The following is a 199,361-nucleotide window of genomic DNA, read 5'->3' on the forward strand; positions in this document are numbered from 1 at the left end:
CGCCCGACTGGTCTACTCGGAGATCCTCGACGACGAACGCAAGGACACCGCCGGCGGGTTCTGGCGCCGCGCGAACGCGTTCTTCGCCGAGCACGGCATCACCGTGCAGCGGGTGATGACCGACAACGGCTCCTGCTACCGGTCGAAGGTGTTCAACGACGCGCTCGGCGAGGACGTGAAACACAAGTACACGCGTCCGTATCGGCCGCAGACGAACGGGAAGATCGAGCGGTTCCACCGCACCCTCGCCGACGAGTGGGCCTACGCCCGCCACTACGACTCAGACCAGCAGCGAGCCGCAAGCTACCCCGCCTGGCTGCACCACTACAATCACCATCGACCCCACACCGGCATCGGAGGCCAAGCACCCATCGACCGCGTCCACAACGTCAATGGGAAGAACAGCTAGCCCTGGGATCGGGCGCACAGTAGCGTCAGTGCGATGGAGCCCCCATGCGCATGACCCGGATCGGCGGCCCGACCGTGCTGGTCGAGCTCGAGGGCTGGCGGATCCTCGTCGACCCCACCTTCGATCCGCCCGGGAAGCGGTACGCCTTCGCCCTGGGAACCTCGAGCGTGAAGACTCGCGGACCCGCGGTCGCCGCGGCGGACCTCGGCCTGTTCGACCTCGTGCTGGTCAGCCACGACCACCACGCCGACAACCTCGACCCCGCCGGTCGCGCACTGCTGCCGGATGCGCGGCACGTCGTGACCACGGCGAGCGGCGCGCGGCGCCTGGCGCTGCCGAACGTGCACGGGTTGCGCGCCGGCGAATCGGTGGAGCTGGAGACCGACGGCAGGCCACGCCTGCAGGTCACCGCCACGCCGTGCCGGCACGGGCCGCCGCTGAGCCAGCCGATCGTGGGCGATGTCGTCGGGTTCGCGATCCGGCTGCCCGGCCGAGACGAGGCCGCCCTGTGGGTGACCGGCGACACCGTGCTCACCAAGCAGGTGCGTCAGGCGGCGCGCGAGCTCGACGTCGACGTCGCGATCGTCAATGCCGGCGGTGTGCGATTCGGTGCGACGGGGCCGCTTCGCTACACGATGACCGGCAGCGAGGCTGTGCGCCTGGTCGCCGAACTCGAGCCGCGCGTGGCGGTGCCTGCCCACTACGACGGCTGGTCGCACTTTCGCGACGGCGAGGACGGCATGCGGTCGGCGGTGGCCGATGCCCCGCCCGCCGTGCGCGAGAGGTTCCGGTGGCTGCCGGACGGCGTGCCCGTCGAGGTCTGAGCGAGGCATCCGTCGTACCATCGAACATGGCGCACACGGCACCCACCGGCACGATCGTCGCGATCGTCGGCGAGCAGTCCGACGACGCGCTGGCCACGCTCGACGGCCTCGCCGGGGTTGAGACCCTGTCGCTGCACGGCAGTGAGCCCGACCTGGCGACGCGCCGGATCGCTGCGGCCGGGACCCCGTGGATCGTTCACGACGCCGATCCGCTCGAGCACGTCGCCGCGGCGTGGGTCGAGCTGTTCGAGCAACGCGCGACCCTCGGCGCCCTCGAGCTCGAGGTCGAGACGGCGATCGCCCGGTTCGACTCGGGTGCGGCCCTGATGCCGGACTACTACATCGTGCTCGAGCCGCAGGATGCCCCGGACACGTGGCGGCACTGGTGGTGCGGCGCGCTGGGCCACCATGCGCCGCAGCGGGTGATCGCCTCGCGCGCACCGGCCGCGCCCGCCGATGCCGCCATCCGGCGCCTGCTCACCGCGCTGCCGTCGTCGCGCCCATGGCCGGATCCCGCGTCGTGGCTGCCGCACCTTCCGTTCGAGATCCCGGATCGCATCGGCCTGCGCGACTGAGACCGACGACCGACGTCTCCGCGCCGCCTATCAGGAGATGCCCAGTCATCTCCCAGGCTCCTTTGCTGTCGGTGGTCCGCTCGCCCACGATAAGCTGTGGCCTGACCACATAGAGCAGAGGTTGCGACGCGATCGTCGCCCTGGAGGAACGATGAGCACCCCCGCAGGATGGTACGACGACGGATCGGGTCGCCAGAGGTGGTGGAACGGCACCGCCTGGACCGAGCACGCCGGCCCCGCACCCACGGCCGGCACGGTAACGGTCGCCCCGGGAGCAGCCGTCCCCCCGCCTGCACCCGCGCCCCGCGCGCCTGAGCCCCCCGCAAAGGCGCTCAACATCGTCGGCCTGGTCTCGATGATACTCGCGATCGTCGGCACCGTGTTCGCGCTCATCCCCGGCGTGTTCATCATCGGCTGGGTGCTCCTGCCGGTCGCATTCGTCCTGGCCATCGTGTCGCTGCTGCTGAGCGGCAAGGGCAAGGGAATGGGAATCGCGGGACTGGCCGTCTCGATCGTCGGCACGATCCTCGGAGTGGTCGTGTTCTTCGTGACGATGGCGTTCGTCGTGGACAATGCGCTCGACCAGAGCGGTGACACGGTCGTCATACAAGAGCACCAAACCGACGAACCCGGCGATGACGCGGCATCCGACTCCGAAGGCACGCGCACGAACCCGGTGGCGCTGGGCGCCGTCGTCGGCGACGACGACTGGCAGGTCGTCGTCAACAGCGTGCAGTTCGCGGCGAACGACGCGATCATGGCCGAGAACCCGTACAACCAGCCGGCCCCCGACGGGTACGAATTCATCCTCGTGAACATCACCACCACGTATGTCGGCGATGACTCCGGCATTCCCGCGCTGCTGAGCTTCGGCTATGTGACGCCCGACGGTGTGACGATCGACTGGTACGACCCGGTCGTGCTCACCCCCGACCCCTTCCCCATGACCACCGAGCTCTACACCGGCGGCAGCGTGACCGGCAACATCGCGTTCGCCGTGCCGTCGGAGACCGCGGGCCAGGGCACGATCGCCATCGGCCTCGATCTGCTCGGCCGCGACACAGTGTTCGTGGCGGTCAGATAGTTTCCCCTGAAGGGCCGAGTCGGGCGGCCCTCTCCCCGGCCGAACGGTTTCCCGACCCGGACTCGAGACCTCCCGGCCCACCCCTCGTCCCTGGCGCGTCCCCCGCGCGCCAGGGTGGGGGGTTCTTCGCCGTGCGTGGCGGGGAGCCCCCGCTGACTCCGCCGCGGGACTCGCCTCGCGCCTGCGTCGACCAGCACACGCCGCGCCCGGGATCGCGGGTCGGCGTGGACGAGCGGCTCGTCGACTGATCGGCGTCGGTCACGGCGTACGGAGGATCTGCTGCATCGCCTTGCCCTTGGCGAGTTCGTCGACGAGCTTGTCGAGGTAGCGGATCTTCTGCATCAGCGGGTCTTCGAGCTCTTCGACCCGCACGCCGCACACGACGCCCTTGATGAGAGAGGCGTTCGGGTTGAGCTGCGCATCGGCGAAGAGATCCTCGAAGCTCGTGCCGTCGGCGAGGTGCCGTTGCAGGTCGGCATCGTCGAAGCCGGTGAGCCACTCGATGACCTCGTCGACCTCGGCCCTGGTGCGGCCCTTCTTCTCGGCCTTCTGCACGTACAGCGGGTAGACCTTCGCGAAGCTCATGCGGAAGACCCGGGTGTTCATACCCGTAGCGTACGCGCGGCCGCGCCGCGGGTCGGGGTCCAGGTCGGTGAGCGCTGGGCGGATTCGCGCGCACTCGGCGCGCAGACTGTCGTGGTCACCGGCACCGAGGGCGCCGCACTCGTCGTAGACCCGCTCCGGTCTGCAGACGACCCGCTTGCCAGCGACATGCGCCTCCAGATCACCGCGCAACTCACAGCGGGCTCCCAGCTTCGCGGGACCAAATGCGAGGCGGCATCCGTTCTTCTCTATGGCGTCACATCCAGCGCCGCCGACGAAGGAGGAACCGCACGTGAATCCGCAGGACTACAGCAAGACTCCCGAGGCGCTCGCCCGCCTCACCGACACGCAATACCGCGTGACGCAGGAGGAGGGCACCGAGCCCGCCTTCCGCAACGCGTACTGGAACAACCACGACGCCGGCATCTACGTCGATGTCGTCTCAGGACAGCCGCTGTTCTCGTCGACCGACAAGTACGACAGCCGCACCGGCTGGCCGAGCTTCACCAAGCCGATCGCACAGGACGCCGTGACGACCAAGACCGACAGGGCCTTGTGGATGCCCCGCACCGAGGTGCGGTCATCGGGCGCCGACAGCCACCTGGGGCACGTCTTCGACGACGGCCCCCGTGATGCCGGAGGCTTGAGATACTGCATGAACTCGGCCGCGCTGCGCTTCGTGCCGGCCGCCGAGCTCGACGCCCAGGGCTACGGGGAGTACCGCCGACTCTTCGAGGCCACCGCCGGCGCCGAGACCATCACGAACGACCAGGAGAGCGCATCATGACCAGTGGACCCTTCGACACGGGAGAGATCACCCGCACCCCCGGCACCGAGACCGCCGTACTCGCCGGCGGCTGCTTCTGGGGCGTCGAGGACCTCATCCGCCGCCAGCCCGGCGTGCTCGCCACGCGCGTCGGGTACACCGGCGGCAGCAACGACCACGCCACCTACCGCAACCACCCCGGCCACGCCGAGGCGGTCGAGATCGTGTTCGACCCGACCAAGACGTCGTACCGCGACATCCTGGCCTTCTTCTTCCAGATCCACGACCCCTCGACCCTCAACCGCCAGGGCAACGACGTGGGCACGAGCTACCGCTCGGCGATCTTCCCGCTCAGCCCCGAGCAGGCAGACGTCGCCCGTGACACGATCGCCGACGTCGACGCGTCGGGCCTGTGGCCGGCGAAGGCCGTGACGACCATCGAGCCCGAGGCCCCGTTCTGGGAGGCTGAGCCCGAGCACCAGGACTACCTCTTGCGCATCCCGAACGGCTACAGCTGCCACTTCCTGCGCGCGGACTGGGTGCTTCCCAAGCGCGCCGACACGACCGCCTGACCGCGGCCTGCACGACAGATCGGCGGATGCCGCGGCCCCGCGCGGGTCGCGGCATCCGTCGTCTACTCCTTCGCCTCGGAAGCCCCGAAGCGCTCGGCGGACGCGATCTGCTCGGCCACCCGGCGCAGGGCCAGCAGCAGCGGCTCGACCAGGACCGAGCCGAGCACCACGTAGCGCACGGCAGCCTCGGGCGACTCGGTCGGAATGCCGGCGATCTCGGCGCGCGCGATCGCGCGCAGCGCGTCGAGGTAGGCGGCCATGACCTCGTCCGGCACGGTGAAGCCCGAGCCGCGCAGCGCGTCGAGCGAGCGGGCGACCCCGCCGAGCACCTCACGGTCGCAGAGCCCGGGCCGCCACCCGAGCCCGGCGACGAGCCGCTCCGCCTCGGCGACGTCGAGCCCATCGTCGAGGGGCGGGGTGACCGCGGCATGCGCGGCGCCGAGCAGGTCGTGGCCGCTGTCGGGCGGGTCGTCGAGCGCGGCGATCACCTTGCGCGCTCCGGCGATGCTCACACCCGCGGCGATGAGCGCCCGGATCACGCGGATCCGCTCGAGGTGCGTCCGGTCGTAGGTCGCCTGCGTCGCAGACGTGCGCGCGCCCTCGGGCACGAGCCCTTCGCGCAGGTAGTACTTGATCGTCGCGATCGGCACCCCGGTGTGCTCGGACAGCTCGGAAATCCTCATCGACACCCCCTTGACATCGATAGTAGCCCTATCCAATATAGATAGCACCACTATCGAAGGAGCGGACATGTCACGGATCGTCGCGGGCCGCATGACCCACAGGCACGAGGGCGAACTCGTCGTCTTCCACATCGGCATGCAGATCAACAGATGGTGGCGCCCCGACCTGTGGGCGCCGGTGTTCGCCGCGATGCCCGGCATGCTGCGCGAGCTGAGCCGGGATCCGGACTCGGGATTCCTCGGGTACGAGCTGCTGCTGGGCGCGGGGGGCCCGTACGTCGTGCAGTACTGGTCGTCGATCGACAAGCTCTACGCCTACGCGATGGACCCCGCGCAGCAGCACCGCCCGGCGTGGACCCGCTTCAACGGCCTGGCGCGCAAGGCGCCCGGCGCGGTCGGCATCTGGCACGAGACCTTCCTCGTCGAGCGAGCCGAGAGCGTGTACGTCTCGACCCGGCCGATGGGCCTGCCGAAGGCGACCGAGCTCGTGCCGGTGACCCGCGCGGGCGATCGTGCGCAGGCGCGGTTCGCGCAGGGGCGCACCAGCGCCACCGCTCGCTGATCCCGGCCGCGCCTCCGCTCAGGCTGCCGAGGCGACAGCGCGACGGCACGGTCAGTGCGGTGCGTGATACGAGACGTCGCCCTGCTTCCAGTAGCCCTTGACGACGACGCTCTCGGAGTCGAGCCCCCACCGCTCCAGCACGAGGGCACGACCCGGCTTGACGATCGCCTGCTCGGCGGCGACGAACGCGAAGACGTCGCCGGCGGGCCGATCCTCGGCCGAGAGCTCGTCGAGACGGAATGCGAGCGCGGAACCGGCAGCCGCCCCGTTCCGGTGGAGGTACGACACAGCGACGCCGTCCGGCGCCTCGACGAAGAGCTCGTGGGCGCCGTCGGACACCTCGATCACGATCCGGCCGACCGCGTCGGGTCCCATCGATGCCGCGAACCGGCGGATGGCGGGCACGGCGGTCTCGTCCCCGGCGAGGAACCAGGCGTCCGGCCGGCCCTCGAGCACGAGCGACCCGCGGGGGCCGCCGACAGCGACGGAAGCGCCGATCGGCGCGGATGCCGCCCATTGCGCGGCCACACCGCGATCGCCGGGATCTCCGTGGATGAAGAACTCGACGTCGAGCCAGCCGTCTCCCCACGCGAACGGCGTGTACTCGCGGCTCGGCGCCGCACGCAGCTCCTCGACCGAATCGACCGGACCATCCGGGAAGAACAGGCGGATGTGGTCGTCGCTGCCGAGGGATTCGAAGCCGTCGAGGTCGGCGCCCTCGACGCGCACGCGCACGTAGGAGTCCGTCTGCCAGGTGCGAGCGGCGAGCACGACCTGCCGGAAGCGGAGGTCGAGCCCGTGCCGCACGAGCCGGAACGAGGAGTCGGTGGAGGGTGTGGCGGTGGTCATGTCTGTCCTGTCTCTTGTCGGGTGCGAAAAGGTCGCGGGGCGCTCACTGCCAGAGCACCACACGCCTCCCGCTGATCTGTTCGATCCGAACGGGGGTGTCGTAGAGCTCCTCGAGCAGTTCGGCGGTGATGACGGTGTCGACCGGGCCGTGGTGAACGACCCGGCCGTCGCGCATTGCGATCACGTCGTCGGCGTAGGCTGCGGCGACGTTGATGTCGTGCAGCACGACCACGACGGTCATGCCCTGCTCGTCGACCAGATGGCGCAGCAGCTTCATGAGCGCGACGCCGTGCCGAGGGTCGAGGTTGTTGAGCGGTTCGTCCAGCAGCAGGTGCTCGGTGTCCTGCGTGAGGGCCATCGCGACGAACGCCCGCTGGCGCTGGCCCCCGGAGAGCTCGTCGAGGAACCGCTCGCGGACCGCTTCGAGGTCGAGAAGGGCGATCGCCCGCTCGATGTGCGCGCGGTCTTCGGGGGTTCGGCGCGAGCCGCCGTGCGGAAACCGGCCGTAGGCGACGAGGTCTTCGACGCTCAGGCGGATCGCCAGGTGGTTGTCCTGCCGGAGCACGGCAAGCCGACGGGCGATATCACGCGAGCGCGTCGTGGCCACGTCGAGCCCGTCGATCGAGATCGACCCCTCGTCCACGCCGACCAGGCGTGCGATCGCTGCCAGCAGCGTCGACTTGCCCGCCCCGTTGGGCCCGATGATGGCCGTCAGTCCCGTGCGGATCTGCGCCGTCACCTCGTCGACCGCGCGCACCGCGCCGTGCCGCTTGGTGACCTTGTCGATGCCGATCATGTCAGCGTGCCCTCCCTGTCAGCACGAGGATGATGAAGAAGACCCCGCCGACGAACTCGATGACGACGGGCAGCTCGGTGGCGAAGCCGAGCAGCCGGTCGAGGATGAGCTGGCCGCCCACCAGCGCGATCACCCCGATGGCGATCGCGGCGGGCACGCTGCGCAGGTGGCGATGACCGACCGCGCCGTAGGCGAGGTTGGCGACGATGAGACCGAAGAACGTCACCGGGCCGACGAGGGCTGTGGATGCCGCGACCATCGCCGCGATCGCGAGCACGACGTGCATCACGACACGCCGATGCTCCACGCCGAGCGTGACCGCCGTCGCCTCGCCGAGCGACAGGACGTCGAGCGAGTGACGGATCGGCCACAGCGACGCGAGCGCGATGGCCACCAGCACGGCCGTCGGGGCCAGCAGCTCTCGGTCGACCGACGTGAAGCTCGCGAAGGCGAGGTTCTGGATGATCGCGAAGGTGTCCGGGTCGAGCAGCCGCTGCAGGAACGCGGTGACCGAGCGGAACACGGTGCCGAGGATGAGCCCCGCCAGCACGATGACGTGCAGGTCGAGTCTGCGGCGCAGGAACAGCCACCAGTACAGCAGCACGACGGCCCCTCCCGTGAGCACGAGCTCCACGGCCCAGGACGCGCCCGGCGGCGCCGACACCAGCAGGGCCGGACCGACCGCGAAGACGGTGAGCACCTGGATCGCCATGAACACCGCGTCGAACCCCATGATCCCCGGCGTGAGGATCCGGTTCGCGGTGATCGTCTGGAACAGGACCGTCGCAGCTCCGATCGCCGCCGCGGCGACGATCATGCCCGCGACGGTGCGCCAGCGCAGTCCGAGCGCGTACTCCCACTTGCCGGGCAGATCCGTCGCGAGGAACAGCGCGACGAACACGAGCGCCAGCAGCGCGAGCCCGGCCAGCCGAGGCCCGGGTGAGCGCAGCAGCGCAGCTCGTCCCGGCCGTGCGCGCGACGCGGGACGCACCGGGCGGGCGCCGTCGACACCGAGGCTCATGATCCTGCCGCAATCCGGCGTACGGCTCGACCGCGGCGCGCACCGGCCGGTGCGTCCACGGGACGGGCGGTGCTCAGCAGCAGCCACAGGAAGACGACTCCGCCGACGACGCCCATGACCACAGAGATCGGGATCTCGAACGGGAAGCGGGCCACTCGCCCGACGATGTCGCACAGCAGCACGATCACCGCGCCCACGAGGGCGACCAGCGGGACCGCGCGCCGCATGTTGTCGCCGATGAGGCGGCTGACGATGTTGGGGGCGATGAGTCCGAGAAGGGGCAGGACGCCGACGATGACCATCATCGTGCCGGTCACGACGGCGATGATCGTCGCGCCGAGGACCAGCACACCGCGCGCGCTCAGCCCGAGCCCGCGCGCGGTGTCGTCGCCGAGACCGGCGACGGTGAACCGATCGGCGGCGATCCAGGCGATGAGCGCCGCCGCGGCGGCGAAGTAGAGCATCTCGTAGCGCCCGCGCAGCACACTGGAGAAGTCGCCGACGGCCCAGCTCAGCAGCTCCTGCAGCATGTCGGTGCGGTAGGCGATGAAGGTGGTCACCGCCGCGATCACGCTCCCATACAGGATTCCGACGATCGGCACGAGCACGCTCGAACGCGAGGGGATGCGGCGGACGAGCGCGAGAAAGCCGAACACGCCGAGGAGCGCGCCGAGCGATGCGACTGCCGCCTTGGCCCACAGCGGCGTGCCCGGTGCGGTCATGAGCACGGCGAGCAGCGCGAGGCTGGCGGCATCGGTCGCTCCGGTCGTTCCCGGTTCGACGAAGCGATTGCGCGTGAGCAGCTGCATGATCAGTCCGATGATCGCGAAGGATGCCCCGGCGAGCACGAGCGCGACGGTGCGGGGTACGCGGCTGGCCAACAGCACGAAGGCGTCGAGCTCGGCGACCCCGATGAACAGCGAGATCGTCGCGAGGGCGGCCACGGATGCCACCCCCGCGACGATCCACGTGGTGGGTGAGAGGCGGGTCAGCGGCCCGACCCCTCACTCACGCATCGGTCGGCGGGCACAGTCAGGCCGCGATCGCGTCGCGCACGGAAGCCAGGACGTTCTCGATCGCCGTCAGCCCGTTGATGACGATGTAGAGCTCGCTCGCGGGCAGCAGCACGACGCGCCCGTTCTGCGCGGCAGTGGTGCGCTCGACCAGCTCGTTGGACAGCGCTTCTTCGGCGCTGCTGCCCTCGCCGATGGCCGCTCCGCGGTCGAACGCGAAGATCCAGTCCGGGTTGGCGGTCAGAATGAACTCGTTCGAGACGGTGTCCCCGTGCGGAGAGCCCTCGCTTCCCGGCAGCTCGGCGGCGGGGACGGCCGGGGTGAACCCGAGAACGTCGTGGAAGTAGCCGAACCTCGATCCCTCGCCGAAAGCTCCGTACTCGCCGCCCGACACAGACAGCACGAGAGCCGAGCCGGTCGCCTCGTCGCGGATGCCCGACTCGAGCTCCTCGATCGCGGCGACACGCTCGGCGACGGCATCCTCGATCTCGAAGATCTCGCCGAGCTGCTGTGCGCGCACCAGACCTGCGGCCGGGTCGAACGTTCCGCCGAAGGTGCCTGTGAGGTCGATCGTCGTGGCGATCTCGGAGAGCTCGTCGTACTGGCCGGTGCTGCGGGCGGCGGTCACGATGAGGTCGGGCTCGAGCTCGGCGACCGCTTCGAAGTCGGGTTCGAAGAGGGTGCCGACCTTCGGCAGGTCTGCGTACTGGCTCAGGTAGTCCGGCAGCGAGATCTCAGGGATGCCGACGACGGCCTCGCCCGCGCCGATCGCATCGAGGGTGTCGAGGGTCGCGATGTCGAAGGTGACGACAGCGGAGGGCTTCACCGGCACCTCGACCGAGCCACGCGGCACGTCGGTGTCCTCCCGGTACGAGCTCTCGCCACCGTCTTCGACGAGCAGAAGGGTTGGGCGGGCGTTTTCGACGAGGACCGTCGCGGGCGCGGCGTTCTGCGCGGCGGGTTCATCAGGGGCCGCCTGCGATGCGCACGCCGTGACGGCGAGGCCGAGCACGGCAAGCGAGGCGAACGATGCTAGGAGGTGTCGTGGCTTGGTCATGAGGGTAGGCTAACCTAATTTTCGCGCGCCGATGATTCACCTCCCCGATCCCCGGCATCGCTCGCCTCGGCCGCGCCATGACGAGAGCGCTTCGTGCGTCAGATCACGAGGTGGTCAGGCCCACGACGAGATAGAGGACGAACGAGATCGCTGCCGCCAAGCCGGCGTAGGGCAGAATCGCCAGCATCAGGTTCAGCGGCTTGATGCCGATGGAGCGCGACGCGAGGATGATCCCGTCACCGTAGAGGCAGGTCGTGCTGCCCAGAGCAGCCCCGGAGAACACCGCCGCACCGGCGAGGATGGGATCTGCGCCGAGCGCGATCGACAGCGGAAGGACCACGGGTGTGATCACCGCGGCGAGGTCCCAGAACGAGCCGGTGGCATAGGCGTAGAGGCCGCATATCGCGAACACGATCGCGGGCAGAAGCCCTGCGGTGAGTGTCGGTTCGGTGACGCCGATGACGAACTCGGCCAGCTGCAGCGTGGCGTTCATCTCTTGCACCATGAACGCAAGAACAGTCAGAACGGCCACGAAGAGCATGCTCCCCACGCCGTCGAGTGTGCCGTCGAGCACCTGACGGACGGTGAGCCGTCGCTGAAGAAGAACGATCACGATCGTCACCCCGAGCGCGGCCGCGGTGCCCTTCACCACGTCTGCCTCAGTGAGCACGGTGACCCCGACGAGGGTGGCCATGGAAACGAGGAATGGCCACGCCTGCGCCTTTCGAACACTCGGAGCCGTCGTCGTCTGCAGCGCAATTCGGCGAGCGGCTGAGGCGTCCGGATCATCGGCTTCCACCTCGGCGATCAGGTCTCGGCCCTCGGCGCTGCGCTCTGCGGCGGTGGTGCCGATCGGAAAGACGTCGCCGTCGCGCTCAGCGCGCACGTTGTCCCTGCGGAGCGCGCCGATGCGCGGAAGCCAGCCCGAGCTCATCAAGAAGGCGACCACGATCGCAGTCCAGCCGAAGAAGATGTACGGAATCGCCTGAAGGTAGGCGCCGAATCCGCTGCCATTGACTGTGACGCCCTCCGCCTCGAAGAGGGCTGCGAAGAACAGCGCCCACGTGGAGAAGGGGACGATCACGGCGATCGGCGCTGCCGTCATCTTCATGATCGATCCGAGTTCGGAGCGCGGAACGCGGTAACGGTCGGTGACGCGCTTCATCGAAGAACCGACCGTGAGCACGTTCAGGTAGTCGTCGATGAACAGCACGATCGACAGGAGGAACGCGAGCATGGTCGACTTGCGTCGTGAGTTGACGAATCGCTGCGTCCTCTCCGCAAAGTCGGAGACGATCCCGGATCTTTCGAAGAGGGTGATCAGGATCCCGAACAGCACGACGATGAGCAGAAGCCATTGGGCGGTTTCGTTGGCGAGCGATTTGCCGACGTACTCGACCCACGTGTCGAAGACGCCCATGCCTCCGATGAGCAGTGCGCCCACTGCCGTGCCGCAGAGCAGGGCCAGCAGCGTGCGGCGCGTCAGCACCGCCACGAGAAGGATGACGGCGATGGGTAAGAGGACGAATCCGCCGAGTGTGGACATCTACGGGCTTCTCTCTGTGAGCGCGGGTGCGGGATCGGGTCTTGGGAGTCGTGTCGGCGCAGTTCGTCAGGGCGATGGACGCTCTGACAGATCTCCGCCCAGGATGGAGAAGACGGGAGTCTGCGCAAGCTCGTCGCCGGTCACCGCCAAGGGATCCGCGGCCCAGACCGCGTAGTCTGCGCGCGCCCCCGGCGCAATGATGCCGAGGTCGCTGTCGCCTTGAGCCAGCGCAGACCCGATGGTGTAGCCGTGGAGCGCCTGGTATGCGGTGAGCCGCTGCTCGGCTTCGAACACCGGCGCGTGCACATCGCCCGGGCGCCGGCGCAGCATCGCCCACGCAAGCCCGATACGAGCGTCGTTCTGTGCGATCGGCCAGTCGGAGCCGAGGGCGACCGGCGCGCCGACTCGCCAGAGGTCACCTGCCCGCCATGCGCGGGCGGCGCGGGCAGGCCCCAGCCGACGTGACCATTCGTCGCTCGCGTCGGCACTTCGATGCTGCATGTGCAACGGCTGCATAGAGGCGGTGATCCCCGTCGCCGCCAGCCGGGCGACGTCGCGATCCGCCATCGTTTCGAGGTGCTCGATTCGGTGTGGGGCGCCGGAACGACTGAGCGACCCCACCCGGACGTATGCGTCGATCACACTCGCCACTGCTCTGTCGCCGATGGCGTGGGTGGCCACTTGGAAGCCTGCGGACGCGTAGCGCGACACCGTCCGCGCGTACGCTTCCATGTCGCGCCAGAAGGGCTCGATCCCTCCGCCGGCGGCGTCCTGGTCGAACAGCCACGAAGTCCCCGTCTCTACGACGCCGTCCGCGTACAGCTTCACGAGCCCGCTGCGCCAGCGCTTCCCCGAGTTGTCGCGGAGTGCCAGATTCGCGAGGGTGCGCTCCTCATCGAAGCCCGGCTCGTGATCGATCGCGGTCACGAGCCGAACGGGAAGCCCAGGCCCGCCATCGAGCTCCGTGAGCAGGTCGAGCGTCGCCGCCCCGCCGTCCATGATGCAGCCTCCGGTGAGCCCGGACGATCGCAGCTCCCAGAGCAGAGCGCGTGCTTTGCGCAGCACCTCGGCCCTGGGGACCGCCGGAGATGCCAGACGCACGGGTTCGTATGCGGACATCTCGCGAAGCTCGCCTGTCGGCACGCCGCCGGAGTCGGTGACGATCACCCCGGTGTCGGCGAGTTCCCGGGCTCGCGTGATGCCGCCACGACGCAGACCCTCCGTGCTGGCCAGAGCCGTGTGCCCATCGAACAGGATCAGGAGAGTCGGCAGCCCGAGAACGGCGCCATCGATCGCGGCTGCTGTCAGAGGCAGCTCCCGGAAGACGTCGTACGCGACGTTCCAGCCACGCACCCAGGGATCCGAGTCCTCCGCGATCGCCCGATTCGCCTCCTCGCGCAGCGCTGCCAGCAGAGCCTGGGCGGTCGTGATGCCGCCCAGATCGACTCCGAGGGTGAGTTCGAGGCCCTGCAGCGGATGCAGATGCCCGTCGATCAGACCCGGGGTGACCGTCTGCCCGGCCAGAGCGACGACCTCTGTAGCGGGCCCGATGTAGTCCCGCATCGACCCGACGTCGCCGACTGCCAGAATCCGGTCCCCGCGCACAGCGAACGCCTCGGCCACGGGCTGACGGGTGTTCATCGTGATCACGCGGCCGATGACGACGCTGTCGGCGGAAACAAGATTCAACGGCTGTACCTTCTTTGGTGCGGCGAAGTTGTTATTGAAAGCTATTCAATAATTTACCAGATCACCGCCACCCTCACCCAGCAGGAGGCAGACACGGTGAGCAACGAACGACACGCAGGGCGGCCGTCCAAGCCGGTGCTCACGAGAGAACGGATCCTCCAGGCCGCCTTCCGCCTCGCGAAAGACCGCACTCCCCAGCAGTTCACCCTGACCGCACTCGCCCAGTCTCTGGGCGTCCGCCCGTCGGCGCTCTACCATCACTTCGACGGCCGCGCGGCAGTGATCCGGGCCATGCGCGCCGCGTTGACGAGCGAGATCAACGGCGAACTGCTCCTCGACGAGCCGCTCGCCGAGGGATTGCGATCGTGGGCGCACAGCTATCGTGATGCGCTGCTGTGGGCGCCGGGTGCCATTCCGCTGCTCGCCGTCCTGCCGATCGACGCCGACGAACTGTCATTCGCGCAGTATGAAACCCTCACCTCACGCCTCGAGAACGACGGATGGCCAACTCACTGCGTCGTTCACGCCATCGTCGCGATCGAGTCGTTCATCATCGGCTCAGCGCTGGACGCCCTGGCGCCTGAAGACAACATGTCCCCGGGCATCATCGCGTCACGGTTCCCCCGGTTCGCGGAGGCCGAGCGGGTTCGACGTTCGAGCGCCGATCGCCCGGCCGACGTGACGTTCGACATCGGGCTGCGTGCCCTCATCGAGGGCCTGCGACTCTGGGCGCGCAGGCAGGAGGTGGGCGGCTGACGCCCGCCGGGGTGAGAAAGCCGACGTGTCGCACATCGATCACTCCGGCCCCCTCAAGGCCGGCCACGGACCCGACCCGGTCCGTGGGCACAAGACCCGCTCCGTGCGCGAGAGCGCCCGCAACGTCATCCAGCGACGCTGCTGCGACCTGTCAGGCGGGCCCTAGCGGCGCCGGCCGCCGGCGAACAGCGCGTACAGCAGCGGAAGCGCCGAGACGGCGATGAGCACCGTCCCGAGGCCGAACTCCTGCGCGCGCAGCACGGCGCCCGAAATCAGCAGCCCCGCGAACACCACGGCCGCGATCACGCGGCCGGCCAGACGCTCCAGGTGCCGCATCCGCCCGTCGATCTTCGACAGGTCGACGCTCAGCCTGCCGTCCTCGATGCGCGTGATGACGTCGTCGACGCGGCGCGGCAGACGCGCGACGATCCCTGCGACCGAGGCCGCCTCGCGCGCGAACGACTGCACGGCGTTGCCGCTCTCGTCGCGCAGCAGGCGGGCGGCGTACGGTTCGACGGCCTCCCAGAGGTTGAACGCGGGGTCAAGCCCCGAGCACACCCCCGAGGTCAAGCCTGCCGCACGGATCAGCAGCAGGAAGTTCTCGGGCAGCTGGAACGGCAGCGATCGCACGACGTCTCCGAACTCGGACGCGAAGTCGCGGAACTCCCGCGGGTCGACCTTCTGCAGCTGCGCGAACCCCATGCCGCCGAACCGGGCGAACAGGGCCGTCATCGCCCGCTCGAGCTCGGCGGTGTCGGCGGAGGGAAGCAGCATTCCCACGTCCTGGATGCTCGCGACCAGCTGCCGGCCGTCGCGCGCCGCGACCGCGATGAGCAGTCTGCGCAGCCCTTGGCGCAGTCGGTCGGGCACCTCGCCCATCATCCCGAAGTCGACGAACGTGAGCCGCCACGCGCGTCCGCCGGCGGCGCTCGCAGGCAGTCGGGTGACGAACACGTTCCCGGGGTGCGGATCGGCATGAAAGAAGCCCTCGCCGAAGAACTGGTCGAACATGACGCTCGCGAAGTCCGAGGCGACCGCAGACGGGTCGATGCCGGCCGCGCGCAGCGCCTCGACGTCGTTGATCTTGATGGCCGTGACGTCTTCGAGGGCGAGCACGCGCCGGGTCGTGCGCTCCCACGCGACGCGCGGGGCGCCCACCCGCGGGTCGGCGGCGAAGTCGGCGGCGAACCGCTCGGCGTTCTGCGCCTCGTGGATGTAGTCGATCTCTTCGTTGCTCGTCTGGGCGAACTCCTCGATGAGCGCGGGCAGGTCCACGTGGTCGCGCACGAACCGCACGCGGCTCAGCCACCCCGCGACCTTGCGCAGCGCCGCGAGGTCGGTGTCGACGATCGCCTGGATCCCCGGCCGCTGCACCTTCACGACGACATCGGCGAAACCCGCGTCCGAGGCATCCGCCGGCCAGAGCCGGGCGCGATGGGCCTGACCGAGCGATGCCGCAGCCACCGGCTTCTCGTCGAACGACGCGTACGCCCGGCCGAGCGGCAGGCCGAGCTCAGCCTCGGCCTGCGCGCGGATCGCGTCGAAGGGGACCGCCGGCACCTCGTCCTGCAGCCCTTCGAGCTCCTTCGTGATCTCGGGCGGCAGCACGTCCAGGCGCGACGACATGAACTGGCCCACCTTGATCATGAGCCCGCCGAGCGACACTGCGAGGGCGTGGAAGCGCCGCGCGAGATGCTGCATCCGCTCGGCGCGGCCGCGCTCGGCGACCTTCGCGAACCCGACGCGCGGCAGGAACAGCTCGAACCACCAGGCCTGCGCCATATAGAGCGCGGCGAAGCGCAGTATGCGGCGGTAGCGGGCGCGCGTACCGCCGGCGTCTGGCATCTCGTCTCCTTGATGCCGCGGCTGCGGCATCCGCTCAGTCCTGGGCGAGGATGGAGTAGAGCTTACGGCGCGCCTCGTCGAGCACGTCGACTGCGGCTTGGATCTGGTCGGGCGTGCCGGTGCGCCCGATCGTGGACGCCGCCTGCGCCAGGCGCATGCCCGCCTTGGGGAGCGCGGCGCCGCGCGCGGCGTCCTTCAGCCCTGCCGACGCCCACGGCGCCGACTGGTCGCCGGCGGCGTCGGCCTCGGCGCGACCGGACTCAGTGAGCGAGTACACCTTCTTGTCGCCGGACTCCTCGGCCGAGATGAGCCCCTCGTCGGCGAGCAATTGCAGCGTCGGATAGACCGAGCCGGGACTGGGCTTCCACGCCCCGGCGCTGCGCTCCTCGATCTCGCGGATGATCTGATAGCCGTGCATGGGCTGCTCCGCCAACAGCGCGAGCACCGCGGCCCGCACGTCGCCCCGGCCCATGCGCGTGCCGAAGCCCCCGGGGCCGGGGCCGAAACGCTGCTCGAACCCTTCTCTCAACTGGTCGAGAGCGTCCCACAGGTTGGGGCCGGCCCAACCTCCTGCGCCCATCGGGCGACCCTGTCCGCCGCCGCTGAATGAACCGTTCATGATGACCTCCATCGGGATGCCTCGCCCCGCGTGAGCGACACCTACCGATATATCGCTGATGGCCGAAAAGCGCCAGAGCGCGGGCCTCGAAACGCCGGCGCTCCCAGGAAAACGCCAGGTAACGCTCCGGAACCGTCCAGACGCGGTGGGCAGACTCGTCCGCTGTGCCCGGGCGCTCCCACCGAAGCCCGCGCATGCGTCGGACCGTCGGCGCTCAAATACCCGAAACGGAACGGTCCCTTCTTTATGCGCTCCACCTCCCCCATTGCCATCGAACGCCGCACCCGACAGGCCCGCCGCCGCGCGAGCCGCCGCACCGCCTTCGCCGCCGCAGGGGTCGCCGTCGCGATGCTCGGCACGGTGTCGATCGCCGCGGTGGCGCCGTTGTCGGCCGCGACCGCGTCTGACCGCTTCGGCACGATCTCGCTCGCGTCGTACTCGACCCGCATCGCCCCTCCGGTCACGGGGGCGCCGTCAGCCGAGGCCGCCATCGACGCCGCGCACACGTCGATCGCCGCCGCCGCGCAGATCACCGCCGACATCCAGCAGGCCGGTCTCGATGTGGGCACTCCCGACGTCGTGGTCGACACGTCCAAGCTCGGCCGAGCGGTCGAGACGCTGTCGGACGCGTATGCCCTTCTTCCCGATCTCACGCCGGACCTGGTGAAGAAGGTCACCAGGCTCACCGCGCCGGTCGACGCCCGCGTCGCCGAACTGCGCGCGGCGCTCGACGCCGCGAAGCAGCGCAAGGCCGCCGAGGAGGCCGCCGCCGCCGAAGCCGCGCGCGTGGCTGCCGAGCAGGCTGCCGCCGCCGCGGCCGCCGAGGCCGCCGCCGCTGAGGCCGCCGCCGAGGCCGAGGCTGAGGAGGAGTCGTCCGACTCGTACGCCTGGTCGCCGAACTACGCCTCCGCCGGCACGAGCGCCGGCGAGGCCCAGGCCATCGCCCGCGGCATGCTGGCCGGCTACGGCTGGGGCGACGACCAGTTCGGATGCCTCGTTGCGCTGTGGGACCGCGAGTCGGGCTGGAACGTTCACGCCCACAACAGCTCCAGCGGCGCGCACGGCATCCCGCAGGCCCTGCCCGGCAGCAAGATGGGCTCGGCCGGCCCCGATTGGGAGAACAACGCCACGACGCAGATCAGCTGGGGCCTCGGCTACATCGCCGGGCGCTACGGCAGCCCGTGCGGCGCGTGGGGTCACTCCGAGTCGAACGGCTGGTACTGAGCGCCCCCACCCGGATGCCCGCGCCGTTGCCGGGGATTCTGGCAGACACGCCGGTGACGGATGCCGCGACGCGCCGTGCCGCGCGCCGTCCCCGACGCGCGACACGGCGCCTCAGCGCCCGCTCCACCGCCAGTCGGCGACCTCCGGGATGTCGTCGCCGCGGTCGCGCGTGTACTGACGTGCGCGCGTGCGGCGGTCCTGCAGCTCCTGCCGGAACGCCCCGTGCCGGGCCGAGAGTCCCTCGACCCGGTCGAGCGCGTCGATCGCGAGGCGGTAGCGGTCCAGGTCGTTGAGCATCACCATGTCGAACGGGGTGGTGGTCGTGCCCTTCTCCTTGTATCCGCGCACGTGCAGGAGCGAATGCCCGTGGCGCTTGTACGCGAGCCGGTGCACCAGCCACGGGTAGCCGTGGAACGCGAAGATGACGGGCCGGTCGCTCGTGAAGACGGCGTCGTAGTCGGCATCCGTCATGCCGTGCGGATGCTCGTGCTCGGACTGCAGCCGCATGAGATCGACGACGTTCACCACCCGCACTTTCAGATCGGGGACGCCCTCGCGCAACAGCTCGGCCGCCGCGAGCACCTCGAGCGTCGGCACGTCTCCTGCCGCCGCGAGCACGACGTCGGGCTGCTGCCCCGCCACCTCGGTGCCGGCCCAATCGAAGATGCCGACCCCGCGCGTGCAGTGCTCGATCGCCTCGTCCATCGTGAGCAGCTGCGGGTGAGGCTGCTTGCCGGCGACCACGACGTTGATGTAGCCCTGCGAGCGCAGGCAGTGGTCGTAGGTCGACAGCAGCGTGTTCGCGTCGAAGGGCAGGTACACGCGCACGACGTCGGCGCTCTTGTTGACGACGACGTCGAGGAACCCGGGGTCCTGATGCGTGAAGCCGTTGTGGTCCTGCCGCCACACGTGGCTGGACAGCAGGTAGTTGAAGCTCGGGATCGGCTCGCGCCACGGCACCTCGGCCGCGGCCTGCAGCCACTTCGCGTGCTGGTTGAACATCGAGTCGACGATGTGCACGAAAGCCTCGTACGACGTGAACACGCCGTGCCTGCCCGTCAGCACGTACCCCTCGAGCCACCCCTGGCACTGGTGCTCGCTGAGCATCTCGATCACACGGCCCGCGGGCGCGAGGTTCTCGTCGAGGGGGCTGGTCTCGCCGAGCCACTGCTTGTCGGTGGCCGCGTAGACCGGCGGCGCGAGGCGGTTGGAGGCGACCTCATCCGGCCCGAACAGGCGGAACGTCTCGGGGTTGCGGCGGATCACGTCGGTCAGGAACTCTCCGAGCACACGCGTGGCCTCGGCATCCGTCGCCCCTCTCGCACCCCGGTCGACGGCGACGGCGTAGTCGCGGAAGTCGGGCATGACGAGCGGATGCCTCACCCCGCCCGACGCGTGCGGCGACGCGCTCATGCGCTTGGCGCCGACCGGGGCGAGGGCCGTTGCGAGCGCGACCGGCGCGCCGGACTCGTCGAACAGCTCCTCGGGCCGGTACGAGCGCAGCCACGCCTCGAGCTGCGCGCGGTGCTCGGCGTTCTCGCGCACGCCGGCGAGAGGCACCTGGTGGGCGCGCCACGTGCCCTCGACGGGCTGGCCGTCGACCTCGGCGGGGCCGGTCCAGCCCTTCGGCGAGCGCAGGATCACCATCGGCCAGGCCGGCCGCGCGAGGTCTCCGGCCGCCGCGGCCGCGCGGATCGCCGCGATGCGGTCGAGGGCGTCGTCGATCACGCCTGCGAACCGCCGGTGCACGTGGCGATGATCGTCGGATGCCTCGAATTCGACCAGCAGCGGGTCGTACCCGTACCCCCGGAACAGCGCCAGCAGCTCGTCGTCGGGGATGCGCGCGAGCACCGTGGGGTTGGCGATCTTCCACCCGTTCAGGTGCAGGATCGGCAGCACCGTGCCGTCGCCCACAGGGTTGAGGAACTTGTTCGAGTGCCAGCCCGTCGCCGCCGGCCCCGTCTCTGCCTCACCGTCGCCGACGACGCACACGACGGTGAGGTCGGGGTTGTCGAACGCGGCTCCGAACGCGTGCGACAGCGAGTAGCCGAGCTCGCCGCCCTCGTGGATCGACCCCGGCGTCTCAGGGGCTGCGTGGCTGGGGATGCCGCCCGGGAACGAGAACTGGCGAAACAGCCGCCGCATCCCCTCCTCGTCCTTGGTGATCGCCGGGTAGCGCTCGGTGTACGTGCCGTCGAGGTAGGCGCCGGCGACCATCGCCGGCCCGCCGTGCCCCGGACCGGCGATGTACAGCGCGTCGAGGTCGCGCTCGCGGATCGCGCGGTTCAGGTGCGCATAGATCAGGGTGAGCCCGGGCGAGGTGCCGAAGTGGCCGAGCAGGCGCGGCTTCAGATGGTCGATCTCGAGCGGATGCCGCAGCAGCGGGTTGTCCAGCAGGTAGATCTGCCCCGCCGAGAGGTAGTTCGCCGCCCGCCACCATGCGTCGAGCTCGTCGATGGTCTGTTCGCTGATGGGCACGATGCGTCCTCTCCTCGGCCGTCACCGCCGACGATACGGCCCGCAGCGCGGCGCGTGAAGGGCTGCTCGCGACGGGCGCCGAAGACGTCAAGTCCGGCGCCGGGCAGTACTTCACACCGCGCGCGATCATCGACGCGATCGTCGACTGCATCCGCCCGACCGTGGCCGACACGGTCGCCGACCGCGGCACTCGAGAAGGGCGCAGCGCGCGCCGGACCCTGACCTCGACGCCCGTCACCTGTGCGCTGTCGGAGGCACCCGGCAGACTGGGCAGATGACCTCCGCGCGCCCGTGGGTGCTGCACGTCGACCTCGACCAGTTCATCGCCGCGGTCGAGGTGCTGCGCCGGCCCGAGCTCGCCGGAAAGCCCCTGATCGTGGGCGGGCGGGGCGACCCGACCGAGCGGGCCGTGGTCTCGACGGCGTCGTATGAGGCGCGCGCGTTCGGTGTCGGCTCCGGCATGCCGCTGCGCATCGCCGCACGCAAGGCGCCGGACGCGGTCATCCTGCCCGTCGACGCCCCCGCGTACCTCGCCGCCTCCCGAGAGGTCATGGCGACGCTGCGGGCGCAGCCGGACGCGGTCGTGCAGGTGCTCGGGTGGGACGAGGCGTTCGTCGGCGTGACGACCGACGACCCGGAGGGCTATGCCCGGGGCATCCGATCGGCAGTCCTCGAGCGCACCCGGCTGCACTGCAGCATCGGCATCGGCGACACGCTCGTGCGGGCGAAGAACGCGACCGACTTCGGCAAGCCGCGCGGGGTGTTCCGCCTCACCGCCGAGAACTGGCTCGAGGTGATGGGCCACCGCCCGACGCGAGAGCTGTGGGGCGTGGGGTCGAAGATCTCGAAGCGGCTCTCGACGCTCGGCATCGACACGGTCCACCAGCTCGCCCACGCCGACGCCGACGCGCTCGCCGCCGAGTTCGGCCCGAAGATGGGGCCCTGGTACCGCCAGCTCGGGCGCGGCGACGGCTCGGCCACCGTGGACGACACTCCGCGGGTCGCGCGCGGGCACGGGCGTGAAACGACGTTCCAGGTCGACCTCACCGACCGGGCCGACATCGAGCGCGCCGCGCGCGAGCTCATCGCGCAGGTGCTCGAAGACGTCGCCGCCGAGGGGCGGCCGGTCGTCGGGGTCGGTCTGAAGGTGCGGTACGCGCCGTTTCTCACCAAGACGTTCGCACACAAGGTGGCCGAGACGTTCGACCGCGAGGTCGTGGCCGCCGAGATCATGCGGCTCGTGGCGCGCACCCCGCCCGACCGGCCGATCCGCCTGCTCGGCGTGCGCGCCGAGATGGCCATGCCCGACGACGCGCGCGACGGGCACACACCGACCCGCTCCGGATGGTGAGACCCGTGGGCACGCAGGCGCTGCGGCCGTAGCATGGGCGCATGAGTTCGCTGGCCCTGCGCTTGCCCTTCACGGGGCGCTGGGTCGCGCGCAACAGCCCCGCCAACCGGGTCGCGAGCCACGGCACGGCCCTCTTCGGCTCGGTATGGCCCGCCCCGCGCGGTGCTCGCGCGACAGCGACCACCGCACGGAGGCAGGCACGCATGCTCGATCGCCTGGCCTCGCCGCTGCACGTGCTCCTCGCGGCGCTCGGCATCGCGGTGACCGCGGAGCTGCTGTCGCTCTCGGGCGCCTCTGCAGCCGCCTTCGCGATCGCGCTCGTGGCGGCATCCGTCATCATCGTCGCGGCGCTCGCCGTCGCGCACCCCGCGTCGGGCGGCGCCTCGCCCCCGCACCCGCGGCGCGCCATCGACGTCTCATCACCGCTCGAGCAGAGCGACCCGGATGCCCCGGGCCATCCGCGCCCGAGAGCCCCGCAGTCCGCGGCTTCGGCCGCGTAGCCTTCGCCGTCCGCCCCCGCGTCCGCCCGGACGCGATGTCGCGGCATCCCTTCGCGGCCGATCGATCCGCATCGACCTGCCACAGAACGGATACCGCCATGGACTTCTTCGCCTTCCCACCCGTCGCCGCCCTGCTCGATCTCGCCTACGCCGGGTTCATGGGCCTCGCCTCGCTTCTCGAACCCGTCGCGGGCGGGTCCGCCGCCGCGGCGGCCGTCGTGCTCGTAACGCTCCTCGTGCGCGCCGCGCTCATCCCCGTCGGAGTCTCACAGGCCAAGGCCGAGCAGGCGCGGGCGCGGCTCGCACCCGCCCTCGCCGCGCTGCGCAGACGCTTCGGCAACGACCCGGAGCGCCTGCAGCGCGAGACGATGCAGCTCTACCGCGATGAGCGCACGTCGCCGTTCGCCGGATGCCTGCCCGTGCTGCTGCAGGCCCCCGTCGTGGGGATCGTCTACGCGGTGTTCCTCCACCGCACGATCGCCGGCCACGCCAACGCGCTGCTGGATCACACGCTGTTCGGGGTGCCGCTGGGCACGAGCCTCGTCGGATCGCTCAGCGGCGGCGCCCCCGATGCCGCCGCCCTCGCGGTGTGCGGCACGATCGCGCTCCTCATCGCCGGCGTCGGCGAGCTCACGAGACGGCTGCTGCGGGTGCCTCCGCTTCCCCGAGTCGCCGACTCCCCGGTGCCCGCCGCGGCGACGAGCCTGCTCGGAGTGCTGCAGTTCACGACCGCCGTCGTGGCCCTGTTCGTGCCCGTCGCCGCCGGGCTGTACCTGCTGACGACCGTCGCCTGGACGCTCGCGCAGCGGCTGATCCTGCGCCGGGTGCATCCGCTGCCCTGACGGGCCGCGGGCGGGCGCGGAGCGGCGCCGACGCTCAGGCGAAGTCTTCGGGATCGACGTCGTCGAGGAACTTCTTGAACTCGTCGATGCTCTCGGCCGGGTCCTCGGTGGGCATGAAGTCGGTCACGCCCGCCTCTTCCATCACGGCGTCGGCGACCCAGATCGGCGCGCCGACGCGCGACGCGAGGGCGACGGCATCCGACGGTCTGGAATCGACCACCTGCTCGCCCTGCGCCGACGCGAGCGTCACCTCGGCGTAGAACGTGCCGTCGTCGATGCGGGTCACCTCGACCCGCACGAGCTTCACGTCGAGCGCGTCGAGCATCGAGCGCATGAGGTCGTGCGCGAGCGGACGTGGGACGGGCGCGTTCTCGACTGCGACGAGGATCGACGTGGCCTCCTGCTCGCCGATCCAGATCGGCAGGATCGGCCCGGTGCCCGGCATCTCGTCGATGGGCTTGAGCAGGATCACGTGCTGTCGCGTCGAATCGAGCGCGACTCCGGCGACGCGCACCTGAACCATGTCGCCGCCTCCTTCACACGAAGTGTCCTGCCATCGTAGGCGCGTCGGCAACACCCGTCGAGAACGCGCTGACTCGCCGAGTCCGCATGTCATTTCCGGTGACGACGGGGTGTCCCGGCGAGAACGCGGATGCTCGACGGGCAGTTCATTCACCGGAATACGCCCCGGCGGCGTACGGTTGTGCCCGACGTGAAACGCTTCGGAACACTCTCGTTCGGCCACTACGGTCCTCTCGGCGGCGGGCGCCAGCTCAGCGCCGGGGACTCGCTGCGCCAGGCCGTCGACCTCGCCCAGGGCATGGACGAGCTGGGGGCGAACGGGATCTACTTCCGCGTGCACCACTTCGCCCGTCAGCAGTCCTCGCCCATGCCGCTGCTCGCGGCGATCGCGGCCACGACCAAGCGCATCGAGATGGGCACCGGCGTCATCGACATGCGCTATGAGAGCCCGTTGTACCTCGCAGAGGAGGCGGCCGCGGTCGACCTCATCAGCGAGGGGCGGCTCGCGCTCGGGGTGAGCCGCGGCTCACCCGAGACGGTCGTGCGCGGGTACGAGGCGTTCGGCTACACCGGCTCGACCGACCCGCGTGGCGCCGACCTCGCCCGCGAGCACTTCGACCTGTTCCTGCGGGCGATCGAGGGCGAGGGCATCGCCGAACGCGACCCGAACAGCCCGTTCGGCGGCGGCACGGGACTGCAGCGCATCGAGCCCTACTCCCCCGGCCTGCGCTCGCGCGTGTGGTGGGGCGCCGGCGGGCGCGAGTCCGCCGAGTGGGCCGGTCGCACGGGGCTCAACCTGATGTCGTCGACGCTCGTCACCGAGGCCGACGGGCGGCCGTTCGACATCCTGCAGGCCGAGCAGATCGACCTGTTCCGTGCGGCCTGGCGCGAAGCCGGCCACGCGGGCGAGCCGCGCGTGTCGGTGAGCCGCTCGGTCTTCCCTCTCGTCACCGCCGAAGACCACCTCTCTTTCGGCGGACGCCAGGACAGCGACGGCATCGGCGTCATCGACGGGCTGCGCACCACCTTCGGCAAGACCTATGCCGCCGAGCCCGACGTGCTGATCGAGCAGCTGCAGCAGGATGCCGCGATCGCCGCGGCCGACACGCTCATGCTCACCATCCCGAGCCAGCTCGGAGTCGAGTTCAACCTGCGCGTCGTCGAGTCGTTCGCCTCGCACGTCGCACCGGCGCTCGGCTGGGAGCCTCAGGGCGCGTAGGCGACGCGGAACCGTTCGCACACCGCGGGCATCGGGGCGCCGGGGCGGCGCACCGAATGCCCACGCCGTGGCCTCGACGCTCGCGTCGCCGAAGGTCACGTCAACAGGGTGTCGCCGATGTATCCGCCCACGTCGCATCCGGGCGGGATCGCGAACACGGCTGAGCCGATGGGTGTCGTCCACTCGTTGAGCAAGTCGAGATCTGAGAGTCGTTGCTGGATCGGGACGAACTGACGGGCGACGTCGGCTTGGAATGACACGAAGATGAGGCCGGAGTCGGACACCTCAGCGCCGGCCGGCGACTGATCGTAGTTGTAGCCGCGTCGGAAGATGCGTTCTGACGGATTGTCCGAGCGCGCGCGGCGCATGTGGGAGAACTCGGGGATGACGGGGAATCCGAGCGTCGTCGTCGCGTCGAAGTCTGGTTCGTCGCGCTCTCCGGTGCCCGTGAGGGGGGCTCCGTTGTCGAGTGTTCGCCCCACCGATTGCTCCCTGCCGCCCCGGTCGAGCCGATCCCACTTGTCGAGATTCATGTGCGTGCGGCGGATGACTGCGCCGGTTCCCCCTGCCATCCACCCACCCGTCGCCCACACCACGGCATCGAAATCGGACGTGCCCGGCTGGGGGTTGGACGTTCCGTCCACCTGACCGAACAGGTTGCGCATCGTCGTGCCGGGAGCGACGCTCCCGTAGGCGCGGCGGAAACCGTGCTGTGTCCACCGCACCGACGCGAAACTGCGCGTGTCTTTCAAGAGCATCCGGGTGGCGTGCGCGACGGTGAGCGGGTCGTCGGCGGCGACCTGGAGCAAGAGGTCTCCGTCGCTGTATTCAGGCTGAAGCCGGTCGATGGCGAACGCGGGCAACGCCGCGAGCCAGTCGGGTGAGATGCCGCCCGCGCGCGCTACGAGAGCCGGGCCGAATCCGAACGTGACGGTGAGGCGAGCGGGCGACAGGGCCAGTTCCGGCTCCGAGTCGGCCAGCGCGGGGACGCCCTGCGTGAGGCGTGCGGCATCGTCGCTCAGAATCCGCATCATGCGCCGCAGGCCGATCCTGTCCGTCTCCGCGTGCAGATCGAGTCCTACGAACGTGGCGTGCGCTTGGGCGTCGGTGTCGATGCCGGCTTGGTGCGCGCCGTGAAAGGGCACCACCTCATCGCCGTTCAGGGGCACGGATGCCGCCGAGGTGCTGGGGGCCTGATTGAGCGCGAGGTCGATTCCGATTGCGGCGGCGGCTCCGGCCCCGGCGACAGCCCCTCCGATGAGAAACTGTCGCCGGGTCGATCCGGATCGACGTGCGCCCTTGTCGGGTGCGGGCATTACTCGTCCGTGTCCTGGTCGTCGCCCTCGTAGGTCTCATTCGCGCCCGAGTAGTCCTTCACGGGAGCGGTGAACTCGTACGTGGAGTCATCGGAGAACGTGAGAGTGAACGTCGCCTCGTCGCCAGCCGCGAGGGGGGCGGTGAGGTCCATGAGCATGATGTGGTTGCCGCCCGGTTCGAGGTGGAGCGTGCCCCCTGCCGGGATGACGAAGCCGCCCTCGATCGGCCGCATGATCATTTCGCCCGCGTCGTTCTCGACGGTCTCGTGGAGTTCGAGCATGGAGGATGCCTCGCTCGTGGCCGAGGTGACGGTCACGTCCTGGTCAGATGAGTTCGTCAACTCGCCGAACGCGGCAGACATGCCCTCGTCGGCTGCCTTCACCCAGGCATCCGAGATCGTCACGGACTCTCCAGCGGTTGCCGGTTGCGCCTCAGGCGCGCCCGAGGCGCAACCCGCGAGCGCGAGAGCGCTCGCCACGAGCAGGGCCGCGATGTGAGTGCTTCTGGTTCGGGTGTTCATAGGTTCTCGTGCCTTTCGATGCTGTCCCCCGCAGCCACGGACTCGTCCACGCCCTCCGGGGCGCCGCCGCGCTTGCGGCGACGAATGAGATGAATGAGCGCGTACACGGCGACGGCCGAAGCCGCGCCCCCCGCGCCGATGATGACGAGCCGCATGGCCGCGTCTGCCTGTGTGCTCTGATCGTTCTCGTCTGCGTCGCCCGACTCGGCCTCGGGCCTCGGCGGCTCCATCACCAGCGGTGCGGCGTCCCCGATGGTGAACGGGACCAGACCGGCGATCGGATGCCCATCGGCGGACACCACGCGCCAGCGAATCTCGTACCCCGCATCGGGCATACCCTCTCGCAGCGGCACCGTGAGGGTGCCGCCGTCGATGACCGGCTCACCAGCCACCCAATCGACGCCCGAGCCGTCCGCGACGACGATGGCCGCGCCGAGCGTCATGACGTCCGCCGTGAACGTCAACGTGACCGTCTCTGGTGCGGACGCGAGCGCCTCACCTTCGGCGGGACTGCTTGCGATCAACTCGTCATGTGCAGATGCGGCGACCGCCGCGCTGAGCGCGAGCAGCAGGCCCGCGACCATGCCGACGACTCCATTGCGCAATGCGCGCATATCGAACCCCTCCAGCGCAACGACCGCCGCGAGAGCAACCGCGCGCGAACTCAGACCGGCGAACACACCGGAACGACCACACATCGCCGCAGGACGTGGGCGACGCAGAACGTCAGAGCACGATTGTTCGAGGGGGCCCGCGATGCCTCAGGAGGGAAATCGCCAGAGCGTCGCGCAACGGCACGACGGACTCGATCACGGCGGGCAGGCGTACGGCGGGGGTGAGAGCGAAACGGAACGTCAGCGATGGAACGACCTTGCGCCGAACCCAGGCGACCGCCTCGCGCGCGATGGCCTGCAACCGTCGTGCGGCACGTTCGCCCCGGTAGATCGCCGCGACAGTCAAGAACGCGGCAACGGCGTGACCGACCCACATCCGCAGCTCGAACGGGGCGGCCGGCACTGCGCTGCCTGTGCTCAGCGCGATATGCGCGCCGTGCACATGCCCTTCGAGGTGGCCCGCCGCCGGCGATGCGGCCGCGCCCAGCACGAAGAGCAGGTGGAACAGCACCTGGCTGACGACGACCGCGAGAGACAGTCGCACGAGTGAGAGCGTCCGCCCGGCGAGCATCGTGCAGACCGACAGCGACAGCACCCAGGGAACAAGCAGCCCCAGCCAGCCGGGAACGTCCCCGCCCGCCGTCACATGCGACAACAGGGCGACCCACGTCGCCACCGTCGCCGCGACAGCGCCGCGCGCCACGCGGGGTGCACGAGAGCGACGCATGACACCCATTCAACCAGTTGTCGAGATATCCGCATTCGCACACATGTTCGAGTGTCGCTTCGAACTCCGTCGAGGTCGGCCCGCCTGCCTCAACGCCGATCGCCCTCAAGACCCTCGGAGGGCCCCACTTGCCAAGAGCGTCTGCCGTTCGCCTTCGACGCGCACCCGGTCGGGTCGGGAGTACACGTTCAGCGATCGGCCGCGCACGAATCCCGCCAGGGTCAGGCCCGAGGCCTCGGCGAGTTCGGCGGCCAGCGACGACGGCGCCGACACCGCGGACAGGATCGGGATGCCGGCCATCGCCGCCTTCTGCACCAGCTCGAAGCTCGCCCGGCCCGACACCTGCAGGATCGTCCCCCGCAGCGGCAGGCGTTCCTCGAGCACCGCCCAGCCGACCACCTTGTCGACGGCGTTGTGTCGGCCCACGTCCTCGCGCACGACCAGCAGTTCGCCGGTGGCCGCGTCGAACAGCGCCGCCGCGTGCAGCCCGCCGGTCTTCTCGAACACGGCCTGGTGCTCGCGCAGCGTGTCGGGAAGCGCCGCCAGAACGGCGACGTCGACGGATGCGGCATCCGTCGACACGTCGTACGCCGACGTCGTCTCGACCGCGTCGATCGACGCCTTGCCGCACACGCCGCACGAGCTCGTCGTGTAGAACGCGCGGGCGATGTCGGGGTCGGGCGCAGCGACTCCGGGAGCCAGGGCCACGTCGAGCACGTTGTAGGTGTTGCCGTCGGCGCCGCCGGTTCCGGGGCCGCCGCAGTGGATCGCCGAGCGGAACTCGTCGCCGCGCGAGATCACGCCCTCCGAGACGAGGAACCCCGCCGCGAGCTCGACGTCGTGCCCGGGGGTGCGCATCGTGACGGCGAGCGGCGTCCCGCCGACCCGGATCTCGAGCGGCTCCTCGACGGCCAGCACGTCGGCCCGGCGGCGCTGCGCGATGCCGTCTTCGCCGAGGACGATGCGCGTGACCGCACGGCGCTGCGTGATGCGTCCCATGTGTTCAGGGTATGCCCGTCCCGACCGGCGGGGGCCCGAGGTCGCCGGATCAGGAGAGGAGCCCCGGATCAGGACGAACGGGTGCGAACCGTCCTGATCCCGCAGCAGTCTCCTGATCTCGACCCGCGCGGGCCGGGATCAGCCGCCGATCGCGTTCATGCCCCGCGCGGGCTGCAGGAAGGAAGGGTCGTTGATCGCGTGACCGGGGAGCTTTCCGCGCACGCAGGAGCGCAGCATCCGGTCGATGCCGGTCTCGACCGCGTCGCCGCCGGCCCGCAGGATGGGCAGCAGGTCGTACTCGGTCGTAGAGAACAGGCAGTTGCGCAGCTGCCCGTCGGCGGTGAGCCGCAGGCGGTCGCAGTCGCCGCAGAAGGGCGCCGTCACCGAGGCGATCACGCCGACCGAGTCCGGGCCGCCGTCGAGCGTCCAGCGCTCCGCGGGCGCCCCGCCGCGCCCCGGCAGCGGCGTGAGCGTCCACCGCGCCGACAGCGCCTCGAGGATCTCTTCGCGGGTCACCATGCGCGCGCGGTTCCAGGTGTGGCCGGCATCGAGCGGCATCTGCTCGATGAACCGAAGCTGCGCGCCGTGCGCGACCGCGAACTCCACCAGCTCGACCAGCTCGTCGTCGTTGACGTCGCGCATCGCGACCGCGTTGAGCTTGAGGGGGCGAAGACCGGATGCCGCGGCCGCCGCGATCCCGTCGAGCACGTCGTCGAGCCGGTCGCGACGCGTGAGCTCGCGGAACCGCTCGTGCCGGAGCGTGTCGAGCGAGATGTTGAGGCGGCGCAGCCCCGCGTCGACGAGCCCGGGCAGGAAGTGCCGCAGGCGGATGCCGTTGGTGGTCATCGCGAGCTCGACGGGTTCGCCGCCCGGCCCGGTGATGCGCGCGAGGCGCTGCACGACCTCGACGATGTCCGGCCGCAGCAGCGGCTCGCCGCCGGTCAGGCGGAACGTCGTGATGCCTGCGGCTGCGGCCACCCGCGCGACCCGTTCGATCTCGTCGAGGGTCAGGATGCTCGTACGCGCGAGCCACTCGTTGCCCTGCTCGGGCATGCAGTACGTGCAGCGCAACGAACAGCGGTCGGTGAGCGAGATGCGCAGGTCGCGGTGGGTGCGCCCGTGCGTGTCGACGAGAGGGCCGCTGACCGCCGCTTGGCCCGCGCGCTCTTCGACGGGTCGGCGTACGCCGATCAGCACAGGCACGGCCGTCATCGCGCACCTCGCGGTGGATTCCGTCGCTGGCTGGCCATGCGTCGAGGCTACCCGCGTGCGGGACCGTCGGGTCCCACCTGGCAATAATCACGGCCTGGGGTACTCGTGGCCGTCGGATCGGCACGCTACGTTTGGCCGCAGGAGACGCGTGAAACCACACGACCGGAGGCGCGCATGGACCTGCTCGACCCGCTGCTGCTGGCTCGCTGGCAGTTCGGACTCACGACGCTGTACCACTTCCTGTTCGTTCCGCTGACCCTCGGCATGGCGCTGACGGTCTCGATCTTCCAGACGGCGTGGTTTCGCACGGCGAAGCTGAAGTGGCTGCACCTGACGCGCTTTTTCGGCAAGCTCTTCCTGATCAACTTCGCGATGGGCGTTGTGACGGGCATCGTGCAGGAGTTCCAGTTCGGCATGAACTGGTCCTCGTACAGCAGGTTCGTCGGCGACGTCTTCGGCGCGCCCCTCGCCTTCGAGGGGCTCATGGCGTTCTTCTTCGAAGCGACCTTCATCGGCCTGTGGATCTTCGGGTGGGACAAGCTGCCCAAGGGCCTGCACCTCGCAAGCATCTGGATCGCGACGATCGGCGCGTGGTTCTCGGCGTACTTCATCATCGCGGCCAACGCGTTCATGCAGAATCCGGTGGGCTTCCGCATCGCCGAGGAGGGCGGCCGCGCCGAGATGGCCGACTTCGGCGCGGTGCTGACCAACCCGGTCGCCCTCGCGGCGCTGCCGCACACCCTGTTCGCCGCGTTCATGATGACCGCGGGCGTGATCATCTCGGTCTCGGCCTGGCAGCTGCTGCGCGGGCGCAACCTCGAGATGATGCGCTCGTCGCTGAAGTACGGGCTGTGGGGAATGCTCGTCGCGTTCGCCGGAGTCGTGATCTCGGGTGACCAGCTGAGCCTCGTGATGGTCGCGACGCAGCCGATGAAGATGGCGGCGGCCGAGGCGATGTTCGACTCGGCATGCGGGGCGGATGCCTCGTTCTCTCTGTTCTCGATCGGAACGCCCGACGGCACGGGCGAGATCTGGTCGCTGCGGGTGCCGTACCTGCTGGCATTGCTGTCGACGCACTCGTTCGAAGGCTGCGTCGAGGGCATCAACGACCTCAACGCGGAGTACGCCACGACGGTCTTCCCGCAGTTCGCCGACCAGGTCGACGGCAACTTCGCGCCGATCCTCTGGGTGACGTACTGGTCGTTCCGCTGGATGATCGGCCTCGGCGGCCTCGCCGCATTGGTCGCGGTCGTGGGACTGTGGCTCACGCGCCGCAACGCCAAGCGGGCGGTGCCCGCCTGGGCCTGGAAGCTCGCGATCTGGGCGTGGCCGGCGTCGCTGTTCGCGCTCCTGGTCGGTTGGGTGTTCACCGAGATGGGCCGCCAGCCCTGGATCGTGTTCAGCCTCATGCTCACGCAGGACGGCGTCTCGCCGACGGTGCCCGGCTGGAACGTGTTGCTGTCGCTGGTGACGTTCACGCTCATCTACGCGATCCTCGCGGTGGTCGAGGTCGGGCTGATCATCAAGACCTCGAAGAAGGGGCCCGAGCCGTTGCCCGACCCCGACGCGCCGCCGCCCGCCGAGCCGGCGCTCGAAGACACCCCCACGACGGTCTACTGAAGATCGGGAGCACGCCATGGACCTCGCCTACCTCTGGTTCTTCATCGTCGGATTCCTCTTCGTCGGCTACTTCGTGCTCGACGGGTTCGACTTCGGCGTCGGCATGTCGCTGCCGTTCCTCGGCAAGGACGACATCTCGCGCCGGCAGATCATCAACACGATCGGGCCGGTGTGGGACCTCAACGAGACGTGGGTGATCGTCGCGGGCGCGTGCCTGTTCGCGGCGTTCCCGGAGTGGTACGCGACGCTGTTCAGCGGGTTCTACCTCGCGCTGCTGCTGATCCTGCTCGCCCTCATCGCGCGCGGCGTCTCATTCGAGTACCGCCACCAGCGCGACGGCGCACGCTGGAAGAAGGGCTTCGACACGATGATCGTCGTCGGCTCGGCCCTTCCTGCGCTTCTGTGGGGCGTCGCCGTCGCGAACATCGTGCAGGGCGTGCCGCTGGACGCCGACCACGAGTTCACCGGGTCGCTGCTGACGCTGCTGAACCCGTACGGACTGCTGGGCGGCCTCACGACGCTGCTGCTGTTCTTCACGCACGGCGTGTATTTCGTCGCGCTCAAGACCGACGGCCAGGTGCGCGACGACGCGCGGCGTCTCGCCCTGCGGTCGGGGCTTGCCACGATCGTCGTGGCGGCAGCCTTCCTCGTGTGGACGATCGTGAACGCCCTGACCGCCGGCGCGCCGGCGGTCGGGCTCGTGATCGCGCTGGCGGCGGTGGCCGCGGTGTGCCTCATCGGCTCGTGGCTGGCCAACGCGCGCGGCGCCGAGGGCTGGGCGTTCGGCCTGGGCGCGGCGACGATCGTCGCGGCCGTGCTGACGCTGTGGCTGGCGCTGTTCCCGAATGTGATGCCCTCCACGACGGATGCCGCCAACAGCCTGACCATCGAGAACGCGTCGAGCACCGACTACACCCTCACGATCATGTCGTGGGCGGCGCTGGTGTTCCTGCCGCTCGTGCTGGCCTACCAGACGTGGACGTACTGGGTCTTCCGCAAGCGCGTGTCGCGCACGCGCATCGAGAGGGCCGCCGCCGCCCCGGCGCACTGACTCTGCGCGCGCGTCCCGCGCGGGGTGGCAAGATCGAAGGGATGGGGGAACAGGATGCCGCGGCCCCGCGCGTGAGCGCGAAGCCCGTCGACCCCCGACTTCTGCGCTACGCGTCCGCCTCCCGTGGCTTCTTCGCGCTGTCGGCCGCGCTGACGCTCGTGCAGGCGGCGGTGATCGTCGGCTTCGCGTGGACGCTGACCACGGCGCTCGTCGGAGCGCTGGAGGGCGCGCCGGTGGCCGACCTCGTGCCGCTTGTCGCGGCCGGGCTCGGGCTCGTCGTGGTGCGGGCGGCGCTGGTGGCGGCATCCGATCGCGTGTCCGCGCATGCGGCGGCCCGCTCGTCGCTGCAGCTGCGCGCGGCGCTCGTGGCGGCGATCGGCCGGCTCGGGCCGGGATGGCTCGCGCAGCGCAACGCGGCTTCGCTCGCGGTGACCGCCGGCCACGGGCTGGAAGCTCTCGACGCGTACTTCGGGCGGTACCTGCCGCAGCTGGTGGCGACGGTGATCGTGACGCCCGTGCTGCTGGTCGCGATCCTCGTCGCCGACCCTGTGTCGGCGCTCGTCGTCGTCGTGACGATGCCGCTCATCCCGATCTTCATGGTGCTGATCGGGCTCGCCACGCGCGCCGTGCAGCGCCGGCAGTACGGCACGCTCCACCGCCTCGCGGCGCGCTTCGCCGACACGGTCGGCGGCCTCGGGACCCTCAAGGCGTTCGGCCGCCAGCATCGGGCCGCCGACGCCATCGAGAAGGTCACCCGCGACTACAAGCGCGAGACGATGTCGGTGCTGCGCGTCTCGTTCGTCTCGGGGTTCGCCCTCGAGTTTCTCGCGAGCCTGTCGGTCGCGGTCATCGCCGTCACGATCGGCCTGCGGCTGCTGTCGGGCGAGCTCACTCTCGCGATCGGGCTCTTCGTGCTGCTGCTCGCGCCCGAGGCGTACCTGCCGCTGCGCCAGGTCGGCGTGCAGTTCCACGCCGCCGCCGAGGGCGTCGCGGCGACCGACGACGTGTTCTCCGTGCTCGATGCGGCGCGGCGGCTCACCCCCGCAGGTACCCCGACGCCGGTCGGCTCCTCCAGCGCGACTGCGGCACTTTCGCGCGACCGCGGCACATCTATGCGCCGCACTCGCACTTTTCTGCCGCACTCGGAAGCCGGTGACACGTCGGGGGTCGTCGAGCGGGCGCAGCGAGACGAGACGACGACGCCGCTGCTGGAGACCCGCGCGCTGCGCGTGCGGCGCGGCGACGATCTGCTCCCCGCCGTCGACCTCGCGGTGCACGCGGGCGAGATCGTGCTGCTCGAGGGGCCGAGCGGCGCGGGCAAGTCGAGCGTGCTCGCCGCCCTGCTCGGGTTCGCCGAGTGCGAAGGCGAGGTGCTGGTCGAGGGGATGACGGATGCCTCGCCCCGAGGCATCCTGTCGTGGTCCGATCAGCGCGCGGCGCTCATGTCGGGCACGGTGCTCGACAACGTCGCCCTCGGCGACCCCTCCCCCGACGCCGATCTGGCGCGCGCGTGCCTGGCCGCAGCGCAGGCGGACGACGTCGACCTCGCGACGACGCTGGGCGCGCTCGGCTGGGGGCTGTCCGGCGGGCAGGCGCAGCGCGTCGCCGTCGCCCGGGCGCTGTACCGCCTGCGGTCCGGTCGCGCGCGGGTGCTCGCCCTCGACGAGCCGTCGAGCGCACTGGATGCCGCGACCGAGGCGCGCCTGTGGCGGGCGCTGCGCGCCGAGGCCGACGCCGGGGCGGGCGTGCTGCTCGTGTCGCACCGCACGTCGGCGCGGGCGATCGCCGACCGAATCGTCGTGCTGGACCGCGCGGAGGTGATCTCGTGATCGCCCCCGAAGCGCGCCGTATCGTGCGCTCGGCCCAGCCGCGGGCGGCGCGCTTCGCGCCCGCCGTGCTGTCGGGCCTCGGCACGGCCGCGAGCGCGATCGCGCTGCTCGCCGCAAGCGCGTGGCTGATCACGCGCGCGGCCGAGCAGCCGGCCCTGCTCTACCTGTCGGCGGCGATCGTCGCGGTGCGGGCGTTCGCGCTCGGCCGGGGCGTGTTCCGCTACCTCGAGCGCCTGACCGGGCACGAGGCCGCCCTCGCGCAGCTGGCGACCGTGCGCGCGGGGCTCGTGCGGCGCCTGGTGCCCCTCGCACCGGACGGCCTCGGCGGCACCGGGCGCGGAGCACTGCTGTCGGGCGTCGTCGACGACGTCGACGAGCTGCAGAACCTCCCGCTGCGCGTGGTGCAGCCGATCGCGGTCGCGGGGCTGGCATCGCTCGCGAGCGTCGTCGCCGTGGCCTTCGCGTCGGTCCCCGCCGCGCTCACGCTGCTGGCATGCCTCGCGGTCGCCTTCGCGCTCGCCGTGTGGGTCGGCTGGGCCGCCGGCGCCCGCGCGGAGCGCGAGATCGCGCCGCTGCGCGCGCGGCTCTCGGATGCCCTGCTCGACCAGTTCGTCGGCCTGGACATGCTCACCGCGTTCGATGCGACGGATGCCTCGGCCGCCCGGGTGCGCGACGCCGACGAGGCGCTCCGCCGCGCGACGATCCGCCGCGCGACCGCGCAGGGGCTCACCGCGGGCGCGGTGTCGCTGCTCGCCGGCGTCGCCTCGCTCGCGGCCCTGGCCGCCGCCACGCCGCAGCTGAGCGACGGGCTGACCGGCCCTGCGCTCGCTGTGGTCGTGCTGCTGCCGATGGCGGTGTTCGAGGTGTTCGGCCCCGTCCCCCTCGCCCTCGCGTCGTGGCGGCAGGTGCGCGCGGCGGCCGAGCGCATCGCCGAGGCGGTTCCATCCGAGGTTCCCGCCGAGCTCCCCGCCGAAGGGCCGCCGGCGACGGGGGTCGCCCCCGCGCTCGGCGCCGGCATCGAGCTGCGCGGAGTCTCGGCCCGCTGGCCGGCCCGGGGCGGGGCGGGGCCCACGCGCCCAGAGGCTCCACTCGAGGCGTCAGCGGCGAGCGGGGCGGGCGTCGACGACTCCGGCCGCCTCGCGGACGTGACCCTCACGATCGCCCCCGGCGAGCGCGTGCTCGTCACAGGACCCACGGGCGCCGGCAAGACGACGCTCGCGCACGTGCTCGTGCGGTTCCTGGACTACGCCGGCTCGTACCGCATCGGCGGGGTCGAGGTGCGCGAGCTCGCGCCCGACGACGTGCGCCGCACGGTCGGGCTGTGCGAGCAGAGCCCCTACCTGTTCGACGAGTCGATCCGCCAGAACCTGCTGTTCGCGCGCGATTCGGCGACGGATGCCGACCTCTGGGCCGTCCTCGACCGCGTCGGCCTCGCGGAGTGGGCACATGATCGCGGAGGCCTCGACAGCCGCGTCGGCGACCGCGGCGGACTCGTGTCAGGCGGACAGGCGCAGCGCATCGCTCTCGCGCGGGCGATGCTCGCGGGATTCCCCGTGGTGGTGCTCGACGAGCCGACGGCGGGCGTCGACCCCGCGGCATCCGACGCCCTGCTCACCGACCTTCTCGGCGCTGTCGGCGACGATCGCGCGGTCGTGCTGATCTCGCACGTCGACGTGCCCGCCGGCCTCGTCGACCGGGAGGTGCGGATCGAGGCGGGAAGGGTCGCGGGCTGATCCACGCGGGCCGCCCGGCGCCCGATGGCGACGGCGCTCTCCTGCGCGATGCCCACGCCGACCTTCTGGACCACCTCGCAGGCAAGTCGGATCGCCAGGTGCGCGCGCTGGTCTACGCAGCGTCCGCGATCCGGCACCAGCTCTCCTTCGACCGCAACGAGCGCACCGCGAAGCTCATGGCCTGCGGCGAGCTCACGCGCCACGGGTTCGACGCGATCTCGATGCCCAGGTTGACTCGAAAGATCACACGGTGACCGCGTCCACGTCCAAGACGGACCCGGCCACCGCGCGCTACACCACGTTAAGGGGCACTACTTGCGCCCGAACCCGGTCCTGCACCTAACGGGGTCCCGGGTGACCCACATCTTCGGGAGCTGAGGTGCTGAGCAGGGGTGATCGCTCTCGCCCCCGGACTTGCGGCCGGTAGGTTGCCGAGCACGTTCACATTCGCCGGCGTCCTACTCGTCATCATCACGAGCTTCGTTGCACCCTGGCTCTACCAGCAGGCAGGCGTGACCTCTTCCTGGCCACCCAGCCTCACGGTCGGCGCGGTCGGGCTCGTATTCATCCCGCTCGGCCTCCTCATCGATCGTCGCCGAACCAAGACCCGAGCCTGAACCCAATCACCCACGAGACCCGGGGCGATTCAGAACGGTGGCGAGGAGTCGTCGAGACTCCGGGCCGGGCTCGCCGGGTGCGGCGGGCTTGGCCGGAAGACGGGGACTCGGCGTTCGGGGCGCACGACGTATCGTCGCCCGGTGGGTGAGATCCACTCGATGGCGCCGCCGCTGTCGGGCAGCTGCCTGACCATCCAGCCGCCGTGATGCTTGACGATGTGGTGCCCTTTGCAGAAGGGCGCGGTGTTGTCGAGGGAGGTGTGCCCGCCGTCGTGCCAGGCGAGGTTGTGGTCGATCTCGCACCGCGAGGCGGGCACGCCGCAACCGGGCGCCATGCACCGGTCGGCCCGCCAGCGGGTGAGCTTGCGGAGGGCGGCGGGCGGACGGTACTGCTCGCGGCCGACCGAGAGGACCATTCCGGTCTCGGGGTGGGTGAGCACCCGCATCCAGCCGCTGTCGCCGCCGCACAGCTCACGCGCCCGCGAGAGCGGGATCGGGCCGACGCCTTCGACGGTGGGCTGGTCGCCGACCCCGGCGGCGTGGTCGTCGAGCAGCGAGAGCGCGGGGACGGTGACGACCACCGTTGCACGAATACCCCGAGCCTCGGCCGGAGTGGACTCGGTGGTGCCGTCGATGAGCAGATCGCAGAGCACGTCGGCGCGTACCTGGTCGAGCGTGCGGGTCTCTTCTTCGTGTGCGGTGATCGCCTTCGCGAGCGCGGTGGCACGCGCGTGGATGGCCTGCAGTTCCACCGACGGCGCGAACACGGTGAGCGCGCTCATCCCATCGCTGCCGTGTTCGAGCACGACCCGACGGTGTTCGAGCGCGGCACGGGTGCGTTCCTCGATGGTGGTGGCCTGTGCCCGTTCGACGAGTGTGCGAAGCGCCCGCCGGAACGGCCCGACAGCCTCCGCCTCGGCCAGGACGACCGCGGGGGCGACGACGAGTTCGCGCAGCTCGGCCGGAAGCCGGTCGATCTCATCGACGAGCAGCTCCGCATGCCGGAGTGTGATACGCGCCCCGGCAAGCGAATCCAGTGCGCGCGGATACCGGTGCACCAGCGCCTCCGCCAGCTGAAGCATGCGACCGGCCGCGTACTCGCTGACGCGCATCGCCGCGGCCAGTTCGAGCCGGATCGACCGTTCCCTGACCTCGGTGTCGCCCACCCGACGCGCCGGCGCCTCCGCGAGCAGCTCACGACGCATCGCATCAACACGCTCCAGACGTTGCGCGGCGAACACCGCCTCCATCGTGGCGGCCTCGAGCACCAGGCCGACCGCGTCGGGCGCCAGCATCCATTCCTCGACAACAGCGACGTCCGCAGCAAGCTCCGGAACGTCGTGCTGCAGGATGTCTGTCATACCCCTACATTAGTACATATGTTCGATTGCTGGAAGCCCGAGTTCGAGTCAGCGCGCGCGAAGCCCGCCGTCGCTGAGGTAGACGTAGTCGCCCATGACGGCCAGCGGGTGAACGACGACCGCGTCATCGACGACGGCTCCCGTCTCGACGTCGATCGCGAGCGTCTGGTCGCTGGTCTCGAGGTAGAGCATGCCCTCGACGAGAGACAGCGGCCGGACGTTCAGATCCTGATAGCGCTCCTCATCCATCGTGAACGCCGTGGCGCCGCTCCGGGTGTCGTAGACCTCCAGTCCACGCCGCTCGGATCGCGTCGGATCCCATCCGACCGCGAGAGCCATGCCCGTGGCGGGATCGTAGGCGACCACGGGCTGGCGCACCTGGAGCTGCTCGCCCGTGCGCGCGTCGTACGAGACGCTCTGCGCATCGTCGTCGTCGAAGTCGACGTCGACGGTCCAGATGCGGCCCTTCTGCGCCTGGCTCTCGAACACCGCGGACAGGTCTGCATCCGGGATCGACACCGTGCACCGCTTCTCGACCCGGTGCTCGGCACCGCTGTAGCGGAAGAGCTCTCGCCCGTCGACGACGGCGCGCCCGATGACCCGTTCGCACGAGGCATCCAGCGGGTCGTCGTCCCACGAGAGGATCGTGCCGAGCGCGGAGCCCGCCGGGCTCACCCCGTCGACCCGCCAGATCACCTCGCCGGTCGTCGTGCTCCACGCCGCCGTGTACTTCTCATCGCTCTCGCAGCGCACGTCGTCGCGCAGCGACACCCCTGCGGCGACCGCGTCCCCGCCGGACCCCGCCAGCGTCCAGCCCCACGCCGCATCCTCGCACGACGCCGTCACGACGGGCACGCGTGCGACGACGCGTCCCGTGTGCTCGCGGACACCGACGCTCACCAGCGACGTGACCCACTGCTCGGGATCGAGACCAGAAGCCGGTTCACGCACTTCGACGAGTCCCACGAGGTAGCTCGCGTCATCGAGGCCGGCGAGGGTCCAGGTCTGCCCTGTCACCTCGTCCGCGCCGAGCAGCTGCGCGGCATCGACGAGGAGCTCCCCCGTCTCGGGCGTGAACACCCGCACCGGGCCCTGCACGCGATCGGCCACGTCGCTGCCCTGCGCGTCGCCGTCGACGAGAAGGTCCCCCATGACCAGGTAGCCCTCGCCGGGAGCGAGCGAGAGCGGCCGTGACGGTGTCGGCGTCGCGGAAGGCGTCGGGGCCACCTGCGCCTTGTGCGTCGGCGTCGGCGTCGGCGTCCCGACCGTCTGCGGCTCGGATGCAGGGCCGCTCGCGCTCGAGACGGCGACCGCGATTCCGACACCTCCGCCCAGCAGCAGCAGGCCGCCCAGCACCGCGCCGCCGATCAGGATGCGCCGCCTCGATCCCGCGCCCCGAGACGCCGCATCGGGGTCGGCCTTCGTGCCGGTGATCGCGGCCGCCGCCGCCGCGGGCGTCGCCGCGGTGGCCGCGGCCGGCGCCGCCGCGGCCCGCAGCGCCCACTCCCGCAGCTCCGGATACGTGTTCGGATGCCGCGCCACGGCGTCCGCGAACTCCGGATGCGCCTGCGCGATCGCGGCGAGGGTCGCGGCATCCGTCGCCGGATCGTGCAACGCGTGCCACGCCGCCTCGCGCGAGGACATCCCGGTCACGGCGCGCCTCTCAGTACGGGTAGCTCGACGAGACCGTCGAGAGGAGCACGAGCCAGGCGATCGCGGCGATGAGGCCCCCCGCGATCCCGAGGTAGCCGAGCACGAGGCCCGCGATCGCGAGGCCGCGGCCCTGTTCGCCGGTGCGGCGGATCTGGCTCAGGCTGACATGGCCCAGGATCACGGCGGGAATCGAGAACACGAACGCGAGCACGAGCGACAGGATCGCCATCGTGTTCGTGCGATCGGATGCGGTCGGGCCGCCGAACGAGGACGGGACGGATGCCGCGCCCCGGCGAGCCGCCGCGCGGTCGGAGGCGCGGCTCGCCCACAGCGCGATCGCCACGGCGGCGGCGGGAAGCACGACGCCGACCAGACCGCCGAGGAGCAGTCCGAACAATGATCGGTACACGAGATAGCCGAGCAGCACCGCGATCACCGGAGCTGCCGCCAGAGGGATCAGGCCGAGGTACCCGCGTGCGCGAACGCTCCACGTGATGGCCCAGCTCACGAACAGGGCGCTCGTCCACAGCAGGCAGAAGAGTGCGTTCGACACAGAGGTCGATGCTCCGGCCCACGGCAGGCCGAAACTCACGATGGACTCCCACCCGCTCTGCACGGCGCTCGTGCCGATGAGCAGGGCGACGACCCCCGCCGCGACGATCGCGAGCACGATGCCGCCGACCTTTCGCCCCACCGTGCGCCCGGCGACTGCGGCCGAGACGATCGGCAGAACCGAGCAAACCACGACGCCGGCCAGGGTCGCCGTGCTGATGAGCATCCGCGGGCCGGAAGAGGAGGCCGCCGCGATGAGATCGGCGAAGAAGGTGTCGACGACGGCCGATGCCGCAAGCAGCGCGGCCGAGATGATCCACAGCCGTCGCCCTCTGCGCGAGTACGACACGCCGTTCCCCGCGTCGGCACCCGATGCCGGGGACTCAGCCGGGTGCGCAGCGGCACTCCGCGCCCACTCTACGAGGTCGGGGTATGCGTTCGGGTGGCGCGTGATCGCCCCGGCGAACTCCGGGTGCTCGGCGGCGATCGCGGCAAGCTCAGCGCCCGTCGTGGCCGGATCCTGCAGGGCGCTCCACGCGGCGGAGCGGATGTCGTTGTGGATTGTCATGGTCGCGTCCTCACTGTGCGTTGCGGCCGAGCTCGGCGACGTAGTCGCCGAACAGGACCTGACCGTCGGATGCCACGCCCCGCGCGACGCCCGGGGTCAGGGCGATCGTCGCCCCGGCCGCGTCGCGCACGGTGGTGCCGTTCGTGGAGTGCAGGTCGGTGACCGTCAGCAGGCCGGCGGTCGCGTCGATGCGCGCGTGCGTCTTCGACATCGACTTGAGCGGATCGTCGACGGGCACGAGCACCGCGTGCGTCGCCGTGGGGTCGCCGACGGGGTCGCGTCCGATGAAGATCGTCCCCTCGACCGGCAGGCGCCGGCCGTCCGGCAGCCGCAGCACCCAGGTCGAGGGGGATGAGGGCACCGAGGCCCGCGTGGCATCCAGATCGTCATCGGATGCCGCGGGCTGCACGAAGCTCGACGATGCCGACGCTCCCCCGGGAACGCCCGACACGATCGGAGCTGCCGCGGTCGGCGGAGCAGGCGGCGGCGGCACCGCGGCGGACGCCTGTGGTGTGTAGGCCGGCGCGGCGGATGCCTCCGGGACGAAGGACTCAGGAGCGCTCGGAGCCACGGCCGGGGGCGGGGGCGGCACCGGCGCGAACGGCGACGCGGTCGGCGGAGCAGGCGGAGGCGGCACCGGAGCGAACGACGACGCGGTCGGCGGAGCAGGCGGGGGCGGCACCGGAGCGTATCCGGCGGCACTCGACGTCGGGGGTGTCGGAACGGGCGCGAAGGTCGGCGCGTACTGCGGCGCCGGCGGAGGAGGCACCGGCGCGAAGGCCGGGCCGCCCTGCGCGAACGCCGGAGGCAGCCCGGGCGTGTACCCGGAGTGAGGAGCCCCGTAGCCGCCCCCGCTCGGCCTCGCGCCGCCGGGCAGGTCGTACTGGGCCCCGCGCGGGTCGGACTCCGTCAGCATGAACACGAGCAGGATGAACGCTCCGACGAAGGGGATCAGCCCCAGGAAGTACAGCGCCCCCGAGCGGTTCCCGTCGTGAAGGCGCCGGACGAACAGGGCGATCCCGGGGATCGCGGTCGCCAGCGCCACCAGCAGCACGACGATGTTGAGGAAACCCGCGAAGATCAGTCCGCCCGAGTCGTACGAGCTGCTGGCCGCGGCGGCGACGATCACCGCCAGCAGGTAGATCGCGACGATCACGCCGTAGATCGCGCCCCAGGCCTTCCAGAACTCCGAGCGGCTCGCGCGCCCGCTGAATGTGAGCCCCTTCTTCCAGAATCTGAGCAAGGCCGCGCCGAACGGCGCGCCGGGGTAGGGCTGGTCGAGCGGAGGCTCGCCTGTTCGTGGTGCGGTCATTCGCGTGATTCCTCTCGTGGTGTGGTGACCGTGCGGGTGTCGTGGCGGTCCAGTTCCCGTGAATCGCCCGCGAGCTCGGCATCGGATGACGCGAGCGGGGGCATCAGTCGTTCCCACCTTGTGAGCCGGCTGCGATCTGCGAGAGCTCACTCGATGCGCGAACCGCGGCAGTCGCAGCGGTCTGCAGCGGACTGACCAGCCATCCCTCGCCCTCGCGGACGATGATCAGCTTCGTGTCGCTGAGAGCCAGGTCCTGGTGTGGGGAGATGTCCGAGAGGCAGGCGCCTCCTCCGTCCGGATTCGTCTGCGTGCCGTAGAAGGTCCTCACCCATTCGACACACGAGTCGTGCATTCGGTAAGCGATGTCCCATTCCCCCTGGGCCGCGCGCAGGGTGAAGCTGACGTCTTCCACCCTCGCCTCGACGCGCTCGCTGCCACCGGAGGGATCGAGGTCCATCGAGGTGAACTCAAGCGAACCTCCCTCCGAACTCACGACGTCCGGCCCCGCCCACACGTCTCCGTAGAGGGAGAGCAACCGCCGCTCAGGCAACGGAAGGACTTCTGCGATGCTTGCGACGTCTCCGAACCCGACGAATCTCTCCACTGCGTCCGCAGTCTTCATCCTTCCGAGTGACTCGCCGGACGGCTGCAGGGACGCGACCTCGCTCGGGGCGAGCGAGGTCGCGAGAGTCACCGGATCGAGCGCAGCGAGGCCCTCCAAAGCCTTCTCAGCGGCGGCGACAGGTCTCAAGGCCAGCCAATCGTGAAGCCCGTCGTAGGCGTTCGGATGCCACACGACGGCCCATCCCAGATCGGGACGTCGTCCGGCGACCTCGGCAAGAGTCGCGCCGTCAGTGGCTGGGTTCCGAACCGCGACGGCGTCTGGATCAGACAGATCGGTCATCACGTGCGCCTTTCTCGAGAATGCTCTCGTCTACGCCGCGTTGGCGAAGAGCCGTTCGACGAAGCCGAAGTCTGCGGTCGATTCGTCGGTGTCGAATCTCATCCCGTCCGCCCCCCGACGCATGGATCCGATCTCGATCAAGCCCGGACGAACGCGCAGCGACCGCTCGCCTGGAGAGTCGGCGACGAGAACACACCCGCTTTCGGGCAGTCGGACGTCCGGGCGAGGCGCAAAGCGAGTGCGAACGAACTCGACCAGGCCGTTCATCCCGCCACGGACGTCACTCGTCGAGATCGCATGAACGCCCATGGCATTGCCGACGTCGACGACAAGACCAGCGTCGTCGGCGAATACGGCGTACGACGATCCGGCCAGCACCGGGCGCTCCGACAAGCTCACGTGCGCAATGGTCGCGCGCCGCGCATCCGCGATCCGCTCGATCAGCGCCCTGAGTCGAGGCTCAATAGTCGTGGTCTCCTGCTCGAGCGGTGTTGCCAGTCCCCTGACGATCAGCGAGCGCAGACCTCGGAAGGCGGCGGCTCTCAGCGCGGCAGGCTCGTTTCTCACGGTGAGCAACGGCAATGGCCAGTTCCGGCCAGCGGCTGCGGCCGCCGCAAGGATCTCGTCATCGGTGAGCAGCTGGTTCATGTCGTCTCCTAGAAGGGCCAGAGGTTGTCGATGAGGTCTGGGACGTAATCCACAACCGCCTGCGCTGCAGCCACAGCCGCCTCACCGGGCGACTTGACGACGTAGTCGAAGTTCCGCATCGCCTGATCGACACCCCAGTCCGTCTGCGAAGCGAGGCTCACAACGTCCCAGACCTGAGCGACCGCAACGCCGCCGAGATAGCCGACAGCTCCAGTCGCAGCCGCGCCGGCCTTCAAGGCACTTGACCCGGCATCGACGACGAAGTCGGCAACAGCGAAAGCCCGATCGCGCCAACCAGCGTTCGGGTCGTACAGCACGTCGCCCAGCCCGATCGCGGATGTGACGTGGCCGACTCCCGGCAGCTTGCTCAGGAAGAACCCCGCATCAAAGGATCCCAGCACCGGTGCAGAGCGGTCAGGCGTCCACTCGAGGCGATCCTGGAGCCAGGAGAACACCGAGTGCTCCGTGATACCGGGGTTGGTTTTGGGCACGGACATGCCGTCGTCTCGCGGAGCTCCCGGAAGAGCGAACCCAGAATCCTGGTTCCAGCGCTCGTCGCGCCATCGTTGAAGCAGGTCAGGATCCGAGGGCGAAGGCAACAGCGGGATGCCGGGCGCCCGCTCGCCCCCAACCCCGCCGTCGTCCGCACTCGTGTGCTCCTGGTCGTCGGCGTTTCGGCGCAGGGTGGTCGCGGCATCCCGCAGGCGCTGCGCGGCGGCCTTCACTTTGAGGCTGTGCTGGTTGTCCCACTGCGCGCGGAACTCGATGGCGTTCGGTCCGAACCACGCCTTGACGCGGATGGCGTCGCCCACGGTCATCCGCCCCGCGTCCAGCTGCTCCGCCGACGCCTCGAACTGCGCGGCGAGCGCCCGCAGCTGCTCGACGTCAGCACCGATCAGACCGCTCATCGACCTCTCCCCAGACTTCTGCGTGTATCCGTGGGGCGGACTGCCCCCAATCCGCCCCACGGGGCGCGTCGAGACCCCTGCTCTCGCGCCGGCCGGTGCGACCTGCCCGCATGTCGCTCCGGTGCTCTGAAACTAGAAGTGCCGAGGCATCCCGGTCGATGGGCAACATTCACCACCCGGACCCCGCGGGCCGTGGCATCCGCGCTCATGCCCACCTCGCCGCCTCGTCGTCGAGCAGGGCGAGGTCGGCGCGGGTGACGACGCGCGCCGCGATCGCGTACTCGACGAGCCGGATGCGGCGGTTCGTGGCGTACGAGTCGGCACCGCCGCGCAGCCCCTGCACGCCGATGCGGGCGAACTTCTCGCACACGTTGTCGAGCTTGCGGTTGAACCGGGTGGTCGCCCAGCCGAGCCGGGCAGCAGCCCGCGCGCTCGTGGGGATCTCGCCGAGCCCGCTGCCGTCGCGCAGCAGCATGGGCTCGGCGAGCGCCAGAATCAAGAGCCGCTGCGATTCGGTGAGCGTGACGTCCCCGATCGTCGTCGTGCCCTCGAGCGAGGCGGGGTGGGTCTCGCTGAACGCGGGCTCGGCCACGAGGATCGCGAACTCGTACGTGGTCGGCCCCGCCGTGAACACGACAGAGGTGCGTCCGAACACGAGCGGCAGGCGCCCGCCCGGCGCGAGCCACGACTGCAGCCGGCCCCGGCCGTCGGTGACGGTGACGGCCAGGCGCGTGCCGACGTTGTGCAGCATCCAGAAGTCGTCGCGCCGGCTGATCTCGAGCAGGCGGCGGTGCAGGAACGGGTTGTCGTCGACGCTCAGATCGGCTTCGCGTCCGACCGTGAACGGCACGGCGGGATCGACCGGGAACCACTCGCCGCAGTACTCGATGACGACCTCGGCGTCGAGATCCTCGCCGCGGTCGATCGCGACGACCCCGCCGGTCACGGCGCGCACTCCTCGACGCCCTGGGTGGCCGATCGCCCGCCCTCGCGCACGAGCAGCACCTCGATGCAGGTGAGCCCGGATGCCGCTGCCGCGACGGTCACCGTCGGCTGAGCGGTCTCGTCGAAGGTGAAGGACTCGCCCGGCACGACCGGGCGCCACAGGTAGGTGTCGCCGTCCTGCGGATCGGGATTCGTCCAGCTGAACACGACCTCCGATCCGGCGACCTGCCCGGCCAGATCGGTCACGTCCGGCACGGTGCCCTCGTCGCCGATCGGGTCGACCGGGGCCTGCACCGAGCGATCGGTGTCGGGCGTGTCGGCCGTCGCGCCCGGGAGCACGACGAGCGCGACCACGACTGCGGCGGCCACGAGCGCCACCGCTGTCCCGGCCGCCCACGCGATCCCGCCGCGGCGGCGCGCCGGTGCGGGCTCTGTCACGATGTCGGGCGCGGCTGCGGGCCGCAGCACGGTGTCGTCGACGGATGCCGCGCCCGCCGGCGCGAAGGACGGCACCGCGCCCGCCCCCGGCCGCCGCACGGTGTCGTCGACCACTCCGGCTCGCCCCGGAGAGGCGCCTGCGGCACCCGCCGGCCGCCGCACGGTCGACCCGCCGAGATCGGGCGTGAGCCCCGGTGTGCGCCGGGTGACCGTCTCGGCGGCTCGATCGGCGGTGCGCGCGCCGGTCGTCGTCGAGATCGGCGGGGCCGCGGCATCCTGAGCGTCGATGCTGGTGATGCCGCGGAACCGCGTGCGGCCCTCGTCGTCGTCCTCCTCCTCGGCGACGAACTCGTCTTCGACGACGTCGATCGTGGTGGTCTGCATCGCGAGCTCGATCTGCACGCGCTGCAGCGCCCGGGCGAATTCGATCGCACTCTGATGCCGATCGGCGGCGTTCTTGGCCATCGCCTTGGCGAGCACCGCCTCCAGCGACGGAGGAACGTCGGGGCGACCGGTCGGCGGCACCGGCATCGACTGGATGCGCGAGATCACGTCGATCTCTGCGTTGGGCGCGCCCGGCAGCTGGAACGGGCTGCGGTTCGTGAGCAGCGTGTAGATCGTGGCGGCCAGCGAGTACACGTCCGACGAGGGATGCCCCTGCGGCGGCATCCGGAACGACTCCGGCGGCGACCACGGCACGCTCATGCCCGTCAGCTGCGAGTCGATCGTCGCCGAGATGCCGAAGTCGGTGAGCGCGGGGCGCCCGTAGTCGGTGACCAGGATGTTCGCCGGCTTGATGTCGCGGTGCAGGATGCCGGCGCGATGGGCCGTCTCGACGGCGCCCGCGATCTGGACGCCCACCCGCAGCGCCTCGGCGACCGAGAAGCGCTCCTTGCGGTGCCGCACCTGCAGGTTCGGCCGGGAGCAGTACTCCATCACGAGATACGGGCGTCCATCGCCCGAGACGCCCGCCTGATAGACCGAGACGATCGACGGATGCGTCGCCAGCTGCGCCATCAGGTTCGCCTCTTCGGTGAACCCGTGCGCGCTCTCGGTGTCGAGCCGCTCCTTGAGCAGCACCTTGACCGCGACCTGCCGGCGCGGATGCAGCTGCTGGTACAGGAACACGTCGGCGAAGCCGCCCGAACCGAGCAGGCGCACCTGCTCGAAGCCGGGAAGCTCCGGTGGGCGAGAGGGGATGCGGGCGCTCATGCGAGGTCCTCGAACGTGAGGACGACGCCCTCGCCGAGGTCGAGCCGGTCCTCGGCCACGACGAGGGTGGACTCCCCCGACTGCAGCCGCACGGGATCTGAGCCCACCCGCAGCAGCATCGTGCCGTTCGTCGTGTCGAGGTCGACCGCGACGACGTCGCCGCCCTCGACTCGCAGCTCGAGGTGGCTGCGCGAGATGTCCTGGTTCGGGCTCGGCACCGCGATGAGGTGGGGCACGACCCCGGTGGCCCGCAGCGCCCGGGGCCGGCGTCCGATGACGACAGCGCGGTCCAGTCGCACGCGCTCGCCCGTCGAGACGACCAGGGTCGGGGTCGTCGTGCTTCGCGACCCGGGCGACGGATGCCCCGCCACCGCGTCGACGAGCCCGAGGCGCGCCTGGATCTCGGCGAGCTGCGCGAGCGAGACCGTCTCGCCGTCGTGGTCGCCGTCGGGGTCGCGATCGGCGGCGATCGGAGGCTGCGGGGGCGGAGGCGGCGGAGGCGGCGCGGTCGGGATGCTGCTGATGATCGATTCGGCCGGGGGCGTGCGCACGGCCGCGTCCTCCACCGGGTTCAGGCGCGTCTGGCCGAGGGCGGGGGGCGCGGCATCCGCCTTCACCGTCCAGGTGACGGCGCTCGCGCGCACGATGCCTTCGACGATCGGCAGCGCGTCGCCTCGGATCCCGGGCACGGCCAGCGTGATGCCCTGCGGCGCGCCGATCACGCTCTCGTGCCATGTGGTGACCCCGATGCCCGAGATCTCGCGGCGCGTGTCGCCTGCGACGACGGATGCCTCGACCTCTCCGCGCACGATGACGCGGGCTTCGTCGATGGCTGTGTCCACCGTGACGACGGCGAACGGCGGCAGGGCGGCAAGGCCGGCGCCGCAGCACTCCACCAGCGCGCCGAGCACCGCGGCGAGCCCGTCGCCCCCGCTTCGCAGGGCGTCCCACATGCGGTCCAGCGCCTGCCGCGGGATGCCTGGCGAGAGCAGGGCGATCACCCCGGGGCGTGCGAGCGCGAACCAGTCGCCGCTGCTATACACGCGCATTGCGGTCTCCTTCGGGATCCGGCTCCCGGGGCCGGGTGTCCTCGTCGACCTCGACGCCGGGAGAGGTGGGGTCGTCGTCCAGCGCGCCGGCGATGCGGGCGTCCACGACGACGGCGGTGGTGTTGTCGCGCCCGCCCCGCAGCAGCGCCTCGTGTACGAGGCGGGTGGCCGCCGCCTGCGGCGAGGGCTCGTCGAGCAGGACGCCGCGGATCAGATCGGTCGACAGTTCCTTGGTGACGCCGTCCGAGCACACCAGCACGCGGTCGCCGTCGCCGGTCGGCAGCATCCAGTAGTCGGGCGCCGCGCTCGAGCCGGCGCCGAGCGCACGGGTGACGACATTGCGCTGCGGATGCCGCTGCGCGTCGTCGGCCGACAGCGCGCCGCCGTCCACCATGGCCTGTACGAGCGAGTGGTCCACGCTGACCTGGCTGAGCGTGCCGTCCGCGAGGAGGTACGTGCGGGAGTCGCCGATGTTGACCACGAGCCAGTAGGTCGTCCCGGCGATCTCGCACACCACGGCGCCCGAGAGCGTGGTGCCTGCGGTGTCGCGCTCGGTGCGGATCGCCCCGACCCCGGCCGCGGCCTGCGCGAACGCGGCAGCGACGTCGTCGGCGGTCACGTCGGCGCGACCGACGAGCGGCGCGAAGCCCTCCAGCGCGCGGCGGCTCGCCTCGGCGCCGCCGGCGTGCCCGCCCATGCCGTCGGCGATGAGGAACAGCGGCGGCTCGGCGAGGTAGGAGTCCTCGTTCACCGCCCGGCGCAGACCGCGGTCGGTGCACGCACCCCACGACAGCGTCGCGCCCGGGTTCACGAGCGCCTCCCGCCGGCTGCGGGCCGCGAGCGGCGCAACAGGGATGCCGGGAACAGCGCGGCCCGCAACCTGCGGTGCCACGGCACGGCCTGCTCCATGCGCCTTCGCGCGGTCTCGACGTCGGCCCAGTACGCCCGGGCGTCGTCGGCGGTCGGCGCGCCCGCACCGAACACCGCGATGTCGGCGCGCGTCGCGAGCACCGCCACACCCGACCCCGGAAAGGCCCCGTCGAGCGCGACCCCCTGCTCCCGGCGGGTCGCGGTCGGCGGGAGGGCGGTGCCGACGTCGACGGCGCAGTCCACGAGCTCGGCCCAGCCGCCGTCCACGCGCGCGACGGTGCCCTCGGCGCGCAGGCGCGAGCGGCGACGTCGCCCGCGGACGATCGCGAGCACGAGCGAGGGGCCGAGCAACAGCGCGAGGATCGCGACGCCCACGCCCGTCCACCGCAGCGTCGCCCACAGCCATGACAGGTCGGCCGGCTGCTCGTTGGAGGCGGCTTCCTCCACGGGCGGGGCGGGCGGCAGCTCGGCGGGCTCCTGCGGAGAGTCCGGGGGCTGCGCGACCTGCACGCGCGGCTTCTGCGCCTGCTGCGGCGTCTGCTGCTGCGGCACCTGGTCCTCGGGCGGCGTCGGGTCGAACGCGACCCAGCCGGCGCCCTGGAACGGCACCTCGACCCACGCGGTGACGTCGTCGCCGGTGATGACGGTGGGGGTCTGACCCGCGGCCGCCTCGAACCCCATCACGACCCGCACCGGCAGCCCCAACTGCGACACGGCGAGGGCCATCGCGACCGCGTACTGCTCGGCATCCCCCACCATCTGCTCGCCCGCCAGCAGCTCTGTCTGCCGCGACAGGCCGTGCCCCGAGCGTGAGGCGACCTGCCCTTCGAGGCCGTGCGAGAAGAACCCCGTGGTCGAGAAGTACGACGCGAGGGCCGCGACCTGCTCGTAGGGCTTGGCCGCGGTGCCGACGGCCTTCTCGACGATCGCAGAGATCTGCTCGGGCACCGCGTCCGGCGCGGGCGTCGTGATCGCCGCCACCTTGGCGTCGGTGAGCGCCTCGGGCGAGGCATCCGGCGGGATCACCGCGTCGAACGAATACTCGTCGCCCGTTGTGAGCCCGGTGGTCACCACCGCGGTGCCGGTCGCGGCGTTGTAGTGCAGGGCGTCGTCGTGGCGGCCCGCGTCGTCGCCGGCGAATCGGATCGACTCGAGGTAGCCCACGGTGGGCGCCCACACGCCCGAGAGGTCCCCGACGGCGACGGTGACGTGGGCTTCGGCCCCGGTCGTGCCCGGATCGATGGTGCGGCCGACGCGCGAGAACACCCCCGAGCCCGCGCCGCCCGAGCCCGACACCTCGTAGACGGTGCCGTCGTACAGGTCGAGGGTCGCCAGCCGGATCCGCGTGTCGGCGGGCACGCCCGACACGGTGAACAGCTCGGCGTCCTCGCCGTCTGTCACCCAGGTGCGGAACTGCGTGAGCGGGGTGGCGTAGTCGTGCAGTTCCAGCGGCGGCACGATCGTGTCGCGCAGCACGGCACGGGACGAGCCGGATGCCGCGAGCGCGGCCGATCCTCCGGCGGCCGTGGCGACGACCAGCACGAGGCCGGCCCCCACGACCGCGATGCCGGCGCGACGGGCGCGGGATGCGGCATCCGTCGCCTCTTCGGACGTGTCGCCCGCGCGCGCGAGCCGGGCACGCCACGCCCCCCACGCGAGCGCCCCGCCCGCCAGCAGCGCCCCGACGAGCGCCGGGTGGAACCCCTGGTACGTGCTGAAGGCGACCGAGCCGACCAGGAGCGCCCCGATCGGCAGCAGCGCGAGACCGAAGCGGCGCGCGCGCAGGGCGAGGCTCGCGGCGAGCACCGACGCGACGAGCGCCGCGAGGTACGGCGCGACGAGCAGCCGGTCGAAGCCGTCGAGCGGGTCGGGAAGCGTGAGCACCTGCTTCCACGCGTGGACGACGCCGACCGCGAGGGTCGCGAGCCCGTCGAGGGTCGGCGCGGCTCCGAACGGCGCGGTGTCGCGCAGCGCCGCGACCGAGCCGAAGACGAAGTACGCCACCACCGCGACCGCGGCGACCACCAGCACGTGCCAGCGCAGTAGCGCTCCCACGACCGCGATCGCGGTGCCGAGCGCCACGCCGATCACTGCGGCCACCCAGAAGTCCGCGGTTGCGAAGGCGGGGTAGGCGGGCGCGAGGGCGACGAGGGTGAGCGCCGCCATCGCCACCGCGTCGCTCGCGACGCGCCACGCCCTCACGCGGTCACCGCCCGCATCGCCGCGTGCAGCGACGCGAGGTCGGGCACGCTCACCGTCGCGACGTCGCCGACGGTGCGCCGCGCGAGGTCTTCGCCGACGGCCGCGCGCACGCACATCGACCGGGCCGTGACCGGCACACGCAGCGACGCCGCGCGCACCTCGCCGAGCGCCGTCGCCGCGCCGGTGAGGAAGACGACGACGGATGCCGCGGGCGCCGCGCGGAACGCGGCGCGCGCGGTCGCCTCCAGCCCGTCGTGCGCGGCGCCGAGCTCGACGCCCGACAGGCGGTCGAGCAGCTGCGTCGCGGTGGGCGCGTGCAGTCGCCCGGTGGGCGTGAGGACGCTCACCGCCTTCCCGGCGCGCAGCGCACTCACCCCGACCGATCCCGCGATCGACACCGCGAGCTCGAACTCGCCCGCATCGGCGTAGTCGGCGGCGCGCGTCGACAGCACCAGCAGCAGGTGCGAGCGGCGCGTCTGCTCGTACTGGCGGATCATGAGGGTCCCGGTGCGCGCGGTCGACTTCCAGTGCACGTGTCGCAGGTCATCGCCCGGCGCGTATTCGCGGAGGGCATGGAACGACACGTCGTCGTCGGCGAGGTCGCGCGTGGGCAGGCCCTCGAGGTCGCGGAGGAACCCCGTCGTATCGGCCGACAGCGACACCACGCGCGGGTGCACGTACAGCTCCGACGGATCGGTCCACGACACCTCGCGGCGCAGCAGGCCCGCAGGGTCGGACCGCACCGACTTCACCGGCCCCAGCGTGAGGATCGCCCGGCGCTGGGTCGGGATCGTGAACAGCTCCTCGTGCTCGTCGCCCGTGGCCATGCGCGGCACGCGGAACGCCGCCCGCACCCGCCCCACCGGCAGCTCGATGCGCAGCGCCCCCGAGGCGCGCCGCGCCGCGTTGCGCACCGCGACCCGCCCCACCGCCGGCTCGCCCACCACGACCCGCGGCGACACCAGCTCGACGCGCACGGCCAGCGCGGTGCGCCCCAGCACGAACGGCACCGCCACCACCACGGACGCCAGCGCCACGGCGGCGACCGCCAGGAACTCCACCCAGTCCCCCGCCAGGGCGACCACGAGCGCCACGGCTCCGACCGCGAGCACCGTCCAGCCCAGGGCGGCGACAATGCGCAGGGGGCGGATGCCGCGACCCGCCCACGCCACGGCGTGCGTGAACCACCGCGGCGCACGCCGAGCGCGCGGCAGCCTCAGCGAGAGGCGCGGAAGGCGGCGGGGAGGCCGCAGGGCGGCATCCGTCATGCGGCCCTCGACAAGGGAGCGGCGATGTCGCCGAGGGCACGTGCGATCACGCTCTTGGCGGTGACCCCCGAGAACTCGGCCTCGGGATCCATCACGAGGCGGTGGGCCCACACCGGCTCGGCGAGCGTCTTGACGTCGTCGGGCAGCACGAAGGTGCGCCCCTCGGACGCCGCCCACACCTTCGCCGCGCGGATCATCGCGATCATGCCGCGCACCGACACGCCGAGCGTGGTGTGCGGGTCGGCGCGGGTCTCTTCGGCCAGGTGCGCCGTGTAGCGGGCGACGGCGGGGTCGAGATGCACCTTCTCGAGCAGTTCGGCGATCTCGGCGACCGCCGTCGCGGTGATCACCGGCTCGAGACCCGCCGAGCGGTTCTTGGCTCCCGTGCCGAGCAGGATCTGCTCGGCGATGCGGGCGTCGGGGTAGCCGATGCTCGTCTTGATCAGGAAGCGGTCCAGCTGCGCTTCGGGCAGCTTGTAGGTGCCGGCCTGCTCGATCGGGTTCTGCGTCGCGATCACCATGAAGGGGGTGCCGACTTCGTGCGAGACGCCGTCGACCGTCACGCGCCCCTCCTCCATGACCTCGAGGAGGGCCGACTGCGTCTTCGGGCTCGCCCGGTTGATCTCGTCGGCCAGCACGATCGACGCGAAGATCGGGCCCCGGTGGAACTCGAACCGGTGCTGCGCCTGGTCGTAGATCGTCACGCCCGTCACGTCGGAGGGCAGCAGGTCGGGCGTGAACTGGATGCGGCTCGACGTGCCCTGCACGGTGGCGGCGAGCGCCTTCGCGAGCTGCGTCTTTCCCGTGCCGGGCGCATCCTCGAGCAGCACATGCCCTTCGGCCAGCAGCGCCGTCAGCACGAGGCGGATCACCTCGGGCTTGCCGAGCACCGCTTGCCCGATGTTGTCGCTCACGCGCTGGAAGGTCTCGGCGAACCAGGTCGCCTGTTCTTGGGTGATGGTCATCTTCATCCGATCGATTACCTGAAGTGGACGAAGTCGGAGAAGACCCCGTCCACGCTTGCTCTGGTGTTGCGATACGCCGACCAGCAGTTCAGCTGGATGTTCAACGAACCACTCGCGTTGGTGGTGACGTTCTGCGTGTAGAAGCTCTCGCTCTCGCCGTCCGCGTAACACGCCGCTGTGAACGTCGTGTTGGGCGCGAAGCCGGTTGCCGCGATCCGCAGGAAATAGCAGGTGGTTCCGCACTCCGAACCGCCGTACTGAGACCCGCGCTCGAGCGTGACGGTGCGCACCGGATCGTTCGCCCGCTCCGACCAGGTCGCCGAGACGGACCCCGCCGCGTTCCCGTACGTCACCGTGATCGACCCGGTCGCACCCGCCCCGAGCCCGCCGATCTGCGCCGTGGCGTTGCCCGAGCCGTCGACGCCGTGGCTCTGCGACGTGAGCGGCGAGCCGTTCGCGTCCACGGTCCACCAGAACTGCACCGCGTTGTTCTGGCGTTCGCTGCGAACGAACGTGATGATCGGCTTGCCGAACGGCACCGCGGCGGTCGAGGTCGCCTCGGCGCCCGGCTGCACGCCCTGCACCGACGAGGTCGCCCACACGCTGACGGTGTAGCTGGTGCCGTTGGTGAGGCCGCCGACCGCACCGCCGCCAGCGGGAAGTGTCCCCTGGGCTCCGGTCTGGTCGACGCGGTACCAGTACGTGATCTCGCCCGCGCGGTTGCCGTTCAGCGCGCCGGGGGTGAACGACACGTCCACCGCGCGGTCCGCGGGGGTCGCGACGACGTTCTCAGGCGCACCTGGCGCGACGGCGCCGCGGCGCGGCGCCGACGGCGCGCTGGGCGCCGAACTTCCGGCCTTGTTGCGAGCTGTCACCGAGAACGTGTAGTCCGTCTCGCTCGCCTCGACCACGACATTCTGGCTCGTGCCCGCCACGACCATCGTGTTCACGACCGCTCCGCCTCGCGAGACCGTGAGCGTGTAGTCGGCCACGGGGTCGCCGTTGGCATTCGCCGGCGCGGTCCACCCCACCGTGATCTGCGCCTGCGCACCGACGGGGGTCGCGGGCGTCGTGGTCGGCGTGCCCGGGGCATCCGGAACACCCGCCGGCACCGCCAGGGCCGAGTACGGGCTCCACTGACTCGGCTCGGGCGCTCGATTGACCGCCTGCACGCGCACCTGGTAGGCGACCCCGTTCTCGAGCCCGTCCCACGTGAGCGAGGTGCCGGTCACGCCGGTCTTCTGGATCGCGCCGAACGCGGGCGCGGGCGAGATCTCGACGTTGTAGCTGAGCACGGGCGAACCGGCCGAACGCGGCGTCGTCCACGAGACCGAGAGGCTCTGGTCGCCGAAGGCCAGCGTCGGCGGCGCGGGGGTGTCGGGGCGCGCGTCGGGGCGGGCGACGGCCGACACCGGCGACAGGTCGGAGCGGCCGACCTCGTTGCGGGCGGTCACCTGGAACGTGTACTCGACGTCGTTGGTCAGCCCGCCGAGCGTGCAGGTCGTGGAGGTGCACGTCGTGGAGTACCCGTTCTGCGACGTGACCTCGTAGTCGAGGATCGGCGCGCCGTTGTTGCTCGGCGGCACCCACGACAGCACCACGGTGCGGTCCTGGATCGACACGACCGTCGGCACGCCCGGGGCGTCCGGCTTGCCCTGCACGGTCAGCCGGATGCGCCCCTCGACCTGGCGGTCGGCCGACTTCGTGGCATCCGCGATCCGGTACGTGACCGACATCGTGCCGACGAAGCCCGCGTCGGGCGTGATGGCGACCCGGTCGCCGTCGACCGTCGCGGTGCCTGTGCCCGCCGCGTCCACACGAGCGTCGACGATCGACAGCGCGGTGTCGGGGAACGGGTTGAAGTCGTTCGCGAGCGCGTCCACGCGGTACGTCTCGCCCTGGTTCGCCTCGGCGACCACGTCGTCGTTCGCGACCGGGAACGGCCGCTGCGAGGTGACCGCGAGGATCGACACGGTTCCGGTGGTCGGGGCGGTGATGCCGTCGGTCACCCGCACGGTGAGGCTCGCGGTCGAGTTCGCGCGCACGTCGGGACCGGCCGAGACGGTGAGGACAGAGCCCGAGACGGACGCCTCGTACCCGTCGGGCACCGCGCCCTCGATCGCGAACTCGAGGCGGTCGCGGTCCTTCTCGTCGGGGTCATGGGCGAGCTTGGCGAGGTTGAGGGCGACCGCCTCCTCGCCCGGCGCCACCACGATCGACGCGTTGCGCAGCCGCGGCGGCTGATTCTCGGCGGGGAGCACCGTGATCGGGATGGTCACATACGCCGTGAGGCCCTCGGGGTCGTCGGGTCCTTCGCCGTCGGTGACGAGCAGCCCGATCACGTCGGGGCCGTAGTAGTCGGCGGCCGACGTGTACGACAGGGTCCGCTCGTCGGCGATGAGCGGCTCTCCGCTGGAGTGACCCGTCTTCACCGAGTCGGCCGTCGCGACCCGGGGGCTGCGACCCGGGCGCACCGCGACATGCTCGGCGAGCAGGATCGACACCTTCTCGCCGCTGGTCACCACGATCGGCTCGTCCGACGAGACCACCGGCGCGAGGGTCGCAAGCCCCGGCACGAAGACGAACGCCTGGGCCGTCTGCCCGTCGACGTCGGTGAGCCGATAGCGCACGATCTGCGGGTCGTCGGCGAGCGCGATGCGCAGCATCCCGCCCGCGCGGACGACGGCCGAAGCATCCGTCGTCGACACCTCGAGGGCGTCGGTCGTGCCGTCTGGGTCTTCGTCGTTGTCGAGGACGGCGACGTCCACGGCGGTCTTGGAGCCGACCGCGCGCGCCGGCACGCGGTCGTCGCGGGCCACGGGCGGCGCGAGCGGCGCCTGGTCGTCGACCGTCACGAGCAGCACCCCGCGCGCGGTCGCACCGTACGCGTCCGAGATCGTGTAAGTGAGGGTGTTCTCGCCCGGCTCGGCCGGCGCCGTCACGACGATGCGGCCACCCTCGACCTCGGCGTCGATCCCGTTCGCCTCGAGTCCGTTCGGGTCGATTGCGATCTCGTCGCCGTCCGGGTCCGAGTCGTTGACGGTGACCGCCACCGCGACCTTGCGGCCGGGCTTGACGGTGACCGCATCCTTGACGGCGTACGGCGCCTGGTTCTCGAACCCGGGGGTGGCCACGCCCACGGTGACCGTGCTCTGCGCGAGGGCGCCGAGCCGGTCGCGCACGGTGTAGGTGAAGGCGTCTCGGCCCGTGGCCTCCGGGTAGGCCTCGTAGGTGAGCCAGGTGTCCCCCACGCTCACGCGCCCCTTCGCGGGCACCGAGCCGACTCCCGTGAGCTCGACCGAGTCGCCGTCGGGATCGATGCCGTCCAGCGGGATCGCGACGCGCACCGTGTTGCCTGCGACCACGCGGGCCACGACCGGCGTCGGGCGCGGCGCCGAGTTGGTGCCCTCATCGGGCGGCAGCACCTGCACCGTGACGAGCGCGCCCACCTTCTGCCGCTGCGAGTCGACGATGCTGTACGTGGCCTGCACCGTGCCCGGCTCGTCGGGCGCCCGCATCCGGATCGTGTCGCCGTCGACGAACACCGCGTCCTCGTCGATCCCGCTCACGTCGATCAGTTCGCGCTCGAGCACGATGCGGTCGTTGTCGGGGTGGTAGTCGTTGGCGAGCACGTGGATCGTGAGCACATCGCCAGCCCGCACGACGGCGGTGTCGGGCACGGCGACCGGCGGGCGCAGCTTCTCGGGGAGCGGCACCGGCAGCACGAGCACCTCGCCCACCGCGCTCTGAGCGCCGTTGGAGACGGTGTAGCTCACGGTGATGGGCGAGCTCAGCCCTGACGTGTCGGTGATCCGCAGCACGCTGTGCTGCAGCACCTCGACCGACACGGCGGCGTTGGCCGGCGCCTTCGCGCTCTGCACGACGAGGATCCCGCCGGCCGGATCCGCGTCGTTCGCGAGCACGTCGACGAGCACGTCGCGCCCCGTCGGAAGCAGCGCGAGGTCGCGCACGGCGACGGGTGCGATGGCGTCGTCGGATGCCGCGACGACATCGATCCGGACGATGCCGACCGCCGACCGCGCGCCCACGGTGATCATGTATTGCACGTAGTACGCGCCGGCCTGGTCGGCCTGGAACGTGAAGCTGCCGCCCGCGTAGTCGGGCGTGACCGAGGCGCCCGCGGCGGGCTCGACCTTCGTGAGGAGCGGGCGCGCCCCGGTCGGGCTGAGGTCGTTCGCGACCGGGTACACGGTCAGCGGCGTTCCCGCCGTGGCCGTCACGCGGTCGGCGTTGGCCACCGGGTCGAGCGATGCTGCGGGCCGCACATCGACCTGCAGCACGCCCTCGGCCTGGTCGATGCCGTCCGACACGACCAGGGCGACCTCCTTGAGCCCGGTCTCTCCGCTGGCCGCGTGATACTCGATCACCCCATTGCTGCGGTAGGCGATCGTGTCGCCGCCGGGGGCACTGGCCCGCACGAGGTACAGGTCGTCGCCGTCGGGGTCCTCCCAGCCCTGCAGCACGTCGTAGGTGACGGACGCCCCCGCCTCGACCCGCAGCGGCTCGGCGGTGAGCTTGCGCTGCGGAGGCTCGTTCTGGCCGCTCGCGCGCACCGCGAGGGTGACGGATGCCTCGTCCGTGCCGCCGCGCCCGTCGTCGACGCGGTACGTGAACGACACCGTGCCGGAGGCGTTCGCGGGCACGGCGACCTGCAGGGCGGCGCCGCCCAGCACCGGCGAGATCCGATACCCCGACGGCTCCTCGCCGACGAGGGCGGCGGCGAGCAGGTCGCCGTCGGGATCGGTGTCGTTCTCGGTGACGCGCACGATCGTGGAGCGGCCGATTCGCACGCCGTACTGGTCGTCGACCGCGGTCGGCGGGTGGTTCTCGGCGCTGCGCTCGGGCAGCTGGAACTGCTGCTGCTCCTGTTCGCTCTCATCGTCCTCGGCGTCGTCGTCGGCGGGAGGGATGATGTCCTCCCAGTTGTCGACCTTCTGGACCTGCTCGTCGACGATCCACACGCTGCCGCCGGTGGTGTCGTTCACCACGACGACGCGACGGTTCGTGCGCAGGGTGAGCGTCGCCTGAGCCGTGAGGTCGATCGCGGTGGCCACGTCGTCCGCGTCGCCGCCGCAGTCACGGGCGTACGCGCCCGAGCCGCTCCACACCGCGTACGCGCAGCCGTTCAGCCACACCGGGGCGGCCGGGTCGCCGGTGTCGACGCCGGCGACCTCGGCGGGGTCTCCTCCCGAGAGCGGGAGGGCGAACAGAGCGTTCCGGGTGGCGATGTACGCCGCGTCCGTGGCATCCCCCGACTGCTGCAGCGCACCCCCCTCGCCACCCGGAATCCCGATCCCCGTCCCGTTCGGCAGGTAGGCGACGGCGTTGGCCCGGTCGAACGCGACGGGCTGCTCGCCGACGGCGGCCACCGACAGCTCGGCGTCATCGGCCAGACCCCGCAGCGGGGTCTCGACCATCGCGCCGGTCGCCACGTCGACCGACATCAGCGTCGCGTGCTCGGCGGATGCCGCGAACACCGTCTCCCCGGAGCGCGAGACGGCGACCGCACCCTTCGCGCCGACATCGGCGAGGGCATCGCCCTCGTCGAAGACCGCGCCGCCCAGCGCGCCGAACGGCACTGCGTAGAGCATTCCGTCGCCGAGCACGCCCACCGTGCCGCCTCCGAGCGCGACCTGCGCCGACGCGGGGAGCGCGGTGTCGCCGGTCAGCTCGATGCGCGCGGGGTCGACGGGCGTGAGCGCGCCCGCGGACTCGTCCAGCACGAGCACGCGGTCGGCGTCCTGCAGCACGTCGAACGAGCCCGCGCGCGTGCGCACGGCGCCGTCGAGAAGTCGCGACGGGTAGTTGAGGTGCCCGACGAGCAGATCGTCGGCCTTCGTGACCCACACGCCGCCGTCGTCCAGTTCGAGGTCGGCGGTCGCCACGCCCTCGTAGAACCAGGCGAGCGTCGAGATGGTGAGCGTTGCGACGGCCAGCACCCCGCCCGAGGCGAGGGCGGCGCGGTTCCTCCACAGCGCGCTCGTCATTTGCGTCACGGTTCTCCCCAGAAGCCGAAGACCAGTAGTCCAGTCCGCTCAGTAGAGCCGTGAGCGGCGAGTGCGTATATGGGGAGGATTCACCATGCAATGCCCGGCCCGCAGTCCGAAAACGTCCGATCTCGACAAGTCGGAACATTCGGATGCATGTTCCGTCCGACGCGGAAACGCACTTCGCCCGTCACACGCAGGTGATATATATGGGGCCACTGCGAAAACTGCATACAAGCCGATTGGGGATCGATGTCTGGGGACACCGTTCATTCGACCGACACGACCGACACGACCGAGTCGAGCGCCGACGATGGGATCGCGCTCTTCGCCGCCGATCTGCGGCGCCTGCGGCTCGAGGCCGACAGTCCCACGCTCACGAAGCTGCAGAGCGGGACGGGAATCTCGCGCAGCGTGCTGTCCGACGCGTTCGCCGGGCGGCAGCTGCCGTCGGCGCGCACCGTCGACGGCATCGTGCGGGCCTGCGGGGCCGATCCGCGGTCGTGGGTCGACCGACGCGACGCGCTGGCCGCGGCGAGCGACGTGAACGCAAGGGGGCGGACGAATCCCGCGCCCGACGGCGACACCGGCGCGGACGCCGTCGGGGACACCCCCGCCGACGAGCCGGGCCTGGCGCGCACCGTCGCAAGCGCCACCGCCGCCTGGCTCGCCGTCGGCGCCTTCGCGCTGGGCGCCGCCCTGACGGCGGCGTCGTTCCTCGGCATCCCGCACCTGATCCCGAAGCCCGACGATGCGCCTCTCATCGCGGTCGCCAACGGCGAAGACCCCGCGAAGACGCCGTGCGTCGAGGACGCCGCGGTCGTGTCGGGCGACACGCGCGCCGACAACTCGCTGCTCGAGATCATCTGGTCGGACAAGTGCCAGGCGGGCTGGGGGCGCATCACGCGCTACGACGGCCTCGGCGCCGGCAACACGGTGACGATCGCGATCTACCCCGCGACCTCACCCCACGGCCCCGACCGTCAGGAGGCCACGGAGCACGACGTGCAGGGCGCGTACACGACGCTCGTCGTGCGCCCCACCCCCGACACGCTGCTGTGCGCCGAGGGCAGCTTCACCGTCGACGGCACACGGATCGACCTCGGCGACCCGATGTGCATCTGAGCGGGCGGGCAGGGCCACCGGCTCGCCCGCTGTCTCAGGTCAGCGACCGCCCGAACGCCTGCACGCCCTCGTGCGACGGGATCGGCGTGAATCCCACGCGCGGGTAGAACGCGATGGCTCCGGTGTTCTCGGAAGCCGCCGCGAGGTGCAGCCCGGTGACGCCCGCCTCGCGCAGCGCGGCGACGAGCGTGTCGATGAGGCGCCGCCCCCACCCCTGCCCCTGCAACTCGGGCAGCAGGTCGATGTGCAGGTGGGCGGGGTACTGGTCGCCGTACGGCTCGGCGCCCGGGCCGCGCCCGTACGCGTAGCGCACGATGCCGTCCTGCCGGGTGCGCTCGAGTTCGGGGAGCGCGTAGTCGGCCGCGTGCCTCGGCCACCACTCGTCGCGGAACCACTCCTCGAACGCGCGCGTGTCGGGGACGCCGACGATGTACCCGGCGACACGCTCGTCGTCGGTCTCGACCACGAACGCGAACTCCGGGTGCCGCGCGATGTATGGCAGCACGAAGACCTTCGCCCACAGTTCATCGTCGTCGAGCACTCCCGTCGCGTCGGCGCCGGCATCGGCCGTCTTCAGGCAGATCTCGGCCAGGGCGGGTTCGTCTCCGGGGCGAAACGGGCGGATCCTGGTCACCCCGCGAGTCTAGAGCGCGCCGCCGACACGGCCCCTACTCCCATCCAGCGGGACAAACGATCGGCTGTCGCGCCTGACGAAGCCTCCGGTCGCGGCGCATAATCGAGGTGTGTCCCGCCGCATCGACGAGTTCCGCGGTCTCGCCCAGGCAAGCCGCATCCGCCTGCTCGACGCGATCCAGTCGCGCCCGGGCATCGTGCTGAGCGAACTGGCCGCGCACACGGGCCTGCACGAGAACACGATCCGCGACCACGTGCGCGTGCTCGAGGACGAGGGACTCATCGTCAGCCGCCCCGCCCCGCGCGGCACACGCGGCCGGCCGCCGGCGAGCTTCCACCCGGTCACCGACGCCGACGCCAACCCCGCCGCCCGATCGCGCATCGTCGCAGCCCGCGAGCGCGGCGATCTGCTGCGGCGCCTCACCCCGTGCGCGCGGTCGCTGCCCGACGCGGCGCTGCACCAGCTGGACGCCCTGTACGAGCACCTGGACGATGCGGGCCTGGAACCCGAGATCGACGAGGACGCCCTCACCGTGCGCCTGCACCCCTGCCCCTTCTACGAACTGCTCGACGGCGACGCACCGCGCGTGTGCGCCGTGCACGAGCGCCTCGCCAACGAGATCCTGCACCAGGTGGACGGCCCCCTCGAGATGCGCGCCTACACGCCGTTCGTCACGTCCGACGAGTGCCGCATCGAGCTGTACGACACGCGCGTCGCCGCGGCCGTGTGACCACCGCTCGGCTCGCCCGACGCGGACCCCTGCCCGGCTTCGGCCCACCCCGCCCGCGGCGCGAGGGCCGGGGCATCGGTCGCATGCGTCCTCGGCGATGCGACGCCCGCCGACAGCCGCAGCCTGATCAGCCCGAGACGCGCGCGAAGCGCACGTCCCGCGGGGAGACGCCCAGACGCACGATCGCGCCCCGCTCGAGTCCGAGCGCCGCGACCGCGTCGGTCGGCAGGTCGACGGCGATGGCGGGATCACCCGTGTGGACGCGCACCCCGGCGGGCGTCTGGTCCAGCCGCGCGACGCGTGCGATCCACGTGCCGGGTTCGGGTGGGGCGTCTACTCCCGCCGCCTCCAACCGCACCGCCGACGGTCGCACGAGGGCAGCGAGCGCGATGCCGTCGACGGATGCCACCGCCTGCGACCCCGGGTCGCAGGCGTGCAGCGTCACGGCGCCGTCACCCGACGTCCACGCGCCCCCGCGCGCGCGCCCGACCACGCGGTTGAGCCCGGCGACCGCAGCGGCGAAGCGCGTCGCCGGCGCGCCGAGCACCTCAGCCACGGGCCCCTGCTGCACGATCGCGCCCTCCTCCACGACGACGAGTCTGCGGGCGAGCGCGGCCGCGTCGACGGCGTCGTGGGTGACCACGATCGCGGTGGCCGAGGCATCCGTCAGCTGTTCATGAAGCAGCGCCCGGATGTCGCCCGCCGTCTCGGCGTCGAGCGAGGTCAGCGGCTCGTCGAGCAGCAGCACCCGCGGATGCGTGACGAGCGCGCGCGCCAGTGCAACGCGCTGCTGCTGTCCGCCCGAGAGCTCGGCGGGGCGCCGACCGCCCCACCCGCCCAGGCCCACGCGATCGAGCCACTCGTCGGCTTCGCGTGCGGCGACGGTCCGCGGCACGCCCCGCGCGCGGGGTCCGAACGCGACGTTCTCGCGCGCCGAGAGGTGCGGGAACAGCCGCGCGTCCTGTCCGAGCAGCACCGCGCCGCGGTCGGCGGGCGAGACGTGCACGCCGGCGGATGCCACCACCCGGCCGTCGATCGCGATCGCGCCGTCATCGAGCCGCACGAGTCCCGCGATCGCAGCGACGAGCGTGGACTTGCCCGCACCGCTCGGGCCCATGACGGCCACGACCTCGCCCGGTTCTGCCCCCACGGCGACGTCGAGCCGGAATCCCGTCCGGCGCCGGACGACGACGCGGGCGTCGAGGCTGCCCCCGGTCGCGGCATCCGTCGCGCTTCTCGTCTGCGATCTCGCGCCCGATGCGGCGGACGCGCCCGAGCCCGGCCCGGCACTCATCGCGGCGTCCCCGGACGCCACGCCCGCACCAGCAGCAGCGCCGCGATCGCCGTCATGAGCAGCAGCAGCGACAGCGCGATCGCGGGGCCGCGGCCCACGCCCGACCCGTTGAAGGCCGTGTAGATCGCCAGCGGCATCGTCTGCGTGACGCCCGGCGCGTTGCCGGCGAACAGCGCCGTCGCGCCGAACTCGCCGATCGCACGCGCGAAGCACAGGATCACGCCTGCGATCAGGCCCGGGGTCGCCAGCGGCAGCGTCACGCGCCACAGGATCGTCCAGCGCCGCGCGCCGAGGGTCGCCGCCGTGCGCTCGAAGCCGACGCCCGACGTGCGGATCGCCCCCTCGAGCGCCAGCACGAGGAACGGCAGCGCGACGAACACCTGCGCAAGCACCACCGCCGAGGTCGTAAACGGGATCCGGATGCCCCACCAGGCCTCCAGCGCCGTGCCGACCGGTCCCGTGCGGCCGAACAGGAACAGCAGCGCCACCCCGCCGACCATGGGCGGCAGCACGAGCGGAACCGTCACGAGGGCCCGCAACACCGCCGACCAGCGCGGAGTGCTGCGCGCGATCACGAGCGCCAGCGGCACACCCAGCACTACGCACACAGCGGTCGAGGTGAGCCCGGTGACCAGCGACAGCGTCAGGGCGCTGATCGCCTCGGGCGAGGTGATGTCGGCCCACAGGGTCGACCAGTCCACGCGCGCCACGAGCGCGCCGAGCGGGACGACCAGCAGCCCCAGCCCGACAAGGGCGGGAACGAGCAGGACGGGCGGGACGAAGGTCTCGTCGTCCCGCCTCACGGAGCCCCGAACCCGTGCGACGCGAGCACCATCTGGCCCTCCGGGCCCGTGATGAACGCGACGAACGCGGCCGCGACCTCGGGGTTCGCGGCGCCGGTGAGCGCGACGATCGGGTACCGGTTGACGACGTCGGCAGCGCCCTCGGGCACGAAGCTGTCCACGTCCGGCTCGGCCTTGACGTCGGTGGCGTACACGAGCCCGGCGTCGGCCTCGCCCGCGACGACCTTCGTGAGCACCGCGGTCACGTTCTGCTCGAGGCTCGCCGGCGTCACCGTGACGCCCTCGTTCGCGAGCAGCGTCTGCGACGCCGCGCCGCACGGCACCTCGGGCGCGCACAGCACGACCGTGACGCTGTCGTCTGCGAGGTCGCTGAGGTCTTCGACGCCGCCGGGGTTGCCCTTCGGCATCGCGACGACGAGGGTGTTGGTCGCAAACGGCCGCGGATCCAACGCGAGGCCGGCATCCACTGCCTTCTGCATGTTCTTCTCGTCGGCCGACGCGAACACGTCCGCCTGTGCGCCCTCGGTCAGCTGCGTGACCAGCGTGCTCGACCCGTCGTACACGATCGGCAGCACGTCGACGCCGGGGTTGTGCGTCTCGAACGCGGCCGCGAGCTCATCGAACGCGTTCTTCAGCGACGCCGCCGCGAACACGGTGAGCTCGCCCTCGAGGGCCGGCGCGGCCTCGGTCGCGGTCGGGGTGGGCGATGCGGCGGGCTGGCTCGACGCGCAGCCCGCCACAGCGGCGACGACGGATGCCGCCACGGCGGCGGCGACAAGGGCTCGGCGAATGCGCACGGGATCAGTCCTTCGGGGTCTCGACGACGACGTGGGTGGCTTTGACGGAGGCCACGGCGAGCGAGCCGACCTCGAGGCCGAGCTCGCGCACCGCCTCGGCCGACAGCAGCGACACGACCCGGTGCGGGCCCGCCTGGATGTCGACCTGCGCCATCACCTGATCGACCTGGACGCGCGTGACGATGCCCACGAAGCGGTTGCGCGCGCTCGAGAGCACGTCGGTGGGGTCGTGCGGGGCGGAGGCGAGCTCGACCGCACGCGCGGCCAGTGCCTCGCCGGGGATCTCGGCCGGGCTGGCGTCGGTCACCGGGAGCACGCCCTGGTCGATCCAGCGCCGCACGGTGTCGTCGCTGACTCCTACCAGCCGCGCCGCATCGGAGATCTTGTACGTCGTCACGAGACGACTCTATCCCCGCGAATGCGGAGGAAGATAGCCAGAATCTCCGCATCTGCGTGGATAGAGCGCCGAACGGCCCGGCCCCTTGCGGGACCGGGCCGTTCGGGCGTCAGCGGATCTCAGCCCACCGGCGCCCAGGGGCTGCTGCTGCCCGCCCCGGGAACGTCGCCGCGGCTGTACCACTTGGCCGTGTAGAGCTTGCCGTCGTACCACGCCTTGTCGCCGGCGTTGAAGACGCGCGTCGCCGTCCACACGGCGCTGCCGTCCTCAGCCGTCGCCCACTCCTGCCACGCCCCGTTCTTCGTTCCGGGCGTCTCACCGCGGGCATACCACGAGGCCAGCCACAGCTTGCCGTCGTACCACGCCTTGTCGCCGGCGTTGAAGACGCGCGTCGCCGTCCACACGGCGTTGCCGTCCTCAGCCGTCGCCCACTCCTGCCACGCCCCGTTCTTGTTCGCGCCCGGAAGGTCGCCCCTGGCGTACCAGAGCGCGGTCCAGAGCTTGCCCTCGTACAGGACGGTGTCGCCCGCGCCGTACGTGCCCGACGGCGTCCACGCCGGTGCGGGCGCGGTGCCCGCCACGGCCGGGATGGTCACCGTCGTGCCCGCCGGAGCGATCGTGAGCACGACCTCGGCGCCGGCCGGAACATCCGACGTCGGGGTGATCGTCACCGTGGCGGTGCCGTCGGCGGCGACCGGGAAGGTCCCGAGCGCGGTCGAGGTCGCGCCGCTGACCAGGGCGGCCGAGACCTCGGTCGCCTGCGGGGTGCCCAGCGACGTCAACGCGGCGTTGGTGAGCGTGAACGTCGAGGCGGTGCCGCCCACGACCTCGGTCGGACCCGAGACGTAGACCTGACGACGTGCGAAGTCCGGGCTGACCGGCGAGTGCTCGGCCAGGTACGAGATCCACGCGTCGCGGTCGACGAGCCCCGTGTCGACGCTCGTGCCCTTAGTGAAGGCGGCGAAGTTGTCACCACCGGTCCCGAGGAACGAGAACGTCGCGATCTGGTACTCGGCGTCCGGATCCAGCGGCTCGCCGTCGATGTACACGCTCGTCACGCGCTCACCGGCCGGCTTGGTCGCATCCAGCGTGGTCTGCACGTTGTCCGACAGACCCAGCTGCAGGAACGCGCGCGCCGAACCGGCGGGCTGCCACTGCTGCTCGAGCACCTCCTTGAACTCCGCCCCCGTGAGGGTGATGCTCCACAGGTTGTTCACGAACGGCTGCACCGAGTTGGCCTCGGCGTAGGTGACCACCCCGTCGGTGTTGAGCGGGTTGGCGGCGGTGTCGCCGGCGTAGCGCAGGTCTGCGCGCAGCCCGCCCGGGTTGACCACGCCGATCGTGGCGTTGCCGTACTCGGGCTTGTTCAGTGCGCCCACGAGTGCGTCGGCGACGAGGTTGCCCAGCGTCGACTCCGAACCGCGGTCGTCACGTGCGCCACCGACCCACTTCCCGTCGACGAACGAGCCGCCCGAGAAGGCGGTCGTGATGTCGCCGGTGATGGTCGCCTTGGGCTCGTTGCCCACCGCGGCGGCCTTCAGCAGCGCGGCGTCGACGATCGTCTTGACCTCGGCCACCCGCGGGTAGGCCTCGACCAGGTCGGCGTCGGCCGTGGTGGTGCGCGCCACGATCTGCTGCGTGTAGGCCTTCACCTCGTGCGAGGCGAGGTCCACGGTCAGGCTGACCTGTCCGACGTTGTTGCCGTACTCGCCGGTCTGCAGGAACGGACGCGTCTTGCCGGGCTCGCCGGGGACGGGCGCGTCGAACGTGTAGACCTTGTGCGTGTGGCCCTGGAAGAACGCGTCCACGTCCGCGTCGAGCTCGCGCACCGCGCGGCCGAACTCGGTGTCCTGGATGGCGTCATCGGCGAACCCGGCGTCGGTCTCGTTGTGGGCGGCTCCGGCGTGCATCGTCGCGATGGTGACGTCGCAGTCGTCCTCGATCTCGCCCGCGACCCGGTTGATCGCCTCGATCGGGTCGCCGAACTCGATCGCGGTGATGCCGCCGGGGCTCACGAGCGTCGCGGTCTCCTGGGTGACCGCGCCGATGACGCACACGTCCAGACCCGCCCGGTCGAAGACCGCGTACTCGGGCAGCACCGCGTTGGTGGTGCCCTTCGCGTACACGTTCGCGCCGAGGTAGGCGAAGTCGGCGGCGTGGAACCCGTCGGCGCCTCCGATCACCTTGTCGCGCAGGAAGTCCCAGCCCTTGTCGAACTCGTGGTTGCCCACTGCCGACGCGTCCAGGTCCAGCGCGTTGAGCACGTCGAGCGTGGGCTGGTCGTCATCGGATGCCGACTCGAACAGCGAGGCGCCGATGAGGTCGCCCGCCCCGACGAAGACCGTGTTCAGTTCACCGCCGTCCGCGCGCAGCTTCTCGACCGTGCCGGCCCACTTCACCGTGTTGGCGTCGATGCGGCCGTGGAAGTCGTTGATGCCGATGAGGTTGAGCGTCGCCTCGGTCGGGGCAGGCTCGGGCACATCGACGCCCACGACCAGCGGGTCGTGGTCGGACGACCGGTACGGGTCGGGGCTGTAGAAGTCGGTCGCGTTGTAGTTGTGGCGGCTGTACTCCAGAGCGAGCGGCTCGACCGTGTTGATGTTCCACACGTCCGCGCCGGTCGTCCAGGCAAGGGCCGCCTCGTTCGCGAGCACGTGGTCGAGCGAGCCGACCAGGCCGCCGAACAGATAGGTGTACTCGGTGGGGGCGAACTGCTTGCGCAGGTCGGTGTAGCCGGCGGCCTCGAGGGCCTGGATCGGGTCCTCAGAGGTGTAGGCGTTCAGGTCGCCCGCGATGAACACGCGGTCGGTGCCCTTCTCGGACTGCAGGGTGTCCAGCCACTGCACGAGCGCGTTCGCCTGAGTGACCCGGTCCGCGTTGGACGGACCCTGGCCGTCGCCGGCATCCGTGCCCGAGCTCTTCGACTTGAAGTGGTTGGACGCCACGATGAACGAGGTGTCGTCGCCTGCGCCCGCGGCCTTGAAGACCTGCGCGAGCGGTTCGCGCGCGTTGTCGAACGCGGCCGTGTAGAGGATCTCGGACTCGCCGACGGCCTCGACGACGGCGGGCTTGTAGATGAACCCGTTGCGGATCACATCGGTGCCGGCCTGCTCGTAGTCTGCCGGCGTGGCGACGTACTCCCACGTGCCGGCGCCCGCATCGGCGTTGAGCGCGTCCACGAGCCGACTGATCGCGGCGTCGCGGTCGGAGCCGAAGTACGCCGAGTTCTCGAGCTCCTCAAGGCTCACGATGTCGGCGTCGAGAGCGTTGATCGCCTCGACGATCTTCGTCTCCTGACGCTCGAGGTCATCCGCCTCGGCTGCGCCGCGGGGGCCGGTCGCGCCGCAGTCGTTCACGGCGACGCGGTTGCCCGCGCGGTCGGTGTAGTACGAGCACGAACCGTAGATCTCCCCGGTGGTCGGGAAGTAGTTCAGCACGTTGAACGTCGCGATCTCGATGTCTCCGCCGACGGCCTCGGGGTGCGCGGTGCGGGTGTCGCCGAAGGTGACGCCGCTCGCGGTCGCGCCGGTGAGCTGCGCGCTCGGCTGCAGACGCCACAGGTCGAAGCGGTAGTCCAGGATGCCGGTGAGCTGGCTGGTCACGGGAGCGCCGACGCGGATCGGGCCGGAGTCCGCCGTCAGGTACGGCAGCGGGGTGTTCTTGGCCTCGGTGTTGTTGAGGTAGTCCCAGCTGGAGCCGTCGTCGAGGGTGAGTCGCCTGCTCGCGTTCTCAGCCACCACGGCCGCCACCGCAGCCGCGTCCTGCGCGTCGGCGACCTCGGTCGGCTGCCACAGCGGGCTGTCGCCCGCGGCCAGCGCGATCTCGCCGAAGCGGTTCAGGCTGTAGTTGTCGGTCACCGTGAACGGGCCCTGCGGTGCGACGATCATGCCCTCGAGCGCCTCGCGCTGGGCGTCGCTCGCGGGGAACGCCAGCGGCGCAGCGGCCGGGAGCGGGGCGGTGCCCGTCGTGGCGACGGCGGAGCCGTTGAGCTCGGTGAGCCCGTTGAACTCCGTGACCGCTCCGGTGACGGTGACGACGTCGCCGACGGCCGGGATCGCCCAGGACTGGCCGGAGGGCTTGTAGACGAAGACGCCGTCGGAGGCGTTCGTGTCGATGCCGTCGGTCTGCTGCAGGTAGAAGCCGAAGAAGCCGCCCACCGGGTACGCCGCGGTCACGACGCCCGTCGTGGTGACGGTCTGTCCGGCGAGGGGGCTCGCCGCGCCGGTGCCCTGGATCTGCTCGACGGTCACGCCGTCGCCGGGCTCAGGATCCGGATCCGGATCGGGATCGGGATCAGGGTCGGGGTCGGTGCCGGCGCCGGAGTTCTGAGGGGTGGGAGCGGCGATGGTGAAGTCGGTCGCGTTGTTGTTCGTGTCGGTTCCGGTCGCGGTGCGCTGTGCTGAGGTCCCGTTGCCCGGAGGGGCCGCAGGCGCACCCTCGAACGCGGTGGCGGAGCCTGCGCCGAGGTAGTCGATGATCGCCGCGTTGGCCGTCGTGTCGCCCGTCACCGACAGCGCGGTGCTCGATGTCTGCAGCGACACCCGGAAGCCGGTGCCGCCCATCGCCCAGGTGGTGGTCTGATCGGGGGTCGGCAGGTCGGGCTGAGCGGCGTTGCCACCGAGCGCCGCCTTCACGAGCCAGTGCCCGTGCGCGGGGATGCTGCCCGTCAGGGCGAGCGGAGCGCCGTATGACGAGCCGCCGGTCGAGGCCCCGTGCAGGTACAGCCCGCTCAGGTCGATCGCCGCGTCGGTCGGGTTGTAGAGCTCGATGAAGTCGGAATCGAAGGCGCCGCCCGAGTTGCCGCCTCCCCCATACGCTTCGCTGATGACGACCTTCGTGCCGTCCGGGGCGGCGTACGCCGCCGCCGGGACCAGGGCGACACCGAGAGCACTGACAGCCACAACTGCGACGGCCGGGGCTGCACGGTGCAGTAACGCTCCAAACATTGATTCTCCCTCGAACGATAAGGACCGGACCACGGTCGCAACACAGCGACCGCGGTCCGCTCTGATTCAAGGGGTACCCGGGAACGCGGACAAGTCCCCTGGATTAAAGCCAGGTTAAGTTCCGAGGTTCAGGGCAGGCGAGCGCCTCGCGCAGCGTCAGCGCAAGAGCGGTGTGGCCTCGTCCGGCATCCCCGCGCCGCGGTGGATCGGGCCCGCCGTCGCAGACAGCTGCGCTCCCGTGCCGCCCCACCGCCCAGAGATGATCTGCGCCGCGATCGACACCGCGGTCTCTTCGGGGGTGCGCGCCCCGAGGTCGAGACCGATGGGGCTGTGTACGCGGTCGATCTCGTCCTGTGTGAGACCGGCCTCGAGCAGCCGGCGTGTGCGGTCGGCGTGGGTGCGACGGGACCCCATCGCGCCGATGTAGGCCACGCGCGGCCCGCGCAGCGCCGCCTTGAGCACGGGCACGTCGAACTTGGGGTCGTGGGTGAGCACGCACAGCACGGTGCGCTCGTCGATGCGCCCCGCCGCGATCTCGTCGGCGAGGTAGCGATCGGGCCAGCTGACGACCAGTTCGTCCACCTCGGGGAAGCGCGCCGCCGTGGCGAACACCTCGCGCGCGTCGCACACGGTGACCCGGTAGCCGAGGAACCCGCCCATGCGCGCGAGCGCAGAGGCGAAGTCGATCGCGCCGAACACGATGAGTCTCGGCGCGGGGGCGAAGCTGTTGACGAACACGCGCATGCCCTCGCCCATGCGCTCGCCCTCGGGGCCGAAGCCGAGCGTGGTCGTCACTCCGCCCGCCAGAAGGCCCCGCGTGTCGTCTGCGATGCGCTGGTCGGCGTCGCGGCTGCCGAGCGAGCCCTCCGCCGAGTCGGGACGCACGATCAGGTGCCGCCCGATGCGCGAGGGGTCGACGTGCTCGATGATCGTCGCCACCGCGACGGGGCGCCCGGCCGCGACATCCGCCGCCACCCCTTCGAGCTCGGGAAAGGTCGCCTGCGAGACGGGCTCGACGAACACGTCCAGGATGCCGCCGCACGTGAGCCCCACGGCGACGGCGTCGTCGTCGCTGACGCCGTAGCGCTCGAGCACGGCAGCGGCGCCGCCGATCGCCTCGGTCGCCAGTTCGTACACGGCCCCCTCGACGCAGCCGCCCGACACCGACCCGGTCGCCGCGCCGTCGGCGGTGACGATCATCGCAGCCCCCGGATCGCGCGGCGCGGACGTGAACGTGCGCACGACCGTCACCAGCCCCGCGGTCTCGCCGGCGCGCCATGCGCCCAGAAGGGTGTCGAGGACGTCGCGCATGCGGCTACTCCGAATCGGGGGCGGGCCCCTTGTCACGGTGGAACATCGACCCTATGACACCGGCCGCGATCGACAGGCCGTTGACGGCTCCGCCGTCGCTCTCACCGGCCGTGGCCTCGCCTGCGCCCGAGAGCATCGACTGCAGATTCGCGGCGAAGATCGCCATGATCTGCTGCGCGACCTTGTCGATGATGCCCTTGCCCATCGCCGCCGCCTTGCCCGACAGGGCGACGCTGCCCTGCACCGCGCCGGTCGTGGCATCGCCGTCCTGCGTCAGCGTCAGCGTCGCGGTGCCCTCGGCCGTGCCCTGCCCCGCCTTCTCCTGCGCCTTGCCGCGGAAGACCGCGGTGTGCGTCGCGTCATCGCGCGAGACGAGGTCGATCTGCCCCCGGTACTGCATCGTGAGCGGCCCGACCTTGACCTTCACGACGCCCTGGTACGAGGTGTCCGACAGTTTGGCGGTGAGCTCGGCGCCCGGCACGGCGGTCGCGATCCGCTCGACGTCCATGAGCGCGGTCCACACCTCCTCGATCGGCGCGTCGACGGTGAAGCTGCTGTGGAGTTCCATCATCCGTTCCTCTTCCGGGTCGTGGTGGCGCCCTCGTCCGCGATGACGCGGACGAGGTCCTGCAGGGCGGTGTACGTGTGGCCGCTCACGAAGGCGTCGCAGTACGGCAGGGCGGCGGCCATCCCGCCTGCGAGCGGCTGGTACCCGCGGGCCGCGCGGCGCGGATTCACCCACACGATGCGGTGCGCGAGCCGCGACAGTCGCGCCATCTCGCGCCCGATGTCGGCGGGGTCGTCCTGCGCCCACCCGTCGGACAGGATCACGACCACTGCTCCGCGGGCGACGCCGCGCCGGCCGTGCTCGTCGATGAAAGCGCGCAGCCCTTCTGCGAGCCGGGTTCCGCCGGCCCAGTCGCGCGCGGCGCCGGCGGCGCGCTCGAGGGCGAGGTCGGGGTCGCGCGCGGCGAGCTGGCGCGTCAGGCGCGTCAGGCGCGTCGCGAACACGAACGCCTCGGCGCGGCTGGTGGCGACCGCCGCCTGCATGAGCGACAGGAAGACACGGGTGTACGGCTCCATCGACGCCGACACGTCGCACAGCAGCACGAGCCGGCGCGCTCGGGGCAGGCGCGACGAATGCACGAGCCGCACCGGATGCCCCGCCGTGCGCCGCGCCGCGCGGACTGTGCGACGCAGGTCCAGGCGGTCTCGCGACCGCGGCGACACCCGTTCCCGGCGTCCGGGCCGCAGCGGTGTCGCCACCGCGAGCGCGGCCACCAGCCGGCGGATGCGCGCGACCTCGTCGGGGGTGAGCGCGTCGAACGCCGTGTCGTGCAGGCGCTCCTCGCGGCTCATCGCGAGGACGAAGGCATCCGTCTCCCCCTCTTCGCGTGCGCAGTCGCCCGCGGACGGCGACGCCGCGGGCAGCGTCATCAGCCCGTCGCCGACCGCGCCTCGCGACGGATCGTGCGGCGAGGCGGCGTCGCTGCGCCGCAGGGTCGCCGGCGCCGGCGCGTTCGCATCGCCGCGGAAGTCCGCGCGGTCGGCCGCGCCGCCGAACACCGCGTCGAACACCGCGTCGAAGCGCTCGACCTGCTGCGGCGAGGTCACGAACACCGTGCGGGCGGTCCAATAGAGGTCGGCGCGCGTTCGCGGAGGCACGAGGCGCAGCGCCTGTGCGAGCCACGCGGCGCGGTCGGGCGTCGACCCGATGCCCGCGCGCCGCAGGGCGCCTGCGAACCCCACCGCGAGCATGGCGGGGTCCAGCCAGAACGCGCGGGTGTCAGGCATCGGCGGTCACCAGCCAGTCCGCCCCGCGCGCCTCGACCAGATCGAGGTCGTCGCGGTTCTTGACCACCGCGCCCCACGTGAGCGCCGCGGTGTCGGCGTCGAGGCGGGTGAGCCCGAGCGCGGCCAGCGCGCCCACCCAGTCGATGAGCTCGGCTACCCCGGGCGGCTTCGCGAGGTCGAGCGAGCGCAGGCGCCCCACCGCGCCGACCGCCTCGAGCACGAGCGGCTCCGACGCCCCCGGCACACGCCGCCGCACGATCTCGAGCACGCGCTCCGGCGCCGGAAAGTCGATCCAGTGGTAGAGGCAGCGGCGCGTGAGCGCGTCGTGCAGGTCGCGTGTGCGGTTCGAGGTGAGGATCACGATCGGGCGCTGGGTCGCGCGGATCGTGCCCAGCTCGGGGATCGTGACGGATGCCTCGGCCAGCGCCTCGAACGTGAACGCCTCGAACTCGGCATCCGCGCGGTCGATCTCGTCCAGCAGCAGCACCGCCGGGCGGGGCCCCGCGTGCTCGATCGCCTGCAGGAGCGGGCGTCGCAGCAGGTGGTCGCGCGAGAACAGGTCGTCGCTGTCGATCGCGTCGCCGCGCGCCTCGGCGAGGCGGATCGCGAGCAGCTGCCGCTGGTAGTTCCACTCGTACAGCGCCTGGCCCGCATCGATCCCCTCGTAGCACTGCAGGCGGTAAAGCGGCACGTCCAGCCACGCCGCGAGCGCCTTCGCGGCCTCGGTCTTGCCGACTCCGGCCTCGCCCTCCAGAAGCAGCGGCTGCCGCAGCCGCACCGCGAGGAACAGCGCCGTGACGAGCCCCCGGTCGGCGAGGTAGTCGCGCTCGTCGAGCCCTGCCGCCACGGCGGCGACATCGGGCGCGAGCTGTTCGATCAAGGCCCCGCCGCCCACGTCGCTCACGCCGACTCCGCCGCGGCCAGCAGCGCCCGGTAGTCCTCGTCGGTGTCGACGTCGCGCGGCACCTGGCCGCTCACGCGCACGCGCGCGACCGCCGAGCCGAGGCGGTCGATGAGCCGCCACACGCCGCGGTCGCCGTGCAGCTCTTCGAGCGCCCGGAAGGTCGCGCGCGAGAGGGCGAACGGATGCCCGATCCCGTCGTCGTACCGCGTGACGGCGATCGGCGCGTTGCCGCGCCCCGCGACGAGCGCTTCCACCGTCTCGACCCTCACCCCGGGCTGGTCGCCGAGCATCAGCACGATCCCGTCGAGGTCCGCGTGCACGCAGCCCAGCGCCGCCGCGATCGACGAGGAGCAGCCCGAGGTGTACTGGTCGTTGACGACGACGTCGAACCCGTTCGTGTCGACGACCGAGCGCACCTCGTCGGCGGACCCGCCGAGCGCGATGATCCGCTGCGGGAAGGGGCACGCCCGGACGAGACCGAGCACGGCGTCCAGCAGCACGCCGTCGCCGTACGGCAGCAGCTGCTTCGGACGACCCAGGCGGGTCGATCCGCCGGCGGCGAGGACCAGGGCCGCCAGGCGCATGTCAGGCTGCGGCATAGCGTTCCGGCTCCTTGAGGAAGCGGGCGCGGCATCCGCCCGAGCAGAACCACACGGTCGCCCCGGCGTGCTCGGCGTGCAGGGTCGGCTCGGCGGCGACGACCGTCATGCGGCACACCGGGTCGATCGCGGTCACGGGGGCGCCCGGGGGCGACGTGCCTGCGTCGAGGTCTTCGCCGGCCCCGCTCTGGTGGTGGTGCTCCGCGTGATGGTGCTCCGCGTGTTCGTGCGCGCCCGGGGGCGAGGCATCCGTGGCCTGCGCCCGCGCCGCTGCGGTGCTGGCGCGCACCTGCACGAGCTCGGCGAGCACTCCGAGGGCGATCTCGGCGGGGGTCGTGCCGCCGAGCTTGAGGCCGGCGGGGGTGTGCACGCGGTGGCGCAGCGCGTCGTCGACGTTCAGCGACGCGACGACCGCCGCGCCGCGCTTGAGGCTCGCCACGAGCCCGACGTAGGGGATGCCGGCCGCGAGCGCGCGCTCGAGAGCCGGCTCCTCGCCCTTGCCGTGGCCTGCGACGATCACGGCGGCGACCGCGTCGTCGGGGTGCCACGACTCGCCGTCGACGAGCTCCATCGCGTAGCCGAGCTCCGCGCCGATGCGCGCAAGCGCCTGCGCGACGGGCGCATCCCCCACCACCACGACGCGGGCGGCGGGCAGCACGGGCTCGAGGAACACGTCGATCGATCCTCCCGACAGGCACGGATTGTGCACCCGGGCGGCACCCTCGGTCTCGCTGCGGGGGGCGCCGCCAGGGCGCACCTGCAGCAGCAGCGGCTCGCCGGTGTCGAGGGTGCGCAGGCTGAACTCGCGCACGGATGCCTCCACGCACGTGCCTCCGACGAACCCGGTGATCGCGCCGAGGGCGTCGACGACGGCGACATCGCCGGGGTGCGCGCTCGTCGGGCGCTTCGTGCGCACCACCGTGGCGCGCACGAAGGACTGGCGCTGCTCCTCGAGCTCGCGCTGCCTCGTCGCGACTGCCTGGCTGACCGTCATCGGCCTTCTTCCCGTATCAATGATCACACCGTACGCACCGGGAGGGGTCAGATCGGGGGCCGCGGAGTGCCCTGCATCGCGTCCCACACCCGCGCGGGCGTGCACGGCATGTCGATCGCGGTCACCCCGAGGGGGCGCAGCGCGTCGATCACGGAGTTCACGATCGCCGCGGGCGAGCCGACGGTCGCCGACTCGCCGATGCCCTTCGCGCCGATCGGGTGGTGCGGCGACGGCGTGACCGTGAAGCCGGTCTCCCAGTCGGGCACCTCCATCGCGGTGGGGATCAGGTAGTCCATGAACGATCCGCCCAGGCAGTTGCCGTCCGAGTCGAACTCGATGATCTCCATGAGCGCCATGCCCACGCCGTCGGTGAGCCCGCCGTGCACCTGGCCTTCGATGACCATCGGGTTGATGCGCGTTCCGCAGTCGTCGACCGCGACGAAGCGGCGCACGGTCACCTTGCCGGTGCCCTTGTCGATGTCGGTGACGCAGAAGTACGCGCCGTACGGGTAGGTGAGGTTCGGCGGGTCGTAGGTGACCTCGGCGTCGAGGTTGCCGTCGACGCCCTCGGGCAGCTGCATCGTGCCGTGCGCGGCGAGCGCGATCTCTTGGATCGTCTTGCCCGCGGTCGGGTCGCCGGCGACGAACCAGCGGCCCTTCTCCCACTCGAGGTCCTCAGGGCGGGTCTCGAGCATCGCCGCGGCGATCAGCCGCGCCTTGTCGCGCACCTTGCGGGTGACCATCGCGACGGCCGCGCCGCTCACCGGCGTTGAGCGGCTGCCGTACGTGCCCAGGCCGAAGGGCGTGCGGTCGGTGTCGCCGTGGACGACCTCGATGTCTTCGGGCGGGATGCCGATCTCTTCGGCCACGATCTGCGCGAACGTGGTCTCGTGGGCCTGTCCCTGGCTCTGCACCGAGAGGCGCACGACGGCCTTGCCGGTGGGATGGATGCGCAGTTCGGCGCCGTCGGCCATCCCGAGGCCCAGGATGTCCATGTGCTTGCGCGGCCCCGCGCCGACGCCCTCGGTGAAGAACGAGATGCCGATGCCCATGAGCTCCCCGCGGGCGCGCTTGTCGGCCTGCTCGCGGCGCAGGTCGGCGTAGCCGACGAGGTCCATCGCGTGCTTCATGGTCAGCTCGTACTGGCCGGAGTCGTACTCGAACCCGGCCAGGTTGTCGTAGGGGAACTGCTCGGGTCGGATGAAGTTCTTGAGGCGCAGCTCCGCGGGATCCATGTCGAGTTCGATCGCGAGCCGGTCGATCATGCGCTCCACGAAATACGACGCCTCGGTCACTCGGAACGAGCACGCGTACGCGACGCCGCCCGGCGCCTTGTTCGTGTACACCGAGGTGACCTTGCCGTACACCGCATCCCACGTGTAGCTGCCGGGGAAGAGGTTGAAGAACCCCGCGGGATACTTCGTGGGCTGGGCCGTGCCGTTGAACGCGCCGTGGTCGGCGAGCACGTCGGCGCGCAGTCCCAGGAGCCTGCCGTCGCGGGTCGCGGCGATCTCGCCCTGCATGATGTAGTCGCGCGCGAACGAGGTCGACATCAGGTTCTCGGAGCGGTCCTCCATCCACTTCACCGGTTTGCCGGTGACGATCGAGCCGACGATCGCGAGCACGTAGCCGGGATAGATCCCGACCTTGTTGCCGAAGCCGCCGCCGATGTCGGGCGAGATGATGTGGATCTTGTGCTCCGGAAGGCCCGCCACCATGGCGATGACCGTCCGGTGGGCGTGCGGGGCCTGCGAGGTCTCGTACAGCGTGAGATCGCCCGACACGGGGTTGAAGTCCGCGATCGCGCCGCACGTCTCCATCGGCGCGGGGTGCACCCGCGGGTAGACGACCTCCTGCTTCACGACGACGTCGGCCCTCGCGAACACGGCGTCGGTGGCGGCCTTGTCGCCGCACTCCCAGTCCGTGATGTGGTTGTCGGTGCGGCCCTCGAGGTCGTCGCGGATCACCGGCGCGTCGGGATCGAGAGCGTGCCGTGCGTCGACGAGCGGCGGCAGGATGTCGTAGTCCACCACGATCGACTCCAGCGCGTCGCGCGCGGCGTAGCGGTCGTCGGCGATGACGAACGCGACCTCCTGCCCTTGGAAGCGCACCTTGTCGGTCACGAGCACCGACTGCACGTCGTAGGACAGGGTCGGGATCCACGCGAGGTTCAGCGGCTCGAGGTCCTTGCCGGTGAGCACGGCACGCACGCCCGGGCGTGCGAGCGCCTCGCTCGTGTCGATCGAGACGATGCGCGCGTGTGCGACGGGCGCGCGCAGGATCGCCCCGTGCAGCATCCCAGGCAGCACGATGTCGTCGGTGTACCGGCCCTGGCCCCGGATGAAGCGCGGATCCTCCTTGCGCTGCAGACGCCCGAAGCCGATGGGCCGAGACGACTCGTGGGCGGCGGGGTTGTGGTCGTGGTGGCGACCGTGCTCGGAACCCACCGTGGGCTGGGTCGTGTCGACGGTGGTCATGATCGGACTCCGCCCTTCTCAAGGTGCGAGTGTTCGTCGGTCTCCATGTACTCCTCGGACTGCACGATCTCGACTTCGCCCTCGCTCTCGGCCTCCACGAGGGTGCCCGAGGGGTGCTCGGCCGCCCACTGGATGGCCCGGACGATCGTGGCGTAGCCCGTGCAGCGGCAGATCTGCCCCGAGATCGCCTCGCGGATCTCGGTTTCGGTGGGATGCGCGTTCTCGTCGAGCAGGGCGCGGGCGGTCAGCATCATGCCCGGGGTGCAGAACCCGCACTGCAGCCCGTGCTCGGCCATGAACCCCTGCTGCACCGGATCGAGCTCGACCCCCTGCGCGAGGCCCTCGACAGTGCGCACCGAATGCCCGTCCGCCATCGCCGCGAGCATCGTGCACGACTTCACCGGCTCACCGTCGACCTGCACGACGCACGTGCCGCAGTTGGACGTGTCGCAGCCCCAGTGCGTTCCGGTGAGCCCCAGGTTCTCGCGCAGGAAGTGCACGAGCAGCACCCGCGGCTCGATGTCGCGCTCGACCTCTTCGCCGTTGACCGTCATCGTCACGTGCATGTCATGCCTCCTGTCCGTGGGCGCCGGCGTCTGCGCCTGTTCCGCCCGCCCGTGCGATCGCCTGTCGCAGCACCCGGCGGGTGAGCTCGTCGGCGAGGTGCCGCTTGTATGCCTCAGAGCCGCGCTGGTCGGCGACGGGGTCGACCGCCTCGCCGGTGAGGCGGCCCGCCTCGGCGATGACCTCGTCGGTCGGTGCGCGGCCGCGCAGCACCGCCTCGGCCGCTCCGACCCGGTCCGACAGTCCGACCGCCGTGACGCCGATCGCGACCTCGGCGACGGTGCCGTCGTCGGCGAGCGTGACCGCGGCGCCCGCGGCGGTGACCGCCCAGTCCCCGACGCGGCGCTCGACCTTCTCGTACGCGCTCGACGAGCGGGGCCGGATCGGCAGCCGCACCTCGACGAGCACCTCGTTGAACGCCACCGCCGTCTCGTACGGACCGACGTGGAACTGCGCCATGCCGATCACCCGCTCGCCCTGCGGCCCGCGGATCACCGCCTCGGCGTCGAGCACCGTGCAGACCGTCGAGAGGTCCTCGGCCGGATCGGCCTGGCACAGCGATCCGCCGATCGTGCCGCGGTTGCGCACGACGGGGTCGGCGACCACCCGCTCGGCGTCGGTCACGATCGGAAACAGCGCCCCCACCTCGCGCGACTCCAGGAGCGTCCGGTGCCGCGTGAGCGCTCCGATGCACAGCCGGTCGCCGTCGCGCCGCACGTAGTCGAGCTCGGCGAGGTCGTTGATGTCGATGAGCGCCTCGGGGCGCGCGAGTCTGAGCTTCATCATCGGAAGCAGGCTGTGGCCGCCCGCGATGACCCGGGAGTCATCGCCGAACCGCGTCAAAAGGGCGATCGCGTCCTCGACGCTGGTCGCTCTCGCATAGTCGAACGGCGCCGGGATCTGCATGGCGCCTCCCCTCTGAAACGCACCGATCCGCCGCCCCACTGCCTCGTGGAGCGTCGCTGTGCATGCCACGTTGCCCCCGGCGATTCCGGGTGTCAACATCGACATAAGCGAAGGGTTATGAGGCCATGGCGATGACGCTGAGCCAGCTGCGCACGTTCGCGCGCGTCGCGAAACTGGGGTCGGTGACCGGTGCCGCCCGGGCGCTCGGAGTGAGCGAGCCCGCCGTCTCAGCCGCGATCGCGTCGCTGCGCGCCGAGCTCGGCGACCGGCTGTTCACCCGCACCCCCACGGGCATCACGCTGACCCCCGGGGGCCGGGCGCTTGCGGCGCACGCCGACGAGATCGTGGGCCTGGCCGAGGCCGCCCGCCGCGACGTCGCGCATGCCGGATCGTCCGACGCCGAACTGCGGGTGCTGGCGACCGCGGCGTTCGCCGAGCACGCCGCGGGGCGCATCTTCGACCTGTTCGGCAAGTGGGTGGCGCCGGACTCGGTCGACGTCATCGTCGAAAGCGCCGACGACATCGCGACCCTGCTGCGCGAGCGGGCGTACGACATCGCGCTCGGGGCGCGTCCGGCGATGGCGGCCAGTGCGGGGCTCGAGCTGGTGCCGTTCTTCAAGTACCAGCGCGTCCTGGTCGCGTCGGCGCGGCATCCGCTCGCCGCCGCAGGCGCGCCGGTGACGCTCGACCGCCTGCTGACGGCGCCGTGGTTCGCCGGTCCCGGCGGATTCGAGCCGCTTACCGAGGAGGGCCGCTGGTTCGGCCGGCTGACGGCGCTTCCCGAGATCGTCGAGCTGACGAGCGAGACCGATGCCGTGGCCGCCGTCGCTGCGGGAGAAGGGGTGATGCTCGCCCTCGGCCACGCCGTGGCGCCGCGCCTTCGCACCGACGACTCCGGCGACCTCGTGCGCCTGCACGTGGCGCAGACGCCGATCTCGGGCCTGTGGTGGGCGACGACGCTCGACGCCGGACGTGCACCGGAACCCGCGCGCACGCTGCAGCGGTTCGTGACGACCGCCGAGGCGACCGCCGCGATCGTCTCGGCGACGGGCTCGCGCGGGCTGTCCCGGCGCGGCGGCAAGTTCCACGTCGCGCTGTGGAGCTGAGCGGCCGCCTTGTCGGCGGCAGGGGTTAGCCTGGCATCATGCCCCTGCCGCCGTTGGTAGAGCCCGTCGCCGCGCTGAGCGACGCCGAGCGCGCGCGCACCGCGCGCCACCGCAGCCTGATTCCCCTGGGCGAGATCGGGCAGCGTCGCCTGCGCGCCGCGCACGTGGCGGTTGTGGGCGCCGGGGGGCTCGGATCGCCCCTCGTGCTCGCTCTCGCTGCCGCGGGCATCGGCACGCTCACCGTGGTGGACGACGACGAGGTCGAGCTGACCAACCTGCAGCGCCAGATCATCCACCGCCTGTCTGACGTCGGGTCGCCCAAGGCCGACAGCGCGGTGCGGGTGGCGGCCGACCTCTCGCCCGAGACCCGCGTGATCCCCGTCCGCGAGCGACTCACCTCCGCCAATGCGACCGACCTCCTCGCCGGCGCCGACCTGGTCGTCGACGGCACCGACACGTTCGAGACGCGCGAGGCGGTCGCCGCCGCGTGCGAAGCGCTCGGCGTGCCGCTCGTATGGGGCACCGTGCAGGCGTTCGACGCACAGGTCACGGTGTTCTGGTCGGCTCCGCCGGCCGGCAGCGCCCCCGTGCGCCTCGCAGACGTGTATCCGCCGGGCAGCGTCGGCGAGCTGCCGACGTGCGCGATGGTCGGCGTGCTCGGCGCGCTGTGCATGCAGGTGGGGTCGCTGCTGGCGATCGAGGCCATCAAGCTCGTCACCGGCATCGGCGAGCCGCTCCTTGGCCGCATGCTCGTGATCGACGGACTGCGGGCGCGGCAGTACGAGGTGCCGCTGCGCGCCGCGCGCACCGCGGCCGTCGCCCGGCCCGCCGCGCCCGAGCCCGTCCGTCACGTGCGCGAGGTGCCGCCCGGCGCCGTCGTGGTCGACGTGCGCGAGCCGCACGAGACGGCGACCGGCACGATCCCCGGCGCCGTGCTGCTTCCCCTGGGCGAACTGCTGGCCGATCCCGCCGCGCTCCTTGCCGAGTCGGGCGCGCCGGGCGACGGTCGCCAGGTCGTCGTCGTGTGCCAGGCAGGTCAGCGCGCCCGCCGCGCGGCGCAGGCGCTGCGTGAGGCCGGGATCGAGGCATCCGTCCTCGCCGGCGGCATGGAGGCGTGGTCGCAGACCGCGCTGGCGTCCGCGTGACCGGCACCGGCAGCCTCCGCGAGGTCGAGGAGCAGCTCGCGCTCGTGCTCGCGCGCGTGCGCCGGGTCGAGACGGAGCGACTGCCGGTCTCCGAGGCGCAGGGCCGCACGCTCGCCGAGCCCCTGCGCGCGGCGATCGACATTCCGGTGTTCGACAACTCCGGAATGGACGGCTTCGCCGTGCGCTTCGCGGATGCGCGGGATGCCTCGCCCGGCCACCCCGTCTCGCTGCGCGTCGTGGCCGACCTGCCCGCCGGGTCGCCCCTGGACCCGCCGATCGGCCCGGGCGAGGCGGTGCGCATCATGACGGGGTCCGCGGTGCCCACCGCGGCCGAGGCGATCGTGCCGTTCGAAGACACCGCCGGCGGACTGGCCGACTCCCTGGGGACCATCTCGGTCGTGGGCGCGCCCCCTGCCGCAGGCACCCACATCCGCCGCCGCGCCGACGACCTCGCCGCGGGCGATCTCGTGCTCGAGGCCGGTGCGCAGCTCGGCCCTCTGCAGCTGTCGTCCGCCGCGGCCGGCGGCGTCGCCGAGGTCGTCGTCGCGCGGCGCCCGCGGGCCGCGGTCGTCTCGACCGGCGCCGAGCTCGTGCCGCCGGGACTCCCGCTCACGCGCGGGCAGATCCCCGAGTCGAACACCGAGCTGCTCACGGGCCTGGCGCGCGGCGCCGGCGCCGAGGTGGTGCTGCGCACGACCGTCGACGACGAAGGCGACGGCCTCACGACGGCGGTGGCCGAGGCATCCGCTCTCGGGGCCGACGTCGTGGTGTTCTCGGGCGGCGTGTCCGCCGGGGCGTACGAGGTCGTCAAGAACACGCTCGCCGGCACGATGGAGTTCGCGAAGGTCGCGATGCAGCCCGGCAAGCCGCAGGGGTTCGGAGTCACCGCCGACGGCATGCTGCTGTTCGGCCTGCCCGGCAACCCGGTCAGCGCCGCCGTGTCGTTCGAGGTGTTCGTGCGTCCGGCGCTCTTGGCGATGCAGGGCCGCGCCCAACTGCACCGGCACATGGTGCGCCTTCCCGCGGCCGTGCCGTGGCGCACGCCCGCGGGGCGCCGCCAGTACCTTCCGGCCGCGATCGACCGCTCCGACCCGGCGCGCTGGACCGTGCGCCCCGCGACCGCGGGCGGCTCGGGCTCGCACCTGGCCGGTGGGCTCGCGCGGGCCGAGGCGTTCGCGATCGTCCCGGCCGAGGTCGACGCCGTCGCGGCGGGCGATGCGGTGGATGTCATGCTGTTGTCATGAGCACGTCCCCGCAGTTCACGCACCTCGACGAGTCCGGCCACGCGCGCATGGTCGACGTCACCCTCAAGCAGCCGACCGTCCGCGCCGCCACGGCGCGCGGGTTCGTGCGCTGCGCGCCCGAGGTCGTCGCGGCGCTGCGCGACGGCTCGGTGCCCAAGGGCGACGTGCTCGCCGTCGCGCGGATCGCGGGCATCCAGGCGGCCAAGCGCACCCCCGAGCTGCTGCCGCTCGCGCACGTGATCGGCGTGCACGGCGCGGTCGTCGACCTCGCGATCGAAAGCGACGGGGTCGCCATCGAGGCGACCGTGCGCACGGCCGACCGCACCGGCGTCGAGATGGAGGCGCTCACCGCCGTGTCGGTGGCCGCCCTCGCCGTCGTCGACATGGTGAAGGGCCTCGACAAGGGCACCTCGATCGAGAACGTGCGCATCGTCGCGAAGACCGGCGGCAAGAGCGGCGACTGGCTGCGCCCCGGCGAGCAGTGACCATGACGGCCTCACGGGGCGCGATCCTGCTCGCGGGCGGCCGCGCGTCGCGTGTCGGCGGCGCCGCCAAGCCGCTGTTCGAGGTCGGCGGGCGCACCCTGCTGGCCGCGGCGATCGATGCGGTGACGGATGCCTCGGCCCGCCCGATCACGATCTGCGGACCGCCGCCCGACCCGGCGCCGGGCCTGAAGCTCACCGGGATCGACGTCGTGCGCGAGCACCCGCCGTTCGGCGGCCCGGTCGCGGGCGCCGTGGCGGTGCTGCGCGCGTGGCGCGAGCGCGGCGACCTGCCGGAGTGGACCTTCCTGCTCGCGTGCGACCTGCCGGGCATCGGCCTCGCCGTCTCGCGGCTCGCACGCGACGCCGCCCTGCTGCCCCGCGACGCCGACGGCGTGTGCCTGGGCGACGCATCCAGCCGCCCGCAGTGGCTCACCGGGCTCTACCGCACCGCGGCGCTGGCCGAGGCCGGCGACCGACTCGACCACGACGGCCGCGACGCCCCGGTGCGCCTGCTCGTGGCGGATCTGGCGATCACCGTGCTCGCCGCCCCCGACCTCGAGACGACGGACGTCGACACGTGGGAGGATCTGACGTGGGCCCGCGCGGCGTTCGGCGGGCCGCCGTCCGACAACTCGCGGAGCGACCGCGTCTGACGCCGATCGAGGAGGACCAGTGAGCGAGAACGACCGCACCCTTCCCCCCGAAGCCCTCGACGCGTGGGCTTCTGCGCTGCGCGAGCGATTCGGGCTCGCACCCGACGATGTGCCGATCGCCCTGGTGCTCGACCTCGCGCGCGATGTCGCGAACGAGGTCGCGCGGCCCGCCGCCCCGCTCAGCGCGTTCGTCGCGGGGCTCGTGGCCGGGCGCGCCGGTGGCGATCCGGCGACCGTGCGCGCGACGGTCGAGGCCGTCGTCGAGCTGGCCGAGACGTGGCAGGTCTCAGAGAGTCACGCCTGATGGCGCTCGTGCGCTACTTCGCCGCCGCGCAGGAGGCCGTCGGGCTCGACCAGGAGCGCCGCGCCGAGGCGACGCTCGGGGCGCTGCGCGCGGCGGTCGCCGCCGAGCACCCCGGTCTCGGCGGGATCCTCCCCCGCTGCGCCGTTCTCGTCGACGGCGCCCGCGTCGGGGACGACACCGCGCTGAGCGGCGACGTGCTGGTCGACGTGCTGCCGCCCTTCGCCGGCGGCTGACCCGCCGCAAGCCGCGCGAGCTACCCGCCGAGGCCCTTCCACGCGGTCGTGCCGTCGGCCTCGACCTGACGCTTCCACACGGGCAGGTCGGTCTTGATCGTCTCGATGATCGCGCGGCAGACCTGAAACGCCTCAGCCCGGTGCGACGACGCGACGACGATCACGACGGCCACGTCGCCGACGGCGAGGCGTCCGATGCGGTGGCTGACCGCGACGAACGCCCCCGAGTGGCCGATCGCCCCCTCGGCGATGCGGCGCAGGCCCGCCTCGGCGTCGGGGTGCGCGGTGTACTCCAGCGCCACCACGGGGGTCGCGGCATCCGGATCGTGATCGCGTACGCGCCCGACGAACGTCGTGACAGCGCCCGCCGTCCGGTCATCGACGGCGGCGAGGTGCGCGTCGAGGTCGAGGGGCTCGGCGCTGATCGCCGCGAGCCGCACCGCGCCGGGCATCAGTGGTCGCCGCCGCTCAGCTGGTCGATGACATGGCCGGCCACCGACAGGATCACCGGCATTCCGGATGCCACGGCCGCAGGCGCCCCCGGAAGGTTGACGATCAGCGCCCCCGTCGTGATGCCCGCGATGGGGTCGACGACACCGGCGAGGCCCCGAGACAGCATCCCGCCCGGGGTCTCGGAGGCGCCGATGCGCCGCAGTTCCTCGGCGATGCCGGGCACCGCGCGCGTGATGACCTTCGCGGTGCCCTCGGGCGTCTCGTCGGTCGGGCTGAGGCCCGTTCCGCCGCTGGTCACGATCAGGCGCGCACCGCCTGCGAGCTCGGCCCACAGCGCGCGCTCGACGTTGTCGGCGCCGTCGGGGACGACGACCGCCTCGTCGACGACGTAGCCTGCCGCCACGAGGGCGGCGACGATCGCGGGGCCCGCGGTGTCGGCGCGCACGCCCGCGGCCGAGCGCGTGGAGACGGTGACGACGGCTGCCGGGATCACTCGCCCACCCTATGCCCGCCCGAGACAGCGCCCGGTCATGCCCGGCGCTCGAGGCGGATGATGACGGACTTCGACGTGGGCGTGCCGCTCACGTCGGCGACCGAGTCCAGCGGCACGAGCACGTTCGTCTCGGGGTAGTACGCCGCGGCGTTGCCCCGTGGAGTGGAGTAGGCCACGATGCGAAACTCCTCCGCGCGGCGCTCCTGCACGACGTCGTCCGGCCCGCGCCACTCCGACACGAGGTCGACGATCTCGTCCGGGACGAAGCCGAGCTCCTGGATGTCCTCCGCGTTCACCAGCACCACACGGCGCCCGCCGTGGATGCCGCGGTACCGGTCGTCCTTGCCGTAGATCGTGGTGTTGTACTGGTCGTGCGAGCGCAGCGTCTGCAGCAGCAGGCGCCCGGGAGGAATGAACGGGTACTCCAGTTCGTTGACGGTGAACCGCGCCTTGCCGTCGGCGGTGGCGAACGTGCGGCCGTCGCGCGGGCCGTTGGGCAGCATCATCGTGCGGCCCTTGTCGACGCGGGTCTCGAAGTCGTCGAAGCCGGGGATCACGTTCGAGATGTGCGTGCGGATCAGGGCATAGTCGCTCTCGAGGGCGGTCCAGTCCGCGTGCGGCACGTTGAGCGGATGCCGCCGCCCCGCCGGGTCCGCACCGTCGGGGTCGTCCTGCACGGGCCGGTGCTCCTGCCCCCGCTCGGCCTGGTCGAGCCAATCCGGCCCGCCATCGGGTCCGCTCGCCGAACCAGCCTCGGCCGGGCGGGCGGCATCCGTCCCGAACAGCGCAGCGCACAGCCGCGCGACGATCGCGACCTCGCTCAGCAGGTCGTCGGCGGGCGGGGCGAGCCGCCCGCGCGAGGCGTGCACCGCGCCCATCGAGTCTTCGACGGTGACCTTCTGCTCGCGGCCGCCGCGCCGGTCGCGGTCGGTGCGTCCGAGGGTGGGGAGGATGATCGCCCGGCGTCCGGTGACCGCGTGCGAGCGGTTCAGCTTCGTCGAGACCTGCACCGTGAGGTCCATGTTGCCAAGGGCCGCCTCGGTGACGTGCGTGTCGGGCGTCGCCGACACGAAGTTGCCGCCCATCGCCATGAAGACGCGCGCCCGGCCGTCGCGCATCGCGCGGATCGCCTCGACCGTGTCGAAGCCGTGGTCACGCGGGGCGGCGAACGCGAACTCTGCGTCGAGCGCGTCGAGGAAGGCATCCGACGGCTTCTCGTAGATGCCCATCGTGCGGTCGCCCTGCACGTTCGAGTGCCCGCGCACCGGGCACACGCCGGCGCCGGGGCGGCCCATGTTGCCCTGCAGCAGGAGCATGTTCACCACGTCGCGCAGCGTGGGCACCGAATGCTTGTGCTGGGTCAGGCCCATCGCCCAGCAGACGATCGTCGACGTCGAGCCGCGCACCGTCTCGGCCACTCGCCGCAGCGTCTTTTCGGCAAGCCCGGTCGCCGCGACGAGGTCGCCCCACGCGACGTCGTTCATCGCCTGCCGGTAGGCCTCGAAGCCGCTCGTGTGCGCGGCGACGAACTCGTGGTCGATGACGCCGCCCTCGGCCTCCTCGACCTCGAGCAAGTGCTTGCCGATCGCCTGGAACAGCGCCTGGTCGCCGCCGAGGCGGATCTGCAGGAACTCGTCGGCGATCTTCGTGCCGCCGAGGATCACGCCCTTGACGGTCTGCGGGTTCTCGAACCGCACCAGCCCCGCCTCGGGAAGGGGGTTCACCGCGATGATCGTCGCACCCTTGTTCTTGGCCTTCTCGAGCGCGCTCAGCATGCGCGGGTGGTTGGTTCCGGGGTTCTGGCCCGCGACGATCAAGAGATCGGCGTCGTGGACGTCTTCGATGGTGACGGTGCCTTTGCCGATGCCGAGAGTCTCGGTGAGCGCAGAGCCGGATGACTCGTGGCACATGTTCGAGCAGTCCGGAAGGTTGTTCGTGCCGAGGCCGCGCACGAGCACCTGGTACAGGAACGCCGCCTCGTTCGACGTGCGTCCGGACGTGTAGAAGATCGCCTCGTTCGGGTCGTCCAGCCCCCGCAGCGCGTCGGCGATCTCGCGCAGCGCGTCGTCCCACGAGATCGGCCGGTAGTGCGTGGCGCCCTCGTCGAGGACCATCGGATGCGTCAGCCGGCCCTGCTGGCCCAGCCACCAGTCGTCGTGCCCGGCGAGGTCTTGGACCGAGTGCTCGGCGAAGAACTCCGGCCCGATGCGGCGCAGCGTCGCCTCCTCGGCGACCGCCTTGGCGCCGTTCTCGCAGAACTCGGCGATGTGTCGCTTGTCTTCTTCGGGCCACGCGCAGCCGGGGCAGTCGAAGCCCTCCTTCTGGTTGACGCGCAGCAGCGTCTCGACGCTGCGCTTGAGGCCCATCTGGTCGTACGAGATCTGCAGCGCGTGCATGACCGCCGGCACGCCCACCGCGACCTTCTTGCGTCCGGTGACGTGGACCTTCGCCTCGTCGATGTCCGTCCGGGGTGCCTTCGTCGCCATGTGCTTCCTCGCCTCGTCGCGGTCGCGTCGGCGCGACCGACGCACCTTCCTCCATGCTAGAACCGCCCGGAGGCGCCGGCTCGGGCTGTTCCGATGAGCGGGAAGGTTCTCGGGGCGGATGCCGCGGCATCCGTCACCGAATCACCCGCTCGCCGGGGCGCTCACCACCACGCGCGCACGGTGCCGCGCAGGTCTTCGAGCGCAACGGCCCCGTGACCGGGCGCCGACAGCGCCGCCCGCGAGTCGGCCGAGGCGTCGCGGTTGTCTCCCATGACCCACACCGCGCCGTCGGGAACGGTGACACGGAACGGAATGCGCCCGCCCGGCCGGTTCTGCCCGGCGTACGGCTCCTCGACGGGCTGCCCGTCGATCACGAGCCGGCCGGTGCCGGCCTCGCAGCACACCACGACATCGCCTGCGACACCGACCACCCGTTTCACCAGGGCCGCTGCGGGCTGGCCCGACCAGCCTCCGGTGTCGTCGAGCAGCACGATGTCGCCGCGGGCGGGCGTGCTCCAGCGGTCGAACAGCACGAGATCGCCGTCACGGAGGGTGGGGCTCATGGAGTCGTTGCGAACCGTTCCCACCCCGAATGCCGCCAGGGCGAACGCAGCGGCCACGAGCGGAAGCACCATCGCCGCCGCCGAGCGGAGCACGCGCCGGCTCACGGCAGCTCACCGAGGAGTCTGCGCATCGCCGTGATCTCGCGGTCCTGCTCGACCAGAACGTGCTTGCCCGACGTGCGCACGAACGCGTTGGACCCGGTGGTGACGGCGAGCGTCGCCATCTCGAGCGCGCCCTGGTGGTGCGCGATCATGAGTTCGAGGAACATGCGCTCGGCGGCGGCGCCGTCGGCGGCATCCAGCGCCGCCAGCTGGTCGGGGCTCGCCATGCCCGCCATTGCGCCGTGTCCGTGGTCGCCGCAACCGGTGGGCGTCGCCTCAGCCGCCGGGCCGGAGTGCGCGGTATGGCCATCGGCCGAGCCCTGCGCGTCCTGGGCGGGGGCGGCCGTGCGCCACGCGTCCTGCCAGTGGCGCATGATCTCGATCTCTGCGGACTGATCGGTCACGATGAACGCGGCGAGCGCCCTGGTGCGTTGGCTCGCACCCGACGCGTCGAGCAGGAGTCCGCTCAGCTCGAGCGCCTGCGCATGGTGCGGGATCATCCCCTCGACGTAGCAGTAGTCCTGCACCGTCGGATACTGCGACGGTGCCGCGGCGAGGCCTGCGGTCGCGACATCCGCGGCCGCGCTCGCCGCAGCCGGCGCGGCGGGCGGCGGGACGGTGAGTCCGAGCATCACCGCCGCCGCTGCCGCGAGCGCCGTCGCGACGGCTGCCACCACGCCTCCTGCGGCCATGGTCCTGCGCATGCTGTATGTCCTTTCCGGCAGAGCGGATGCCGCGGGGCGGCGCGTCGGGTCGCGCCGCCCCGCGGTGTCGATCAGGCGTGCGCGCGTACGCCCTGGCGCCGCAGGTACAGCGCGGCGCCGCCCAGGCCCGCCCCCGCGACCAGGAGCACCAGACCCGACAGCGCCCAGCGGTTCGCGTCGGTTCCGGTCGACGCGAGCGCTCCGAAGACGGCGGCGGGCGAGACCGAGACCACCGTGAAGGTGCCCTCCGCGACGTCGCTCGAGGTCTGGCCGGTCAGCACCAGGCGGTGCTCGCCGAACGGCGTGTCGATCGGCACGATGAACTGCGTGTTCACGACTCCCTCCTCGTCGGCGATGAAGGTTCCGACCTCGACCGGATCGGAGTGCAGCACGGCGCTGACCGTCTCACCCGGTGCGAAGCCCTCCGCGGTCGCCGTCTGCGTCACACCCGGCGCCACCTCGGCCTGCCCGAACGTCACGGGGTTCGGCGCCGGGGTCTCTTCTCCGCCCGGAGCGGTCGGGGTCGACGCGGGCGTCGAGCCGTCGGTCGGCGCGGTCGTCGGCGTCGGCGGGGTGGTCGGCGTCGGCTCGGTCGTCGGCGTGGGCTGGGTGGTCGGCGTGGGCGAGCCGGTGGGGGTGGGGGTGATGTTCGGGTTCGCAACCCCACGCATGTCGCCGTTGACCCACTTGCGGCCCTCGGGAATGTTGGGGTTCTGCGCCGCGAAGTCGCGCGGGTAGAGGGTGAAGCCCTGCCAGTGGATCGGCATCGGGCTCTGATCCTCGTCGCGGTTGATGTGGTGGAAGCCCACATTCACCCAGGCGACCGGGTCCTTCAGCGCCTCACCGTCGGCGACGTAGTCCGTCACCGACTGCCCCGCCTTCGACGGGATGAGGTTGTGGCTCGCATGCACCTCGTCGGGCTTGGCCGAAGTGAAGGCGATGTCGTAGTCCGTCTCGGGGTTGAGGTTGTACGCCTGGTCGCGCGGCACGATGATCTCGTACGAGCGGGCGTGTCCGTCGGCGTTGAGGCTCTGCGGGTTCACGACTCGGTAGGCCTCGCGGTTGGCGCCGAGGGTCTTGGTCTCGTTCGTGATCGGGGTGAGCTGCGTCTCGAGGATCGCCGTGTGCCCGGTGTCGCCGGTCGTGCCGTACTCGCCCGTCGGGGTCGTCGAGAACTTCTCGACGGCCTGATCCGCACCGGCGTCGATGCCGAAGTCCACTCTCCAGAAGGCCGAGTGGTAGTGGTTGACCGCGAAGTCCTCCTGACCGGGGGCGATGGGCCAGCCGTGGTTGACGACGTTGACGTAGTCGTTGGGCGACAGGTCGCCGGTGGCGCCCAGCTGCACCGAGATCTCGCCGTCGTCGTGGAACCGGTACTGCACCTGGTACTCGTACCAGCCGATCCGCGACACGGTGTGAAGCACGAGGTCGGTGCCTTGGGCGGCGTACAGCGCGTCGTTGCCGATGTAAGAGCGGTACGCGATGCCCGAGTCCTCCTCGCCGACGCACAGCGCGGGGATCACGCCGCGGTACGCGTCGATCCACGCGCTGCGGATCTCTCCCACCGGGCAGTCCACCGCCTCGAGCGCCTGCAGGCGGCGGCCGCCGACCTGATAGGTGGTGACGTCGTTGTACTCGGTCGCCCCGGTGTCATACGGCACGTTCAGCTGCGCGAGGGCGATGGAGTCGAGCACGAGGATCGGCGCCTCGTCGTCGCGCGGCTGATAGGCGACCTTGTCGAGCACAAGGCCGCGATACGAGTCGATGCGCCAGCACATCTGCCAGCTCGAGCCCGACTCCAGCGTCTCGGAGACGAGCGATTGGCCCGAGCACGACGCTTCGGTGATCGTCTGCGCCGACGCGGCGCCGGGTGCGGACAGCACGACCAGTCCGCCGGTGAGGACGGCTGCGGCGGTCGCCCCGCTGAGCGCTCGCCGCGCTCGGGAGGAAGGGGTTCGTTTCATCGGGTTTCTCTCCATGGTCATGAGACGGTCAGAACGGTGCGGGTCGACAGGTTGACGACGTAGGTGCTGGTGGTCAGGTACGCGCCGCCGTCGACCTGTGCGAGCAGCTGCACGCAGCGGTCGGCGCCGCACGATTCGGCGCCGAAGGATCCGGCATCCGTCACGAACGAGTGCGCGGTGAGGAGGACCTCGGCCGACGCCGGGGTCAGGACCGATCCGCCGGTGAGCGCCGCGAACTCGTCGACGATCGGCTGTGCGGCCTGGTCGGCCAGCAGCAGCTCCCACGCCCGCTGCGTCTCGGCGTCGGTGGGGGCCGGCTGGGTACCGGACGCGCGCTGCACGGACTCGACGACACCGGTCGTGACGTTCACGATCATGCTGACGGTCTCGTTCGTGCCGTAGTCGTAGTAGAGCGACAGCAGGCGGCGCTGACTGTCGGTGTACGCCTGAGGGTCGGCCACGTCCGTCGACAGGAACTGCAGTCCCGCCTCGCCGAACACGTCGACGCCGGCCGGGAACGCCGGATCCTGCGCGCCGAGGAAGCGCACGTACTCGACCTCTGAGCCGGAGAGCTGGTCGTATGCGGCGGCCACCGTCGCAGGCCGGGGGATCTGTTCCGCCTTCTCGGGCGCGTCGTCGTCGGTGCTGTCCGCGGCGATGGGAGTCGACTCCGGGGTCTCGGGCGTCGAGGTCGCCTGAACGGCCACCTGCGTCGCGAAGGCGAGCGCGACGGCCGCCGCGGCGGCGGCCACGGCCGAGCCGATGCCGAGCGCGCGCGGGGTCAGTGCGCTGCGCGATCTCGGCTTCTGCCGCGACGAAGGCGGCGAGTCGCCTTCAGGTGAGAGCTGTGTATCTGTCACAGGAATCCTTTCGATGGCCAGGACGCAGCTCGCGCTCGCGTCGGGCCGATTCTTCGCCGTCGCCGTTTCCCGACCGTGTGCGGGTGCGAACACCGGGCGAAATCCTCGTGAGACAGAGCCGAGCCGTTCGCGGGGGACGGCCTCGCCCGTCGTGACATGCCCGAAACACCGCGCGAACCAGCCCGCAACACCGGGCGACTACCTTCCCCTGCGATGGGGAGCTAGGAGGACCAGTGAGCGCGCTCGCGCACGCCATCAGGCAGGGCCGCCCGAAGACAGATCCCGATGCGCCGGAACCCCGGCCGGAGCCGCTGTGAGCGAGGCAGGTCTCTCGCGAGCAGCGCCCGAGCCCGAGCGGGGCCGTCTGCACCTGCTGACGAAGGACTGCGGCAACGCGCGCCTGCCTGAGAAGGGCCTGGGCCTTGCGCTCGAGATCCTCGAACAGGTGGCACGAGCCGACCACGTGGCGTCCGCGGCGGCGATCGCGCGGGCCATCGGCGCGCCTCGGGCAAGCGTCTATCGCATCATCAACGCCCTCGTCCGCGACGAGTACCTCGTGCGTCGAGCCGACTTCACCGGATTCCGTCTCGGCATGCGCGTGCTCGAGCTCGCCGCGCTCGTGGGGACATGCACACGACCCGAGTTCGCGCCCCTGCTCGAGAAGCTGCGAGACACGACCGGCGAGGCTGTGCACCTGTTCTGCTTCCATCGCGCCGGCGTGGCGCTCCTGGACGAAGACCCCGCGCAGCCGCTGTCGGATCGCAACGCCCTCTTCAGCGATCCGACCCGCTCCGCCATCGGGCACCTGTGGCTCATGGAGGGTTGCACCCGCGACCTGCCGCATGCCCCGCGCTGGCGGATCGAGACACCGGCGGACGAGCTTCGCGCGATCCGCGAGGCGTACGCGATCCGCGGATACGCCGAGCAGGCCACCTTCCTCGCGCCCGACCGGGGATGCCTCGCCGTGCCGATCCACGACGGATGCTCGCGCCCCGTCGGGGCTGTCACCCTCTCGACATCCGTCGCCCGCCTGTCGCTCGCCGCGCGGCACGTGAGCGCTCTGCGCGAGGCCGCGAAGGCTCTCGGGCAGACTGGATTCCCTGAGCGCCTGACGACCGGGCGGATGCCGCGGCATCCGTCATTCGGCTCGTGAGGAGATCCGCGATCTTGAGGAGGAATGCCCAGCGCTCGCCCTCAGAACGCCGGATCCCCTCGGAACGGATGCCGCGGCATCCGCCCTCGGTCGCGACTCAGCGCCGCCCGTTTCCGAACAGCCCGCGGATCACGCCGTTCAGGATCGTCTGCGTGGACTTCGACCCGAGCACCTGCTCCAGCGGCGATGTCTGCGCGCGCGTCGAGCGCGACGTGCGGGTGGTGCCCGAGGTCTTCTTCAGCAGCCGCTCGTACTCCTGCTGCGCCTTCTTGTCGGCCGCCGCCTGCGCCTTGTCGATCGCGGCCTGCTGCTTGGCGTACTCGGCGTCGGCCTTCGCCTTCGCGACCGCCGCCTGCTCGGCCGCCTCGGCCTCGGCCGCGGCGTTCATGCGGGCCGTGAGAATCTCTCGCGCCGACTCGCGATCGATCGCGGTGCCGTAGCGCGCCAGCAGCGGGGATGCCTTCACCGCGCGCTCGATGTCGGGGTCGGGAGTCGGCGACATGAGCCCCTGCGGGGCGCGCAGCCGCGTCCACGCGACCGGCGTCGGGGCGCCCTTCTCGCTCATGACGGTCACGATCGCCTCGCCGGTGCCGAGCTCCTGCAGCACGCGCTCGAGGTCGTAGCCGGACCTCGGGTAGGTGCCGACGGTCGCCCGCAGCGCCTTCGCGTCGTCGGGGGTGAATGCGCGCAGGGCGTGCTGGATGCGCGACCCGAGCTGGGCGAGCACGTCGCCCGGCACGTCCTTCGGGGTCTGCGTCACGAAGAAGACGCCCACGCCCTTCGAGCGGATGAGCCGCACGGTCTGCGTGATCGCCGAGAGGAAGTCCTTCGACGCGTCTTTGAACAGCAGGTGCGCCTCGTCGAAGAAGAACACGAGCTTGGGCTTGTCGGCATCGCCCACCTCGGGGAGGATCTCGAACAGCTCGGCGAGCAGGTACATGAGGAACGTCGAGAACAGCGCGGGCTTGTCGACCACGCCGGGCACCTCGAGGAGCGACACGATCCCCCGCCCGTCGGGGGCCTGACGCAGAAAGTCCCGCACGTCGAACTCGGGCTCGCCGAAGAAGACGTCGGCCCCGTCGTCGGCGAACGTGATGAGCTCGCGCAGGATCACCCCGGCTGTCGCCGCGGACAGCCCGCCGAGGTCCTTCAGCTCGGCCTTGCCCTCGTCGCTGGTGAGGTAGCTGAGCACGGCCCGCAGGTCCGACAGGTCGACCAGCGCGAGCCCGTTCGCGTCGGCGTAGTGGAACACCAGCCCGAGGCTCGACTCCTGCGTCTCGTTGAGCCCGAGCACCTTGCTCAGCAGCAGCGGCCCGAACCCGCTGACCGTGGCGCGCACCGGCACGCCCTTGCCGATGCCGCCCAGCGCGAAGAACTCGGTGACGGATGCCTCGGCCTTCCAGTCCTGCCCGATCGCGGTGGTGCGGGCGAGCAGCTTCTCGCTCTGTTCGCCCGGCGTCGCCACGCCCGAGAGGTCGCCCTTGATGTCGGCGGCGAACACCGGCACGCCCTTGGCGGCGAGCTGTTCGGCCAGGCCCTGAAGCGTGCGGGTCTTGCCCGTGCCGGTGGCGCCGGCGACGAGCCCGTGCCGGTTCATCATCCCCAGCGGGATGCGCACCTGCGCCTGAGCCACCGGGTCGCCGTTGACGAGCGCGCCGACGTCGAGCGTCGTGCCCTCGAACGCGTACCCCGCGACGATCTTCGCCACCTCGTCCGCGTCGAGCGGGCCGGAGGCGGCGGGTGTCGCCGCGGGCGCGGGCGATCCGCCGTTCTGCGGAGATCCGCCGTTCTGCGGACCATCTTCCGCGGAAACCTCCGCAGAAACGCTTATCTCCGCAGTTGCGACGGGGGTGACGGATGCCGCACCCTTCGGCGCAGCGGCGATCCTCGCCTTCGCGGCTTCGGCGGCGGCGAGCGCGGCCTTCGCCTGCGCGGCTTTCAACTGTGCTTCGGCTGCTTCCGCCTCGGCGCGGAGGCGCGCGAGCTCCGCTTCGGCGGCGGCGACCGCAGGATCCGGCGACGGTGACATGGCGTCAGCCTAGCGACGCGGTGCGCCCGCGCGTCAGAGCCGGACGGAGAACGATACGGGCAGTGCTCTCTCCCGTGCGATGGGCACCCAGAACGCCGCCGCCACGATGAGCGCCACGCCACTGCCGACCAGCACACCGCCGAGCGTGTCGCTCAGCCAGTGCGCGTGCAGATACGTGCGGCTGAAGGCCATCATCAGCACCCACGCGCCTGCGACGATCGCGACCCACACCCGCGGGAACAGCACCACGGCGGCCACCGCGATGGTCGCCGCGTTCGCGACGTGCCCGGACGGATACGACCCCTCGTCGCTGACGACGAGCATGTCCTCCGGGCGCACGCGCTCGAACACGTGCTTGAGCACCTGCACCACGATCACCGACGCGAGCTCTGCGGCGAGGAAGTACACCGCCGACCAGAGCCGCTTGATGCCGATGAGGGCGCCCGCGGCGAGGATCGGCAACGCGAACGAGGCGAACCACCCGCCGCCGAGCCAGTTCATCACGCGCGCGAGACCGCCCAGGAACGGCAGCCACCACTGCGCGACGAGCTGGTCCCACCAGCTGTCGACCGTGAACGGCAGGTCGCCGCGCGACATGATCCACGCGCCGAAGAGGTAGCCCGATGCCACCAGCACCAGCCCGCCGAGGCCGACGATGAGCGCGCGGGATGCCGCGGCATCCGCTCGTGCGTCTGTGGGCCCCATCGCCCTATTGTGCCCGTCGCCGCGCGCACCGCGACCTCAGAACATGACACGATGACCGGATGCCCCGTGTCGTCGATGTGGTGCGGGCGGCGATCGCGCCGCTGACCCGCACGAGCGTGTTCCGCCGATTCCTCGGCCCCGCGCTGCTGCCCCCGGCGGAATGGCTCGTGTCGAAGCTCTCGCGCGGCCGCGTGCAGATCAGCGCCCTGCTCGTGCCGTCGCTCGTGCTGCACACGATCGGCGCGAAGTCGGGCCAGCCGCGCGACGCGCCGCTCATGTACACGCCCGACGGCAACGGGTGCGCGATCGTCGCCGGCACGAACTTCGCGGGGGCGAAGCACCCGGCGTGGACGGCGAACCTGCTGGCGCACCCGGATGCCGCCATCACCGTCCGCGGGCGCCGCATGCCCGTTCGCGCCAGCGTCGTGCCCGACGACGAGCGCGACGCCGTGTGGGCGCGCATCGAGGCGCAGTGGCCGGGGTACCGCAACTACGAGCGGGAGTCGGGACGCACGGTGCGGCTGTTCCGGCTGAGGCCGCTCGCGCGCTGACCGCACGGCCGCGAGTTCAGCGCAGGGGCCGCGGCGCCGCGAGCCTCAGCAACTGCGCCGGGTCGTTCGACAGCGGCGTCGTGCGCCAGCGCGCGGTGAGCGTGCCCGCAGCCAGGTCGAGCGTGAGGTGCAGCCGGTGCGGCGCCTCGAGGAACGCCACATCGAGCCGCAGGCGATCGGATGCCTCGAACCCGCCGCTCACCGCGATCTCGGGCACTCCCCCGGCGACGCGCCAGCCGTCGCCGGGCGCGAACGGCGCCGACACCGCGCCGCGGGTGCCCGACAGCTCGAGTCGCCACTGGCCGGCGTCGCGCCTCACCCGTGCGCGCAGGTTCGACTCGGCATCGGCGAAGGCCGCGTCGGTCCATCCCTCGCTCGGCGTCGCCTCACCCTCGACCCGCAGCGGCGGCAGCTCGGCCGATGCCAGGCGCGCCGCGAGCGCTGCGTCTGCCGCAGCGGTGCCGGGCCCCGCGAGCGCCGGCAGCAGGTGCCGCCACACGTGATCGAGCGTGCCCTGCATGTCGCCGGTCTCGCTCTGGAGCGCCACGACGACGCCTGACTCGGGCAGCACGAGGCAGAACTGGCCGAAGGCGCCGTCGCCGCGGAACCCGTGCCGCGACACCCAGTGCTGGAAGCCGTAGCCGAGCTCGGAGTCCGACACGCCCGTCGGCTCGCCTTTGAGGGTGGCGACCTGTGCCGAGGTCGCCGCCTCGACCCACTCGCGCGACAGCACGCGGCGGCCGTTCCACTCGCCGCCCGACAGCAGCAGCTGCCCGAGGCGGGCGATCGTGTCGGTCGTGACGAAGGCTCCGGCGTAGCCGATCGCGCGACCCTTGGGGTACTCCTGCCATGACATCGGGTCGGTCGCCCCGATCGGCCCGAGCACGCCCCCGCGCAGCACTTCGATGAGGCCCGTGCCGCGCAGGCGCTGGACGATCGCGGCAAGCGTGTAGGTGTTCGGCTGGCTGTACGCGAACAGCGTGCCCGGCTCGGCGTCGGGCGGCTGCAGCAGGAACCCGCGCACAGGTTCAGCGGGGTCGGCCCGGAAGGCTTCGTCAATCATCTCGTCGCGGTGACCTGCGGCCATCGCCGCGACGTGGCGCACCAGCACGCGCCGCGAGCGCTCGTCGGTGATGTCGTCGGCCCACTCGGGGAAGTACGAGATGACGGGCGCATCGAGATCGATCTCGCCGGCGTCGACCAGCAGCCCCGCGGCGGCCGCGGCGAAGCTCTTGCTCAGCGAATACACCAGCTGCGGGCGCGCTGCCGAGTACGGCGCCCACGATCCGCGCGCGATCACGCGCCCGTGCCGCAGGATCACCAGGCAGTGCGGCTGCTGGGCCGGGTCGGACTCGAGCGCGTCGACGAGGGCGAGGATGCCCGCGGCATCCGCCCCCTCGGCCGACGGCGTCGAGACGGGCAGTGCGGTGTCGAGATCGGCGTCGATGGTCACCCGGCCAACGTACCCGGCTCCGCCGACATCAGGGGTTGAGCTGCGCGACCGTGCGCGGGCGCACGATCAGCCACAGCGCCAGCACGCCGATCACGGCGCATCCGACCATCACCGACGCCATGGTGGTCGCCGTGATGCCGGCGCTGCCGGCGATCCAGCCGACGACCGGCGAGATGACGCCCGCGACGCCGAAGTTGGTCGCGCCGATGATCGACTGCGCGGTGCCGGCCGCCTTGCCGTGCCGGTCGAGCGCGAGCACCTGCACGCACGGGAACGTGAACCCGCACGCGGTCATGAAGACGAACAGCGGAACGATCGTGCCCCACATGCCCAGGCCCAGCTGGTCGGTCAGGATGATCGTCGCGGAGGCGAGCACCAGCACTCCGGTCGAGATCGCCAGCACCCACTGCGGGCCGTACCGCGCGGCCAGGCGCGACGCCGCCTGCACGCCCACCACGACGCCGAGCGAGTTGACGGCGAACAGGAGGCCGTACTGCTGCGGGTCGAACCCGTAGTCCTGCTGGAAGAGGAACGACGAGCTCGACAGGTACGAGAACAGGCCCGAGAAGGTCATGCCGCCGATGATGAGCACGCCGATGAACACGCGGTCGGTGAAGACGCTCCGATAGCGCTGCCACACGGTCGTCGCGCCGCGCTCGTGGCGCCGGGCAGGCGGAAGCGTCTCAGGGATGAAGAACAAGCCCGACACCAGCATCACCGCGCCGTAGACGGCGAGCACCAGGAACACGCCTCGCCACGGCATCACCAGCAGCAGCGCCGAGCCCACCAGCGGCGCGAGCACGGGCGCGACGCCCGACACGAGCGCGAGGCGTGAGAGCATCACCACGAGCCTGCGCCCGCCGAACAGGTCGCGCACGATCGCGGCGGCGACCACGCCGCCCGCCGCAGCGCCTGCGCCCATCAGCACACGCGCGACCGTCAGCAGCTCGAGCGTCGGGGCGATCGAGGCAGCGAGGCTCGCCAGCACGTGCAGCGCCGTGACCGTCAGCAGCGGGACGCGCCGGCCCACCTTGTCGCTGAGCGGACCCACGATCAGCTGCCCGAGCGCGAATCCGATCATCGTGCCGGTCAGCGTGAGCTGCACCGCGGCCGCCGTCGTGTCGAAGTCGGCCTCGAGCACCGGGAACGCGGGCAGGTACAGGTCGATGGTGAACGGCCCCAGCGCCGTCAGTGCGCCGAGCAGGATGACATAGAGCAGCCGCCGGCGCGACGGGAGCGAGTCCCCGGGGTGCAGCACGATCGGCGCGGTCGCGGGGTTCGACCCGAGGGTGCGGATCGCGTCGGTGCGCGGGCCGCGCGAGCCGGCGGAGGAGGGCTTCTGAACGGGAATCGATGCGGTGTCGAGCACGTCTGCACAATCGGAGCGGGGCGGGGTGAGGAGGGGGGCGCCTGGGGCGCCGCGTCGGCAGAGCAACCGGGAGTCGATGGCGAGGAAACGGCCGAATCGATTCGGCACCCAAGTCTAATGGATATCCCAGTTTGGCCCCGTCCGCGGCATCTAGGCTGTCTTGGAGGCCGCGCGCGGCCCGAGTCATCCGACATCCACCGCCCGCCGAGGCACCCGAGCCGAGATCACGCACATATGACCCCGACGCCCCCGCACCCCGCCGAGAAGCGCACCAGCGGAAACCCCGCGACGCAATCCGAGATCAACCAGACCATCAAGCAGCAGCGCGAGCAGAAGCGCCAGGAGAAGCTGGCCGAGTACCAGCGCCAGATCGCCAAGCGGCGCCGCGGCAAGGTCGTGTGGTGGACGGTGGGCGCGACCGTCGCCGTCGGTCTCGTCGTCGCGATCGCCGCCTCGATCGTGTTCGCGCCGGCCCCGCCCGCCCAGTACACGGCCGGAGGCGAAGGCGTCGAGATCGAGGGCGTCGAGACCTTCACCAACCCGACGCAGCACGTCGAGGGCACCGTCGACTACCCGCAGAGCCCGCCGGCCGGAGGCCCGCACAACCCCGCGTGGCTGAACTGCGGCATCTACTCCGAACCGCAGGTCGACGAGAACGCCGTCCACTCCCTCGAGCACGGCGCCGTGTGGGTCACCTACGACGCCGCCGCCCTCGACGCCGACCAGCTCGCGTCTCTCAAGCAGAAGCTCCCCTCGAGCTACGTCATCCTGTCGCCGTACGAGGGTCTGGACTCGTCCATCGTGCTGAGCGCGTGGAACCACCAGCTGAAGCTCGACTCGGCCGACGACGCGCGCATCGGCCAGTTCTTCGAGGAGTACTGGCGCAGCCAGGACACCCCCGAGCCCAACGCCGCCTGCACGGGCGCGATCGACGGGCCCGGCAAGCAGTCATGACCGACCAGGAGCGCCCCTCTCGCATGCCGCGGTGGGTGGTGCCGGTCCTGATCGCACTGGCCATCGCCGCGCTCGCGTTCGCGGTCGGGCGCTTCTCGACCTTCGGCAGCGGCTCGGCGGCCAGCGCGACCCCGACGAACGACTCCGCCGAGGCGGGCTTTGCGCGCGACATGCAGGTGCACCACGCGCAGGCCGTCGAGATGGCGATGGAGATCTACCGCAAGACCGACGACGACATCGTCCGCATGCTGTCATACGACATCGCCACCGGCCAGTCCGCGCAGCGCGGGCAGATGTACCAGTGGCTGGTGCAGTGGGGGCTGCCGCAGGCCGGCGGACCCGCGATGGCGTGGATGACCGGCACGGGCGAGCACTCCGGGCACGGCGGCGCGGCCACGCCGATGAGCGACGCCGAGGCGCGCGAGGCGATGGGCATGGCGACGGATGCCGAGCTCTCCGAGCTCGGTGCCGCCTCGGGCACCGAAGCCGACTGCCTGTTCCTCTCGCTCATGATCAGCCACCACGAGGGCGCCATCCCGATGGCCGAGGCCGTGCTCGAGCTCGGCTCCGAACCCGGCGTGCTCACCATGGCGCAGAGCATGAAGGACACCCAGACGGCGGAGATCGACGCGATGGAGTCCTCGTCAGCGCGCCTCGGGTGCTCCTGACGAGGTGAGGACGCCTGCCGGCACGCGAGCTGCCTGCTCGACGAGCTGCCGGCGCACGTAGACCTGCTGCACGGCGCGGATGATCCCGATCAGCACGATCCCGATCCCGCACAGCCACGCGATCAGCACGAGCGACTCGGGCCGCGGGATGACCAGCTCGAAGAACCACACGGTGATCGGGAACACGAAGGCCAGCACGAACGCGCCCGCCATGGCGACGATGATCCCGACCTTGATCCACGTCAGCGGGAACGAGATCAGCGTGAGCACCCACAGCCCGAGCACCGCGACGATGATCGTCGAACCGGTGCGGACCTCCTCGACGGGAATCCCCCACTCCTCGCCGACGACCCGGGCCTGCACCGTGAGCGCGAGTCCGACCACGATTCCCGACGGGATCGCGAAGCTCAGCGATCGCGGGAGGAATCCGGGGATGTACCGGCGGGCGTTGGGCAGCAGCGCGAGGAAGAACGCCGGAATGCCGATCGTGATGCCGTCGGTCAGCGACAGCTGCCTGGGCAGGAACGGGATCTGCATGATCAGGATGCCGAACAGGATCGCGATCGTCGTGGCGTAGGCGGTCTTCGTGAGAAACACCATCGACACGCGTTCGATGTTCGCGATCACCTTGCGGCCCTCGTCGACGACGGCGGGCAGGTGCGAGAACCGCCCGTCGAGCAGCACCAGGCGCGCGACCGCCTTCGTCGCGGGCGCGCCGGAGTTCATGGCGATGCCGATGTCGGCCTGCTTGATCGCGAGCGCGTCGTTGACGCCGTCGCCGGTCATCGCCACGACGTGCCCACGGCTCTGCAGGGCGATCACCATGCCCTTCTTCTGCTCGGGTGTGACGCGGCCGAACACGGTCTGGGTCTCGAGGATCTCGGCGAGCTCGTCGGGGTCCTCGGGAAGCTCCCGGGCGTCGTATCCCTCCCCCGCCGGCATCCCCAGACGCTCGGCGATCGCGGCCACCGTCACCGGATGGTCGCCGGAGATCACCTTCACGGCGACGCCCTGGCGCGCGAAATAGGCGAGCGTCTCGGCCGCGTCCGGACGCACCTGCTCGCTGAGCGTGATGAGGGCGACCGGATGCAGCCGCCCGGGGAGCCGCTGCCCCTTCACGGTGTCATCGTCAAGAGCGGTGGCGGAGTGCGCGAGCACGAGAGCGCGCCGGCCCGTCGACGCCAGCTCGCGCACGGCATCCGACAGCGACGCCTCGCCCTCGTCGGCACAGGGGCCCTCCCACGGGACCGAGACCTTCGACGCGTCGGGAAACACCAGTGCGGGCGCGCCGAGCACCCACGCCCCGTCGGCGTGCGGGGCCGCGAACGACACCGCCCACCACTTGCGAGCCGACGAGAAGGGGACCTCGCGCTCGGCGAGGCGGGGCTCGTCGAGGGGGAACGCCGTCGTGAGCGCCTTGGCGGTGGCGTTGGCCTCGGGCGCGGTGCCGAACCACGCCAGCGCCTGACGCCAGCCCGGCGCGCCGGAGGTGTCGAGCGGGTGGACGGCGTCGAACGCGATGTCGCCCATCGTGAGCGTCCCGGTCTTGTCGAGGCACACGACATCGACGCGCGCGAGACCCTCGACGGCGGGAAGCTCCTGCACGAGCACCTTGTCGCGGGCGAGCCGCGCGGCGCCCACCGCGAACGCGATGCTCGTCAGCAGCACGAGCCCGAGCGGGATCATCGCCGTGATCACAGCGACCGAGTCGACCGCGGCCTGCTGCCACGTGCCGTCCGAGAGGGCCTTGCGCCACCCGCCCTGCACCTGCACCTGCGCGTTCGTCACGAGCAGCGCGATCGGCCCGATGCCCCATGCGACCCACCCGAGCACCTTGTTGACGCCGCGACGCAGCTCGGATCGCATGAGCGAGAACTTCTTGGCCTCTCCGGCGAACGCGTTGGCGTAGGCATCCGCCCCCACCCGGATGACCCGCGCGCGCGACCGTCCGCCGACGACCGCCGAGCCGGACAGCAGCTCGTCGCCGTCATGCTTGTCGATCGGGTCGGACTCGCCCGTGAGCATCGACTCGTCGACCTGCAGCGCGTCGGGCGCGAGGGCGGTGGCATCGGCGGGCACCTGGTCGCCGCTGCGGAGGATCAGGATGTCGTCGAGCACGACCTGCGCGGAGAGCAGCTCGGCCTCGGCGCCGTCGCGCAGCACCCTCGCGCGCGGCGCGTTCAGCAGCGCGAGCCGGTCGAGCGCGAGCTTCGAGCGGATCTCCTGGTAGCAGCCGATCAGGGCGTTGAAGATCGCCGCGATGCCGAACAGCGCGTCCTGCCAGCGCCCCAGGAACAGCAGCACCGCGAAGCACGCCAGCACGATGCCGTTGAACAGGGTGAACACGTTCGCGCGCACGATGTGCCACCACGTGCGGCTGGTGTCGGCTTCGAACGCGTTGGTGCGTCCGTCGGCGACGCGCTCGGCCACCTCGGCCGCGCGCAGGCCCACGTCGGGATCGACGGATGCCGCGGCCGACGCGGGGACTGCGGGCGAGGCATCCATGCGTTCACCGTAGCGGTCGCGGTCGACGCCCGCGGGGTCTGCGCACGCAGCCCCGGCGGCCTGCCGGTGCGCTATCCCTTCGTGCTGCCCGCGAGAAGCCCGCGCACGAAGAACCGCTGCAGCGCGATGAACACGACCAGCGGAACGATCATCGCGATGAAGGCGCCGGCCGTCAGGAGGTGCCAGTCCTGCCCGCGGCTTCCGGTCATCTCGGCGAGCAGCTTCGTGATCGGCGCGACGTTGCCGTCGGCGAAGATGAGCGCGACGAGCAGGTCGTTCCACACCCACAGGAACTGGAAGATCGCCACCGACGCGATCGCCGGCGCCGTCAGCGGCAGGATCAGCCGCAGGAAGATCTGCCCGTGCCCGGCGCCGTCGACGCGTGCCGCCTCGATCACCTCGCGCGGGATCTCAGAGACGAACGTGTGCAGCAGGTAGATCGCCAGCGGCAGGCCGAAGACCGTGTGCGCGATCCACACCTGCGCGTAGCCGGCCGAGCCGAACGCCTCGATCACGGGGAACCCGAAGATCGTCCCCTGCGAGAACAACTGCAGCAGCGGCACCAGCGCCATCTGGATCGGCACGATCTGCAGTGCGAACACCCCGATGAACAGGATGTTCTTGCCGCGGAAGTCGACCCACGCGAACGCGTAGGCCGCGAGCAGCCCGATGCACACCGGGATGATGGTCGCCGGGATCGTGATCGCGAACGAGTTGACGAACGCGCCCGCCATGGTGAGCTGACCGTTGCCGGCCTGGAGCGCCGTCGTGTAGTTCTCGAGCGTCCATCCCCAGTTCTGGAAGACCGTCCACCAGCCGGTGGTCAGGATCAGCTCCTGCGGGCGGAACGAGGTGACCAGCAGGCCGAAGGTCGGGATCGTCCACAGGACCGCGATCACCAGGGCGGCAAGCGTCGCCCACGGCGAGGACAGCTTGCGCTTGGTGTCGCCCAGCTGGATCTTGTCCGCCTTGCGCGCTCCGCGGGTGAGCTCCTTGCGGGCTTCCTCGTCGAGCGGCAGGTCCGCCGGCATCACGGAGCTCATCAGTGGGCCTCCCGCTGCTTCTTGAGTTGGATCGCGTTGTAGATCACGATCGGCGTCACCAGGATGAACAGGATCACCGCGAAGGCCGCCGACCTTCCCGCCTCGAAGTTCTTGAACTGCGTGTACATCTCGTTGGCGACGACCGAGGTGCTGTTGGCGCCGGCCGTCATCGTGCGAACGATGTCGAAGACCTTCAGCGAGGCGATCGAGATCGTCGTCAGCACCACGATGAGGGCGGGGCGGATGCCGGGCACCACGACGTTGATGAACTTCTGCCACGCGTTCGTGCCGTCGAGCTCGGCCGCCTCCAACTGCTCGGTGGGCACGCCCTTGATCGCCGCCGAGAGGAACACCATGGCGAATCCGGTCTGGATCCAGATCAGCACGACGATCAGGAACAGCGTGTTCCACGGGTCGACCGCGAGGAAGTTCAGCGGCGTGCCGCCGAACCACACGATCACCTGGTTGAGGAATCCGATCTGGTTCGCCCCCTCGGGGCGCACCGTGTACATGAAGCGCCAGATGATGGATGCCCCGACGAACGAGATCGCCATCGGAGTGAACACCAGGATCTTGTAGTACTTCTCGCCGCGGGACTTGTCGATGAAGTACGCGTACGCCAGACCGGCGATGGTCGAGACGACCGGCGCGATCAGCACCCAGATGATGGTGTTGACGATGATGCGCACGTTCGCCGGGTTCGTGAAGATCCACGCGAAGTTGTCCAAGCCCACGAACGCGGTGCCGCGCGAGTTCATGAAGGACTGGAAGAGGGTCTGGATGCTGGGCACGATGAGCCCCACGATCAGCATGCCGAGCGCCGGAGTGAGAAACCCCACGAGCACGAAGAGCGATCCCGCTCCCCCGCGGGCGCGCTGATCGATGAAGAAGAACACGATGCCCAGCACTGCCGCGGCGATCATCGCCTCGACCCACGACTGCAGGATGAGCAGAACGAGGGCAGGTCCGATCACGCAGGCGACCAGCCGCAGGATCGTGTAGAGGCGCCCCGGCCGGGGGGCGATCTCGATGAAGAACAGCACGACGGCGATCGCGGCGAGGAACACGCCGAGGATCACGACGATCTCGAGCCACGGATTGAGTGTGCTCAGCCACTGCAGGAAGTCGGCCATGGAATCCCTCCGAATGCTACGTCGAACTCGAGTCGTGGAGTCGCTGACCCCAAGGTATGGAACGGGGCCGCCTCATGGGAAGAGGCGGCCCCGTTCGATTCGGTCAGCTCGACGGCCAGCCGGACTCGATCTGCTCGAGCACGGTCTCGGTCGGGGTGCCGTTCACCCAGTCGCGCATGCCCTGCCAGAACGTGCCCGCGCCCACGGCCGACGGCATCAGGTCGGATGCGTCGAAGCGGAACGTGGTGTCGTCGCTCTGGAGGATGCCGATGGCCTCCTTCAGGATGTTGCTCGAGGCGTTCGCCGGGTCCAGGCCCTTGTTGGCGCTGATCACGCCGCCGAGGCTCACACGGCTGTTGGCCCAGTCGGCGCTCGAGAGGTACTCGAGCACCTTCACGGTCGCCTCGTCGTCGCTGAACGCGCCGACGATCTCGCCGCCGCCGGTCACGACGTCGCCGCCGTTCTCGCCGCCGAAGCCGGGCATCAGGAACGCCCAGATGTCGCCGTCCTCCGCGACGGTGCCGCCGGCGTCCGTGATGAAGCCGTCGAAGAACGACGCCTGGTGGTGCAGCGTGCACTCCTTCGACACGAGCGGGGTCGCGGCATCCCCGAAGGGCGTCGTCACGATGGTGTCGGTGCCGCCGAAGCCCGCGTTGACGAACCTGGGGTCGAGCAGGATCTTGCCCACCTCATCGAACGCCGACCTGATCGCCGGGTCGGTGAAGGGGATCTCGTTGGCGACCCACTGGTCGTAGACCTCGGTGCCGGACTGGCGCAGGACGACGTCCTCGATCCAGTCGGTGCCGGGCCATCCGGTCGCAGCGTCAGAGCCGAACCCGACGCACCACGGCGGGTTGCCGGTCTCGGACTGGATCTGCGTGGTCAGGTCGAGCAGGCCGTCCCACGTCGTGGGGATCTCCCAGCCGTGCTCTTCGAAGGTGGCCGGCGAGTACCAGATCCAGCCCTTGACGCTCGCCATCAGCGGCGCACCGTACAGCGTGCCGTCGACGGTGCCGTACTTGGCCCAGTCCTCGCTCCAGTTGTCTTCGACGTTCTTCTGGACGCCTGCGGGAGCAGGCTTGAGGAAGTCCCGCTTGGCCAGGTCTGCCAGCAGGCCCGGCTGCGGGAAGATCGCGATGTCGGGGGCCGTGCCGCCCTGTGCGCGCACGGCGATCTGGGCCTCGAACTCCTTCGACGATTCGTACTGGATGTCGATGTCGTTCTCTTCTTCCCAGTCGGCCCAGGACTCCTCGAGGAGTTCGGCCTCGGTGTCGGCGATCGTGCCGTAGACGGTCACGACGTTGTCGCCGGTCTGGTCGCCCCCGCCGCCGCCTGAGCCGGGTCCGCCGGTGCAGCCGGCGAGCGCGATTCCCGCAACCCCTGCTGCGGCGACCGAGATGAGGAGTCGGCCTCGTCTCTGTGTGTTCATTCGTCCTCCTCTTCGAGACTGCACAGGATGCTGCGATCCCGCGAACTTGATGCACAAGGAATCGGGAACCGATTCCAGGTTCACGCTAGGGGATGCGCCACCTCTGCACAATCACACCGGGTCACAACTCGGGAAACTCGCATTCCTGGGTGGACCGGGCACCGGTCTCTGGTGCAGGATGATGTGGAATCGGTTCCAGGCGAATGCGCCTAGCGCCGCGGCAGCGAAGCCGTGCGCACGCAAGGAGGTGCCCCGAGTGAGTGGTATCGCCGAGGTCGCGCGCCGTGCGGGCGTGTCGAAGTCGACCGCGAGCCGGGCGCTGACGGGCGCGGGCTATGTCTCGGACGAGACCCGCCGCCGCGTGCAGCAGGCGGCGGCGGATCTCGGCTACCGCCCGTCGACGAGCGCGGTGGGGCTCGCGACGGGCCGCACCCGCAGCATCGGGGTGCTGCTGCCCTACGTGAACCGGTGGTTCTTCGCCGAGGCGCTCGAGGGCGTGCAGGAGGCACTGCATGAGCGCGGCCTCGATCTCACCCTGTACGCCGCCCGGCCGGACACGGCCACGCGGCGCCACGTGTTCCGGCAGTTCCTGACGCGCAAGGGGTTCGACGGGCTGATCGCAATCGGTCTCGAGCCGCAGGACGGCGAGGTCGAGCGCCTGCTGGCGATGAGGATCCCCGTGGTGGGCGTGGTCGGCACGAGCGACGCGATCAGCGTCGTCGCCATCGACGACGAGCATGCGTCTCGCCGGGCGACCGAGCTGTTGGTCGACCTCGGCCACCGCGACATCGTGTTCCTCGGCGGCGGCGCCTCGGCGGCGCATGTCGACAGGCTGCGCATGTCCGGCTACTCCGCGTCGATGACGGATGCCGCGCTCACCGGGCACATCCGCTTCGTGCCGTCCGACGTGACGCTTCCTGGCGGTTACGCCGCCGCCGTCGACCTGCTCGGCGATGCCCGGCGCCGCCCGACCGCGATCGTGGCGGTGTGCGACGAGGTGGCCATCGGCGCGATCATCGCCGCGCGCAGGCTCGGCATCCGCGTGCCCAGCGAATTGAGCGTCGTCGGCATCGACGACCACGAGTACGCCGCGATGTTCTCGCTCACGACGCTGCGCCAGGTGCCGCGCGAGCAGGGCGCTGCCGCCGTCGAGCTGCTGCAGCGCCACCTGCACGACCGGGAGATGGCGCCGACAGCCGTGCGCCTGCAGGCGACGCTCGTGATGCGCTCCTCGACGGCGCCGCCGCTGTCGGCGGAGTCGACCGTCCAGATCGACATGCGCGAAAGACCGGCGTGGTCGCAATGACGAAGGCCCCCGGCGCAAGCCGGGGGCCTTCGTGAGGCGTGAGACGCTGAATTACTTCAGGGTCACCGTGGCGCCGGCCTCCTCGAGGGCAGCCTTCGCCTTGTCGGCGGTCTCCTTGTTGGCGCCCTCCAGGACAGCCTTGGGGGCACCGTCAACGACGGCCTTGGCCTCGCCGAGGCCGAGCGAGGTGAGCTCGCGGACGACCTTGATGACCTGGATCTTCTTGTCACCGGCGGCCTCGAGGACGACGTCGAACGAGTCCTTCTCCTCGGCCTCTTCGGCGGGGGCGCCACCGGCGGGGGCGCCGGCAGCGGCCACGGCCACGGGGGCGGCGGCGGTGACGTCGAAGGTCTCCTCGAACGCCTTGACGAACTCAGAGAGCTCGATGAGCGTGAGCTCCTTGAACGCGTCGAGCAGCTCCTCAGTGCTGAGCTTTGCCATGATGTATCTCCTTGATTGTGTCTCGATACGGCCGCTGCGCGGCCTACTCGACAACCGGTTGTGGTTTTAGCCGGGCCCCGTCAGGCCGCGGACTCCTGCTTCTCGCGCAGCGCGTCGACCGTGCGGACGGCCTTCGACGGAAGCGCATTGAAGACGTACGCCGCCTTGGTCATCGTCGCCTTCATCGCACCGGCGAGCTTCGCCAGCAGGACTTCACGGCTCTCGAGATCGGCGAGCTTGTTGACCTCATCCGCGCTCAGGGGGTTTCCGTCGAAGAAACCGCCCTTGATCACGAGAAGAGGGTGTGCCTTGGCGAAGGCACGCAGACCCTTCGCGACGGCGACCGGGTCACCGTGCACGAAAGCGACGGCCGACGGACCCTTGAGGTCGTCGTCCAGCGCCGTGATCCCCGCGTTGTTCGCGGCGATCTTGGTCAGCGTGTTCTTCACCACGGCGTATTCCGCGTCCTGACGGATGCTGTTGCGCAGCTCCTTGAGCTGCTTCACCGTCAGACCGCGGTACTCGGTCAGCAGAACGGCAGTCGAGTTCTCGAAATTCTTCGTGAGCTCGGCGACCGATGCTTCCTTCTGCGCCATGGCCACTCCTTGTGTGAACGAGACGCTCCGCGGTGGCGGGGCGTCGGCCGAGGCATCCGTTCATCAGATCCTCGCCCGCAATGAAAAAAGCTCCGGCGCAAGCGCACGGAGCTTCATGCTGGAGAACCAGCGAAATTCGTGACACCTGCGCGGGCCCCTGCATTGCAGAGCTTCGACCAACGTGCACGCACGTCGATGACCGGCGGTCTTCGGCTTGTTCCAGTCTACGGGATGCCCCGCCCTCGCCCAAATCCGGCGCCCCGCCGTCTCCCCACCCCCGTCGAGTACGCGGTTTCTCGCCGAGACCGCACATTCTCGACGCCGACAACGGGGTCATTCGGCGAGACACCGCGTACTCGAGTGCGCGGTGCGACCGAGCACGCCGGCGCCGAGACGCACGGGCGACGAGGGCGGACCTCCCCTCACGAAAGCCGGATGCCGAATGCCGCCAGCCGGCGACCCAACGCGTCCGCAGTCGCGATGTCCTTCTCTTCGACGCGCACGAGGCGCTTCTGGGTCGTGCCGCGGATCCAGTCCTCGCGCCGCTTCTCATCGAGGATCACCTGCTCGACCGACCGGCCAGAACGCAGCTTCTCGTCCTGGTACTTGCCCACCCCGTCGATCTCCAGCAGGACAGCGGCATCCTCCAGTTCGAGATCCACACGCCAACGCTCGCCTCGCGGACCGAGCACCGCGACCTGCAGTCCGATGCGCTCGAACCCGAGTCTCATCAACTGCAGCCGCGCGACGCTCTCGGCGGGCGACTCCGAGCGGCCGTCCGCGAAGAGGATCACCTCGATCGCCTGCCGCACGCCCCGGCTCCCCGCCCCGCGGGCCGCGCGCTCGAGCATGCGCGCCCGCCAGTCATCGGCGAGGTCCACGTCATACGCCCCGTCGATGAACGCGATCTGGCGCAGCGCGGCATCCGCCACCGCCACCGCAGCCTCGAAGCCGAGCGTGCGCGCGAGATCGAAGACCGTGCGCTCGAGGGTCGTCGTGCGGATCCCGAGGCGTGTCGTCACGTCCTCGGGCGGCAATGCGTCTGAGTGCCGGACGAGCCCCGCTCGGCTGGAGACATGCTTGCCGTCCGGGATCGTGACGTGCACCGCGGCGGGCGAGTGGCGGTACAGCGGCAGGTTCCAGACCACCCCGGCGGACTCGTGGGATGCCACGGCATCGCCGCCGCGCATCTCGGCGAATGCCGCCTGAACCTCGACGCGATGACGCGACTCGGGCCACAGCGCGTCCCAGTCCGCGCCGAGGACGTACCTGTTGCGCTGCACCCGCCGCAGCGTGCCCTCAGCGAGGCCCTTCGCGATCTCCCGCTCCTTCCAGCGGTTTCGCTCGAGCGACTCCCTCGTGAGGAGGAGGTCGCGGGCCTGTCCGAGTGAGATGTGGCGCGGCATCCGAGCAGACTCGCATCTGTGTCGGCCGTCTCGCCCGGTTCCCCGCGAACTGTGGATCATCCGCGAGGCTCCCCGCATGCGGCCGCCCCTGTGGAGGAAGGGATGCCACGCCCCCCCCGGCCACGTCAGCGCGCGGTTCGCACGTGCGTACCCCTGCCCGCCGAACAGCGTCGACAACGCGGTTTCTCGCCGAGACCGCACGGTGTCGACGCAGACAACGGGGTCGCTCGGCGAGACCGCGGTTACTCGACGGATCGGCGCCGCGACGCCATCGAGGACGCGCACCCGCGACCGGCGCGGTCATTCGCCGACGCAGGCACCCGCTCGACCGGAGTGGGGTGGTACCCCACTCGGCGTCGACAACGCGGTTTCTCGCCGAGACCGCACGGCGTCGACGAAAACAACGGGGTCGCTCGGCGAGACCGCGGTTACTCGACGGGTCGGCGGATGCCACCACCCGCGACGCCATCGAGGACGCGCGCCCGCGGCGACATCGAGGGCGCGCACCCGCGGCGCGGGGCGACCGCGACGACGGGCGCCGGAGGGCTCAGCCGCGCGGCTGCGAACCGCGGCCGTGACCGCGCGCGGCTCGGCGGGCGCCATGGCGCGCTCCCCAGCGGCGGCGCGGGTCGCTCGGCGACCCTCGCGAGCGGCGCGGGTCGCTCGGCGACCCTTGCGAGGCGCGGTGCGACGTTTCGATGGCGATGGATCGCTCCCGCCGGGCCCAGTCCCAGCGCGCCGCATCGGCTGCTGTCCCCGGCCCGGGCTAGTCTCGAACGGTGACACCTGAGCTCTCGGCCCGCATCGTCGCGGACTCCCGCGATCGGGTCGCGTGGGTGCGTGCGCGCTCGCGCGGGATCACAGCGACGGATGCCGCGACCCTGACATCCGAGCGGGCGATCGCGCGCGCCGCCGACGCCAAGCTCATGGGCTCGGGCTTCTCGGGCAACGCGTTCACGGCCCACGGCCGCCAGCGCGAACCCGAGATCGCCCGGTGGGTGGCCGCGACGCACGGCATCCAGCCCTCGTCCGCGCTGTTTCACGCGGTCGTCGAGCGGCGGCACCTGGCAACCCCCGACGGCGTCGCGGTGGATGCGTCCGGGCGCGTGACCCTCGCCGAGATCAAGACGACGAACAAGGCCTGGCGCAGCATCCCCCGTTCCTATCTTCGGCAGGTGTGGTGGCAGCAGCACGTGCTCGGGGCCGAGCGCACGCTCGTGGCGTGGGAGCAGCACGACGACTTCGTGCCCATCGACGACGAGCCGCGCTGCGCGTGGGTCGAGCGCGACGAGGCCGAGATCGCGAAACTGGTGCGCCTGGCGACCGCGCTGATCGACGAACTGCATCGCAGACACCTCGCCGGCACGGCACGGCACGACCGCATGCCTCAGCCCGTCCCCCCGCGTGAGCCGTACCGCGCGCTCGCCCTCTCCGACTGACGCGCTCCGGCTCGGCCACCCCGCGCACGACCCCCATTGCGGCGGTCACCGGGAAGGGAAAGGCTGAGGACGAGGCGCATCCACGCGCCCCGATTCGGCGATGCGGCCAGGCATCGGACGACCTCGGCCGCGAGGAAGGACGAGCATGGCTGCCAACAGGGCCGTGGCCTACAAGGGCCCGGGTGTCGTGGAGGTCGTCGACACGGACTATCCCGAGTTCGAGCTGAAGGACGGGCCGGGGGTGAACCCCGCGAACGTCGGGCGCAAGGTGCCGCACGGTGCGATCCTGCGTACGGTGTCGACGAACATCTGCGGGTCGGACCAGCACATGGTGCGCGGGCGCACCACCGCGCCCGCCGGGCTCATCCTCGGGCACGAGATCACCGGCGAGGTCGTCGAGACGGGCCCCGACGTCGAGTTCGTCAAGGTCGGCGACATCGTCTCGGTGCCGTTCAACATCGCGTGCGGACGCTGCCGCAACTGCAAGGAGGGCAAGACCGGGATCTGCCTCAACGTCAACCCCGACCGCCCCGGAAGCGCGTACGGGTATGTCGACATGGGCGGGTGGGTGGGCGGGCAGGCCGAGTACGTGCTGGTGCCCTACGCCGACTGGAACCTGCTCGTGTTTCCCGATCGCGACCAGGCGCTCGAGAAGATCCTCGACCTCACGATGCTCTCCGACATCTTCCCGACCGGCTTCCACGGCGCGTACACCGCGGGCGTGCGGCCGGGCTCGACGGTCTACATCGCGGGAGCGGGACCGGTCGGGCTTGCCGCGGCGGTGGGCGCGCAGCTGCTCGGTGCGGCCGTGGTCATCGTGGGAGACCTCAACGAGGAGCGCCTCGCGCAGGCGCGCTCGTTCGGCTGTGAGACGGTCGACGTGGCCAAGGGTGATCCGAAGGAGCAGATCGCGCAGCTGCTGGGCGTGCCCGAGGTGGACTGCGCGGTCGACGCGGTCGGTTTCGAAGCCCGCGGTCACGGCGCGGATGCCTCCCACGAGGCCCCCGCGACGGTGCTGAACTCGCTCATGGACCTCACCGCCGCCGGCGGCGCCCTCGGCATCCCGGGTCTGTACGTCACGGGTGACCCGGGCGGCATCGACGAGGCCGCGAAGGTCGGATCCCTGTCACTGCGGCTCGGGCTCGGCTGGGCGAAGTCGCTGGCGTTCACGACGGGCCAGTGCCCCGTGATGCGCTACAACCGCCAGCTCATGATGGCGATCCTGTACGACAAGGTGCAGATCGCCAAGGCGGTCAACGCCACCCCGATCCCCCTCGAGGACGCTCCGCAGGGCTACGCCGAGTTCGACCACGGCGCCGCACGCAAGTACGTCCTCAACCCGAACGGCTACATCAAGACCGCATGACGCGGGAACTGCGGATGCCGCGACCCGCGGCATCCGTCATCCATCCACGAAAGGAACACCCATGTCTGTGAACCTCGAAGACGCCCGCCGCGTCATCGCCGCCGCCGAGAAGCGCGCCGACGAGATCGGCCAGCCCATGAACATCGCCGTCGTGGACTCAGGAGGCAACCTCGTCGCCCACGTGCGCCAGGACGGCGCGTGGATCGGCAGCGTCAACATCTCGATCAACAAGGCGTGGACGTCGAAGGCGTTCGACATCTCGACGAAGGACCTCGGCGACAACGCGCAGCCGAACCAGCAGTTCTACGGAATCCACGCCACCAACGGCGGCAAGGTCGCGATCTTCGCCGGGGGCGTCCCCCTCTCGCGGGACGGCAAGGTGGTGGGCGCGGTCGGCGTGAGCGGCGGGTCGGGCGAGCAGGACCAGACCGTCGCCGAAGCGGGGGCAGCCGCGTTCTGACCCGGTGACCGCCAGCTCTCTGGGGCGGAGCCACAGCCGACGAGCATCGGTCGCGTCGCGACGTCAGTCGATGGTTGATTCACTGCAACCATCGGTGTATAGTTGACACATTGCAACAGTTGACCAAGTTCAACTTGTGCTTGCCGCAACGCATCCACGCGCTCCTGGCTCCCGTTCCCAGAAGGATACTCATGGCTTCGCACACCCCTGCCACCGGTTCGGTCGCCACGACCGAACAGCGTCAGCACCGCCGTGTTCTGCAGGCGCTCTCGGGCCTTCTGCTCGGCATGTTCGTGTCGATGCTGGCCTCGACCGTCGTGTCGACCTCGCTGCCGGTCATCGTCCATGACCTCGGCGGAAACCAGGCGGCGTTCACGTGGGTGGTCACCGCCACCCTGCTCACCACGGCGATCTCCACCCCGATCTGGGGCAAGCTCGCCGACCTGTTCAACCGCAAGCTGCTCATCCAGCTCGCGATCGTGATCTTCGTGCTGGCCACCGCCGCGGCCGGGTTCTCGCAGGACCCGGGAATGATGATCGCCTTCCGCGCCGTGCAGGGCGTCGGCGCGGGCGGCCTGGCCGCCCTCAGCCAGGTCATCATGGCCGACATCATCAGCCCGCGCGAACGCGGTCGCTACATGGGCCTGTTCGGCGCCGTGATGGCCCTCGCGACCGTCGGCGGGCCTCTCCTCGGCGGCTTCATCACCGACTCCCTCGACTGGCGCTGGAACTTCTACATCGCGATCCCGTTCGCCATCGCAGCGCTCGTGCTGCTGCAGCGCACTCTGCACCTGCCGGCACGCCCGAAGACGAAGGCCCGCATCGACTACGTCGGCATCGTCCTGCTCTCGACCGCCGTGTCGCTCGTGCTCATCTGGGTGACCAACGCCGGCAAGGACTACGACTGGTGGAGCACCCAGACGATCCTCATGGTCGGCGGTGCGCTGCTGGCCGCCGTGCTGTTCGTGGTCGTCGAGCTGCGCTCGAAGGAGCCGCTGATCCCCCTCACGATGTTCCGCGACCGCACGTTCACCCTCGCGGTCCTCGCGTCGATCTCGATCGGCATCGCGATGTTCGGCACCTCGGTGTTCCTCAGCCAGTACATGCAGATGGCGCGCGGCGCGACCCCGACCGAGGCCGGCCTCATGACCATCCCGATGATCGGGGGCCTGCTGATCGCGTCGATCGTGATCGGGGGCCTGGTCACCCGGCACGGGCACTGGAAGCCGTACCTCATCGTCGGCGGCGTGCTGCTGATCGCCGGCTCGTACCTGCTGTCGACGATCCACTACGACACGAACTTCGTGCTCGTCTCGGTGTTCATGTTCCTGCTCGGCGCCGGCGTCGGCATGACGATGCAGAACCTCGTGCTGATCGTGCAGAACACCGCCAGGCCCAGTGAGATCGGCGTGGCCAGCTCCGGCGTCACGTTCTTCCGCAGCCTCGGCGGCACCGTGGGCGTCTCGGTCATGGGCGCGGCGCTGGCCGGCTCCGCCACCGACCTCGTCGCCGAGCGCAAGGCCGACATCGGCGCCGCGATCATGTCGCTCGGCGACAAGGGCGCCGCAGTGGCCGAGCAGCTGCAGTCGGGCGCGATCCCGAACGTCGCGCAGCTGCCCGAGGCCGTCCGGGTGATCTTCGAGGACATCTACGCACAGGCGATCGCGCACTCGTTCCTCATCGCCGTGCCGCTGGCGGTCGTGAGCCTCATCGCGATCGTCTTCCTGCCGAACAAGCCGCTCACGCGGATGACCACGAGCGAGCGCATCACGGCCAGCGAGGCCGACCTCGCGACCGTGTCGACCGCTGAGGGCATGGATGCCCTGGTGTCCGCCGGTGCGACGACGGATGCCGCATCCCGCGGGGCATCGGGCACGGCCGGAACACCCGACGACGCGGCGGGCGAGGCATCCGCCGACCCTCGCTGATGTCTGAGCGCACCGAAGCGGTGCGGGCCCTCGAAGCGGAGTTCGGCGAGCTGACAGGCCGGCTGCAACGGCTTCTCGCCGACAACGCCGCCCGCGTGAGCCCCGGAATGCTGCCTGCCGCGTACAAGGTCTTCACCACGATCGTGCACCACGAGAGCGTGACGCAGTCGGCGCTGGCCGAACTGCTGATCGCCGACAAGGGCCAGATCTCGCGAACGGTGCGCGAGCTCGAGCACCTCGGCCTGATCGCGCGGACGCCCGACCCCCGCGACGGCCGCTCGAGCAGGCTCGCACCGACCTCGTTCGGACTCGAACGGCTCGCAGCGGCACGTGCCCCACGCGAGAACCCGCTGGTCGAGTCCCTCGGCCGGTGGCCGATCGACGACGTGCGCTATCTCACCCGGCTGCTGCACGCCCTGAGCACCGGCACCCTGCCGCAGCCCCCCTCGCACCCCGACTCGTAGCACCCGCGTAACACGCATGAGACATACTGCGGGTTGACTGTTCGACGGGCGATGACAGCCTTCGCCGCACTGCCTCGGAAGGAGCGACCGATGAGATTCCGGCCGCTGCGAACCGCATCAGCCCCCCACTCCACCGCCGTGACGGTGAGCGACCCACCCCGCCACATGCGCGCCGTGGTGTTCGACGCCCCCGGCGACGCGGGAGCGCTGCACGAGGCATCCGTCGCCGTGCCCTCCCCTGTGCTCAGCGAACTGCTGGTGCGCGTGGTCGCGGCGGGGATCAACCCGATCGACGCCAAGACGCGCGGCGGAGCCGGCGCGTCGAGCGCGATCGGCGCGTACCCGGCGACGCTCGGGTTCGACTTCAGCGGGATCGTGGTGAAGTCGCCATACGAGTCGCACCCGCTGCAGCCCGGCACCGAGGTGTTCGGCATGGTGCCCTTCCCACGGTCGGGCGGCACGTACGCCGAATACATCGTCGTGCCCTCGCTGTCGGTAGCCCGAAAGCCCACGTCGCTCTCGCACGTCGAAGCGGCAGGCGTGCCCCTCGCCGCGCTCACCGCGTGGGGACTCGTCGTCGAGACGGCCCACGCGCACGAGGGCCAACGGGTGCTCATCCACGCCGGAAGCGGCGGTGTCGGGCACTTCGCGGTGCAGTTCGCCGCGTACTTCGGCGCCCACGTGACCGCGACCAGTTCGGCCCGCAACGCCTCGTGGCTGCGCGAGCTCGGGGCATCCGTCGTCATCGACTACGCGACCACCCGCTTCGAGGACGCGCTCGGCGACGTGGACGTCGTGATCGACCTCGTCGGCAACGTGCGCGACGACACCGGCACGCGATCGCTGTCGGTGCTGCGCCCCGGCGGCCTGTACATCCTCGTGCCCACCGGCGGCTGGCCGGGGTACGTCGAAGCGGCTGCGGCTTCGGGCGTGCGCGCGACAGGGTACAAGGTGATCCCCGACGGCGGCGCGCTCGCGACGATCGGGCGGCTGCTCGACTCCGGCGCGGTGCAGGTCTACGTCGACCGGGTCTTCGACCTCGGCGAGGCCGCCGCCGCCCACGTGGAACTGGAGCGCGGCCACACCCGCGGCAAGATCGTGCTGCAGGTCAGCGCCGACTGAGGCAGCGTCCCGCGGCATGCGCCGCGGCTGTGCCGGGCGAGCCGCGACCCTGGGCGAGCGGGGCGGCGAGCTCGCGGGCGAAACTGGGCTACGCGGCCAGCACGCGACGGCCCTCGGTGAGGACCTCGGCCGCGATGGCCTCGAGCAGCGGCGAGCGCAGGTTCCACTGCTGCCAGTGCAGCGCGACGTCGACGGGCGGCCCGCCGAGGCGCACCAGCCCGCCCGAGGCGAGCTCGCCGGCGGACTGGAGCCCGGGGAGCAGCCCCCACCCGAGCCCGAGCTTGATCGCCGTCGCGAAGTCGTTCGACGCCGGCACGTAGTGCCGGGGTGGCCTCGACGGATCGACGCCCTGCGCGGCGAGCCACTGCGACTGCAAGTCGTCCCGCCGGTCGAAGTCCACGACGGGCGCCGCCGCGAGGGCGCCTTCCTCCGCCAGCCACCGATCGACGAAGCCCGGCGTCGCCACAGCCTCGTAGCGCATCGTGCCGAGCGTGCTCACGCGGCAGCCGGCGACCGGCGTCGCGCGCGACGTGACCGCGCCCATCACGGTGCCCGACTCGAGCAGCCCCGCGGTGAAGTCCTGATCGTCGCGGTGCAGTTCGAACACGACCGGCAGCCGTTCGGTCAGGCGCGCGAGCGGCGCGAGGAACCACGTCGCGAGCGAGTCGGCGTTGACCGCGAGCGGCACCGCGACGAGCGCGCCCGCGTCTTCGGCTCCGACACCGAGCTCGGCCAGAGCGTCGTGTTCGAGCAGCGTGAGCTGGCGCGCCAGCCGCACGATCGCCGCGCCCGCCTCGGTCGCCCGCGCGGGCTTGGACCTGACCAGCACCGTGCGGCCGAGCTGCTCCTCGAGAGCCTTGATGCGCTGGCTGACGGCCGACGGCGTGAGGTGCAGACGCCGTGCCGCGGCATCCAGCGTGCCCTCGTCGACCACGGCGGCGACGGTCTCGGCCAATTCGAACGGAATCCGCATCAACAGTCATGCTAATGGTCCTGAAGAATCATGAGCTGGTTTGATGAACGGATGCCTCGTACCCTCGAGTCGTGATCCCCACCGCGCTCGCCGGACTCGGCCTCGGCCTCTCGCTCATCGTGGCCATCGGCGCACAGAACCTCTTCGTGCTGCGCCAAGGGCTGCGGCGCGAGCGCGTGCTCGTCGTCGCCGCGATCTGCGCGGCCTCCGACGCGGTGCTCATCGCGCTCGGGGTCTCAGGCGTCGGCCTGGTGCTGCACGCCGTGCCGTGGGTGATCGAGGTCGTGCGGTGGGCGGGCGCGGCGTTCCTCGTCGTGTACGGCGCGCTCGCGCTGCGCCGTGCGGTCCGCCCCACCGGCGAAGTGCTCGACGCAGACGGCGCGGCCCGGCGGACCGCCGGCGCCGGTGAGGTCCACGCCCCGGACGGCGCACCGCAGCCGTCCGCGCCCGCTCCGGGCGAGGCATCCGTCGTCATGACCCGCACCCGCGCCCGACTCGCGCCCATCGTGCTCACGTGCCTCGCGCTCACGTGGCTGAACCCGCACGTGTACCTCGACACGGTGTTCCTGCTCGGCACGGTCGCCGCCACGCATGGCGATCTGCGCTGGGTGTTCGCCGCCGGGGCGATGTCGGCGAGCGGGCTGTGGTTCTTCGGCCTCGCGCTCGGCGCGCGCTACCTCAGCCGGTGGCTGTCCACGCCGCGCGCGTGGCGGATCCTCGACGCGGTGATCGCGGTGGTGATGTTCGCGATCGCGGTCAGCCTCGTGCTGCCTTCCTGATCGAGGGGTCGTCGATCTCGGAGCGGCGCGCCTCGACGATCGCGCGGATCGCGTCGTCGGGGAGCGGCCGCTCCGGCTGGAACCGGATCGTGCCCTTGTCGAACTCGAACCCCTCGAGCGACGCCGCGATGCGCTCGGGCACGAGCCCCGAGAACGGGTACACGCCGATGTGCTTCTTCGTGCGCATGACCGAGATCAGCGCCTTGCCGCGATACAGCAGCGCCGGCATCCCGTAGCTCTTGCCCTGCTCGGTGCCCGGGATCGTCTCGCGCACGACGTCGAACACGTGGCTCACCACCGCGCGGTCGTGTGGATCGAGCGAGGCCAGGTAGTCGTCGACGGTGCCCATGCGGGTCATCCTGTCATCGGGGCGTCGCGGCCGGTAGGGCGGGCACGGCACGATAGGGGCATGAGACGGGTGCGTGTCGTCGTGACCGGCGAGGTCCAGGGGGTCGGCTACCGCTACACGATGCGCCTGGTCGCCGGCGACGCGGGTGTGGCCGGGTGGGTGCGCAACCGCCGCGACGGCAGCGTCGAGGCCGAGGTCGAGGGAACCCCCGACCAGGTCGACGAGGTGCTCGCCTGGATGGCCGGGGGCCCGCCCGGCTCGCGCGTCGACACGGCACGGGTGACCGATGCCGCGCCCACCGGCGCGCGGGGCTTCGAGGTGCTGCCCACGGCGTGACCCGGGCCCCGCCTGCAGAACTCCTCCGTTTCGCGGCGGCGCCTCGCGGAAGCCGCGGATTCCTGCGGCCGCCGGGGCGCGCGCGAGCGGATTGGAGGAGTTCTGCAGCCGCCGCGGCCGACACCTCAGCCCGAAAGACCCGCGGCGAGCTCGGCGAACACGTCGGCGGCGCGGTCGTAGCGGGCCAGCGCGGCGCCCTGCCCGGCCCACAGCGACAGCAGCTCGCCCTCATCGCGGCGGCCCGCTGCGGCGCGGAACTGCCCGGTGAGCCAGTTCTGCGCGGGAAACGGCAGGATCGCGTCGGCCTCGAGGGCGCGCATCGCGCGATTCGGAATGCCGCGGGCCAGCCGCCCGCTCATCGCGCGCGTCAGCACGGTGGTCGTATCGGATGCCGCGGCGATCGCCGCGCGATGCGACGGCGGGGCCGCCGACTCGGCCGTGCGCAGGAACGCGGTGCCGACCTGCACGCCCGAGGCGCCCAGCGCGAACGCGGCGGCGACACCGCGGCGATCGGCGATGCCGCCTGCCGCCACGACCGGCGCGCGCACGGCGTCGACGATCTGCGGCACGAGGGCGAATGTGCCCACGAGCGACGCCTCGGCCGGCGCGAGGAACGACACCCGGTGACCTGCGGCCTCCATGCCGGTCGCGACGATCGCGTCGACGCCGGCCTCGTCGAGCGCGACGGCTTCGGCGACGGTCGTGGCGGTGCCGATGATCCGGATGCCCCGCCCCCGCGCACGATCGACGAGGGGCGCCGGCGGCACGCCGTAGACGACGCTCAGCGCCGCGGGCGCGGCATCCAGCACCGCCTCGATCTGCTCGTCGATGTCGGGCAGGAACGCGGCGGGCGGGGCCGGGACGGGCACGCCGACCTCGTCGAACACCGGCGCGAGCGCGGTCAGCGCCGCGTCGAGCGCGACGCTGACCGGACGCACCTCGTCGCCGGTCGGCAGCCACAGGTTCACCGCGAACGGACGGCCGGTGGCCGCGCGCAGCGCCGTGATCGTGTCGTGGATGCGCTCCGGCGCGTAGCCGTAGAGCCCGTAGGACCCGAGCCCGCCGAGGTCTGAGACCGCTGCGGTCAGCGCGACCGACGACAGGCCCCCGAATGGGCCGAGGACGATGGGGGCGTCGATGCCGAGCACGGCGGCGAGGGAGTTCACGGCTCGACGCTACTGCGGCGGGGCATCCGTCGTCGTTCGGTTACGCGTCACACGTCCAGCGCGATGTCCGTGTTCTCGAGGTGTTCGAGGTGCCCTCGAAGCTGGCGGCCTCAGAAACCCTCGGGCAGCCTCGGCGTGTAAGGCTCCTCGAGCCGCGAGACCTCGTCGGCGGTGAGCTCGAGGTCGACCGCGGCGATCGCGTCCTCGAGATGGTGGGGCTTGGTGGCGCCCACGATCGGCGCCGACACGGCAGGCTTCGACAGCATCCATGCGAGCCCCACCTGGGCGCGCGAGACCCCGCGCTCGGCGGCGATCGCACCGACCGCCTCGACGATCGCCCGATCGGATGCCTCCTGCTGGTGGTACAGCGTGCCCCCGAACTCGTCCGTCGCGGTGCGCGCGGTCTCGGTGCCCCACTGACGGGTCAGGCGCCCGCGCGCGAGCGGGCTCCACGGGATCACGCCGACGCCCTGGTCGAGGCAGTACGGGTGCATCTCGCGCTCCTCCTCGCGCATGAGCAGGTTGTACTGGTCCTGCATCGAGACGAAGCGCGTCCAGCCGTTCAGGTCGGCGGTGTGCTGCAGCTGCGCGAACTGCCACGCGTACATCGACGACGCCCCGATGTAGCGGACCTTGCCCGACCGCACGGCGTCGTGCAGGGCCTGCATGATCTCGTCCATGGGGACGTGCGGGTCGAGGCGGTGGATCTGGTACAGGTCGATGTAGTCGGTGCCCAGGCGCCGCAGCGACGCGTCCAGCTGCGTGAGGATCGCGCCGCGCGACAGGCCCGCGTCGTTCGGGCCCGGACCCATGCGCATGTTCACCTTGGTCGCGATGATCGCCTGGTCGCGCGTGGTGAACTCACGCAGCAGCGCGCCGGTGATCTCCTCGCTCGTGCCGAGTGAGTACACGTTCGCGGTGTCGAACGTCGTGATGCCCGCCTCGACCGCGCGGCGGAAGAACGGCCGCGACTCGTCGATCCCCATCGACCAGCCGTGCGCGCCGGTGCCGGGGTCGCCGTAGCTCATGCAACCGAGGATGATGCGCGAGATGCGCAGACCCGAACCGCCCAGGCGTGTGTACTGCATCGTGGTGGGGTTCCTTCCCGTGCGGTGCCGCCGGGCGCGGCATCCGCTCTCCATCCTGCCGTGGACGACGAAGGAGGGGCCCCGCCGAAGCGGAGCCCCTCCTGTACGACTCTTACTGAGCGGGATCAGACGAGCGCGTTGACGTCCAGCGGGATGCCGGGGCCGAACGTGGTCGACACGGCGCCCTTCTGGATGTAGCGACCCTTCGAGCTGGAGGGCTTCAGACGCACGATCTCATCGACCGCGGCACGGAAGTTCTCGTCGAGCTGCTCGGCCGAGAACGAGGCCTTGCCGACGACGAAGTGCACGTTCGCGTGCTTGTCGACGCGGAATTCGATCTTGCCGCCCTTGATCTCTTCCACGGCCTTGGCCACGTTGGGGGTCACGGTGCCGGTCTTCGGGTTCGGCATCAGGCCACGAGGACCCAGCACCTTGCCCAGGCGACCGACCTGGCCCATCAGCTCGGGCGTCGAGACGGCCGCGTCGAACGCGGTCCAGCCTGCGGCGACCTTCTCGATGAGCTCGGCGCCGCCGACCTCGTCGGCGCCCGCGGCGATCGCGGCCTCAGCGGCCGGACCCGTCGCGAACACGATGACGCGGGCGGTCTTGCCGGTGCCGTGCGGGAGGATGACGGTGCCGCGCACCATCTGGTCGGCCTTGCGCGGGTCGACGGCGAGCTTGAGCGCGACCTCGACGGTCGAGTCGAACTTCGCCGAACCGGTCTGCTTCGCCAGGGCGACAGCCTCGGTGGGCGTGTAGAACTTGTCAGCCGCGATCTTGGCGGCGGCGGCCTGGAAGGCCTTCGACTTGGTAGCCATGTTCGTTATTCCCCTCAGTCCTCGACCGTGATGCCCATGGAACGGGCGGTGCCGGCGATGATCAGCGAGGCGGCCTCGATGTCGTTCGCGTTCAGGTCGGGCATCTTCTGCTCGGCGATCTGACGGACCTGGTCCTTGGTGAGCTTGGCGACCTTCACCGTGTGCGGGGTCTTCGAGCCCTTCTGCACACCGGCGGCCTTCTTGATGAGCTCGGCGGCCGGCGGGGTCTTGAGGATGAACGTGAAGCTGCGGTCCTCGTAGACGGTGATCTCGACGGGGATGACGTTGCCGCGCTGCGACTCGGTCGCGGCGTTGTACGCCTTGCAGAACTCCATGATGTTGACGCCATGCTGACCGAGCGCGGGGCCGATCGGCGGCGCCGGGTTGGCTGCACCGGCGTTGATCTGAAGCTTGATCAGGCCGGTCACCTTCTTCTTCGGTGCCATTTCTTTCCTTCTTTCGAGCGCCTCCGTGAAGCCACGGCGGGCGCGCTTCCACACACCAGGCGATTCCTGGCAGTGGTGGGGATCGTCGCGCGACAGGCGCGCAACCTCTTGATTCTACCGGATGCCGCAGCATCCGTGATTTCTAGAGCTTGGTGACCTGGTCGAAGGACAGCTCCACGGGGGTCTCGCGCTCGAAGAGCGAGACGAGCACGGTGAGCTTGCCGCTCTCGGGCTTGATCTCGCTGATCGTGCCCGGCAGGCCCGCGAACGAGCCTTCCTTGATCGTGATGGTCTCGCCGACCTCGAAGTCGACCTCGGCCGGGATCGTGCGGGCCACGGCCTGCGCACCCTTGGCCGCGCCGCCCTTGGCGGGTGCGGTCTCCTTCACCTCGACGAGCGACTTCAGCATGTTGAAGGCCTCTTCGAAGCGCAACGGGGTGGGGTTGTGCGCGTTGCCGACGAAGCCCGTGACGCCGGGCGTGTGGCGCACGACCGACCAGGTGTCCTCGTTGAGTTCCATGCGCACGAGCACGTAGCCGGGGATGCGGACGCGCGTGACCATCTTGCGCTGCCCGTTCTTGATCTCGACGACGTCCTCCATCGGGACCTCGATCTGGTAGATCTCCTCCTCGACCTCGAGCGTCGACTTGCGCTGCTCGATGTTGGCCTTGACCTTGCGCTCGAAGCCCGCGTACGAGTGGATGACGTACCACTTGCCCGGAAGCGACCGCAGTTCGGCGCGGAAGGACTCGTACGGGTCGTCGGAGTCGCTGTCGTCACCGTCGTCGAAGACCGGACGGTCGTCCTCGCCGTTGATGTCGGGCCCGTCGTACGGGGCGACCTCGTCGGCCGCCTCGGCGGCGCGGTCGGCCTCCTCGTCGGCGAGCGAGTCGTTCAGCACGGATGCCGCGGCCTCGGCCTCGGCTGCCTCGTCGATGTTCAGAGCGTCGTTCACGATCGCGTCAGCCTCCGGGTCGTCGATGTCGTCAAGGTCCTCGTAGTCCTCGCTGTCGTCGTCGCCCTCTTCGTCGACGACATGGATCGCGAGGTGCTCGGCGGCCTCGACGGACAGTTCCTCGGCCTGCAGAACGTTGCCCTCCTGGGCTTCGTCGTCCTCGCTGGACTGCTCTGCGGCGGTCGCCCAGTCGGCGTCGTCGACATATCTTTCAGACACTTGAGATCTCTTCCTTCGTGGAGGACTGCAGAGCCGGCGGTCCGCATCGCTCCGTGCGTTCAGGCGCCGCCCGGCACTCCGAAGACGACGGTCGTGACCCAGACGAAGAGGACGTCGAGCCCGTAGACGAGGGCCATCATGACGACCACGAATCCGAGGACCACGAGCGTGAACTTCACGAGCTCCTGGCGGGTCGGGGTGACCACCTTGCGCAGTTCGGCGAAGACCTGGCGGATGAACAGAGCGATGCGAGCAAAGACGTTCAGCTTCTTCTCGCGCGAAGCGTCGACCTTGGCGACGACCTCGCCCTTCGGCTCGTCCTGAACCATCGAACCCACCTGACTACCTTTCGTGTGTCGGCTTCCGCCGACCTGCTCTGCCAGCGCACGCACTGGCGACGCGCAGGGCGGACAGGAATCGAACCTGCAACCTGCGGTTTTGGAGACCGCTGCTCTGCCAATTGAGCTACCGCCCTAGAGGCCCGTTCGAGCCCCAGGAGCAGTCGTGTCCGCGGTCTTCCACCGTATCCGTCAAGAGAGGGAGCATGCCCGAACGGGGCGGGCATGGCGAAAGAATGCAGATTTCAACTGCTACACCCAGTGTAGAGCATGCCCGGGGACCGGGCGAACCATCAGTACTGCTGGATGCCGTAGCGGTCGGGCTCGGGGCCGCGGTGGAACCGTCGGCCGGTGAGGGCGTCGGGAATGATCCGCACGTACACGTACTTGAGCGTGGGGATCCAGGGCTTCAGCGGCAGCTCGTCCGCCGCGGCGACCTCGGCGGCCGTGTCCAGGCGATGGGCGTGGCCGCGCACGATCACGCTCCACGCGTACTCGTCCTCGTGGTCGTCGACCTCGAACACGACCTCGTCGTTCACCGTCAGCTCGAACAGCTTGCTGCCCTCGGCCGTGCGGAACACGACGGTCTGCTCGTCGACGACGAAGTTCACGGGAAAGATGTCGATGACCCGCCCCACGTGCGTCACCAGGCGCCCGAGCTCCTGCCCGCCCAGCAGCTCCCAGCATTCCTCGTCCTGCAGCACATCGACCGGCTCGGTGTCGCTCATACACCCATCGTGCCCCGCTCCCGCCGCGCGCGCCACTGTGCGGCTCACTCGCCGGGAGGCTCGCGCGACCGCCTACGATCGGGCCATGACCGTGACGCAGGCGCAGCTGGACGCGCTGTGGGACTTCGGCGACGCCGCCGGGTCGGAGGGCCGGCTGCGCGAGGCCGCCCAGGCGGCGACGGATGCCGCGACCCGGGCCGAGCTCGAGACGCAGATCGCCCGCGCGCTCGGCCTGCAGGGGCGCTTCGACGAGGCCGACGCGCTCCTCGACGCGATCCCGGCCGAGGTCGCCACGGCCGAGGCCGCAGTGCGCGTGCGGATCGCCCTCGAGCGCGGCCGGCTGCGCAACTCGGGCGGAGACCCGGACGGCGCGCTCGCGCTGTTTCGCGAAGCGACCGAGGCCGCGGCATCCGATCTCGTGTTCCTGCGCGTCGATGGGCTGCACATGCTCGCGATCGCCGATCCCGACCGGGCCGAGGCGTGGACGGCCGAGGCGCTTGAAGCGCTCGAGGACGTCGACGACGCGCGGACGCTGCGCTGGCGGGTGAGCCTGCACAACAACGCCGGGTGGGCGCGCTTCGACGCGGGCCGCGTCGCCGAGGCGATCGTCGAGTTCGAGAGGGCGAAGGATGCCGCGACCTGCTGGGGCACGCCCCAGCAGGTCGCATGGGCCGACGAAGCGCTCGCCGAGGCGCGCGCCGCCCTCGGCGGATAGCTACGCGCCGACGCGGATGAGCTTCTTGTTGACGAACTCGTCGGCGGCCAGAAGCCCCATCTCGCGCGAGGTGCCCGAGCGCTTGACGCCGCCGAAGGGCAGCGCCGGCTCGTCGGCGAGGACGAGGTTGACGTACACCATGCCGGCGTCGATCCTGTCGGCCACGCGCGCGGCCTGCTCCTGGTCGGTCGTGAACACGTACGAGCCGAGGCCGAAGGACGTGTCGTTGGCGAGGTTGACCGCCTCTTCCTCGCCGGCGACGCGATAGACCACGCCGACCGGTCCGAAGAACTCCTCGCGATAGGCGTCCATGTCGCTGGTGACCCCGGTCAGCACGGTCGGCGCGTAGAACGCGCCCTCGCGCGTTCCGCCTGCGACGAGGGTCGCACCCTGCGCCACGGCGTTGTCGACCTGGGCCGCCAGGCGCTCGGCCGCCGCCAGCGACGACAGCGGACCGAGCACGGTGTCGTCGGCGAACGGGTCGCCCACCTTGGCTTGGGTCATCGCCGCCGTGAACTTCTCGAGGAACGCGTCGTAGAGGTCGTCGACCACGATGAAGCGCTTGGCGGCGTTGCACGACTGGCCCGTGTTGTCCAGTCGCGCCTCGACCGCGGCCTGCACCGTCTGATCGAGGTCTGCCGTCGACAGCAGGATAAACGGGTCGGACCCGCCGAGTTCGAGGGCCACCTTCTTGAGGTGCTGGCCCGCGAGGGATGCCACGGCTGCGCCCGCGCGCTCGGACCCCGTCACCGACACCCCCTGCACGCGCGGATCGGCGATCACCGCGGCGGCCTGGTCGTTGGTGATGTACAGGTTGACGTATGCGCCCGCGGGCAGGCCCGCATCGTGATAGATCTTCGCGATCGCCGCAGCCGACTCGGGGCACTGCGGAGCGTGCTTGAGCAGGATCGTGTTGCCCACGACGAGGTTCGGCGCGGCGAAGCGCGCGACCTGGTAGTACGGGAAATTCCACGGCATGATGCCCAGCAGCACTCCGAGCGGCGAGCGGCGGATGACCGCCGTGCCGTCTCCGTCGATGTCGAGCGGCTGGTCGCCGGTGATCTTCTCGGCGTGGTCGGCGTAGTACTCGGTGATGTCGGCCGCGAAGTCGACCTCGCCGAGCGCGGCGGCGAGGGGCTTTCCCACCTCGCGCACGATGATCGCGGCGAGTTCGTCGCGCCGCTCGCGGTGCAGTTCGGCGACCCGGCGGATCGCCGAACTGCGCTCGGCCACCGCAGTCGCGCGCCAGGTTCGGAAGGCGCTGGCGGCCGAGGCGATCGCTTCTTGGACCTGCGCATCGGTCAGGGTGTCGTAGGTCGCGAGGGTCTGACCCGTGGCGGGATTGACGACGGCGTAGTCGCTCATGGTTGCTCTCCAGTCGTTGTGTCAGACAGTCTGCCGCGAACGACGGACGCTGGGCGGAGCATCCATCGACAGCGTCTTGCCGCGGAAGAAGTCGGGACGCTTGATCGCCTGCCAGATCATGATCAGGATGCCCACCACGATGATCAGCATGCCGAGGATGAACACGATGCCGATGCCGCCGATCTGGGCGCCCGAGCCGTACGCGGGGTCCATCGAGTCGATGAGCGTCGTGAAGAACAGGATCGCCAGGATGACGCCGCCCACGAGCGGGAACAGGAACGTGAACAAGACGTTCCGCGCCGAGTCGAACCACTGCTTGCGGAAGTACCACACGCACGCGAACGCGGTGAGGCCGTAGTAGAAGCAGATCATCATGCCGAGGGTCAGGATCGTGTCCCACAGGGTGTTCTCGCTGACCACGCGCATGACGGCGTAGAACACCGATGCCACCACCGCCGACACGATCGTGGCGTAGCCGGGCGTGAAGAAGCGGGGGCTGACCTTCGCGAACGAGGGCGGCAGCGCGCCGTAGTGCCCCATCGCCAAGAGCGTGCGGGCAGGGCCGACGAACGTCGACTGCAGCGAAGAGGCCGAACTGGTGAGCACCGCGAGCGACACCAGGAACGCGAGCGGGCCGAGGACCGGACCGGACAGGTGGAAGAAGACGTTCTCCTGAATGGCCTCGTTGCCCAGGCCCAGTTCGCCCGTGCCGACGCCCGCGAACATGATCATCGCCACGGCCAGCAGCAGGTACAGCGACACGATCATCAGCACCGTGATGGTCGCCGCGCGGCCGGGAGTCTTGTCGGGGTCCTTGGTCTCCTCGTTCATCGTGAGGGTGACGTCCCAGCCCCAGAAGATGAAGATCGACAGGGACAGGCCCGCCGCGAACGCGCTGAACGACGTCACTGCGAACGGGTTGAACCAATTGAGGTCGAACGGCAGGTAGTCGAAGCCGTTGCCGCTCACCGCAGCCACGATCGCGGTGACCGCGAAGACCACGAGCACGACGATCTGGAACGTGACCAGCACGTACTGCAGCTTCTGGGTGGTCTGCATGTCGCGGTACGACACGAAGGTCGCGCCCACCATGAACAGCAGGCACACCACGATGTTGATCCACGTGCCGATCGCGAGCGGGCCGGTTCCGGTCGCGATCGTCGCGATGTCAGGATTGCCGGTGATCTGCGCCAGCAGCAGGAACAGGAAGTCGACGGCGACGCCGGCGAGGTTCGAGAGCACCAGGATCGTGGCGACGACGAGCCCCCAGCCCGCGAGCCACCCGACCCAGGGGCCGAACGCGCGCGCCGCCCACGTGAACGACGTTCCGGCGTCGGGCATGCGGTTGTTGAGCTCCCGGTAGCCGAACGCGACCAGCAGCATCGGGATGAACCCGACCAGGATGATCGCGGGGATCTGCTGCCCGACGACCGATGCGGTGGGCCCGATCGCCGCGGTGAACGTGTATGCCGGGGCGATGCACGAGATGCCGATGACGACCGCGCCGATGAGGCCGACCGTTCCCGCGCTCAGGCCCTTGCTTGAGATCTCTCCCGCGTGCTCGCCCGTTGCCGGGGCGATCTCGGGTGTGGCTTTCGCGATTCCGCTCATCGCGGCTCCTCCTTCTGTGCCTGGCCGCTGGCGACGGTGCCGGCGAGCGTGCGGGGCACGACGATCATGGGGACGGGAAGCTCGTGCAGCATCTTCGCCGCGGTCGAGCCGAGGAACAGGCGCCGCTGCTGTGCGAGACGGCTCGAGCCGACCACGGCCAGCTCGCCCGGCTCCCAGCCGATGCCCGAGACGGCCTCCTCGATGCTGTCGCCGTCGGCGACGACCACCTCGGCCTCGATCTGGTCCGGCAGCGCCGCGAGCGCTTGGGTGAGGACCTCTCCGGCGTGCGCGGCGCCGACGACCCGGATCGCGCCGGTCTCGACCCCCGCGGGAAGATCGACCGACACGAGCGAGAGCAGACGAAGCTCGGCGCCGGCGGCCGCGGCCAGGCCCGTGCTCGCCTCGAGGAGCGCCTCGGCGCCGGGGCGCGTGCCGACCGCCGCGGTGACGCGGGTGATGCCGATCGCCGGGTCGAGGCGCCGCGAGCCCTCGGGAGCGAGCGCCACCGGCACCGGCGACGAGTGTAGCAGCTCGGTGGCGACGGTCCCCAGGCGGTGCCGGCCGCGGATGCCGCCGTTGGCGGCCCCCACGACGATGAGGGAGGCCTCGAGCTCTTCAGCCGCATCGATCAGTCCCGCCGCGAAGGACTCGCCGTAGCGGACGTGGGTCGTGCGGGAGGTGGCATCCGGAATCGTTGCCTGCGCCGCTGCCAGCCACGCCGTGGCCTGGTCGTGCAGGTAGCGGTCGTAGCCCGAGTCCGGCGGGGTGATGACGCTGCGGTCCTCGGCAGGGAGCACCACGACGATCGCCAGCTCGCGGCCCGTCGCTGCGGCCAGGCGCGCACCGAGGGCGACGGCGTCGGCGCCGGCATCCGTCGCGGTGTATCCGACGAGGATCGGGCGGCTCATGCGCGCGCCTCCGCGACGATATTCGCCGCGGCCAGGCGCCCCATGCGGATCGCGCCGTCGACGTGCTGGTAGCCGGCGCCCGCGAGGTCGCTCGCGGCGAAGTGGATCGGCCCCACCGGTTCGCGCAGGTCGGCGCCGTAGCGGTGCAGGCCCCCGAGGTCGAAGCTCGCGGCGTACGCGCCGCGCGTCCACTCCTCGCTCCCCCAGTCGCTCTCGTAGTAGACGATCGGGTTCTTGGCCTCAGGACCGAAATAGTGCGACAGCGACTCGAGGATGCGCTCCTTGCGCTCCTGCGCCGACACGCGGAAGACGTCATCGGCGTTGCGGTCGGAGACGAACCCCACGAGCGTCCCGCGCTCGTCGCCGTGGTTGGTGTTGTCGTACGCCTCGTGCGACAGCTCGTACGGGCTGAACGCGGTGCCCGACAGGCCCTGATCCCGCCAGAACGGACGGTCGTAGACCGCGTGCACCTTGACCACGAACCCCATCGACAGGTGCTGGTGGAGCTGGTGGCGCAGGCGTGGCATCGGCGGCACGTACGAGATGCGGTCGTAGAGGTTGGGGGCCAGGGCGAGCACCGCGTAGCGCGCGCGGACGGTCATGCCCTCGGCGATCGCGGTGACGCCGGTGTCGGTGTGCTCGATCGTGCGCACCGGCTGCCCGAGGAACACGTCGTCGCCCAGGCGCTCGGCCAGCAGCAGCGGAACCTGCTGCAGCCCGCCGACGACCCGCTTGTCGAGGATGAAGTCCGCGTCGACGAGGTTCGAGTAGCTGCCCGCGCTGGCCGCCATGAGCAGCGACTGCAGCAGCGAGAACGCGTGCGTGGGCTTGGTGAGCATCGCCGAGCCGGTCGCGAACGCGAGGTTGCGCACCGCCTCGTCGTCGTCGGTCTGGCTGCGCAGCCACGCGTCCCAAGAGATCGTGTCCCACTGGGCCGCCTTCTCGTGTGCCCACGGGCGGTCGGGGTCGATCTCGGCGACCATCGCGTCGAGTCGCTCGGTGATCTCGGCGATCACTCGCTCGGTCTCGGGCGCCACCGGGAACACGTCGCCCGTGAAGCGCGAGAGCGTGCCGTCCGGCCCGATGTAGACGCTGTCGCCGTCGCGGTGGCGGCTGAAGGTCTGCAGCCCCAGCTCGGCGATCGTCTCTGTCAGCGCCTCCTGGTCGGGCGAGATCCACTGGCCGCCGATCTCGAGCATCGCGCCGTCGATCACATCGGTCCACAGCCGTCCGCCGACGCGGTCCCGCGCCTCCAGCACTGCCACAGAGAGCCCGGCCCTCTTCAGTTCGTTCGCCGCGGTGAGGCCGGCGGCCCCCGCCCCGACGATCACGACATCTCGGGTGATCTCGTTCATTTCACTCCTTCGTGTGTGTGCGTGCTGTTGTCGCAGTCCCAGGCGGCCTGGGCTCACGCCTGCGTGTCCCGAAATGCTGGTTGATCGGCCCCCCTGAAGCGGCGATTCGGGACGTGCTTCCGGGGTTGGCAGGACATGAGTGGTGGGTGGATGCTTCGGGTCAGGCGCTCGCGAGCGCGGCCGCGACCACGTCGAGGCCCTCGTGCAGCAGCGCGTCGGGGATCGACAGCGGTGGCAGGAAGCGGATGACATTGCCGTACGTGCCGCAGGTGAGAACGATCACGCCCTCGGCGATGCAGGACTTCGCGACGGCGGCGGTGAGGGCGGCATCCGGCTCGCCCGTCTGGGCGTTCACGAACTCGGCGGCGATCATCGCACCGTGGCCGCGCACGTCGCCGAGGCGAGGGTCTTCGGCCTGTAGGGCGGTGAGGCGCCCTGTGAGGATCGCGCCGACCTGCTGCGCGCGCTCGATGAGCCCCTCGTGCTCGAACACGTCGATCGAGGCGACCGCCGCCGCGCATGCGACCGGGTTGCCGCCGTAGGTGCCGCCGAGGCCGCCGGCGTGCGAGGCGTCCATGATCTCGGCTCGGCCCGTGACGGCCGCCAACGGCAGGCCGCCCGCGATGCCCTTGGCGGTCGTGATGAGGTCGGGAACGATGCCGAACAGCTCGCTGGCGAACATCGCGCCGGTGCGGGCGAAGCCGGTCTGGATCTCGTCGGCGATGAACACGACGCCGTTCTGGCGGCACCACTCCACGAGAGCCGGGAGGAACCCGTCGGCCGGCACGATGAACCCGCCCTCGCCCTGGATGGGCTCGATGATGACCGCGGCGAGGTTGTCGGCGCCGACCTGCTTCTCGATGACCGAGATCGCCTTCTTCGCGGCATCCGCCCCGCTCAGGCCGTCGCGGAACGGGTACGACAGCGGCGCGCGGTAGATCTCGCCCGCGAACGGGCCGAAGCCGCTCTTGTACGGCATCGCCTTGGCGGTGAGTGCCATCGTGAGGTTGGTGCGGCCGTGGTAGCCGTGGTCGAACGCGACGACGGCCTGCTTCTTGGTGAACTTGCGCGCGATCTTGATCGCGTTCTCGACGGCCTCGGCGCCCGAATTGAACAGTGCGCTCTTCTTCTCGTGGTCGCCGGGGGTGATGCGGTTGAGCGCCTCGGCGACCGACACGTACGAGTCGTACGGAGAGATCATGAAGCAGGTGTGGGTGAACTGGGCCACCTGCGCCTGCACTGCGGCGACCACCTTGGGGTGGGCGTTGCCGACCGTGGTCACGGCGATGCCCGACCCGAGGTCGATGAGAGAGTTGCCGTCGGCGTCGACGATCACGCCGCCGCCGGCGGCCACGGCCTCGATCGGTGCGGTGTGTCCGACGCCCGCGGCCACGGCGGCGGATTTGCGGGCGAGGAGCTCCTGCGAACGCGGGCCGGGGATGCTCGTGACCAGGCGCCGCTCCTGCGGCAGGGACGGTCCGCCGAGGGGCGGGGCGGCAACGGTGTCGATCGTGGTCATGCTGGGGAGCGTAGAAGGGCGGATGCGACGACCGCACTCTCCTCGATGTACATTCTCTTCTGCCGGGTGTACACGAAGTACAGGAGATCAATGGTCGTCATCAGTGATTCCCCCACTCTGCGCGCGCTGCTTGCACGCGCAGACCTGCGCCTGCGGCTCGAGGCGGCGCCCGGCGACGAGGACGCCCTGGACCGGCCCATCCGCTGGGTGCACTCCTCGGATCTCGCCGATCCGACGCCCTTCCTGTCGGACGGTCTCGTGCTGCTGACGACCGGGACGCAGTTCGACGGGGCCGACGACGCCGCATACGGCGACTACGCCGCGAGGCTGGCCTCCCGCGGCGTGCTCGCGCTCGGTTTCGGCACCGAGGTGGTGCGCGACGGCATCCCGCCGGGGCTGGTCGAGGCGTGCCGCGCTCGGGGCCTGGCCGTGTTCGAGGTGCCGTACCGCACGCCGTTCATCGCGGTCGCACGGGCCAACGCCGACGCGATCGCCGCCCAGACGTACGCGCGCCAGTCGTGGGCGCTGGCCGCGCAGCGCGCGATCTCGCTCGCGGCGCTGCGCCCCGATGGCCTGGGTGCGACGATCGCCGAACTCGCCAGGCAGCTCGACGCGTGGGTGACGATGTTCGACGCGGCGGGCAACCTCACGCGGGAGCATCCCGTCGGCGCGCTCGACCCGGCCGCGCGCGAGGCGGTGACAGCCGAAGCCGGCGCGGTGCTGCGCCGCGGCGCAGGTGCCGGGTCGTCGCTGCACACCGGCGACATCGCCTTCACGCTGCAGACGCTCGGCCGCGGCGGGCACCTGCGCGGCGCGATCGCGATCGGCACAGGCGACCTCGACCAGGAGAGCCGCAGCGTCGTCACCTCGGTCATCGCGATGGCCGGGCTCGCCCTCGAGCAGAACCAGGGCCTCGAGCGCGCGCGGGCCTCGATGCGCGCCGGCGTCGTGCAGTCGCTCCTGACCGACGACCCCTCGTTCGCCGCCCGCATCGCCCGCGACGTGTGGGGCGGGCTACCGCCTGCTCCGCTCACGGTCGCGGTGACCGATGCCGCGACCGCACGCCACCACGGAGCCGCCGAGTGGCTCGAGCTCAAGGCCTACGAGTCGGGCGGGCGCGTGTTCTTCGGCCGCAGCGAGGACTGCCTCGTGATCGTCGTCGCGGCGGACGAGGCATCCGCCGTGGACGAGTTCGCGAGCGCCTTCGACGCGACCGTCGGCCTCTCGCGCCCGGCGCCGTACTCGGGCTTCTCGGCCGCCGTGCGCGAGGCGCGCGTCGCGCGCGACCGGGCCGCGGCCGCAGGCGACAGGGTGTCGCGGTTCGGCGACTGCGGCGCCGGAAGCGTGCTGTCGGCCGAGCCGTCCGACGAGGCGCGCGCGGTCGCCGTGGCCGTGCTCGCCCCGCTCGACGAGCACGACGCCGAACACGGCACGGCGCTGCGTGAGACGCTTCGCACCTGGCTCGAGCAGGACTGCTCGCACGAGGTGACGGCGCGGGCCCTGGGCATCCACCGTCACACCGTGCGCTCGCGGCTCGCGACCGCGCAGCGCGTGCTCGGCCGCGACCTCGCCTCGTTCGCCGAGCGCGCGGAGGTGTGGGCGGCGCTCAGCATCGCAGGGCGCTGAGGCGCGCGCGGGCGGCGCCGTCGTGACTGCGGGAGATCACCTGATCACGGGCGGAGCAGGAGACGGATGCTTCGGCTCAGCGCGGCGCGTGGGCCTCGAGGAACTCGTACACGTCGGTCGTGTCGACACCGGGGAAGGCGCCCGTGGGCAGGGTCGCCAGCAGCGTCCGCGGCGTGCGGACGTTCGGCCACGAGTTTCCGCGCCAGGCCGCCTCGAGGTCGGCGGGCGCCCGGCGGCAGCACACCTCGACGGAGTGCTTCGAAACGCCGCGATTGTGCGTGTCGCGGCCGAGGAACCAGCGCGTGTCGTCGAAGCGCACGCCCACCGACACCGAGTGCGCCCCCTCGCTCGAAAGCTCCACGCGGGCGGTGCACCAGTACGTGCCGTTGCCGGTGTCGGTGTACTGGTAGTACGGGTTGAAGTGATCCTCTTCGTCGAACACGACGCGCGAGGTCCACCGGCGGCAGCACATCTGCCCCTCGATCGACCCGAGCCGGTCGGTGGGGAAGTTGACGTCGTCGTTCTCGTAGGCCTTCGTGATCGTGCCGGACTCGTGCACCTTGAGGAAGTGCACCGGAATCCCCAGGTGCACGGTCGCGAGGTTCGTGAAGCGGTGCGCGGCGGTCTCGTACGACACCGAGTACGCGTCGCGGAGGTCTTCGATCGAGATGGCGCGGTCGGCCTTGGCGTCCTGCAGGAACGGCACCGCGTGCGCCTCGGGAATCAGCAGAGCGCCGGTGAGGTAGTTCGTCTCGACCCGCTGACGCAGAAACTCGGCGTACGAACGGGGCTCGCGGTGCCCGAGCATCCGGCTCGACAGCGCCTGCAGCACCGCGGTGCGCGGGTCGCCCTTCGCGGCCAGGCGGCTGGAGAGGTACAGACGGCCGTTCTTGATGTCGGCGACGCTGCGCGTGGTCTGCGGCAGATCGCTCACGTAGTGCAGGGTGAACCCCAGGTGAGCGGCAATATCGGATGCCGTTCTCTGCGTGAGCGGACCGCCCGGGTGATCCACGGCGCCGAGGATGCGCCGCGCCTGCTCCTCGAGCTCGGGGAAGTAGTTGTCCTGCGTGCGCATGAGCCCCCGCAGCTCGACGTTCGCCCGTCGCGCCTCTTCGGGGGTCGCCGCGCGCTCGTCGTTGAGCCGCTCGATCTCGCCCTGCAGGGCCAGCATCGCCGAAAGCGCCTCGGTCGGCACGGACTTGCCGACGCGGAAGGGCGGGATGCCGAGGGCCTGGAACGTCTGGCCGCGCATCGCGCGTTCGAGCTTGATCTCCATGCTGGACCGCTCGTCGAGGGGCTCGGCCTCCAGCAGCGCGTCGAGGGTCGTGCCGAGGGCGCGCGCGATCGCCTGCAGCATGGTGAGCTTCGCCTCGCGCCGCCCGTTCTCGATCATCGAAAGCTGGCTCGGCGCGCGGTCGACCGCGGTCGCGAGGTCATCGAGGGTCATCCCGCGCTCGGTGCGCAGCTGGCGGATGCGGCGGCCGATCGTGAGCGCGTCGACCTCGTCGTCTTCGATCGCGGCGTCGGCCGCGGCATCGGTCACCCGTTCGGTCGTCGTCATGGCCGTGTCCCACTTTCTCGCTGTCATGTTTGCGGTCTTCGGCTGCCGAGGTGCATTCAGCAGACATTTCGGGCCGCCCGGAGTGCCGTCGAGTCCTCAGGATGTCACATTTGCAGAAGAACGGCAAAAGTTCACAGCTGAATCGGCCATATCTGGGTCGAATCTTCACCGAGAGTGGACTCACGACCACCCCGAGGATCCAGAACGCGGATCACCGGATGCCTCCACTCAGCACACACGCCGGGACGGGGCATCCCCACCCCCGCACATTCGTTCACAGGAAGGCAGGAAGATGACACCTGCAACCGCCACCCCCATGCGCACCCGCACCGGCCCCATCCCCACCCAGACGCACCAGCCGTCGATCAAGATCACCGGCGCGCTGCGCGACCGCTACGACGAGATCCTCACGCCCGCGGCCATCGCGTTCCTCACCGAACTGCACGACCGCTTCGGCGACCGCCGGCACGACCGGCTCGCCGATCGTCTTCGCCGCCGGTTCGAGATCGGCAACGGACACGACCCGCAGTTCCGCGACGACACCCGTCACATCCGCGAGGACGACCAGTGGCGGGTCGCCGGCGCCGGCCCCGGTCTCGAGGACCGCCGCGTCGAGATCACGGGTCCGACCGACCCCAAGATGACCATCAACGCGCTGAACTCCGGCGCGAAGGTGTGGCTCGCCGACCAGGAGGACGCCACCAGCCCCACCTGGAAGAACGTCATCGAGGGGCAGCTCTCGCTGCGTGACGCGATCCGCGGCGAGCTGCAGTACGTCAGCCCCGACGGCAAGCGCTACGAGGTCACCGCCGACCAGACCCCCACGATCGTGATGCGCCCGCGCGGCTGGCACCTCATCGAGCACCACATCCGCTTCACCGACCGCACGGGTCGCGAGATGGCGGCGTCGGGTTCGCTGGTGGACTTCGGGCTGTACTTCTTCCACAACGCCGAGCGTCTCATCGCGAACGGCCGCGGCCCCTACTTCTACATCGCCAAGCTCGAATCCAGCGAAGAGGCGCGCCTGTGGAACGACGTGTTCACCTTCAGCGAGCAGTACATCGGCATCGCCCACGGCACGATCCGTGCGACCGTGCTGATCGAGACGCTGCCGGCCGCGTTCGAGATGGAAGAGATCCTCTTCGAGCTGCGCGACCACATCGCGGGGCTCAACGCCGGCCGCTGGGACTACATCTTCTCGATCATCAAGAACTACCGCGGGCGCGGCGCCCGATTCGTGCTGCCCGACCGCAGCGAGGTCACGATGACCGTGCCGTTCATGCGCTCGTACACCGAACTGCTCGTGAAGACCTGCCACAAGCGCGGCGCCTTCGCGATCGGCGGCATGAGCGCGTTCATCCCGAACCGCCGCGACCCCGAGGTGACCGCGCAGGCGTTCGAGAAGGTCGCCGCCGACAAGAAGCGCGAAGCCGGCGACGGCTTCGACGGCACATGGGTGGCCCACCCCGACCTGATCCCGATCGCGCGCGCCGAGTTCGACGCGGTGCTCGGCGACCGCCCGAACCAACTCGACCGGCAGCGTCCCGAGGTCGAGGTGGCCGCCAGCGACCTGATCGACATCCACATCGGGCGTCCGGTCACCGCGGCGGGCGTCCACGGCAACGTGTCGGTCGCGATCCGCTACATCGAGGCGTGGCTGCGGGGCCTGGGCGCCGTCGCCATCGACAACCTCATGGAGGATGCCGCGACCGCCGAGATCTCGCGCAGCCAGATCTGGCAGTGGATCCACCAGGACCGCGCCACCGACGACGGCACGCGCATCACCCGCGAGTACGTGGAGGGGCTCATCGAGCAGGTGCTCGGCGAGGTCGAGCGGTCGGACGGCGACCGCTTCGAGGATGCGGCCGAGATCTTCCGCGAGGTGTCGCTCGGGCAGGACTTCCCGGCGTTCCTGACGCTGCCGGCCTACTCGCGCTACCTCGTCGAGAGCGACTGACGCGCCGACGCGGCATCGGTGTCCCGATGTGCGCCACAAGCGACCGCTTGAACGGCGCACATCGGGACACGACACCACTTCTCAGACACGAACACCAAGACACGAACACTCAAGGACACGACATGACCGCTTACCAGGACGACATCGAGGCCATCCAGACGCTGAAAGAGGAGCACGGCTCCACCTGGGATGCCATCAACCCCGAGTACGTCGCCCGCATGCGGGCGCAGAACCGCTTCAAGACGGGGCTTGCGATCGCCCAGTACACGGCCGACATCATGCGCCGCGACATGGCCGAGTACGACGCCGACTCGTCGGTGTACACCCAGTCGCTCGGTGTGTGGCACGGCTTCATCGGGCAGCAGAAGCTCATCTCGATCAAGAAGCACCTGAAGACCACGAACAAGCGCTACCTCTACCTGTCGGGCTGGATGGTCGCGGCGCTGCGCTCCGAGTTCGGCCCGCTGCCCGACCAGTCGATGCACGAGAAGACCTCGGTGCCGGCCCTCATCGAGGAGCTCTACACGTTCCTGCGTCAGGCCGACGCCCGTGAGCTCGACCTGCTGTTCACGAAGCTCGACGAGGCGCGCCGGGCCGGCGACGAGACCGCGGTCGAGTTCATCCAGTCGCAGATCGACAACCACGAGACCCACGTGGTGCCGATCATCGCCGACATCGACGCGGGCTTCGGCAACCCCGAGGCCACCTACCTGCTCGCCAAGAAGATGATCGAGGCGGGCGCGTGCGCCATCCAGATCGAGAACCAGGTGTCGGACGAGAAGCAGTGCGGCCACCAGGACGGCAAGGTCACCGTTCCGCACGAGGACTTCATCGCGAAGCTCACCGCGGTCCGTTACGCGTTCCTCGAGCTCGGCATCGACAACGGCATCATCGTCGCCCGCACCGACTCGCTGGGTGCGGGTCTCACGCAGAAACTCGCCGTCTCGCACGTTCCCGGCGACCTGGGCGACCAGTACAACTCGTTCCTCGACGTCGACGAGGTCTCGCCGGCGGCCCTCGGCAACGGCGATGTCGTGCTCACACGCGACGGCACGCTCGTGCGCCCCAAGCGCCTGCCCAGCAACCTCTACCAGTTCCGTCCCGGCACGGGTGAGGACCGCGTGGTGCTCGACTGCATCACGTCGCTGCGCAACGGCGCCGACCTGCTGTGGATCGAGACCGAGAAGCCGCACGTCGAGCAGATCGCCGGCATGGTCGACCGCATCCGCGAAGAGATCCCCAACGCGAAGCTCGTCTACAACAACAGCCCGTCGTTCAACTGGACCCTCAACTTCCGCCAGCAGGCCTACGACCAGCTCGCAGAGCAGGGGGCGGATGTCTCGGCCTACGACCGCGCGAACCTCATGAGCGTCGACTACGACGGCACCGAGCTCGCGCAGCTGGCCGACGAGAAGATCCGCACGTTCCAGCGCGACGGCTCGGCGCGCGCGGGCATCTTCCACCACCTCATCACCCTGCCGACGTACCACACGGCGGCGCTGTCGACCGATGACCTCGCCAAGGGCTACTTCGGCGACCAGGGCATGCTCGCCTACGTGCAGGGCGTCCAGCGCCGCGAGATCCGCGAGGGCATCGCCACCGTCAAGCACCAGAACATGGCCGGCAGCGACATCGGCGACAACCACAAGGAGTACTTCGCCGGCGACGCCGCCCTCAAGGCCGGCGGCAAAGACAACACGATGAACCAGTTCGGCTGAGTCCCCGACTCGCACAACGGCGGATGCCCCGACCCGGCCGGGTCGGGGCATCCGCTCGTGCGCACCAGTGAGTACAAGCCTCGACGGCCGGGGACCCGACGGCCGAGGAATCGAACGCGATCGCGCCTCGACGGGTCGTTCAGCCGAGACGCCCGGCCAGCCGCGCCAGCGCCCAGCCCCAGTCGATGCGCTCCTGCTCGAGGCGCACCGCGGAGCCGAAGCGGTCGGTCACCAGATCTTCGTACAGCGAGCGCTCGGCGGAGTCGAGGCGGGTCAGCGCGGCGTTCGTCGGGGTGCCCTCGCTTCCCCAGCAGGCCCGGTGCGCCAGCAGCGTCTCGCGGTCCATGAGCACGGACTCCGTGTGCCCGAGCCACGCGCGCACACGGTTCAGAATGCCGAAGCCGTGCGTGTCGAGGTCGCCCCAGTACAGCACCGGCACGTTCGCGAGCCAGTCGAGCGACGCGGGCTGGTCGGCGTCGTAGCCCTTGCCCCACAGCACGACGCCACCGGGCGGCACCGGGACGCTCAGATACGTGATCTCGTTCTCGACGATGAGCGCGCGCGACGGCCGAACGGTCAGCCCACGCAGTTCGTCGACGCGTAGCGACGCCTCGGTCAGTGCCGACGGGAACCCGAACACCGCCGGATCGAACCGCATCCGCACAGTCTGAGGCTTGGCTGCCAGCCCCAGCCCACGCACGAAGGCCGTCGCAGGCGCGTCGACTCCGAGCATCGCGGCGAGAGGCCTGCGGTGTCGCTCGATGAACTTCGTGTCGACGCCCGGCGCCGTCACCTGCCGCAGGTACAGGCCCGACCCGCGGTGCGCGTCGAGCCATCGGTATGCCGCGAGCACGGCGGGCCAGTCGTGCGAGAGGGCGATCGCCGCGTGCGGGTGCTCGAGCGCCCACTCGCGCGGCACGGCATCGGCATGTGATGCCTCCACGACGAGGCGGAAGGCGACGGCCGCCGAGGCGACCCCGAGGAGCAGCCACGCCTGATCGAACGTTTCGATCACCGCCCGCGCGGGCACATCGGTGGCGCCACTGACCCGCCCGCCGATGCGCTCGCGCCGGATGTCGTACGCCCGGCCCTGGCGCGCCCCGCGCGTGACGGCCTCCACCCAGTCCCGCGCCGCGTCGAAGTGCTCGCCGAGATCGGACGCCGACGGATGCCGCAACGGCACGTCGATCGTCGGAAACACCTCATCGCGAACGAGGGCGCGCAGGAGGCTTCCGTCGTCCCATCGCCGGCGCACGGCCCGGCGGATCTCTTCGAGGCCGCTCCAGCGCGCCGGATCCGTCACGACCTGGCCGCCGCGGCCTCGACGGCCGCGATGCGCTGCTGCTCGCGGAACTCCTCGATCGTGAGAGTCCTGACACGTGAGGCCGCACCCGTGGGGTTGTCGACGAAGCCGATCGCGCTGACGTAGGGCTCGATGACGTGCACCTTCTGCAACGGGGTCACGATGAGCAGCTGCAAGCCGAGTTTCGCGAACAGCTCGAGCGCGTACCGGGTCGAGGCATCCGATCCGCGACCGAACGCCTCGTCGATGACGACGAATCGGAAGTCGCGGGATGCGGCCGCACCCCATTGCAGCTTGAACTGATACGCGAGCGATGCCGCGAGGATCGTGTACGCGAGCTTCTCCTTCTGCCCGCCGGACTTGCCGTCCGAGTCGGTGTAGTGCTCGAACTCCGCTCCGGTCTCGCGGTCCTGCTCGCTGGCGGCGAAGGTGAACCAGGTGCGCACATCGGTGACGCGCCGGGTCCAGAGCCGGTCGCCGTCGGCGTGACCCTCGCGCCCCTTGAACCTCTCGATGAGGGCGCGGATGCGCTCGAACTGCTGTCCCGGGTCGCCACCGTCTGTCGACAGAGCGTCGGTGGTCGCCTCGCGCAGATCGGCTCGGAACTGTCGCACGTCCTGATTGACCGTGGGCTCGGCATCGAGGACGATGATGCGGCCCGGGTTGTAGTCGATGGCCTGCAGCGCCTGGTTGATCGTCTCGATGCGCAGCCGGATCTCGTCGGCCTGCTTGCGCAGCCACGCGTGGAAGCCGACGAGTTCGCGGACGGCGTTGGTGTTCAGCTGGTGGCGGAACTCGCTCTCGAACCGCGGCAGGTCATCACGTTGAACACGCTCGTGGAGCGCCCGGAACTCGCCGATCGCGCGGACATCGGCATCCATCTCGTCGCGCAGGGCGGGCCACCGCCGCAGGAACTCCGCCATCTGCTGCTGGATGCTCGTGGTGTAGCCGTTCATCTCGCGCTGGGCGGCGTCGATCGCGCTGGTCAGCCCCGCGATGAGCGTCTGCGAGAGACGGTCGCAGCCGTCGATCGTGCGCAGATCGCGGCGCCCGGCTCGCTCGGAAAGGCCCGGATACAGGGCTCGAGCGCGCGCGATGGTGTGCTCGTCGAGCGCCGCGAGGGTCTCGCTCTCACGCCGCCGGCGCGCCTCGAGGCCGTCGCGTGTCGTGCGCAGCGCACCGATCCGTCCGATCGCGTCCTCGTACTCCTCGCGCAGCCGGGTGTCTTCGGCATCGAGCCCCGCGAGCTGTTCGTCGATCGCGACGAGCCTGCTGGAGCCCGCGACGAGAGTCCGCCGCTCATCCTCGAGCGCTGCCAACTGTGCCTGCGCCGCCGTGACATCCAGCGCCTGCCAGCTCGGATACTGCTCGAGCGCGGCCAGTGCCTGACCGCGCGCGGCGAGGGCTGCGACATCGGTGTCGACCGCCGCCAGCGCGCGCTCGATGTCGGCCAGGCCCTCGTCGTGGACGGCGAGCTCTGCCTCGAGCGCCGCGAGCTTCTCGGCGCTGCCGCGACCGAGCACCCACGAGCGCGGGTCGGTGGCGGCGCGCCGGTCGTCCTTCTCGTGCCGGTCGCGGTCGCGGATCAGCCCCTGCACGGTGACGGCGCGGTCCTCCTGCTGGAGCTGGGTGACGGAGGCGGCGAGCACATGATCGGCGCGCCGCTCGAGCTCCGCGCGCAGGAAGTCCTCGAACGAACCGGGCTCGACCATGACCGCGTCGAGCAGCCGGGGCTCGCTGTGCGTCGCGGCGATCGTCCGCACGCGCCGTTCGGGCACGCGCAGATACACCAGGTGCGCGTTCAGGCGGTTGTCGTTCACCCACTGCGACACCCGTGCGTAGTGCTGCTGAGACACCAGCAGTGACAGGGCGAACCCGCGCAGCACCCGCTCGGCCGCGCCGCGCCAGGGGGCGAACTCGTCGCGCACGTCGAGCAGCTCGGCTGCGAACGGCAGCTCGATCTCATCGAGCGCCAGCGCCTCGCACAGCGCGCGCCGCACCCGGTCGAGGTCGGCAGGCAGGCTGTTGCGTCGCGTCGCGAGCGACTCGAGCTCTTCGGCGACCGTGCGACGCGCTTGGCGCACCTCGGCGCGGCGATCGAACAGGGGATCCTGTCGTGCGCGCAGTGCGGCGCGCTCCTCGTCGAGCCGCGCGCGCAGCGCGGCGGTCGCCTCGAGACGCGCGTGGAAGTCCACCTCGGTCTCGACCTCATCGAGCCCCAGCGATCGCAGTTGCGCACTGTAGGCACGGAACCGCTCGACGCGGTCGTCGCGGACCGCCTGCAGCTGCGGAATCTCATGCTCGAGCGCGGCGAGTCGATCACCGCCGACGCCCGCGCGCTCGAGCACCAGCCGATCACGCTCGGGGATGAGCGACTGGCGGGCCGCCGCGAGGTCGCTCTTGCGCGTCTCGGCCGCGTCGAGCTGAGTCTCGGCGTCGGCGACGGCCGCGGCGGCGATCTCGCACACGCGTTCGGCGATGAAGGGCACCACTGCCGAGCGCTCGTCGGTCAGCTCGGCGTGGCGGGTCAGTGCCAGCGTGTACTTGTCGGCTGCGACGATCAGCGGATCGAGCACCGCCAGCTGATCCGTCGCCGTACGCACCGCCTCGTGCGCCTTGACGAGGTTGTCGTAGTGGTCGACGATCGCCCGCACTCTGTCGAACGCGTCCACGGGCTCGAGCATGTGGTCGCGCACGAAGTCGTTCAGGTTGCCGACCGACTTCATCGACACCGTCTGGTGGAAAAGCTCCATCGCCTGCTCGGACGCGATGCCCAGCAGCCGGCGCAGGCGGCGATGGTACTCGGGGAACGTGTTGTCGATATCGGCCCCGCGCGAACGCAGCTGCGCACGCAGCGCCTTCAGGTCCGAGCCGAAGCGGCTGAAGTCGGGGTCGATCGACAGCGGCACCGACGCGGTGACGAAGAACCGCTCGGGCTGCCCCGTCCGGTCCTTCTGGTGGAACACCTGCGCGATCGTGACGGTCTCGCCGTAGCCGACGTTCGTGAACCGCCCGAGGATCACCGAGTACGCGGTGTGGTCGCGCAACCCGACCGGCCGCGACGCGCCGGTGGCCTCGTTGCGCTCGGATTTGTAGTGGCCCTCCACGTAGCTGCGGAGGGTCCGTTCCTTCGCATCGGCGCCGGCGGCCTTGTTGTACGCGATGCGATGGGCCGGCAGCAGCAGCGTGGTGATCGCGTCGACGATCGTGGACTTTCCGCTGCCGATGTCGCCGGTCAGAAGCGCGGTCTGCCCGTCCGGCTGCAGCGACCAGACGCTCCGGTCGAACGTGCCCCAGTTGTACACCTCGATGCGCGTGAGCCGGTAGCCGGCCTGCGCGCTCGCCGGGCTGTCGACCTCGAGAGCCGAGAACAGCGCATCGCTCATGATTCGCCGTCCCCAAGAAGCGTCGCGTCGACGGTTTCGATGACGGATGCCGCAGCCTGCGCGGCAGCAGAGGCGTGAGCGGCTCTCCCCCCGTCCGCGTACGCGGCCAGCCGTGCCGAGAAGTCGTTGAGCGTCTGCGCGTCGGCGTACGCCTTGAGGATGCGCCGCACCTCCCACGCGCCGCGCTGGCCGCGCAGCTCGCGCAGGAACCCGAGCTCGGCGACCTGGGCGATGGTGCGGTCGGCCTGTTCGATCGTGCGCGCCTCGTTCGTCGAGGAGGCCTGGAAAACACGCAGCAGCTCGACGATCTGATCGCGCGTGAGCACGAGCCTGCCCGCCTCTCCGGACGCCTCGAACTCGACCATGCGGCGCCGCAGGAGCACGAGCAGCAGACTCACGTTGTACGTCAGGCTGCGTCGCCGCACCAGGCGCGGCAGCGGCTCCTCGCCCTCGTCGGCCTCTCGCGTGCGCAGATACGCGTACCCCTCGGCCTCGTCCACGATGACATCGACGCCGATCTGGGCGAAGTGGTCGGCGACGGCGGCGCGGTGCCGCGCGAGCGCGTCCCACACCGGCTCGTGCGCCGGCACGTCGCGGTAGACCACCTCGCGCATGAGCGAGATGATCGACGTGGCCACGACCTGTTCTTCCGGACTTCTCATCGGCGCACCACCGTCACCTGCGGCATCCTCACCCGGCGCGGCGTGCCGGCCGCGTCGACATAGTCGATGGTCATTTCGTCAGCGGTCTCGTCGACGGCGACCGACACGTCGTCTTCGTCCAGCGAGAGATAGCCGAGCAGCTCGGCGACGCCGTCCTGGATCGGGTACAGCGCGACGATGTCGTCCAGCGCGACGCGCGCGCGTGGGGGGACGACCGCTCGGATGTTGCCGACGAGCCTCGCCGTGTCGACGAAGTGCTGGGCGAACAGTCCGTCCAGCTCGACCTCGTCGATCGACTGCGGCGCCGGCATGCTGTCGACCACCACGTCGGGTTGCGGATCGTACAGCGGACGCTCGAACACCAAGGCGATGGGCAGGCCCGGCTCATCGACGTGCACGCCGATGTCGCCGGGCGGGCGGTCCCGCACGGCGAGCGCGGATGCCTCGATCGCCCGCACCAGGTCAAGCACGCGCCGGTTCTCGACCCACACCTGATCATCGAGAAAGCGGCGCAGCTGCTCGGACAGGCCGCGCACGGTCTGCTGCGTGCGCTCGGCCGCGTCGGCCCAGTCGTAGTGGACGCGGCGCACGCGCCGGTCGGCGTCGAGCTGCGGCATGGCCTGCACGGCGTCGAGCAGGTCGGACAGCTCGTCTTGCCGGCCCTCGGACAGCAGGAAGTCGTAGAACGCCTGGAAGCTGCGACCCTGGTCGGACGAGGCGATGTCGGTGCGGCTGGTCACGAGCTCGTCCAGGAGCGCGCCCTTGCCGCCGTCCCACCCGGCGATCTTCTCGCGAGCCGAGCGGTCGAGCGAGCGGAAGTTGTCTTCGACTTCGCGGAAATCGCCCAGCAGCTCGCGCGCGGTGGCGGCGAACTGCTGATACCGCTCGCGCAGCGCGGTGTCGTCGAGCACCGCGACCCTGCCCTCGCGAGCCTCGGCCAGTTCTCTGTCGAGCGCTTCTCGACGCCGTTCCAGCTCGGCGACGCGCTCGAGCGGATCAGCCTGAGAGCCGTGCACGATCTGACGCAGCAGGTCGATGAGCGTCTGCAGCCGCGACTCGGTGCCGACGAAGGAGCGCGCGCGCAGGCCTTCGACCCAGCGATACGCCTTCTCGAGCGCTGGGGTCGCCTCGACGTGCACCTCTTCGGACCCCGCGGGATAGAAGCGCCGCAACAGGCCTGCCTTGGGGTCGGACCAGTCGTCGACGTAGGCCGCCGCCTCCTGCGGGTACCGATCGGGGGTCGCTCGGTGGATCGAGAAGAGCTCGTCGTCGAGGGCCGCGACGAGCTCGCCCAGAGGCACCGCACCGCGGTTGTCGTCGATGAACCGCCGCCCGAGGAACGACAGGATCAGCGGCGCGTTGTGCGCCCGCAGCACACGCCAGGCGGGATGCCGCTCCCAGAGGCGGTCCAGTTCGTCGAGGTCCATACTGCCTCAAGCGTAAGAGGTGCCGGCGACATGACCTCGCGCCGGCCTCGCGGCGGACGGCCCGGGGGCGTCGCGCCGACGCCTGTCTCAGGCGATCTCGCCGGCCTCCACCGTCTCGGCGTAGGACGCCGCGCGCGACAGGTGGTGGGCGCCGTAGAAGTCGGCTTCCCGCAGGCGCCGCGCGTCGGCGGGCTGCTCGGCGTCGTGGCCGAGGACCGCGACGACGGCGAGCGCGTGCATCCAGCCGCCGGTGACCGTGCCGAGCAGCATCAGGTACGGGACGCTCACGGCGTACGCGTCGCGGGGCGACCCGGCGAAGCCGAGCACCGCGGCGGTCGCGCGGCGCGCGGCCCCCAGCGCGCGGTCGAGGCGGTCGGCGGTGCGCGCCGCGACCGGGTGGTCGACAGCGCCGAGGGCGGTGATCGTCTCGTCGATCTGGGCGAACAGAGCGGATGCGGTCACCCCGCCGTCGCGGATCACCTTGCGTCCGACGAGGTCGTTGGACTGGATCGCGGTGGTTCCCTCGTAGATCGGCATGATGCGCGCGTCGCGGTAGTGCTGTGCGACGCCGGTCTCTTCGATGAAGCCCGACCCGCCGTGCACCTGGATCGCCTCGGACGTGATCCGCAGGGACTCCTCAGTGGTCCAGCCCTTGAAGATCGGCACGAAGAACTCGGCGAGGGCGAGGGTGCCGTCGGTGTCGGCGCGGTCGAACAGATCGCCCAGCAGCACGCCCATCGCGCGCATCGCGAAGATCTCGCTCGACATCGACAGCAGCAGGCGCCGCACATCGGGGTGCTCGCCGATCGCGGTGCCGGCCTCGCGGCCGATCACGGGGCCCTGCAGGCGGCTCTCGGCGTACGCGGCGGCGCGCTGGTAGGCGCGGTCCGAGACGCCGGTGGCCTGCAGGCCCATGCCGGCGCGTGCCGAGTTCATCATGACGAACATGCCCGCCAGGCCCCCGTGCAGGTCGCCCGCGAGGTACCCGGTGGCGCCCTCGTACGCGAGCACGCAGGTCGGCGAGCCGTGGATGCCGAGCTTGTGCTCGAGCGAGACGGTCTCCACGCCGTTGCGCGCCCCGAGCGACCCGTCGGCGTTCACGAGGTATTTCGGCACCACGAACAGCGAGATGCCCTTCGCGCCCTCGGGGGCCCCCGGGGTGCGGGCGAGCACGAGGTGCACGATGTTGTCGGCGACGTCGTGGTCGCCCCACGTGATGAAGATCTTCTGACCGGTGATCGACCACGTGCCGTCGTCGTTCGGGGTCGCCGTGGTGCGGATCGCGCCGAGGTCGGTGCCGGCCTGCGGCTCGGTGAGGTTCATGGTGCCGGTCCAGGTGCCCTCGACCAGGCGCGAGAGGTAGGTCTCGCGCAGTTCGTCGGAGGCGACGGCGTCGAGCGCGTGGATGGCGCCGGCGGTGAGCATCCAGCACAGCGCGAAGGCCATGTTCGAGCCGTTCCAGATCTCGCCCAGGCCGTCCTGGATCAGCACCGGCAGTCCGTCGCCGCCCGCGGACGCGGGGGCGGATGCCGTGATCCAGCCGGCCTCGACGAGCGCGGCGTACGCCTCGGCGAAGCCTTCGGGCAGGCGCGCCTGGCCGTCTGAGAGCTGCGCCCCGACGCGGTCTCCGACCTGGTCGAGGGGGGCCAGCACGTCGGAGGCGAACTCGCCCGCGGCGGCGATCACGTCGACCGCGTCATCCGCCGTCATCGCGCCGTCGGTGGCGCGCGCCACGACGTCGGTGCCGAAGGCCTCGCGATACAGGAACGCGTAGTCCTCGACGGGGGCGGTATAGGTCGACGCGTCGGCCATGGCGGTCCTCCTCGGAATTGACACTCCGGTTCAGTCTACGCGGTACTCGGTCTCACGGCGACCGTGCCCCCGCGTCCGCCGCGCGCCCCGGCCCCGCTCCCCCGCCGTCAGCCCAGCAGCCCGCGCTCCATCGCGAGGGTCACCGCGCGCGTGCGATCGGCCACGCCCAGCTTGTCGAACACCTTCAGCAGGTGCGTCTTCACCGTCGACTCGCCGATGCCCAGCGCCACGGCGACCTGCTTGTTGCTGTGACCGGATGCCACCAGGTGCAGCACCTCGACCTCGCGGGCCGTCAGCACCGGGGCAGCCGCGGGGCGGCGCATCCGCTCCACCAGCCGCACCGCGACCTGCGGCGACAGCGCGGACTGCCCCGCCGCCACCGACCGGATGCCCGCCACGATCTCGGCCTGCGGCGCCGCCTTCAGGAGGTACCCCGCCGCGCCCGCCTCGATCGCGGCGATGATCTGGTCGTCGGACTCGTACGTGGTGAGGATCAGCACGCGCGGCGGCGGGCTCCCGGCCTCGCCCGCGGCGATGCGCACGGTCGCCGCCACGCCGTCGACGCGCGGCATGCGCAGGTCCATCAGCACGACGTCGGGGCGCGTCGCGGCCGCGAGTCGCACCGCTTCGTCGCCGTCGGATGCCTCGGCCACGACCTCCAGGCCGGGCTCGTCCGACAGCAGCCCGGCCAGGCCCGCCCGCACGATCGGGTGGTCGTCGGCGATGAGCAGGCGGATCACGCGGCGCCGCCCGCTGCGTCGTGGGCGACGGGCGCCGCCGCGCCGGGGAGCACGACGCGCACGGTCGTCCCGCGCCCAGGCCTCGACGAGACCTCCAGCGCGCCGCCCGCCAGCGCCACCCGCTCGCGCATGCCGTCGAGCCCGAAGCCCGCCGCCGGGGCCGCGGGATCGAAACCGCGGCCGTCGTCGGCGACGGTCAAGGTCACCGGCCCCCCGGTGTCGGCCTCGACGCGCACCGACACGCGGACCGCGCCGGCATGCTTCGCGGCGTTCGACAGCGCCTCCTGCAGGCACCGCAGCACGACGACCTGCGTCTCACGGTCGAGCCGCCCCGCGACGGCTCCGGCGTCGAGCGAGATCTGCGCCGGGCCGTGCGCGCGGAAGCGCTCGACGAGCCGCTGCACCGCCGACTCGAACACGGGCTCGCTCGGCACCGCCGCCGTGCGCGCGACGAGCGCGCGAGCCTCGCCGAGGGCGTCGCGCGCGACCTGCTCGACCGTCGAGATCGTCGCGGCCGCGGCATCCGTCTGTCCGCCCCTGGACTGCCGGCCCGCGCGCTCGGCGAAGATCACGAGCCCGGCGAGCGTCTGCGCGAGGGTGTCGTGGATGTCTCGGGCCAGCCGCTCCCGCTCCTGGGCGGCACCGCGGTCACGGCTCAGCGCCTCGACCTGGGTCTGCGCCGCCTGCAGTTCGGCGAGCAGACGTGCCCGCTCCTGGCCGTACTCGGCGATGTACGCGATCCACAGGCCGATCGCGATCGAGAAAGCCAGCGAGAACACCGCGGTCGCAAGACCCGACACCGCCGCGGCCGCGTCGCCGCCGTTGCCGAGCCAGGCCCCCGCGAACACGCTCGCCGCGATGACGATCGAACCCCCGATGCCGCGCCGGCGGGAATCGCCGACGACCCACGCGAGCGGGTACGCCAGCGTCTGCAGAATCGCGAGGAAGGGCGCCGCCCCTGTGCCGACCCCCACCGCGAGCGCCGCCACCGCGAGGAACACCGGGAACCGCCATGACGCGCGCGGCGGGTGGACGGCGGCCCGGCCGATCGCGACATACCCGACGGCCAGGAGCACGATGCTCGCAAGACCCACCGTCAGGCGCACCGCGCCCTCCGGCCGGAATGCGGTGAGCAGCGCCATCGCGACCACGATCGACACGATCGCGACGATGGCGTCCCACCTGCGGGTGCTGAGCATGCCCTCTCGCCTTCTCATCACGCCCTCGCCCGCCCCCGCGCCGTGCGTCGGCGGGGACGGGGCATCGTCAGGCTACGCGTCGCGCCTGATCCAACGGAAGGTGACGCGCGAGAGCACCGCGCCCACGACCAGCCACGCCGCGAGCGCCACCGCGACGCCGACGAGGTTCCACTGGCCGTGCTGCTCGAGCGCGGCGTACTCGTCGGGGAGGAAGACGGCGCGCATGCCCTGGGCCATCCACTTCAGCGGGAAGATCCCGGCGACGTTCTGCAGCCACTCCGGCAGCTGCCAGAACGAGAGGTAGACCCCTGAGACGAACTGCAGCGCCAGCGCGATCGGCACGACGACCGCCGTCGCGCTCTTGCCGGTGCGCGGCGCCGACGACAGTGCGACGCCCAGCAGCGCCGAGGTGGCGATGCCCAGCACGAACACCCACGCGAACGTCGCCCACCGGCCCGGCTCGGTCGGCAGCTCGACGCCCAGCACCGCGGCGGCGAACGTCAGCAGCACGGCCGCCTGCAGCACGCCGGTGACGGCGACCTGCCCGATCTTGCCGAGAAAGTAGCTCACCGGCGACAGCGGCGTGCCGCCGAGGCGCTTGAGCATGCCCTCGGAGCGCTCGACCGCGATGTCCATCGCGAGGTTCTGGAAGCCCGACAGCAGCAGGCCCGCCGCGAGCATGCCTGGCAGGTACAGCGCGGCGATCGACATCGCCGGCGCATCCGGCGACAGCTGCACGTCGCCGTCCGCGCCGAACGCGACCGAGAACAGCCCCAGCATGAACACCGGGAACAGGAACGTGAAGAAGAGCGTGTCTGCCGAGCGGAAGTACTGCGTGATCTCGAACCGCGCTCGCCACGCGCCTGTCGCAAGCAGGCCCCGCGTGCGCACGGGTCGGATTCCGGATGCCGCGACCGCGCTCATCGGACCGCTCCGCTTCGCGCGACCGGCGCCTGAGCCGCCGGGCCGGTCCCGGTCTCGGTCTCGGCGACCAGCGCGAGGTAGGTGTCCTCGAGCGTCGGCCGCGCGATCTCGAACTGGTCGATCGGAACGCCGTTGCGCTGCGCCCTGGCCGCGGCGAACGCGAACGGGTGCGGGGTGCGCTCGTGTCGCGGCATGCCTCCCTCGATCCAGCGCACGATCGGCAGGTTCGCCTCCGCGCCGCCGATCGTGGCGACCGGTCCGATCGCCCGCAGGCGCCCGGCGGCGACGACCGCGACGCGATCGGCGAGCTGCGCGGCCTCGTCGAGGTAGTGCGTCGTGAGCAGGATCGTCGTGCCGTCGGCCTTGAGCGAGCCGATCAGCTCCCAGAACTCGCGCCGGGCCTGCGGATCGAAGCCCGTGGTCGGCTCGTCGAGGAACAGCACCTCGGGCCGCCCGACGATGCCGAGCGCCACGTCGACGCGCCGCCGCTGTCCGCCCGAGAGCTTCGAGACGCGGGCCTTCGCCTGCGACTGCAGGCCGACCGCCGCGATCACCTCGTCGACGTCGCGCGGGTTCGGGTAGAACCCGGCGAACTGCCCCAGCATCTCGCGCACCGTGACCGGGCCCGCGTGAGCGGTCGACTGCAGCACGATCCCCAGCCGCGCCTTCCAGTCCAGGCCGCCCGAGCCGGGGTCTGCCCCGAGCACCGAGACCTCGCCGCCGGAGCGCCGACGATAGCCCTCGAGGATCTCGACGGTCGTCGACTTGCCGGCGCCGTTGGGCCCGAGAAGGGCGAACGTCTCGCCGCGCGCGATGTCGAACGACACATCGTCGACCACCGCGCGATCACCGTAGTTCTTCCGCAGGTTGCGCACCCGCACCGCATTGGTGTCCATGCCTCCAGGCTCCCGCGGGGGCGGGGCCTGTGGCAGCGGTCATCGGTCGGAACCGGCATCGGTCATTCGGTGGATGCCCCGGCCCGCCGATCGGCGGCGCGTCAGCGTCAGCGCCGGCCGGTGTCCGCCGAGCCGCGCAGGGGTCCGAGTGCCTGTTCGGCGTCCTCTGCCCGCGCGATGCGCTGGCCGCGGATGCCGCCCGCGAGGGCCCACGCCAGCAGCCACACGCCCGAAAGCCCCATCAGCGTGTACGAGACCCGCATCGCGGCGTCGATGTCGAGCAGCACCAGCAGGCTGCCGAGGGCCAGCAGACTCCCGACGATGGCGCCCCCCGCCCCGACCCGCGTCACGACGCAGCCCTTCGCGAGCCACCACGTGATGCCACCGGCGGCGATCAGGACGAGCGCGAATGCGATGGCGTTCCAGATCCAAGGGCCCATGCGCACACGGTACCGCGACCCGGCGCCGCGCGGTACCGTGTGCGCCTGCGCGCGGGTGCGCTCCCCAGCGCGTCGCGACTACGCTCGTACGCGTGACCGAACGCCCTCCCCTGTCCCGCAAGCTGTCCGCCATCGCCGAGTCGGCGACCCTCAAGGTCGACGCGAAGGCCAAGGCCCTCCAGGCCGCCGGCCGACCGGTCATCTCCTACGCCGCGGGCGAGCCCGATTTCGCCACGCCGCAGTTCATCGTCGACGCGGCGGCCGAGGCGCTGCGAGACCCGGCGAACTTCCGCTACACGCCCGCGACCGGGCTTCCGGCGCTGCGCGAGGCGATCGCCGCCAAGACGCTGCGCGACTCGGGACTCGAGGTCGACCCGTCGCAGATCATCGTCACCAATGGCGGAAAGCAGGCGGTGTACCAGGCGTTCCAGGCGGTCGTGAACCCCGGCGACGAGGTGCTGCTGCCCGCCCCGTACTGGACGACCTATCCCGAGGCGATCGCGCTGGCCGACGGCATCCCCGTCGAGGTGTTCGCCGGAGCCGACCAGGACTACAAGGTCACCGTCGAACAACTCGAGGCCGCGCGCACCGAGCGCACCACCGCGCTGGTGTTCGTGTCGCCGTCCAACCCGACCGGGTCGGTGTACACCGCCGAAGAGACCCGCGCGATCGGCGAGTGGGCGCTCGAGCACGGCATCTGGATCATCTCGGACGAGATCTACCAGAGCCTCGTCTACGAAGGCGTGCGCGCCGTCTCGATCGTCGAGGCGGCACCGGAGGCGGCGGCCCAGACGATCCTCGTAGGCGGCGTCGCCAAGACCTACGCGATGACCGGGTGGCGGCTGGGCTGGATGGTCGGCCCTGCGGACGCCATCAAGGTCGCCGCGAACCTGCAGTCGCACCTGTGCTCGAACGTCAACAACATCGCACAGCGTGCGGCCCTGGCTGCCCTCACCGGCCCTCAGGACGAGGTCGAGCAGATGCGCCAGGCCTTCGACCGCCGCCGGCGCCTGATCGTCGCCGAACTGTCGAAGATCGAGGGCGTCACCGTGCCGAACCCGCTCGGCGCGTTCTACGCCTACCCCGACGTGCGGGGCCTGCTCGGCCGCGAATGGGACGGCGTGCGCATCGACACCTCGCTCGAGCTCGCCGATTTCATCCTGGAGCGGGCCGAGGTCGCAGTCGTGCCGGGCGAGGCCTTCGGCCCCTCCGGCTACCTGCGCCTGTCGTATGCGCTCGGCGACGACGCCCTCCTCGAGGGCGTGCGGCGCGTCCAGCGGCTCTTCGCGTAGACGGTCGCGCGAGCGAGTCGCCGCGAAAGGTCGGGTGCCGCGGCGAGTCGCCGGAAAGCGACGGGGCCGTTACGGCGCGGGGATGTCGACGCGGGCGACGGGCGACGGGTTGCCGGCCTCGTCCTTGCTGTACACGCAGTACACGGCGGGCAGGTCGGCGGGGTCGATGATGAGCGGGAAGAAGGGCGCCGGCTCGAACGCGTCGAGGTCGTCGCAGTCCACCTCGCCGGGCGGCCCCCAGACGAAGCGCGTCGCCGTCAGCTCGGGCGGGTCCATGTGGGGCTGCACCAGGATGCCCGCGCCCAGGTCTTCGACAGACGCCCCGGCCGGCACGACCGGCGGTGTGCGATCGACGGCGAACAGCACGGTGGCTGCCGCCGCGTAGGCGTCGCCGCGCACAGCGCACAGGAGGAACCGTCCCTCCTCTTCGGGCAGCTCGACCGCAACGCGCGTTCCCGCACGTTCCCACGCCTCGGTCGCCGCGGGCAGTTCGGCGGGAGCGGAGCCCGCGTAGGTCGCCTCCGCCGTGCATGCGCGCGCGTCCCCAATCGGCACGACCGCGGTGCGCACGACGCCGGCCTCGCGCCCGACCAGGCTGGCCGCCGGCATCCGATCGAACGCGTCGGGAAGGCCGCCGCCCCGGAACGAGCCGCCGCCCTCTTCGGCCCAGATGTCGGAGTACGGCAGCGGGCACTCCCCTCCCAGCGCGAACTCGCCGGTCGCTCGGTCGAAGCAGCGGCCGATCCCGGCGACGCTCTGCGCATAGCTCGTCTCCGGCACCAGCCGCGCCACCGCGTCTTCGACCTCGCACGGCCGGTTGAGCCAGCACTCACCGCCCTCGCGGGCAGCCCACGTCGTCGTGTTGACCACCGCGACGATCGCCTCGGGGTCGCCGCCGGCGTCGAGGGCGAGCAGCGGGGATCCACTCGATCCCTGCACGATCCCGGGGCAGTCGTTCGACCACACCCCGAACCACAGCCAGAAGAACTCGATCACGGTGTGCTGCGCGCCCAGGGTGCATTCGCTGCGGCGCAGCACCCACTGGTCATCGGTGAGGCCCTGCACGGGCACGCCGATGTTGGTGACCGCGGCGCCTTCCTCGGGCTCGGCGTCGGCGATCGCGATCGGCGCGACCCCGACCGCCTCGAGCTCGCCGAGGCGGGCATCCAGCCGAACGATCGCGGTGTCGGTGTGACGCATGGTCGAGTAGGCGATCTCGACGACGTCGGTCGTGAGGGTCGAGTCGAGATTGCCCTCGGCACGGAAGAACTCGGCCGTGCCCGACCACTCCATGCTCACGGTCGTCTTCTGTGCGGGGCGGCCGATGTCTCCGACGCAGTGGCCGTTGGTCAGCACGTACGCGGGTCCGTCCGGCACTCCCGTGTCGACGAGCGTGCCCGTGCAGTTCGACCCCGCCGACATCGTCGCCACCGCGCCGAAGCGCTCGAGCTGGTCCAGCGCCAGGGGTTCGGCGAGAGGAGGCAGCCCGAAGTCCTCCTCCGGCGCCGGGGTCGGGGTCGTCTCGGCCGTGCATCCGGCGATGAGCAGCACGGCCGCCACGGCCGCCACCGCCGCGATCCTCCCCCGCATCCCGCACCCCCTCAGGGCCGAGACTACAGCTCGACGCCCACCAGCACCGGCTCCGGTTGCAGCAGCAGTCCGAACTCGGACTGCACCCGGCCCTGGATGTACCTCGCGAGTTCGGCGAGCTCGGCGGCCGTCGCGCGGCCGCGGTTGGTGAGGGCGAGCGCGTGCTTAGTAGACAGGCCCGCACGCGACATCGGCAGCTTGAACCCCTTGCGAATGCCGGAGTTCTCGATCAGCCAGGCCGCGCTGACCTTGACCGCGGGGTCGTTCGTCACAGCCTGCGGCACGTACCCGGAGTACGCCTCGAGCGGGATCACGAGGTACGGGTCGGCCTCGGGCACGAGGGCCCAGCGCGGGCACTCGGGCGGCAGCGTGCGCGCGAACGCGGCCGTCACGATCGCGTTCTGGAAGAACGATCCGGCGCTGCTGGTGTCGGGGTCGGCCGGATCGAGCACCATGCCCTTGCTGCGGCGGGTCGCGAGCACGCGCTCGCGCACCCAGGCCAGGGACACGGATGCCCCGTCCGCGAGCCCGAGCGCCGTGCGCAGCTGCTCGCCGCCGACGACGCGCTCAGACGGGCCGATGTCCTCGAGCTCGAGCGTCACCGAGACGATCACCGCGGACCGCGCGGGTGCGGAGCCGTAGTGCTCCTTCAGCACCGACGTGCGAAATCCGAGTCCCAGCTCGTCGGCCGGCACGACGACCGGCTCGGATGCTCCCTCGTCGAGCAGCTCGACCTCGACGAGGGTCTGCACGATCTCCTGGCCGTACGCGCCGATGTTCTGCACGGGGGCCGCGCCCACGGTGCCGGGGATGCCCGACAGCGCCTCGATGCCGGCGAGGCCTTCGGCGACCGTCCATGCGACGAGGTCATCCCACGTGTGCCCCGCCTGGGCTCTGACCCGGGCGAAGCCGGGCCGGGGCGAAGGCATCCGCTCGACACCCTTGGTGAGCACGCGAACGACGGCGCCGTCGAACGGCTCGTCGCCCACGAACAGGTTGGAGCCGCCGCCGAGCACGAGCCACGGCCAGCCGTCCGCCCACGCCTCGCGCAGCGCGTCGACGAGGTCGGCCGGAGTGTGCGCGTCGAACATCCGCGCGGGGATGCCGCCGGTGCGCAGCGTGGTGAGCTGCGCGAGCGGGACGGGGGTCACCTCGGGCATCGTTCAGGCGTGCCGGACGCGCACCTGCGCCTTGCCCAGAACGACGGTGTCATCGTGCGTGACGGTGAGGTCGATGCGCGCGCCCTCGTCGTCGACGGCACCGACCTTCGCGACGACCGAGACGGTGGCCCCTTCGGCGGGGTCCACCACGATGGGGCGCGTGAAGCGCACCGCGTACTCGAGGATGCGGCCCGCGTCGCCGAGCCACGGCACGATGGTCTCGACCGCGAGGCCCATCGTGAGCATGCCGTGTGCGAGCACGCCCGGAAGTCCCACCGAGGCGGCGACGTCGTCGCGGTAGTGGATCGGGTTGAAGTCGCCCGATGCCCCGGCGTAGCGCACGAGCGACTCGCGCGTGAGGTGAACCTCGCGCTCGGCGACGACCTCGCCGACAGCCGGCGCGGTCATGCGTCGCCCCCCACCAGCAGGATGGATGTCGCGGTGACGACGTGGTCGCCCGCGGAATCGGTGATCTCAGCCTGGCTTGTGACCATCGCGTTGCCGCCCATCGTGCGAAGGCCCGTCACCGCGAGCGTCGCGACGAGCTCGTCGCCGGCCACGATCGGCCGCGTGTAGCGGAAGCGCTGCTCGACGTGCAGCACGCGAGACAGCTCGATGCCCGCGTCGGGCTCGGCGAGCAGCTGCTGCAGCGTGAGGTCCTGCACGACCATGGCGAAGGTCGGCGGTGCCACCACGTCGGCATAGCCGAGGGCCTGCGCTGCCGCAGGATCGGTGTGCTGCGGGTCGTCGGCGAACACGGCGCGCGCGAACTCGCGCACCTTCTCGCGGCCGACGAGGTAGGGCGCCGTCGGGGGGAAGACGCGCCCGACGAGCTCGGGGTTCACTGGCACCGTCTCATCTTACTGAGCGCGCGCGCACCCGCCTGCGGGCAGCGGCCCGAATCCAAGCCTCAGCCCCGCTGCGCGCGGATCGTCCGCAGCGCCATCTGCCCCGCGATGAACGTCAAGAAGATCGCGAACAGCACGTTGCCCACCAGCGGATCGATGAGCGTCGCGATCCATGCGCCCAGCGCGGACGTCGTGCACGCCGCACCGCCGATGCACGCGCCCGCGACGAGGTCGACGTTCTTTCGGCGGATGTTGCCGACGGTGCCCGAGATCGCCGTCGGGATCATCATCAGCAGGGACGTGCCCTTGGCGATCAGGTCGCTCGTGCCGAACAGGATCATCAGCGCCGGCACGACGATGACCCCGCCGCCGACCCCGAGGAGCCCGGACAGGATGCCGGTCACCACGCCGAGCGCCGCGAGCGCGAGGCCCGTGCCCCATGTGAGGACGAGGTTGGCGTCGCGCGAGGGCACGACGACGAACAGCATCACGATGACCAGCACGAGGAATCCGATGAAGCACCACCGCAGCACGACCTGCGAGATGCGGTGGATCAGCCACGTGCCGATCTGGGCACCGATCACCGCGAAGACGGCCAGGATCAGCGCGGGAATCCATTCGACCGACTCGGCGAACGCGTATGAGATGACGCCGACGGCGGCGGTCGGCACGATCGCCGCCAGCGACGTGCCGGCAGCCAGGCGCTGGTCGAAGCGCAGCAGCAGCACCAGCAGCGGCACGATCACGGTGCCGCCGCCCACCCCGAACAGCCCCGACAGCAGGCCCGCGGCCAGGCCGATGCCGATGCACGCGGCAAAGAATCGCACCGTCCGTGGATGGTGCGCGCCGGGGGTCGTCATCATTCGGTCGTGATGTCGTCGATCAGCCAGCCCGATCCGTCCGAGATGAGCGTGTAGCGGTAGTGGTCCTCGATCGGGACCGGTCCCGACTGGTCGATCAGGCTGTCGTAGGCCTCGGTCGTGGCGATCACGATCTGTTCGCCCGAGTGCTCGATCGCCGTCACGGTGAGCTCGTAGCCCTCGACGGTCGCGGCGAAGTCATCGGCCGCGCCCTCGAACGCCTCGCAGGTCTCGAACGCGAACGACGTGCGCAGCGCCTCGGTCGTCGCCGCCTGGAATTTCACGCAGTCGCTCGTCTGCCATGCCTCGTCGTAGAGCTCGACGGCCGCGACGGCGGCCCGCTCCCCCTCGGCGGCCGCCTGGGCGTTCGAGCGGGCGTTGAACATGAGGCTCAGCGGGATGAGGACCGCGGCGACCGCGATGAGCACGAGCAGAACGATCCCGACCACGAGCCAGACGATCCACGCCTTGGACTTCTTGGGATCGGTCGCCGAGATGAAGCCCCCGGTGGGCGCGCCCTGCCCGGTCGGGTACCCCAGGGGATAGGCGCCGGGCGCAGCGGAGGCGGCCACCGGATACGGCTGCCCAGGCGCGCCGCCCGCGAAGCCGTCAGGTGCGGGCACGCCCGGGTAGGCGGGCGCCTGCGGCTGGGTCGGCCCGGGGGCGGCCGAGTCGAGCGCAGCCGGCGCTGCCGCGGCGGTCGCCGCGGCGGCCTCGAGCTGGTCGAGCGACTCGACCACCTGCACATCCTCGATGATGGGCCTTCCGGTCGGCGCCGCCGGCGCCGCGTCGAATGAGTCGTCGGCTGCCCTGACCGGAGCCTGCAGAGGCTGCGCGTGCTCGGTCCAGGTGGTGCCATCCCACCACCGCAGAGCGCCATGTCCGTCGTCGTACCAGCCGGGTGGGGTCGTCGTCGTCATATCCGCAACCCTACTCCAGGCCCATCGCCGGGTCAGGCGCGAGGGTCCAGCGCGACCCGCACCGAGCGCCCGGAGCGAGCAAGCGCGATGGCGTCGTCGATGCGCGAGAGCGGCAACGTAGGACCGACCAGTTCGGCGAAGGGATACTCGTCGCAGCGCTGCCGCAGGAACGCGACGGCTGCGACCAGGTCGAGCGGCGTGTAGTTGTGCACGCCCCGGATCGTCGTCAGCCGGCGCACGAGGTTCTCGGGGTCGATCGCCACGGTGCCCGACGGGAAGACGCTGCCCACGAGGATGACGACCCCGCCGATGCCGATGGACTCGAGCGCCGCAGACACGGCCGTCGACGCCCCGGAGGCCTCGATGACGACGCCCAGCTCGTCGACGCCGATGCTCGCCAGAGCGCGGGCAAGGGCATCCGGTTCGAAAGGATCGACGACGGCCGAGGCGCCAAACCGTGTCGCGAGCGCGCGACGATCAGGGTCGGGGTCTGACACGACGACGCTCGCCCCGCGGTCGGCGGCCATCGCCGACGCGGTGAGCCCGATGAGCCCGGCTCCCGAGACGAGCACGGCGGCTGCGTCGACGTCGACGACCTGGTCGGCGCGGTCCACGGCCGCCCACGCGGTGGCCGCGGCGCACGAGGCCGGCGCCAAGACCGCTGCGGGCGCCGTCTCGCCGACCCGCACGATCGCGGTGCCGGCCTTGAGGTGCACGTGCGTGGCGAAGCCGCCGGTGAGCTCCCACCGTGCGGCGATGCGCTCGTGCCCGTACTTCGTGCCGGTGCGGCACTTCTGCCGCAGGCCCCGCCGGCACCGGTCGCACGCGCCGCAGCTGGCCATGACCGACCACACGACGCGGTCGCCCACGAGCAGTCGCGACCCGTCGACGGTGCGCACGTCCGGGCTGCCCATCGCCACGACGCGTCCGACATACTCGTGCCCGAGCACGAGGGGCACCGGCGCCGAGCGGTGCCCGGCGACCGTGTGCACGTCCGAGCCGCACACCGTCGCCAGCTCGACCTCGACGAGCGTCTCGCCCTGGCACAGGGCGACCCCGGGCACGGCGATCGCCTCATGCGGACGGTTCTGACCGACCCACACCATCGCGGTGGCGGGCGGGTCGAGGGTCACTTCGCGGGTCGGGCGGCTCACGACCGCCGGCGTGGCCACGTCACACCCACAGCGCGGGGATCGCCCGCAGCCCGGTGACGTCGTCGAGGACCGCGTGCGCTCCCGCGGCGCGCAGCGCCGACGCGGAGTGCGCACCGCTGCGCACACCGACCACGATGCCGGCGCCCGCCGCCAGCCCGCTCGCGATGTCGCTGGTCGTGTCGCCCGCGACGGCGACGGATGCCACCTCCGACGTCCGCGTGCGCAGCAGCGCCGCGAGCACCAGGTCGGGCGCGGGCCGCCCGCGACCGGCGTCGATCGGCGACAGCGCGGCATCCGCCAGGCCCGTCCAGCCGAGGGAGGCGAGGATCGCGTCGCGCGTGGCGGGGGCGAACCCGGTCGTGAGGACCACCGAGCGCCCGGCGTCGCGCAGATCTTCGATCAGCGCGCGGGCCCCGGGGATCTCGCGCGCGCCCCCGTCGGCGACGATCTCGGCGTAGGCGTCCTCGAAGGCCGCCGCCCCCGCCGCGGCGAGCTGCTCGTCTCCGCCGGACAGATGACGGAAGACGTCGATCTTCGACTGCCCCATGGTCTGGCGCACGTACGCGAGCGCATCGGGCCACGGCATCCGCTCTGCCACCGAGGTGCGCTCGGCGGCGCGCTCGAACGCGCGCTCGACCACCCCGTCGTCCTGCACCGTCGTGCCGGCCATGTCGAGCACGACCAGCTCGATCGGCGCGGCGGCGCTCAACACGATCACGGCGTCCTGGGCCGTCCGGGTCTCGGGCATCAGGGGGTTCCTTTCGGGGTGGGCTCGGCGACCGTGCCGAGCAGGGGTGCCAGGGTGGTCTCGGCAAGGCCCAGACCACAGGTCATGCCGATGCCGGTGGTCGCTGCGATCACGTGCACGCCGGGCTCGGGCTCGGCGACGAGGACGTCGTCCGGCCCGCTCGCGTAGAGGCCCTGCCAGCGCTCGACGACCCGCGGCGCGACGCCGAAGAGCGCCTCGAACTCGGCCAGCAGTAGGCGCGCGGCGGACTCCGGCTGGAACGGCGGGATGGCCTGTCCGCGCACGTGCGTGTCGCCCACGAGGATCGAGCCGTCGGGCAGCTGTGTGTACATCTGGTTGAGGTCGAGCTCGGCGAGGTCCGGCCGGTCCTCCCGCAGGCGCGCACGAAGGGCGTCCGCCTGGGGCAGCACCGCGAACCGCCCGTAGCGCACGAGCGACCATCCGGTGAGCACGGGCGCCGGAAGGCTCACCCCGGCGGCGCGCACGCGCAGCATGTCCAGCCCGCAGCGCACCAGCTGCTCGCTCTCGGCGAGGTCGGGCAGCAGCTGGTCGAGGTCGTGGTTCACGCAGACCACGATCGTTTCCGCGTCGATCGCGCCGCGCGTCGTCTCCAGGCGCCCGGTGCGCACGGAGCCCGCCGCGGTCCGCAGTCGCATCTCGACCCCGAGACCTGCGAGGTGGGCGCGGATCGCCGCGGTCGCCGCGCGAGGGTCGGTCTGCAGGTCGGGCTCGACATGCGCACCGCCGACCGCGCCGCGCACGGGCAGCGCGCGTTCGAGCCGGGCACGATCCAGCAGTCGGATGCCGCCGCCCTCGGCCGCGGCAACGAGCAGCTCCTGCTCGTCGGCGTGACGGGCCACGACCAGCGTGCCCGACTCGCGCACCCAGAACCCGGCGTCGCGCGCGAGGCGAAGCCACAGCTCGCGTGACGCGTCGGCGTAGACGCGGGCCGCGCCCTGCTGCGCCCCGATGCAGAGGTGGCCGAAGTTGCGGATGCTCGCTCCGCTCGGCTCGGCGCAGCGATCGACCACGACCACCCGCAGCCCTCGTCGCGCGGCCGCGTACGCGGCGCCGAGGCCCACGATCCCGGCGCCCACGACGGCGACATCGAACCGGTCGTTCACCGGAACACCTTCCTCATCCACATGGCGAGACCTTCGACGGCGAGCACGACCACGAGGATCATGAGGACGATGGCGGTCACCATGCCGTAGTTGGATCCCTGGCTCGCGTTGAGCAGGTAGTACCCGATGCCGCCGCCGCCGACGATGCCGAGGATCGTCGCGGCGCGGATGTTCGTGTCGAGCACGTAGAACCCGTGCCCGATGATCGCGCGCGTGCCCTGCGGGATCGTCGCGCCGAGGTACACCTGCGTGCGCGTCGCGCCCGTGGCGAACAGGGCGCGCTCGGGGCCGCGGCGCACCTCTTCGAGAGAGTCGGCGACCAGCTTGCCGAGCAGGCCGATGCTGCCGAATGCGAGGGCGAGCGTTCCCGCCTGCATGCCGAGGCCGGTGATCACGATGAGCACGATCGCGAGGATCGTCTCGGGGATGCCACGGATGCCGACCAGGAGCAGCCGCGCGGCGCCGCGCACGGCCCCGTTCGCGGCGACGTTGCGCGCGGCGAATGAGCCGATGATCAGCGACGGCGCGAGGGTGAGCAGCGTCGCAGCCAGCGCGATCGCGATCGTCTGGCGCATCGCCTCGAGCATGACCTCGCTGCCGTAGACCCCGAACGTGGGCGGCCACAACTGCACCGCGACCGCGGGGATCTTGGCCCAGAAAGTGAAGAAGTCGCCCCAGTTGATCTGGCACACCCACACTCCGCCGACGACGACCGCGAACGCGACCCACCCCGCGACGACGTTGCGCACGCGCACGGCGGTCCACGGGCGGCGCACCGCCGTGTCGGGGGACGCGGCCCAGGCGGGGCGCGCGGCCGAGGCATCCGTCGTCCGGCCCGCACGGGCACGCGCCGGGCGCACGCGGCCCATGAGGCGGTCGGCCCAGCTGCCGCGGCTGCCGGCTGAGCCGAGCATCGCGGCGCGGATCGCGCTCGAGACGATCTCCATCACGACGCACAGCAGAAAGATGACCAGGGCGATCCCGAGGCCCAGGCCGTAGTTGAGCGACTTGAACGCGAACGACATCTGCAGGCCCAGGCCCGCGACGCCGACGTAGCCGAGCACGACCGAGCCGCGCAGGTTGATGTCGTTGCGGTGCAGCACGGTCGCCACCCACGACGGCAGCACCTGGGGAAGCACGCCGCTTGTGAACTCCTGCAGCCTCGAGCCGCCCGCGGCGCGGATCGCCAGGCGCGGGCCCTCATCGATCTGCTCGATCGCGTCGGCGAACATCTTCGAAATCATGCCGATCGAGTGGATGCCGATCGCGAGAATGCCCGGAAGCGCGCCCAGCGAGAACATCAGCACGAACACCATCGCCAGCACGACATCGGGCAGCGCCCGCGTGAGCACGCCGAAAAAGCGCGCGGCGGCGCGCCACCCCGCCCCGGGGGTGGTGTTCGATGCCGCGAGGTAGGCGACCGGCACCGAGATGACCGCGGCCAGCAGCGTGCCGGTGAGCACGAGGCCCACCGTGAGGGCGATCTGCCACGCGAGCTCGGCGGGTTCGGGCAGGCGCAGCCCGCCGACGCGGGCGAGGAAGTTCTCGGCGTTGGACCAGCTCGCGAGCATCTGCGGGATCGAGATGTCGACCTCGACCAGGGCCGCGATCGCGAGGCCGAGCAACGCCAGAAGGGTGAGCCCCGCGGCGATGCGCTCGGGCGAGACGCGGCGGCGCGGCGCGCGCTCGGCGACGCTCGGCCGCACGGGCGGGGTCTTCGGCGGGGCGACGGTGGTCGTCATCGCGCGGGCTCCTCGACCTGCAGGAGCTCGGCTTCGACGGCCTGGAGTTCGGCGGTGGTGGTGGCCACCCGCCCGTAGATCTCCATGACCTGCGCCTTGGTGAGGTCGGCGGTGGGAAGGTCGAGCACGACCCGGCCGTGCCGAAGGCCGACGATGCGGTCGGCCCACGAGATCGCCAGGTCGACCTGGTGCAGGCTGCACACGACGGTCAGCCCCTCGTCGGCGGCGATCTCGCGGATGAGGGCCATCACCTGATCGCTCGACTCGGGGTCGAGCGAGGCGACCGGCTCGTCGGCCAGGAGCACCTCGGGGTTCTGCATGAGCGCGCGGGCGATGGCGACCCGCTGCTGCTGGCCGCCCGACAGCGTGTCGGCGCGCTGGTACGCGCGGTCGAGCAGCCCGACGCGGTCGAGGTGCTCGAGCGCGGTGAGCTTGCGCGAGCGCGGGTAGGACCACAGGCCCAGGCGCGGTCCGGCGACCGAGGCGAGCGACCCGGTCAGCACGTTCTCGAGCACCGTGAGCGAGGGCACGAGCTCGAACTGCTGGAAGATGAAGCCGACGCGGCGGCGCAGGGAGCGCAGCATCCGTCCCCGCAGCGTCGGCACCTGCTCGCCGAGCACCTCGACGGAGCCGGAGGTGGGAACCTCCAGCCCGTCGAGGTGCCGCAGCAGGGTGGATTTTCCGGAGCCCGACAGACCGAGCAGCACGACGATCTCGCCGCGCGTCACGGTGAGCGACACGTCTTCGAGGGCGGTCGTGGCGCCGAACCTCTTGGTGAGGCCGTGCAGGCCGACAACTCGTTCGGGGGTGCTCGTCGTGCTTGTCATCGTCGTCTCCGAGATGTGGTCAGTGCGCGCAGGTCAGCCCTGGCACTGGGTGGCGTTCGTCTCTTTGCAGATGTCGCGGATCAGGTCGTAGTACGCGTCGTCGACGGGCTTGGTGGCGTAGAACACGTCGCGGAAGCCCTCGGTGTCGGCGCTGTCGACACCAGCCGCGATGATGTCGTCGATCGTGATCTCGCCGAGGATGTCGGTCAGCTGCGCCTTGAGGTCGTCGGGGAGCGTGTCCGAAACGACGATGGGCGCGCCGGGCACCATGGTCTTGGCGATGACCTTGACCTTGTCGGATGCCTCGGCCTCGCTGTCTTCGGCGAAACCGGCCTCGCACTCGACGCCCTCACCGGTCTTCTGCACGCTGACGTCGTGCTTGCCGGCGAACACCGGGGTGACGTCGGTCTCGGGGTCGATGCCGACCTGGAGCAGGTTGTACGACGGGAACAGGTAGCCCGAGGTCGACGACGGGTCGACGAAGCAGACCTTCAGGCCCTTGAACTGCTCGATCGAGGTGATGGAGCTTGCCGCGGGCACGATCGCCTCGGAGTAGTAGCCGGGCTCCTGACCCTCTGCGGTGACGATCGACGAGATCGGCGTGATCTTCGCGCCGTTGTTCGTCGCGGTGACGTAGGTGAAACCCGAGAACGAGGCGACGTCGATCTTGCCGGCGATCGCCGCCTCGATGAGCGCTGCGTAGTCGGTCGACTCGTGGTACTCGACCGTCTTGCCGGTCTCGGCCGCGATGTAGTCCATGAGCGGCTGGTAGTTGGTCTCGGTGTCGGCCGAGTCGGGCACGACGCCGAAGACCAGCGTGTTCTCGTCGACGGCGAAGCCCGCGGCAGCGTCGGCCGAGTCGGGGGCCGAGCCGGTCGCGTCGGCCGAGCTGGAGCATCCGGCGATGCTGAGAGCGAGGAGTGCGGCGCCGGCGAGGGCCAAGGGCGCTGTGAGTGCACGGAGGTTCATGACTGCCTTTCGGGTGTGATTGCGAAGGAACCTCCAGCACTCTCGCACCGCGTCCCGGGAGATGTATGCCTACGTTCGGACAATTAAGGACGTGTTCACCTACGTGCCGATTTGGTGAACTTGTCGTTTGCGGCTTCCGCGGCACCATTCCCCCTCTCGCTCGCGGCAAGTAGTATTCCTATGTGGCCGATATGGTGTACAAGCAGATCGCCGACGATCTGCGCGCGCGCATCGCGACAGGGCAGCTCGCCCCGGGCGACGAGGTGCCCACCGAAGCCGAGCTCGCCCAGCGCTGGCACTCGTCCCGAGGGCCCGTCCGCAACGCCCTCGCGACACTGCGCCTCGAGGGGCTGATCGAGACCACGCGCGGCCGGCCGGCCCGCGTGCGCGAGCGCAAGGCCCACCAGGCCGTCGACGTGTCGATCCCCTTCACGCGCTGGGCGCTCGAGATGGGGGCGGCACCGGGCGCCCTCACCCAGGAGGTGAGCCTGCGGCGGGCCGACGCCGCGAAGGCCGCGCAGCTCAGGATCGACGAGGGCGCTCCGGTCGTCGACGTGCTGCGACTGCGCCTGCTGGACGGCCGGCCCACGATGCTGGAGCGGCTCACCTACGTCGAGGCGGCGGGGCGGATGCTGTTCGACGCCGACCTCGACGCGATCTCGATCACCGCGCTGCTGGACCGCAACGGCTTCCCGAGCATGTCCATCGACCACGAGATCGACGCGGTCGCGGCCGACGACACCGACGCACGCCTGCTGGAGGTCGCCGCGGGCTCGCCGATCCTGCGGCTGCAGCGGGTCACGCGCGGCCCGGACGGCACGACGTTCGAGGCGTCCGACGAGCGTTACCGCAGCGACATCGTGCGCTTCACCGTGTCGGCATCCGGCAGCTCGCGTGACGGAGACGCCTACCTGCGCGCGCTCGGCAGCGGCAACGCCTGATCCTGTCCACCGTTTCGGCGGGGACCCGAATGCGCCCCTCGGGAGCGTGACGACCGAGCGCCGTCGCGCGGCATCCGCCTCGACGGCTACCGCTGCCGCTGCTGGGCGGCCGCCTCGAGGCGGGCGCGCCAGTCCGCCGGCACTCTGCCGGCCGGTCCCGGCGACGGCTGCGTGTCAGGGCGGCTCGTGGGCGGTGCCAGTGCGGGGCCGGATGCCTCGACCTGCGCCTCGTAGTCCCACCACCACTGCTCACCCGGCTCGAAACTCTGCACGTAGCGGTGCCCGGTCCCGCGCGCGTGCGCGGTCGCGTGCTGCCCGAGCGACGAGTCGCAGCATCCGACGTGCCCGCACGCCGCGCACCGCCGCAGGTGCCACCACCAGCCCTCGACAGCGTCGCACTCGGCGCAGCCGGTGCCGCTCGGCGCAGCGGTGACGTCGATGTCGGCGTCCATGGTCCTCATTCCCCTGTCGGCCGGCGGCGGGTGGCCGGCAGGTCCTAGTCCGCGAGCGCGCGATGCACCGACGCGACGGCGCTCGACCCCTCGCCGACGGCTGCGGCGACGCGCTTCATCGAGCCGCGGCGCACGTCGCCAGCCGCGAAGATCCGGGGCGTCGAGGTCTCGAACGGCAACGGCTCGCGGCCCATCCGCTGCCACCGCTCGAGGGACTGCTCGAGGATGTCGGTGCCGGTGCGCAGGAACCCCTCGGCGTCGCGGTCGAGCGCGGGCAGCCACCCGGTCGCCGGTTCGGCGCCGATGAAGCAGAACAGCCCCCGCGCGTCGATCTCGCCCACGGTGTCGATGCTCACCCGTTCGAGCACGCGGTCCCCGTCGAGGCCGACCACGCGCGACCCGGTGTGCACCTCGACGCGCGGGTCTTCGAGCAGGCGGTCCACGAGGTACGACGACATGCGGCTGCCCAGGTCGTCGCCGCGGACGACCAGGTGCACGGGGCATCCGTTCGCCGCGAGGTACAGCGACGCCTGCCCGGCAGAGTTCGCGCCGCCGACGACGACCACCGGCGACTCCATCACCTGGCGAAGCTCCAGCGGGGTCGCGGCGTAGTAGATGCCCGCGCGCTCGAAGTCGCCCCAGCGATCGAGCTCGAGCCGGCGGTACGCGGCGCCCGAAGTGATCACCGCCGTGCGCGTGCGGATCGTGCGACCGTCGGCGAGGGTGACGTCGAGGAGCTTGTCGACGGACTCGAGGCGCACGGCCTCGCACGGCGCGTACACGCGCACGCCGAACTTGAGCGCCTGCAGGCACGCCTGGCCGATCAGACTGCCGCCGCTCACTCCGAACGGGAAGCCGAGGAAGTTCTCGATGCGCGACGTGGCGGCGGCCTGGCCGCCGGGGGCCACCGCGTCCAGCAGCACCGTCTCGAGTCCCTCCGAGGCGCCGTAGATCGCCGCCGCGAGCCCGGCGGGCCCGCCGCCGACCACGACCAGGTCGACGACCTCGTCGGCTTGGGCCTGATAGCTCAGGCCCAGTCGCTCGGCGACGATGCCGGGCGTCGCGTTGCGGATCGGCTCGCCCTGCACGAAAGCCACCGGCAGGTCGTCGACGGTGATGCCGTGGCCGTCGAGCGAGCCGAGCTCGCCCGGGGCCAGTTCGACGGCGGCGTGTACGAGGTCGATCCGCTCGGCGAAGCGGCGCAGCGCCAGAAAGTCCGACGAGGTGCGCGAGCCGACGAGCTTGAGCGTGAGGGCGGCCGGGCCGCGGCGCAGCGACTCGCGACGCGCCCACAGCGCGTGCAGGACGATGTCGCACAGGTCGTCGTCCTCGGCCATCAGGCGGCGCAGCTCGGCCCTGGTCACCCGCAGCACCCGCGAGGGCATCGACGCGCGCGCCGAGAGGAACGCGCCCTGCCCGTTGAGCAGGCTCAGCTCGCCGACGAACGTGCGCGGACCCATGCGGGCGATCACGGCCTCTTCGATCCAGAACAGCGAGTCGCGCACGACCTCGATCTCGCCCTCGTCGACGAGAACGAGGTCGTAGTCGCGGTCGCCGGAGCGGAACACGTACTGACCGGCCTCGACGCTCTCGGGCGTGCCGAACGCGCACAGCCGACTCCACTGCGCGTCGGTCAACGCGGGCTGCTGGATCGGATCGGACACATCGGCTCCTATCGAGATCAGGCTAGTCAGGGCGGACGGTCAGCGGGGCCGTCTGCGCGGAATCCGCCTCGCCCGCCCCGAGCGCCCGGATCAGCGACTGCGCGTCGTAGGGGCCGGTGTGCCGGCGGCCGTTGATGAAGAGCGTCGGCACCGATGTGATTCCCATCGCCTCGGCATCCAGCATGTCGTCGCGCACGCGGCCGGTCACCTCGGGCGAGGTCAGATCCCGCTCGAACCTGTCGACGTCGAGTCCGAGCTCACGGGCCAGGCGCACGATGTCAGAGGGCCGCTGGTTGTCCTGATCGGCGAACAGCCCCCGCTCGAAATCGAAGAACTTGCCCTGCAGCGCCGCCGCCTCGGCCGCCTCGGCCCCCGCGAGCGCGTTCGGGTGGTACTGCTCGAGCGGCGCGTGGCGCCACACATAGCGCAGGCGGTCGCCGAGCTCGCCGACCACCTCGTGGATGGAGCCCGACGCCTTGAGGCAGAACCCGCACTGGAAGTCGCCGTACTCGACGATCGTGAGCGGCGCGTCGGGCGAGCCGAAGATGTGGTCGCGCGCCGGGTCGACGGGGCGCACAAGGGTCTGCCCCGGGTCGACATCGGTGCGCAGGGCGTCTGAGATGCGGAACACGATCGTCGCCAGGACGAAGGCGATGACGGATGCCGCGAGCACGCCGACCCGCGCCTCGTTCTGCGCCGCGGAGTCATCGATGGCGAGGTCGACGATGAACAGCGAGATCGTGAAGCCGATGCCGCACAGCGCGGCGCCGCCGGCGAGGCGGTCGAGGGTGAGGCCGGGCCCGAACTCGCCGATGCGCAGCGCCTTGAGCGCGGCGGTGGAGCCGAACACGCCGATCAGCTTCCCCGCGACGAGACCGGCGACGATGCCCCACGTGAGCGCCGACCCGGCCGCGCCGGCGAGGATCTCGGGGCTGAGGACGACGCCGGCGTTCGCGAGGGCGAACAGCGGCAGGATGACGTAGGCGACGTACGGCGCGTATGCCGACTGCAGCCGCTCGTTGATGCTGATCGACTCGCGCAGGCTGTTGGCGGCCGCACGCGCATACTCGGAGTTCGGCGACTGCCGGAACGTGCGGGCCAGGTCGAGGGCGTGCTCGACGTCGCGGCGGTCGGGCCGGTACACCGGCACGAGCAGCGCGATCGCGACCCCGGCGAGGGTGGGGTGCACGCCCGACGCGAGGAACGCCAGCCACACGATGATCGCGAGCGTCGCGTAGACCGGGCCCCGGCCGCCGCGCAGGTATCGCGTGAAGTAGACGCCGGCCAGGCCCAGCGCGGCGATCGCGAGCGGGAGCGGCGTGAAGTCCTCGGTGTAGACGAGCGCGATGATGCTGAGCGCGCCGATGTCGTCGACGACGGCGAGGGCGAGGAGAAACACGCGAAGACGCCCGGGCGCGCGCGGCCCGATGAGCGCGAGCGCCCCGACGAGGAAGGCGGTGTCGGTCGAGATCACGATCCCCCACGCGCCGGCGTGGCCCGTGTCGGCGGCGATCAGCGCGAAAAGCAGCGCCGGGATCGCGAGCCCCGCAACCGCCGCGACCACCGGCACGACCGCCCGCGACCAGCTCGTGAGCTCTCCGATCGCGAACTCGCGGCGCACCTCGAGCCCGACGGTGAAGAAGAAGATCGCCATGAGCGCGTCGTTGACCAGGGCGTGCAGGGTGAAGTCGAGTCGCAGGTCGCCCACCCCGACGCTGAGGTGCGTCTCCCAGAACGACTCGTACGATCCGGTGGAGACGTTCGCCCACACGATGGCCGCGGCGGTGGCCAGCAGCAGCAGGAGCGCGCCGATGCGGTTCTGCCCCATCGCGCGGATCTTCTCGGCGATCGAGCGGCGCGTACGCGACCGTGCCTGCACCTGCTCGGGCTCAGGCGAATGCCCGATGGTCGTCAGCTCCGCCATAGGTCCTGATTGTGCTCGCCCAGACAGCGCGCGGACAACCCCACGGCATCGGTCGCCTGCGCGGGCGCGCGAGGTCGGAGCCCCTGCGTAGCCTTCGGGGATGAACGCACCCCTGCCGAGCCCGTGTCTGCTGTGCGGCGCGTCCCGCGGCGAGCGCGTCGCCCGGCGCTGGCACTGCGCGGTGTGCGGGTGGCGCGTGGGCGACGTGCCCGACCCCGAGCTGCCCCTGCCGCGTGTCGAGGTCGTCTACTACCTGCGCTTCGCCGAGCGGGTCAAGATCGGCACGTCGTCGCAGCCTCGCATGCGCCTGGCGGCGATCCGGCACGAGAAGCTGCTCGCGTTCGAGCGCGGCGGGCGCGGCCTCGAGCGCGCGCGACACGCGCAGTTCGCGCACCTGCGCGAGGGCGGCGAGTGGTTCACGGCCGATGCCGCGCTCCTCGCGCACGCGCAGGCCCTCGCCTCGGGCGCCGACCCGTGGGACGCCTACGCGCGATGGTTCAGCGAGGCGCTGCGCGAGAGGAGCGCCTAGCCTCGGCCGGCGTTCCGGCCGGTCAGGGCCGCGAAGACTGCCAGTCCGGATCGACCCAGGTCACGTTCTCGGGCTTCGGGTAGCCCTTGCTCGCCGCCCGCACGAGAACGCTCGAGTGCACGGCGGCACCGGGCGGGATGCGGCGATGGCGCGTGCCGAGCAGGAACCACGCCCAGCCCCGCTTGTGCAGTGTGGCCTCGGCGTCGGCCGCCGACACCGCGCACGCCGATGCGAACGCCTTCGGGCGCACGAGCAGCCCCTCGGCGACCGCGCCGTCGACGATCCACTTCAGCGCGATCTTCGACAGCTTCGGGTCGGGCCGGGCCTTCCCCCGCGCAGCCGCGGGCGCGTTCGCGGGCCTCGGGTCGTCGAACGTGCCGCCGACGTCGGAGTGGACCCCCGCGAACCACACCTCCTCGAGCGAGCCGTCCGTGCGCGGATCGACGAGGTACTCCTTGAACGGAGCCCGCCGCTCGTCGATCGACACCGCGTGCCGCACGCGGTGCGCCGGCTCTGCCGCACGCGTGTACGGCCAGGTGACCGTCCACTTCAGCAGGCCGGCGGCCTTCACCGTGTCCCACACACCGAGGTACGCGACCGGCAGCGTCGACCTGCCGTCCAGGGTCTGGGCGAACACCTCCGCGGTCAGGTGCACCTCGTCCCAGTCGATCCTCTTCTCGCCGCCGCGGCGCGCGTACGTCGAGGTGACGTACGGCACGAGGTTCTCGGTTCCGGGGCGCAGCAGACCGACGGTCTGCAGCATCCCGAGCAGCGCCCGCGCGGTGTACGCGCCCCGACTGAACCCGAAGACGAAGATGCGGTCGTCGGGCCGCCAGTTCTCGGCGAGCCACGTGTACGCCTCGCCCAGGTTCTGACGCATCCCGGTGCCGAAGGCCAGGCCGCCGAGCCTCGACAGAGCGCGCGCGACCGGCGTCCACGCGCCGGCGGAGGCGAACGTCCCGACGCCCGGGTCGTAGTACGCGATCTGCTCGGTCGGCTTGGAGTGATCGAGCAGCTTGTACAGCAGCAGCACGTTGGTGTTGCCCTTGGCGCGCAGCTGCGCGCCGGTGCCGTCGAGGCAGATGACCAGGTTCCTCGCCACGTCGCCCTCCTTGGCCCGCCGAACCCGAATCGGTGCATGAGAGCGACGGATGCCGCCTCCTTGGCGCTCAGTATGTTCCCGAACGCGCCCGGCGGAAAGAGTGTCGGTGCGGGCATCTGTTCAGCACCGGTCGCCGGGACTATGTTGGGCCCCATCCGGCGGGGAACCGGGGGGTCGCGCACGAAGCACGCGGGGGGTTCGCCATGCTGCAGACGCACAACACGCCCGAGGTTCGCGCGCCGGACCGGCGACGGCTGCGGGTGTTCGCGTTCGATCCGATGCGCTCGCGCCTGAGCGGGCAGTTCCTCGAGCTCAGCATCCCGTTCGAACGCAAACTCTCTCCGGGACCCGTCGGCGAACTGTTCGAGGTCGTCGACTACGACGCGCGGCGCGACGTCTGGTATTCGCCGGTCGACCTCGACGATCCGCTGGTCCTCGCGCAGTCGGGGCTTCGGCCGTCCGAGAGCGACCCGCGCTCCCACCAGCAGATCGTGTACGCCGTCGCCATGAGCGTCATCGAGCGGTTCGAACGCTTCACCGGGCGGCGCTTCAGGTGGCGCGGCGACGAGCGGCTGAGGCTCGTGCCGCACGCCTTCTACGGGCGCAACGCCTTCTTCGACCCCGAGCGGCGCGCGGTGCTGTTCGGCTACTTCCGCGCCGACGAGACCGACACCGAGGCGAACCTGCCGTCGCAGCTCATGTTCACGTGCCTCTCGGTCGACATCATCGCCCACGAGGTCACCCACGCGATCGTCCACCGGGCAAGGCCCCTGTTCACGATCCCCACCAACGCGGACGTGTTCGCGTTCCACGAGGGCTTCGCCGACGTCATCGCGCTGTTTCACCACTTCCTGTTCCGCGACATCGTCGAGGAGGCGGTCGCGCAGTCGCGCAGCGAGCTCGAGGACGCCGCCGCGCTGTTCGCCCTGGCGAACGAGTTCGGCCACGCGACCGGGCGCGGCGGCCCGCTCCGCTCCGCGCTGGAGGACTCGCGCACGGGCACGGCCGACCCGCGCGCCTTCCTCGACTCGACCGAGCCGCACGAGCGCGGCGCGATCTTCGTGTCGGCCGTGTTCGACGCGTTCCTGATCACCTTCAAGGAGCAGATCCGCGACCTTCGGCGCCTGGCCACCGGCGGATCCGGCGTGCTCGGCGACGGCGAGCTGTCGCCCGACCTCGTGCGCCGCATCGCGGCCGAGGCGAGCCGGAATGCCGAGCGCATCCTCGGCATGGTGGTGCGCGCCTTCGACTTCATGCCGCCCGTCGACGTCACGTTCGGGGACGTCGTGCGCGCGATCATCACGGCCGACCGCGACCTCTTTCCCGACGACGCGCTCCTGCTGCGGGCGCACCTCGTGGAGTCGTTCCGCCGTCGCGGCATCTTCCCGCCCGGGGTCGTCTCGCTCGCCGATCAGGCGCTGCTGTGGCGAGCGCCCGTGTCGGCGCTCAGCCTCGCGACCGGTCGCACCGCGGTGGACCTCAGCCAGCTGATCCTCGATTCCACGGTCAAGCTCGACCCGAGCGCATCGGCCACCGCTGTCGCCGGCTCCACGGCGCAGGCGCGCTCGAGCAGGCTCTACGGCGAGCTGTTCGCGTGGGCGAAGGAGCATGCGCTCGAGCTGGGGCTGGCCCCAGGCGTCGGCACGCTCAAGGTCGAGGGGCTCCACGTGGCGTTCCAAACGGCGGTCGACGGGCAGCCGCGGCCGCGGATCATCGCCCAGGTCGTGCAGCGTCGCAAGGATCTCGAGATCGGAGCGGACCCGAACACCCGCACGCGCGTGTACGCGGGCTGCACGATCGTCGCGAGCATCGACGGCTCGGTGTCGTACGTGGTGCCCAAGTCGCTCCCCCTCGCCGACGAGTCGATCCTCGATCGGATCGCCGACCCCGAGCTGGCCGGCTTCGTGCGCCACCAGCACCGCGAGGGCATACAGCGACTGAAGGGCATCCGGGACTGGGAGGGCACGATCGAGCAGGACGACCCGCTCGCTTCGTGGCTGAACGCCTCGCCGCTGTCGCGTCTGACGTTCGCGAATCTGCATGCCCCGGCGGAAGGAGACGAGTGATGCCCGCCCCCACGACGGTGACGATCCGGATGTACAACCCGGGCTTCGGCGACTGCTTCCTCGTCACCGTGAAAGAGCACGACAAGACCTGGCGGATGCTGGTCGACTGCGGCGTGCACAGCCACGGGCGCTTCAAGGTGAACGGCCAGTCGCGCGGGATCGGCGAGATCGTGGGCGCGGTCATCGACCAGCTCTCGGCGGAGGCGGCCGACGGTCAGCCGGCCGTCGACGTGGTCGTGGCGACCCACCGCCACGCGGACCACATCTCGGGCTTCGCCGAGGACGCCTGGAACGCCGTCCGCGTCGGCGAGGTGTGGGTGCCGTTCGTCGAGGACCCTGAGGATCCCGACACGCGCGCGCTCAAGGGCGACCTCGGCGAGGCCGCCAAGCACCTGCAGGCGCTCGTCGCACGGGCCCGCAAGGCGCGGCCGGGCAGCCGCTCGCTCGCGCTCGCACTGGACTTCGCCGCGAACTCGTCCGGCAACGCCCTCGCCACCAAGCGCCTCGTGGAAGGCGAGTTCGCCAACCGCGGCACGGTGCGGGTGCGGTATCTGCCCTCGCGCGAACCCGCCGAGAACGCGATCCCCACCGGCATCGACGGCGTCACGGTGCATGTGCTCGGCCCGTCGCGCAAAGCCGAGCTGCTCAAGCGGATGAACCCACCCGCGTCAGTGCGCTGGCTCGAGGACGCCGACCACGAGGCGCTCCCGGCGACCGATCGCGAGGACCTCTTCGACACGATGTACCGGGTCCCGCGCGACGAGGTCGAAACGCGCATACCGGAGGAGCTCGTCAAGACGCGCAACTCGCTGCGCCTGAACGAGATGGCCTACGACGAGGACTCGCTCCTGGCGGCGGCATCCGTTCTCGAAAGATCCGTCAACAACACCAGCGTGTTCTTCGTGCTCGACGTGCACGGCAGCCGATTCGTGTTCGTGGGCGACTCGCAGCAGGGCGCGTGGGACCACGTGCTCGACGACCCGGCGGCACGCCGGCTCGTCACCGACGCGACGTTCTACAAGGTCGGGCACCACGGCTCGCACAACGCCACTCCCCGGCGCTACGTGGAGGAGATCCTGGGCGACGACGCGACGGCGATGGTCCCGGTCGGGTTCGTGCGCGCGTGGGCCGACACGATCCCCAACGCGCACCTGCTCGAGGGCCTCGCCGAGAAGCACATCCGCATCATCCGCGCCGACTCGCCGCACATCGACAAGGACGTCACCGTCGACGACGCGCACCAGCTGTGGACCGAGGCGAGATTCACCTGCCCGGTGGGCTGACGGGCGGGCCGTTCCTGCGCGCGGGAGCGAAGGGTTGAGCCGGGCGGGCCTTTTCGTGCTGCGCTGTGCCGCCGGTTTCATCGTCGCGCAGCTGTGCTGGCGCGGCGAGTGGTTCCACCTCGGGATCGGCAACGACACGCACGGTCTGTGACGAGGAGGACACGAGGTCGCCGGCGAACTGCTGGGCGAGCGCGGCGAGCTCCTGCACCCCGGCCGCCTTCGCGAGGGCGCGCCGGAGCGCGTCGTCGTGGGCCGGGCGCGCCTTCTCGAGCAGTGCCTGGCCCAGCTCGGTGAGCTCGGTGTAGATGCCGCGGCGGTCGTCGAGACAGAGGATCCGCGTCAGCAGTCCGCGATCCTCCAACCGGGTGACCAGGCGCGTCGTCGCCGATGCGCTGAGTGCGGCCGCACGCGCGAGCTGCTGCATGCGCATATGCCAGCCGTCCTGACGGGCGAGGGCGTCGAGCACCGTGTACTCGACGACGGACAGCTCAGCTGAGGCCTGAAGCTCCTTGCCGAGTTCCGCCTCGATCAGTGCGTGCAGCGCCGCGAGCCGCCGCCAGCCCTGTGCGCGGACCTCGACGGCGTCGTCGCTGATGCCCATGGGTGCCTCCGGAAGAGATCGTTGCTTGCGCGCACTAATTGCGTGTGCAATGATTTACCTCGCGCCTGCAACTACCAGTGTACGCAACATTCCCCGATCTGACACGAAAGGCACCGCCATGCCCATCGGACTGTTCGCCCTCGCCATCGGCGGCTTCGGCATCGGCCTCACCGAGTTCGTGATCGTCGGCCTGCTGCCCGAAGTCGCGGCCACCTTCGGTGTGGACGAGGCGACGGCCGGATGGCTCGTCACCGGCTACGCCCTCAGCGTCGCAGTCGGCGCCGTCGTCGTCACCGCCTCGACCACGCGGCTGCCGCGCAAGGCTGTGCTCCTGTCGCTGCTCGTCCTGTTCATCGCCGGCAACCTCCTGTCTGCCGTCACGCCGAGCTTCGAGGTCATGCTCGCCGCGCGCGTGATCGCCGCACTCAACCACGGCGCGTTCTTCGGCATCGGGTCGGTGGTGGCGGCATCCCTCGTCCCCGCCGAGAAGAAGGCGGGCGCGATCGCGATCATGTTCACCGGTCTGACGACGGCGAACGTTCTCGGCGTGCCGTTCGGCACCTTCCTCGGGCAGTCCCTCGGATGGCGATCGACGTTCTGGGCGATCACCGCCATCGGCGTCGTCGCGTTCTTCGGCATCCTGTTCCTGGTCCCGAAGGCGGGCACGGCCGACAAGCCCGCAAGCCTTCGCCAAGAACTGTCGGCATTCCGCTCCGGTCAAGTGTGGTTCACGCTGCTCGTGACAGTGCTCGGCTTCGGGGGCATGTTCGGCGCCTTCACCTACATCGCGTACACGCTCACCGGCGTCTCCGGCTTCGACGCCGCCACCGTGCCGTGGCTGCTGATCCTCTTCGGCGCAGGCCTGTTCGCGGGAAACATCCTCGGCGGGAAAGCAGCCGACCGCGCCCTCGACCGCACCCTGCTGATCGTGCTCGCCGCGCTCGCGGTGATCCTCGTCGTCTTCGCCCTCACCGCAGGCAGCCAACTCGCCACCTATGCGAGCCTCGTCCTGATGGGCGGGTTCGGCTTTGCCACCGTCCCGGGGCTTCAGACCCGCATCATGCAGGCCGCGCCCACGGCGCCCACCCTCGCCTCCGGAGCCAACATCGCCGCATTCAACGTCGGCAACGCGCTCGGAGCCTGGCTCGGAGGCCTCACGATCGCCGCCGGCCTCGGCTACACGTCACCCCTCTGGGTCGGTGCCGCCCTCTCCGTCAGCGCTCTCGCGGTGATGGTCGCGGCCTCCGCCCGACAGGCACGAACCGCCCCGGCGCCTGTGCCGGTCTCGGTCTGAGGCCGGGCGCACAGGCGAAGGTCATGATGCAAGCCGTGATCGACACCATCGCCAGCGGCGTCCCCGCCGCGCTCGTCGAGTTCCGCAGGCTCGGCCGCACCATGAAGCAACGCGCCGCCGACATCCTCGCGTTCTTCGACCGCCGGGAACATCGAACGGCGATCAAAGGTCGCCTCGAACACCTCCACGGCTCCGCGCTCGGCCTCCGCAACCTCACCCACTACATCGCGAGATCACTGCTCGAAGCCGGCAGTTTCAGACCCGCCTACCCTCGTTCGTGAAGAGCCGCCTCTTGCCTGCCAGGTCCGACGATTCGCTGCCCGCCCGGACGCCCGCACCGTCGTGTACGTTCGTGTCAGGTCAAGAGCGTCACCCGCAGCCTCCGGACAGGGTGACCGGCAACCGCGCCGCCCGGCACGGTGCCCTCCGGAGAAGACCCGACCTGCCGTCGACTGGCGGCAGGTAAGACGGGCGCACGCCCCTGTCCTCAGGAGCCTTCATGAGCGACTGCCGCATCCACGACAAGACCTGCATCGTCTACCGGGCCGGTCACTGCCTGCATCCGATCCAACTGCGACATCTGCGCGAACGACCGCAACACTGGCGCGACGGCATGGTGGCCGACGTCGAGCGGCAGACTGCGACGATCACCTACGTCCACGAAGCCGCCACGATCTCGGTGTGGCACCACATGCCGCTCGACCGTTGGCTGATCGTCGGCGAGCCCGTCTCCGTCCACGAGAACCTCAACACCCTTCAGATCGGCAACCGACTCCTCTACGTCGAGGTCACTCTCCGGCGGCTCTTCGACGAGCTGTTCCCGCACACCCGTGAAGTGCAGGCTGCCTATCGCGCTGCGCAGCCCATGTTGCTGGTGGAGGGCGGCACCGCGAACCCAGGCACGCTGGGCGCTGCATTCGACTACGCGACGCGCTTCGCACTCGACCCAATGTACGACGCGAACATCGCGCGCGTGGGTTTCCTCAGCGATGCCGAAGCGGTGTCGAACATCACTGCTGTCAACGCCGTCGCGCAGGTCGCGCAGGCGATCGGTGATCGGGTGACGGCCATCGTGGGCCCTGGCGCTGCTGACTGAGGTGTACCGCATTGGGCTTCTCGGTCGCTCGCCGTTGCGAGAGCTTGTCGATGCCGGAGAGATGCAGCCACAGCGACTCATCGATCTCGCGCCGCAGGATGCCGTTGACCAACTGACGTCCATGGACGAGACTGCACGTACAGCCCTGTTCTCTCACCTCAGCGGCCCTCACGTTCTTGGGCCGACGTTCGACGGCTCGGCACTATGCGCCGCCGATAGCGATGTGATCGCGGGAGGCCTGCTCCTGGATCTCAAGACGGGCCTCGGCGGCAAGGTGAAGCGCCCCGGCGGACGAGCGGACTATCTCCGGATCCGCGACCTGCGCCATATCATCGGCTACCTGCTCTTCGACCGCTCAGATGCACACCGCATCGATCATGTGGGCATCTACTCGGCGCGGTTCGGGCACCTCGTGACGTGGCCGGTCAGCGACGTGCTGGAGACACTCGCGGGCCGTCCTGTGGACCTCGCCGATGTCCGCGAACGGACCTGGCGTGCTCTGGGCGGCGACTCGAGCTCCGACGGAACGAAGGGCGATCGATGATGGATACGGCAGTGTTCGCTCGTCGGCTCTCCGATGACGACGATCTCGCGCTGATGTCGATGCTCTCGACACGTATCGATCCCTCATGCGCGCCAACGAGGACACCGCGGCGTCGATCGAAGAGTCCGAGTACTTCAGCTGGGTCATTGCGAAGCTCGGCGATCTCCTGAGCGCCTCGACGCCGAATGACGTCTCTCGCCCGGTCTCCGTCATGCCCGAAGGCGAGCACGCATGGACTCGTCCGCTCCGGCGTCGAGCAGTAACCGGTCAGCGAACGCGACGCCGGACTCCACGTCACTGCGCCGTGCTAGCGGTTCGAGCAGCTCGGCAAGACGTCGAGGCCAGAGCAGCACGCCACGCTGCATCGCATCTCTGAGAGCGTCGGCGACCAGCGAGAGGTCCTCCCCCGCTTCGACGAGGTCGGCTACGGCGCGCTCGACTGTCATCGCCGGGAGCCCGTGAACACGTGTCACATCGACGTCCTCGAGCCGGCGAATGCGCAGCCGAACGTGCGGCAGACGTGTCGTTCGCCGCTCGGGTGTGACGAAGTCGCTGTCTGACGGGAACCAGTCGCCGACGCCATGGAGCGCCGCCGCCGACTTACCTGCCGCGACGACGGTCCGCGCCGCTCCCCCGAGCGCGAGCCAGTTCACCCGAATCGTGTCGATCGCCAAATCATCGGCGGCAGGAGCACCAGCCATACGATAGACGCCTTGCGCCATCCGCTCAACTGCGCCGGCTGACGCGAAGCGGCTCAGAGCTGCCCTTGGAACCCCGGCCCCGCCCGCCTGCTGAGTCGTGAACATGCCCCACTGCCCCGCGCCGATCTCGCCCAGAGCGGCAATGCTTCGGAACGACATACAGCATTTATATCGCATAGCGTCACAAATGTGGGACGTGCGAACTACGGTGGAACCGTGAGCTTCCGTCCCGCTGATCGTGTCTACGTCGACGAGTCCAAGGCGCGCGGGTATTACGTGGTGGCAACGGCATCGGCCGTCGGGGACGTTCAGACCTCGGATCGAGCCCTGCGGGCGCTGCTCAAGCCCGGCCAACGGCGCATCCATTTCAAGAGCGAGAGCGACAGTCGCCGACGCCAGCTGCTCTCGCGCATGTGCGAGCTCGAGGTGCGCGTGTCCGTATGGATAGTGCGACAGCGCTCAGACAAGGAAGCCCGACCGCTCTCGCTCGGCGCGCTCGCTGAGCAGGCTGCCCGCAACGGCGTTGCACAGCTCATCATCGAACGCGACGAGTCGCTCGAGCGCGCCGACCGCCGACTGATAGCCGAAGTCCTCCGGCGCGCCGGTACGTCCGACATGCAGTACCGGCACGCCATGCCGCATGAGCACCCGATGCTCTGGGTCAGCGACGCCGTGGCATGGTGCTACTCGAACGGCGGCGACTGGATCCGTCGCGTCGATGGGATCGTCAAGTCGCGCGTGACCCAGCTGTAGAAACACGTGAGCCTGGCTCGTCATACCGTCCGGAAGACTGCCAGGCTCCGAGGGCTACTGCCCGCCGTGCACTCAAGTCTACTTCGAGTAGACGAAACCGTCTAGCGTCGTTAGCCGCCACGGAGAACGTCACGAGCCTCGCCACGACGCTCCGACCAGCACAAAACCGGCACAACGCCGAACCGGCGCAAGAGTTCGACTCCCGCAGACGCGACAAACGTGTTCTCGTTCCTCCGGCAGACCGCCCGCGTGAACAACGCCGGGGCCGTGCCCGACGGCGCTGCGAAGCCGACGTCGACGTACACTTTCGGGCAGGTCGACGACACCTTCCGCGTCTACGCCAACAAGACCGAAGCCCTCGCCTGGCGCTACCTCGTCGACGTGCTGCAGGTGCAGCTCCGCGACGACACGCTCGCCGCGATCGAGCGCGACGTGCTCCGGCGACGGCGAGGACGACAGGTCCACCGGCATCCTCGAGACCTCCGGCGTGCAGGTGCAGGCGTTCACCACCGACCTGCTCACCACGCTCTCCGCGGCCAAGTACAAGCTGCTCGGCCAGGAGCGCGCGATCACCGGCTGGGCGCTCAACCCGCTCGACCTGCAGGCGCTGGAGATGCTCCGCGAGAACGGCGCGACCGGAGCGTTCCTGTTCAAGTCCCGCGCCGACATCGAGGGATTCCTCGGCCCTCCCGTCGTCACCTCGCTCGGCCTCCCGACCGGTACGGCCGTCGCCGCCGACTGGAACCGGGCCGAGCTGCTCCCCGTGGGAGACGATGAGCTGGTGTTCGACGGCAAGAACCGCACCGCGAACAACACGTTCCTCCTCATGTTCGAGGGTCGCTACGGCTTCCGCGTCAAGAAGCCCTTCGACTTCGTCAAGGTCGCCCTCACCGCGTAGCCAGACCGGGGCGGCCGCCGTGGGGACGGCCGCCCCCGCAGCTCCGCTGCGCGCATCGCCCGTCCCGTCCTTTCGCGGGGCGGGCGATGCTGTCCCGTTCGCCGGTAGTGTCTCGATCGTGGACGTACTCCGTGACCTGATCGACACCGCTCGAGCGATCCTCGCCGGGCGACAGCCTGCCGCTGAAGCACCGGCAGCGGCTCCGCGACCGAGGCCGCGCATGACCGTCGACGCGCTCGCGCGGCAGCTCCGCGCCGAGTTCCCCGACGGCATCGATGCGCCCACGCTCTGGGATCGCTGCGAGGCGGCCGGATTGGACATGGCCGACGTCGACCGCGCGATCGACGAGCAGACCTACGCTGCCGAGCGCGCGGCTCAGGTCACCCCGAGTCAGCTCGATCCCGCTGCGCTCGCCGTCGTCGACCTCACCGGGATCGAAGCGGTACGCATGCGCGTGAAGGGCACGGCGTTCGCGCTGCACGACAACGAGCGCGCCCGCTTCGGCGCGACCGAGTACCTGCTCGTACGCGAGCCGGACAACGCGCACGACCTGCACGCGATCGCGGTCTACGGTCACGGGCGGCGAGTCGGCTACGTCGCGGCGTCTCGCTCGGCTGCGCTCGCTCCACTGCTCGACTCCCTCGAAGGCGAGGCGTTCCGTGTCGGCGGTGCCGTGATCGAAGGCACCATCCCACGACTGTGGGTAGACGTACCGAGGGTGCCCGCGCTGCGCGCGTTCGCGCGCTCTCGCTGATCAGTCCATCCCGCCGCGTACCCAGTTCTGCACGCGCCAGATGACGTTGTAAAGATTCCACGGGGCGACGTCGTAGGTGTCCCAGCGCTGCCCGACGTGGGCCGTCCAGTCCGGGATGCGGCCGCAGCAGATGCGGTGTTCGGTGAACCGGTAGATCGTGTTGCAAAGCGCGCTGCGCATGGAGGTATCCCCTCGTCGGTCGCGGCCCCGGGCGGGGCTAGCGTCGGCAGCGGCTCACGCACCCATCGTATGAGAGTCATGTCAAGCCCCGGTTGGCCGGGTCGGTCGGTGAACGGGCCGGGGATCGTCGTTCGTGGCCCCTTGCGCCGCGAGATTCCGCGCAGGCCCTCCCGGCGCATCAGCCGCTCCACGGTGCACCGGGCCACGTCGTGCCCGTCGCGGCGCAGCTGCGCGTGCACCTTCCGGGCACCGTAGACGCGGTAGTTCGACCGGTGCACGGCGTGGATCTTCACGACCGTCTCCTCGTCGCTGATCGACCGCTTCGACGGCGGCCGACCCTTGGCCGCGTAGTACGTCTGCGGGGCGATCGGCAGTTCCCTGCAGATCGGCTCGACCCCGAACTCGTCCCTGTTCTCGTCGATGAACGCGATCATCTGCTCTGTGGGCGGTCGAGCTCCGCCGCGAAGAAAGCCGACGCACTGCGCAGGATCGCGTTCGCCCGCCGCAGCTCACGGTTCTCACGCTCCAGCGCGGCCAGCCGGGCAGCGTCGTCGGTGGTCGTGCCCGGGCGCACACCCCCGTCGACCTCGGCGCGCTGCACCCACCCGCGCAGCGTGTCCGCCGGGATACCGAGCTGACGGCCGACCCTGGTGCACGCGCCACGGCGGCCGCCGTCGACGTCACGCGACTCCAGCACGAGCCGGACCGCCCGCGCCTTCAACTCCGCCGGATACTTCTTCAAAGCTGGCATCGCTCCTCATCCTTTCGGGACGATCAGAGCCTCCATTCAACCCGGGGCGAGACATCATGCCTCGTGTACGGGTCGAGCTCGAGCTGCGCGTCGCGGGAATCGAATCTCTATTGCACCGATCTGCCTCTGCACTGCCACCGCGAGACCATCCAGGAATGCAGAAACCCCCGGATAACCGGGGGTTTTCATCTGTAGCAGGAGCGGGGCTTGAACCCGCGACCTCACGATTATGAGTCGTGCGCTCTCACCAACTGAGCTACCCTGCCGCGAGGCATCCGCTGTCGCGGACGACGGATGCTGCGAGCCCCGAGTCAGGATTGAACTGACGACCCCTTCCTTACCATGGAAGTGCTCTGCCACTGAGCTATCGGGGCGTGCTGCCCGCGAGCGGGCAACCAGAAAAGAATACCAGAGCCGCGGCGCCAGACTTAATCGACGGGTGCCGCATTCCTCAGCACTGGTTGTGCGCGGCCAGCCACGGCAGCGGGTCGATCGGGGTGGTGCCGTTCTGCAGCACCTCGACGTGTGTGTGGGCGCCGAACGAGTGGCCGGTGTCGCCTGTGAGGCCGATGAACTCGCCCACTTCGACCTGGTCTCCCACCTGAACCTGGCGCGAGCCGTACTCCATGTGCCCGTAGCGGGTCGAGACCAGCTGGCCGTCGATGACGTGGTCGATGACGACCGAGACGCCGTAGCCGGCGTCGCTCTCGCTCGACACGCGCACCACTCCGTCGGCGATTGCCTGGATGTGAGCGCCCTCGCCCGGCGTGAAGTCGACGCCCTCGTGGAAGCCGCCGTCGCGGTACCCGAAGCCGTAGCTCACCGGCACTCCGACGGCGAACGGCCACTGGATCGGGCAGTTCTGGTTGTTGACGAACACGTCGCTCGAGTAGTGCGAGATGCCCTGGGCGCCCGCCAGTTCGACGTAGCGTCCGGTGGTGTAAGTTCCGTCGCGCTGGATCGCGGAGTCCTGGACCGAGTTCGGCGCCACGTACGCCTGGATCTCGTCGGCTTTGATCGACCCCACGGCGACGTCGCCCGCGAGCACCGACACCGGCGCGGTGGCGGTGGTCGCCGCGACCGCGTTGGCCGAGGTCGTCATGCCCACCGTCAGAAGGCCCACGACCCCGATCACACCGACCGAGAACGACGCGCCCGTGATGCGCTTGAGCGACGCGCGCGTCAGCTTGCGACGCGGCGCCGCGTGCTCGGACGCATCGGACACGACCTCGGGCTCGGCTGCGCGCTCGGGCTCGGCGACTGCCGGGGCGGCCAACTGCACGGGCGTCGCGGCCGTGAACGAGAACAGACGCGCCGCGAGCTCGAACTCGTCATCGACGGATGCCGCGGCCGCGGCATCCGCGACCATCGGCGCAGCCTCGACGACAGCTTCGGTCTGCGCCGCCGCCTCGGCGTCGACGACCGGCTCCAGCAGCTCGAAGACCTCGACGACCGGCGCAGCCTCGGCGACGGCCTCGACCGCCGGGGGCATCGGGATCGCCTGTGCCGCAGCCGTCAGCGTGGCCTCGGCTTGAGCGGCACGCTCGGCCTCAGCCTCGGCGGCGCGCTCGGCGGCGCGACGGGCCCGGGCGGCGGCGCGGGCTGAGGACGCGGACTCGATCGGGGCGAGTGCCGAGACCTGGTCGGCGCTCGGGATGACGTGCTCGGCGGACTCGAGCTGCTCCGCCGTCATCGGCTCTGCCGGTGCCGAGACGCTCGTGGGCGCGGCGGGAACGGGGCTGGCCATCGTCGTGACGACGATCTGCTCGACCGGCATGGTCTCGATGACGGGCTCGGGCGCGATCGGCGACGGCTGCGCGGCGGCAGTCGCGTCGGTGACGGGGGCGGCCTGCTCGGCGGAAGCGGGGATGAGCACCTGCGCACCCGTGGCCGTGCGGGCGGCGCGACGCGTCATGGTGGACTCGGGCTGGGCGGCACGCGGCGTGCGCACACGGCGTGAGGTCGAGGCTGTGCCCACGCGCGGGGAGGCTTCCCTCGGCGCGTCGGCGTCGTGGGACGTGGGCGTGGGGACGGTCACCGGCTTGGGCTCCGCGGTGCGCGCGGCCGTGGCCGCCGGCTCGGCGGGAACGATGGTCTCGACCCGTTCGACGGGCTCGACCACGACGACCGGCTCGACTGAGGCAGGCGGCTCGACCGGCGGCGCCGCGGCGGCAGGCGCCCCCGGCGCGACCGTCTCGACCCTCGCTGTCGGGGCGGCGACGCGGTTCCACACGATGGCGGGACGTTCGGCGCTCGTCGAGACATCACGGCGCCGCGTATCGGCGCGCGATGGTCGGGTCTCGCCCGTGGGCACGTCGGCGTGCGCGGGTGCAGACCGGCTGGAGCGGCGCGTGGGCACGGCGTCAGCCATCGGGGGGTCAAAAGTCACTACGTGAAGGCTCTCGGGTGTTGGTCGCTCGCGGGGGGCAACGGGCGGACAATCGGGCTTATCACGAACCTTCGCCTTCGGGCGGCAAAGGTAACGATCCCGTAAACACTACCCGGGGCATCCTGAGAATGCCATGGATGAATCGGTGTCGTCGCCGAAGAAGCTCGGAACGACACGCAGAGGTCAGTCCTCGAGCGCCCGCGCGACCAGGTCGTCGAAGATCTGCGCCCCCGCCGCGACGGTGAGTGCCCGCGTCTGGCCGGGGCGCAGCGACCGGTGGAAGCGTCCGCCGGCCTCGCGCACGAGCAGTTCGCCCGCGGCATGGTCCCACGGGTTGAGTCCGCGCTCGAAATACCCGTCGAGGCGGCCCGCGGCAACCGACGCGAGGTCGAGCGCGGCCGAACCGATACGGCGCACGTCGCGCGCGATCGGCATGATCCGTGCGAGTCGGGCGAGGTCTCCGGCGTGCGTCGCGGGGTCGTAGCCGAACCCGGTGCCCAGCAGCGCACCCGCGGGCCCGACGGCGTCGTTGACGGCGAGGCGGTCCCCGCGCCCCCTCCCCGCAGCGCCGACGCGCTGTGCGGAGCCTCCGGGCGCGCGGCCCGAGCCTGTGCCCCACGCGCCCTCACCGCGTGCGGCGTGGAACTCCTCGCCCGTGGCCGCATTGCGCACCACCCCGGCGACGACGTCCCACGCCTCGGGCCGCGGCTCGCCCTCGACAGCGGCGATGCTGATCGCGTACGCGGGGATGCCGTAGGCGTAGTTGACGGTGCCGTCGATCGGGTCGACGACCCACGTGATGCCCGTGGTGCTCCTGCTGGCCTCGGACTCCTCTCCGAGGAATCCGTCGCCCGGGCGCGCCTCGGCCAGCCGCGCGCGGATCAGCGTCTCGACCTCGCGGTCGGCCTCGGTGACGATGTCGGCGACCGCGGTCTTGGTCGCCGCGATCAGCACGCCCTCGGTGCGGCGCAGGTGCGCCAGTTCGGCCGCCTCCCGTGCGATCTCGCGGGCAAGGGCTTCGAGGTCACGCGGCTGATCCATGCCCCCAGTATCCCGCCCTCCCGCCGGCCCCGCTTACGCTCGACTCATGGTCGCCCCGCGCTCGCCGCACCACGATGTCGTGATCGTCGGCGGAGGACACAACTCTCATCCTCGCCTGAACAGGCGCCCACACCAGGGGGCAGAAAACCGCATGAAATCAACGGTTTTCGAGGTCTCTAGGACATACACGTCCATCCACATACGCGCAAGACCATACTCGGTGCCCCATCGTCTGCCCCACGAGTAAGCACTCATGGAGCACTGATGCGTTCCCGGGCAGCGCGCACGGTATCCTCGGCGGTCGGCGCATGGAGCAGGCCGTCCGTGACGTGGTGCCCTTCGTCGACATCGACCTCGTAGTTGGAGACGAGTTAGCCGATGAGCGCCGCCACGACGGCATGCAGCGGAGCAAAGCGCTCCGGGTGCTCTTCTACCGAGTAGCTGTCCTCAGGCGGGGTTCCCCCGCGGCTCGCCCAGCGGTTGCCGTGCTCGATGACGTTGCCGTCATCGTCTCGGAACTCGACCGGTTCGATCTGCGGTCTCGTGTACTCACTCACGCGGACTCCCGTCCTGCTCTTCCCTTGCCCCGCGAGAAGGGCAGTGCCATCGCGCCGCTAGGCTGATGCGCTGTAACGCTGGCGTGCGGCCTCGCCGGTGGTGCCGATGGCCTCACCGACCTCGCGCCACGACAGGCGCTTCTCCCGCGCCGCGCGTACGGCGTCTGCGAGTTCGCGTTCGGCGGTGTCGCGCCGCCAGGCGGCGAGCTTGACCGCCATGACGGGCGGGATCGGGGCGTCTTGGTCGCCGGGCTTGGGTTCGTAGTTCTCGAACGCGTCCGCGAACTCGTCGGCGCGTGCCTTGATGTCTTCGATAGAGCGTGGAGCCATGATGTTCACCTCAGATACTTGGGTCGAGTCGGACGCATCGCGTGTGCGATCGCGATGATGCCGTGCCACTCGATGACCCCGACTTCGACCAGAGTGCCGGTCTCGTCGGGGCCGATGAACATGGTCATCGCATCGTCTTGCACGAAGTGCCGGACCGGGAAACGGAGCGCATGGAGCATCGCTGCATCTGTGACGCCGTGCCGGTGACCACTGTCCAGGATGATCGGTCCGACTCCATGTCGCAAGTCTACTTTTCGCAAGGTAACTTGCCAAGTGGTCGGTGTGGGCCTTGCCGACGAGAACGTGGTGAGCGCCGCGCGGGGGTTCCGATTCGGCACTCCCGCTGGAAGTCAAGACTCGCGGCTATCGGTCGCGGTGTCGTCGCCACCGCGCACGAGCGCGTGCTGGTGTGCGGATCGGGGTCGCGCCGCGGCGGCGCGGTCTACGGGCGCGGCGGCAGCGGGGGCGGCGGCGGGTAGCCGTCGTACCCGTTCGGCGGGACGGGCGGGGCGAAAGGCGGCTGCGCCTGCGTGCCGTCGTACGGCTGCGGGGCAGGCGCGCCGTACGGCTGCGAGGCGGGCGTGCTGCCGTACGGCTGCGGGGCGGGCGTGCTGTCGTACGGCTGCGGGGAAGGCGCGCCATACGCAGCGTTGGCGCCGGGCGCGGCATCCGTCGCCCACTGCTGCGGGTACTGCGCGGGGTACTGGGGCGAGGCGAACTCGGCCGGTGCAGAGGGTGCGGCCGGGTACGCCTGCGCCGTCGGGTGACCCGTGTAGTAGGCGTTCCAGTCGGGGGTGCCGTCGGCAAGCACCGGCAGCGGCGTGACGCCGTCGACATAGGTCGGCCACGTGGGCGCACCGTAGACTCCCGCGTGCGGGGCCTTCACGCGCTTCGGCGCGAACAGGGCGTTCACGAGCGGGATGAGCGCGGTGCCGACCGCCGCAAGGATCGTGACAGCCACGACGATGCGCCAGTACAGGTCCGAGAAGTCCACCCACTCGCTGAGCACGATGGGAACGATCAGCATCACCGCGAGGCCGACCACGAGCACGATGGTGACGATGGTGACGGCCCGCGTGAAGGTGGTCACGTAGCGGGCGTGCCCCTTGGTCAACAGGCGCAGGTGCAGCAGCGCGAGCTGCAGGATCAGCACGATCAGCAGGAACTTCAGGAACCGCTCGAAGCCGCTGAACGAGTAGCGCTCCGGCATCCAGATCAGCACCGCGCCGATCAAGAGCGCGATCACCCACGACGCCATGCTCGCCAGCGCGAACCAGGCCGGACGCTTCGGAGCCAGGTGTGCGTCGAGGATCGCCACACCCGCGAAAGCGGCCAACAGCAGGATCGTGAGGAACGCCCGACCGATGATGCCGTTCGAAGGCCCGATCAGCACCCACACGACGCACACGAGCGCGGCGGCTACGAGCGCGCCGATCGCGACCCAGATCGCGACCCGCAGCAGCGGGTTGCGATCGTGCTCCACAGGCTCGTGCGGTGCGTACGCGTCAGGCGCGGTCATAGCGATGACTCCCTCTCTCGGGCGACGGTCGCCCGCGACACTCATCCTGGCACGCGGGACAGACCTTCGACCATGTCGCGCCCGGCGGCGTCGGATCTCGCACCGCGCAACGCCGAACATCGCCTCCGCAGCGGCAGGAAGATTCCGGCCCCGGCCACGGGTGATGTCGTCGCGGCGCCCGCGCGGGCTCGGTGCGCCAACCCGGTTTCACACCGTGCGGCGAGCCTCCTGCCGTGCGAGCTCCGCCTTGGCGAGAGCGTTCTTGTGCACCTCGTCGGGCCCGTCTGCGAAGCGGAGGGTGCGGATGCCGGCGAACATGCCGGCGAGCGGGAAGTCCTGGGACAGGCCCGCCGCGCCGTGGACCTGCATGGCCTTGTCGAGGATCCACTGCACGGTCTCGGGCGTCGCGACCTTGATCGCCTGGATCTCGACGTGGGCCCCCCTGTTGCCGACGGTGTCCATCAGCCAGGCGGTCTTCAGCACCAGCAGGCGCAGCTGCTCGAGCCTGACACGAGATTCGGCGATCCAGCCTCGGATCACCCCCTGGTCGGCGAGCGGGCGCCCGAACGCGACGCGACCGTCGGCGCGCTCGCACATCAGCTCGACGGCACGCTCGGCCATGCCGATCGCGCGCATGCAGTGATGGATGCGGCCGGGCCCGAGCCTCGCCTGCGCGATCCCGAAGCCCCCGCCCTCTTCACCGATGAGATTCTCGACCGGCACCCGCACGTCGGTGAACGAGAGCTCGGCGTGCCCGCCGTGGTGGTGGTCGTCGTAACCGAAGACCTCCATGCCGCGTTCGATCCGCAGGCCGGGCGTGTCTCGCGGAACCAGCACCATGGACTGCTGGCGGTGTCGCGCGGCATCCGGGTCGGTCTTTCCCATCACGATGAACACCCGGCAGTTCGGATTCATCGCGCCGGTGATCCACCATTTGCGGCCGTTGAGCACGTACTCGTCGCCGTCGCGCACGATGCTGGTGGCGATGTTCGTGGCGTCGGAGGATGCCACGCCGGGCTCGGTCATCGCGAACGCGGAGCGGATGCGGCCATCCAGCAGCGGTTCGAGCCAGCGCCGCTGCTGAGCGGGAGTGCCGAACTCGTGCAGCACCTCGATGTTGCCGGTGTCGGGCGCGGCGCAGTTCATCGCGGCGGGGGCCAGGTTCGGGCTGCGGCCCGAGATCTCGGCGAGCGCGGCGTACTGCAGGTTCGTCAGCCCCGCGCCGTCCCTCCCGGGAAGGAACAGGTTCCACAGTCCACGGGCACGCGCTTCATGACGCAGGTCTTCGATGACAGGCGCGCAGTCCCACGCCCACCTGTCCTCGAGGGCCCAAGCTGCTCCTCGAACACCGGTTCGGCCGGATACACGTGACCGGCCATGAACTCCAGGAGCGCGCCGCGCAGATCCTCGGTGCGGGCGTCGTACGCGAAGTCCATCACCGGCTCCCTTCGAGCACGTCCAGGCCCGCGTCCAGCAGCGGCTCGATGGCCTCGCCGATGCCGTCGAAGCCCTCCCCGACCGTCTGACCCTGCAGGTGGCGGAAGTGGATGCCCTCCAGGATCGCCGCGAGCTTGAACACCGCGAGCGCGAGGTGGAAGCCGAGACTCGACAGATCGCGCCCCGTCTTCGCGCTGTAGCGCGCGACGATCTCATCCTCGGTCAGGAACCCCGGGGCACGAGACGCGTCCGTCACGAGCACGCTCGTCGAGGCATCCGCGAGCCGGTGGTATGTGAGCATCAGCGCCAGGTCGCTCAGCGGATCGCCGAGCGTCGCCATCTCCCAGTCCAGCACCGCGGTGGGGCGGTCGCCGGCGTCGAAGAGCACGTTGTCGAGCCGAAAGTCGCCGTGGACGATGCCCGCGGCCGACTCGGACGGCACCTGTGCCGTGAGGCGGCGGTGCAGTTCATCGGCGGCGGGGAGGTCGCGGCTGTGGGACGCGTCGAGCTGGCGCTTCCAACGATCGACCTGGCGGCGAAGATACCCCTCCGGCCGCCCGAAGCCCTCGAGCCCGACCTCGGTCGGATCGACGAGGTGGAGCTCGGCCATGGTGTCGACGAGTCGTTCAGAGATCGTGCGCGCACGGTCGGCGCCGAGCGCGATGAGCTCGGCGGCTCGGCGGTAGGGCGTGCCGGCGCAGCGCTGCATGACGTAGAACTCCGCCCCGATGACCGACGAGTCCGCGCACAGGGCATACGTGCGCGGCACGGGCACCGCGGTCTCTTGCAGCGCGGTCATGACCCGGAACTCGCGACCCATGTCGTGCGCCGTCGCCAGGACGTGCCCGAGCGGAGGCCGCCGGACGATCCACTCGCCACCGCCCCCTGTCACCACGAAGGTCAGGTTCGACTTTCCGCCCGCGATGAGCGTGGCACTGAGCGAGTCGCCCGTGCCGAGCCCGGCGGAGGCGAACCAGGACGAGAGCCGTTCGAGGTCGAGGCCGGGGGGATTCATGCCGCGCCTCCCGCGATGGTCAGCCCGCCGTCGATCAGCAGGGTCTGCCCGGTGATCCAGCTCGCGTCGTCCGAGAGCAGGAAGGCGACAGCACCGCCCACGTCTTCCGGCACACCCAGGCGCTTGAGGGGATAGCCCGCGGCGACGGCATCCTCTCGCCCCTCGTAGAGGGCAGCGGCGAACCTGGTCTTCACGACCCCGGGGGCCACGGCGTTCACGCGGACGCCCGGGCTGAGCTCGACCGCGAGCAGTTCCGTGATCGAGATCAGCATGGCCTTGCTCGCGCCGTAGATGCCGATGCCCGGAGCGGGCTTGACCCCCGACACCGACGAGACGTTGACGACGGCGCCGCCGTGCTCGGCCATCCACGCCTTGTGCGCGTGCTGGGTCCACGCCAGCGCGGACAGGCAGTTGACCTCGATGACCTTGCGCGCGATGTCGAGGTCGAGGTCGATCATCGGCCCGTACGCGGGGTTGATGCCGGCGTTGTTGACCAGGAGGTCGACGCTCCCGAAGGCCTCGAGCGCGCGACGGACCGTCTCGGCCTGGTGCTCGCCGTCGTCGGCCTTCCCTGCGATGCCGAGCGCGCGCTGCGGACCGCCGAGCGAGGCGACGGCGTCCTCGAGCGCGTCCTGACTGCGCGCCGTGATCACGACTCGCGCTCCCTCATCGACCAGCCGCTGGGCGATGGCGAGGCCGATGCCGCGACTGGCCCCCGTCACGATCGCCGTCTTTCCTTCAAATGTCTGGCTCATCCGCACCACTCTCCGTTGAATGCCCACGTAGGTGACTAAGCGCTTGCTTAGTTCTATGATGAACTCTGCACGCTGCTCGCCCATTCGTCAAATCCCTGCCGCCCGCGCGGCCCCGGGTGCCACCCCCGAAGGACTCCCGTCGATGACCGATCCGCCGCTCGCCTCGAGGGCCGAGCTCACCCGCACACGGCTCCTCGACGCGGCCATCACGGCCTTCTCCGAGAAGGGGTTCCACGCGACCACGACCCGTGACATCGCGGGCGCGGCCGGAATGAGTCCCGCGGCGGTGTACGTGCATCATCGCTCGAAGGAGGACCTGCTCCACCTGATCTCAAGACACGGCCATCGAGCCACGCTCGAGCTGGTGCGGGACGCACGCGCCTCCGCCGGCGACCCGGTGTCGCAGCTCGCGGCCGTCGCCCATGCCTTCGCCGCGTACCACGCCGAGAACCACACCGTGGCGCGCGTGCTCAACTACGAGCTCTCAGCCCTCACCCCCGCCCACCAGGACGAGATCGCCGAACTGCGAAAGGGCATCGACACCGAACTGCGTGAGATCGTCGGCGACGGCATCGCCGCCGGCCTGTTCGACACGTCCGACCCCGCGCTCGCCGCCACCGCGCTCGCGTCGCTCGGAGTCGACATCGCGCGCTGGTACCGCGAAGAGGGCGCCTGGAGCCCGCAGCAGGTCGCCGAGTTCTATTCCGACCTGGCCCTCAGGATGGTGGGCGCCCACTCCCACCCCCGCTGACCGCGGCCGCCTTCACGCGGTCGCGCAGCGCCGCCACCACGATGTGGACACCCTGCTCGAGCGCACGATCTGCGCGCGTGCGGGATGCCGGTGAGTGCCACCGCTTCGTCCATGAGCGCGAACGAGGCGGTGCGCACGTCGAGCAGACGCCGCACAACCCCGGCGTTGTCGCGAAGGCGCTACGCGTGCTGCCGCTCGAGCTCGGCGCGGAACCACGCGTCAGCCACGGCGCGTGCCCGGGCGACCGACTCGTGCTGGCCGGCCGCGCCGTCATCGAAATGCGCGGCTCGCTCGACCTCGGCGGTGGCGAAGTCGGCAAGGATCCGCGGCGGCCTGCCGTTGCCCATCTCGCGGGTGACCGCCTTCAGGTCGATGAGCTGCCGGGTGGCGCGACGGATGCCGTCACCAACCTCCGAATCGTCGAGCAGCGTCGGCAGATCCATCGGCGGGATGACGGCATCCGGGTGATCACCGAGCCAGCGGAGTGCCGCGGCCGGACGCAGCACATAGAAGAAGCGCTTGAGCGACCCGGACCCGTTCGCGAGCTTCAGCTGCTGGCGGGCGACGTGCAGGTAATGGCGACCGATGAGCTCCCGCTCCACAACCTCGCCCGCCAGGGCGAGCAGTCGATCGCGGAAGCCCTCATCGCCGTCGTAGACGATCGGCGAGCGCAGCCACTCGATCGCCGCGGCGTTGCCCTTCGCGATGAGGCGCACCGCCTTGGCCAGATCCCAGCCGTTGACGTCGAAGATGCGGTCGAGCGGCGTCTCGATGACATCCCGCGTCTTCCACAGCGACAGGTACGCCTCTGGTCGCCGCACGTAGAGGAACCGGCAGTCGTAGTCGCTGTCCGGCGACGGGAAACCCCACGCACGACTGCCGCTCTCGATCGCCCACGCGATGCGCACGTCGTGCGTGCCGGCGACATCCTGAAGGCGTGCGCCTATCGCCGCGACGATCTCACGATCGAGGGACGCAGGAATGGCGCGCATCGCCCGACCCTATCAACGAGCGGATGCCGCGACCGGCTTGCTCATCGCCCAGCGACTGAGGCTGGCGCGCGAAGGGAGCCTGATCAGCGACTCTCAGGCTTGGCCGCACCGCGCTCGGCGGCCGTGTAGCCGGTCTTGTCGCCCGCGCGGCGGCGGAGCTGCTTCGCGGTGTGGGCCGCCATCATCGGCGCGACGGAGGCGACGTCGTACGTCAGCGCGTCCTTCGCGTCGACTCCGATGCGCTGGGCCTCGAGCACGGCGTCCTGGTTGGCGCCGATGAACGAGACGTCCCAGTCATAGACATCGCGCTGCGTCTCGATGAGTCGCTTGACGTCGTGCGCCGTGTACTCACGGGACGCGTTCTCGTACCCGTCGGTGACGATCGTGACGAGCACCGTGTCGGGGCGAGCATGCTCGGGCAGAGCGGCCAGCGCGGCGCCGAAGCCTGCGAACGAGACGCCGATGGCGTCGTACAGGGCCGTCGAGCCGCGCGGCTCGAGGACGACCTTCACCTCGGCAGGGTCGGCGAACGCGTGGGTGTGCTCGATGACGTCGTCGAAGGTGACGAGGTCGACGGTGACCATTCCGGGCTGCCCGGCGTGGCCGGCGATGAGCTGGCGGACGCCGCCTTCCATATCGGTGCGGATCGACCACATCGAGCCGGAGCGGTCGAGGATGACGAGCATCGCGGTGTAGTTCGAGTCGGTCATGGGAGTCTCCTCTGCGGAAAGCGGTTGGTTGGTTATGCTCACAGTATTATCAGAACGTTTCTTTCAGCGCAATACGAGCAATGCTGTTAGCATAAGCGTGGTCGCCGACATCCGTTCTGCCTACGGTCCGGGAGGAGCCCGCGCATGAAGCCCGCATCGAAGAAGACCGGTGATGAGCAGGTCGGTCTGCGCATCGCCGCGCGCCGAAAGGCGCTGGAGATGTCGCGCGAAGAGCTCGCGTCGCAGATCGGCGCCTCCTACGCACTTGTCGCTCAGATCGAGACGGGCTGGCGGATGCCGTCATACGAGAAGCAGCTGCTCATCGCGAAGTCGCTCGGCGTCGGCCTCGATGAGGTGTTCGGACAGGCCGCCGACTTCCTGGCACCACCCGAAGACACGACTGCGACGAGCATTCCGGATGCCGCATCCGCCGCTCCCGTCGCACGTTTCGCCGCAGCGGCCGCCGCCGCGTTCCCGCTGGGGAGCATTCCTGTCGCGCCCGCAGCACAGTCCGCACCGGCTCGGCCATCGGCGCCGCTCCCCCCGCCCAAGCCGACGTTCGATCAGGTCGTCGAACGCGCCGCGGAAGGGCTTCGCGACCTCCCTGCATCGCGTCGCCTCGACGCGCTGTCGCGGCTTCAGCTCATCGTGATGCGCGAGGTCGCCGACGAAGAGCGTCGCCGCGTCGGCAGCGACCAGCACCCGTCGGGCTGGATCACCGACCTCGCCCCCGACGAGGTCTTCGTGTTCGGCTCGAACGCTGAGGGCCGCCACGCCGGCGGCGCCTCGCGCACTGCCTATGAGCGGTTCGGCGCCGAGTGGGGCCAGGGTCGAGGCCACCACGGCCAGAGCTACGCCATCGTGACGACGAGCGGGCTCAGCGTCCTCCACGACGAGGTCGCGCGCTTCCTGGTGTACGCGCGGCGGCATCCGGAGCTTCGGTTCCTTCTCACCCCGATCGGCACCGGCACCGCCGGCTACCGCACCGACGAGGTCGCGCCGCTGTTCGCCGGTGCGCCCCACAACGTGGTGCTGCCCGGCGAGTTCGAGGGCGCGTAGCGGGCGAAATCGCAACGCCCGCCAAACGACGAAAGCCCCCGTGCGGGGGCTTACGACTGACCGACCTCAATGCCTTTGTCGGCTCTTCACAAACGAGGGTGTAGCGCGGGTCTGAATCCTCCGGCTTCGAGCAGTGATCTGGCGATGTAGTGGGTGAGGTTGCGGAAGCCGAGCGCGGAGCCGCGGAGGTGCTCGAGCCGCCCGTTGATCGCCTCTGTCGGCCCGTTCGATGTGCCGGGGCGGTCGAAGAACGCGAGGATGTCGGCGGCGCGCTGTTTGAGGGTGCGGCCGAGCTTGCGGATCTCGACCAGCGCGGCGGGAACCCCGGTTGTGATCGTGGCGATCACGGCCTGCATCATCGCCTTCGCCGTGGTCTTGTCGGGCTCCCGGTAGGCGGCGACGATGCGCTGGTAGATGCCCCAGGTCGCCTCGACCTCGACATGCTCCTCGACGGCGAACACCGCGTCCAGTCGGATCTTCTGCTTGTCGGTGAGCAGGTCTGCGCCGGTGTGGAGGGTGCGGCGGGCTTTGTAGAGAGGGTCGTTCTTCATTCCGCGGCGCCCGAACAGGTCCTGCTGAACGCGCCTGCGGCACTGGTCCAACGCGTCGCCGGCGAGGCGGACGACTGGAAGGGATCCATGACCGGGACGGCGTCGGGGAGTTCTTCGGCGGCGGCGGTCTTGAAGCCTGCGAACCCGTCCATCGCGACCACCTCGATCGCCTTCGACCAGTACGCAGGGCGTGCGGCGAGCCATTGCTTGAACACTGCCTTGGAGCGGCCCTCGACCATGTCCAGCAGCCGCGCCGGGCCCGTCTTCTCACGCGCCGGAGTGAGGTCGATGATCACGGTGACGTATTTGTCGCCGAACCTGGTGTGACGCCAGACATGCTCGTCGACACCGATCGTGGTCACCCCGTCGAACCTCGTGGGGTCGTCGATCAGTCGCCGCTTGCCCTCCGCGAGGATCGCGGTGTGCCACGACACCCCGAGGCCTGCGGCGGCGCGGGAGACGGTGAGGTGGTCGACGACGATCGCGGTGAGTGCCCACCCGATCCCGCCGCGGGAGATCTTCGCCCGCGGCGCCGCCGCCCGCGTCATGTCCTGCCGCCAGGTGCGCCGGCAGTGCCCGCACCGGTACCGGCGCACCCGCACCAGCAGCGTCGTCGGCCGATGCCCGAACGGCTCATGCGCCAGCGGCCGGGTCACCGTGTCCCGCGGCACCCCCTCGGCGCCACACTTCCGACACCACGGGTCGTCCTCGACAACGCGGCACTCCAGCACCGCCCGGTCCGGCTCGAGCAGCTGGCCAACGGCTTGAAGGCCGAGCTCGTCGAGACGGCAGAACGTGGTGAGGTCAGGGGTCGCGAACGTAGGGTGGTGCACGTCGAGGTCTTCCGGCGGATGGGCAGTGTGAGAACTTCCATCCTGGAAGACCTCGACGCCTATCCGCGAACCGACCCCCGACGCCCAACTACACCGTCAACTGCGAAGAGCCCTAACCTCGGGCTTTCATGGTGGGGCGGGCTGAGTGCCGTGTGGTGAATGGGGAAAGTGCTCCTGATCTGGGAGAATAGGACTTGTCTAGAGTTCAGATTCACTCAGTTCGAGGAGCACCTTCAAGG

The 199,361-nt window shown here is 70.9% G+C and carries 179 protein-coding genes, 3 tRNA genes, 6 pseudogenes, 1 riboswitch and 1 other annotated feature; of the genes and pseudogenes, 60 read left to right on the plus strand and 128 right to left on the minus strand.

Annotated elements, in window-relative coordinates; translation table 11 throughout:
* From AB1K54_RS07905 to AB1K54_RS07920, 4 genes are all read left to right on the plus strand, one after another.
* On the plus strand, positions 1 to 409 hold a 409-nt coding region (locus tag AB1K54_RS07905), incomplete at its 5' end, for an integrase core domain-containing protein (protein ID WP_371202202.1).
* 44 nt (positions 410 to 453) lie between these two features.
* The gene (locus AB1K54_RS07910) at positions 454 to 1,233 is read left to right on the plus strand and encodes an MBL fold metallo-hydrolase (protein WP_371202203.1); all 780 of its coding nucleotides are present in this window, start codon (positions 454 to 456) and stop codon (positions 1,231 to 1,233) included.
* Positions 1,234 to 1,259: 26 nt separating this feature from the next.
* Positions 1,260 to 1,808 carry a hypothetical protein gene (locus AB1K54_RS07915; protein ID WP_371202204.1) on the plus strand — a complete coding sequence of 183 codons (549 nt, stop codon included), beginning with the start codon at positions 1,260 to 1,262 and terminating at the stop codon, positions 1,806 to 1,808.
* Between the two features lie 151 nt (positions 1,809 to 1,959).
* Complete coding sequence (locus AB1K54_RS07920; protein WP_371202205.1) at positions 1,960 to 2,892, plus strand: DUF2510 domain-containing protein; 933 nt, start codon at positions 1,960 to 1,962, stop codon at positions 2,890 to 2,892.
* Between the two features lie 258 nt (positions 2,893 to 3,150).
* On the opposite strand, the gene AB1K54_RS07925 is transcribed toward AB1K54_RS07920, so the two are convergent.
* On the minus strand, positions 3,151 to 3,498 hold the full coding sequence (locus AB1K54_RS07925; RefSeq protein ID WP_371202206.1) for a DUF2200 domain-containing protein: 348 nt from the start codon (positions 3,496 to 3,498) through the stop codon (positions 3,151 to 3,153).
* A 289-nt stretch (positions 3,499 to 3,787) separates the two neighbouring features.
* Here AB1K54_RS07925 and msrB point away from each other — a divergent pair, with 289 nt between their 5' ends.
* Both msrB and msrA read left to right on the plus strand, forming a co-directional pair.
* The gene (gene msrB, locus AB1K54_RS07930; RefSeq protein WP_371202207.1) at positions 3,788 to 4,282 is read left to right on the plus strand and encodes a peptide-methionine (R)-S-oxide reductase MsrB; all 495 of its coding nucleotides are present in this window, start codon (positions 3,788 to 3,790) and stop codon (positions 4,280 to 4,282) included.
* Positions 4,279 to 4,833, plus strand: coding sequence for a peptide-methionine (S)-S-oxide reductase MsrA (gene msrA, locus AB1K54_RS07935; protein ID WP_371202208.1), 555 nt, complete (start codon positions 4,279 to 4,281; stop codon positions 4,831 to 4,833). Before msrB ends, msrA begins: the two co-directional genes overlap by 4 nt.
* Before the next feature lie 62 nt (positions 4,834 to 4,895).
* Here msrA and AB1K54_RS07940 read toward each other — a convergent pair whose 3' ends face one another.
* Positions 4,896 to 5,516, minus strand: a complete 621-nt coding sequence (locus AB1K54_RS07940) for a MerR family transcriptional regulator (protein ID WP_371202209.1) — start codon at positions 5,514 to 5,516, stop codon at positions 4,896 to 4,898.
* Between the two features lie 67 nt (positions 5,517 to 5,583).
* Here AB1K54_RS07940 and AB1K54_RS07945 point away from each other — a divergent pair, with 67 nt between their 5' ends.
* The gene (locus AB1K54_RS07945) at positions 5,584 to 6,078 is read left to right on the plus strand and encodes a DUF4188 domain-containing protein (protein ID WP_371202210.1); all 495 of its coding nucleotides are present in this window, start codon (positions 5,584 to 5,586) and stop codon (positions 6,076 to 6,078) included.
* 51 nt (positions 6,079 to 6,129) lie between these two features.
* On the opposite strand, the gene AB1K54_RS07950 is transcribed toward AB1K54_RS07945, so the two are convergent.
* The 7 genes from AB1K54_RS07950 to AB1K54_RS07980 form a co-directional block, all read right to left on the minus strand.
* Positions 6,130 to 6,927, minus strand: a complete 798-nt coding sequence (locus tag AB1K54_RS07950) for a siderophore-interacting protein (protein ID WP_371202211.1) — start codon at positions 6,925 to 6,927, stop codon at positions 6,130 to 6,132.
* 43 nt (positions 6,928 to 6,970) lie between these two features.
* Entirely contained in the window at positions 6,971 to 7,723 is a 753-nt protein-coding gene (locus AB1K54_RS07955) for an ABC transporter ATP-binding protein (RefSeq protein ID WP_371202212.1), read from the minus strand.
* Between the two features lies 1 nt (position 7,724).
* Complete coding sequence (locus AB1K54_RS07960) at positions 7,725 to 8,744, minus strand: iron chelate uptake ABC transporter family permease subunit (protein WP_371202213.1); 1,020 nt, start codon at positions 8,742 to 8,744, stop codon at positions 7,725 to 7,727.
* A complete protein-coding gene (locus tag AB1K54_RS07965) occupies positions 8,741 to 9,697 on the minus strand; it encodes an iron chelate uptake ABC transporter family permease subunit (RefSeq protein ID WP_371202214.1) in 957 nt (318 codons plus the stop codon). Before AB1K54_RS07965 ends, AB1K54_RS07960 begins: the two co-directional genes overlap by 4 nt.
* Positions 9,698 to 9,776: 79 nt before the next feature.
* Positions 9,777 to 10,814 carry a siderophore ABC transporter substrate-binding protein gene (locus AB1K54_RS07970; protein WP_371202215.1) on the minus strand — a complete coding sequence of 346 codons (1,038 nt, stop codon included), beginning with the start codon at positions 10,812 to 10,814 and terminating at the stop codon, positions 9,777 to 9,779.
* A 103-nt stretch (positions 10,815 to 10,917) separates the two neighbouring features.
* Positions 10,918 to 12,360, minus strand: coding sequence for a Na+/H+ antiporter NhaC family protein (locus AB1K54_RS07975; RefSeq protein ID WP_371202216.1), 1,443 nt, complete (start codon positions 12,358 to 12,360; stop codon positions 10,918 to 10,920).
* 66 nt (positions 12,361 to 12,426) lie between these two features.
* Entirely contained in the window at positions 12,427 to 13,923 is a 1,497-nt protein-coding gene (locus AB1K54_RS07980) for an amidohydrolase (protein WP_371202217.1), read from the minus strand.
* On the opposite strand from AB1K54_RS07980, the gene AB1K54_RS07985 reads away from it, so the two are divergent.
* Positions 13,837 to 14,805, plus strand: coding sequence for a TetR/AcrR family transcriptional regulator (locus AB1K54_RS07985; protein WP_371202218.1), 969 nt, complete (start codon positions 13,837 to 13,839; stop codon positions 14,803 to 14,805). The two genes, AB1K54_RS07980 and AB1K54_RS07985, sit on opposite strands and share 87 nt — an antisense overlap.
* Positions 14,806 to 14,830: 25 nt before the next feature.
* Entirely contained in the window at positions 14,831 to 14,971 is a 141-nt protein-coding gene (locus AB1K54_RS07990) for a hypothetical protein (protein WP_371202219.1), read from the plus strand.
* Here AB1K54_RS07990 and AB1K54_RS07995 read toward each other — a convergent pair.
* Positions 14,968 to 16,650, minus strand: coding sequence for an ABC1 kinase family protein (locus tag AB1K54_RS07995; RefSeq protein ID WP_371202220.1), 1,683 nt, complete (start codon positions 16,648 to 16,650; stop codon positions 14,968 to 14,970). The genes AB1K54_RS07990 and AB1K54_RS07995 overlap by 4 nt on opposite strands.
* A gap of 34 nt (positions 16,651 to 16,684) precedes the next feature.
* The gene (locus AB1K54_RS08000; RefSeq protein WP_371202221.1) at positions 16,685 to 17,269 is read right to left on the minus strand and encodes a PadR family transcriptional regulator; all 585 of its coding nucleotides are present in this window, start codon (positions 17,267 to 17,269) and stop codon (positions 16,685 to 16,687) included.
* Between the two features lie 246 nt (positions 17,270 to 17,515).
* Between AB1K54_RS08000 and AB1K54_RS08005 the strand changes: the two genes are divergently transcribed.
* Complete coding sequence (locus AB1K54_RS08005; RefSeq protein WP_371202222.1) at positions 17,516 to 18,493, plus strand: lytic transglycosylase domain-containing protein; 978 nt, start codon at positions 17,516 to 17,518, stop codon at positions 18,491 to 18,493.
* A 111-nt stretch (positions 18,494 to 18,604) separates the two neighbouring features.
* On the opposite strand, the gene AB1K54_RS08010 is transcribed toward AB1K54_RS08005, so the two are convergent.
* On the minus strand, positions 18,605 to 20,974 hold the full coding sequence (locus tag AB1K54_RS08010; RefSeq protein WP_371202376.1) for a phosphoketolase: 2,370 nt from the start codon (positions 20,972 to 20,974) through the stop codon (positions 18,605 to 18,607).
* 59 nt (positions 20,975 to 21,033) lie between these two features.
* On the opposite strand from AB1K54_RS08010, the gene AB1K54_RS08015 reads away from it, so the two are divergent.
* The 4 genes from AB1K54_RS08015 to yidC all read left to right on the plus strand — a co-directional run bounded on the left by AB1K54_RS08015 (position 21,034) and on the right by yidC (position 23,664).
* Positions 21,034 to 21,249 (plus strand): hypothetical protein, encoded by a 216-nt coding sequence (locus AB1K54_RS08015; protein WP_371202377.1) that lies wholly within the window; start codon positions 21,034 to 21,036, stop codon positions 21,247 to 21,249.
* Positions 21,246 to 22,322, plus strand: coding sequence for a DNA polymerase IV (locus tag AB1K54_RS08020; RefSeq protein WP_371202223.1), 1,077 nt, complete (start codon positions 21,246 to 21,248; stop codon positions 22,320 to 22,322). Before AB1K54_RS08015 ends, AB1K54_RS08020 begins: the two co-directional genes overlap by 4 nt.
* Before the next feature lie 41 nt (positions 22,323 to 22,363).
* Positions 22,364 to 22,822 carry a DUF6412 domain-containing protein gene (locus AB1K54_RS08025; protein ID WP_371202224.1) on the plus strand — a complete coding sequence of 153 codons (459 nt, stop codon included), beginning with the start codon at positions 22,364 to 22,366 and terminating at the stop codon, positions 22,820 to 22,822.
* Positions 22,823 to 22,920: 98 nt separating this feature from the next.
* Complete coding sequence (gene yidC, locus AB1K54_RS08030) at positions 22,921 to 23,664, plus strand: membrane protein insertase YidC (RefSeq protein ID WP_371202225.1); 744 nt, start codon at positions 22,921 to 22,923, stop codon at positions 23,662 to 23,664.
* A 34-nt stretch (positions 23,665 to 23,698) separates the two neighbouring features.
* Here the strand turns inward: yidC and AB1K54_RS08035 are convergent, their stop codons facing one another.
* Entirely contained in the window at positions 23,699 to 24,187 is a 489-nt protein-coding gene (locus tag AB1K54_RS08035) for a bifunctional nuclease family protein (RefSeq protein WP_371202226.1), read from the minus strand.
* Positions 24,188 to 24,376: 189 nt separating this feature from the next.
* On the opposite strand from AB1K54_RS08035, the gene AB1K54_RS08040 reads away from it, so the two are divergent.
* Positions 24,377 to 25,405, plus strand: a complete 1,029-nt coding sequence (locus AB1K54_RS08040) for an LLM class flavin-dependent oxidoreductase (RefSeq protein WP_371202227.1) — start codon at positions 24,377 to 24,379, stop codon at positions 25,403 to 25,405.
* 95 nt (positions 25,406 to 25,500) lie between these two features.
* On the opposite strand, the gene AB1K54_RS08045 is transcribed toward AB1K54_RS08040, so the two are convergent.
* The 6 genes from AB1K54_RS08045 to moaA all read right to left on the minus strand — a co-directional run bounded on the left by AB1K54_RS08045 (position 25,501) and on the right by moaA (position 30,794).
* Positions 25,501 to 26,721: a Dyp-type peroxidase gene (locus AB1K54_RS08045; RefSeq protein WP_371202228.1), complete on the minus strand. Its 1,221-nt coding sequence runs from the start codon at positions 26,719 to 26,721 to the stop codon at positions 25,501 to 25,503.
* A complete protein-coding gene (locus AB1K54_RS08050; protein ID WP_371202229.1) occupies positions 26,721 to 27,104 on the minus strand; it encodes a copper chaperone PCu(A)C in 384 nt (127 codons plus the stop codon). Before AB1K54_RS08050 ends, AB1K54_RS08045 begins: the two co-directional genes overlap by 1 nt.
* 134 nt (positions 27,105 to 27,238) lie before the next feature.
* Positions 27,239 to 27,856: a copper resistance protein CopC gene (locus tag AB1K54_RS08055; RefSeq protein WP_371202230.1), complete on the minus strand. Its 618-nt coding sequence runs from the start codon at positions 27,854 to 27,856 to the stop codon at positions 27,239 to 27,241.
* A gap of 112 nt (positions 27,857 to 27,968) precedes the next feature.
* Positions 27,969 to 28,583, minus strand: coding sequence for a hypothetical protein (locus AB1K54_RS08060; protein WP_371202231.1), 615 nt, complete (start codon positions 28,581 to 28,583; stop codon positions 27,969 to 27,971).
* 105 nt (positions 28,584 to 28,688) lie between these two features.
* The gene (gene fdhD, locus AB1K54_RS08065) at positions 28,689 to 29,582 is read right to left on the minus strand and encodes a formate dehydrogenase accessory sulfurtransferase FdhD (protein WP_371202232.1); all 894 of its coding nucleotides are present in this window, start codon (positions 29,580 to 29,582) and stop codon (positions 28,689 to 28,691) included.
* A gap of 138 nt (positions 29,583 to 29,720) precedes the next feature.
* The gene (gene moaA / locus AB1K54_RS08070) at positions 29,721 to 30,794 is read right to left on the minus strand and encodes a GTP 3',8-cyclase MoaA (protein ID WP_371202233.1); all 1,074 of its coding nucleotides are present in this window, start codon (positions 30,792 to 30,794) and stop codon (positions 29,721 to 29,723) included.
* A 174-nt stretch (positions 30,795 to 30,968) separates the two neighbouring features.
* Here moaA and AB1K54_RS08075 point away from each other — a divergent pair, with 174 nt between their 5' ends.
* The 5 genes from AB1K54_RS08075 to AB1K54_RS08095 all read left to right on the plus strand — a co-directional run bounded on the left by AB1K54_RS08075 (position 30,969) and on the right by AB1K54_RS08095 (position 37,281).
* A complete protein-coding gene (locus AB1K54_RS08075; RefSeq protein ID WP_371202234.1) occupies positions 30,969 to 32,414 on the plus strand; it encodes a cytochrome ubiquinol oxidase subunit I in 1,446 nt (481 codons plus the stop codon).
* Between the two features lie 16 nt (positions 32,415 to 32,430).
* On the plus strand, positions 32,431 to 33,465 hold the full coding sequence (gene cydB, locus AB1K54_RS08080) for a cytochrome d ubiquinol oxidase subunit II (protein WP_371202235.1): 1,035 nt from the start codon (positions 32,431 to 32,433) through the stop codon (positions 33,463 to 33,465).
* Between the two features lie 41 nt (positions 33,466 to 33,506).
* Entirely contained in the window at positions 33,507 to 35,294 is a 1,788-nt protein-coding gene (cydD, locus tag AB1K54_RS08085) for a thiol reductant ABC exporter subunit CydD (RefSeq protein ID WP_371202236.1), read from the plus strand.
* Positions 35,291 to 37,027: a thiol reductant ABC exporter subunit CydC gene (cydC, locus tag AB1K54_RS08090; protein ID WP_371202237.1), complete on the plus strand. Its 1,737-nt coding sequence runs from the start codon at positions 35,291 to 35,293 to the stop codon at positions 37,025 to 37,027. The genes cydD and cydC overlap by 4 nt, the downstream gene beginning before the upstream one ends.
* Positions 37,028 to 37,125: 98 nt before the next feature.
* On the plus strand, positions 37,126 to 37,281 hold the full coding sequence (locus tag AB1K54_RS08095) for a hypothetical protein (protein WP_371202238.1): 156 nt from the start codon (positions 37,126 to 37,128) through the stop codon (positions 37,279 to 37,281).
* Between the two features lie 392 nt (positions 37,282 to 37,673).
* Here AB1K54_RS08095 and AB1K54_RS08100 read toward each other — a convergent pair whose 3' ends face one another.
* The 15 genes from AB1K54_RS08100 to AB1K54_RS08170 all read right to left on the minus strand — a co-directional run bounded on the left by AB1K54_RS08100 (position 37,674) and on the right by AB1K54_RS08170 (position 60,507).
* On the minus strand, positions 37,674 to 39,005 hold the full coding sequence (locus tag AB1K54_RS08100) for a DUF222 domain-containing protein (protein ID WP_371202239.1): 1,332 nt from the start codon (positions 39,003 to 39,005) through the stop codon (positions 37,674 to 37,676).
* 48 nt (positions 39,006 to 39,053) lie between these two features.
* Positions 39,054 to 40,658, minus strand: a complete 1,605-nt coding sequence (locus tag AB1K54_RS08105) for a hypothetical protein (RefSeq protein ID WP_371202240.1) — start codon at positions 40,656 to 40,658, stop codon at positions 39,054 to 39,056.
* Between the two features lie 10 nt (positions 40,659 to 40,668).
* Positions 40,669 to 41,778 (minus strand): DUF4190 domain-containing protein, encoded by a 1,110-nt coding sequence (locus AB1K54_RS08110; protein WP_371202241.1) that lies wholly within the window; start codon positions 41,776 to 41,778, stop codon positions 40,669 to 40,671.
* A gap of 10 nt (positions 41,779 to 41,788) precedes the next feature.
* Positions 41,789 to 43,090: a DUF805 domain-containing protein gene (locus AB1K54_RS08115; protein ID WP_371202242.1), complete on the minus strand. Its 1,302-nt coding sequence runs from the start codon at positions 43,088 to 43,090 to the stop codon at positions 41,789 to 41,791.
* A 103-nt stretch (positions 43,091 to 43,193) separates the two neighbouring features.
* Entirely contained in the window at positions 43,194 to 43,994 is an 801-nt protein-coding gene (locus tag AB1K54_RS08120; protein WP_371202243.1) for a hypothetical protein, read from the minus strand.
* 30 nt (positions 43,995 to 44,024) lie between these two features.
* The gene (locus tag AB1K54_RS08125) at positions 44,025 to 44,642 is read right to left on the minus strand and encodes a hypothetical protein (protein ID WP_371202244.1); all 618 of its coding nucleotides are present in this window, start codon (positions 44,640 to 44,642) and stop codon (positions 44,025 to 44,027) included.
* Positions 44,643 to 44,650: 8 nt separating this feature from the next.
* Positions 44,651 to 45,550 carry a WXG100 family type VII secretion target gene (locus AB1K54_RS08130; RefSeq protein ID WP_371202245.1) on the minus strand — a complete coding sequence of 300 codons (900 nt, stop codon included), beginning with the start codon at positions 45,548 to 45,550 and terminating at the stop codon, positions 44,651 to 44,653.
* Positions 45,551 to 45,755: 205 nt separating this feature from the next.
* Positions 45,756 to 46,496, minus strand: coding sequence for a hypothetical protein (locus tag AB1K54_RS08135; protein WP_371202246.1), 741 nt, complete (start codon positions 46,494 to 46,496; stop codon positions 45,756 to 45,758).
* Positions 46,493 to 48,145 (minus strand): serine/threonine-protein kinase, encoded by a 1,653-nt coding sequence (locus AB1K54_RS08140; protein ID WP_371202247.1) that lies wholly within the window; start codon positions 48,143 to 48,145, stop codon positions 46,493 to 46,495. Before AB1K54_RS08140 ends, AB1K54_RS08135 begins: the two co-directional genes overlap by 4 nt.
* On the minus strand, positions 48,142 to 49,194 hold the full coding sequence (locus AB1K54_RS08145) for an FHA domain-containing protein (RefSeq protein WP_371202248.1): 1,053 nt from the start codon (positions 49,192 to 49,194) through the stop codon (positions 48,142 to 48,144). Before AB1K54_RS08145 ends, AB1K54_RS08140 begins: the two co-directional genes overlap by 4 nt.
* On the minus strand, positions 49,181 to 50,086 hold the full coding sequence (locus tag AB1K54_RS08150) for a PP2C family serine/threonine-protein phosphatase (protein WP_371202249.1): 906 nt from the start codon (positions 50,084 to 50,086) through the stop codon (positions 49,181 to 49,183). The genes AB1K54_RS08145 and AB1K54_RS08150 overlap by 14 nt, the downstream gene beginning before the upstream one ends.
* The gene (locus AB1K54_RS08155; protein WP_371202250.1) at positions 50,002 to 52,266 is read right to left on the minus strand and encodes a transglutaminase family protein; all 2,265 of its coding nucleotides are present in this window, start codon (positions 52,264 to 52,266) and stop codon (positions 50,002 to 50,004) included. The genes AB1K54_RS08150 and AB1K54_RS08155 overlap by 85 nt, the downstream gene beginning before the upstream one ends.
* Positions 52,263 to 53,534 carry a DUF58 domain-containing protein gene (locus tag AB1K54_RS08160; protein ID WP_371202252.1) on the minus strand — a complete coding sequence of 424 codons (1,272 nt, stop codon included), beginning with the start codon at positions 53,532 to 53,534 and terminating at the stop codon, positions 52,263 to 52,265. The genes AB1K54_RS08155 and AB1K54_RS08160 overlap by 4 nt, the downstream gene beginning before the upstream one ends.
* Positions 53,531 to 54,499, minus strand: a complete 969-nt coding sequence (locus AB1K54_RS08165) for an AAA family ATPase (RefSeq protein WP_371202253.1) — start codon at positions 54,497 to 54,499, stop codon at positions 53,531 to 53,533. The genes AB1K54_RS08160 and AB1K54_RS08165 overlap by 4 nt, the downstream gene beginning before the upstream one ends.
* Positions 54,500 to 54,513: 14 nt before the next feature.
* Entirely contained in the window at positions 54,514 to 60,507 is a 5,994-nt protein-coding gene (locus AB1K54_RS08170) for an Ig-like domain-containing protein (protein WP_371202254.1), read from the minus strand.
* A gap of 252 nt (positions 60,508 to 60,759) precedes the next feature.
* Between AB1K54_RS08170 and AB1K54_RS08175 the strand changes: the two genes are divergently transcribed.
* A complete protein-coding gene (locus AB1K54_RS08175; RefSeq protein ID WP_371202255.1) occupies positions 60,760 to 61,632 on the plus strand; it encodes a DUF2690 domain-containing protein in 873 nt (290 codons plus the stop codon).
* Positions 61,633 to 61,666: 34 nt separating this feature from the next.
* Here AB1K54_RS08175 and AB1K54_RS08180 read toward each other — a convergent pair whose 3' ends face one another.
* The gene (locus AB1K54_RS08180) at positions 61,667 to 62,266 is read right to left on the minus strand and encodes an N-acetyltransferase family protein (RefSeq protein WP_371202256.1); all 600 of its coding nucleotides are present in this window, start codon (positions 62,264 to 62,266) and stop codon (positions 61,667 to 61,669) included.
* A gap of 109 nt (positions 62,267 to 62,375) precedes the next feature.
* Here AB1K54_RS08180 and AB1K54_RS08185 point away from each other — a divergent pair, with 109 nt between their 5' ends.
* Positions 62,376 to 62,996: a helix-turn-helix domain-containing protein gene (locus AB1K54_RS08185; RefSeq protein WP_371202257.1), complete on the plus strand. Its 621-nt coding sequence runs from the start codon at positions 62,376 to 62,378 to the stop codon at positions 62,994 to 62,996.
* 127 nt (positions 62,997 to 63,123) lie between these two features.
* Here the strand turns inward: AB1K54_RS08185 and AB1K54_RS08190 are convergent, their stop codons facing one another.
* The 14 genes from AB1K54_RS08190 to AB1K54_RS08255 form a co-directional block, all read right to left on the minus strand.
* Positions 63,124 to 64,290: a sulfate/molybdate ABC transporter ATP-binding protein gene (locus AB1K54_RS08190; protein ID WP_371202258.1), complete on the minus strand. Its 1,167-nt coding sequence runs from the start codon at positions 64,288 to 64,290 to the stop codon at positions 63,124 to 63,126.
* The gene (locus AB1K54_RS08195) at positions 64,287 to 65,093 is read right to left on the minus strand and encodes an ABC transporter permease (protein WP_371202259.1); all 807 of its coding nucleotides are present in this window, start codon (positions 65,091 to 65,093) and stop codon (positions 64,287 to 64,289) included. Before AB1K54_RS08195 ends, AB1K54_RS08190 begins: the two co-directional genes overlap by 4 nt.
* The gene (modA, locus tag AB1K54_RS08200) at positions 65,090 to 65,884 is read right to left on the minus strand and encodes a molybdate ABC transporter substrate-binding protein (protein WP_371202378.1); all 795 of its coding nucleotides are present in this window, start codon (positions 65,882 to 65,884) and stop codon (positions 65,090 to 65,092) included. Before modA ends, AB1K54_RS08195 begins: the two co-directional genes overlap by 4 nt.
* A gap of 10 nt (positions 65,885 to 65,894) precedes the next feature.
* A complete protein-coding gene (locus AB1K54_RS08205; protein ID WP_371202260.1) occupies positions 65,895 to 66,287 on the minus strand; it encodes a molybdopterin-binding protein in 393 nt (130 codons plus the stop codon).
* Positions 66,288 to 66,406: 119 nt separating this feature from the next.
* On the minus strand, positions 66,407 to 71,188 hold the full coding sequence (locus AB1K54_RS08210; RefSeq protein WP_371202262.1) for an ExeM/NucH family extracellular endonuclease: 4,782 nt from the start codon (positions 71,186 to 71,188) through the stop codon (positions 66,407 to 66,409).
* Positions 71,189 to 71,389: 201 nt separating this feature from the next.
* The gene (locus AB1K54_RS08215) at positions 71,390 to 72,544 is read right to left on the minus strand and encodes an XdhC family protein (RefSeq protein WP_371202263.1); all 1,155 of its coding nucleotides are present in this window, start codon (positions 72,542 to 72,544) and stop codon (positions 71,390 to 71,392) included.
* Positions 72,545 to 72,548: 4 nt separating this feature from the next.
* On the minus strand, positions 72,549 to 73,112 hold the full coding sequence (locus AB1K54_RS08220) for an SRPBCC family protein (RefSeq protein WP_371202264.1): 564 nt from the start codon (positions 73,110 to 73,112) through the stop codon (positions 72,549 to 72,551).
* Positions 73,112 to 74,338 (minus strand): VWA domain-containing protein, encoded by a 1,227-nt coding sequence (locus AB1K54_RS08225; RefSeq protein ID WP_371202265.1) that lies wholly within the window; start codon positions 74,336 to 74,338, stop codon positions 73,112 to 73,114. Before AB1K54_RS08225 ends, AB1K54_RS08220 begins: the two co-directional genes overlap by 1 nt.
* Positions 74,331 to 75,242: an AAA family ATPase gene (locus AB1K54_RS08230; RefSeq protein ID WP_371202266.1), complete on the minus strand. Its 912-nt coding sequence runs from the start codon at positions 75,240 to 75,242 to the stop codon at positions 74,331 to 74,333. The genes AB1K54_RS08225 and AB1K54_RS08230 overlap by 8 nt, the downstream gene beginning before the upstream one ends.
* Entirely contained in the window at positions 75,239 to 75,841 is a 603-nt protein-coding gene (locus AB1K54_RS08235; RefSeq protein WP_371202267.1) for an NTP transferase domain-containing protein, read from the minus strand. Before AB1K54_RS08235 ends, AB1K54_RS08230 begins: the two co-directional genes overlap by 4 nt.
* Positions 75,828 to 76,835, minus strand: coding sequence for an XdhC family protein (locus AB1K54_RS08240; RefSeq protein ID WP_371202268.1), 1,008 nt, complete (start codon positions 76,833 to 76,835; stop codon positions 75,828 to 75,830). Before AB1K54_RS08240 ends, AB1K54_RS08235 begins: the two co-directional genes overlap by 14 nt.
* 47 nt (positions 76,836 to 76,882) lie before the next feature.
* Positions 76,883 to 79,312, minus strand: coding sequence for an aerobic carbon-monoxide dehydrogenase large subunit (locus tag AB1K54_RS08245; RefSeq protein WP_371202269.1), 2,430 nt, complete (start codon positions 79,310 to 79,312; stop codon positions 76,883 to 76,885).
* Positions 79,309 to 79,878, minus strand: a complete 570-nt coding sequence (locus tag AB1K54_RS08250; protein WP_371202270.1) for a (2Fe-2S)-binding protein — start codon at positions 79,876 to 79,878, stop codon at positions 79,309 to 79,311. The genes AB1K54_RS08245 and AB1K54_RS08250 overlap by 4 nt, the downstream gene beginning before the upstream one ends.
* A gap of 1 nt (position 79,879) precedes the next feature.
* Positions 79,880 to 80,782 (minus strand): xanthine dehydrogenase family protein subunit M, encoded by a 903-nt coding sequence (locus tag AB1K54_RS08255; protein WP_371202271.1) that lies wholly within the window; start codon positions 80,780 to 80,782, stop codon positions 79,880 to 79,882.
* 125 nt (positions 80,783 to 80,907) lie between these two features.
* Between AB1K54_RS08255 and AB1K54_RS08260 the strand changes: the two genes are divergently transcribed.
* From AB1K54_RS08260 to AB1K54_RS08290, 7 genes are read left to right on the plus strand one after another with little or no spacing between them, the layout of a single operon-like run.
* Positions 80,908 to 81,888, plus strand: a complete 981-nt coding sequence (locus AB1K54_RS08260) for a LysR family transcriptional regulator (protein WP_371202272.1) — start codon at positions 80,908 to 80,910, stop codon at positions 81,886 to 81,888.
* A 38-nt stretch (positions 81,889 to 81,926) separates the two neighbouring features.
* Positions 81,927 to 83,033, plus strand: coding sequence for a ThiF family adenylyltransferase (locus tag AB1K54_RS08265; RefSeq protein ID WP_371202273.1), 1,107 nt, complete (start codon positions 81,927 to 81,929; stop codon positions 83,031 to 83,033).
* Complete coding sequence (gene glp, locus AB1K54_RS08270; protein WP_371202274.1) at positions 83,030 to 84,277, plus strand: gephyrin-like molybdotransferase Glp; 1,248 nt, start codon at positions 83,030 to 83,032, stop codon at positions 84,275 to 84,277. Before AB1K54_RS08265 ends, glp begins: the two co-directional genes overlap by 4 nt.
* Complete coding sequence (gene moaC, locus AB1K54_RS08275) at positions 84,274 to 84,762, plus strand: cyclic pyranopterin monophosphate synthase MoaC (RefSeq protein WP_371202275.1); 489 nt, start codon at positions 84,274 to 84,276, stop codon at positions 84,760 to 84,762. The genes glp and moaC overlap by 4 nt, the downstream gene beginning before the upstream one ends.
* A gap of 2 nt (positions 84,763 to 84,764) precedes the next feature.
* The gene (locus AB1K54_RS08280; protein WP_371202276.1) at positions 84,765 to 85,415 is read left to right on the plus strand and encodes a molybdenum cofactor guanylyltransferase; all 651 of its coding nucleotides are present in this window, start codon (positions 84,765 to 84,767) and stop codon (positions 85,413 to 85,415) included.
* 19 nt (positions 85,416 to 85,434) lie between these two features.
* Positions 85,435 to 85,719: a DUF6457 domain-containing protein gene (locus AB1K54_RS08285; protein WP_371202277.1), complete on the plus strand. Its 285-nt coding sequence runs from the start codon at positions 85,435 to 85,437 to the stop codon at positions 85,717 to 85,719.
* The gene (locus AB1K54_RS08290; RefSeq protein WP_371202278.1) at positions 85,719 to 85,952 is read left to right on the plus strand and encodes a MoaD/ThiS family protein; all 234 of its coding nucleotides are present in this window, start codon (positions 85,719 to 85,721) and stop codon (positions 85,950 to 85,952) included. Before AB1K54_RS08285 ends, AB1K54_RS08290 begins: the two co-directional genes overlap by 1 nt.
* A 20-nt stretch (positions 85,953 to 85,972) precedes the next feature.
* On the opposite strand, the gene AB1K54_RS08295 is transcribed toward AB1K54_RS08290, so the two are convergent.
* The 7 genes from AB1K54_RS08295 to AB1K54_RS08325 all read right to left on the minus strand — a co-directional run bounded on the left by AB1K54_RS08295 (position 85,973) and on the right by AB1K54_RS08325 (position 93,577).
* Positions 85,973 to 86,404, minus strand: coding sequence for a molybdenum cofactor biosynthesis protein MoaE (locus AB1K54_RS08295; protein ID WP_371202279.1), 432 nt, complete (start codon positions 86,402 to 86,404; stop codon positions 85,973 to 85,975).
* Complete coding sequence (locus tag AB1K54_RS08300; protein WP_371202280.1) at positions 86,404 to 86,898, minus strand: molybdenum cofactor biosynthesis protein B; 495 nt, start codon at positions 86,896 to 86,898, stop codon at positions 86,404 to 86,406. Before AB1K54_RS08300 ends, AB1K54_RS08295 begins: the two co-directional genes overlap by 1 nt.
* A gap of 35 nt (positions 86,899 to 86,933) precedes the next feature.
* Entirely contained in the window at positions 86,934 to 89,384 is a 2,451-nt protein-coding gene (locus tag AB1K54_RS08305; RefSeq protein ID WP_371202281.1) for an FdhF/YdeP family oxidoreductase, read from the minus strand.
* Between the two features lie 161 nt (positions 89,385 to 89,545).
* Positions 89,546 to 90,052 (minus strand): signal peptidase I, encoded by a 507-nt coding sequence (gene lepB, locus AB1K54_RS08310; protein ID WP_371202282.1) that lies wholly within the window; start codon positions 90,050 to 90,052, stop codon positions 89,546 to 89,548.
* Positions 90,049 to 90,753, minus strand: coding sequence for a DUF305 domain-containing protein (locus AB1K54_RS08315; protein WP_371202283.1), 705 nt, complete (start codon positions 90,751 to 90,753; stop codon positions 90,049 to 90,051). Before AB1K54_RS08315 ends, lepB begins: the two co-directional genes overlap by 4 nt.
* Positions 90,754 to 90,824: 71 nt before the next feature.
* Complete coding sequence (locus tag AB1K54_RS08320; protein ID WP_371202284.1) at positions 90,825 to 92,717, minus strand: hypothetical protein; 1,893 nt, start codon at positions 92,715 to 92,717, stop codon at positions 90,825 to 90,827.
* A gap of 17 nt (positions 92,718 to 92,734) precedes the next feature.
* Positions 92,735 to 93,577, minus strand: a complete 843-nt coding sequence (locus tag AB1K54_RS08325; RefSeq protein WP_371202285.1) for a hypothetical protein — start codon at positions 93,575 to 93,577, stop codon at positions 92,735 to 92,737.
* Positions 93,578 to 93,890: 313 nt separating this feature from the next.
* On the opposite strand from AB1K54_RS08325, the gene AB1K54_RS08330 reads away from it, so the two are divergent.
* Positions 93,891 to 94,730, plus strand: a complete 840-nt coding sequence (locus tag AB1K54_RS08330) for a helix-turn-helix domain-containing protein (protein ID WP_371202286.1) — start codon at positions 93,891 to 93,893, stop codon at positions 94,728 to 94,730.
* A 97-nt stretch (positions 94,731 to 94,827) separates the two neighbouring features.
* On the opposite strand, the gene AB1K54_RS08335 is transcribed toward AB1K54_RS08330, so the two are convergent.
* Both AB1K54_RS08335 and AB1K54_RS08340 read right to left on the minus strand, forming a co-directional pair.
* On the minus strand, positions 94,828 to 96,759 hold the full coding sequence (locus tag AB1K54_RS08335) for a helicase HerA-like domain-containing protein (RefSeq protein WP_371202287.1): 1,932 nt from the start codon (positions 96,757 to 96,759) through the stop codon (positions 94,828 to 94,830).
* 33 nt (positions 96,760 to 96,792) lie between these two features.
* The gene (locus tag AB1K54_RS08340) at positions 96,793 to 97,464 is read right to left on the minus strand and encodes a phosphatase PAP2 family protein (RefSeq protein ID WP_371202288.1); all 672 of its coding nucleotides are present in this window, start codon (positions 97,462 to 97,464) and stop codon (positions 96,793 to 96,795) included.
* A gap of 59 nt (positions 97,465 to 97,523) precedes the next feature.
* On the opposite strand from AB1K54_RS08340, the gene AB1K54_RS08345 reads away from it, so the two are divergent.
* A complete protein-coding gene (locus AB1K54_RS08345) occupies positions 97,524 to 98,015 on the plus strand; it encodes a nitroreductase family deazaflavin-dependent oxidoreductase (RefSeq protein ID WP_371202289.1) in 492 nt (163 codons plus the stop codon).
* Positions 98,016 to 98,031: 16 nt separating this feature from the next.
* Here the strand turns inward: AB1K54_RS08345 and AB1K54_RS08350 are convergent, their stop codons facing one another.
* Together AB1K54_RS08350 and AB1K54_RS08355 are read right to left on the minus strand one after the other, a co-directional pair.
* Positions 98,032 to 99,468, minus strand: a complete 1,437-nt coding sequence (locus AB1K54_RS08350) for a serine hydrolase domain-containing protein (RefSeq protein ID WP_371202290.1) — start codon at positions 99,466 to 99,468, stop codon at positions 98,032 to 98,034.
* A 28-nt stretch (positions 99,469 to 99,496) separates the two neighbouring features.
* Positions 99,497 to 100,837, minus strand: coding sequence for a multidrug effflux MFS transporter (locus AB1K54_RS08355; protein WP_371202291.1), 1,341 nt, complete (start codon positions 100,835 to 100,837; stop codon positions 99,497 to 99,499).
* A 234-nt stretch (positions 100,838 to 101,071) separates the two neighbouring features.
* Here AB1K54_RS08355 and AB1K54_RS08360 point away from each other — a divergent pair, with 234 nt between their 5' ends.
* Both AB1K54_RS08360 and AB1K54_RS08365 read left to right on the plus strand, forming a co-directional pair.
* The gene (locus AB1K54_RS08360; RefSeq protein ID WP_371202292.1) at positions 101,072 to 101,791 is read left to right on the plus strand and encodes a DUF3105 domain-containing protein; all 720 of its coding nucleotides are present in this window, start codon (positions 101,072 to 101,074) and stop codon (positions 101,789 to 101,791) included.
* A complete protein-coding gene (locus AB1K54_RS08365) occupies positions 101,788 to 102,459 on the plus strand; it encodes a DUF305 domain-containing protein (protein ID WP_371202293.1) in 672 nt (223 codons plus the stop codon). Before AB1K54_RS08360 ends, AB1K54_RS08365 begins: the two co-directional genes overlap by 4 nt.
* Here AB1K54_RS08365 and AB1K54_RS08370 read toward each other — a convergent pair.
* The 4 genes from AB1K54_RS08370 to AB1K54_RS08385 form a co-directional block, all read right to left on the minus strand.
* Complete coding sequence (locus AB1K54_RS08370; protein WP_371202294.1) at positions 102,436 to 104,964, minus strand: HAD-IC family P-type ATPase; 2,529 nt, start codon at positions 104,962 to 104,964, stop codon at positions 102,436 to 102,438. The two genes, AB1K54_RS08365 and AB1K54_RS08370, sit on opposite strands and share 24 nt — an antisense overlap.
* A 71-nt stretch (positions 104,965 to 105,035) precedes the next feature.
* On the minus strand, positions 105,036 to 106,007 hold the full coding sequence (locus AB1K54_RS08375; protein WP_371202295.1) for a carbohydrate ABC transporter permease: 972 nt from the start codon (positions 106,005 to 106,007) through the stop codon (positions 105,036 to 105,038).
* Positions 106,007 to 107,140 carry a carbohydrate ABC transporter permease gene (locus AB1K54_RS08380; RefSeq protein WP_371202296.1) on the minus strand — a complete coding sequence of 378 codons (1,134 nt, stop codon included), beginning with the start codon at positions 107,138 to 107,140 and terminating at the stop codon, positions 106,007 to 106,009. The genes AB1K54_RS08375 and AB1K54_RS08380 overlap by 1 nt, the downstream gene beginning before the upstream one ends.
* A gap of 103 nt (positions 107,141 to 107,243) precedes the next feature.
* Entirely contained in the window at positions 107,244 to 108,569 is a 1,326-nt protein-coding gene (locus tag AB1K54_RS08385; protein ID WP_371202297.1) for an ABC transporter substrate-binding protein, read from the minus strand.
* A 256-nt stretch (positions 108,570 to 108,825) separates the two neighbouring features.
* Here AB1K54_RS08385 and AB1K54_RS08390 point away from each other — a divergent pair, with 256 nt between their 5' ends.
* Entirely contained in the window at positions 108,826 to 109,875 is a 1,050-nt protein-coding gene (locus AB1K54_RS08390) for a LacI family DNA-binding transcriptional regulator (protein WP_371202298.1), read from the plus strand.
* 51 nt (positions 109,876 to 109,926) lie between these two features.
* Here AB1K54_RS08390 and rplL read toward each other — a convergent pair whose 3' ends face one another.
* The 3 genes from rplL to AB1K54_RS08405 all read right to left on the minus strand — a co-directional run bounded on the left by rplL (position 109,927) and on the right by AB1K54_RS08405 (position 112,318).
* On the minus strand, positions 109,927 to 110,316 hold the full coding sequence (gene rplL, locus AB1K54_RS08395) for a 50S ribosomal protein L7/L12 (protein ID WP_179522734.1): 390 nt from the start codon (positions 110,314 to 110,316) through the stop codon (positions 109,927 to 109,929).
* 80 nt (positions 110,317 to 110,396) lie between these two features.
* Positions 110,397 to 110,912 carry a 50S ribosomal protein L10 gene (rplJ, locus tag AB1K54_RS08400; protein ID WP_371202299.1) on the minus strand — a complete coding sequence of 172 codons (516 nt, stop codon included), beginning with the start codon at positions 110,910 to 110,912 and terminating at the stop codon, positions 110,397 to 110,399.
* A 422-nt stretch (positions 110,913 to 111,334) separates the two neighbouring features.
* Entirely contained in the window at positions 111,335 to 112,318 is a 984-nt protein-coding gene (locus AB1K54_RS08405; RefSeq protein ID WP_371202300.1) for a hypothetical protein, read from the minus strand.
* A gap of 779 nt (positions 112,319 to 113,097) precedes the next feature.
* Here AB1K54_RS08405 and AB1K54_RS08410 point away from each other — a divergent pair.
* From AB1K54_RS08410 to AB1K54_RS08435, 6 genes are all read left to right on the plus strand, one after another.
* Positions 113,098 to 113,757 (plus strand): YqaJ viral recombinase family protein, encoded by a 660-nt coding sequence (locus tag AB1K54_RS08410; RefSeq protein WP_371202301.1) that lies wholly within the window; start codon positions 113,098 to 113,100, stop codon positions 113,755 to 113,757.
* Positions 113,758 to 113,902: 145 nt separating this feature from the next.
* A complete protein-coding gene (gene fdhA / locus AB1K54_RS08415) occupies positions 113,903 to 115,123 on the plus strand; it encodes a formaldehyde dehydrogenase, glutathione-independent (protein ID WP_371202302.1) in 1,221 nt (406 codons plus the stop codon).
* A 61-nt stretch (positions 115,124 to 115,184) separates the two neighbouring features.
* Positions 115,185 to 115,583, plus strand: coding sequence for a heme-binding protein (locus AB1K54_RS08420; RefSeq protein WP_371202303.1), 399 nt, complete (start codon positions 115,185 to 115,187; stop codon positions 115,581 to 115,583).
* 191 nt (positions 115,584 to 115,774) lie between these two features.
* Positions 115,775 to 117,511 carry an MDR family MFS transporter gene (locus tag AB1K54_RS08425; RefSeq protein WP_371202304.1) on the plus strand — a complete coding sequence of 579 codons (1,737 nt, stop codon included), beginning with the start codon at positions 115,775 to 115,777 and terminating at the stop codon, positions 117,509 to 117,511.
* The gene (locus tag AB1K54_RS08430; RefSeq protein WP_371202305.1) at positions 117,511 to 117,975 is read left to right on the plus strand and encodes a MarR family winged helix-turn-helix transcriptional regulator; all 465 of its coding nucleotides are present in this window, start codon (positions 117,511 to 117,513) and stop codon (positions 117,973 to 117,975) included. The genes AB1K54_RS08425 and AB1K54_RS08430 overlap by 1 nt, the downstream gene beginning before the upstream one ends.
* Before the next feature lie 90 nt (positions 117,976 to 118,065).
* Positions 118,066 to 119,097, plus strand: a complete 1,032-nt coding sequence (locus AB1K54_RS08435; protein ID WP_371202306.1) for an NADP-dependent oxidoreductase — start codon at positions 118,066 to 118,068, stop codon at positions 119,095 to 119,097.
* Between the two features lie 88 nt (positions 119,098 to 119,185).
* On the opposite strand, the gene AB1K54_RS08440 is transcribed toward AB1K54_RS08435, so the two are convergent.
* On the minus strand, positions 119,186 to 120,070 hold the full coding sequence (locus tag AB1K54_RS08440; RefSeq protein WP_371202307.1) for a LysR family transcriptional regulator ArgP: 885 nt from the start codon (positions 120,068 to 120,070) through the stop codon (positions 119,186 to 119,188).
* Positions 120,071 to 120,144: 74 nt separating this feature from the next.
* Here AB1K54_RS08440 and AB1K54_RS08445 point away from each other — a divergent pair, with 74 nt between their 5' ends.
* Complete coding sequence (locus AB1K54_RS08445; RefSeq protein ID WP_371202379.1) at positions 120,145 to 120,849, plus strand: LysE/ArgO family amino acid transporter; 705 nt, start codon at positions 120,145 to 120,147, stop codon at positions 120,847 to 120,849.
* Here AB1K54_RS08445 and AB1K54_RS08450 read toward each other — a convergent pair.
* Positions 120,827 to 121,198 carry an iron chaperone gene (locus AB1K54_RS08450; RefSeq protein ID WP_371202308.1) on the minus strand — a complete coding sequence of 124 codons (372 nt, stop codon included), beginning with the start codon at positions 121,196 to 121,198 and terminating at the stop codon, positions 120,827 to 120,829. The genes AB1K54_RS08445 and AB1K54_RS08450 overlap by 23 nt on opposite strands.
* Positions 121,199 to 121,258: 60 nt before the next feature.
* Here AB1K54_RS08450 and AB1K54_RS08455 point away from each other — a divergent pair, with 60 nt between their 5' ends.
* On the plus strand, positions 121,259 to 121,534 hold the full coding sequence (locus AB1K54_RS08455; protein WP_371202309.1) for an acylphosphatase: 276 nt from the start codon (positions 121,259 to 121,261) through the stop codon (positions 121,532 to 121,534).
* 125 nt (positions 121,535 to 121,659) lie between these two features.
* Here the strand turns inward: AB1K54_RS08455 and AB1K54_RS08460 are convergent, their stop codons facing one another.
* From AB1K54_RS08460 to AB1K54_RS08495, 8 genes are all read right to left on the minus strand, one after another.
* A complete protein-coding gene (locus tag AB1K54_RS08460) occupies positions 121,660 to 122,700 on the minus strand; it encodes an NAD(P)H-dependent flavin oxidoreductase (protein ID WP_371202310.1) in 1,041 nt (346 codons plus the stop codon).
* 110 nt (positions 122,701 to 122,810) lie between these two features.
* Positions 122,811 to 123,788: an aldo/keto reductase gene (locus AB1K54_RS08465; protein ID WP_371202311.1), complete on the minus strand. Its 978-nt coding sequence runs from the start codon at positions 123,786 to 123,788 to the stop codon at positions 122,811 to 122,813.
* A gap of 125 nt (positions 123,789 to 123,913) precedes the next feature.
* Entirely contained in the window at positions 123,914 to 124,606 is a 693-nt protein-coding gene (rplA, locus tag AB1K54_RS08470) for a 50S ribosomal protein L1 (RefSeq protein WP_371202312.1), read from the minus strand.
* A 14-nt stretch (positions 124,607 to 124,620) separates the two neighbouring features.
* The gene (rplK, locus tag AB1K54_RS08475) at positions 124,621 to 125,052 is read right to left on the minus strand and encodes a 50S ribosomal protein L11 (RefSeq protein WP_371202313.1); all 432 of its coding nucleotides are present in this window, start codon (positions 125,050 to 125,052) and stop codon (positions 124,621 to 124,623) included.
* Between the two features lie 142 nt (positions 125,053 to 125,194).
* Positions 125,195 to 126,226, minus strand: coding sequence for a transcription termination/antitermination protein NusG (gene nusG, locus AB1K54_RS08480; RefSeq protein ID WP_371202314.1), 1,032 nt, complete (start codon positions 126,224 to 126,226; stop codon positions 125,195 to 125,197).
* Positions 126,227 to 126,285: 59 nt separating this feature from the next.
* Entirely contained in the window at positions 126,286 to 126,555 is a 270-nt protein-coding gene (gene secE, locus AB1K54_RS08485; RefSeq protein ID WP_371202315.1) for a preprotein translocase subunit SecE, read from the minus strand.
* Positions 126,556 to 126,628: 73 nt separating this feature from the next.
* Positions 126,629 to 126,701, minus strand: a tRNA-Trp gene (locus tag AB1K54_RS08490).
* Between the two features lie 156 nt (positions 126,702 to 126,857).
* Positions 126,858 to 127,292, minus strand: a complete 435-nt coding sequence (locus AB1K54_RS08495) for a pyridoxamine 5'-phosphate oxidase family protein (RefSeq protein WP_371202316.1) — start codon at positions 127,290 to 127,292, stop codon at positions 126,858 to 126,860.
* 85 nt (positions 127,293 to 127,377) lie between these two features.
* Between AB1K54_RS08495 and AB1K54_RS08500 the strand changes: the two genes are divergently transcribed.
* On the plus strand, positions 127,378 to 128,007 hold the full coding sequence (locus tag AB1K54_RS08500) for a hypothetical protein (RefSeq protein WP_371202317.1): 630 nt from the start codon (positions 127,378 to 127,380) through the stop codon (positions 128,005 to 128,007).
* On the opposite strand, the gene AB1K54_RS08505 is transcribed toward AB1K54_RS08500, so the two are convergent.
* The 5 genes from AB1K54_RS08505 to gabT all read right to left on the minus strand — a co-directional run bounded on the left by AB1K54_RS08505 (position 128,008) and on the right by gabT (position 134,765).
* Entirely contained in the window at positions 128,008 to 129,372 is a 1,365-nt protein-coding gene (locus AB1K54_RS08505) for an NAD-dependent succinate-semialdehyde dehydrogenase (protein ID WP_371202318.1), read from the minus strand.
* Between the two features lie 21 nt (positions 129,373 to 129,393).
* The gene (locus AB1K54_RS08510; RefSeq protein WP_371202319.1) at positions 129,394 to 130,983 is read right to left on the minus strand and encodes an APC family permease; all 1,590 of its coding nucleotides are present in this window, start codon (positions 130,981 to 130,983) and stop codon (positions 129,394 to 129,396) included.
* Complete coding sequence (locus AB1K54_RS08515; protein ID WP_371202320.1) at positions 130,980 to 131,891, minus strand: universal stress protein; 912 nt, start codon at positions 131,889 to 131,891, stop codon at positions 130,980 to 130,982. The genes AB1K54_RS08510 and AB1K54_RS08515 overlap by 4 nt, the downstream gene beginning before the upstream one ends.
* On the minus strand, positions 131,888 to 133,246 hold the full coding sequence (locus AB1K54_RS08520) for a flavin monoamine oxidase family protein (protein WP_371202321.1): 1,359 nt from the start codon (positions 133,244 to 133,246) through the stop codon (positions 131,888 to 131,890). The genes AB1K54_RS08515 and AB1K54_RS08520 overlap by 4 nt, the downstream gene beginning before the upstream one ends.
* A gap of 160 nt (positions 133,247 to 133,406) precedes the next feature.
* Positions 133,407 to 134,765: a 4-aminobutyrate--2-oxoglutarate transaminase gene (gabT, locus tag AB1K54_RS08525; RefSeq protein WP_371202322.1), complete on the minus strand. Its 1,359-nt coding sequence runs from the start codon at positions 134,763 to 134,765 to the stop codon at positions 133,407 to 133,409.
* A gap of 90 nt (positions 134,766 to 134,855) precedes the next feature.
* Between gabT and AB1K54_RS08530 the strand changes: the two genes are divergently transcribed.
* A complete protein-coding gene (locus AB1K54_RS08530; RefSeq protein WP_371202323.1) occupies positions 134,856 to 136,391 on the plus strand; it encodes a PucR family transcriptional regulator in 1,536 nt (511 codons plus the stop codon).
* A 76-nt stretch (positions 136,392 to 136,467) separates the two neighbouring features.
* Here AB1K54_RS08530 and AB1K54_RS08535 read toward each other — a convergent pair whose 3' ends face one another.
* Positions 136,468 to 137,952 carry a helix-turn-helix domain-containing protein gene (locus AB1K54_RS08535; protein WP_371202324.1) on the minus strand — a complete coding sequence of 495 codons (1,485 nt, stop codon included), beginning with the start codon at positions 137,950 to 137,952 and terminating at the stop codon, positions 136,468 to 136,470.
* A 292-nt stretch (positions 137,953 to 138,244) separates the two neighbouring features.
* On the opposite strand from AB1K54_RS08535, the gene aceB reads away from it, so the two are divergent.
* Positions 138,245 to 139,909, plus strand: coding sequence for a malate synthase A (aceB, locus tag AB1K54_RS08540; protein WP_371202325.1), 1,665 nt, complete (start codon positions 138,245 to 138,247; stop codon positions 139,907 to 139,909).
* 122 nt (positions 139,910 to 140,031) lie between these two features.
* Positions 140,032 to 141,627: an isocitrate lyase gene (locus tag AB1K54_RS08545; protein WP_371202326.1), complete on the plus strand. Its 1,596-nt coding sequence runs from the start codon at positions 140,032 to 140,034 to the stop codon at positions 141,625 to 141,627.
* 139 nt (positions 141,628 to 141,766) lie between these two features.
* Here the strand turns inward: AB1K54_RS08545 and AB1K54_RS08550 are convergent, their stop codons facing one another.
* The 10 genes from AB1K54_RS08550 to AB1K54_RS08595 all read right to left on the minus strand — a co-directional run bounded on the left by AB1K54_RS08550 (position 141,767) and on the right by AB1K54_RS08595 (position 154,416).
* Positions 141,767 to 142,930, minus strand: coding sequence for a Wadjet anti-phage system protein JetD domain-containing protein (locus AB1K54_RS08550; protein ID WP_371202327.1), 1,164 nt, complete (start codon positions 142,928 to 142,930; stop codon positions 141,767 to 141,769).
* Entirely contained in the window at positions 142,927 to 146,316 is a 3,390-nt protein-coding gene (locus AB1K54_RS08555; protein WP_371202328.1) for an ATP-binding protein, read from the minus strand. Before AB1K54_RS08555 ends, AB1K54_RS08550 begins: the two co-directional genes overlap by 4 nt.
* The gene (locus AB1K54_RS08560; RefSeq protein WP_371202329.1) at positions 146,313 to 146,954 is read right to left on the minus strand and encodes a DUF4194 domain-containing protein; all 642 of its coding nucleotides are present in this window, start codon (positions 146,952 to 146,954) and stop codon (positions 146,313 to 146,315) included. The genes AB1K54_RS08555 and AB1K54_RS08560 overlap by 4 nt, the downstream gene beginning before the upstream one ends.
* A gap of 20 nt (positions 146,955 to 146,974) precedes the next feature.
* The gene (locus AB1K54_RS08565) at positions 146,975 to 148,405 is read right to left on the minus strand and encodes a DUF3375 domain-containing protein (RefSeq protein WP_371202330.1); all 1,431 of its coding nucleotides are present in this window, start codon (positions 148,403 to 148,405) and stop codon (positions 146,975 to 146,977) included.
* Positions 148,406 to 148,492: 87 nt separating this feature from the next.
* Positions 148,493 to 150,217, minus strand: a complete 1,725-nt coding sequence (locus tag AB1K54_RS08570; RefSeq protein ID WP_371202331.1) for an acyl-CoA dehydrogenase — start codon at positions 150,215 to 150,217, stop codon at positions 148,493 to 148,495.
* Between the two features lie 107 nt (positions 150,218 to 150,324).
* Entirely contained in the window at positions 150,325 to 150,957 is a 633-nt protein-coding gene (locus AB1K54_RS08575; RefSeq protein WP_371202332.1) for a response regulator transcription factor, read from the minus strand.
* Positions 150,954 to 152,156, minus strand: a complete 1,203-nt coding sequence (locus AB1K54_RS08580; RefSeq protein ID WP_371202333.1) for a sensor histidine kinase — start codon at positions 152,154 to 152,156, stop codon at positions 150,954 to 150,956. Before AB1K54_RS08580 ends, AB1K54_RS08575 begins: the two co-directional genes overlap by 4 nt.
* Positions 152,157 to 152,228: 72 nt before the next feature.
* A complete protein-coding gene (locus tag AB1K54_RS08585; protein ID WP_371202334.1) occupies positions 152,229 to 153,080 on the minus strand; it encodes an ABC transporter permease in 852 nt (283 codons plus the stop codon).
* Positions 153,077 to 153,976 carry an ABC transporter ATP-binding protein gene (locus AB1K54_RS08590; protein ID WP_371202335.1) on the minus strand — a complete coding sequence of 300 codons (900 nt, stop codon included), beginning with the start codon at positions 153,974 to 153,976 and terminating at the stop codon, positions 153,077 to 153,079. The genes AB1K54_RS08585 and AB1K54_RS08590 overlap by 4 nt, the downstream gene beginning before the upstream one ends.
* 107 nt (positions 153,977 to 154,083) lie before the next feature.
* Positions 154,084 to 154,416 (minus strand): hypothetical protein, encoded by a 333-nt coding sequence (locus AB1K54_RS08595; RefSeq protein WP_371202336.1) that lies wholly within the window; start codon positions 154,414 to 154,416, stop codon positions 154,084 to 154,086.
* Positions 154,417 to 154,508: 92 nt separating this feature from the next.
* Between AB1K54_RS08595 and AB1K54_RS08600 the strand changes: the two genes are divergently transcribed.
* A complete protein-coding gene (locus AB1K54_RS08600; protein ID WP_371202337.1) occupies positions 154,509 to 155,708 on the plus strand; it encodes a pyridoxal phosphate-dependent aminotransferase in 1,200 nt (399 codons plus the stop codon).
* A 69-nt stretch (positions 155,709 to 155,777) separates the two neighbouring features.
* Here the strand turns inward: AB1K54_RS08600 and AB1K54_RS08605 are convergent, their stop codons facing one another.
* From AB1K54_RS08605 to AB1K54_RS08660, 12 genes are read right to left on the minus strand one after another with little or no spacing between them, the layout of a single operon-like run.
* Positions 155,778 to 157,277, minus strand: coding sequence for a serine protease (locus AB1K54_RS08605; RefSeq protein WP_371202338.1), 1,500 nt, complete (start codon positions 157,275 to 157,277; stop codon positions 155,778 to 155,780).
* A 44-nt stretch (positions 157,278 to 157,321) separates the two neighbouring features.
* Entirely contained in the window at positions 157,322 to 158,458 is a 1,137-nt protein-coding gene (locus tag AB1K54_RS08610) for a UDP-N-acetylmuramate dehydrogenase (RefSeq protein WP_371202339.1), read from the minus strand.
* 3 nt (positions 158,459 to 158,461) lie between these two features.
* Positions 158,462 to 158,866 carry a MaoC/PaaZ C-terminal domain-containing protein gene (locus tag AB1K54_RS08615; protein ID WP_371202340.1) on the minus strand — a complete coding sequence of 135 codons (405 nt, stop codon included), beginning with the start codon at positions 158,864 to 158,866 and terminating at the stop codon, positions 158,462 to 158,464.
* Positions 158,863 to 159,309: a MaoC family dehydratase N-terminal domain-containing protein gene (locus AB1K54_RS08620; RefSeq protein ID WP_371202341.1), complete on the minus strand. Its 447-nt coding sequence runs from the start codon at positions 159,307 to 159,309 to the stop codon at positions 158,863 to 158,865. Before AB1K54_RS08620 ends, AB1K54_RS08615 begins: the two co-directional genes overlap by 4 nt.
* Before the next feature lie 59 nt (positions 159,310 to 159,368).
* Positions 159,369 to 160,166 (minus strand): sulfite exporter TauE/SafE family protein, encoded by a 798-nt coding sequence (locus AB1K54_RS08625; RefSeq protein ID WP_371202342.1) that lies wholly within the window; start codon positions 160,164 to 160,166, stop codon positions 159,369 to 159,371.
* Complete coding sequence (locus AB1K54_RS08630) at positions 160,166 to 161,086, minus strand: DUF2510 domain-containing protein (RefSeq protein ID WP_371202343.1); 921 nt, start codon at positions 161,084 to 161,086, stop codon at positions 160,166 to 160,168. Before AB1K54_RS08630 ends, AB1K54_RS08625 begins: the two co-directional genes overlap by 1 nt.
* A gap of 32 nt (positions 161,087 to 161,118) precedes the next feature.
* A complete protein-coding gene (locus AB1K54_RS08635; protein ID WP_371202344.1) occupies positions 161,119 to 162,258 on the minus strand; it encodes a zinc-binding dehydrogenase in 1,140 nt (379 codons plus the stop codon).
* 1 nt (position 162,259) lies between these two features.
* Positions 162,260 to 162,988: a phosphonatase-like hydrolase gene (locus tag AB1K54_RS08640; protein ID WP_371202345.1), complete on the minus strand. Its 729-nt coding sequence runs from the start codon at positions 162,986 to 162,988 to the stop codon at positions 162,260 to 162,262.
* A complete protein-coding gene (locus AB1K54_RS08645; RefSeq protein ID WP_371202346.1) occupies positions 162,988 to 164,112 on the minus strand; it encodes a TIGR03364 family FAD-dependent oxidoreductase in 1,125 nt (374 codons plus the stop codon). Before AB1K54_RS08645 ends, AB1K54_RS08640 begins: the two co-directional genes overlap by 1 nt.
* A complete protein-coding gene (locus AB1K54_RS08650) occupies positions 164,109 to 165,854 on the minus strand; it encodes a PhnE/PtxC family ABC transporter permease (RefSeq protein WP_371202347.1) in 1,746 nt (581 codons plus the stop codon). Before AB1K54_RS08650 ends, AB1K54_RS08645 begins: the two co-directional genes overlap by 4 nt.
* Positions 165,851 to 166,681 (minus strand): phosphonate ABC transporter ATP-binding protein, encoded by an 831-nt coding sequence (gene phnC, locus AB1K54_RS08655; RefSeq protein WP_371202348.1) that lies wholly within the window; start codon positions 166,679 to 166,681, stop codon positions 165,851 to 165,853. Before phnC ends, AB1K54_RS08650 begins: the two co-directional genes overlap by 4 nt.
* Before the next feature lie 33 nt (positions 166,682 to 166,714).
* Positions 166,715 to 167,650, minus strand: a complete 936-nt coding sequence (locus tag AB1K54_RS08660) for a phosphate/phosphite/phosphonate ABC transporter substrate-binding protein (RefSeq protein ID WP_371202349.1) — start codon at positions 167,648 to 167,650, stop codon at positions 166,715 to 166,717.
* 191 nt (positions 167,651 to 167,841) lie between these two features.
* On the opposite strand from AB1K54_RS08660, the gene AB1K54_RS08665 reads away from it, so the two are divergent.
* Positions 167,842 to 168,591: a GntR family transcriptional regulator gene (locus AB1K54_RS08665; protein WP_371202380.1), complete on the plus strand. Its 750-nt coding sequence runs from the start codon at positions 167,842 to 167,844 to the stop codon at positions 168,589 to 168,591.
* Positions 168,592 to 168,677: 86 nt separating this feature from the next.
* On the opposite strand, the gene AB1K54_RS08670 is transcribed toward AB1K54_RS08665, so the two are convergent.
* Genes AB1K54_RS08670 through nhaA form a run of 3 tightly spaced genes read right to left on the minus strand, consistent with a single transcriptional unit; the run spans position 168,678 to position 172,631 of the window.
* Positions 168,678 to 169,043: a UBP-type zinc finger domain-containing protein gene (locus tag AB1K54_RS08670; RefSeq protein ID WP_371202350.1), complete on the minus strand. Its 366-nt coding sequence runs from the start codon at positions 169,041 to 169,043 to the stop codon at positions 168,678 to 168,680.
* A gap of 44 nt (positions 169,044 to 169,087) precedes the next feature.
* Positions 169,088 to 170,707 carry an FAD-dependent oxidoreductase gene (locus AB1K54_RS08675; protein ID WP_371202351.1) on the minus strand — a complete coding sequence of 540 codons (1,620 nt, stop codon included), beginning with the start codon at positions 170,705 to 170,707 and terminating at the stop codon, positions 169,088 to 169,090.
* Positions 170,708 to 170,729: 22 nt separating this feature from the next.
* Complete coding sequence (nhaA, locus tag AB1K54_RS08680; RefSeq protein ID WP_371202352.1) at positions 170,730 to 172,631, minus strand: Na+/H+ antiporter NhaA; 1,902 nt, start codon at positions 172,629 to 172,631, stop codon at positions 170,730 to 170,732.
* A 100-nt stretch (positions 172,632 to 172,731) separates the two neighbouring features.
* Between nhaA and AB1K54_RS08685 the strand changes: the two genes are divergently transcribed.
* Complete coding sequence (locus tag AB1K54_RS08685) at positions 172,732 to 173,160, plus strand: GIY-YIG nuclease family protein (RefSeq protein ID WP_371202353.1); 429 nt, start codon at positions 172,732 to 172,734, stop codon at positions 173,158 to 173,160.
* Positions 173,161 to 173,182: 22 nt separating this feature from the next.
* Here AB1K54_RS08685 and AB1K54_RS08690 read toward each other — a convergent pair whose 3' ends face one another.
* Positions 173,183 to 174,262 carry a DUF2235 domain-containing protein gene (locus AB1K54_RS08690; protein ID WP_371202354.1) on the minus strand — a complete coding sequence of 360 codons (1,080 nt, stop codon included), beginning with the start codon at positions 174,260 to 174,262 and terminating at the stop codon, positions 173,183 to 173,185.
* A gap of 203 nt (positions 174,263 to 174,465) precedes the next feature.
* Here AB1K54_RS08690 and AB1K54_RS08695 point away from each other — a divergent pair, with 203 nt between their 5' ends.
* Positions 174,466 to 176,328 carry a hypothetical protein gene (locus AB1K54_RS08695; protein ID WP_371202355.1) on the plus strand — a complete coding sequence of 621 codons (1,863 nt, stop codon included), beginning with the start codon at positions 174,466 to 174,468 and terminating at the stop codon, positions 176,326 to 176,328.
* On the plus strand, positions 176,328 to 177,611 hold the full coding sequence (locus tag AB1K54_RS08700) for an MBL fold metallo-hydrolase (RefSeq protein ID WP_371202356.1): 1,284 nt from the start codon (positions 176,328 to 176,330) through the stop codon (positions 177,609 to 177,611). The genes AB1K54_RS08695 and AB1K54_RS08700 overlap by 1 nt, the downstream gene beginning before the upstream one ends.
* 187 nt (positions 177,612 to 177,798) lie before the next feature.
* On the opposite strand, the pseudogene AB1K54_RS08705 reads toward AB1K54_RS08700, so the two are convergent.
* Positions 177,799 to 178,212 (minus strand): annotated as a pseudogene (locus AB1K54_RS08705) (MarR family winged helix-turn-helix transcriptional regulator); the annotation flags it as partial.
* A 118-nt stretch (positions 178,213 to 178,330) separates the two neighbouring features.
* On the opposite strand from AB1K54_RS08705, the gene AB1K54_RS08710 reads away from it, so the two are divergent.
* The 4 genes and pseudogenes from AB1K54_RS08710 (at position 178,331) to AB1K54_RS08725 (ending at position 181,146) form a co-directional block, all read left to right on the plus strand.
* Entirely contained in the window at positions 178,331 to 179,506 is a 1,176-nt protein-coding gene (locus tag AB1K54_RS08710) for an MFS transporter (protein ID WP_371202357.1), read from the plus strand.
* A gap of 11 nt (positions 179,507 to 179,517) precedes the next feature.
* Positions 179,518 to 179,787 (plus strand): annotated as a pseudogene (locus AB1K54_RS08715) (ISL3 family transposase); the annotation flags it as partial.
* A gap of 77 nt (positions 179,788 to 179,864) precedes the next feature.
* Positions 179,865 to 179,981, plus strand: a riboswitch (SAM riboswitch).
* Between the two features lie 24 nt (positions 179,982 to 180,005).
* The gene (locus AB1K54_RS08720; RefSeq protein ID WP_371202358.1) at positions 180,006 to 180,602 is read left to right on the plus strand and encodes a hypothetical protein; all 597 of its coding nucleotides are present in this window, start codon (positions 180,006 to 180,008) and stop codon (positions 180,600 to 180,602) included.
* 1 nt (position 180,603) lies between these two features.
* A complete protein-coding gene (locus AB1K54_RS08725) occupies positions 180,604 to 181,146 on the plus strand; it encodes a hypothetical protein (RefSeq protein ID WP_371202359.1) in 543 nt (180 codons plus the stop codon).
* A 209-nt stretch (positions 181,147 to 181,355) separates the two neighbouring features.
* On the opposite strand, the gene AB1K54_RS08730 is transcribed toward AB1K54_RS08725, so the two are convergent.
* A complete protein-coding gene (locus AB1K54_RS08730) occupies positions 181,356 to 182,006 on the minus strand; it encodes a type IV toxin-antitoxin system AbiEi family antitoxin domain-containing protein (RefSeq protein WP_371202360.1) in 651 nt (216 codons plus the stop codon).
* Positions 182,007 to 182,063: 57 nt separating this feature from the next.
* Here AB1K54_RS08730 and AB1K54_RS08735 point away from each other — a divergent pair, with 57 nt between their 5' ends.
* From AB1K54_RS08735 to AB1K54_RS08745, 3 genes are all read left to right on the plus strand, one after another.
* A complete protein-coding gene (locus AB1K54_RS08735; RefSeq protein ID WP_371202361.1) occupies positions 182,064 to 182,600 on the plus strand; it encodes a hypothetical protein in 537 nt (178 codons plus the stop codon).
* Positions 182,601 to 182,880: 280 nt separating this feature from the next.
* On the plus strand, positions 182,881 to 183,498 hold the full coding sequence (locus tag AB1K54_RS08740; RefSeq protein ID WP_371202381.1) for a phage major capsid protein: 618 nt from the start codon (positions 182,881 to 182,883) through the stop codon (positions 183,496 to 183,498).
* 220 nt (positions 183,499 to 183,718) lie between these two features.
* On the plus strand, positions 183,719 to 184,252 hold the full coding sequence (locus tag AB1K54_RS08745; protein ID WP_371202362.1) for an HIRAN domain-containing protein: 534 nt from the start codon (positions 183,719 to 183,721) through the stop codon (positions 184,250 to 184,252).
* Here AB1K54_RS08745 and AB1K54_RS08750 read toward each other — a convergent pair whose 3' ends face one another.
* From AB1K54_RS08750 to AB1K54_RS08815, 14 genes and pseudogenes are all read right to left on the minus strand, one after another.
* Positions 184,253 to 184,432, minus strand: coding sequence for a hypothetical protein (locus tag AB1K54_RS08750; RefSeq protein WP_371202363.1), 180 nt, complete (start codon positions 184,430 to 184,432; stop codon positions 184,253 to 184,255). It lies immediately after the preceding gene.
* Positions 184,433 to 184,545: 113 nt separating this feature from the next.
* Positions 184,546 to 184,725 (minus strand): annotated as a pseudogene (locus AB1K54_RS08755) (IS3 family transposase); the annotation flags it as partial.
* Positions 184,726 to 184,772: 47 nt separating this feature from the next.
* Positions 184,773 to 185,183, minus strand: a pseudogene (locus tag AB1K54_RS08760) (transposase); the annotation flags it as partial.
* Positions 184,792 to 184,905, minus strand: a sequence feature (AL1L pseudoknot). (Overlaps the previous pseudogene by 114 nt.)
* Positions 185,184 to 185,375: 192 nt before the next feature.
* Positions 185,376 to 185,449: transfer RNA gene (locus tag AB1K54_RS08765), tRNA-Met, on the minus strand.
* Positions 185,450 to 185,485: 36 nt separating this feature from the next.
* A tRNA-Thr gene (locus AB1K54_RS08770) sits at positions 185,486 to 185,557 on the minus strand.
* A 77-nt stretch (positions 185,558 to 185,634) separates the two neighbouring features.
* The gene (locus tag AB1K54_RS08775) at positions 185,635 to 187,572 is read right to left on the minus strand and encodes a peptidoglycan DD-metalloendopeptidase family protein (RefSeq protein ID WP_371202364.1); all 1,938 of its coding nucleotides are present in this window, start codon (positions 187,570 to 187,572) and stop codon (positions 185,635 to 185,637) included.
* A gap of 183 nt (positions 187,573 to 187,755) precedes the next feature.
* Complete coding sequence (locus tag AB1K54_RS08780; protein ID WP_371202365.1) at positions 187,756 to 188,613, minus strand: inositol monophosphatase; 858 nt, start codon at positions 188,611 to 188,613, stop codon at positions 187,756 to 187,758.
* A 371-nt stretch (positions 188,614 to 188,984) separates the two neighbouring features.
* A complete protein-coding gene (locus AB1K54_RS08785) occupies positions 188,985 to 189,170 on the minus strand; it encodes a DUF6226 family protein (protein WP_371202366.1) in 186 nt (61 codons plus the stop codon).
* 57 nt (positions 189,171 to 189,227) lie between these two features.
* Entirely contained in the window at positions 189,228 to 189,500 is a 273-nt protein-coding gene (locus AB1K54_RS08790) for a hypothetical protein (protein WP_371202367.1), read from the minus strand.
* A gap of 5 nt (positions 189,501 to 189,505) precedes the next feature.
* The gene (locus tag AB1K54_RS08795; protein WP_371202368.1) at positions 189,506 to 189,628 is read right to left on the minus strand and encodes a hypothetical protein; all 123 of its coding nucleotides are present in this window, start codon (positions 189,626 to 189,628) and stop codon (positions 189,506 to 189,508) included.
* 314 nt (positions 189,629 to 189,942) lie between these two features.
* On the minus strand, positions 189,943 to 191,019 hold the full coding sequence (locus tag AB1K54_RS08800; RefSeq protein ID WP_371202369.1) for a hypothetical protein: 1,077 nt from the start codon (positions 191,017 to 191,019) through the stop codon (positions 189,943 to 189,945).
* Between the two features lie 207 nt (positions 191,020 to 191,226).
* A pseudogene (locus AB1K54_RS08805) lies at positions 191,227 to 192,455 on the minus strand (acyl-CoA dehydrogenase family protein).
* On the minus strand, positions 192,455 to 193,471 hold the full coding sequence (locus AB1K54_RS08810; protein WP_371202370.1) for a phosphotransferase family protein: 1,017 nt from the start codon (positions 193,469 to 193,471) through the stop codon (positions 192,455 to 192,457). The pseudogene AB1K54_RS08805 and the gene AB1K54_RS08810 overlap by 1 nt, the downstream one beginning before the upstream one ends.
* On the minus strand, positions 193,468 to 194,226 hold the full coding sequence (locus tag AB1K54_RS08815) for an SDR family oxidoreductase (RefSeq protein WP_371202371.1): 759 nt from the start codon (positions 194,224 to 194,226) through the stop codon (positions 193,468 to 193,470). Before AB1K54_RS08815 ends, AB1K54_RS08810 begins: the two co-directional genes overlap by 4 nt.
* Before the next feature lie 142 nt (positions 194,227 to 194,368).
* On the opposite strand from AB1K54_RS08815, the gene AB1K54_RS08820 reads away from it, so the two are divergent.
* Entirely contained in the window at positions 194,369 to 194,977 is a 609-nt protein-coding gene (locus tag AB1K54_RS08820; RefSeq protein ID WP_371202372.1) for a TetR/AcrR family transcriptional regulator, read from the plus strand.
* Positions 194,978 to 195,156: 179 nt separating this feature from the next.
* On the opposite strand, the gene AB1K54_RS08825 is transcribed toward AB1K54_RS08820, so the two are convergent.
* Complete coding sequence (locus tag AB1K54_RS08825; protein WP_371202373.1) at positions 195,157 to 195,969, minus strand: DNA polymerase beta superfamily protein; 813 nt, start codon at positions 195,967 to 195,969, stop codon at positions 195,157 to 195,159.
* Between the two features lie 83 nt (positions 195,970 to 196,052).
* Positions 196,053 to 196,679, minus strand: a complete 627-nt coding sequence (locus tag AB1K54_RS08830; protein WP_371202374.1) for a VWA domain-containing protein — start codon at positions 196,677 to 196,679, stop codon at positions 196,053 to 196,055.
* A gap of 144 nt (positions 196,680 to 196,823) precedes the next feature.
* Here AB1K54_RS08830 and AB1K54_RS08835 point away from each other — a divergent pair, with 144 nt between their 5' ends.
* A complete protein-coding gene (locus AB1K54_RS08835) occupies positions 196,824 to 197,738 on the plus strand; it encodes a helix-turn-helix domain-containing protein (RefSeq protein ID WP_371202375.1) in 915 nt (304 codons plus the stop codon).
* 86 nt (positions 197,739 to 197,824) lie between these two features.
* On the opposite strand, the pseudogene AB1K54_RS08840 reads toward AB1K54_RS08835, so the two are convergent.
* Positions 197,825 to 199,122 (minus strand): annotated as a pseudogene (locus AB1K54_RS08840) (ISL3 family transposase).
* Between the last annotated feature and the right edge of the window lie 239 nt (positions 199,123 to 199,361).

This window comes from Microbacterium sp. BWT-B31, from assembly GCF_041379855.1.
In the GTDB taxonomy this organism is placed as follows: domain Bacteria; phylum Actinomycetota; class Actinomycetes; order Actinomycetales; family Microbacteriaceae; genus Microbacterium.

What these genes read in the sequence shown, in the direction of transcription:
- AB1K54_RS07910 (WP_371202203.1), top strand. Translation starts at nt 454, where the DNA reads ATGCGCATGACCCGGATCGGCGGCCCGACCGTGCTGGTCGAGCTCGAG.
- AB1K54_RS07915 (WP_371202204.1), top strand. Translation starts at nt 1,260, where the DNA reads ATGGCGCACACGGCACCCACCGGCACGATCGTCGCGATCGTCGGCGAG.
- AB1K54_RS07920 (WP_371202205.1), top strand. Translation starts at nt 1,960, where the DNA reads ATGAGCACCCCCGCAGGATGGTACGACGACGGATCGGGTCGCCAGAGG.
- AB1K54_RS07925 (WP_371202206.1), bottom strand. Translation starts at nt 3,498, where the DNA reads ATGAACACCCGGGTCTTCCGCATGAGCTTCGCGAAGGTCTACCCGCTG.
- msrA (WP_371202208.1), top strand. Translation starts at nt 4,279, where the DNA reads ATGACCAGTGGACCCTTCGACACGGGAGAGATCACCCGCACCCCCGGC.
- AB1K54_RS07940 (WP_371202209.1), bottom strand. Translation starts at nt 5,516, where the DNA reads ATGAGGATTTCCGAGCTGTCCGAGCACACCGGGGTGCCGATCGCGACG.
- AB1K54_RS07945 (WP_371202210.1), top strand. Translation starts at nt 5,584, where the DNA reads ATGTCACGGATCGTCGCGGGCCGCATGACCCACAGGCACGAGGGCGAA.
- AB1K54_RS07950 (WP_371202211.1), bottom strand. Translation starts at nt 6,927, where the DNA reads ATGACCACCGCCACACCCTCCACCGACTCCTCGTTCCGGCTCGTGCGG.
- AB1K54_RS07955 (WP_371202212.1), bottom strand. Translation starts at nt 7,723, where the DNA reads ATGATCGGCATCGACAAGGTCACCAAGCGGCACGGCGCGGTGCGCGCG.
- AB1K54_RS07960 (WP_371202213.1), bottom strand. Translation starts at nt 8,744, where the DNA reads ATGAGCCTCGGTGTCGACGGCGCCCGCCCGGTGCGTCCCGCGTCGCGC.
- AB1K54_RS07970 (WP_371202215.1), bottom strand. Translation starts at nt 10,814, where the DNA reads ATGACCAAGCCACGACACCTCCTAGCATCGTTCGCCTCGCTTGCCGTG.
- AB1K54_RS07975 (WP_371202216.1), bottom strand. Translation starts at nt 12,360, where the DNA reads ATGTCCACACTCGGCGGATTCGTCCTCTTACCCATCGCCGTCATCCTT.
- AB1K54_RS07985 (WP_371202218.1), top strand. Translation starts at nt 13,837, where the DNA reads ATGCAGATGCCCGTCGATCAGACCCGGGGTGACCGTCTGCCCGGCCAG.
- AB1K54_RS07980 (WP_371202217.1), bottom strand. Translation starts at nt 13,923, where the DNA reads ATGCGGGACTACATCGGGCCCGCTACAGAGGTCGTCGCTCTGGCCGGG.
- AB1K54_RS07995 (WP_371202220.1), bottom strand. Translation starts at nt 16,650, where the DNA reads ATGCCAGACGCCGGCGGTACGCGCGCCCGCTACCGCCGCATACTGCGC.
- AB1K54_RS08000 (WP_371202221.1), bottom strand. Translation starts at nt 17,269, where the DNA reads ATGAACGGTTCATTCAGCGGCGGCGGACAGGGTCGCCCGATGGGCGCA.
- AB1K54_RS08005 (WP_371202222.1), top strand. Translation starts at nt 17,516, where the DNA reads ATGCGCTCCACCTCCCCCATTGCCATCGAACGCCGCACCCGACAGGCC.
- AB1K54_RS08020 (WP_371202223.1), top strand. Translation starts at nt 21,246, where the DNA reads ATGACCTCCGCGCGCCCGTGGGTGCTGCACGTCGACCTCGACCAGTTC.
- AB1K54_RS08025 (WP_371202224.1), top strand. Translation starts at nt 22,364, where the DNA reads ATGAGTTCGCTGGCCCTGCGCTTGCCCTTCACGGGGCGCTGGGTCGCG.
- yidC (WP_371202225.1), top strand. Translation starts at nt 22,921, where the DNA reads ATGGACTTCTTCGCCTTCCCACCCGTCGCCGCCCTGCTCGATCTCGCC.
- AB1K54_RS08035 (WP_371202226.1), bottom strand. Translation starts at nt 24,187, where the DNA reads ATGGTTCAGGTGCGCGTCGCCGGAGTCGCGCTCGATTCGACGCGACAG.
- AB1K54_RS08045 (WP_371202228.1), bottom strand. Translation starts at nt 26,721, where the DNA reads ATGCCCGCACCCGACAAGGGCGCACGTCGATCCGGATCGACCCGGCGA.
- AB1K54_RS08055 (WP_371202230.1), bottom strand. Translation starts at nt 27,856, where the DNA reads ATGCGCGCATTGCGCAATGGAGTCGTCGGCATGGTCGCGGGCCTGCTG.
- AB1K54_RS08060 (WP_371202231.1), bottom strand. Translation starts at nt 28,583, where the DNA reads ATGCGTCGCTCTCGTGCACCCCGCGTGGCGCGCGGCGCTGTCGCGGCG.
- fdhD (WP_371202232.1), bottom strand. Translation starts at nt 29,582, where the DNA reads ATGGGACGCATCACGCAGCGCCGTGCGGTCACGCGCATCGTCCTCGGC.
- moaA (WP_371202233.1), bottom strand. Translation starts at nt 30,794, where the DNA reads ATGACGGCCGTGCCTGTGCTGATCGGCGTACGCCGACCCGTCGAAGAG.
- AB1K54_RS08075 (WP_371202234.1), top strand. Translation starts at nt 30,969, where the DNA reads ATGGACCTGCTCGACCCGCTGCTGCTGGCTCGCTGGCAGTTCGGACTC.
- cydB (WP_371202235.1), top strand. Translation starts at nt 32,431, where the DNA reads ATGGACCTCGCCTACCTCTGGTTCTTCATCGTCGGATTCCTCTTCGTC.
- cydD (WP_371202236.1), top strand. Translation starts at nt 33,507, where the DNA reads ATGGGGGAACAGGATGCCGCGGCCCCGCGCGTGAGCGCGAAGCCCGTC.
- AB1K54_RS08100 (WP_371202239.1), bottom strand. Translation starts at nt 39,005, where the DNA reads ATGACAGACATCCTGCAGCACGACGTTCCGGAGCTTGCTGCGGACGTC.
- AB1K54_RS08110 (WP_371202241.1), bottom strand. Translation starts at nt 41,778, where the DNA reads ATGACAATCCACAACGACATCCGCTCCGCCGCGTGGAGCGCCCTGCAG.
- AB1K54_RS08115 (WP_371202242.1), bottom strand. Translation starts at nt 43,090, where the DNA reads ATGACCGCACCACGAACAGGCGAGCCTCCGCTCGACCAGCCCTACCCC.
- AB1K54_RS08120 (WP_371202243.1), bottom strand. Translation starts at nt 43,994, where the DNA reads ATGACCGATCTGTCTGATCCAGACGCCGTCGCGGTTCGGAACCCAGCC.
- AB1K54_RS08125 (WP_371202244.1), bottom strand. Translation starts at nt 44,642, where the DNA reads ATGAACCAGCTGCTCACCGATGACGAGATCCTTGCGGCGGCCGCAGCC.
- AB1K54_RS08130 (WP_371202245.1), bottom strand. Translation starts at nt 45,550, where the DNA reads ATGAGCGGTCTGATCGGTGCTGACGTCGAGCAGCTGCGGGCGCTCGCC.
- AB1K54_RS08140 (WP_371202247.1), bottom strand. Translation starts at nt 48,145, where the DNA reads ATGAGCGCCCGCATCCCCTCTCGCCCACCGGAGCTTCCCGGCTTCGAG.
- AB1K54_RS08145 (WP_371202248.1), bottom strand. Translation starts at nt 49,194, where the DNA reads ATGCGCGTGTATAGCAGCGGCGACTGGTTCGCGCTCGCACGCCCCGGG.
- AB1K54_RS08160 (WP_371202252.1), bottom strand. Translation starts at nt 53,534, where the DNA reads ATGACGGATGCCGCCCTGCGGCCTCCCCGCCGCCTTCCGCGCCTCTCG.
- AB1K54_RS08165 (WP_371202253.1), bottom strand. Translation starts at nt 54,499, where the DNA reads ATGACCATCACCCAAGAACAGGCGACCTGGTTCGCCGAGACCTTCCAG.
- AB1K54_RS08170 (WP_371202254.1), bottom strand. Translation starts at nt 60,507, where the DNA reads ATGACGAGCGCGCTGTGGAGGAACCGCGCCGCCCTCGCCTCGGGCGGG.
- AB1K54_RS08175 (WP_371202255.1), top strand. Translation starts at nt 60,760, where the DNA reads ATGTCTGGGGACACCGTTCATTCGACCGACACGACCGACACGACCGAG.
- AB1K54_RS08190 (WP_371202258.1), bottom strand. Translation starts at nt 64,290, where the DNA reads ATGAGTGCCGGGCCGGGCTCGGGCGCGTCCGCCGCATCGGGCGCGAGA.
- AB1K54_RS08215 (WP_371202263.1), bottom strand. Translation starts at nt 72,544, where the DNA reads ATGCGCGACGTCCTCGACACCCTTCTGGGCGCATGGCGCGCCGGCGAG.
- AB1K54_RS08220 (WP_371202264.1), bottom strand. Translation starts at nt 73,112, where the DNA reads ATGGAACTCCACAGCAGCTTCACCGTCGACGCGCCGATCGAGGAGGTG.
- AB1K54_RS08225 (WP_371202265.1), bottom strand. Translation starts at nt 74,338, where the DNA reads ATGCCTGACACCCGCGCGTTCTGGCTGGACCCCGCCATGCTCGCGGTG.
- AB1K54_RS08235 (WP_371202267.1), bottom strand. Translation starts at nt 75,841, where the DNA reads ATGCCGCAGCCTGACATGCGCCTGGCGGCCCTGGTCCTCGCCGCCGGC.
- AB1K54_RS08240 (WP_371202268.1), bottom strand. Translation starts at nt 76,835, where the DNA reads ATGACGGTCAGCCAGGCAGTCGCGACGAGGCAGCGCGAGCTCGAGGAG.
- AB1K54_RS08245 (WP_371202269.1), bottom strand. Translation starts at nt 79,312, where the DNA reads ATGACCACCGTCGACACGACCCAGCCCACGGTGGGTTCCGAGCACGGT.
- AB1K54_RS08250 (WP_371202270.1), bottom strand. Translation starts at nt 79,878, where the DNA reads ATGCACGTGACGATGACGGTCAACGGCGAAGAGGTCGAGCGCGACATC.
- AB1K54_RS08255 (WP_371202271.1), bottom strand. Translation starts at nt 80,782, where the DNA reads ATGCAGATCCCGGCGCCGTTCGACTATGCGAGAGCGACCAGCGTCGAG.
- AB1K54_RS08260 (WP_371202272.1), top strand. Translation starts at nt 80,908, where the DNA reads ATGGCGATGACGCTGAGCCAGCTGCGCACGTTCGCGCGCGTCGCGAAA.
- AB1K54_RS08265 (WP_371202273.1), top strand. Translation starts at nt 81,927, where the DNA reads ATGCCCCTGCCGCCGTTGGTAGAGCCCGTCGCCGCGCTGAGCGACGCC.
- moaC (WP_371202275.1), top strand. Translation starts at nt 84,274, where the DNA reads ATGAGCACGTCCCCGCAGTTCACGCACCTCGACGAGTCCGGCCACGCG.
- AB1K54_RS08280 (WP_371202276.1), top strand. Translation starts at nt 84,765, where the DNA reads ATGACGGCCTCACGGGGCGCGATCCTGCTCGCGGGCGGCCGCGCGTCG.
- AB1K54_RS08290 (WP_371202278.1), top strand. Translation starts at nt 85,719, where the DNA reads ATGGCGCTCGTGCGCTACTTCGCCGCCGCGCAGGAGGCCGTCGGGCTC.
- AB1K54_RS08295 (WP_371202279.1), bottom strand. Translation starts at nt 86,404, where the DNA reads ATGCCCGGCGCGGTGCGGCTCGCGGCGATCAGCGCCGAGCCCCTCGAC.
- AB1K54_RS08305 (WP_371202281.1), bottom strand. Translation starts at nt 89,384, where the DNA reads ATGGCGACGAAGGCACCCCGGACGGACATCGACGAGGCGAAGGTCCAC.
- AB1K54_RS08315 (WP_371202283.1), bottom strand. Translation starts at nt 90,753, where the DNA reads ATGCGCAGGACCATGGCCGCAGGAGGCGTGGTGGCAGCCGTCGCGACG.
- AB1K54_RS08320 (WP_371202284.1), bottom strand. Translation starts at nt 92,717, where the DNA reads ATGAAACGAACCCCTTCCTCCCGAGCGCGGCGAGCGCTCAGCGGGGCG.
- AB1K54_RS08335 (WP_371202287.1), bottom strand. Translation starts at nt 96,759, where the DNA reads ATGTCACCGTCGCCGGATCCTGCGGTCGCCGCCGCCGAAGCGGAGCTC.
- AB1K54_RS08340 (WP_371202288.1), bottom strand. Translation starts at nt 97,464, where the DNA reads ATGGGGCCCACAGACGCACGAGCGGATGCCGCGGCATCCCGCGCGCTC.
- AB1K54_RS08345 (WP_371202289.1), top strand. Translation starts at nt 97,524, where the DNA reads ATGCCCCGTGTCGTCGATGTGGTGCGGGCGGCGATCGCGCCGCTGACC.
- AB1K54_RS08360 (WP_371202292.1), top strand. Translation starts at nt 101,072, where the DNA reads ATGACCCCGACGCCCCCGCACCCCGCCGAGAAGCGCACCAGCGGAAAC.
- AB1K54_RS08365 (WP_371202293.1), top strand. Translation starts at nt 101,788, where the DNA reads ATGACCGACCAGGAGCGCCCCTCTCGCATGCCGCGGTGGGTGGTGCCG.
- AB1K54_RS08370 (WP_371202294.1), bottom strand. Translation starts at nt 104,964, where the DNA reads ATGGATGCCTCGCCCGCAGTCCCCGCGTCGGCCGCGGCATCCGTCGAT.
- AB1K54_RS08375 (WP_371202295.1), bottom strand. Translation starts at nt 106,007, where the DNA reads ATGAGCTCCGTGATGCCGGCGGACCTGCCGCTCGACGAGGAAGCCCGC.
- AB1K54_RS08380 (WP_371202296.1), bottom strand. Translation starts at nt 107,140, where the DNA reads ATGGCCGACTTCCTGCAGTGGCTGAGCACACTCAATCCGTGGCTCGAG.
- AB1K54_RS08385 (WP_371202297.1), bottom strand. Translation starts at nt 108,569, where the DNA reads ATGAACACACAGAGACGAGGCCGACTCCTCATCTCGGTCGCCGCAGCA.
- rplL (WP_179522734.1), bottom strand. Translation starts at nt 110,316, where the DNA reads ATGGCAAAGCTCAGCACTGAGGAGCTGCTCGACGCGTTCAAGGAGCTC.
- rplJ (WP_371202299.1), bottom strand. Translation starts at nt 110,912, where the DNA reads ATGGCGCAGAAGGAAGCATCGGTCGCCGAGCTCACGAAGAATTTCGAG.
- AB1K54_RS08405 (WP_371202300.1), bottom strand. Translation starts at nt 112,318, where the DNA reads ATGCCGCGCCACATCTCACTCGGACAGGCCCGCGACCTCCTCCTCACG.
- fdhA (WP_371202302.1), top strand. Translation starts at nt 113,903, where the DNA reads ATGGCTGCCAACAGGGCCGTGGCCTACAAGGGCCCGGGTGTCGTGGAG.
- AB1K54_RS08420 (WP_371202303.1), top strand. Translation starts at nt 115,185, where the DNA reads ATGTCTGTGAACCTCGAAGACGCCCGCCGCGTCATCGCCGCCGCCGAG.
- AB1K54_RS08425 (WP_371202304.1), top strand. Translation starts at nt 115,775, where the DNA reads ATGGCTTCGCACACCCCTGCCACCGGTTCGGTCGCCACGACCGAACAG.
- AB1K54_RS08430 (WP_371202305.1), top strand. Translation starts at nt 117,511, where the DNA reads ATGTCTGAGCGCACCGAAGCGGTGCGGGCCCTCGAAGCGGAGTTCGGC.
- AB1K54_RS08435 (WP_371202306.1), top strand. Translation starts at nt 118,066, where the DNA reads ATGAGATTCCGGCCGCTGCGAACCGCATCAGCCCCCCACTCCACCGCC.
- AB1K54_RS08440 (WP_371202307.1), bottom strand. Translation starts at nt 120,070, where the DNA reads ATGCGGATTCCGTTCGAATTGGCCGAGACCGTCGCCGCCGTGGTCGAC.
- AB1K54_RS08450 (WP_371202308.1), bottom strand. Translation starts at nt 121,198, where the DNA reads ATGGGCACCGTCGACGACTACCTGGCCTCGCTCGATCCACACGACCGC.
- AB1K54_RS08455 (WP_371202309.1), top strand. Translation starts at nt 121,259, where the DNA reads ATGAGACGGGTGCGTGTCGTCGTGACCGGCGAGGTCCAGGGGGTCGGC.
- AB1K54_RS08465 (WP_371202311.1), bottom strand. Translation starts at nt 123,788, where the DNA reads ATGCAGTACACACGCCTGGGCGGTTCGGGTCTGCGCATCTCGCGCATC.
- rplA (WP_371202312.1), bottom strand. Translation starts at nt 124,606, where the DNA reads ATGGCTACCAAGTCGAAGGCCTTCCAGGCCGCCGCCGCCAAGATCGCG.
- rplK (WP_371202313.1), bottom strand. Translation starts at nt 125,052, where the DNA reads ATGGCACCGAAGAAGAAGGTGACCGGCCTGATCAAGCTTCAGATCAAC.
- secE (WP_371202315.1), bottom strand. Translation starts at nt 126,555, where the DNA reads ATGGTTCAGGACGAGCCGAAGGGCGAGGTCGTCGCCAAGGTCGACGCT.
- AB1K54_RS08495 (WP_371202316.1), bottom strand. Translation starts at nt 127,292, where the DNA reads ATGAGCGACACCGAGCCGGTCGATGTGCTGCAGGACGAGGAATGCTGG.
- AB1K54_RS08500 (WP_371202317.1), top strand. Translation starts at nt 127,378, where the DNA reads ATGACCGTGACGCAGGCGCAGCTGGACGCGCTGTGGGACTTCGGCGAC.
- AB1K54_RS08505 (WP_371202318.1), bottom strand. Translation starts at nt 129,372, where the DNA reads ATGAGCGACTACGCCGTCGTCAATCCCGCCACGGGTCAGACCCTCGCG.
- AB1K54_RS08510 (WP_371202319.1), bottom strand. Translation starts at nt 130,983, where the DNA reads ATGAGCGGAATCGCGAAAGCCACACCCGAGATCGCCCCGGCAACGGGC.
- AB1K54_RS08515 (WP_371202320.1), bottom strand. Translation starts at nt 131,891, where the DNA reads ATGAGCCGCCCGATCCTCGTCGGATACACCGCGACGGATGCCGGCGCC.
- AB1K54_RS08520 (WP_371202321.1), bottom strand. Translation starts at nt 133,246, where the DNA reads ATGAACGAGATCACCCGAGATGTCGTGATCGTCGGGGCGGGGGCCGCC.
- gabT (WP_371202322.1), bottom strand. Translation starts at nt 134,765, where the DNA reads ATGACCACGATCGACACCGTTGCCGCCCCGCCCCTCGGCGGACCGTCC.
- AB1K54_RS08530 (WP_371202323.1), top strand. Translation starts at nt 134,856, where the DNA reads ATGGTCGTCATCAGTGATTCCCCCACTCTGCGCGCGCTGCTTGCACGC.
- AB1K54_RS08535 (WP_371202324.1), bottom strand. Translation starts at nt 137,952, where the DNA reads ATGACGACGACCGAACGGGTGACCGATGCCGCGGCCGACGCCGCGATC.
- aceB (WP_371202325.1), top strand. Translation starts at nt 138,245, where the DNA reads ATGACACCTGCAACCGCCACCCCCATGCGCACCCGCACCGGCCCCATC.
- AB1K54_RS08545 (WP_371202326.1), top strand. Translation starts at nt 140,032, where the DNA reads ATGACCGCTTACCAGGACGACATCGAGGCCATCCAGACGCTGAAAGAG.
- AB1K54_RS08555 (WP_371202328.1), bottom strand. Translation starts at nt 146,316, where the DNA reads ATGAGCGATGCGCTGTTCTCGGCTCTCGAGGTCGACAGCCCGGCGAGC.
- AB1K54_RS08565 (WP_371202330.1), bottom strand. Translation starts at nt 148,405, where the DNA reads ATGGACCTCGACGAACTGGACCGCCTCTGGGAGCGGCATCCCGCCTGG.
- AB1K54_RS08570 (WP_371202331.1), bottom strand. Translation starts at nt 150,217, where the DNA reads ATGGCCGACGCGTCGACCTATACCGCCCCCGTCGAGGACTACGCGTTC.
- AB1K54_RS08580 (WP_371202333.1), bottom strand. Translation starts at nt 152,156, where the DNA reads ATGCTCAGCACCCGCAGGTGGGACGCCATCGTCGCGATCGTGTCGATC.
- AB1K54_RS08585 (WP_371202334.1), bottom strand. Translation starts at nt 153,080, where the DNA reads ATGAGCGCGGTCGCGGCATCCGGAATCCGACCCGTGCGCACGCGGGGC.
- AB1K54_RS08590 (WP_371202335.1), bottom strand. Translation starts at nt 153,976, where the DNA reads ATGGACACCAATGCGGTGCGGGTGCGCAACCTGCGGAAGAACTACGGT.
- AB1K54_RS08595 (WP_371202336.1), bottom strand. Translation starts at nt 154,416, where the DNA reads ATGGGCCCTTGGATCTGGAACGCCATCGCATTCGCGCTCGTCCTGATC.
- AB1K54_RS08610 (WP_371202339.1), bottom strand. Translation starts at nt 158,458, where the DNA reads ATGCCCGAGGTGACCCCCGTCCCGCTCGCGCAGCTCACCACGCTGCGC.
- AB1K54_RS08615 (WP_371202340.1), bottom strand. Translation starts at nt 158,866, where the DNA reads ATGACCGCGCCGGCTGTCGGCGAGGTCGTCGCCGAGCGCGAGGTTCAC.
- AB1K54_RS08625 (WP_371202342.1), bottom strand. Translation starts at nt 160,166, where the DNA reads ATGACGACCCCCGGCGCGCACCATCCACGGACGGTGCGATTCTTTGCC.
- AB1K54_RS08630 (WP_371202343.1), bottom strand. Translation starts at nt 161,086, where the DNA reads ATGACGACGACGACCCCACCCGGCTGGTACGACGACGGACATGGCGCT.
- AB1K54_RS08640 (WP_371202345.1), bottom strand. Translation starts at nt 162,988, where the DNA reads ATGCCCGAGACCCGGACGGCCCAGGACGCCGTGATCGTGTTGAGCGCC.
- AB1K54_RS08650 (WP_371202347.1), bottom strand. Translation starts at nt 165,854, where the DNA reads ATGACGACCACCGTCGCCCCGCCGAAGACCCCGCCCGTGCGGCCGAGC.
- phnC (WP_371202348.1), bottom strand. Translation starts at nt 166,681, where the DNA reads ATGACAAGCACGACGAGCACCCCCGAACGAGTTGTCGGCCTGCACGGC.
- AB1K54_RS08660 (WP_371202349.1), bottom strand. Translation starts at nt 167,650, where the DNA reads ATGAACCTCCGTGCACTCACAGCGCCCTTGGCCCTCGCCGGCGCCGCA.
- AB1K54_RS08665 (WP_371202380.1), top strand. Translation starts at nt 167,842, where the DNA reads ATGGTGTACAAGCAGATCGCCGACGATCTGCGCGCGCGCATCGCGACA.
- AB1K54_RS08670 (WP_371202350.1), bottom strand. Translation starts at nt 169,043, where the DNA reads ATGGACGCCGACATCGACGTCACCGCTGCGCCGAGCGGCACCGGCTGC.
- nhaA (WP_371202352.1), bottom strand. Translation starts at nt 172,631, where the DNA reads ATGGCGGAGCTGACGACCATCGGGCATTCGCCTGAGCCCGAGCAGGTG.
- AB1K54_RS08685 (WP_371202353.1), top strand. Translation starts at nt 172,732, where the DNA reads ATGAACGCACCCCTGCCGAGCCCGTGTCTGCTGTGCGGCGCGTCCCGC.
- AB1K54_RS08695 (WP_371202355.1), top strand. Translation starts at nt 174,466, where the DNA reads ATGCTGCAGACGCACAACACGCCCGAGGTTCGCGCGCCGGACCGGCGA.
- AB1K54_RS08700 (WP_371202356.1), top strand. Translation starts at nt 176,328, where the DNA reads ATGCCCGCCCCCACGACGGTGACGATCCGGATGTACAACCCGGGCTTC.
- AB1K54_RS08710 (WP_371202357.1), top strand. Translation starts at nt 178,331, where the DNA reads ATGCCCATCGGACTGTTCGCCCTCGCCATCGGCGGCTTCGGCATCGGC.
- AB1K54_RS08720 (WP_371202358.1), top strand. Translation starts at nt 180,006, where the DNA reads ATGAGCGACTGCCGCATCCACGACAAGACCTGCATCGTCTACCGGGCC.
- AB1K54_RS08730 (WP_371202360.1), bottom strand. Translation starts at nt 182,006, where the DNA reads ATGTCGTTCCGAAGCATTGCCGCTCTGGGCGAGATCGGCGCGGGGCAG.
- AB1K54_RS08745 (WP_371202362.1), top strand. Translation starts at nt 183,719, where the DNA reads ATGACCGTCGACGCGCTCGCGCGGCAGCTCCGCGCCGAGTTCCCCGAC.
- AB1K54_RS08750 (WP_371202363.1), bottom strand. Translation starts at nt 184,432, where the DNA reads ATGCGCAGCGCGCTTTGCAACACGATCTACCGGTTCACCGAACACCGC.
- AB1K54_RS08780 (WP_371202365.1), bottom strand. Translation starts at nt 188,613, where the DNA reads ATGGATCAGCCGCGTGACCTCGAAGCCCTTGCCCGCGAGATCGCACGG.
- AB1K54_RS08790 (WP_371202367.1), bottom strand. Translation starts at nt 189,500, where the DNA reads ATGGCTCCACGCTCTATCGAAGACATCAAGGCACGCGCCGACGAGTTC.
- AB1K54_RS08795 (WP_371202368.1), bottom strand. Translation starts at nt 189,628, where the DNA reads ATGACCATGTTCATCGGCCCCGACGAGACCGGCACTCTGGTCGAAGTC.
- AB1K54_RS08800 (WP_371202369.1), bottom strand. Translation starts at nt 191,019, where the DNA reads ATGACCGCGCCTGACGCGTACGCACCGCACGAGCCTGTGGAGCACGAT.
- AB1K54_RS08810 (WP_371202370.1), bottom strand. Translation starts at nt 193,471, where the DNA reads ATGAATCCCCCCGGCCTCGACCTCGAACGGCTCTCGTCCTGGTTCGCC.
- AB1K54_RS08815 (WP_371202371.1), bottom strand. Translation starts at nt 194,226, where the DNA reads ATGAGCCAGACATTTGAAGGAAAGACGGCGATCGTGACGGGGGCCAGT.
- AB1K54_RS08820 (WP_371202372.1), top strand. Translation starts at nt 194,369, where the DNA reads ATGACCGATCCGCCGCTCGCCTCGAGGGCCGAGCTCACCCGCACACGG.
- AB1K54_RS08825 (WP_371202373.1), bottom strand. Translation starts at nt 195,969, where the DNA reads ATGCGCGCCATTCCTGCGTCCCTCGATCGTGAGATCGTCGCGGCGATA.
- AB1K54_RS08830 (WP_371202374.1), bottom strand. Translation starts at nt 196,679, where the DNA reads ATGACCGACTCGAACTACACCGCGATGCTCGTCATCCTCGACCGCTCC.
- AB1K54_RS08835 (WP_371202375.1), top strand. Translation starts at nt 196,824, where the DNA reads ATGAAGCCCGCATCGAAGAAGACCGGTGATGAGCAGGTCGGTCTGCGC.